Annotated in this window: 227 protein-coding genes, 2 tRNA genes and 1 other RNA gene (1 of these 230 running past the window's edge); 92 read left to right on the forward strand and 138 right to left on the reverse strand. The window is 70.4% G+C overall.

The features are described from left to right. The 3 genes from QM517_RS05645 to QM517_RS05655 form a co-directional block, all read left to right on the forward strand. Positions 1-482, forward strand: a 482-nt coding sequence (locus QM517_RS05645) for a metalloregulator ArsR/SmtB family transcription factor (protein WP_308208888.1), incomplete at its 5' end; no start/stop codon positions are given. Next, positions 479-1,090, forward strand: coding sequence for a cadmium resistance transporter (locus tag QM517_RS05650; RefSeq protein WP_108320784.1), 612 nt, complete (start codon positions 479-481; stop codon positions 1,088-1,090). The genes QM517_RS05645 and QM517_RS05650, both read left to right, overlap by 4 nt. Continuing rightward, positions 1,087-1,614, forward strand: a complete 528-nt coding sequence (locus QM517_RS05655; RefSeq protein ID WP_164878281.1) for a signal peptidase II — start codon at positions 1,087-1,089, stop codon at positions 1,612-1,614. The genes QM517_RS05650 and QM517_RS05655 overlap by 4 nt, the downstream gene beginning before the upstream one ends. An 81-nt stretch (positions 1,615-1,695) precedes the next feature. On the opposite strand, the gene QM517_RS05660 is transcribed toward QM517_RS05655, so the two are convergent. From QM517_RS05660 to QM517_RS05695, 8 genes are all read right to left on the reverse strand, one after another. Next, the gene (locus QM517_RS05660; RefSeq protein ID WP_283285852.1) at positions 1,696-2,568 is read right to left on the reverse strand and encodes a F510_1955 family glycosylhydrolase; all 873 of its coding nucleotides are present in this window, start codon (positions 2,566-2,568) and stop codon (positions 1,696-1,698) included. Positions 2,569-2,632: 64 nt separating this feature from the next. Next, positions 2,633-3,238 carry a DUF305 domain-containing protein gene (locus QM517_RS05665; RefSeq protein ID WP_108320503.1) on the reverse strand — a complete coding sequence of 202 codons (606 nt, stop codon included), beginning with the start codon at positions 3,236-3,238 and terminating at the stop codon, positions 2,633-2,635. Positions 3,239-3,327: 89 nt separating this feature from the next. Then, entirely contained in the window at positions 3,328-3,780 is a 453-nt protein-coding gene (locus QM517_RS05670; protein WP_108320502.1) for a DUF6153 family protein, read from the reverse strand. 108 nt (positions 3,781-3,888) lie between these two features. Further along, positions 3,889-4,293, reverse strand: coding sequence for a four-helix bundle copper-binding protein (locus tag QM517_RS05675; RefSeq protein ID WP_283285856.1), 405 nt, complete (start codon positions 4,291-4,293; stop codon positions 3,889-3,891). A gap of 93 nt (positions 4,294-4,386) precedes the next feature. Then, positions 4,387-6,537, reverse strand: coding sequence for a heavy metal translocating P-type ATPase (locus tag QM517_RS05680; RefSeq protein ID WP_283285858.1), 2,151 nt, complete (start codon positions 6,535-6,537; stop codon positions 4,387-4,389). Then, on the reverse strand, positions 6,534-8,840 hold the full coding sequence (locus QM517_RS05685; RefSeq protein ID WP_083709106.1) for a heavy metal translocating P-type ATPase: 2,307 nt from the start codon (positions 8,838-8,840) through the stop codon (positions 6,534-6,536). Before QM517_RS05685 ends, QM517_RS05680 begins: the two co-directional genes overlap by 4 nt. Then, positions 8,837-9,160 (reverse strand): cation transporter, encoded by a 324-nt coding sequence (locus QM517_RS05690; RefSeq protein ID WP_058233654.1) that lies wholly within the window; start codon positions 9,158-9,160, stop codon positions 8,837-8,839. The genes QM517_RS05685 and QM517_RS05690 overlap by 4 nt, the downstream gene beginning before the upstream one ends. Positions 9,161-9,188: 28 nt before the next feature. Further along, positions 9,189-9,470 (reverse strand): metal-sensitive transcriptional regulator, encoded by a 282-nt coding sequence (locus QM517_RS05695; protein ID WP_058233655.1) that lies wholly within the window; start codon positions 9,468-9,470, stop codon positions 9,189-9,191. 89 nt (positions 9,471-9,559) lie between these two features. Between QM517_RS05695 and QM517_RS05700 the strand changes: the two genes are divergently transcribed. Then, a complete protein-coding gene (locus QM517_RS05700) occupies positions 9,560-9,937 on the forward strand; it encodes an ArsR/SmtB family transcription factor (RefSeq protein WP_076677834.1) in 378 nt (125 codons plus the stop codon). Then, the gene (locus QM517_RS05705) at positions 9,934-10,605 is read left to right on the forward strand and encodes a cation diffusion facilitator family transporter (protein ID WP_076677837.1); all 672 of its coding nucleotides are present in this window, start codon (positions 9,934-9,936) and stop codon (positions 10,603-10,605) included. The genes QM517_RS05700 and QM517_RS05705 overlap by 4 nt, the downstream gene beginning before the upstream one ends. A 71-nt stretch (positions 10,606-10,676) precedes the next feature. Here QM517_RS05705 and QM517_RS18585 read toward each other — a convergent pair whose 3' ends face one another. The 18 genes from QM517_RS18585 to QM517_RS05795 form a co-directional block, all read right to left on the reverse strand. Beyond that, positions 10,677-12,509 carry a cytochrome c oxidase assembly protein gene (locus QM517_RS18585; protein ID WP_181373634.1) on the reverse strand — a complete coding sequence of 611 codons (1,833 nt, stop codon included), beginning with the start codon at positions 12,507-12,509 and terminating at the stop codon, positions 10,677-10,679. Between the two features lie 110 nt (positions 12,510-12,619). Continuing rightward, complete coding sequence (gene ccsB, locus QM517_RS05715; protein ID WP_256334329.1) at positions 12,620-13,603, reverse strand: c-type cytochrome biogenesis protein CcsB; 984 nt, start codon at positions 13,601-13,603, stop codon at positions 12,620-12,622. 11 nt (positions 13,604-13,614) lie between these two features. After that, entirely contained in the window at positions 13,615-14,088 is a 474-nt protein-coding gene (locus QM517_RS05720; RefSeq protein ID WP_308192667.1) for a DUF4307 domain-containing protein, read from the reverse strand. Further along, entirely contained in the window at positions 14,064-14,390 is a 327-nt protein-coding gene (locus tag QM517_RS05725; RefSeq protein ID WP_239278227.1) for a M23 family metallopeptidase, read from the reverse strand. Before QM517_RS05725 ends, QM517_RS05720 begins: the two co-directional genes overlap by 25 nt. A 535-nt stretch (positions 14,391-14,925) precedes the next feature. Further along, positions 14,926-15,591 (reverse strand): copper resistance CopC family protein, encoded by a 666-nt coding sequence (locus tag QM517_RS05730; RefSeq protein WP_083709108.1) that lies wholly within the window; start codon positions 15,589-15,591, stop codon positions 14,926-14,928. 749 nt (positions 15,592-16,340) lie between these two features. Next, the gene (gene lnt / locus QM517_RS05735) at positions 16,341-17,906 is read right to left on the reverse strand and encodes an apolipoprotein N-acyltransferase (RefSeq protein ID WP_239278247.1); all 1,566 of its coding nucleotides are present in this window, start codon (positions 17,904-17,906) and stop codon (positions 16,341-16,343) included. Further along, positions 17,903-18,829, reverse strand: coding sequence for a cytochrome c oxidase assembly protein (locus tag QM517_RS05740; protein ID WP_076677849.1), 927 nt, complete (start codon positions 18,827-18,829; stop codon positions 17,903-17,905). Before QM517_RS05740 ends, lnt begins: the two co-directional genes overlap by 4 nt. Positions 18,830-18,839: 10 nt before the next feature. Then, on the reverse strand, positions 18,840-20,375 hold the full coding sequence (gene resB / locus QM517_RS05745; protein WP_278100885.1) for a cytochrome c biogenesis protein ResB: 1,536 nt from the start codon (positions 20,373-20,375) through the stop codon (positions 18,840-18,842). A 133-nt stretch (positions 20,376-20,508) separates the two neighbouring features. After that, positions 20,509-21,276 (reverse strand): cytochrome c biogenesis CcdA family protein, encoded by a 768-nt coding sequence (locus QM517_RS05750; protein ID WP_076677854.1) that lies wholly within the window; start codon positions 21,274-21,276, stop codon positions 20,509-20,511. Beyond that, on the reverse strand, positions 21,273-21,860 hold the full coding sequence (locus tag QM517_RS05755) for a TlpA family protein disulfide reductase (RefSeq protein ID WP_076677856.1): 588 nt from the start codon (positions 21,858-21,860) through the stop codon (positions 21,273-21,275). The genes QM517_RS05750 and QM517_RS05755 overlap by 4 nt, the downstream gene beginning before the upstream one ends. Next, positions 21,857-22,189, reverse strand: a complete 333-nt coding sequence (locus tag QM517_RS05760) for a DUF6804 family protein (protein WP_076677858.1) — start codon at positions 22,187-22,189, stop codon at positions 21,857-21,859. Before QM517_RS05760 ends, QM517_RS05755 begins: the two co-directional genes overlap by 4 nt. Next, positions 22,186-22,728, reverse strand: coding sequence for a signal peptidase II (locus tag QM517_RS05765; protein ID WP_083709109.1), 543 nt, complete (start codon positions 22,726-22,728; stop codon positions 22,186-22,188). Before QM517_RS05765 ends, QM517_RS05760 begins: the two co-directional genes overlap by 4 nt. A 423-nt stretch (positions 22,729-23,151) precedes the next feature. Further along, positions 23,152-24,153, reverse strand: a complete 1,002-nt coding sequence (locus tag QM517_RS05770) for a flavin-containing monooxygenase (RefSeq protein WP_076677860.1) — start codon at positions 24,151-24,153, stop codon at positions 23,152-23,154. Beyond that, positions 24,153-24,821 carry a DsbA family protein gene (locus QM517_RS05775; RefSeq protein WP_283285881.1) on the reverse strand — a complete coding sequence of 223 codons (669 nt, stop codon included), beginning with the start codon at positions 24,819-24,821 and terminating at the stop codon, positions 24,153-24,155. Before QM517_RS05775 ends, QM517_RS05770 begins: the two co-directional genes overlap by 1 nt. 79 nt (positions 24,822-24,900) lie before the next feature. Further along, positions 24,901-25,335 carry a hypothetical protein gene (locus QM517_RS05780; protein WP_076677865.1) on the reverse strand — a complete coding sequence of 145 codons (435 nt, stop codon included), beginning with the start codon at positions 25,333-25,335 and terminating at the stop codon, positions 24,901-24,903. A 111-nt stretch (positions 25,336-25,446) separates the two neighbouring features. Continuing rightward, positions 25,447-26,388: a cation diffusion facilitator family transporter gene (locus QM517_RS05785; protein ID WP_076677867.1), complete on the reverse strand. Its 942-nt coding sequence runs from the start codon at positions 26,386-26,388 to the stop codon at positions 25,447-25,449. Next, on the reverse strand, positions 26,388-26,768 hold the full coding sequence (locus QM517_RS05790; protein WP_083709113.1) for an ArsR/SmtB family transcription factor: 381 nt from the start codon (positions 26,766-26,768) through the stop codon (positions 26,388-26,390). The genes QM517_RS05785 and QM517_RS05790 overlap by 1 nt, the downstream gene beginning before the upstream one ends. A 263-nt stretch (positions 26,769-27,031) precedes the next feature. Then, positions 27,032-27,274, reverse strand: coding sequence for a DUF305 domain-containing protein (locus QM517_RS05795; RefSeq protein WP_083709110.1), 243 nt, complete (start codon positions 27,272-27,274; stop codon positions 27,032-27,034). Positions 27,275-27,351: 77 nt separating this feature from the next. On the opposite strand from QM517_RS05795, the gene QM517_RS05800 reads away from it, so the two are divergent. After that, positions 27,352-27,600, forward strand: coding sequence for a hypothetical protein (locus tag QM517_RS05800; protein ID WP_076677871.1), 249 nt, complete (start codon positions 27,352-27,354; stop codon positions 27,598-27,600). A 516-nt stretch (positions 27,601-28,116) separates the two neighbouring features. On the opposite strand, the gene QM517_RS05805 is transcribed toward QM517_RS05800, so the two are convergent. The 8 genes from QM517_RS05805 to QM517_RS05840 all read right to left on the reverse strand — a co-directional run bounded on the left by QM517_RS05805 (position 28,117) and on the right by QM517_RS05840 (position 31,864). Next, entirely contained in the window at positions 28,117-28,275 is a 159-nt protein-coding gene (locus QM517_RS05805; protein ID WP_283285885.1) for a hypothetical protein, read from the reverse strand. After that, positions 28,272-28,787: a hypothetical protein gene (locus QM517_RS05810; RefSeq protein WP_076677873.1), complete on the reverse strand. Its 516-nt coding sequence runs from the start codon at positions 28,785-28,787 to the stop codon at positions 28,272-28,274. The genes QM517_RS05805 and QM517_RS05810 overlap by 4 nt, the downstream gene beginning before the upstream one ends. 1 nt (position 28,788) lies before the next feature. After that, positions 28,789-29,166: a ParB family protein gene (locus QM517_RS05815; protein WP_076677875.1), complete on the reverse strand. Its 378-nt coding sequence runs from the start codon at positions 29,164-29,166 to the stop codon at positions 28,789-28,791. A 10-nt stretch (positions 29,167-29,176) separates the two neighbouring features. Next, entirely contained in the window at positions 29,177-29,833 is a 657-nt protein-coding gene (locus QM517_RS05820; protein WP_283285887.1) for a ParA family protein, read from the reverse strand. A gap of 125 nt (positions 29,834-29,958) precedes the next feature. Further along, complete coding sequence (locus QM517_RS05825; protein ID WP_076677879.1) at positions 29,959-30,195, reverse strand: hypothetical protein; 237 nt, start codon at positions 30,193-30,195, stop codon at positions 29,959-29,961. 102 nt (positions 30,196-30,297) lie between these two features. After that, entirely contained in the window at positions 30,298-30,546 is a 249-nt protein-coding gene (locus tag QM517_RS05830; protein WP_076677881.1) for a glutaredoxin family protein, read from the reverse strand. A gap of 332 nt (positions 30,547-30,878) precedes the next feature. Further along, positions 30,879-31,184 (reverse strand): hypothetical protein, encoded by a 306-nt coding sequence (locus tag QM517_RS05835; RefSeq protein ID WP_076677883.1) that lies wholly within the window; start codon positions 31,182-31,184, stop codon positions 30,879-30,881. A gap of 32 nt (positions 31,185-31,216) precedes the next feature. Beyond that, positions 31,217-31,864: a DUF6349 family protein gene (locus tag QM517_RS05840; RefSeq protein WP_076677885.1), complete on the reverse strand. Its 648-nt coding sequence runs from the start codon at positions 31,862-31,864 to the stop codon at positions 31,217-31,219. 345 nt (positions 31,865-32,209) lie between these two features. Here QM517_RS05840 and QM517_RS05845 point away from each other — a divergent pair, with 345 nt between their 5' ends. From QM517_RS05845 to QM517_RS05890, 10 genes are all read left to right on the forward strand, one after another. Continuing rightward, positions 32,210-32,479: a hypothetical protein gene (locus tag QM517_RS05845; RefSeq protein WP_076677887.1), complete on the forward strand. Its 270-nt coding sequence runs from the start codon at positions 32,210-32,212 to the stop codon at positions 32,477-32,479. Between the two features lie 25 nt (positions 32,480-32,504). Continuing rightward, positions 32,505-32,807 carry a hypothetical protein gene (locus QM517_RS05850; protein ID WP_283285891.1) on the forward strand — a complete coding sequence of 101 codons (303 nt, stop codon included), beginning with the start codon at positions 32,505-32,507 and terminating at the stop codon, positions 32,805-32,807. Next, positions 32,804-33,340, forward strand: a complete 537-nt coding sequence (locus QM517_RS05855; protein ID WP_259978497.1) for a hypothetical protein — start codon at positions 32,804-32,806, stop codon at positions 33,338-33,340. Before QM517_RS05850 ends, QM517_RS05855 begins: the two co-directional genes overlap by 4 nt. Positions 33,341-33,351: 11 nt before the next feature. Continuing rightward, complete coding sequence (locus QM517_RS05860; protein ID WP_259978496.1) at positions 33,352-34,227, forward strand: SMEK domain-containing protein; 876 nt, start codon at positions 33,352-33,354, stop codon at positions 34,225-34,227. Between the two features lie 40 nt (positions 34,228-34,267). Then, positions 34,268-35,140 (forward strand): hypothetical protein, encoded by an 873-nt coding sequence (locus QM517_RS05865; protein WP_259978495.1) that lies wholly within the window; start codon positions 34,268-34,270, stop codon positions 35,138-35,140. Between the two features lie 39 nt (positions 35,141-35,179). Next, positions 35,180-35,380 carry a hypothetical protein gene (locus tag QM517_RS05870; RefSeq protein WP_259978494.1) on the forward strand — a complete coding sequence of 67 codons (201 nt, stop codon included), beginning with the start codon at positions 35,180-35,182 and terminating at the stop codon, positions 35,378-35,380. A 48-nt stretch (positions 35,381-35,428) separates the two neighbouring features. After that, the gene (locus QM517_RS05875) at positions 35,429-36,847 is read left to right on the forward strand and encodes a recombinase family protein (RefSeq protein ID WP_259978493.1); all 1,419 of its coding nucleotides are present in this window, start codon (positions 35,429-35,431) and stop codon (positions 36,845-36,847) included. A gap of 89 nt (positions 36,848-36,936) precedes the next feature. After that, positions 36,937-38,298, forward strand: a complete 1,362-nt coding sequence (locus QM517_RS05880; protein ID WP_283287293.1) for a recombinase family protein — start codon at positions 36,937-36,939, stop codon at positions 38,296-38,298. Positions 38,299-38,311: 13 nt separating this feature from the next. Next, positions 38,312-38,644 (forward strand): hypothetical protein, encoded by a 333-nt coding sequence (locus QM517_RS05885; protein ID WP_259978491.1) that lies wholly within the window; start codon positions 38,312-38,314, stop codon positions 38,642-38,644. After that, positions 38,645-39,265 carry a hypothetical protein gene (locus tag QM517_RS05890; RefSeq protein WP_259978490.1) on the forward strand — a complete coding sequence of 207 codons (621 nt, stop codon included), beginning with the start codon at positions 38,645-38,647 and terminating at the stop codon, positions 39,263-39,265. It begins immediately after the preceding gene. Between the two features lie 6 nt (positions 39,266-39,271). Here the strand turns inward: QM517_RS05890 and QM517_RS05895 are convergent, their stop codons facing one another. The 3 genes from QM517_RS05895 to QM517_RS05905 form a co-directional block, all read right to left on the reverse strand. After that, the gene (locus QM517_RS05895) at positions 39,272-40,408 is read right to left on the reverse strand and encodes a hypothetical protein (RefSeq protein ID WP_259978489.1); all 1,137 of its coding nucleotides are present in this window, start codon (positions 40,406-40,408) and stop codon (positions 39,272-39,274) included. Next, positions 40,405-41,448 carry an ImmA/IrrE family metallo-endopeptidase gene (locus QM517_RS05900; RefSeq protein ID WP_283285898.1) on the reverse strand — a complete coding sequence of 348 codons (1,044 nt, stop codon included), beginning with the start codon at positions 41,446-41,448 and terminating at the stop codon, positions 40,405-40,407. The genes QM517_RS05895 and QM517_RS05900 overlap by 4 nt, the downstream gene beginning before the upstream one ends. Before the next feature lie 75 nt (positions 41,449-41,523). Further along, positions 41,524-42,090 carry an ATPase, T2SS/T4P/T4SS family gene (locus tag QM517_RS05905; RefSeq protein ID WP_283285899.1) on the reverse strand — a complete coding sequence of 189 codons (567 nt, stop codon included), beginning with the start codon at positions 42,088-42,090 and terminating at the stop codon, positions 41,524-41,526. Positions 42,091-42,495: 405 nt separating this feature from the next. On the opposite strand from QM517_RS05905, the gene acs reads away from it, so the two are divergent. From acs to QM517_RS05945, 8 genes are all read left to right on the forward strand, one after another. Next, positions 42,496-44,451, forward strand: coding sequence for an acetate--CoA ligase (gene acs, locus QM517_RS05910; protein ID WP_283285900.1), 1,956 nt, complete (start codon positions 42,496-42,498; stop codon positions 44,449-44,451). Positions 44,452-44,608: 157 nt separating this feature from the next. Then, complete coding sequence (locus tag QM517_RS05915; protein ID WP_278102276.1) at positions 44,609-45,271, forward strand: GntR family transcriptional regulator; 663 nt, start codon at positions 44,609-44,611, stop codon at positions 45,269-45,271. Then, positions 45,268-46,794 carry an MmgE/PrpD family protein gene (locus tag QM517_RS05920; protein ID WP_283285901.1) on the forward strand — a complete coding sequence of 509 codons (1,527 nt, stop codon included), beginning with the start codon at positions 45,268-45,270 and terminating at the stop codon, positions 46,792-46,794. The genes QM517_RS05915 and QM517_RS05920 overlap by 4 nt, the downstream gene beginning before the upstream one ends. Beyond that, positions 46,794-47,711 carry a methylisocitrate lyase gene (prpB, locus tag QM517_RS05925; protein WP_283285902.1) on the forward strand — a complete coding sequence of 306 codons (918 nt, stop codon included), beginning with the start codon at positions 46,794-46,796 and terminating at the stop codon, positions 47,709-47,711. Before QM517_RS05920 ends, prpB begins: the two co-directional genes overlap by 1 nt. Before the next feature lie 2 nt (positions 47,712-47,713). Next, positions 47,714-48,889: a bifunctional 2-methylcitrate synthase/citrate synthase gene (locus tag QM517_RS05930; protein ID WP_303655453.1), complete on the forward strand. Its 1,176-nt coding sequence runs from the start codon at positions 47,714-47,716 to the stop codon at positions 48,887-48,889. A gap of 95 nt (positions 48,890-48,984) precedes the next feature. Continuing rightward, positions 48,985-49,761 (forward strand): electron transfer flavoprotein subunit beta/FixA family protein, encoded by a 777-nt coding sequence (locus QM517_RS05935; protein ID WP_283285904.1) that lies wholly within the window; start codon positions 48,985-48,987, stop codon positions 49,759-49,761. Between the two features lie 10 nt (positions 49,762-49,771). Beyond that, complete coding sequence (locus QM517_RS05940) at positions 49,772-50,740, forward strand: electron transfer flavoprotein subunit alpha/FixB family protein (protein ID WP_283285905.1); 969 nt, start codon at positions 49,772-49,774, stop codon at positions 50,738-50,740. A gap of 365 nt (positions 50,741-51,105) precedes the next feature. Then, entirely contained in the window at positions 51,106-52,152 is a 1,047-nt protein-coding gene (locus QM517_RS05945) for a cytochrome b/b6 domain-containing protein (RefSeq protein ID WP_283285906.1), read from the forward strand. Positions 52,153-52,158: 6 nt separating this feature from the next. On the opposite strand, the gene QM517_RS05950 is transcribed toward QM517_RS05945, so the two are convergent. Beyond that, positions 52,159-52,626, reverse strand: coding sequence for a RidA family protein (locus tag QM517_RS05950; RefSeq protein ID WP_283285907.1), 468 nt, complete (start codon positions 52,624-52,626; stop codon positions 52,159-52,161). Next, positions 52,623-52,841: a hypothetical protein gene (locus QM517_RS05955; protein ID WP_077052697.1), complete on the reverse strand. Its 219-nt coding sequence runs from the start codon at positions 52,839-52,841 to the stop codon at positions 52,623-52,625. The genes QM517_RS05950 and QM517_RS05955 overlap by 4 nt, the downstream gene beginning before the upstream one ends. A gap of 109 nt (positions 52,842-52,950) precedes the next feature. On the opposite strand from QM517_RS05955, the gene QM517_RS05960 reads away from it, so the two are divergent. From QM517_RS05960 to QM517_RS05980, 5 genes are all read left to right on the forward strand, one after another. Next, positions 52,951-55,668 carry a transglycosylase domain-containing protein gene (locus QM517_RS05960; protein WP_283285908.1) on the forward strand — a complete coding sequence of 906 codons (2,718 nt, stop codon included), beginning with the start codon at positions 52,951-52,953 and terminating at the stop codon, positions 55,666-55,668. Continuing rightward, a complete protein-coding gene (locus QM517_RS05965; protein ID WP_283285909.1) occupies positions 55,665-56,588 on the forward strand; it encodes a metallophosphoesterase in 924 nt (307 codons plus the stop codon). The genes QM517_RS05960 and QM517_RS05965 overlap by 4 nt, the downstream gene beginning before the upstream one ends. A gap of 114 nt (positions 56,589-56,702) precedes the next feature. After that, on the forward strand, positions 56,703-58,214 hold the full coding sequence (locus QM517_RS05970) for a hypothetical protein (RefSeq protein ID WP_283285911.1): 1,512 nt from the start codon (positions 56,703-56,705) through the stop codon (positions 58,212-58,214). 108 nt (positions 58,215-58,322) lie between these two features. Further along, positions 58,323-58,396 (forward strand) — tRNA-Pro (locus tag QM517_RS05975). Between the two features lie 76 nt (positions 58,397-58,472). Further along, complete coding sequence (locus QM517_RS05980; RefSeq protein ID WP_077052148.1) at positions 58,473-59,246, forward strand: HAD-IIB family hydrolase; 774 nt, start codon at positions 58,473-58,475, stop codon at positions 59,244-59,246. Positions 59,247-59,313: 67 nt separating this feature from the next. Here the strand turns inward: QM517_RS05980 and QM517_RS05985 are convergent, their stop codons facing one another. The 8 genes from QM517_RS05985 to QM517_RS06020 all read right to left on the reverse strand — a co-directional run bounded on the left by QM517_RS05985 (position 59,314) and on the right by QM517_RS06020 (position 67,385). Further along, positions 59,314-60,135, reverse strand: coding sequence for a siderophore-interacting protein (locus QM517_RS05985; protein WP_283285914.1), 822 nt, complete (start codon positions 60,133-60,135; stop codon positions 59,314-59,316). After that, a complete protein-coding gene (locus QM517_RS05990) occupies positions 60,132-60,869 on the reverse strand; it encodes a FadR/GntR family transcriptional regulator (RefSeq protein WP_283285915.1) in 738 nt (245 codons plus the stop codon). Before QM517_RS05990 ends, QM517_RS05985 begins: the two co-directional genes overlap by 4 nt. Before the next feature lie 62 nt (positions 60,870-60,931). Further along, positions 60,932-61,960: a UDP-glucose 4-epimerase GalE gene (galE, locus tag QM517_RS05995; protein ID WP_283285917.1), complete on the reverse strand. Its 1,029-nt coding sequence runs from the start codon at positions 61,958-61,960 to the stop codon at positions 60,932-60,934. A 40-nt stretch (positions 61,961-62,000) separates the two neighbouring features. Next, positions 62,001-62,606, reverse strand: a complete 606-nt coding sequence (locus tag QM517_RS06000) for a thymidine kinase (protein ID WP_278102333.1) — start codon at positions 62,604-62,606, stop codon at positions 62,001-62,003. A 7-nt stretch (positions 62,607-62,613) separates the two neighbouring features. Next, positions 62,614-64,086: a malate:quinone oxidoreductase gene (locus QM517_RS06005; protein WP_283285919.1), complete on the reverse strand. Its 1,473-nt coding sequence runs from the start codon at positions 64,084-64,086 to the stop codon at positions 62,614-62,616. Between the two features lie 102 nt (positions 64,087-64,188). Further along, positions 64,189-65,259, reverse strand: coding sequence for an aspartate-semialdehyde dehydrogenase (locus QM517_RS06010; protein ID WP_283285920.1), 1,071 nt, complete (start codon positions 65,257-65,259; stop codon positions 64,189-64,191). A 200-nt stretch (positions 65,260-65,459) separates the two neighbouring features. Next, the gene (locus QM517_RS06015) at positions 65,460-66,041 is read right to left on the reverse strand and encodes a DM13 domain-containing protein (protein ID WP_283285922.1); all 582 of its coding nucleotides are present in this window, start codon (positions 66,039-66,041) and stop codon (positions 65,460-65,462) included. Positions 66,042-66,098: 57 nt separating this feature from the next. Beyond that, positions 66,099-67,385 carry an aspartate kinase gene (locus QM517_RS06020; protein ID WP_077052155.1) on the reverse strand — a complete coding sequence of 429 codons (1,287 nt, stop codon included), beginning with the start codon at positions 67,383-67,385 and terminating at the stop codon, positions 66,099-66,101. Positions 67,386-67,557: 172 nt separating this feature from the next. Here QM517_RS06020 and QM517_RS06025 point away from each other — a divergent pair, with 172 nt between their 5' ends. Further along, on the forward strand, positions 67,558-68,955 hold the full coding sequence (locus QM517_RS06025) for a threonine/serine ThrE exporter family protein (RefSeq protein WP_283285924.1): 1,398 nt from the start codon (positions 67,558-67,560) through the stop codon (positions 68,953-68,955). Between the two features lie 28 nt (positions 68,956-68,983). Here the strand turns inward: QM517_RS06025 and QM517_RS06030 are convergent, their stop codons facing one another. From QM517_RS06030 to QM517_RS06135, 22 genes are all read right to left on the reverse strand, one after another. Continuing rightward, positions 68,984-69,802: an LmeA family phospholipid-binding protein gene (locus QM517_RS06030; RefSeq protein ID WP_283285925.1), complete on the reverse strand. Its 819-nt coding sequence runs from the start codon at positions 69,800-69,802 to the stop codon at positions 68,984-68,986. A gap of 35 nt (positions 69,803-69,837) precedes the next feature. Then, the gene (locus QM517_RS06035) at positions 69,838-71,535 is read right to left on the reverse strand and encodes a phosphate ABC transporter substrate-binding protein PstS (protein WP_283285926.1); all 1,698 of its coding nucleotides are present in this window, start codon (positions 71,533-71,535) and stop codon (positions 69,838-69,840) included. After that, on the reverse strand, positions 71,532-72,305 hold the full coding sequence (locus QM517_RS06040; RefSeq protein ID WP_237488701.1) for a phosphate ABC transporter ATP-binding protein: 774 nt from the start codon (positions 72,303-72,305) through the stop codon (positions 71,532-71,534). Before QM517_RS06040 ends, QM517_RS06035 begins: the two co-directional genes overlap by 4 nt. A gap of 488 nt (positions 72,306-72,793) precedes the next feature. Beyond that, a complete protein-coding gene (locus tag QM517_RS06045) occupies positions 72,794-73,750 on the reverse strand; it encodes a sortase (RefSeq protein ID WP_077052159.1) in 957 nt (318 codons plus the stop codon). Then, entirely contained in the window at positions 73,747-74,532 is a 786-nt protein-coding gene (locus QM517_RS06050; protein ID WP_283285927.1) for a hypothetical protein, read from the reverse strand. The genes QM517_RS06045 and QM517_RS06050 overlap by 4 nt, the downstream gene beginning before the upstream one ends. Beyond that, positions 74,529-75,635: a hypothetical protein gene (locus tag QM517_RS06055; RefSeq protein ID WP_283285928.1), complete on the reverse strand. Its 1,107-nt coding sequence runs from the start codon at positions 75,633-75,635 to the stop codon at positions 74,529-74,531. Before QM517_RS06055 ends, QM517_RS06050 begins: the two co-directional genes overlap by 4 nt. 169 nt (positions 75,636-75,804) lie before the next feature. Beyond that, positions 75,805-77,397, reverse strand: a complete 1,593-nt coding sequence (locus QM517_RS06060; RefSeq protein WP_077052162.1) for an Ig domain-containing protein — start codon at positions 77,395-77,397, stop codon at positions 75,805-75,807. A gap of 32 nt (positions 77,398-77,429) precedes the next feature. Beyond that, entirely contained in the window at positions 77,430-78,596 is a 1,167-nt protein-coding gene (locus tag QM517_RS06065) for a hypothetical protein (protein WP_077052163.1), read from the reverse strand. A 61-nt stretch (positions 78,597-78,657) separates the two neighbouring features. Next, the gene (locus tag QM517_RS06070) at positions 78,658-81,291 is read right to left on the reverse strand and encodes a hypothetical protein (RefSeq protein ID WP_283285929.1); all 2,634 of its coding nucleotides are present in this window, start codon (positions 81,289-81,291) and stop codon (positions 78,658-78,660) included. 155 nt (positions 81,292-81,446) lie between these two features. Further along, positions 81,447-83,054, reverse strand: coding sequence for a phosphate ABC transporter substrate-binding protein PstS (pstS, locus tag QM517_RS06075; RefSeq protein ID WP_283285930.1), 1,608 nt, complete (start codon positions 83,052-83,054; stop codon positions 81,447-81,449). Next, the gene (gene pstA, locus QM517_RS06080) at positions 83,051-84,391 is read right to left on the reverse strand and encodes a phosphate ABC transporter permease PstA (protein ID WP_283285931.1); all 1,341 of its coding nucleotides are present in this window, start codon (positions 84,389-84,391) and stop codon (positions 83,051-83,053) included. The genes pstS and pstA overlap by 4 nt, the downstream gene beginning before the upstream one ends. Beyond that, entirely contained in the window at positions 84,391-85,410 is a 1,020-nt protein-coding gene (gene pstC, locus QM517_RS06085) for a phosphate ABC transporter permease subunit PstC (protein WP_077052701.1), read from the reverse strand. Before pstC ends, pstA begins: the two co-directional genes overlap by 1 nt. A gap of 250 nt (positions 85,411-85,660) precedes the next feature. Further along, positions 85,661-87,304 (reverse strand): protein kinase domain-containing protein, encoded by a 1,644-nt coding sequence (locus QM517_RS06090; protein ID WP_283285932.1) that lies wholly within the window; start codon positions 87,302-87,304, stop codon positions 85,661-85,663. Beyond that, positions 87,301-87,837, reverse strand: coding sequence for a hypothetical protein (locus QM517_RS06095; protein WP_160897428.1), 537 nt, complete (start codon positions 87,835-87,837; stop codon positions 87,301-87,303). Before QM517_RS06095 ends, QM517_RS06090 begins: the two co-directional genes overlap by 4 nt. A gap of 261 nt (positions 87,838-88,098) precedes the next feature. Beyond that, positions 88,099-88,692: a recombination mediator RecR gene (recR, locus tag QM517_RS06100; RefSeq protein WP_283285933.1), complete on the reverse strand. Its 594-nt coding sequence runs from the start codon at positions 88,690-88,692 to the stop codon at positions 88,099-88,101. Beyond that, positions 88,692-91,538, reverse strand: coding sequence for a DNA polymerase III subunit gamma and tau (locus QM517_RS06105; protein ID WP_283285934.1), 2,847 nt, complete (start codon positions 91,536-91,538; stop codon positions 88,692-88,694). Before QM517_RS06105 ends, recR begins: the two co-directional genes overlap by 1 nt. A gap of 242 nt (positions 91,539-91,780) precedes the next feature. Continuing rightward, entirely contained in the window at positions 91,781-94,309 is a 2,529-nt protein-coding gene (locus tag QM517_RS06110; protein ID WP_283285935.1) for a glycoside hydrolase family 65 protein, read from the reverse strand. Positions 94,310-94,362: 53 nt separating this feature from the next. Further along, on the reverse strand, positions 94,363-95,097 hold the full coding sequence (locus tag QM517_RS06115) for an HAD family hydrolase (protein ID WP_077052171.1): 735 nt from the start codon (positions 95,095-95,097) through the stop codon (positions 94,363-94,365). 85 nt (positions 95,098-95,182) lie between these two features. Beyond that, positions 95,183-96,340 (reverse strand): N-acetylglucosamine-6-phosphate deacetylase, encoded by a 1,158-nt coding sequence (locus tag QM517_RS06120; RefSeq protein ID WP_283285936.1) that lies wholly within the window; start codon positions 96,338-96,340, stop codon positions 95,183-95,185. Next, the gene (gene nagB, locus QM517_RS06125) at positions 96,340-97,125 is read right to left on the reverse strand and encodes a glucosamine-6-phosphate deaminase (protein WP_077052172.1); all 786 of its coding nucleotides are present in this window, start codon (positions 97,123-97,125) and stop codon (positions 96,340-96,342) included. The genes QM517_RS06120 and nagB overlap by 1 nt, the downstream gene beginning before the upstream one ends. Continuing rightward, entirely contained in the window at positions 97,125-98,669 is a 1,545-nt protein-coding gene (locus QM517_RS06130; RefSeq protein ID WP_283285937.1) for a PTS transporter subunit EIIC, read from the reverse strand. Before QM517_RS06130 ends, nagB begins: the two co-directional genes overlap by 1 nt. A 35-nt stretch (positions 98,670-98,704) precedes the next feature. Further along, positions 98,705-99,154, reverse strand: a complete 450-nt coding sequence (locus QM517_RS06135; RefSeq protein ID WP_283285938.1) for a PTS sugar transporter subunit IIA — start codon at positions 99,152-99,154, stop codon at positions 98,705-98,707. Between the two features lie 169 nt (positions 99,155-99,323). Between QM517_RS06135 and QM517_RS06140 the strand changes: the two genes are divergently transcribed. Next, positions 99,324-100,073 (forward strand): GntR family transcriptional regulator, encoded by a 750-nt coding sequence (locus QM517_RS06140; RefSeq protein ID WP_077052175.1) that lies wholly within the window; start codon positions 99,324-99,326, stop codon positions 100,071-100,073. A 12-nt stretch (positions 100,074-100,085) separates the two neighbouring features. Here the strand turns inward: QM517_RS06140 and QM517_RS06145 are convergent, their stop codons facing one another. Together QM517_RS06145 and pta are read right to left on the reverse strand one after the other, a co-directional pair. After that, positions 100,086-101,318, reverse strand: a complete 1,233-nt coding sequence (locus QM517_RS06145; protein ID WP_283285939.1) for an acetate/propionate family kinase — start codon at positions 101,316-101,318, stop codon at positions 100,086-100,088. Continuing rightward, positions 101,315-103,450: a phosphate acetyltransferase gene (gene pta, locus QM517_RS06150; RefSeq protein ID WP_077052177.1), complete on the reverse strand. Its 2,136-nt coding sequence runs from the start codon at positions 103,448-103,450 to the stop codon at positions 101,315-101,317. The genes QM517_RS06145 and pta overlap by 4 nt, the downstream gene beginning before the upstream one ends. A gap of 86 nt (positions 103,451-103,536) precedes the next feature. On the opposite strand from pta, the gene QM517_RS06155 reads away from it, so the two are divergent. After that, positions 103,537-104,211, forward strand: coding sequence for an NUDIX domain-containing protein (locus tag QM517_RS06155; RefSeq protein ID WP_077052178.1), 675 nt, complete (start codon positions 103,537-103,539; stop codon positions 104,209-104,211). A 27-nt stretch (positions 104,212-104,238) separates the two neighbouring features. Here the strand turns inward: QM517_RS06155 and ffs are convergent. From ffs to QM517_RS06170, 3 genes are all read right to left on the reverse strand, one after another. Beyond that, positions 104,239-104,335, reverse strand: an RNA gene (gene ffs, locus QM517_RS06160) — signal recognition particle sRNA small type. 26 nt (positions 104,336-104,361) lie between these two features. Then, positions 104,362-105,051 (reverse strand): helix-turn-helix domain-containing protein, encoded by a 690-nt coding sequence (locus QM517_RS06165; RefSeq protein ID WP_283285942.1) that lies wholly within the window; start codon positions 105,049-105,051, stop codon positions 104,362-104,364. Beyond that, on the reverse strand, positions 105,048-106,532 hold the full coding sequence (locus QM517_RS06170) for an APC family permease (RefSeq protein ID WP_283285944.1): 1,485 nt from the start codon (positions 106,530-106,532) through the stop codon (positions 105,048-105,050). Before QM517_RS06170 ends, QM517_RS06165 begins: the two co-directional genes overlap by 4 nt. A gap of 203 nt (positions 106,533-106,735) precedes the next feature. Here QM517_RS06170 and QM517_RS06175 point away from each other — a divergent pair, with 203 nt between their 5' ends. Genes QM517_RS06175 through QM517_RS06185 form a run of 3 tightly spaced genes read left to right on the forward strand, consistent with a single transcriptional unit; the run spans position 106,736 to position 110,735 of the window. Then, entirely contained in the window at positions 106,736-108,208 is a 1,473-nt protein-coding gene (locus tag QM517_RS06175) for an APC family permease (RefSeq protein WP_160897429.1), read from the forward strand. Positions 108,209-108,247: 39 nt separating this feature from the next. Beyond that, positions 108,248-110,236 carry a primary-amine oxidase gene (locus QM517_RS06180; protein ID WP_283285945.1) on the forward strand — a complete coding sequence of 663 codons (1,989 nt, stop codon included), beginning with the start codon at positions 108,248-108,250 and terminating at the stop codon, positions 110,234-110,236. Between the two features lie 4 nt (positions 110,237-110,240). Continuing rightward, the gene (locus QM517_RS06185) at positions 110,241-110,735 is read left to right on the forward strand and encodes a hypothetical protein (protein WP_283285947.1); all 495 of its coding nucleotides are present in this window, start codon (positions 110,241-110,243) and stop codon (positions 110,733-110,735) included. Between the two features lie 162 nt (positions 110,736-110,897). Here QM517_RS06185 and QM517_RS06190 read toward each other — a convergent pair whose 3' ends face one another. Continuing rightward, positions 110,898-111,806: an ROK family protein gene (locus QM517_RS06190; protein WP_283285949.1), complete on the reverse strand. Its 909-nt coding sequence runs from the start codon at positions 111,804-111,806 to the stop codon at positions 110,898-110,900. Positions 111,807-112,018: 212 nt separating this feature from the next. Here QM517_RS06190 and QM517_RS06195 point away from each other — a divergent pair, with 212 nt between their 5' ends. From QM517_RS06195 to QM517_RS06205, 3 genes are read left to right on the forward strand one after another with little or no spacing between them, the layout of a single operon-like run. Then, positions 112,019-113,065, forward strand: a complete 1,047-nt coding sequence (locus QM517_RS06195; RefSeq protein ID WP_077052190.1) for an AAA family ATPase — start codon at positions 112,019-112,021, stop codon at positions 113,063-113,065. Between the two features lie 7 nt (positions 113,066-113,072). After that, a complete protein-coding gene (locus QM517_RS06200) occupies positions 113,073-114,320 on the forward strand; it encodes a DUF58 domain-containing protein (protein WP_283285953.1) in 1,248 nt (415 codons plus the stop codon). Next, on the forward strand, positions 114,307-116,613 hold the full coding sequence (locus QM517_RS06205; protein WP_283285954.1) for a transglutaminase TgpA family protein: 2,307 nt from the start codon (positions 114,307-114,309) through the stop codon (positions 116,611-116,613). The genes QM517_RS06200 and QM517_RS06205 overlap by 14 nt, the downstream gene beginning before the upstream one ends. Positions 116,614-116,626: 13 nt before the next feature. Here the strand turns inward: QM517_RS06205 and QM517_RS06210 are convergent, their stop codons facing one another. From QM517_RS06210 to QM517_RS06240, 7 genes are all read right to left on the reverse strand, one after another. Beyond that, a complete protein-coding gene (locus tag QM517_RS06210; protein ID WP_283285956.1) occupies positions 116,627-116,986 on the reverse strand; it encodes a hypothetical protein in 360 nt (119 codons plus the stop codon). Between the two features lie 23 nt (positions 116,987-117,009). After that, positions 117,010-117,282 carry a type II toxin-antitoxin system RelE family toxin gene (locus tag QM517_RS06215; protein WP_077052193.1) on the reverse strand — a complete coding sequence of 91 codons (273 nt, stop codon included), beginning with the start codon at positions 117,280-117,282 and terminating at the stop codon, positions 117,010-117,012. After that, positions 117,279-117,563: a type II toxin-antitoxin system Phd/YefM family antitoxin gene (locus QM517_RS06220; protein WP_083735169.1), complete on the reverse strand. Its 285-nt coding sequence runs from the start codon at positions 117,561-117,563 to the stop codon at positions 117,279-117,281. Before QM517_RS06220 ends, QM517_RS06215 begins: the two co-directional genes overlap by 4 nt. A gap of 74 nt (positions 117,564-117,637) precedes the next feature. Then, positions 117,638-117,729: transfer RNA gene (locus QM517_RS06225), tRNA-Ser, on the reverse strand. Between the two features lie 11 nt (positions 117,730-117,740). Continuing rightward, the gene (locus QM517_RS06230; RefSeq protein WP_283285960.1) at positions 117,741-118,709 is read right to left on the reverse strand and encodes an acetamidase/formamidase family protein; all 969 of its coding nucleotides are present in this window, start codon (positions 118,707-118,709) and stop codon (positions 117,741-117,743) included. Further along, the gene (locus QM517_RS06235) at positions 118,706-120,130 is read right to left on the reverse strand and encodes an APC family permease (protein ID WP_283285962.1); all 1,425 of its coding nucleotides are present in this window, start codon (positions 120,128-120,130) and stop codon (positions 118,706-118,708) included. The genes QM517_RS06230 and QM517_RS06235 overlap by 4 nt, the downstream gene beginning before the upstream one ends. 55 nt (positions 120,131-120,185) lie before the next feature. After that, on the reverse strand, positions 120,186-121,076 hold the full coding sequence (locus QM517_RS06240) for a proline iminopeptidase-family hydrolase (RefSeq protein ID WP_283285964.1): 891 nt from the start codon (positions 121,074-121,076) through the stop codon (positions 120,186-120,188). An 81-nt stretch (positions 121,077-121,157) separates the two neighbouring features. Here QM517_RS06240 and QM517_RS06245 point away from each other — a divergent pair, with 81 nt between their 5' ends. After that, positions 121,158-121,898: a FadR/GntR family transcriptional regulator gene (locus tag QM517_RS06245; protein WP_283285966.1), complete on the forward strand. Its 741-nt coding sequence runs from the start codon at positions 121,158-121,160 to the stop codon at positions 121,896-121,898. Positions 121,899-121,901: 3 nt separating this feature from the next. Here the strand turns inward: QM517_RS06245 and QM517_RS06250 are convergent, their stop codons facing one another. Together QM517_RS06250 and QM517_RS06255 are read right to left on the reverse strand one after the other, a co-directional pair. Beyond that, the gene (locus QM517_RS06250) at positions 121,902-122,477 is read right to left on the reverse strand and encodes a GNAT family N-acetyltransferase (protein WP_283285968.1); all 576 of its coding nucleotides are present in this window, start codon (positions 122,475-122,477) and stop codon (positions 121,902-121,904) included. Continuing rightward, complete coding sequence (locus QM517_RS06255) at positions 122,474-122,845, reverse strand: MerR family transcriptional regulator (RefSeq protein WP_283285970.1); 372 nt, start codon at positions 122,843-122,845, stop codon at positions 122,474-122,476. The genes QM517_RS06250 and QM517_RS06255 overlap by 4 nt, the downstream gene beginning before the upstream one ends. A gap of 93 nt (positions 122,846-122,938) precedes the next feature. On the opposite strand from QM517_RS06255, the gene QM517_RS06260 reads away from it, so the two are divergent. After that, positions 122,939-124,429 (forward strand): SulP family inorganic anion transporter, encoded by a 1,491-nt coding sequence (locus QM517_RS06260; RefSeq protein WP_077052201.1) that lies wholly within the window; start codon positions 122,939-122,941, stop codon positions 124,427-124,429. A gap of 15 nt (positions 124,430-124,444) precedes the next feature. Here QM517_RS06260 and QM517_RS18590 read toward each other — a convergent pair whose 3' ends face one another. Beyond that, complete coding sequence (locus tag QM517_RS18590) at positions 124,445-125,380, reverse strand: AraC family transcriptional regulator (RefSeq protein WP_160897431.1); 936 nt, start codon at positions 125,378-125,380, stop codon at positions 124,445-124,447. 166 nt (positions 125,381-125,546) lie between these two features. Between QM517_RS18590 and QM517_RS06270 the strand changes: the two genes are divergently transcribed. Beyond that, entirely contained in the window at positions 125,547-125,891 is a 345-nt protein-coding gene (locus QM517_RS06270; protein WP_077052203.1) for a hypothetical protein, read from the forward strand. 39 nt (positions 125,892-125,930) lie between these two features. Here QM517_RS06270 and QM517_RS06275 read toward each other — a convergent pair whose 3' ends face one another. Continuing rightward, positions 125,931-126,377 carry a MarR family transcriptional regulator gene (locus QM517_RS06275; protein ID WP_283285975.1) on the reverse strand — a complete coding sequence of 149 codons (447 nt, stop codon included), beginning with the start codon at positions 126,375-126,377 and terminating at the stop codon, positions 125,931-125,933. Positions 126,378-126,706: 329 nt separating this feature from the next. On the opposite strand from QM517_RS06275, the gene QM517_RS06280 reads away from it, so the two are divergent. The 4 genes from QM517_RS06280 to QM517_RS06295 all read left to right on the forward strand — a co-directional run bounded on the left by QM517_RS06280 (position 126,707) and on the right by QM517_RS06295 (position 131,013). Then, entirely contained in the window at positions 126,707-127,903 is a 1,197-nt protein-coding gene (locus tag QM517_RS06280; RefSeq protein ID WP_283285976.1) for a glycosyltransferase, read from the forward strand. 129 nt (positions 127,904-128,032) lie between these two features. After that, positions 128,033-129,127, forward strand: coding sequence for a type III polyketide synthase (locus QM517_RS06285; protein WP_283285977.1), 1,095 nt, complete (start codon positions 128,033-128,035; stop codon positions 129,125-129,127). Positions 129,128-129,233: 106 nt separating this feature from the next. Next, positions 129,234-129,899 (forward strand): methyltransferase domain-containing protein, encoded by a 666-nt coding sequence (locus QM517_RS06290; protein ID WP_374114679.1) that lies wholly within the window; start codon positions 129,234-129,236, stop codon positions 129,897-129,899. Then, positions 129,892-131,013 (forward strand): FAD-dependent oxidoreductase, encoded by a 1,122-nt coding sequence (locus QM517_RS06295; protein ID WP_283285981.1) that lies wholly within the window; start codon positions 129,892-129,894, stop codon positions 131,011-131,013. The genes QM517_RS06290 and QM517_RS06295 overlap by 8 nt, the downstream gene beginning before the upstream one ends. A gap of 76 nt (positions 131,014-131,089) precedes the next feature. Here the strand turns inward: QM517_RS06295 and QM517_RS06300 are convergent, their stop codons facing one another. Both QM517_RS06300 and QM517_RS06305 read right to left on the reverse strand, forming a co-directional pair. Beyond that, positions 131,090-131,917, reverse strand: a complete 828-nt coding sequence (locus tag QM517_RS06300) for a UbiA family prenyltransferase (RefSeq protein ID WP_283285983.1) — start codon at positions 131,915-131,917, stop codon at positions 131,090-131,092. Positions 131,918-132,072: 155 nt separating this feature from the next. Continuing rightward, a complete protein-coding gene (locus tag QM517_RS06305) occupies positions 132,073-133,587 on the reverse strand; it encodes an HNH endonuclease signature motif containing protein (RefSeq protein WP_283285986.1) in 1,515 nt (504 codons plus the stop codon). Between the two features lie 293 nt (positions 133,588-133,880). On the opposite strand from QM517_RS06305, the gene QM517_RS06310 reads away from it, so the two are divergent. The 3 genes from QM517_RS06310 to QM517_RS06320 all read left to right on the forward strand — a co-directional run bounded on the left by QM517_RS06310 (position 133,881) and on the right by QM517_RS06320 (position 135,689). Further along, positions 133,881-134,333, forward strand: coding sequence for an Hsp20/alpha crystallin family protein (locus tag QM517_RS06310; RefSeq protein ID WP_278102384.1), 453 nt, complete (start codon positions 133,881-133,883; stop codon positions 134,331-134,333). 175 nt (positions 134,334-134,508) lie between these two features. Continuing rightward, positions 134,509-135,492, forward strand: coding sequence for an iron-containing redox enzyme family protein (locus QM517_RS06315; protein WP_374114680.1), 984 nt, complete (start codon positions 134,509-134,511; stop codon positions 135,490-135,492). After that, a complete protein-coding gene (locus tag QM517_RS06320) occupies positions 135,489-135,689 on the forward strand; it encodes a CDGSH iron-sulfur domain-containing protein (RefSeq protein ID WP_283285991.1) in 201 nt (66 codons plus the stop codon). The genes QM517_RS06315 and QM517_RS06320 overlap by 4 nt, the downstream gene beginning before the upstream one ends. 85 nt (positions 135,690-135,774) lie before the next feature. On the opposite strand, the gene QM517_RS18595 is transcribed toward QM517_RS06320, so the two are convergent. Genes QM517_RS18595 through QM517_RS06335 form a run of 3 tightly spaced genes read right to left on the reverse strand, consistent with a single transcriptional unit; the run spans position 135,775 to position 137,541 of the window. Continuing rightward, complete coding sequence (locus QM517_RS18595; protein WP_283285993.1) at positions 135,775-136,350, reverse strand: TetR/AcrR family transcriptional regulator; 576 nt, start codon at positions 136,348-136,350, stop codon at positions 135,775-135,777. After that, positions 136,331-137,140: an alpha/beta fold hydrolase gene (locus QM517_RS06330; protein ID WP_283285995.1), complete on the reverse strand. Its 810-nt coding sequence runs from the start codon at positions 137,138-137,140 to the stop codon at positions 136,331-136,333. The genes QM517_RS18595 and QM517_RS06330 overlap by 20 nt, the downstream gene beginning before the upstream one ends. Positions 137,141-137,193: 53 nt before the next feature. Next, the gene (locus QM517_RS06335; RefSeq protein ID WP_077052706.1) at positions 137,194-137,541 is read right to left on the reverse strand and encodes a sugar ABC transporter ATPase; all 348 of its coding nucleotides are present in this window, start codon (positions 137,539-137,541) and stop codon (positions 137,194-137,196) included. Between the two features lie 242 nt (positions 137,542-137,783). Between QM517_RS06335 and QM517_RS06340 the strand changes: the two genes are divergently transcribed. From QM517_RS06340 to QM517_RS06355, 4 genes are all read left to right on the forward strand, one after another. Then, complete coding sequence (locus QM517_RS06340; protein ID WP_077052214.1) at positions 137,784-138,713, forward strand: helix-turn-helix transcriptional regulator; 930 nt, start codon at positions 137,784-137,786, stop codon at positions 138,711-138,713. Between the two features lie 105 nt (positions 138,714-138,818). Beyond that, positions 138,819-139,145: a DUF7882 family protein gene (locus QM517_RS06345; protein WP_283285998.1), complete on the forward strand. Its 327-nt coding sequence runs from the start codon at positions 138,819-138,821 to the stop codon at positions 139,143-139,145. A gap of 68 nt (positions 139,146-139,213) precedes the next feature. Next, positions 139,214-140,419, forward strand: coding sequence for an NAD(P)/FAD-dependent oxidoreductase (locus QM517_RS06350; protein WP_283285999.1), 1,206 nt, complete (start codon positions 139,214-139,216; stop codon positions 140,417-140,419). A gap of 100 nt (positions 140,420-140,519) precedes the next feature. Continuing rightward, positions 140,520-140,972: an SRPBCC family protein gene (locus tag QM517_RS06355; RefSeq protein WP_077052217.1), complete on the forward strand. Its 453-nt coding sequence runs from the start codon at positions 140,520-140,522 to the stop codon at positions 140,970-140,972. A gap of 67 nt (positions 140,973-141,039) precedes the next feature. Here QM517_RS06355 and QM517_RS06360 read toward each other — a convergent pair whose 3' ends face one another. Continuing rightward, positions 141,040-142,032 (reverse strand): aldo/keto reductase, encoded by a 993-nt coding sequence (locus QM517_RS06360; RefSeq protein ID WP_283286002.1) that lies wholly within the window; start codon positions 142,030-142,032, stop codon positions 141,040-141,042. A gap of 134 nt (positions 142,033-142,166) precedes the next feature. Here QM517_RS06360 and QM517_RS06365 point away from each other — a divergent pair, with 134 nt between their 5' ends. After that, complete coding sequence (locus QM517_RS06365) at positions 142,167-142,547, forward strand: hypothetical protein (protein ID WP_283286004.1); 381 nt, start codon at positions 142,167-142,169, stop codon at positions 142,545-142,547. Between the two features lie 9 nt (positions 142,548-142,556). On the opposite strand, the gene QM517_RS06370 is transcribed toward QM517_RS06365, so the two are convergent. The 5 genes from QM517_RS06370 to QM517_RS06390 form a co-directional block, all read right to left on the reverse strand. Beyond that, a complete protein-coding gene (locus QM517_RS06370; RefSeq protein WP_283286007.1) occupies positions 142,557-143,984 on the reverse strand; it encodes a PepSY-associated TM helix domain-containing protein in 1,428 nt (475 codons plus the stop codon). Further along, positions 143,981-145,204: a Dyp-type peroxidase gene (locus QM517_RS06375; protein WP_283286010.1), complete on the reverse strand. Its 1,224-nt coding sequence runs from the start codon at positions 145,202-145,204 to the stop codon at positions 143,981-143,983. The genes QM517_RS06370 and QM517_RS06375 overlap by 4 nt, the downstream gene beginning before the upstream one ends. Beyond that, a complete protein-coding gene (locus QM517_RS06380) occupies positions 145,204-145,752 on the reverse strand; it encodes a copper chaperone PCu(A)C (protein WP_283286012.1) in 549 nt (182 codons plus the stop codon). Before QM517_RS06380 ends, QM517_RS06375 begins: the two co-directional genes overlap by 1 nt. 10 nt (positions 145,753-145,762) lie before the next feature. Next, complete coding sequence (locus QM517_RS06385) at positions 145,763-146,320, reverse strand: copper resistance CopC family protein (RefSeq protein ID WP_283286014.1); 558 nt, start codon at positions 146,318-146,320, stop codon at positions 145,763-145,765. A 255-nt stretch (positions 146,321-146,575) separates the two neighbouring features. After that, positions 146,576-147,172 carry a hypothetical protein gene (locus QM517_RS06390; RefSeq protein WP_283286016.1) on the reverse strand — a complete coding sequence of 199 codons (597 nt, stop codon included), beginning with the start codon at positions 147,170-147,172 and terminating at the stop codon, positions 146,576-146,578. A 54-nt stretch (positions 147,173-147,226) separates the two neighbouring features. Here QM517_RS06390 and QM517_RS06395 point away from each other — a divergent pair, with 54 nt between their 5' ends. Continuing rightward, positions 147,227-148,246, forward strand: a complete 1,020-nt coding sequence (locus QM517_RS06395) for an epimerase (RefSeq protein ID WP_283286017.1) — start codon at positions 147,227-147,229, stop codon at positions 148,244-148,246. 13 nt (positions 148,247-148,259) lie between these two features. On the opposite strand, the gene QM517_RS06400 is transcribed toward QM517_RS06395, so the two are convergent. Further along, positions 148,260-148,418, reverse strand: a complete 159-nt coding sequence (locus QM517_RS06400; protein WP_139340730.1) for a hypothetical protein — start codon at positions 148,416-148,418, stop codon at positions 148,260-148,262. Between the two features lie 141 nt (positions 148,419-148,559). On the opposite strand from QM517_RS06400, the gene QM517_RS06405 reads away from it, so the two are divergent. Further along, positions 148,560-148,820, forward strand: coding sequence for a hypothetical protein (locus QM517_RS06405; protein WP_283286020.1), 261 nt, complete (start codon positions 148,560-148,562; stop codon positions 148,818-148,820). Between the two features lies 1 nt (position 148,821). Here the strand turns inward: QM517_RS06405 and QM517_RS18600 are convergent, their stop codons facing one another. After that, on the reverse strand, positions 148,822-149,787 hold the full coding sequence (locus QM517_RS18600; RefSeq protein ID WP_283286022.1) for a helix-turn-helix transcriptional regulator: 966 nt from the start codon (positions 149,785-149,787) through the stop codon (positions 148,822-148,824). A gap of 84 nt (positions 149,788-149,871) precedes the next feature. Between QM517_RS18600 and QM517_RS06415 the strand changes: the two genes are divergently transcribed. Then, positions 149,872-150,333: a GNAT family N-acetyltransferase gene (locus tag QM517_RS06415; RefSeq protein WP_278102400.1), complete on the forward strand. Its 462-nt coding sequence runs from the start codon at positions 149,872-149,874 to the stop codon at positions 150,331-150,333. A 97-nt stretch (positions 150,334-150,430) separates the two neighbouring features. Here the strand turns inward: QM517_RS06415 and QM517_RS06420 are convergent, their stop codons facing one another. Beyond that, positions 150,431-151,324, reverse strand: a complete 894-nt coding sequence (locus QM517_RS06420) for an SDR family oxidoreductase (protein ID WP_077052229.1) — start codon at positions 151,322-151,324, stop codon at positions 150,431-150,433. Positions 151,325-151,377: 53 nt separating this feature from the next. Continuing rightward, complete coding sequence (locus tag QM517_RS06425; RefSeq protein WP_283286036.1) at positions 151,378-153,186, reverse strand: glycoside hydrolase family 15 protein; 1,809 nt, start codon at positions 153,184-153,186, stop codon at positions 151,378-151,380. A gap of 163 nt (positions 153,187-153,349) precedes the next feature. Here QM517_RS06425 and QM517_RS06430 point away from each other — a divergent pair, with 163 nt between their 5' ends. Beyond that, positions 153,350-153,907, forward strand: coding sequence for a Dps family protein (locus QM517_RS06430; RefSeq protein ID WP_077052231.1), 558 nt, complete (start codon positions 153,350-153,352; stop codon positions 153,905-153,907). A 66-nt stretch (positions 153,908-153,973) separates the two neighbouring features. On the opposite strand, the gene QM517_RS06435 is transcribed toward QM517_RS06430, so the two are convergent. From QM517_RS06435 to QM517_RS06445, 3 genes are all read right to left on the reverse strand, one after another. Beyond that, positions 153,974-154,177, reverse strand: coding sequence for a hypothetical protein (locus tag QM517_RS06435; RefSeq protein ID WP_283286038.1), 204 nt, complete (start codon positions 154,175-154,177; stop codon positions 153,974-153,976). 114 nt (positions 154,178-154,291) lie between these two features. After that, positions 154,292-156,823, reverse strand: coding sequence for a DEAD/DEAH box helicase (locus QM517_RS06440; RefSeq protein ID WP_283286039.1), 2,532 nt, complete (start codon positions 156,821-156,823; stop codon positions 154,292-154,294). A 45-nt stretch (positions 156,824-156,868) separates the two neighbouring features. Then, positions 156,869-157,621, reverse strand: a complete 753-nt coding sequence (locus tag QM517_RS06445) for a hypothetical protein (RefSeq protein WP_283286040.1) — start codon at positions 157,619-157,621, stop codon at positions 156,869-156,871. Positions 157,622-157,708: 87 nt separating this feature from the next. Here QM517_RS06445 and QM517_RS06450 point away from each other — a divergent pair, with 87 nt between their 5' ends. Continuing rightward, complete coding sequence (locus tag QM517_RS06450) at positions 157,709-158,743, forward strand: LLM class flavin-dependent oxidoreductase (RefSeq protein WP_283286042.1); 1,035 nt, start codon at positions 157,709-157,711, stop codon at positions 158,741-158,743. Between the two features lie 56 nt (positions 158,744-158,799). Here the strand turns inward: QM517_RS06450 and yiaA are convergent, their stop codons facing one another. Then, entirely contained in the window at positions 158,800-159,267 is a 468-nt protein-coding gene (gene yiaA / locus QM517_RS06455; protein WP_077052244.1) for an inner membrane protein YiaA, read from the reverse strand. Positions 159,268-159,523: 256 nt separating this feature from the next. Between yiaA and QM517_RS06460 the strand changes: the two genes are divergently transcribed. The 3 genes from QM517_RS06460 to QM517_RS06470 all read left to right on the forward strand — a co-directional run bounded on the left by QM517_RS06460 (position 159,524) and on the right by QM517_RS06470 (position 161,094). Beyond that, on the forward strand, positions 159,524-159,805 hold the full coding sequence (locus tag QM517_RS06460; protein ID WP_077052245.1) for a GlsB/YeaQ/YmgE family stress response membrane protein: 282 nt from the start codon (positions 159,524-159,526) through the stop codon (positions 159,803-159,805). Positions 159,806-159,928: 123 nt separating this feature from the next. Further along, a complete protein-coding gene (locus QM517_RS06465) occupies positions 159,929-160,414 on the forward strand; it encodes a hypothetical protein (protein WP_283286045.1) in 486 nt (161 codons plus the stop codon). Beyond that, positions 160,411-161,094, forward strand: coding sequence for a nucleoside/nucleotide kinase family protein (locus QM517_RS06470; protein ID WP_283286046.1), 684 nt, complete (start codon positions 160,411-160,413; stop codon positions 161,092-161,094). The genes QM517_RS06465 and QM517_RS06470 overlap by 4 nt, the downstream gene beginning before the upstream one ends. Here the strand turns inward: QM517_RS06470 and QM517_RS06475 are convergent. Beyond that, the gene (locus QM517_RS06475; RefSeq protein WP_283286048.1) at positions 161,091-161,780 is read right to left on the reverse strand and encodes a hypothetical protein; all 690 of its coding nucleotides are present in this window, start codon (positions 161,778-161,780) and stop codon (positions 161,091-161,093) included. The two genes, QM517_RS06470 and QM517_RS06475, sit on opposite strands and share 4 nt — an antisense overlap. Before the next feature lie 89 nt (positions 161,781-161,869). Here QM517_RS06475 and QM517_RS06480 point away from each other — a divergent pair, with 89 nt between their 5' ends. The 4 genes from QM517_RS06480 to QM517_RS18605 are packed head-to-tail and all read left to right on the forward strand — an operon-like array spanning position 161,870 to position 164,796. Continuing rightward, the gene (locus tag QM517_RS06480) at positions 161,870-162,232 is read left to right on the forward strand and encodes a GntR family transcriptional regulator (protein WP_077052248.1); all 363 of its coding nucleotides are present in this window, start codon (positions 161,870-161,872) and stop codon (positions 162,230-162,232) included. Beyond that, a complete protein-coding gene (locus QM517_RS06485) occupies positions 162,229-163,125 on the forward strand; it encodes an ABC transporter ATP-binding protein (protein ID WP_077052249.1) in 897 nt (298 codons plus the stop codon). The genes QM517_RS06480 and QM517_RS06485 overlap by 4 nt, the downstream gene beginning before the upstream one ends. Further along, on the forward strand, positions 163,122-163,850 hold the full coding sequence (locus QM517_RS06490; protein WP_283286051.1) for a hypothetical protein: 729 nt from the start codon (positions 163,122-163,124) through the stop codon (positions 163,848-163,850). The genes QM517_RS06485 and QM517_RS06490 overlap by 4 nt, the downstream gene beginning before the upstream one ends. Before the next feature lie 55 nt (positions 163,851-163,905). Further along, positions 163,906-164,796 carry a GNAT family N-acetyltransferase gene (locus QM517_RS18605; RefSeq protein ID WP_283286053.1) on the forward strand — a complete coding sequence of 297 codons (891 nt, stop codon included), beginning with the start codon at positions 163,906-163,908 and terminating at the stop codon, positions 164,794-164,796. A gap of 512 nt (positions 164,797-165,308) precedes the next feature. Here the strand turns inward: QM517_RS18605 and QM517_RS06500 are convergent. The 5 genes from QM517_RS06500 to QM517_RS06520 form a co-directional block, all read right to left on the reverse strand. After that, positions 165,309-165,875 (reverse strand): ribonuclease H family protein, encoded by a 567-nt coding sequence (locus QM517_RS06500; protein WP_283286054.1) that lies wholly within the window; start codon positions 165,873-165,875, stop codon positions 165,309-165,311. A gap of 45 nt (positions 165,876-165,920) precedes the next feature. Continuing rightward, positions 165,921-166,982: a phosphogluconate dehydrogenase (NAD(+)-dependent, decarboxylating) gene (gnd, locus tag QM517_RS06505; RefSeq protein WP_283286055.1), complete on the reverse strand. Its 1,062-nt coding sequence runs from the start codon at positions 166,980-166,982 to the stop codon at positions 165,921-165,923. Positions 166,983-167,060: 78 nt separating this feature from the next. After that, positions 167,061-167,564: a bifunctional nuclease family protein gene (locus QM517_RS06510; RefSeq protein ID WP_278102416.1), complete on the reverse strand. Its 504-nt coding sequence runs from the start codon at positions 167,562-167,564 to the stop codon at positions 167,061-167,063. Between the two features lie 37 nt (positions 167,565-167,601). After that, the gene (locus tag QM517_RS06515) at positions 167,602-168,222 is read right to left on the reverse strand and encodes a response regulator (protein WP_283286059.1); all 621 of its coding nucleotides are present in this window, start codon (positions 168,220-168,222) and stop codon (positions 167,602-167,604) included. Next, on the reverse strand, positions 168,219-169,382 hold the full coding sequence (locus tag QM517_RS06520; RefSeq protein ID WP_283286061.1) for a sensor histidine kinase: 1,164 nt from the start codon (positions 169,380-169,382) through the stop codon (positions 168,219-168,221). The genes QM517_RS06515 and QM517_RS06520 overlap by 4 nt, the downstream gene beginning before the upstream one ends. A 144-nt stretch (positions 169,383-169,526) precedes the next feature. On the opposite strand from QM517_RS06520, the gene QM517_RS06525 reads away from it, so the two are divergent. Both QM517_RS06525 and QM517_RS06530 read left to right on the forward strand, forming a co-directional pair. After that, a complete protein-coding gene (locus QM517_RS06525; RefSeq protein WP_283286064.1) occupies positions 169,527-170,603 on the forward strand; it encodes an FtsX-like permease family protein in 1,077 nt (358 codons plus the stop codon). Beyond that, complete coding sequence (locus QM517_RS06530; RefSeq protein WP_283286065.1) at positions 170,600-171,301, forward strand: ABC transporter ATP-binding protein; 702 nt, start codon at positions 170,600-170,602, stop codon at positions 171,299-171,301. Before QM517_RS06525 ends, QM517_RS06530 begins: the two co-directional genes overlap by 4 nt. Here QM517_RS06530 and QM517_RS06535 read toward each other — a convergent pair. The 3 genes from QM517_RS06535 to QM517_RS06545 all read right to left on the reverse strand — a co-directional run bounded on the left by QM517_RS06535 (position 171,282) and on the right by QM517_RS06545 (position 172,747). Then, positions 171,282-171,644, reverse strand: coding sequence for a hypothetical protein (locus QM517_RS06535; protein WP_283286068.1), 363 nt, complete (start codon positions 171,642-171,644; stop codon positions 171,282-171,284). The genes QM517_RS06530 and QM517_RS06535 overlap by 20 nt on opposite strands. A 212-nt stretch (positions 171,645-171,856) precedes the next feature. After that, positions 171,857-172,102 carry a hypothetical protein gene (locus QM517_RS06540; RefSeq protein ID WP_283286069.1) on the reverse strand — a complete coding sequence of 82 codons (246 nt, stop codon included), beginning with the start codon at positions 172,100-172,102 and terminating at the stop codon, positions 171,857-171,859. A gap of 93 nt (positions 172,103-172,195) precedes the next feature. Then, positions 172,196-172,747 (reverse strand): PadR family transcriptional regulator, encoded by a 552-nt coding sequence (locus QM517_RS06545; protein ID WP_283286070.1) that lies wholly within the window; start codon positions 172,745-172,747, stop codon positions 172,196-172,198. A gap of 133 nt (positions 172,748-172,880) precedes the next feature. Here QM517_RS06545 and QM517_RS06550 point away from each other — a divergent pair, with 133 nt between their 5' ends. Genes QM517_RS06550 through cydC form a run of 4 tightly spaced genes read left to right on the forward strand, consistent with a single transcriptional unit; the run spans position 172,881 to position 178,678 of the window. After that, positions 172,881-174,323 carry a cytochrome ubiquinol oxidase subunit I gene (locus QM517_RS06550; RefSeq protein ID WP_077052263.1) on the forward strand — a complete coding sequence of 481 codons (1,443 nt, stop codon included), beginning with the start codon at positions 172,881-172,883 and terminating at the stop codon, positions 174,321-174,323. A 10-nt stretch (positions 174,324-174,333) separates the two neighbouring features. Next, positions 174,334-175,365: a cytochrome d ubiquinol oxidase subunit II gene (cydB, locus tag QM517_RS06555; RefSeq protein WP_283286072.1), complete on the forward strand. Its 1,032-nt coding sequence runs from the start codon at positions 174,334-174,336 to the stop codon at positions 175,363-175,365. Next, entirely contained in the window at positions 175,362-176,987 is a 1,626-nt protein-coding gene (gene cydD / locus QM517_RS06560) for a thiol reductant ABC exporter subunit CydD (RefSeq protein ID WP_283286073.1), read from the forward strand. Before cydB ends, cydD begins: the two co-directional genes overlap by 4 nt. After that, complete coding sequence (cydC, locus tag QM517_RS06565; RefSeq protein ID WP_283286074.1) at positions 176,984-178,678, forward strand: thiol reductant ABC exporter subunit CydC; 1,695 nt, start codon at positions 176,984-176,986, stop codon at positions 178,676-178,678. The genes cydD and cydC overlap by 4 nt, the downstream gene beginning before the upstream one ends. On the opposite strand, the gene QM517_RS06570 is transcribed toward cydC, so the two are convergent. Continuing rightward, the gene (locus QM517_RS06570) at positions 178,671-179,309 is read right to left on the reverse strand and encodes a hypothetical protein (protein ID WP_283286075.1); all 639 of its coding nucleotides are present in this window, start codon (positions 179,307-179,309) and stop codon (positions 178,671-178,673) included. The genes cydC and QM517_RS06570 overlap by 8 nt on opposite strands. 288 nt (positions 179,310-179,597) lie before the next feature. Between QM517_RS06570 and QM517_RS06575 the strand changes: the two genes are divergently transcribed. Next, positions 179,598-180,410 carry a helix-turn-helix domain-containing protein gene (locus QM517_RS06575; protein ID WP_283286076.1) on the forward strand — a complete coding sequence of 271 codons (813 nt, stop codon included), beginning with the start codon at positions 179,598-179,600 and terminating at the stop codon, positions 180,408-180,410. A 19-nt stretch (positions 180,411-180,429) separates the two neighbouring features. On the opposite strand, the gene QM517_RS06580 is transcribed toward QM517_RS06575, so the two are convergent. From QM517_RS06580 to QM517_RS06595, 4 genes are all read right to left on the reverse strand, one after another. Next, positions 180,430-181,479 (reverse strand): sulfate/molybdate ABC transporter ATP-binding protein, encoded by a 1,050-nt coding sequence (locus QM517_RS06580; protein WP_283286077.1) that lies wholly within the window; start codon positions 181,477-181,479, stop codon positions 180,430-180,432. Further along, positions 181,476-182,258 carry a molybdate ABC transporter permease subunit gene (gene modB / locus QM517_RS06585; RefSeq protein ID WP_283286079.1) on the reverse strand — a complete coding sequence of 261 codons (783 nt, stop codon included), beginning with the start codon at positions 182,256-182,258 and terminating at the stop codon, positions 181,476-181,478. The genes QM517_RS06580 and modB overlap by 4 nt, the downstream gene beginning before the upstream one ends. Then, a complete protein-coding gene (gene modA, locus QM517_RS06590) occupies positions 182,255-183,019 on the reverse strand; it encodes a molybdate ABC transporter substrate-binding protein (RefSeq protein ID WP_077052269.1) in 765 nt (254 codons plus the stop codon). The genes modB and modA overlap by 4 nt, the downstream gene beginning before the upstream one ends. A gap of 91 nt (positions 183,020-183,110) precedes the next feature. Next, a complete protein-coding gene (locus QM517_RS06595; protein WP_077052270.1) occupies positions 183,111-183,506 on the reverse strand; it encodes a TOBE domain-containing protein in 396 nt (131 codons plus the stop codon). Positions 183,507-183,576: 70 nt separating this feature from the next. On the opposite strand from QM517_RS06595, the gene moaA reads away from it, so the two are divergent. From moaA to QM517_RS06625, 6 genes are all read left to right on the forward strand, one after another. Then, positions 183,577-184,632 carry a GTP 3',8-cyclase MoaA gene (moaA, locus tag QM517_RS06600; RefSeq protein ID WP_283286082.1) on the forward strand — a complete coding sequence of 352 codons (1,056 nt, stop codon included), beginning with the start codon at positions 183,577-183,579 and terminating at the stop codon, positions 184,630-184,632. After that, positions 184,629-185,399 (forward strand): HesA/MoeB/ThiF family protein, encoded by a 771-nt coding sequence (locus QM517_RS06605; RefSeq protein WP_283286083.1) that lies wholly within the window; start codon positions 184,629-184,631, stop codon positions 185,397-185,399. Before moaA ends, QM517_RS06605 begins: the two co-directional genes overlap by 4 nt. Beyond that, complete coding sequence (locus QM517_RS06610; RefSeq protein ID WP_283286084.1) at positions 185,396-186,619, forward strand: molybdopterin molybdotransferase MoeA; 1,224 nt, start codon at positions 185,396-185,398, stop codon at positions 186,617-186,619. The genes QM517_RS06605 and QM517_RS06610 overlap by 4 nt, the downstream gene beginning before the upstream one ends. Continuing rightward, on the forward strand, positions 186,616-187,095 hold the full coding sequence (gene moaC, locus QM517_RS06615) for a cyclic pyranopterin monophosphate synthase MoaC (protein ID WP_077052274.1): 480 nt from the start codon (positions 186,616-186,618) through the stop codon (positions 187,093-187,095). Before QM517_RS06610 ends, moaC begins: the two co-directional genes overlap by 4 nt. Further along, on the forward strand, positions 187,092-187,328 hold the full coding sequence (locus QM517_RS06620) for a MoaD/ThiS family protein (RefSeq protein WP_083735174.1): 237 nt from the start codon (positions 187,092-187,094) through the stop codon (positions 187,326-187,328). The genes moaC and QM517_RS06620 overlap by 4 nt, the downstream gene beginning before the upstream one ends. Before the next feature lie 74 nt (positions 187,329-187,402). Further along, positions 187,403-188,122: a hypothetical protein gene (locus QM517_RS06625; RefSeq protein WP_283286085.1), complete on the forward strand. Its 720-nt coding sequence runs from the start codon at positions 187,403-187,405 to the stop codon at positions 188,120-188,122. Positions 188,123-188,143: 21 nt separating this feature from the next. Here the strand turns inward: QM517_RS06625 and QM517_RS06630 are convergent, their stop codons facing one another. Genes QM517_RS06630 through QM517_RS06640 form a run of 3 tightly spaced genes read right to left on the reverse strand, consistent with a single transcriptional unit; the run spans position 188,144 to position 190,683 of the window. After that, a complete protein-coding gene (locus QM517_RS06630; protein ID WP_283286086.1) occupies positions 188,144-188,572 on the reverse strand; it encodes a molybdenum cofactor biosynthesis protein MoaE in 429 nt (142 codons plus the stop codon). Further along, positions 188,569-189,051: a MogA/MoaB family molybdenum cofactor biosynthesis protein gene (locus QM517_RS06635; protein ID WP_077052277.1), complete on the reverse strand. Its 483-nt coding sequence runs from the start codon at positions 189,049-189,051 to the stop codon at positions 188,569-188,571. Before QM517_RS06635 ends, QM517_RS06630 begins: the two co-directional genes overlap by 4 nt. Positions 189,052-189,060: 9 nt before the next feature. After that, on the reverse strand, positions 189,061-190,683 hold the full coding sequence (locus QM517_RS06640; RefSeq protein WP_077052278.1) for an SDR family oxidoreductase: 1,623 nt from the start codon (positions 190,681-190,683) through the stop codon (positions 189,061-189,063). A gap of 61 nt (positions 190,684-190,744) precedes the next feature. Here QM517_RS06640 and QM517_RS18610 point away from each other — a divergent pair, with 61 nt between their 5' ends. From QM517_RS18610 to QM517_RS06665, 5 genes are all read left to right on the forward strand, one after another. Beyond that, positions 190,745-191,383 carry a response regulator gene (locus QM517_RS18610; RefSeq protein WP_077052279.1) on the forward strand — a complete coding sequence of 213 codons (639 nt, stop codon included), beginning with the start codon at positions 190,745-190,747 and terminating at the stop codon, positions 191,381-191,383. After that, the gene (locus QM517_RS06650; RefSeq protein ID WP_283286090.1) at positions 191,380-193,095 is read left to right on the forward strand and encodes a hypothetical protein; all 1,716 of its coding nucleotides are present in this window, start codon (positions 191,380-191,382) and stop codon (positions 193,093-193,095) included. Before QM517_RS18610 ends, QM517_RS06650 begins: the two co-directional genes overlap by 4 nt. Positions 193,096-193,106: 11 nt before the next feature. After that, on the forward strand, positions 193,107-193,784 hold the full coding sequence (locus tag QM517_RS06655) for a GAP family protein (protein WP_283286091.1): 678 nt from the start codon (positions 193,107-193,109) through the stop codon (positions 193,782-193,784). 8 nt (positions 193,785-193,792) lie between these two features. Then, complete coding sequence (locus QM517_RS06660) at positions 193,793-195,346, forward strand: carboxylesterase/lipase family protein (RefSeq protein WP_283286092.1); 1,554 nt, start codon at positions 193,793-193,795, stop codon at positions 195,344-195,346. 135 nt (positions 195,347-195,481) lie between these two features. Continuing rightward, positions 195,482-196,963: an MFS transporter gene (locus QM517_RS06665; protein ID WP_283286094.1), complete on the forward strand. Its 1,482-nt coding sequence runs from the start codon at positions 195,482-195,484 to the stop codon at positions 196,961-196,963. 79 nt (positions 196,964-197,042) lie between these two features. Here the strand turns inward: QM517_RS06665 and QM517_RS06670 are convergent, their stop codons facing one another. The 3 genes from QM517_RS06670 to QM517_RS06680 form a co-directional block, all read right to left on the reverse strand. Continuing rightward, positions 197,043-198,974 carry a helicase HerA-like domain-containing protein gene (locus QM517_RS06670; protein WP_283286096.1) on the reverse strand — a complete coding sequence of 644 codons (1,932 nt, stop codon included), beginning with the start codon at positions 198,972-198,974 and terminating at the stop codon, positions 197,043-197,045. Between the two features lie 9 nt (positions 198,975-198,983). Continuing rightward, complete coding sequence (locus QM517_RS06675; RefSeq protein ID WP_077052285.1) at positions 198,984-199,688, reverse strand: phosphatase PAP2 family protein; 705 nt, start codon at positions 199,686-199,688, stop codon at positions 198,984-198,986. A gap of 76 nt (positions 199,689-199,764) precedes the next feature. After that, entirely contained in the window at positions 199,765-201,102 is a 1,338-nt protein-coding gene (locus tag QM517_RS06680) for a multidrug effflux MFS transporter (protein ID WP_283286098.1), read from the reverse strand. A 235-nt stretch (positions 201,103-201,337) separates the two neighbouring features. On the opposite strand from QM517_RS06680, the gene QM517_RS06685 reads away from it, so the two are divergent. Both QM517_RS06685 and QM517_RS06690 read left to right on the forward strand, forming a co-directional pair. Next, entirely contained in the window at positions 201,338-202,045 is a 708-nt protein-coding gene (locus QM517_RS06685) for a DUF3105 domain-containing protein (protein ID WP_077052286.1), read from the forward strand. 1 nt (position 202,046) lies between these two features. Further along, a complete protein-coding gene (locus tag QM517_RS06690) occupies positions 202,047-202,718 on the forward strand; it encodes a DUF305 domain-containing protein (RefSeq protein WP_077052287.1) in 672 nt (223 codons plus the stop codon). Positions 202,719-202,785: 67 nt separating this feature from the next. On the opposite strand, the gene QM517_RS06695 is transcribed toward QM517_RS06690, so the two are convergent. The 3 genes from QM517_RS06695 to QM517_RS06705 all read right to left on the reverse strand — a co-directional run bounded on the left by QM517_RS06695 (position 202,786) and on the right by QM517_RS06705 (position 206,571). Further along, positions 202,786-203,763 (reverse strand): carbohydrate ABC transporter permease, encoded by a 978-nt coding sequence (locus tag QM517_RS06695; RefSeq protein ID WP_077052288.1) that lies wholly within the window; start codon positions 203,761-203,763, stop codon positions 202,786-202,788. Next, the gene (locus tag QM517_RS06700; RefSeq protein ID WP_283286100.1) at positions 203,760-205,115 is read right to left on the reverse strand and encodes a carbohydrate ABC transporter permease; all 1,356 of its coding nucleotides are present in this window, start codon (positions 205,113-205,115) and stop codon (positions 203,760-203,762) included. The genes QM517_RS06695 and QM517_RS06700 overlap by 4 nt, the downstream gene beginning before the upstream one ends. Before the next feature lie 124 nt (positions 205,116-205,239). Then, positions 205,240-206,571 carry an ABC transporter substrate-binding protein gene (locus QM517_RS06705; protein ID WP_283286101.1) on the reverse strand — a complete coding sequence of 444 codons (1,332 nt, stop codon included), beginning with the start codon at positions 206,569-206,571 and terminating at the stop codon, positions 205,240-205,242. Between the two features lie 236 nt (positions 206,572-206,807). Between QM517_RS06705 and QM517_RS06710 the strand changes: the two genes are divergently transcribed. Then, the gene (locus QM517_RS06710; RefSeq protein WP_283286103.1) at positions 206,808-207,815 is read left to right on the forward strand and encodes a LacI family DNA-binding transcriptional regulator; all 1,008 of its coding nucleotides are present in this window, start codon (positions 206,808-206,810) and stop codon (positions 207,813-207,815) included. 53 nt (positions 207,816-207,868) lie between these two features. Here QM517_RS06710 and QM517_RS06715 read toward each other — a convergent pair whose 3' ends face one another. The 4 genes from QM517_RS06715 to QM517_RS06730 form a co-directional block, all read right to left on the reverse strand. Next, positions 207,869-212,449, reverse strand: coding sequence for an ExeM/NucH family extracellular endonuclease (locus QM517_RS06715; protein ID WP_283286105.1), 4,581 nt, complete (start codon positions 212,447-212,449; stop codon positions 207,869-207,871). Positions 212,450-212,675: 226 nt separating this feature from the next. After that, positions 212,676-213,062, reverse strand: a complete 387-nt coding sequence (rplL, locus tag QM517_RS06720) for a 50S ribosomal protein L7/L12 (protein ID WP_076494519.1) — start codon at positions 213,060-213,062, stop codon at positions 212,676-212,678. A 38-nt stretch (positions 213,063-213,100) separates the two neighbouring features. Further along, a complete protein-coding gene (gene rplJ, locus QM517_RS06725) occupies positions 213,101-213,616 on the reverse strand; it encodes a 50S ribosomal protein L10 (protein WP_022879998.1) in 516 nt (171 codons plus the stop codon). Between the two features lie 385 nt (positions 213,617-214,001). Continuing rightward, positions 214,002-214,688: a hypothetical protein gene (locus QM517_RS06730; protein ID WP_283286107.1), complete on the reverse strand. Its 687-nt coding sequence runs from the start codon at positions 214,686-214,688 to the stop codon at positions 214,002-214,004. Positions 214,689-215,283: 595 nt separating this feature from the next. Here QM517_RS06730 and QM517_RS06735 point away from each other — a divergent pair. The 4 genes from QM517_RS06735 to QM517_RS06750 all read left to right on the forward strand — a co-directional run bounded on the left by QM517_RS06735 (position 215,284) and on the right by QM517_RS06750 (position 219,372). After that, a complete protein-coding gene (locus QM517_RS06735) occupies positions 215,284-215,958 on the forward strand; it encodes a YqaJ viral recombinase family protein (protein WP_283286109.1) in 675 nt (224 codons plus the stop codon). A 96-nt stretch (positions 215,959-216,054) separates the two neighbouring features. Beyond that, on the forward strand, positions 216,055-217,749 hold the full coding sequence (locus QM517_RS06740; protein WP_283286111.1) for an MDR family MFS transporter: 1,695 nt from the start codon (positions 216,055-216,057) through the stop codon (positions 217,747-217,749). 1 nt (position 217,750) lies between these two features. Continuing rightward, on the forward strand, positions 217,751-218,215 hold the full coding sequence (locus QM517_RS06745; protein WP_083735178.1) for a MarR family winged helix-turn-helix transcriptional regulator: 465 nt from the start codon (positions 217,751-217,753) through the stop codon (positions 218,213-218,215). A 134-nt stretch (positions 218,216-218,349) separates the two neighbouring features. Further along, a complete protein-coding gene (locus QM517_RS06750; RefSeq protein ID WP_077052295.1) occupies positions 218,350-219,372 on the forward strand; it encodes an NADP-dependent oxidoreductase in 1,023 nt (340 codons plus the stop codon). Here the strand turns inward: QM517_RS06750 and QM517_RS06755 are convergent. Continuing rightward, on the reverse strand, positions 219,359-220,261 hold the full coding sequence (locus QM517_RS06755) for a LysR family transcriptional regulator ArgP (protein WP_303655457.1): 903 nt from the start codon (positions 220,259-220,261) through the stop codon (positions 219,359-219,361). The genes QM517_RS06750 and QM517_RS06755 overlap by 14 nt on opposite strands. A gap of 69 nt (positions 220,262-220,330) precedes the next feature. On the opposite strand from QM517_RS06755, the gene QM517_RS06760 reads away from it, so the two are divergent. Continuing rightward, entirely contained in the window at positions 220,331-220,981 is a 651-nt protein-coding gene (locus QM517_RS06760) for a LysE/ArgO family amino acid transporter (RefSeq protein ID WP_283286116.1), read from the forward strand. A 15-nt stretch (positions 220,982-220,996) separates the two neighbouring features. Next, complete coding sequence (locus QM517_RS06765) at positions 220,997-221,275, forward strand: acylphosphatase (RefSeq protein ID WP_283286117.1); 279 nt, start codon at positions 220,997-220,999, stop codon at positions 221,273-221,275. Here QM517_RS06765 and QM517_RS06770 read toward each other — a convergent pair. From QM517_RS06770 to rplA, 5 genes are all read right to left on the reverse strand, one after another. After that, the gene (locus tag QM517_RS06770) at positions 221,272-222,324 is read right to left on the reverse strand and encodes an NAD(P)H-dependent flavin oxidoreductase (RefSeq protein ID WP_283286118.1); all 1,053 of its coding nucleotides are present in this window, start codon (positions 222,322-222,324) and stop codon (positions 221,272-221,274) included. The genes QM517_RS06765 and QM517_RS06770 overlap by 4 nt on opposite strands. Positions 222,325-222,326: 2 nt before the next feature. Then, the gene (locus QM517_RS06775; protein WP_283286119.1) at positions 222,327-223,106 is read right to left on the reverse strand and encodes an amino acid ABC transporter ATP-binding protein; all 780 of its coding nucleotides are present in this window, start codon (positions 223,104-223,106) and stop codon (positions 222,327-222,329) included. Beyond that, the gene (locus QM517_RS06780) at positions 223,093-223,716 is read right to left on the reverse strand and encodes an amino acid ABC transporter permease (protein WP_303655504.1); all 624 of its coding nucleotides are present in this window, start codon (positions 223,714-223,716) and stop codon (positions 223,093-223,095) included. The genes QM517_RS06775 and QM517_RS06780 overlap by 14 nt, the downstream gene beginning before the upstream one ends. A 119-nt stretch (positions 223,717-223,835) precedes the next feature. Next, a complete protein-coding gene (locus QM517_RS06785; RefSeq protein WP_077052301.1) occupies positions 223,836-224,639 on the reverse strand; it encodes an amino acid ABC transporter substrate-binding protein in 804 nt (267 codons plus the stop codon). Positions 224,640-224,852: 213 nt separating this feature from the next. Then, positions 224,853-225,170: the 3' end of a 50S ribosomal protein L1 gene (gene rplA / locus QM517_RS06790; RefSeq protein WP_077052302.1), read on the reverse strand. It continues 375 nt past the right edge of the window; only the last 318 of its 693 coding nucleotides appear in the window; the start codon falls outside the window, past its right edge — the gene reads right to left on this strand; the stop codon is at positions 224,853-224,855.

The raw sequence follows: 225,170 nt of genomic DNA on the forward strand, positions 1-225,170 counted from the left end.
TGACCGCCGCCAAACAGCACTGCAAGAACACCGCCAAAGAGCGTCATCAGTCACAACATTCCGGCACCTCGTCGATTGCCCCGTGGGTGGTGCGAAACCGATCGGTTTCGCACCACTTATTAATCGGCAGTTACCGATATGATCGTCACATGCCGATGACACAAGAGCTCGCAGCTGCTGTATCTCTGTTCCACTCTCTTGCCGATCACAGTCGCCTGACGATCCTGCGTCGGCTGTCCGTTGGTGAAGCGCGGGTGAGGGACCTCACCGACGAACTCGGCTTGGCGCAGTCAACCGTGTCAGAGCACGTTGGATGCCTCCGCGAATGCGGACTCGTTGTTGCCCGCAGTGAGGGCCGACAGAACTTTTACTCTGTCTCCACTCCCGAGGTGATCGATGTTCTCGAAGCGGCCGAGCGACTCCTCGCCGCGACGGGTTTCAAGGTCGATCTGTGCAAGACGTACGGGAGCGACGCCCGATGATCGGAACCATCGTGGCCGCCATCGGCCTGTTCGCGGCGACGAACATCGACGACATCGTCGTCCTCACCGTTCTGTTTCTCGCGTCCGCACGCGGAGCCCTCCCGGGATGGAAGGTCGTGGCCGGACAGTACCTCGGCTTCATCGCTCTGGTCGCAATCAGCAGCCTCGCCGCCGCAGGCCTCACCATCGTTCCGGATGAATGGGTCGGGCTGCTGGGCCTGGTCCCACTTGCGATCGGTGTGTACGGGCTGATTCGTACGCTCCGACATCGCGGCGACGATGACGACGACGACGAAAGCTCCATCAGCGCCGGGGGCCTGCTCGGAGTTGCCGGCATTACCATCGCGAACGGTGCCGACAACATCTCGCTGTACACACCTGTCTTCCGCACCAACCCGGTTCCGGACACCATCGTTACCATCATCGTGTTCTTGGTACTCGTTGCCGTGTGGTGTCTTATCGCCCGCTTCGTGGGTACCAGCAAGGCTGTCACAGAGGCTCTTGAGAAGATCGAGCACTGGCTCGTGCCGGCCGTGTTCATCGGGTTGGGTCTGTACATCCTGGTCGAGTCCGGCGTGATCGTTCGTCTCATCGAAGTCCTGTCGTGAGCAGGTTCACACGCCTCCTCGCTGCCGCTGCTGCCGTAGTTGCCGCCTTCACGGTCGACCAACTCACCAAAGCGTGGGCCCTGTCCTACCTCGACGGAGGCCGTGATATCGACCTTGGGCTGGGCGTATCCCTGCGCCTCGTGTTCAACCCTGGGGTCGCATTCGGTCTCGGCGGCGATGTGGGAGCGCCGCTTGTCGTCGGCGTTATGGTCCTTGTCGCCGCGCTGCTCACGTGGATCGTCATCCGAGTGCTGCGGAGGCAGAGCATGGGCGCTACTGCGCTGCTGGCTGCCGCCCTCGGCGGCGCGATCGGCAACCTGTGGGACCGCACCACACGCGCTGAAACCGGACCGCTCAGCGGAGAGGTGGTCGACTTCATCGCTGTCGACTGGTTCGCCATCTTCAACGTGGCTGACATCTTCACAACGCTCGGCCTGCTCGGGTGGGCAGCCTTGTATCTGCTCCGTCGAGACCACGCTCCCATCAGCGGGAGCACCGGTGACGGTTCCCAGCACCGCGGCTGATCTGGGAACGAGGAGGGCCCGCACGGGTATTCGTGCGGGCCCTTCGCGGGTGGCGGAGGGCGGTGCCCGCCGCGATGCGCGTTACTGCTGGTAGGGGATGAGGCTCAGGCCGCTGTCATCGACGACGAGGATGTCGCCGTTGTTGGTGATGGTGACGGCTTGGGCGGTGCCGTGGATCGTTCCGACTTCGAACCAGTTCTGCGCTCCCGCGGTTGTGGCCCAGATCCGTCCCTGGGTGCCGATACCGACCACGCGGTTGTGGTCCGGGGAGGCGCTGAGCCCGGCAAGAAGGGGAGCATCCGGCCACGCCTGAAATGTGGCAGCCCGGTCGGTGCTGACCAGCAGACCATCCGCGGTGGAGGCCATCACTCGCCCTGCTGCGTCAACGGCGAGCGACATGGCGTAGACGGGTGCCCCGGTGGGCTGCCAGGAGACACCGCCGTCTGTGCTGGTGAGCATTTCATTGGCGTCGGTGGCGACGCCGTAGAGCGTTCCGCGGGGGTCCGCGGCGAGGGCGTGAAAGTCTTTCTCGCCTGTGAATGCGGTGGGTTGCCAGCTCTGCCCGTTGTCGGAGCTTCGGATGATGCCCAGGTTGGGGGCTCCCAGCTCGGGCGGGGTGGTCCGACCGGGGTGGCCGGATGCCACGAGTGTGTCGTCGAGGACGGTCAGGCCCATCGCGTCGAAGTCCGTCTTCGCCAGGCGGGTGCCCAGCTCACCGTCACGGGTGACGGTGAAGATGCCCTCGTGGGTTCCGATGAGGAACCCATCGGTGGCGGGGTCATCAACGATGCCGTGCACGTGTGTGAGCGGCTGCTCGGGGTGGTCGTCACCGGTGAGGGACGGTGAACTGGCGCAGCCTGCGAGAGCGAGCGCGACCATGGGGACGAGGGTGACCAAGGACAAGGCGCGGGTGCGGGAGCCCGGCGCGGTGAGGTTGGTGTGGTGGTGCTGCATTGGGGGTGCGTTTCGTCTGATCGGGTGGTGGGGCGCGGTGGTTTTCCGCGCCCCACCCGGGTGATCAGAGAGTTGCCAGAAGCTCCTCCATGGTCGCGATTTCGGACGTCTGCGATTCGACGATCTGGTTGGCCAGGGCGACGGCGTCGCTGTTCTGGCCGTTGCTGGCCTCTTCCTGGGCCATCTCGATCGCGCCGCGGTGGTGTTCGATCATCTGCTGAAGGAACAGTCGGGCGGCGTCCGTGCCGGTGGCCTGCTCGAGGGCCTGCATGTCGTCCTCGCTCATCATGCCGCCGCCGCTGTGGTCCATGCCGCCCATGTCGGAGGAGGTGGCTCCCCAGTCCTCGAGCCACCCTTCCATGGTCGCAATTTCAGGCTCTTGAGCGGCCTTGATCTGCTCCGCCAGGGCGGTGACGCGCTCGTCGATGCCGTCTTTCGACAGGAGCGTGTCGGACATCTCGATCGCTTGAGTGTGGTGCTCGATCATCATGCTGGCGAACATGACGTCCGCCTCGTTGGCGTCCGCGGACTGCGCGGGGCTAGCACTGCTGCTGCTGCCGTGGTCCATTCCGGGCATGCTGCCGCCCGAGGTGGTCCCGCCGGAGCATCCGGCGAGAGTGAGCAGGGCGGCGAGAGTGAACGCGGCGGTCGCCGCGGCGCGGGTCTTCATGGTGGTTGTCTCCATCGGTCGGTGATGAGGCACGACGGTTGTCGTGCGGGAAGATGCGTTGCCCGCGCGGAAGGCGGGCGTACGCGTCATCACGTGCGACTGATGCAGAGAACCGTGAGGGAAGGTGGCGGGACAATCTGTGCGGGCGCGGGCCACCGGGCCTGTACCGCGCGGAGTACGTCGTCTCGGACGGTAATGCGCCACCCGATACGGTGACGTGCGAGCACGAGCACGCTGACAAGCAGCGCCAACACGCACGCCATCCAGGCCATGGCGTGATCGTCGCCACAGTCGCCGCAGCCGTCGTCGTGGGCGGCGGTCGTGTTCAGCTGGGCGGAGAGGGGCGACGCATCGTGATGGGTCGATACCTCTCCCGCGACAGCCACCGTGTCGCCATGTCCGGAGGCGGTGGTGTGGGTGTTGAGGGAGTGCATTGCCAGGAGCCCCACGATGACGGCGCCGGTTACAGCGATCACCATCAGCAGGGTGCGGGTGAATGCACGCTGGCCACGCACATGCTGCGCGAGGGTAATCAGCGACATCTTCACCTCCTGGTCGGTTTCTAGGCTAACTTTCGCCGGCGAGGGCGGGTGGGCCGCTTGACGGCCAACGCGCGCTTTGCCCGCGAGTGGGTGACGGGAACTGGTGGGTTACAACGCCGCGAGGAGGTCGTTGCACGCCTGCTCGCAGCGGCGGCATGCCTCTGCGCAGACGCGGCAGTGCTCGTGCATGTCGGCGTGCTGCTCGCATTCCTGCGCGCACGCGGCGCACGCGGTGCGGCATGCCTCCACAACAGCGCGAACCACATCGGCGTCCACCGTCGTCTGTCGAGAAAGCACCGCACCGGTCGCGGTGCAGATGTCGGCGCAGTTGGCGTTTTTGGTGATGCACGTCACCAGCTCGGCCACCATGTCTTCTGACAGGCACGCGTCGGCACACGCGGTGCAGGTCTGCGCGCATTCGATGCAGGCCTCAATGCAGCGGGCGAGTACGTCCGCGGCCTCAATGGACGCGGCCTTGGGGTGAGTAGTGAGCATCTGATCGATAGCAGTCATGTTCGCTGGTCCTTTCCCGGGGACCGTCCCCGGCGCCTGCCACGATACGAGCGGGCGACGGGGACGATTCGGGGGGTTGCGGGCGCGGGGAAACTACTTCGCGGCGACGGCTTGCGGGCTGAGGTCGAGCCGACGCAGGAGTTGCGCGTTGAGTGCGACGACGATCGTGGACAGCGACATCAGGATCGCTCCGACGGACATGGGGAGGACGAACCCGATAGGGGCGAGCACTCCGGCGGCGAGGGGGACGGAGATGAGGTTGTATCCGGCGGCCCACCACAGGTTCTGCTTCATCTTCCGGTAGCTGGCCCGCGACAGGTCGATCACGGACAGCACGGAGCGGGGGTCGTCGCTGGCGAGGATGACCCCGGCGGACGCGATGGCGACGTCGGTGCCCGCGCCGATGGCGATACCGACATCGGCTTGTGCGAGGGCGGGTGCGTCGTTCACCCCGTCGCCGACCATGGCGACCTTGCGGGATTCGTTCTGGAGCTGCTTGACCTTGGATGCCTTGTCTTCTGGGCGGACCCCGGCGAAGTAGCGGTCGATGCCGAGGTCGGCGGCGACGGAGGCGGCAACCGCTTCGGCGTCTCCGGTGATCATGACCACCTGCACGCCCCGCTGGTGCAGCGCGTCGACCGCAGCGCGCGATTCGGGGCGGATCTCATCCGCCAGGCGCAGCGCTCCTGCCACCTGCCCGTCGATGAGAACGTGGAGGATGATCGCACCCTCCTTGCGCCACTCGTTCGCGATCGACCGCTCAGCGGCCTTCTCCTGCTCGAGCATGTAGGGGCCGCCGACCTGGACGGTGCGCCCGGTGACGTGCGCGCGGACACCGACGGCCGGGGACGATTCAAAGTCGTTGGAGGAGGGCACGGTGAGCTGCTTCTCTTTCGCGGCGTTCATGATCGCCCGAGCAAGGGGGTGTTCAGAGTCCGCCTCGGCGGCGGCGGCCAAAGCCAGCAGTTCGTCTGCATCGACCCCTTCGGCAGGGTCGATCGCGGTGACGGCCGGCGTTCCCTTGGTAAGGGTGCCGGTCTTGTCGAACAGCACCGTGTCGACGGTGCGCATGCTTTCCAGCGCGAGACGGTCCTTGATCAGAACACCGCCGCGCGCGGCACGCTCCGTGGCGATCGACACGACGAGCGGGATCGCCAGCCCCAAGGCGTGCGGGCAGGCGATGACCAGAACGGTGATGGTGCGGATGACCGCTTCGTCGGGGAATCCCACCAGGGACCACACCACAGCGGTGACCGCTGCCGCGCCGAGCGCGAACCAGAACAGCCACCCCGCAGCACGGTCCGCGAGCCGCTGCGCGCGAGAGGAGGAGTTTTGAGCCTCAGAGACGAGCTTTTGGATGCCCGCGAGGGCGGTGTCCTGCCCGACCGCGGTGATTTCTACGCGAACTCCGGAGTCGGTGGCGACCGTGCCGGCGACGACCTGATCGCCGTCGCCGCGGCGAACGGGGCGGGATTCTCCGGTGATCATCGACTCGTCCATGCTGGCCGAGCCCTGCACGATCCGCCCGTCCGCGGGAACCCGCCCACCGGGGCGGACCACAACCACGTCACCGACCTGCAGCTCAGCGGGGGCGACGGTGACGGTGGTTTCCCCGTCCACCTTCTCGGCCTCGTCGGGCAGGAGCGCGGCGAGGGAGTCGAGGGCGGAGGTGGTCTGGGCGAGGGATCGCATCTCGATCCAGTGCCCGAGAAGCATGATTACGACCAGCAGCGCCAGCTCCCACCAGAAGTCCAACTCGTGGTGCAACAGCCCGAGGCTTGCCCCCCAGGACGCGAGGAACGCGACGGTGATCGCGAGGGCAATGAGAAGCATCATGCCGGGCTTGCGGGCGCGCAGCTCGCTGACGGCGCCGGTAAGGAACGGGGCGCCACCCCAGACATACATGACGGTCCCGAGAATCGGGGACACCCATCCCACCCACGCCGCGTCCGGCAGCGGGTAGCCGATCAGCATCGAGAACATGCTGGAGAAAGCCACGACCGGCACCGCGAGAACCAGCATGATCCAGAACAGCCGCCGGAACCGGGCGACGTGATCACCGTGACCGGCGTGACCGCCGTGGTCGGCGTGACCGTGCCCGGCGTGCCCCGCCGCAGGTGCCCGATCATCCGTGCCGTGCGGGTGGCCCATCGCTACGTGGTCGTGTACTGCCGTTGCCGCCGGAGCGTTGTGGCCCTGGTGGTTCGTGCGGGCCGAGTGGTTGTGATGTTCGTGCTGGCTCATGGGAGCCTCCTTCGCTGGGTGCGCCGCCACGGCGCACGATTCAGGTTCGGTTGGGGCATGGGAGTGCGGGCGATGTGCACGGGTGCCGGCTCGGGGCGGAACCGGCGCAGCCGGAGGCTGTTGGTCACGACGAACACCGACGACAGCGCCATGGCCGCCGCGGCGACGAGCGGGTTCAGCAGCCCGGCCATGGCGATCGGGATGGCGGCGACGTTGTAGGCGAAGGCCCAGAACAGATTGCTCTTGATGGTGCGGAGGGTGCGGCGGGAGAGTCGGATCGCGTCGGCCACGACGGTCAGGTCGCCGGAGACGATCGTGATGTCACTGGCGGCGATCGCCGCGTCCGTGCCGCCCCCCATCGCAAGGCCGAGGTCGGCTGCGGCGAGGGCCGCGGCGTCGTTGACGCCGTCACCGACCATTGCGACCACGTGGCCATCGTTTTGGAGCCGGCGGATCACTTCGAGCTTCCCGGCGGGGGTGACGCCGGCGTGCACGTCGGAGATGCCGACCTCAGCGGCGATCCGTGCGGCCGTGGTGTCGTTGTCGCCGGTGAGGAGCACCGGGCGCAGCCCGAGTGCGCGGAACAGTGCGATGGCGGTCGAGCTGGTCGGCTTCACCGTGTCCGCCACGCCGATCGCGCCCAGGTACCGCCCGTCGCGGCCGACCGCGATTGCGGTACTGGTACGAGCGAGCGTGTTCAGCTCCGCTGCGGCCTCCGACGGTGGGTGGATGCCCCACTGCTCGGCCAGCCAGGAGGCGCGGCCCGCGACCACCGCGGCGCCGTCCACGATCCCCTGCACACCGAACCCGGCGTGCGAGGCGAAGCTGTCCGCATATGCACCAGGCGCGGTGGCGGTGATCGCGCGGGCGACGGGATGCTCGGAGCCCGCCTCGACCGCAGCGGCGACCCGCAGCAGCTCGTCCCGGGTGACACCAGGGGCGGGGTGAACGGTGGTGACGGTCATCTTGCCGGTGGTCACGGTGCCGGTCTTGTCGAGCACGATGGTGTCGACGGTGCGGGTCTGCTCCAGCACCTGCGGTCCACGGATCAAGATTCCCAGCTGCGAGCCCCGGCCGGTGCCCACCAAGAGGGCGGTGGGGGTGGCGAGGCCAAGCGCGCACGGGCACGCGATGATTAGTGTCGCGACCGCGGCGGTGAACGCTTGTTCCAGCGATGCCCCAGCGATCATCCAGCCGACGAAGGCGGCGGCGGCAAGTCCGATGACGATCGGGACGAACACGGCCGACACCCGGTCAGCGATGCGTTGCACCTTGGCCTTGCCGGTTTGGGCTTCCTCCATCAGCCGGCGCATGCGCGCGAGCTCGGTGTCGGCGCCGACCCGGGTGATTTCTACGGTGAGGCGGCCGCCGACATTCACCGTCGCTCCTACGACACGCGACCCAGTCGTCACCTCGACGGGGACTGATTCTCCAGTGAGCATGCTGGCATCGACGGCGGAGGCACCATCGATCACCAGCCCGTCGGAGGGAATCTTCTCCCCCGGTCGAACGAGCACAGTGTCTCCGACCGACAGCTGCGCGACCAGCACCATCCGTTCGGCGCCGTCGACGAGCTGCGTGGCGTGCTTCGCGCCCATCTCCAGCAGCGCCCGTAACGCCTCCGACGATGATTTCCTCGCGCGCGCTTCGGCATACCGCCCGGCCAGGATAAAGACGGTGACCAGCGCGGCCACTTCCAGATAGATTTCGTGGCCCCCGGCCTGCGGGGTACCGACGAGGGTGAACGTCATCGTCATGCCGGGCACGCCTGCGCCACCGAAGAACAGCGCGTAAAGGGACCACCCGAATGCGGCGATGACGCCAACGCTGATGAGGGTGTCCATGGTCGCCGCGCCGTGTCGGGCGTTGACGGCCGCGGCCCGGTGGAACGGCCACGCGCCCCAGACCGCCACCGGGGCGGTGAGAGTGAGGGCAAGCCACTGCCAGTACTCGAACTGCAACGCCGGGACCATCGACAACACTGCCACCGGCAGCGACAGGGCGGCACTAATCAGCAGACGCCGCCGTAGCGCCCCGACCTCGCCGTCCTCTCGGTTTGGGGTGTTCTCATCGATATCACCGCTCGGTGGCGGTGCGGGGAGAGCCGCCTGGTACCCCGCGGATTCGACGGCGGCGATCAGGGTGGCAGGGTCGACGTCGTTCCCGCGAACACGTGCTTTTTCGGTGGCGTAGTTCACCGTTGCTTCCACACCGGGAAGCTTGTTCAGCTTGCGTTCAATCCGGGTCGCACACGACGCGCATGTCATCCCGGAAATATCGAGTTCGACGTCGACCGCGCTCATGCGGGTGCGCCGGCCAGGGTGTAGCCGGCCTCCTCCACCGCGGCCCGCACTGCGGCGGCATCGATCGGGGTCAAGCTGTGGATGGTGACGCGCGACGTACCGCCGGCGTTGAGGTCTACCGTGACATTCTCGACACCGTCGATCGCAGTCAGCTCCTCCGTGACGCTCGACACGCAGTGCGAGCATGTCATTCCGGTCACCAGGACGTCTTCTGTCACCGTCGCCGCGGTGGACGCGGGTGCGTCTGTCGCTGCGGACGTGGCGCAGCAAGCGCAGCCGGCGTTGGTGTCTTTCAGGCCGAGGTCGATGCGGTCGGTCATGATTTGCTCCTCTGGGGTCGGTGCGGGATCAGGAACGGACGAGCCGTGCAATCGCGTCGTTGGCCTCACGAATCTTCTCTGCGGCAACCTGGCCGCCCTCTGCGCTCGCCTCCGCGACGCAGTGGCGGAGGTGATCCCCGAGCAGGGATAGAGCAACCGTCTCCAAAGCCTTCGTCGCGGCGGAGACCTGCGTAAGGATGTCGATGCAGTACTTGTCTTCATCGACCATTCGGGCGATCCCTCGTACCTGACCCTCGACGCGACGCAGCCGCTTCTGGAGGTCGTCTTTGTTGCCCTCGTATCCGTTCACCTAGATACCATACCCCCCTAGGGTATGTAGCGCAACACTCCTATTCATCCCCCTGCGCGCGTCCACCGGAGTGGGCCGCCCAACCGGGGATGATTATTCAGCAAGTCCTGTACTGTCGACACGTGTCCACAGCCACTGCGACTGCCACCGTGACGCATACCGCCGCGCTCGCGCGCCTCGGCCACGCGCTCTCCGACTCCACGCGCGCGGGCGTGCTGCTGGCACTGCGGGAAGCACCCGCCTACCCCTCCGACCTAGCGGACGCTCTCGGCGTCTCCCGACAGGTCATGTCGAACCAGCTCGCGTGCCTTCGAGGGTGCGGGCTCGTGGAGGCTGTGCCGGATGGGCGGCGCACCTGGTATCGGCTTGCTGACTCTCACCTCTCACCCGCCTTGGACGAGCTGCTACGCGTCGTCCTCTATGTCGAACCGGGCTGCTGCGCCGGAGAAAGCTGCACCTGCGCATGACCACCACGACCTCTCGCCCCACAGACGACCGCCGGCACACTCTCCAACGCCGCATCAAGTGGATCGTCACCGCGACGATCGCCTACAACCTCATTGAGGCCGTCGTCGCGATCACCGCCGGCACCGTCGCCTCATCGGCTGCGCTGATCGGGTTCGGCCTGGACTCCACGATCGAGGTCCTCTCGGCGGCAGCCGTGGCCTGGCAGTTCACCCGCCGCGACCCCGAGCGGTGGGAGAAGGGCACGCTGCGCGTCATCGCCGTGGCGTTCTTCGCCCTCGCCGCCTACGTCACCGCGACGTCGGTGCTCGCGCTCGTGGGCCAGGTCGACGTGCAGCACTCCACTGTCGGAATCGTGCTCACCGCGCTCAGCGTCGTCATCATGCCATTCCTCTCGCTGGCGGAACGACGCGCGGGCCGCGAGCTGGGATCGGCAACCGCTGTGGCCGACTCCAAGCAGACCCTCATCTGCACCTACCTGTCCGCCGCGGTTCTCGTCGGCCTCATTGTCAACAGCCTGTTCGGCTGGTGGTGGGCCGATGCGATCGCCGGACTCGTCATCGCCGCCTTCGCAATCCGAGAGGGTATCGAGGCATGGCGCGGTGACGCCTGCGCCACCTCCGTGGGGATGCTCCTCGAGGAGGAGCACGACGACGACCATCACCGCTGAGCGGGTAGAGCACCTCAGATCAGCCATGACGGCTTCTGTCGCACGCCGCATGAGGAATCTAGGACGTCGTTCTACCGCGCACGGGAGAGGAACACCACCCACCCACCCAGAACGACCGCGATCGCGGAGCCAGCAGCCAGCACCACTCCACCGAAGTCTTGGTCTTCGGCTGGTGCTCTACCCCAGGTGCGGCCCATCGCACCGAACCAGTCGGCGGCTACTAGACCGGCAGTAGAGATGTACACAGATACAACCGCCATCGCCACAGCTAAACCGACGACCATCAGCAGCTTCATCTGTGTCGGCCGGCGGCTGGACCCGTCACCACCTATCAAGCCACGCACGAGCAGAGATCCCACGACGAGGGTTGCTGCCGTCGCCATTTGCCGCCCTAGGAGATCCCCTACTGTCCAACGGAGGAGGTCAGAACTGAAAAGCAGCCAAATCAACATCGCGGTGGCCGGGACAGCGACCACGGGTGCCGAAGCGAAACGCACACCTCGCGAATGCATGAGCACCTGCGCCCATTCATACCCTCCCCTGCTGCCGTCTTCGCGGCGATGGGCTGCCTTGCGGGCGAGCTCGATTGGCGCCCCGGCTGCGAGAAGGGGCACCACCCCGACAAGGAGAATGACTATCCCAAGAACGTGCGCACTGTAGATGTAGCTACGGTAAGCGCCCAACGCTCCGCTAGTGACCCATACCAAGAGGAGCGTCCCTGCCACCCACGCGGTCGCCCGCCAGGGGTTCCATCGGTACCCACGCGCCTTTAGCCGCAGCACAGCGCTCACGTAGAAGATGAGTCCGAGCACGGCGGCAACTAACCACAGCAGGTCGGGGCTCCACGCCGTGAACCAACGCGACATAGTCCACTCAGGAGGTAGCGGAGCGCCGGTGAGTACCTCAGCGGGTGTGAGCGCGCCTGCAGGTTCGGGGAGAATCGGCGGCGGTGTTCTCGCGAGAGCGGCAGCCGCTCCACTAGCCATCCCCATCAATCCCAACTCCGCACACAACAGCAGCCAGAAAGTCTTGGCGTCGCTGGGGTTGGCGCGCATCCTTCGGAGTAGACGCAGTCGGTAGATCGCCCCCAGAACACCGATAGCGGTGAGGGCTACAACCTTGACGATAAGGATGAGGCCGTAAGGGGAGGCGAGAGCACCGAGAGTTTCTAGGCCGATGGCGGCTCGAACCGTGCCCGAGAACGCGACGAGCGCGAAGGCAATAACGGCGATGGTGGAGTACCGCATCAGAACTGTCGCCATCTCACTCTTGGAAGTGACGGAACGAATGATCGCCAGCAGCAGCAGACCACCGAGCCAGACCGCTGCGGCGATGAGGTGTATGACGATGGCTGTCGTGGCTTGCTGGTGAGAGGCCTCATCACCTGAATGGCCTTGTGTTCCCATCGGGACAAGCGCTGCCAGCGCGAGAAGTGCCACGGTTGCTGTCCCGCCCCACGAACGCACCGCAAATGTGAGCACCGCGAGAATGGCACCCGCGATGGTCGTCATCAACCACACACGTCCCCCCTCGGTCTGCACGAGGTACCGGCCAAGCTGAGACCCAAATTCGGGACCGGCATTCAAAGCGGGGTTGAAGATGACCATGAAGCTGAAGAAGCCAGTAGCAGCAGATGCCACGGTGAAGATGGCGGCAGATAGCGCAGCAACATCCAACGCCAATTCAAACCCGCGCTGTTCGACGCGCAACGAGAACAAGGCGACAAAGAGCGCCCCTCCCATTCCCGCGGCGCTCATGTTCACGACGAGCTTTGACACTGGCAGCCCCCACCGTGCGAGGGGCCCGGCGTCGGCCAGTTGCAAGGGGGCAGCGCCACCGCCGACTGCGAGAGCGCACACCAAGGCAGCGACTGCGCTGACGACGAGGATGATGAGCGCAATCACGCGGTACACGTTCCACCGGCGCGGTTGCAGAGACGGAAGCCGCGTGGAGCCAGGTGCCCCCACCCTTACCGTCGAGTGGGCGTGCCCGAGCTTAGCGCCGGAAGTAGGCATCAGTTCAGCCCCGAATAGGCATGCAGACCCTTGAAGAACATGTTCACGGCGGTGAAGTTGAACAGCACCGCAGCGAACCCCACGATAGACAGCCACGCAGAACGGTTACCGCGCCATCCACGGGTGGCACGAGCGTGGATGTACCCGGCGTACAGCACCCAGATGATGAAAGTCCACACCTCTTTGGTATCAAAACCCCAGAAGCGTCCCCAGGAGTCGTTTGCCCAAATCGCGCCGGCAATCAGGGTGAAGGTCCAGAAGATGAAGCCAATGATGGCGAACCGGTAAGCCAGGGCTTCCAGATCTTCAGAGGTGGGCAGGGTTCGAAGCAGGCCCCGCCGCGTGTTGACGGAGGGGCGACTCTCACGCCGGTGTTGCAGAAGTTGCGTCACGGACAGGCCGCACGCGATGGCGAACAGCGCAGTCGCAAGGGAGGCCACGAAGACGTGGATGACAAGCCACACGCTACGCAGCGGGTCCATCAGAGGGGTGACCTCGACGTAGAACCCCAAGGTCGCACCACCCAGAAGAAGGACGACCATCCCAAGCAAGAAGGAGCCGAGGAAACGCAGGTCGTACCGCCGAAGGGCGAAAAGGAACACGCCGACGATGAGAAGAGTGCCGGTGAGTGCGAATTCGTACATGTTCGCCCACGGCACACGAGCTGCGGCGATGCCTCGGAGGACATCCCCGCTCAGCTGCAGCGCGAATCCCAAAATGGTGAGGGCGGTTCCGATACGTGCCCATACGAGACGTTCGCGCTCACGTGGCGGCACTTGCAATTGCACCGCGGCCGCCGGGGGCGCCACCGGTGGAGCCACGTCCCCGACCGTCACGAGTTCCGCAGCGGGCGCCTCGACGCGAGACACGCGCACGGCAAGGTCGATGGCATACGCCGCAAAGGCGAGCGCGTAAACGCCGATGGCCGTCCACACCATCAGCAGGGACAGCCCATCAAGGGTGAGGGCGGATGATTCGGTCACGGGTGGAATCCTTAGATTGTCCAGCACTCTTTGACGGTGCCGGTGGTTGCCAGGGCGAGAGTCGGAACGCGCTCGGTGAAGGATCGAGTGGTCTCGGGGAAGGGGGCGTACTCGACGACCCGCCACCCCACGACGCCGAAATCCTCGTCCAGGGCTTGGATGGCGCACGCGAACCGTGCGCCGGAGGGAGGGGTGGCTTGAAAGGACACCGTCACAGCCCGCTCATCGACGACGAGGTAGCCGGTCTCGGCGATGGAGATGTCGTCCAAGCTATTTTGAAGTGTGATCCAGACCAGGTAGGCAATGGCAGCCACCGCGAACACAGCAACACTGATCCAGAAAGCTCGGCGACGCCAGGGAAGCGAAGTGCGGCCGTATCGATCGTCGAGTTTCTTTTGCAGTGCCGTTCGCTGCGGTGCGGCGCGGCGCCTGCCGCCGCGCTTTGTAATGGCGCGTTTAGTCACTGAGCATTCGCTTCCAACCACGCCAGGGAATCCACGGTGACGTCGTTGACGGACACCTCGAAATGCAAGTGGTTTGCGGTGGAGCGGCCTGTGCTTCCGACGAGTCCGAGGAGTTGGCCCGCCTGCACTTCCTGGCCGCTGCCGACCTGCCGGGTGTTGTACTGCATGTGCGGGTAGACGGCCCGGATACGTTGGCCGTTGACGACGGACTCAACGGTGACAGCGACGCCGTAGGCGCCATAGCTCTCGCTCGAGACATCGACTGTCCCGGCCACGGACGCGTAGATTGGCGTGCCGCCCGCGGTCACCATGTCGGTGCCCATGTGCGCCCCGCCTCTTGCTCCGAATTGGTCCGTGACTCTGAACGTCGAGGTCAATGGCCAGCGCACAACCCCGCTACCGGCGGCGAGGACGGGGACTGCGCGTTCAGCAGCGAAGGTGGTAGCGGGCCGAGCCGCGCGTGCTGCGGCGGCCGCGGCCGCCGCAGCCTCTCGCGCCTTTTTCTGATGAATTTCTTCCTGAGACGTCGCTGCGTAGCTCTGCCTGTCCAGGGGCGAAGCGGGGAGCGCGGAGGACACGGTGAATTGTTGTGAGTCGTCCGCAGCGGCTTGCTGCAAGGTCGGCTCGGAGTCCGTGACAGGTGAGGCCGCGTACGCCGGCAGCGCCAGAGGACACATGAGCGCCAGCGCCAACGCACTCGCAACAAGCGGGCGGGCGCGCATTGCGCGCGCGGCCTCAGGACCGTGGGAGCTCCGCGCCTCACGCATCCTGAACTCATCAGCGTGGCGCCGTTCCCTGCGCGTTAGAGGGCGTGACTGGTGTGTCGACCAAATCTCACTGCTCATTGACGGTGTTCCTTCACTGCCCCACCTGCTGCTGTCGTCGACGCCGTCCGGACGAGAAAAGCACAAGCGCCGCCGCGCCCAGAATGACGACAGCGACGCCAGTCACTAACAGCGGAAGACCGATTCCGCTCCGTGGCTCTTCGACCTCCGCCACGGCGTCTGCTGTCGCGCTTTGTTCTGGTGTCGACGAGATGGCCGGGCTCTGCTCAGATGAGGAGGGGGCACCCGTGGTTGCAGAGGGGTCCGGTTCGGCGGACGCCGTGGGCGTTACGGGAGCGTCAACCGTGAACGCGTACTCACCGCTGATGGGGTGACCGTCGCTGGAGACCACGCGCCATCGCACCGTGACTACGCCTGGAGACGTGACTGGCTTCACTGCCTGGGTCACCGTCGTGTCAGCGACGACCGGAGGCGTCAGTGCAACGTTCGCTCCTGAGGAGTCAATCACTTCGACCGCGATGGCGCTGGAGGCGTCGAAGACCTCCCCGCTGTATGTCATTGACACCTCAGCGGGCGTCGCTGAGACGACTGAGTCCGCTGCTGGGGAGGACTGGACCAAAGCGTCGTGAGCACGAGCCGGCGGCGAACCGGGTAGAACGAACATCAGGGATAGTGCCGTCACGGCAATGCCGGCGGCTGCGAACCAGCGAGGCGAACGGGGGGCGAAAAGTGTGTGCATGGCGTCTTTCAGTGGGACTGCGGCGCCCGGGGATTGGGCGCCCACGGCAGTCGTCGAGCGTCGGATCAGAAACGCTCCGAGTGCACCTGTACGGCCGCGCCCGAAGGGGTGGGAAGTTGCGTTCGACTACAACTTCGTTGGCGTCAGATCAGCCGAGAAGGTGTGATTTTCGGAGCCCCGGTACGGGTCAGGTCCGTGAGAGAGACAGTTCGGTCAAGCTCAGCGTCGTGGTGTGTGAGCGGACGGTACGTAAAACGTGAGGCTGATCGCGTCGAGGTGAGCGGATGACATTGAGATTCGACCGCATGAGACGGAAGCGATGCTCCAGCAGCATTCCCGCCACACACACGCCTACCAGGCATAGCGCTACGGCCGCCGCTGGGAGAGCCTGCGTCAGGCTGTTGACAACGTCACCGGCGGGCTCATCGAGGACTGTTCGACTACCTTGATCGCTCTCCCACGTGTGGGTCGCGGACGCCGCATCGGAGGTCGTGGAAGCATCAGAGTGGCTGCTTGACCATACAGCGAGCAGACACATCAAGATTAGGACGAGGCTGGCGATGATCCTCATTCTCACGACGGAGGCGGTACTGGCCCCAAGTGGGGCGCGTCCCGTGCTTACCGGCATCGCAGCGATGGTACCAATCCGAACTGGCCGTCACAGCCAAGCCGGGGCAGCCTGGCATCGGAGGCCAAGCGTGCGCTGCTCGCGCGGGGTGCGCGATGCGGTCTGCCGTTTGTCCAGCTCATCACCGTTTCCGCGCACGAACGTGGATGCGCAGACGAACGCACAACAGCACACCGGCCGATGCAACGACCATTGCAATTTCGATGGTGGGGCTGAGCCAGCTCGCCGGCGTGATCCCCGCCCGTAGCGGCACCTCGCTCACTCGGCCAGCGGCCGTGTCCACCCCGATGGTCTCTTCGGTCGACCCATCGGGGTTGATCACTTGGCTTGTTCCCACGGTGGAGACGTTGACCACTGCGCGCCCGGTTTCGATGGCTCGCATTCGCGCGATGGCGAGCTGCTGCACGTTCTCGTCTGTTCCGCGGAAGTCGGCGTTGTTTGTCTGGAAGATGTAGACCTGCGCGCCTTGCCGTGCTGCATCGAAGATCACGTCGTCGTAGATGACGTCGAAACAGATCGCCAGCCCGACGCGGGTGCCTCCTATATCCATCACTGGCGCCGATCTGCCTGGGGTGTACTCCCTCTGGATCAGACTGACAAGGTCAGGTGCGAGACGTTCAAACAGCCACCGGTCGGGCACGTATTCGCCGAACGGGACGGGGTTGAGTTTGTCGTAGCTCTGCTCGCTACCGTCCGTCGTCCACAGCATGGTTGAGTTGAACGTTTGCTCGCCTCTCGTGGTTGCGGCGTTCATTAGGAGCGGGGCACCGTACGCGGCGGAGATTTCACTCAGCACTCGACGTGTGGGTTCTGAAGACGCCGGGTCGATGTCCACGGAGCCCTCTGGCCAGGCGAGCACGTCCATCTGCTGGCCCCGAATCGTTTTCGATGTTGATGCTTGGGCTCGGAGCATGTCGCCTTCGTTGCGGTCGTCGAAATAGCCTGCCGGCCCGTTGCCTTGGACCCACCCGACGGTGAACGTTCCGATACTCCGGGTGGCGTACTGGGGTGTGACCGCCATGAGCAGGACTCCCACGAGCGCCGGCACGCCGGCACGCAGAGTGCGACGCCCCGGTCTGAGGGCCTGCACGAGGGCGGCGCACACGCCCACGACGAGGAAGGTCACACCCGTCGTTCCCACCCAGGACGCCACTTCAGGAAATGGTCCCGACACTTGCGTCATTCCTACCCGTGCCCAGGGGAAGCCCGAGTACGGCCACATTCCGACAAGTACTTCCCGCGCGGCCCACAGGGCTGCTACCAGCGCGGGGATACCCAGCAGGTCTAAGGCCCCGCCGAGCCTACGTACCTTCACCCAACGGTAGGTGAGGGTGATGGTTATGCTGCTGACACCGATCAGGACTGTCTGCAGGGCGCTGAGGGCCAACCAGGGCACTGGTCCGAGGAATTGCGCCACCCATACGAGGTGGGCAAGGTTGAACACGGCCCCGAAGACGCAACCCACGACGAAGGAAGCGAGCGTGCCTCTTCCGAGGAGAGCCGCGAGCAGGATCGTCACGCTCACGAAAGCAAGCGGCCACCATCCGAGGTCCGGTGTGGCCGCATCCATCAGCAACCCCGCCGCTGCCGCCAAGGGCAACGCCGCCGTCACGGGCAAGGAATCCGTGCCGCTGGTCCACATAGAGGGCATGCGCAGCGCGCCGGTTGCCCCTCGAAGTGCTGTCATGCGGACCCGCCTTTCTCTAGACGGCGCAGGTACTCGTTGTACTCGTCGAGCTCTGGATCCCCGTGCGCGTCCGCCCATCTGCTTGCGGCGGCGTCACGAACGGAGTCGTGCCGGAACCACCGGTGCATCACGATCAGGATCATGATGAGTGTGGGCGCCTCGCCATAGGACCATGCAAGACCGCCGGCTACGCGTTGGTCCTCGATGGGGTCGATCCCTAGGGCAATGGTCGATTCAGCGAATGTTCCTACTACCAGACTGGTCGCCATCATGAGGAACACCCCGAAGAAGGCGTGCAACGCTGCCTCAGCGAAAAGGTCGAGTGCCCGTCCTCCGTGGCTCATGCGGACCGGTAGTGGATCTGTGGAGAGCACCGGGATGGTGAACAGGATCCCGCTGATCAGGAACGCCGATTCTAAGGCGGTGTGACCGCCGGGGAGGGCTAGGACGGGATCGAGCAGATCTGCGATGTACAGGCCGTAGAAGGCCGCGAGGTAGGCGGGTAATGCGACCCAGGGGCTTAGGGCCCATCTTGACCCTCGCCACCGCAACGCGCCGTGCGCCACTTTGAGGACACTTTTTCCGACGCCGCGGTGCGGGGTGGCACGCAGCAGAAGGGTTCCCGGGGAACCGAGCACGAGCAGCGGTGGGATGGCCATCATCAATGTCAGCTGCTGAAACATGAACACCGAAAGCAGGGCTTTGCCGTAGTCCTCTACAGCGAGGCCGGTGACGGCGGCGAGGGCTGCGCAGCCGGAGACGAAGCTCACCGTGCGCAACACCGACCACCGTCGATGCTGCCGCCACAGACGCAGCGCCCCGAGGAGGTAGATGGTGGCCATCACCGTTGCGGCGCCCGGCAAAAGGGTAAAGGGGTGCGCTGCGGGCAGCAGGTAGTCGCCAAGGTCGAGGGGGGCGTTCATAGCTGTGGACCTATCGTGGCTGCGCGGCCGTATTCGCCCGCTCACACACTTCTGTGTGAGCCTCCGCTAGGTGCTGGACCGCGCGGGCAAGCCCCGGGTCGTCTCCTCGGGCGAGGGCGGCGTACTCCACGTGGATCGTCGAGTCGGTTGTGGTCGCCGAGTGGTGGACTTTCACCCAGATTCGGCGGCGAGGTATGAGAAGTCCGGTGAACAGCCCGACGCAGGCCAGCACAGAGAACGCGAGGACCCAGCCGCTGCTGGGGTCGCGTTGGATCTGCAGGGACGCGAACCGTTTCACCGGAGCACCGTCGGCTTCCTCCCAGGTGATGGTGCCCCACCCGTTGGGCAGCGCACCGGTGGTACCGGGCCTGAGTTCAATGGATTCCTGTCCGGTGTTGCCGCCGGTGAGCTGGGTGAGTTGGTCAACTTCCAGGGCGTAGACGGAACGGGGGGTTCCATCGTCGATGCCCAGGTCGCCTGCGAATGCGTTGAGGGTGATGACGGGGTTGATTACGTCGGGGTAGATCGAGGTGGCGGCACCTGAGGGCAAGGTGTCCTGTGTGGGGTAGAAAAAGCCGATCAGCCCGAGCTGCTGCGGCAAGCCATCCGGAACTTTCACGACGCCTAGTGAGGTCATGTTGGAGTCTTGCGGGAGGAAGGGTAGTGAGTCGCTATAAACGATCTGACCTTCCGCGTCACGGATGGTGAGGGTAGGCGCGTAACCGTTTCCGAGGAGATGGATGCGGTCGGTCCCTACAGTGATGGGGTAGTTGACGACCACCCGCTCGGTTCGGTCGTCTGCTCCGGGGGATCTGATCGTGACGTTGGCGGCGAAGTCGCCCGCTTGCCCACCGCCAGGGGAGCCTGCTGGCTGGTAGGTGACGTCGAAACGGTCCAGCGTGAGGGAGTACGGCGTCAGGTTGGATCCGTCCGCGAAACGGCCGGGGTCGAAGGAGGAGAAGTCGCTGAGGGTGTTGACGAAGGTTGTCCCCTCCACCACGACGCGCTGGCCGGTGTAGGCGAACGCCTTGCCGACGACGACGGAGACGAGCACGCCGACCAGGGCGATGTGAAAGAGCAGGTTGCCGGTCTCGCGGAGGTACCCGCGTTCGGCCGAAACGGAGGTCCACCCCTTCCCGTCGTAGCGGCGGACGCGATAGCGACGCCGGGCGAGTTCTGTTTCGGCAAGATCCAAAGCTGCCGCGGGGGTGAGATGCTCGCCGGGGATGGCTCGCTCGAGGTGTTCGGGGAGTCGAGCGAACCGGATGGGTGTGCGCGGCGGTTGTCCTTTGAGAGCGCGGTAGTGGTGTTTCGCCCGCGGGATGACGCACCCGATGAGGGATACGAACAGCAGCAGATAAATGGACGAGAACCAGGGCGAGTAGTAAACGTCGAACAATCCGACGGCGTCGAGGAACGGGAACCACTCGGGGTTGTTGCGCTCCCATTGGATGACGCCGTTGGGGTCGGCGCCTCGTTGAGGAAACAGTGAGCCGGGTACTGCGGCCAGGGCGAGGGAGAGCAGGAGGATGAGCGCGGTGCGCATGCTGGTGAGCTGGCGCCATGTCCAGCGGAGCCACCCTTTGCCATCCAGCTTTACCTGTGGGCCGTCTTGATCGTTCGGGGCCCCGTCAGGATGGTCCGCCGGCCGCCGCGGGTCTGAATCGACGTGGCGGGTATCAGAGCGGGAGGGGGACATTGATTACCACCTGTTGCAGAAGTGACATGAGCGAGGTCCACACGCCCGTCACCATGAGCAGCCCGAGCAGGATGAGCACGGCGCCTCCGATGAGGTTGAGTGTGCGGATGTGAGTGCGGAGGACTGTGACGGACCGCGCAGCCCACCCCCATCCGAGCGCCAGTACGAGGAAGGGCACTCCGAGGCCGAGTGAGTAAGACAGACCGAGGAGCCCGGCTCGGGCGGGGTCACCAAGGTTCCACGACACGGACAGGATTGCTGCGAGTGTGGGGCCAATGCACGGTGTCCAGCCGACACCAAGTGAGAACCCGAGAAGCGGAGCGCCGACGAGCCCGGCTCGACGACGGAGGGTCGGACGCATGCCACGCTGTCCAAGCCGGATTGCGCCTGTGAAGACCAGCCCCAGGACGATGTTCACAATGCCGAAGACGCGGGTAAGGAGATCGGCGTAGCGCGAGAGCGCCACCCCGAAGAATCCCCCCAAGACGGTCACGGCGACGAAGACCACAGTAAATCCGGCGATGAAGAGCAGGACGCCTGCTACGAGCCGCGGGCGTGTGGTGACCGTCGTCGCACCGTCTCCTCCGGTTGTGGAGGTGGGAGGGGCGGCCACACCGCCGAGGTACCCGAGGTAGCCGGGCACCAGCGGTAGGACACAGGGCGATAGGAAGGAGATGAGACCGGCGACCAGGGCGAGGGGGATGGCAAGCCAGAGTGCGCCGTCGACGACGAGCGCCCCGGCGCTCATGGTCTCTCCGCCAGCGTGTCCGCGACGATGGTGGACAGGATGGACGCGCTGGGAAGTTGGCCGATGATGCGGGCGGCGAGGCGACCCTGGCGGTCCATTACGAGCGTTGTGGGTGTGGCCTGGATCGGGGTGAGTTGCGCGAAGGCGAGTTTCACCTGACCGTCATTGACGTCGATGACGCTGGGATAGGTGACGTTGTTCTCGCGCGCGAAAGAGAGTGCTGTCTCAGCTTGGTCGTAGGTGTTCACTCCGAGGAAGTCGACTTCCTCGTTCTGGAAGCGCAGAAAGACCTCCTCGAGCATGGGAGCCTCGACGATGCACGGTCCGCAGGCGGCGTACCAGAAGTTCACCACGAGCACCTCACCTCGGTAGTCGTCGCTGGTGACGGTTTCACCGGTTTCGATGACGCCTTCGAACTGAACGGGTTCGCCTCTGTCCGACGGGGCAATCTCGGCCACTTGGAAATTCCCATCGGAGAACGATGCGCCCGCGCCGGCGTCCGTTGTTTGGGTCGTGGCGGTGCAACCGCTCATCACGCCGACGATGATGAGCGCCGTGCCGAGGGCGAGGAGTTTGCGATTCATGCCCGCTCCCTCTTGATGATGGCTCCCGCGACAAGGAAGACGACTGCGGCTGCGGGTTGCGCCGCGGTCCAGACAACACCTTCAGCGGGGATGGGGAGCACCGGGTTCCATGCCACCGCGATCACAGCAAACACCGGCACCCACCACAGCTGCCGCTCCTGGTAGGCGAACGAGGCGACGATGAGCGCCAAGATTGCCACGATGAAGCGCACAAGCGTGAACCAGCCGCTGTCCAGCAGCGCTGGCGCCACGAACAGGGCGGCTGCGGCGATCAGACCGGGGGCGAGGGCGTTTCGTTGATACCGAGATGGCGTCTTGGTCTTTTTCATTGCTTGTCCTCCGGGGGAACCCCGAACGTGGGTGGTGTGGCAGGCGCGACCTTGGTGCCACTGTGGGCGCGTTGGCGGAGCATCAGCATCACTGCAACCGCTATCGCTCCAGCGGCGAGGAAGACGTCTGCCAAGTTGCCGATGAACAGACGCCCGTATGCAAGGAAGTCGGTGACGTGGCCGATTGCGAATCCTGGCGGCGACATGAAACGGTCGATGAGGTTGCCGACAGCTCCACCGAGGAATAGCCCCACACCACCCGCCCATCCCACCGTTCGCGCGCGGGCCGCCAGGACGAAAAGCCCGGCAACGGCTGCCACGCCTATCAAGGTGAGAACCCAGGTCATGCCCGAGCCCGTTCCCAGCACCGCGCCGGGGTTGAAGGCGAGTTGCAGACCGAATGCGTCCCCAATAATGGGCACCCGTCTCCCGTCGGCAAGCGCAGTCAGGGCGATGGCTTTACTGAACTGGTCTATCAACACCGCGGCCGCTGCCACCATGCAGGCGACGGCGAACGGCCGCGTCTTCTCAGCGGTCACCTTCTTGGCCCTTCCGGAGGTGGCGGGTTCGCCGCGCTGTGACCAGAAGCGTGACCAGCGCTCCGCCGAGAATCATCGCCACCGCGGAGACTCCCAGCACGGGAGCGACCTCGCCACCGCCGGTGGGCACTCCTCGACCGTCCGCGCGTGGGGTGGCCGTGGAATGAGGATGGGTCTGGTGCCCAGGTGATGGAGTCTCGGAGCTCGGTACGGTGGTTCCTGAACGTTCGACGCTCAGAGGCGCAGTGGTGAAGCTGACATCCATGGCCGAGCTCAGCGCCGGGGCCACGACAGCAAAGGTCGGCGCGGCGGGTCCTGCAACGATGAGGGCGGCGCTAAGAGCGACAGTGGCGCACAGCGTCACCGTGACCTGCGTTGCGCGATGGCGAGGTCTGGATACGAGGAAGAATCTCATTGGTCTTTTCAAGGTCGGGCGTAGATGAATCGGGCAATACGAGCCGCGTCCGTCCATACCCCGGGAAGGGTGTTAGCTCTGGCCTGGCTGTGCACGGGGATTCCGGCAACGAACAGACCGGGTAGCGTCGTCGCGGTGGGGATGCGTCGCTGAAGCTGCGGCTGCGTGGGCAACCACTCGTCGCCCGCTTCGTACCCGGTGGCGAACACGACTGACTGGTAGGCCTGCCGGTAGCCATCCGCGAAGGCGAACTTGGCCCCGTCCACCCCAATCGTCTCGGCGCGAATGGAGACGCCTTTATCTCGGAGTGCGTCGTAGAGGGGTTCTGGGGCGATCTTCACGCGCCGCCACGGTGAGACGCGCGGCTGGGTGGGGAATTGCCGCGGATGCGCTTCAGCCCGTCGGGTGCGGACCGCCAGAGTGACGTCGTGCGACTTCGCGAGGTCGGAAGCAACTTCCGTCCCGGCGATACCACCGCCGACAATAAGTACCCGGCCTCGCGGAATCTGCTCGGGTGTTCTGTAGGCGTTGGTGTGCATCTGTACTCCTTCGACTTCGGCGTCCGCGGCCCATTTCGGAAATCGGGGACGTGCTGCGGCGCCGGTAGCGCACACGACGTTGCGGGTCTGCACTTCGCCAACCGTGGTGCTCAAGAGCAGGGTTGGGCCGTTGCCGTGGCGAGTCACGGCGAGGGCCTGGACACCCCAGACGGGGTTTACCCCGAGCTCCGCTTCGAATCTGTGTAGATAGCCTTCGATGTCTCCCGGGGTGGGGTACCGATACGGGTCACCCTCCAGTGGTCTGCGGGGGAAGCTGGAGTGCTCAGCATTGCTGAGCAACCGCATAGAAGGCCAGCGCGCACTCCACGTGCGTTGTCCCCGCGCGGAACTGTCGATGACCACGAAGTCACGCTGCGGTTCCATGCCGCGAGCGATCAGTGCCGCTGCAGTTGCCAATCCAGCCTGCCCTGCGCCCACGATGATGACTCGTCGGTGTGACAGGCCCGCCACTAGGGGGTGCCGTCCAAGCGGGTGGTGATGGCACTTTCAAGGTCGTTCCATCGTTCAATGACAAGAGGTTCGCCGTCGACGAAGAACGTAGGGGTTCGGTCCACGCCGAGGGCGCGTCCGTCGTCGAGGTCGGATCGAACGCGCTCGAGAGTGGCAGGGTCGGCGACAGCTTCGTCGTAGGCCGTCATATCCAAGCCCAACTCGGTCGCGTACGAGCGGAACAGCTCCGCTTGGCTTTGCTGAGACTCCCCCCACTGTGCTTGCGTCTCAAAGAGACGGTTGTACATGTCTTCGAAGCGTCCCTGGGCTGCCGCGGCCTCCGCAGCGACCGCTGAGTTTTCGGAGTTGATGTGGCCGGGAAGGGGGAAGTAGCGAACGACGTAGTTGATCTGTCCCTCATACTTCACACGAAGCTCTTCGACGCCGGGGTAGTAGGCGCCGCAGGCTTCGCACTCGAAGTCCAAGAACTCCACGATGGTGATGGCGCCGTCGCCGGCGTCGTCGAGGACGTGGGAGTCGTCTCTAACAACCGCTATCGACCCTCCTCCCCGTTCCTCGGCGGCAACGCGGGTGTTGTTCTGATCGACTAGGACATAGATGACAGCCCCCGCGACGACCGCGACGGCGACGGCGGCGGTAATGACCGTCGCCTTCCAGTTGATTTTCATGGGTACTCCAACACTTGACGGCACAAGAAAAGCCCGGGTTGCCCGGGATGAGTGTCGCCGCGGGGGCGACGTGCCGATGTCAGGTTCTAGAGATACCCAGTTGCGCGATTGTGAGGGCGTGGCCCTCAGGCCTGCCGGACACCGGGTGGATCAAAGACGGCGGGAGGGCGCGCCAGACGAGTGTGATCCCAGCCGGTCCGCGGCGCACCAGGAGATGAACAACGAGGTACAGCACGAATCCGCAGACGACGCCGAGAACGCACAGCGCCATTCCGGGCGATACGTCGTACACGCTCGCCTCGACGATAGAGGTAGCGACGGGTGCGGCCGGGTCGTGCGGCGCAGTGTCAGATGCCGTCGCGACCACACCGCTTACCGGGGCGTTGTCGCCATGGTTGAGGGCCACGACTCCGAGCAGCAGGAGGGCCCCGAGGGCGATGATGGTAATGAGTCGCGTTATCGCTCCGTGCTCTTTCGCCAGCGCTGAGCGCCGGGCGTGAGCGTCGGTATACATCAGCAGCCAGTGTACGGAGAGGTTCTGGGCGAATGGCTGGGAACGGCCGACGGTGTGCCGATATGCGATCGGGCTGCGAACACGCCCGTTCGAGCGGTTCGGCGCCCGCGATTAAGCGTGACGGACATCCCCGGGTTCCGAATCTTGCAGGTCGGCTGTCTCAATCTGGAAGGTGGAGTGCAGCACGGACACCTCGAAGTGTTGAGCCACACATGCTCTGACGTCCTTAAGGACAGCGGCTGCGTGTCCGTCCGTGAAGCATTCGTCTTCAACCACGACATGCGCGCTGATTGTCGGCAGGCCGGTGGCGACTGTCGAGGCGTGTAGGTCATGGACGTCTATGACGTGGTCGAGTTGGAGAATGTGAGATCTCACATCGTCCAAGTCCAAACCGTCGGGGGTGAACTCCATCAACACCGACGACGTCTCGCGTAGCAACTTGAACGCACGCGGCACGATGAGAGCGGCGATGAAAAGACCGGCGATGGCGTCCGCTTGAAAGAAACCCGTCGTCCAGATGACGACAGCCGCGACGATAACCCCCAGTGATCCCAGCGCGTCATTCAGCACTTCCAGATACGCTGCCCGCATGTTGAAGTTAGCTCCGCGACTGGAAGACAGCACGAAGATGGCGATGACGTTCGCGACTAACCCAACGACTCCAAAACCCAGCAGTTCCGCAGCTGGCACCTCCGGGGGCTCGAAGAGCCGGCGTACCCCCTCGATGGCTGTGTAACCCCCTACCGCCATCAACAGAGCCGCTTGCCCGAAGGCAGCGATAACTTCGATGCGACGGAACCCCCACGTGCGTCGCGCACTAGCCGGCCGCAGCACCAGCGTCGCGGCGATGAGTGCAACGAGAAGTCCGGATGCGTCAGTGAGTGCGTGGGCCGTGTCCGTGAGGAGGGCAAGACTGCCGGTAAAGAAGGATCCAACCGCTTGAGTCACGGCGATTGCCGCGGTGATTGCAAACGCAATCCAGAGACGCGCCCGATGGTCGGTCGGATGCCCGGCCGCGCCGGTAGACGGTGCGTGCGTGTGACCGGCGCCCATCAGGCCGCGTCCGTTCCAAGGGCGAAGTCTTCACCAGGCTGATGAAGGTGAGCGCATAGCGTGACACGCGTGCCGGTGTCTCTCAGCAGGAGTTCGGCGGCGTTAATGAGAGCCGCAGTCGCCACAGGTTGCGCAAGATCGAACCAGGAAGCCCGACCCTCCGAGCGAACAGTGACTAGTCGGCAGTCCCGCAGGAAGCTGAGGTGCTTACTTACGGTTGATTGCGCCAATCCGAGGTGCTGGACGAGATCCCGGACGCGATGCTCGCCGGACGCCAGATGCTGGAGAACCGCCAATCGCGTGGGGTCCCCAAGCGCGTCGAATAGGTGCGCGTACACAGCGGTCGCGTCAGGATCGAGTAGACCACCCTCTTTATTCATCGCCACATAGCGATGATATCGTCAAATGCCGTGTCCGTCACGTCTGCATCCAACTGGGAACCATGCTCATTCTCGCCGGATCAGTGGGCCACCCGAATGCTCGCCCACAGAGCAAGCGCGACGATTGCGGTGAGGGTGGTGAAGGACAAGGCGCGGGGCCGGAGACCGGCGCGCGGTGGTAGTTGTAGTCGCGCCACAGGGTGCGTTTCGTCTGATCAGGTGGTGGGGCGCGGTGGGCTTTCCGCGCCCCACCCCGGGCGGGATCAGAGAGTGGCGAGAAGCTCCTCCATCGTGGCGATCTCGGAGGTCTGCGCCTCGATGATGGTGTTGGCGAGTGCGACGGCGTCGCTGTTCTGGCCGTTGGTCGCTTCTTCCAGGGCCATGTCGATGGCACCGCGGTGGTGCTCGATCATCTGCTGGAGGAACAGCCGGGCGGCGTCGGTTCCGGTGGCCTGCTTGAGCGATTGCATGTCGTCTTCGCTCATCATGCCGCCGCCGTGGTCCATGCTGCCGGTGGCGGGATCAACGGCTCATGACCGTCAACGGGGCGTGAGGGCCGCGCGTGGTACAGGTTTGGTCTCCGATGTCTCAGCTGCAGCGCTCCCCCGAGCCGGGGGTGTGGCTCGTCTTCGACCGCAGCAGACGAATCGCGATTGTGCGCGTGGTCGAGGTGCAGGGGCGGAAGCTGCTGCGCTCGGTGACGTTTCACGACGATCCGGCTCAGCGGCAACTAATCGGCTATTTTCCCGAGGACGGGATGAAGCTCGCAGTGGAATGCACCTGGGCGGAGTACGTCAAGCACACCGGTCCCTCGACGAGCAACCGGAAGTGAGGACTATCGCGCTCGGCCCTCATCACCTTCGGCCACAGGAATGTCCCCGTGTGCCGTTGGCATAAACGGGGGATCGAAAATGCTCCCACCAGCCAGCGTTGACCGGCGACGGGGCGAGCTCCCCGCGTGAGGGGCGTTGTCGGAACTGGCGGGACGCTCACTTATCAGGGAAGGCCGCGGTTGCGGACGCTGTCGGGGCATGACGTTTCTCCTTTGAGAACGAAGACGGACTCCATGAGACAAATGTCTAGATGGACCGTAAGTCATCTTCGGGCGCGCCCCCGGGAGCGAGTCCGGAAAGTGATTCACCCCTCCCCCGGATGCTGGGATCGTGGCACGCGGTCGATCACCGTCAAGGGCGCTGCGCGTCGCGATGCGATGCGGCGTTGCCGCCCCCTGGACCGTGCTCTCCCTTGCGCAAGATCGGCATGTATCCGGTGCGAGGGGCTGATGTGGTGATGCTCGAGAACGAAGGAAGGGACCGGCCCCGTGGGCACGGTCCCTTCTCAGCGCGTGTCAGGCGGTCTTGGAGACCGTATGGGCCTCGGGGTCGACGCCGAATCTGCGGATGTAGGTCTGGCGGATCTCTTGAAGCTGTGCGCGCTCGCGATCGCTGATCGGGTCGGCCTCGCCTGCCGCGATGCGGCGCTGGAGGCTGCCCTTGTGCGATGTCACGAAGCGTCCGGTGAAGGACGAGCGGGAATGCCGAGCCATCTGATCACCTTCCTTCTCGGTCTATTTTCCGTCGCGATTGCGGGCGTGTCTACGGCGGCTGGGCGTTGAAGGTTCTTGATCGTGCGGTAGATCATCTTGCCTTCGGTGGGGGTCGCGTCCTCGAGCAGGGCCTGGAGGGCGTCGTTTGCGACCTCGCGGTCTTCCTGGTCATCGGATGCGGCCAGCCCTAGGGCCCATTGCGCGCGGTTCCACCACTGTTCGCGCGCGGCGTTCTCGCGGGCGATTTTGGTTGAGCGGATGGCGGGAGTGAAGGCGATGACGGCGGCGATGACAGCGAAGACGCCGGCCATCGGGGGCCCGCTCAGAATCGCGCGCCAGAGAGCTTCGTCGATGACAACGGGTGTGGTCAGCGCTGGGTAGGGCGGGAAGGCGCTGCGAAGGCCGTATCCGACACCCCCGCTTGCGAGGATGATCCCGGCCAGCGCCCAGCCGCGCCGCGCTCGAGCGCTCACGTCATACCCCCATTGGGCGCCCCTGGGGCAGTTCGCGGGCCTTGACGGGCGGGAACGGCTTGCCGTCGTTGTACTTGGCCTCGAGGCGCTCGACCTCTTTCATCGCGGCAGCGTTGAGGAATTGCGAGAGGTTGCGGAACCCTTCTTGTGCGAACGTGTGCAGGATTGCACCGCGGATGCGGTCGGTGTCTTCAAGCTCCTGGTAGAACGACACCTTCGGCGGGTACTTGGTGCGCTTCTTCGGCGCGGGTGCCTCGGCCGCGGGGGCCGCCTCGGCGGTCTTCTCCACGGGGGCGGCGGCGGGCGCCGGCTGTGGGGTCTCAGCGGGCTGATCGTCCTCGAGGCGCCCGACGAGGGAGGAGAGGGTTTTGCGTGCCATGGGAGATCCCCTATCTCTTTCCGTTGGCCCAGAGGCTCGTGAGCTCCAGGGCGAGGTCTTTGTAGTCGTCGATGGCGTTGGCGGTGGCTCGGCTGCGGGGGTAGGTGGTGACCACTTCCCCGGTCAGCGGTGCGTCCGTGTGCATGACGTATTCGCGGATGACGCTGCGGAAGCGTGGGAGGTGCATCTCGTCGAGGAGTTCGAGCGCGTCGTCTTTGCGGCGCACCGCGGAGGGATCGCGCTTCACACGGCTCACCAGGACTCGGTAGGGCAGGTTCCGCGGCTCGATCAGCGGGCGAATGACGCGAACTGCGGGCTTCACGCTCATGGTCGCGGGTTCCATGGGCAGGATGACGAAATCGCTGTTGTCGAGGACCGCGCCGAGAACGTCGGTGTCCCGCAAGCTTCCCGGGGTGTCGACGACGATCACGTCGTACTCGTTGGTGCGCCGTAGACCGGCGAGGACTTGGGGGTCTGACTCGGTAGCGAAGTCGAAGGGCACATTGTCCCCTCCCGCCTCCGCCCAGTCGGTTGCGCTGCGCTGCGGGTCGACGTCGACGACGAGTACGCGGGCATGATCTGACAGCAGTGCGGCGAGGTTCATGACGGTCGTCGTCTTACCGACGCCGCCCTTCTGCCCGACGACGGCGAGGATGCGAAGAGTCATGTGAGGCACCTTCCTTGTAACGGTAATAGTACTCTTAGGGGTGCGCTTTGCCGTGGCGGCGCACCCCTGCGAGTCTCGGATCTCACTCCATAGTAACGGGATTAGTACTGTTAGGGGTATTAGGGTTAGTTGCTGCGCTCAACCTCGATGCGGTGCCCGTCCATCTGCGACGGGTAGAACACGTGCTCGACGTCGCTACTTGGGAACGGGTTCACCAGGCGCACACCTTGAACGGTTCCTGCGCCGATGCACCCGAGCCCCTGCGCAACGATCCGCACCGGAATATATGCGCGGCCGTCCAGGCTTACGAGGCGGTCCCCTGCGCGAAGGTCTGCGAGGCGGGTAACGGCGATCTTCTCCATGGTGTCTCCTTCGGTCGTGCGCTTTGCGCCTGTACCCCTATTAGTACTATTAGGGGTGTTTTCGGTTAGTGGTAACGGGATTAGTACTGTTTTGGCTGGGGGTCACGCGGCGAACTTCGCGGCGATCCGGTCGATCTGGTCGGGGCGCATGTCGCACCAGTGATCGTCGTCGTCCACGACGACAACCGGGGCCATGCTGTAGCCGAGCTCTTCCGTCACGTACTCGTGTGCGGCCGGGTTCTGAGTGATGTCGACCTCGACGAATGGGATGCCTTTGCCTTTCAGCATCATCTTGGTCATCGAGCACTTTCCGCAGCTGGGGCCCGTCGTGTAGACCGTGAGCTTGTCCATTTCGTGATCCTCCCATCCCAATCGTTTTCTTGCCGTGAAGGCGATTTATCGCCGCTAGGAAGAGCGGCCGTAGTGCCAGTGACCGTGGAATACCGGAGGGAGCGAAGCGAGCGAGGATATGCCGCGAAAGCTCTGGCGCGCAGGGTGGTCGACCGTATGCTGCCGAAGGCTTCACGGCAAAAGAACGGGCCGACAGGCCTTGACTGCCGATCGGCTCCGTCCGATCGTCCGATGCCGGCGGCTGCTCCGTCTGCCGCTGGGTCCCATGATGCTCTTCTGCCGGGATTAGTACTGTTCCCGCCAGTCGTGTAACGGAAACAGTACTAATGGGGTTAGTCATGTTGTTGTGTCTCAGCGACGCGCGCGGCGACCGCGCATACGTCGTCGGGGGTGACTTCCTCGAGCAGGATGGTGCGGCTTCCTTCGTCCAGGTCGATCCACCAGACGGGGCGAACGGTGTGGGCGTCGATGCCGACGCGGTGGATGGGCAGTTCGCTGTCGGGGTCGACGGGGCCGTAGTAGAGCTGGGCGGTCCACTCTTCGGCGCCCATGTCCACGTAGAGGGTCGTCGGGAACGGGAGCAGCTGGGCGAGATCGTCGAGCAGGGTTTCGACGTCGCGGGGGGTGAGGTTCGTCATGGTCGATCCAATCTGTAACGGGATTAGTACTATTAGGGCTTGTTGGGGGCGGAGAGGTCGAATCCGCCGAAGGGGCTGTAGTTGGGTATGTGGCGGCTGCCGTAGCTGGGGCGTTCGGTGAGGATGGGGGCGCCCGGAACGCGGAACGCGGGCGTGTAGTTGTCCTCGAGCCAGGCCTCGAGCTTCGGCGTCATGCTGGTGGGGCCCATTCCGCCGCGGAGCTTGCCGGGAAGGGTGGGAAGGTCGCGCCAGCCGGGGAATGCGTGGTCGTGCCAGGCCTCGACGCATTCGGCTTCGGTGCCGATGTGGTGCCAGGAGCAGCGGGAGCAGATGGCCTGGGCGGTGATGCTGCCGACGCACTGGCAGAGCGGGCCGAGAGGGTCGCCAATCTTCCGCGAGTCGTGGGCTCCTGCAGCGCACCGGAGGTCGACGTCGTACAGGTCGAACGTGTGCTCGCCGATATCCATGTGACGGACGGTGTAGCTGCGGTGCCACATCTTGGACAGGAAGACGCTGTTGAAGTGGCCGTTGATTTCGACCCAGCGGCGCCAGGCCGCGTCGAGCTCGTCGGGGTGGTGGTAATCGGTGACCAGCTGTCCCAGCGGCATCCCCGTCCATTGCGGCAGACCCGCAACGTGGTCTTCGTGCATCAGGTCGTTGATCATGTCCATCAGCGTCATGGTCTCTTTCCTTTCTCCTCCACGTTTTTTTGCCGTGAAGGCGGTTTTCCGCCTTAGCAACCGAAGGGTGCAGTGCAACCCGAAGGGCGGGGGAGGAGAGAGTTTCGGCGCGAAATAAGGGAGCGTAGCGACCGCGTGCCGAAAGTCTCGGGGGAGCCGGTGGCGTAGCCACTTGAACGGAGCCCGGAGGTAGCTACGACCGCAGCGAAGCGGAGGGAGCCGCCGAAGGCTTCACGGCAAACAAACGGGCCGTCAGGCCCCAGCTGGTCGGCGTAGCCGGCTCGATCACCTCGCGGAGTGAGGCGGGGTGAAGTGCCTACGGCTTGGGCGCGGGCGGGAGGGGAAGTGCTCGCGCATGCGCGCGATCACCGCGGCGATCTCGTCCGCGTTGGCGCGGATCTCGGCTCGGCGTGCGGCCTCGTGTGCAGCTTCGAGCGCCTGACGCTCGGCACGCCGCCGACTCTCAACCTGCAGCTGCAGGAACGGAGCGGGAGAGCCGGCGTCGACGGTGGCGCGAAGCAGCCATACGAAGTACCCGAACGGATCACGCTGGGATGCGACGTCGACGAGAGGGATACGCCGCTCAAGGCGGCCGCGCTGGATTGCGTCGAGTAACGATTCAGCAGTCCATCCGCGCCCTGTGAGGCCGTGGGCGATCAGCACGTCGCAGAGCTTGCCGAGGTGCGAGGTCGCACGGTCCAGCCACGACATCCGCGCACACAGGCCCGCGGCCCTGCTCAAATCGCTCACTGCGGGTGTCGCCGGCCGCAAGCACTATTGCAAAGGGAATAAGCGCCACATCCTCCTCAAGGGCGACCGGATTTTGGTGATCAAGATCGAGCGCGACAGCTTTCACTACTGCCTTGCCTGCGGACTCAAGTTCATCGCCACTGCCCGGAAAGACCTCACCGCGCTCGAGACCGACCTGCAGGCGACACAATGACGTTTGGACCCCACCCGACAACATGGACCTTCGCGCTCGATGCACGATCCACCCACTCGTCGATCATCGCGGCCGATGAAAACTCGTCCCCGATCTTCATGACGCCCGATGCAGTCTCCGCGCATGCCGGAACATTTGCGCGCACGACGAGCACTCCGACGGACGTGGCCGCGCTCCTTCAGCTGTCCGTCGCCCTACTTGAGACCAGCGTCGTTCACTACGAGTTCGCCGCGCTCGCACTGGAGAAATGCCTGCAGGCCATCGAGGCAGCCCTTCGCCACCGCTTCTCCGCAGGCAAGAACACCACCTTTAGCGAACTGATACGGCGCTTCCAGCGCGAGACCCATCCCGAACCCGAAATGGTAGAGATGCTGACGTTCGCCCGGGAGTTGAGGAACATGGCCGCGCACCCCACTACAGCCCCGGCCCTTCCAATCGTCGTCACCGTGTCTTCCATCCACCGATCCCACGATCTCGTGGCCGAGATATATCCCGAGCCCAGAGACAGCCCATCGACCTTGGTCGCAAAGTAGAGAGAAGTCCGATGGAAGAGAGCGTCGTCAAGGCCCGGATCGTCGACCGGATGAGCCTGCTGGAATCACACGTGACAGGTCGAGTCGCGCACAGTCTCAACGACGTGACCTCAGCCCTGGAAGTGCTCTACCGGGAGGTCCTCAACCTCACTCACGGATGGAACCTCACCGCAGCGAACTTCCCGGACCGCAACTTCCCAGCCGTCGACCTACACGATGCCGCACGACGCTTGGCCGTCCAGGTCACCGTGACCTGCGACACCGACAAGATCGTTGAAACCCAGGACACCTTCGAACGGCACAACCTCGACGCCCGATACGATCGCCTGATCTTCGTCGGGATCAAGTCCGTCAAGAAGTCGAGCAAGCTGGCGCCCTGGGCCGAGCTGTTCGCTCAGAGCAAGCTGCTGAATCTCGAGAACCTCAACCTTGCTCAGCTGTGGGCTCTCGACGATCGACTCGCAAAGAGCATTCCGTGGCATCAGTTCACCGAGCAGTCTGACCGACACTGCTTCGACGTCGTCCTCGGGGTCCTCGACCGCGATGCGATCAGGCATATGACCCATGTCGAGGGCGACTTCGACGACATGCTCGATGCGCTCCGGCAGGTCAAGCAGATCATCAACCAGGGCCAGGTCCGCGGAACTCGGATCCAGGCGAAGCCGATCTCGCTCTATGACACGGCCTACGTTCAGATCCTCGAAGATATCGATACCCACGTCGGTCGCATGGCGAGCATCGTCAAGCGGAACCTCCAGCCCTACAACTTCCTCCCCCACCCCGCCCCTGACGAGGTCGATCGGGAACGCCGACAACTCGTCGACGAAGTCAACGACTTCTGCGCAACTCACGGGCACGACCGCCGACTCCACACATGGGACGGGTAGACGGGCATCCAGGACATCAGCAACAGACCAGGAGGGTGACATGAGGCCAGAGTTCGAGGAGTCACAGTTCGCCGTCTTCTTCCAGGACGACCTCACGCACAGAAACCACGCAGGCGTTGAGCTGGCGCCCATCGGTCAGGTCCTTGAAGCGAAAGCCGGGTTCGATCTGGGCGGGTGGCTCCCTCACGCTCATCCGATGTGGAGCCTGTTGCACTCCGCACCGCTTCCTGGCCTGTCGAGACCGGCATGGAACCCGAATCTCAGTCCCACAGCGGCCGTGACGTCGAAGGCTCTCAATGTCTTCTTCCAGTTCAAACGCTCGGACTACCTTCACCGGCCTTACGCGACCTACTTCGGCGACCTCGGCGGTCCCTACTGGCGCTTCCACGTGGACCGAACCGACAACGTCGGCAGCCTCCCGCAGCACGAGTTGCTGGAGGAGCTGGAAACGCGCACGGCGGACCTGGGGCTCGTGCGGTACGTCGCACCGATCTGCCATACCTACACGGAACTCGAAGCTCTGTGCGACGCCAGGGGACTTCTCGAAGAATGCGTCTACGTCGCACCCACACGGTTCGCGCCAGCCCACACCACCTGCGCATACACGAACGCCACGAACATGATCGTCAATCCCGACCCGGAAGCGACAAAGGCAGACACCTGGAGCGACATCCGCGACGCGCTGGGCGAACTGGCAATAGCTGCGACGGACATCGACGATCTTGTCGGCAGAACCGCGGAAGTCGCGTTCTCACTGGGCGCCCGACGACCCGACCAAATGCGATACCCGTGGCGCGTACCTCGGGGACTGCCATACGAGACTCGTACCCTCATCCAGACCTATCTGCCGGCCGCTGAGCTCCTCTTTCGTGCACGGCTCGAGTGGCTCGTCGCCCTAGTTCCCGCTCGTTGAGCACTAGTTCGGTCTCGGGCGCGGGACTATCCTCCGGGAATGGGTTTGATCCAGTGGGACGGCATCTATGGGGAGTCCGACACGTTCCTCCCCAACGAGGACGTCGCCGCCGCCATCCTGGAGGCCGAAACCCTTTTGCGGGAGCGTCCGCACGCGGATTCGCACGGCGGGCTGCCGGACCTAGATGAGGCGCGCCGGTGGAGGCTGCAAGGCCGAACCGGCCCGCCTCCAGCAAGCTAGTCCTACGCGGCACCGCACCCTGGAGCCGGGAACGGGACGGGGCAGACGGTGGATGTGGCGGTGTACTTGCGGATCTCGCAGGACCGCACCGGTTTGCACGCCGGCGTGCAACGTCAGCAGGAGGATTGCCTCGCCCTCGCCGACCAGCTCGGCTTCACGGACCCGCAGGTGTTCATCGACAACGATGTGTCCGCGTTCGACGGCGGACGCCGCCCCGGCTACGACGCACTCGTCGCGCGGATCCGTGCTGGCGTCTCGCGGGTCATCGTGTGGCACGTCGACCGTCTCTACCGGCAGCCCAGGGAGTTGGAGGATCTGATCGCTCTGGTCGAGCGCCACCCGGTGCGCATCGACGCGGTCCGCGGCGGCGGCTTTGACTTAAACACCACCGAGGGTCGCCTGATGGCCCGACAGCTCGTGGCGATCGCCGCCTACGAGTCCGGGCACAAGTCCGACCGGGTCAAACGCGCCAACAAGCGCCTGGCCGAGCAGGGCCGCTGGCACGGGCCTGCTCGCTACGGGTACGCAGCCGGAGGCGTGCTGATCGCGGAACAAGCAGCCGTGGTACGGCAGATGGCAGACCGTTTCTTGGCTGGAGATTCGATCCGCTCGATCACGACCTGGTTGAACCAGTCCGGTATCCCACCTCTGCGAGCCGGGGGCGGCACGTCCGGCCTGTGGCACTCGCAGACGGTGCGCAGCGTCCTGGCGTCCGCTCGGATATCCGGACAGCGCGCCTACGCACCCGACACCCGCGCCGACCCTGCAGGCGGGCGAGAAATCCTGGCCCCCGGCGATTGGGAACCGATCATCACCCCGGAGGAGACCGAGCAGATCAGGGCGATCCTCGCCGATCCTGCGCGTCGCCGTACCGCCCCGGCACGCCGCACCCTTCTCGGGGGTATCGCGCAGTGTGGACTGTGCGGTGCCGGGCTCACTATCGCCGGGCACACCTCCTCCCCCGGCGCTGCATCGACCTTGCGGTACGTCTGCCAGAAGGATCCTTCCCGGCCCGAGCGCGGCGGCCTGAGCATCAGCGCCACCCACCTCGATGACTACGTCACCGAACGCGTCCTGCACCGGCTCGGCCACCCACGGCCGTCCGAGAACACGGAGTCGACGACCGCGGTGCTGCGGCGGATCGTGGACATCAATGCCCGGATTGGGCAGCTTGAGGAGGATCGCAAGGCCCGGACGATCACCGGCGGCGAGTTTCGGGCGGGCCTCCAGGCGGCGGAGGATGCCCTGCGGGCAGCGGAGCAGCAACTCGTTGCCGCTGGAGGCGCCGTCGCCCTCTACGCCGCACCGATCGGCAACCCAGCGGCACTGGAAACCTGGTGGCACAGCCTCGACACCACGGATCGACGTGCCGTGATCACTACCCTCATCAAGAAGCTGAACGTAGCCCCCGGCAGGCGGGGCCGGAGCTTTGACCCGACTCGGGTCCGCATCATTTACAACCCCTGACGCCGAGCCTGGCAGCTTGCTCGCCACGGGCGGGACGCTGCGGTGCGCCCGGGTAGCACTGGAGCACTCTCATACAACTCAACACCGCCCTGGTCTATCTCCGGATCTCCGTCAACCGGACCAGCGAGCACGCCTCCATCCGGCAGCAACGCGATGACTGCGCCGAGCTGGCGGACCGACTCGGATATACGCGCACGATCGAGTTCGTCGACGAAGCCGTCTCCGCCTACCAGGACCGGACCCGCCCCGGCTACCAGCACCTCCTCCAGCAGATCGAACGCTCCCCCACGGCGACAGTAATCGTGTGGCACCTGGATCGGCTCTATCGCCAATCTCGTGAGCTCGAGCAACTCCTGGATCTGCTCGACAGCCATCCGGTGAGAATCGAATCCGTCCAAGGCGGATCCTTCGACCTGAATCGACACGAGGGACGCCTGTTCGCCCGTCAACTCGTATCGTTCGCCAACTACGAGTCCGCGCACAAGGGCGCGCGCATCGCCCGGGCGCAGCAACACCGCGCCGGGAGCGGGCTCTGGCATGGCAGAGCCGCCTATGGCTACCTCCCCGGCGGCCGAGTCCACGCCACGCAGTCCGGCGTCGTGCAACGCATCGTCGACGACTACCTCGTCGGCATCTCCGCGAGCACGATCGCTCGAGAGCTCACTGCGGCCGGCCTCCCGAGTCCGACGGGCCAGCCATCGTGGGGTGAGACGACGATCCGCTCGATCCTCCGCAGCGATCGACTCCATCGGCGGCGCCTCGATCGGAGCCGACAAGCCGAGGTCCCCGGCCAATGGGACCCGATCATCACACCGGACGAGTCGATGCTCATCCAGGCGTTCCTGATCGCTCCTCGCCGTGACGCTGCGCGCTCATCCAGCAGCCTTCTCGGGGGCATCGCACGTTGCAGCAGTTGCGGGAACCGGCTCGTCGCGGGCGTCACATCTCGTGGCCGACGCGTCTACTCCTGCCGCAGCGCGAGCGAGCACTGCAACGCCCGCGTCGCCGATGCCGACTACATGAATCTTGTAGTCGAGTCGCGCGTTCTCGCCGAGATCGAACAGCACACCATCACCTCCGACCGCCTGGCGGATTTGAACAGCCTGCTCATCGGACTGCGGAGCGCTCGAGAGCAGCTGCGGACGCTCTCGGCCGCTTTCGGCGGCGGCGACCTAGACCGACCCGCCTACCTTGACCAGCGGCGCCACCCCATCGCCGCAATCAAGAGCCACGCCGTCGACCTGGCTGCACACAGCAGCCACCGCCTGCTGTCCACCGGTGCCGACGCACTCCGCCAGCGCTGGAAGACGGCGTCGCTGTCATTCCGACGAGCACTGATCTGCGCGATACTCACGGCCTCCGCAGCCGAAGATCGGTCGCCAGCCGTGACAATGCTCCGTCCAACGGTCGGCGCGTCCGATTCGTCACTATTCAAGATACCGGAATCTTGAATATGATAGCGTCGTGGAGAACAGGGTGGGGACGGAGCAGTCGTGGTCAAAGACGCTGTTCGGCAACCAGCACATGCTCCACGTCACCAGCGCGATCGCCCAGGGCGCGGTCGAGTTCACTTCGCCCCAACTCGAACGAGCCACCAGCCTCGGCGCGAGCAGCGTGCACAGGCTCCTCGGGATCTTGTGCTCGGTGGGTCTCCTGTCGCGCGTGGAGCGGCGCAGCGGTGAGCGGACGCAGCGCTACCGCCGGGAGAGCCACCCGTTCTGGAGAGCCATGTCCCAGCTTCGGGAACGCGCCCACGCAGGCGCGGACGCACCTATCACTGCGGGGAAGGAGGCATAGATGACTCGGCTCGTTGTGAACAGCGCCGCCGCCGATGTTCCGTCGGTACGCGTGCCGCTGCGCCTGGGACGGCTGGACGTCGTCATCGACGTTGACCTTGATCAGCATGAGCTCCGCCGACGTCAGCGAGACGGTTGCCGACCGCTCCTTAACCTCGACCTACTCAATGTGCTCGTGGCGATGCCGCACGCTGCGACGGTCAGCAAAGAGGCGATGTCGGACTTCGACTGGAGACTGCTGATGATCGGCGCGCGCAGCGGCGCCGTCGAGATCAGCACCGCCCACGGCGCCGCCGGCGCGATTCGGCGTGCATCGCCGCCACTCAGCGTCCGGCACGTGACGGTGGCTGCGGCCCGCTGGCGCGACGGGCTTAGCGTCGCGTCGCGTTTCGCACCCTATGGTTCGCGAGAGCTGATCCTCGACCGCCTTCCGGCCGACGACGTCGAGCTGCGCCTCGAGGCCGGCTACCTCGGGATCGGGATCTCCGTGCGCGGCGACAGCGTCGACCAGACACCAAGTCGCGTCATCGAGCCTGCGCCGTTCGCCCCCGCTCGGTACACCGGGGCGTCGTGGCTGTTCGCCGAACGCCTGCTTGCCCAGCAGGCGACGATCGACGCCTAGGCCTGTTCAGCTCTCGCGGAGCCACTCCTTGACATCCGGGGTGAGATTCACCTCGACGCCGATACGGCCCTTCAGCGCCTGCCGCTCGTACTCCACGTCGAGCAGCCGCTGCTTCCACCAGGCGGCGATCTGCTCGGGGGTGTAGCCGTCGATCTCGCGCCGCATGACAGTGGTCTCGTGCAGGTTGTGCAAGTGGGCCTCGAGGCGCTGCTCGTCCGAGCCGTTGAACCGGTCGATCGCGCGGCCACCGCAGTGCGGGCACGGGCACGTTTCGGGCGCGGCGCTGGCGAACCAGTCCTGCTGCATCTTGCTGCTGCGCCGGTACCGAAGGAGCTTGCGCAGCAGCACGTGCGGGGACATGTCGCTCTTGTCGGAGGAGAAGCCCCCCTTGCCTGGCAGGGCGATCCGTCGCAGGCTCGGGAGCTGGCCGATCACCGCTGCGCGAGCACCGTGGGCGAGCGCATCGAATGCGCCGAGGTCTGCACGCCAGGGCATCGCCCACGATGCCGCCTCGAAGAGGCGACGGTAGCCCGGGATCGCGCCAGCGTGCTCCAGCGGGTTCGAGGAGCTGTCGACCAACGCGATCGCCACCGGGTGTTGGCTGCGCTTGATGATCGCGATGAGCTGCTTGATGTTCGCCTTGTCCAGCCACCGGTAGTGGATCGGCAGCAAGAACACGAAGTCGTCGCGCTTGAGCTTGTTCACCATCTCGAGGGCGGCCTTCATGGCATCCGAGTCGCCGGCCTGGAACACGGCGGTCGGCGTGACGGCGACGGTCGCACCCGCCTGCAGTTGCGCGTCCAAGACATCGTCGAGTCCCTCGGGGAAGATCCCCGAGACGTCGAGCATGAACGGGAGCTCCCTGGTCGCCCAGACCGAGGTCGAGGTGGGCTCGATCATCATCACGAGGTCCGGGTAGTTCTTGCGCAGCGCGCGCAGCGTTCGGTGCGCCACGGCACCGGCGATGACAAGTCCGCTCACCACCGGGTCGACGTGCGGGGCGGTGGCCTCGGCCTCGCCGCTGGCGACGACCAGTACGCGGGTACCGAGGCGCTTGGCGGCCCGGGTGTCGGCGGGATTCGGTGCGGTGCCGATACCGCCGGGCGGGCGGCCGCCGCTACCGGTGATGATCTCGGTGCTCATGCCGTCCCTCCTGCGTACAGCTCGATGAACTCGCCCTCGGTCATCCGCGCAGACCGAGCGATGTCTGCAATGGTCTCTCCGGATCCCAGGCGCTCCTGGATGACCCGCGGCAGCAGCGCGGGATTCTCGCGAGGAACCTCTACCGGTTCATTCGTCCGGTAGCCCGCACGGGACAGCTCTACGTTCAATTGCCGGTACTGCGCATCGTTGACCAGGCCGAGGTCCCGTCCGCGGCGCAGCAACGCCGCCATCGAGACACCCCACGTGGCCTTCAGCTTCGCGAGCTTCGGGATGGTCAACCCCTCCAGCTGCGGACGGATCGCGGCGGCTGGCATCAGGAACTCGCTCGCGAACCGGTCCGCCTCGCTCTCCTGCTCCTCGGTCGGCACCTGGTGCATCACCGCATGCGCGAGCTCGTGCGCGAGGGAGAACCGCTGGCGGTCTGCCGGCGCGTGGTCGCCCAGCAGCACCAGCGGCGAACGTCCGGTAGGCCAGCTCACGATGGCGTCGATCCTCGTTGAGCCCAGGGGCCGGGTCACGACGACGACCCCGGCCTCCTCGAGGGCACGGGCGAGATGCATCACAGGCGCCTCGGGGACGCCGAGCGCGGATCGAACCTGGCGAGCGATGTCTTCCGGACTGTCGAAACCGTCCTCGGGCAAGGGGATCCGCTCCAGACGCAGCTGGGGCGCCCAGCGCCCGAGGATGCCCGCGACCTGCACGTGGGTGAGGTCAAGCTCGGCACGCAGCTGGTTGACCTTCGACACCGGAAGGGTCGAGCGCTTCCGATGGAACACATACGGCGAAGAGCCGACTTCTGAGACCGGCATCGAGATGAGGTCCTGAGGCGCGCCGAGCGCTTCTGCCAAGACCGCCAGCCGTTCCTCGTCCAGGGCGATCACGCCGCTCTCCGCCTTCGAGAGCAGGCCCTGCGAGATCTTGGTCTCCTGAGCCAGGTCGTGCTGGGTCAGTCCGCGCGCGACCCGCACCGTGCCGAGCATGATTCGGCCGGGCTCATCGATCGCGCTGAGCAATGACATGGTTGTAGGTTACCGCATCCTTCGCTCAAATCAACATTCAATATGCAAAAATATTCCTGCGCCCGCGTTGCGTGTCTACTCCCCCGGCTGCGGCGACCGCTCTGCAGTGGCGTCACTTATGCCATGTGGTATTGCCCGCCCCGGTCGCTCCCGAGATGAGGACGTTCGAGCGTTCATCCACCATCTCCTCGAGCTGCGCGCGGATACCCGGGGGAACATCCCCGTCGCATCCAGCGCCTCGAGGTCGGGGGCGTCCCACCGCGGAACCCGGATCGAGATCGCCGTCCCGCGCACGGCGACCGGCGCGAGCACCGCGTGCACCCTCACCCCCCGTTCGAGCCGGACGTCGACGCAGGGAGCGGCGTCGTCGAGGTGTCGGCCCCCGAGTGCGATCAACCGCACGGCGAGCCGGCGCACCTCGGCTTCGCTCGCCCGCCACGACGGCACGCGTTCGGCTCCGCGCCCCCGGTCGAGGAAGAGGCCGTCCTCGCCGTTCACGAACACGTCGCTGACGTCGGGGTCGTCGAGGAACGGACGGAGGAAGGCCAGTCCCGGGTCGGCCCAGGCCGACGGCATCCCGGCGAGCGGGGAGGGCGGTGGGGTGGCGGATTCCGGAACGGGGAACAGGAGCGGGGAGATCACACCGACGACGGTAGGAAGACCGCGCGTCCCGGCGCGGGGCCGATGGACTCATCCGTGGAGAGGTCCGCGACTTCGCGGCCTGGGGAGGAACCGACGGCCCGTCGAAACGGGCCCGGAAAAAAGAGGGGGCGGCATCCCGTCAATGGGGGGCGAGGGATGCCGCCACGCGCCGGGGAAAAATTGGGGGGCTCCCCCCGACGCGCTGCCGGAAGCGATGTTCGGGCAGGGACAAGACTAACCGTCTCGCGCCCCGGAAGGAACCGGATGGCTCGAAAAGCGAGCGATATATCAGCTGGGTCGTTTTCGTCGGATGCCAACTATCGGAGGTAACCGCCCTCCGCGGCGGAGGGATAGCGTGACCGTGGCGCGAGGACGCGCCGTGCCTCGACCGCGAAGGAGCGCCAGATGAGCAGCCAGATCGATCATCTCCTCAACGAGACCCGCCGTTTCGCCCCCTCGGCGGAGTTCGCCGCGAATGCCGTGGGCGACGCGAGTCTGTACGAGCGCGCCGCAGCCGACCGGGAAGGCTTCTGGGCGGATCAGGCGCGCGAGCTCCACTGGCACACGCCGTTCACGACCGTGCTCGACTGGTCGAACCCGCCGTTCGCCGACGGCGAGCTCAACGTCGCGTACAACTGCCTCGACCGGCACGTGGAGGCCGGCAACGGCGACCGCATCGCGCTGCGGTGGGAGGGCGAGCCCGGCGACCGGCGCGACGTCACCTACGCCGAGCTCACCGACGAGGTGAAGCGCCTCTCGAACGTCCTCCTCGACCTGGGCATCGAGCGCGGCGACCGCGTCGCGATCTACCTGCCGATGATCCCCGAGGCCATCGCCTCGATGCTCGCCGTCGCCCGGATCGGCGCCGTGCACTCGGTCGTCTTCGGCGGCTTCTCGGCTGACAGCCTCCGCTCCCGCATCGACGACGCCGGCGCGAAGCTCGTCATCACGGCCGACGGCGGCTGGCGCAAGGGCAAGGTCTCGCCGCTCAAGCCCGCGGTCGACCAGGCCCTCGCCGACCGCAACGGAGCCGGCATCCAGGAGACCGTCGAGCACGTGCTGGTCGTCCGGCGCGGGAAGAACGACGTCGAGTGGACCGACGACCGCGACATCTGGTGGCACGACGTCGTGCCGCAGGCCTCGTCCGAGCACGAGGCCGAGGCCTTCCCCGCCGAGAACCCGCTGTTCATCCTCTACACCTCCGGCACCACGGGGAAGCCGAAGGGCATCCTGCACACGTCCGGCGGCTACCTCACCCAGGCGGCGTTCACGAATCGGGTCGTCCACGACGTGCACCCCGAGACCGACGTCTACTGGTGCACCGCCGACATCGGCTGGATCACCGGCCACACCTACGTCGCCTACGGCCCGCTCGCCAACGGCGCGACGCAGCTCCTCTTCGAAGGCACCCCCGACACCCCGCACCCCGGCCGCTGGTGGGAGCTCATCCAGAACCACGGCGTGACCGTCTTCTACACCGCGCCCACCGCGATCCGGTCGTTCATGAAGATCGGCCGCGACGTGCCGCAGAGCTTCGACCTGTCGTCGCTGCGCCTGCTCGGTTCGGTCGGCGAACCCATCAACCCCGAGGCGTGGATCTGGTACCGCGACATCATCGGCGCCGACCGCGCGCCGATCGTCGACACGTGGTGGCAGACCGAGACGGGTGCCATCATGATCTCGGCCCTCCCCGGGGTCACCGAGACCAAGCCCGGGTCGGCGCAGGTGCCGCTCCCCGGCATCTCGATCGACGTCGTCGACGACGCCGGCGAGCCGGTCGGCCACGGCAACGGCGGACTGCTCGTCATCACCGAGCCCTGGCCGTCGATGCTGCGCGGCATCTGGGGTGACCCCGACCGCTTCGTCGAGACGTACTGGCAGAAGTTCGCCGACAAGGGCTACTACTTCGCCGGCGACGGCGCACGCCTCGACGACGACGGCGACGTATGGCTGCTCGGCCGCGTCGACGACGTCATGAACGTCTCCGGCCACCGCCTCTCCACCGCCGAGATCGAATCGGCTCTCGTCGGACACGAGGGCGTCGCCGAGGCCGCGGTGGTCGGAGCGTCGGACGAGACCACCGGCCAGGCCGTCGTCGCGTTCGTCATCATCAAGAGCCGCTACATGAAGAAGAACGGCGTCGACGGCCTCGGCGACGAGCTGCGTCGCTGGGTCGGAGAGCAGATCGGCCCGATCGCCCGCCCGCGCGACGTCTACATCGTGGGCGAACTGCCCAAGACCCGATCCGGCAAGATCATGCGGCGTCTCCTCCGCGACGTCGCCGAGGGCCGCGAGGTCGGCGACACCACCACCCTCGCCGACACGGCGGTCATGAGCGTCATCAGCGCCCAGGTGAAGTGACGCGCTGAAAGATCGTGGATGCCGGGGGTCCTGGCATCCACGATCTTTCTTCACGCGATCACACGGTGTATACCAAGAACGCAACTAACGGGCCAGAGCGCCCTTCTCAACTCGCTTTTGTATACACTGGGGGGAATCGAGGGCGAGGAGGGATGCCATGCGCGCCAGCGACCGCGCCTACTCCGCACTCCTCGAGGAGATCCAGACCGGCGTTCTCGCCCCCGGCACCGTCCTCGGCGAGGTCGAGCAGTCCGCCCGCCTCGGCGTCAGCCGCACCCCCCTCCGCGCGGCGCTCGCCCGGCTCACCGCCGACGGGCTCGTCGCCCAGACCTCCCCGCGCATCACCGTCGTCACCGCGGTCGACGGCGACGACATCCGCGCGCTGTTCGTCGTCCGGCGGGCGCTCGAAGAAGCCGCGGCACGGCTCGCGGCCGCCTCCCCCCGCGCCGCCGAGTTCGCGGCCCTGACGGCCGCCTTCGACGCCGCCCATCTCGACGGCGAGGCCGCACGCGACGACTACTACCGCCTCATCGCGGACTTCGACGCGGCGCTCGACGAGGCTGCGGCCAACGACTACCTCGCCTCGGCGCTGCGCTCCGTCCGCACCCACCTCGTCCGCGTGCGACGTCTCGCCCGCTACCAGCCCGAACGGCTCGCCGCCTCGGTATCGGAGCACCGCCTGATCGCCGCCGCGATCGCCGCGGGCGATGCCGACCTCGCCGCCCACGCCACCCACGTGCACCTGCACAACGCCCTCACCAGCATCCTCGAGTCCCTCGACGACGCCGCGCCCTCGCCCCATCGAAAGGCCCTCGCATGACGATCACCCACCACCTCCGCGTCCACCGCAGCGATGAGAACCTCGCGCGCGAGGGTCAGCTGGCGTGGGCCCTGGCACGCATCGCCGTCGACCCGGTCGCGGTCGACGCCGACGTCGTGGACATGATCATCAACCGCGTCATCGACAACGCCGCCGTCGCGGCCGCCTCGCTCACGCGGCGCCCGGTGAGCGCCGCTCGTCAGCAGGCCCTCGACCACGCCGTCTCGATCGGCGGCGTCGGCGGGACCGTGTTCGGCTGCGCCCTCGAGCGTCGTTCCAGCCCCGAGTGGGCCGCGTGGGCCAACGGCGTCGCGGTCCGCGAGCTCGACTACCACGACACCTTCCTCGCCGCCGACTACTCGCACCCGGGCGACAACATCCCGCCCGTCGTGGCCGTCGCCCAGCACACCGGCCGCGACGGCGCGGCGGTCGTCCGCGCCCTCGCGACGGCGTACGAGGTCCAGATCGACCTCGTCCGCGCCATCTCGCTGCACAAGCACAAGATCGACCACGTCGCCCACCTCGGCCCCTCCGCCGCCGCCGGCATCGGCACCCTGCTCGACCTCGACCAGGAGACGATCTACCAGGCGATCGGCCAGGCGCTGCACACCACCACCGCCACCCGCCAGTCACGCAAGGGCGAGATCTCCACGTGGAAGGCGCACGCACCCGCCTTCGCCGGGAAGATGGCCGTCGAAGCCGTCGACCGCGCGATGCGCGGCGAGACCAGCCCCTCCCCCATCTACGAGGGCGAGGACGGCGTGATCGCGTGGATGCTGGGCGGACCGGATGCCACGTACGACGTGCCGCTCCCCGCCGAGGGCGAGTCCAAGCGCGCCATCCTCGACTCGTACACGAAGGAGCACTCGGCCGAGTATCAGGCCCAGGCGTGGATCGACCTCGCCCGCCGCCTCGGAACCGAGCGTCCCGAGCTGCGCGACCCCGCGAACGTGGCATCCATCGTCCTGCACACGAGCCACCACACGCACTACGTGATCGGCTCGGGCTCGGGCGACCCGCAGAAGTACGATCCCACCGCCTCGCGCGAGACGCTCGACCACTCGATCCCGTACATCTTCGCCGTCGCCCTGCAGGACGGCGCGTGGCACCACGTCGACTCGTACGCGCCCGAGCGCGCGGGCCGCTCCGACACCGTCGCCCTGTGGCACAAGATCACCACGGCAGAGGATGCCGAGTGGACGCGCCGCTACCACTCCGAGGATCCGAACGAGAAGGCCTTCGGCGGTCGCGTGGTCATCACGCTGACCGACGGGTCCGTGGTCGAGGACGAGATCGCCGTCGCCGATGCCCACCCGCTCGGCGCCCGCCCCTTCGCCCGCGAGGACTACGTGCGCAAGTTCCGCCTGCTCGCAGAGCCGGTGCTCACCGCCGACGAGATCGAGCGGTTCCTCGCCCTGGCCCAGCGCCTGCCCGAGCTCACCGCCGACGAGGTGCTGCAGCTCACGATCGTCGCGAAGCCGGGAGTCCTGGCCCTCGCGCCGGCGCCGAAGGGGTTGTTCTGATGCTGTACGCCCAGGCCACCCCTCAGCAGAAGCGGCGCGCGCTGCGCGAGAAGCTGGCATCCGGGGAGCTCGTCCGGATGCCGGGCGCCTTCAACCCCCTCTCGGCGCGGCTGATCGAGCGCAAGGGGTTCGACGGCGTGTACATCTCGGGCGCGGTCATCTCGGCCGATCTCGGGCTGCCCGACATCGGACTCACGAGCCTCACCGAGGTCGCCGGCCGCGGACAGCAGATCGCGCGCATGACGGAGCTGCCCGCGATCATCGACGCCGACACCGGCTTCGGCGAGCCGATGAACGTCGCCCGCACGATCCAGACGCTGGAGGACGCCGGGCTCGCCGGCACCCACATCGAGGACCAGGTCAACCCGAAGCGCTGCGGCCACCTCGACGGCAAGAGTGTCGTGGATGCCGACACCGCGATCAAGCGCATCCGCGCGGCCGTCGACGCCCGACGCGACCCGGACTTCCTCATCATGGCCCGCACCGACGTCCGGGCCGTCGAGGGCCTCCCTGCCGCGATCGACCGCGCGAAGGCCCTGGTCGACGCCGGCGCCGACGCGGTGTTCCCCGAGGCGATGCGCGACCTCGGCGAGTTCGAGGCCATGCGCGCGGCGCTGGACGTGCCGATCCTGGCGAACATGACGGAGTTCGGGAAGTCCGAGCTCTTCTCCACCGCGCAGCTGCAGGGCGCCGGCGTGAACCTGGTCATCTGGCCCGTGTCGCTCCTGCGCCTGGCGATGGGGGCCGCGGGCCGGGGCCTCGACGCCCTGGCATCCGAGGGTCATCTTCGCGGCCAGCTCGGCGAGATGCAGCACCGCGCCGACCTCTACGACCTGATCGACTACGAGCACTACTCGCGCTTCGACGCGAACGTGTTCGACTTCACGGTCGCCGACAGCCGAGCCACGAAGGAGTGAGCATGAGCGACGCAGAGATCAAGAAGGGTCTGGCCGGGGTGACGGTGGACTACACCGCCGTCAGCAAGGTCAACCCCGAGACCAACAGCCTCCTGTACCGCGGATATCCGGTGCAGGAGCTCGCCGCGACGCAGTCGTTCGAGGCCGTCGCGCTTCTGCTGTGGAGCGGCGACCTCCCCACCGCCGAGGAGCTGCGGGCGTTCGAGGAGTTCGAGCGCTCCCACCGCGAGCTGGATGCCGCCGTCCGCACCACGATCGATCTGCTCCCGCTCGACGCCCACCCCATGGACGTCGCCCGCACGGCGGTGTCGGTGATCGGCGCACTCGCTCCCGCGGCCGACGTGGCCGACAACTCCGCGGCCTCCGACCTCGCGAAGGCGAAACTGCTGTTCGCGAAGATCCCCGCGATCGTCGCGTACGACCAGCGTCGCCGCCGCGGCGAGGCGCTCGTCGAGCCCCGCGCCGATCTCGACTACGCGCGCAACTTCCTCTGGATGACCTTCGGCGAGGAGGCCGACGAGGTCGTCGCCCGCGCGTTCGCGGTGTCGATGGTGCTGTACGCCGAGCACTCGTTCAACGCCTCGACCTTCACCGCCCGCGTCATCACCTCGACCACGGCCGACCTGTACTCCGCGGTCGTCGGGGCGATCGGGGCGCTCAAGGGCGCCCTGCACGGCGGAGCCAACGAGGCCGTGATGCACATCCTCGACGAGATCGGCTCGGCCGAGAACGTGGGTCCGTGGCTGGACACCGCCCTCGCCGAGAAGCGCAAGATCATGGGCTTCGGCCACCGCGTGTACAAGAAGGGCGACTCGCGCGTCCCCACGATGAAGGCGGCGCTCGACACGCTCGTCGCGCACTACGGCGCCGACGACCTCGCCGCGCTGTACGACGCCCTCGAGACGGAGTTCGTCGGCCGCAAGGGCATCTACCCCAACCTCGACTACCCGTCCGGGCCCGCGTACCACCTGATCGGTTTCGACACCCCGACCTTCACGCCGCTGTTCGTCGCCGCGCGCGTGACGGGCTGGACGGCGCACATCATCGAGCAGGCGGCATCCAACGCCCTCATCCGTCCGCTCTCGGCCTACAACGGCGTCGACGAGCGGCACATCGACGGATACATCGCCAGCGACGCGGAGCGGGAGGCCGCCGAGCGCGACGAAGAAGCGCAGTGACTCCGCCGCCCCGACCCGGGGCGGCGAGGTCGGCCCCGCACCCGGGGCCATGACACGGATCCCGCGACGCGGCGGGATCGGACGAGGAGAGATCGATGAAGATCGTGGTCCTGGTGAAAGACGTGCCCGACACGTGGGGCGAGCGCAGACTCGACCTCGAAACGGGGCTCGCGCGGCGCGACGAGAGCGATCACGTCCTCGACGAGATCGACGAGCGCGCCCTCGAGGTCGCCCTGGCCTTCGCCGACGGGCATCCGGATGCCGAGGTCGTCGCCGTCTCGATGGCGCCCGAGGCCGCCACGGCCACGCTGCGCAAAGCGCTCGCGATGGGGGCCCACTCCGCGGTCCACGTCGTGGACGACGCCCTGCGCGGAGCGGACGTCGCGCTCACCGCCGAGGTGCTGGCGGCCACGCTGTCGCGCGTCGGCTTCGATCTCGTCGTCGCCGGGAACCTCTCCACCGACGGCGCGGGCGGGGTGCTCCCCGCCATGCTCGCCGAGCACCTGCGCGTGCCGCACGCCACATCGCTGTCGGACGTCGAGATCGGGGATGCCACGGTGTCGGGCACCCGGACCACCGAGGCCGCCACCGCGCGGGTGTCCGCGCCGCTGCCTGCCGTGATCTCGATCACCGAGGCGCTGCCCGACGGCCGCTTCCCCACGTTCAAAGGCATCCTGGCGGCGAAGAAGAAGCCGTTCGAGACGCTCTCGCTCGCTGACCTCGGACTCGACGCCGATCCGGCGCGGGCGCCGTGGTCGATCCTCACGTCGGTCGCCGCACGGCCCCCGCGGGCCGCCGGGACCACGATCGTCGACGAGGGCGACGCCGGGGAACGGCTCGCGGCGTTTCTCCTCGAGAACCGGCTGGCGTGAGGGGACGACGATGACCGACACCATCCTGGTCCTGCTCGAGACCGCCCCGGGCGGCGGGCTCGCGAAGACCGCCGCCGGCCTGCTCGGCGCCGCGCGCGGCATCGGCTCCGCCGTCGCGCTCATCGTCGCCGACGGCGACACCCGGACGCTCGCGGACGACGCCCGCGCCGCGGGTGCCGAACGCGTCCTCGTCGCCCCCGACGACCCCACGGCCCTGACCGGACCCGCCGTCGACGCCCTCGACGCGGCGTTCGCGCAGCTCTCCCCCGCCGCCGTGCTCCTCCCGCACACGGTCGACGGACGCGACGTCGCGGGACGCTTCGCCGCCCGTCGCCGTCTGCCCCTCGCGATGGATGCCGTGGGCCTCGACCGCGACGACCTCGGCGTCCTCGCCCGGCACTCGGTCTTCGGCGGCGGATTCGACGTGACATCCGGCTCGACTCTCGGACCGCTCGTCGTGACCGTCCGCCCCGGGGCGATCGACGCGCGCGCGGAGGCCGTGCCGGACGCCGCCGTCGAGACGCTCGAGGTGACCTCTTCGGGCCTTCCCGCCGCCCGTGTCGAGGACGCCCAGCCGGTCGTCGCGACGTCGACCCGTCCCGAACTGCGGGGCGCCGCCGCCGTGGTGTCGGGCGGGCGCGGCGTCGGCTCGGTCGAGGGGTTCGCGCTCGTCGAGCAGCTCGCCGACGCACTGGGAGCCGCCGTGGGCGCGTCCCGCGCGGCGGTGGATGCCGGCTACGTCGCCGCCGCGGCCCAGGTCGGGCAGACCGGGGTCTCGGTGTCGCCGCGGCTGTACGTCGCGCTCGGGATCAGCGGCGCGATCCAGCACCGGGCGGGCATGCAGACGGCGCAGACGATCGTCGCGATCAACAAGGACCCGGAGGCGCCGATCTTCGCCATCGCCGACCTCGGCATCGTCGGCGACGTCTTCACCGTGGTGCCCCAGGCGATCGCCGCTCTGGAAGCGAAGCGCTCATGAACGGCGTCCTGCGCCGAGGGCTCCCTCGCGTGCCGGGCGGGGAGCCGTGGCCGCCGGCGGGCGACGGCGCCGATCCTTCCGGCGGAGTTCTCGCCCGACCCGCCGTCGCGGACGAGGCCTCATCGGAGAGTCGTGCGGAGAGTCCGCAGGAGGGCGCGCCGTCGCGGCCCCCGACGACGGAGGACGTGCTCCCCGTCACGCCTACCGCCGTCGCGCCCGCGCCCGCGTCCGCCGAGACTGCTGCCTCGGGCCTTCGGCGAGGGCTCCCCCGCGTGTCCGGGGGCGAGCCGTGGCCACCGGCCTCCGCGCTTCCCGCCGCCGCTCCCGCGCGCCCCGCCGCCGCTCCCGCGGATGCACTCGCGCGCGTGCCGAGCAGCACGGCCACGGCATCCGCCGGTCCCGTGGCATCCGCTTCCCCACGCCCGCCGCTGCGAGGCCGACAGAGCGTCTTCCCGACGGCGTCGTCGGAGCGGTGGATCGCCCTGCGGGCGGAGCGCATCGGACGCGAGCGCACGCGCGACGTCGCGGCTCCCCGGCGAACCGGGATCGTTCTCGTCGGCGCCGTCGGTCTGGGGTTCGCCGCGGGGATGCTCGTGCTGCTGATCCGCTGGCTCCTGAGCACGCCGGCGGGCGTCGCGTTCCTCACCGCCTATCCGGGCGAGTATCCGCTTCCCGCCGCCGCCCCCGTCGGCCTTCCCGCGTGGCTCGGGTGGCAGCACTTCCTCAACGCGTTCTTCCTCGTGCTGATCGTGCGCTCGGGTCTCCAGGTGCGACACCAGAAGCGGCCGTCCGCATTCTGGTCACCGCGCCGCGAGCCGAAACGGAAGATCAGCCTCACGCTGTGGTTCCATCAGGCGCTCGACGTGCTCTGGATCGCGAACGGCGTCCTGTTCCTCGTGCTGCTGTTCGCGACCGGGCAATGGATGCGGATCGTCCCGACGTCGTGGGAGGTGATCCCGAACGCCCTCAGCGCGGCCGCGCAGTACGCGTCGCTCGACTGGCCCACGGAGAACGGATGGCTGAACTACAACGCCCTGCAGCAGCTGGCGTACTTCACGATCGTCTTCGTCGCGGCCCCGCTCGCGATCGCCACCGGGGTCCGCATGTCGGGGGTCTGGCCGCGCAACGCGACCCGCCTCACCCATGCCTATCCGGTCGAGTGGGCGCGCGCCGTCCACTACCCCGTCATGCTGTTCTTCGTCGCGTTCACGGTGGTGCACGTCGGACTCGTGCTCGCCACCGGTGCGCGCCGCAACCTGAACCACATGTACGCCGCGCAGGACGGTGACGGCTGGCTCGGAGTGGTGCTGTTCGCGGCGTCGATCGCGGTGATCGCCGCCGCGTGGCTCGCCGCGAGACCTGTGGTCCTCGCCCCGATCGCCCGCCTGTTCGGCAGCGTCGCGACGCGCTGACGGCGGTCAGGCGACGGTGAAGACGACCTCGACCTCGACCGGGCTGTCCAGCGGAAGCACCGGGACGCCGACCGCGGAGCGGGCGTGCGCACCGGCGTCACCGAACACCTCGCCGAGGAACTCGCTCGCCCCGTTGATGACGCCCGGCTGACCGGTGAACTCGGGCACGGATGCCACGAAGCCCGTGATCTTCAGGACACCGGTGAGGTTGTCGACGCCGCCGATGAGCGACGCGGCCGCGGCGAGGGCGTTGAGCGCGCTCTGCCGCGCGTAGGTCTTGGCATCCGCGGGGGACACGAGTCCGTCGCCCTCGCCGACCTTGCCGGTCGCGGGGAGCGCGCCCTGCACCATCGGAAGCTGGCCGGAGGTGTACACGAGGTCGCCGTGACGCTTCGCCGGGATGTAGGCCGCGACGGGCGGGACGACACCGGGCACCTCGACACCGAGCGCCGCCAGGCGCTCCGAGACGCTCACTCCTGGCCCTCGAACTGGCGAGCGGCGGTGGCGGCGGCACCGAGGCCGGCGTTGGCCTCCCCGCCACCCACGGGACGCTTGAAGTACGCCACGAGGCCACCCTCGGGGCCGGTCACGACCTGGACGAGCTCCCACCCCTGCTTGCCCCAGTTGTTGAGGATGGCAGCGGTGTTGTGGATCAGCAGCGGCGTGGTGAGGTATTCCCACGTGGTCATCGGGGCTCCCGGCGGGTCGGCTCGGCGGTCGAGCGAGAGGGTGGACGCGTACGCGCGCGAGCGCACGCCTTCAAGGCATCGCCCAGCAACGTCGCTTAGCATCAAGCCTATGCCTGAGAACAAACGTACGGCCAGCGGCGCCCTCGGGGGCATCGTCGGTCTCGTCGGCCTGAGCGCAGCCGCCGGCCTCCTCGTGACCGCGGCCGTCACCCCGGCGATCGCCGTTTCGGGCCTGGCGGCGTCGAGCGCGATCACGATCTTCGACAACATGCCGAGCTACCTCCAGCCCGACAAGCTCATGCTGCCGACGACGCTCATGGCCGGCGACCAGGTGCTCGCGAAGTTCTACGACCAGAACCGTTCGCCGGTGACCTTCGACCAGGTCAACCCGGTCATGTACGACGCGATCCTCTCGTCGGAAGACCCCCGCTACTACCAGCACGGCGGCGTCGACCTCATCGGCACGACGCGCGCGCTCCTCAGCAACGCGGCCGGCGGCGCGACGCAGGGTGGGTCCTCGATCAGCCAGCAGTACGTGAAGAACGTGCTCGTGCAGCGATGCGAGCGCAGCGCCAAGGCCACCGACGCCGTCGAGGCGACCGACACCACCCCTGCCATCCCCGCGATGACGCGGGACGAGGCGCTGCAGAAGTGCGCACTCGAGGCGATCCAGGCCGACGGCGTCGAGGGCTACCAGCGCAAGCTGCAGGAGATGCGCTACGCGGTGCAGCTCGAGAAGCAGTACACGAAGGACGAGATCCTCCTCGGCTACCTGAACATCGCCAACTTCGGTGGCGTGACGTACGGCATCGACGCCGCCGCCAAGCGGTACTTCAACGTGTCGGCCGCCGATCTGAACATCGGTCAGGCCGCGGTCCTCGCCGGCATGGTGCAGAACCCCAACCGTTTCCGCATCGACCTGTCGGGTGGCTCGATCGTGGATGCCGACGGCGTCGCGTACAACAAGGCAGCCGACGGCTCGATCGACGACGTGGAGCAGAGCACCATCCAGGCGCTTTACACGCTGCGCGACAACGGCGAGATCACGCAGGAGCAGCTGGTCGCGGCGGCCGACGGGTACAGCGAGACGAAGGGGCGTCAGCTGTACGTCCTCAGCCGCATGGAGGACGACGGCAAGATCACGCACGAGCAGTTCGTCCAGTACGCGCTCGAGCCGATCACCCCGAACCTCACGTCGACCTCGCAGGGGTGCGCGGTGTCGGCGGCACCCTACTTCTGCCAGCTCGTCGTGGCCACGATCCTGAGCGACCCCGCCTTCGGCGCCGAGGACGACGATCGTGTCCAGGCGCTGCGTCAGGACGGACTCACCATCCAGACGACGCTCGACCTGCGGATGCAGGAGGCGGCGCAGAACGCCATGAACAACGTCGTGCCGTCCAGTGACGACAGGCTGAAGCTCGGGTCGACCGCGCTCAGCCTGGAAGCGAAGACCGGGCGCGTTCTGGCTGTCGCGCAGAACACGAAGTTCCCCGAGGATCCGACGCAGTCGGAGAACGATCCGTCCTACAGCTCGATCGTGTTCGCCGGCAACAGCGAGCTCGGCGGCTCCATCGGCTTCAATGCCGGATCGACCTTCAAGATCTTCACCCTGGTCGACTGGCTTGAGAAGGGGAACTCCCTCAACGCACAGTTGAACGGGCGTCTCCAGCCCGTGCCGAACATGAAGAACTCGTGCACGGGTCCCTGGGTCAACACCGACCGGTACCAGATCGAGAACTTCGATCAGAATCCGGGTTACTACGGCACACCCCTGCGCTTCACGAAGGAGTCGTTGAACACCGGCTACCTGGCGATGGCCGCGCAGCTCGACCTCTGCGACATCGCCAACGTCGCGAAGAAGATGGGCGTCGGCACCACCGGCGACGGCAAGCCGATCACGATGGAGAACGCCAACGAGGTCATCGGTAGCGACAACGTCTCGCCCCTGGCCATGGCCGGCGCCTTCGCCACGGTCGCCAACGGCGGGTCGCACTGCCAGCCGAAGCTGATCGACAAGGTGACGGATGCCGACGGCGCGGAGCGTCCGATCCCCGATCGCACCTGCGAGACCGTGCTGACCCCCGAGGTCGCCGCCACCGCCGCCTACGCCCTGCAGGGCGTCATGAGCAGCGGCGGCACGGGCCAGACCGCCAACCCCCAGGACGGCACTGCTGTGCTGGGCAAGACCGGTACGCACGAGGCCCACGAGACGTGGATGATCGAGTCGTCCACCAACGTCACGACCGCGGTCTGGGTCGGCAACTGGGACGGTGGCAGGGAGACGCTGTTCCGGAAGTACGCCAACGGGTACCAGCTGAGCGACATGCGCTACGCGGTCGCCCGCCAGGTGCAGAGTGCGGCCGACGAGTTCTACGGCGGAGACCGGTTCCCCGACCCCGCGCAGAACCTCTTGCGCACGGTGACCAAGGACGTGCCGAACGTCGTGGGGCGCAGTATCGACGAGGCCCGGTCGACGCTGCAGAGCGCCGGCTTCTCCGTGACGGTGGGCGACCCGGTCGACGCAGAGTTCGGTGGCGACCGCGTGGCCGAGCAGAACCCCAGCGGCTCCGCTCCCGCCGGCGCGACGATCACCATCAGCCCCGGCAACGGCCAGGGCGGAACCGTGCCGGACGTCTCCGGCCAGAACCTCAACGCGGCCCAGTCCGCTCTGAAGTCGGCCGGATACAACAACCTGTCGGTGAGCTGCAAGGACGACAGTGGGGCACCCGACGAGGGTCGTGTCACGGCAACCAACCCCGCCGGCGGCACCTCGGCGAACAAGAGCACCGCGATCGTGCTCGACGTCGTGAAGAAGAAGTGCCAGTGACGCGTCCCGTCGTGACGGCCGCCCTCGCGCCCCTCGGGGTCGCGGGGGCGGCCGCTGTCGGCGCCGCGGTCTGGGGCATGGGCGTCGAGCGGTATCTGTTCACCGTCCGCTACCACGCGGTGCGCGTGCTCCCGAAGGGCGCGGATGCCGTGCGCGTCCTGCACGTCTCCGACGCGCACATGGCTCCCTGGCAGCATCGCAAGCAGGAGTGGATGGCACGGCTCGTCGAGCTCGCGCCCGACCTGGTCGTGAACACCGGCGACAACCTCGGCCACCGCGACGGGCTCAGCGGCATCCGCACCGCTTTCGCCCCGCTGCGCGGTGTGCCCGGGCTGGTGGTCCACGGGTCGAACGACTACCAGGAGCCCGCGCCGCGCAATCCGCTGCGGTACTTCACGGGGCCTTCGGGGAGCGTGCCCGACCACAAGCACCTCGACATCGACGCGCTCGATCGCTTCTTCACCGACGACCTCGGCTGGAGCATCCTCGACGACACCGCCGTGTCGCTCGAGGTGAAGGGGCTACGCCTCACCGCGTTCGGGGTCGACGACGCCCACCGCAACTGGGACAAGCCCGAGCTCATCCCGCCGGTCCTGTCGACCCTGGATGCCGCCGATCTGACCCTCGGCGTGATGCACGCCCCCTACCGACGGACGCTCGACCGCTTCGTCGATCTCGGCGCCGACGTGCTGCTGGCCGGCCACACGCACGGGGGCCAGGTACGCGTCCCCTTCAGTCGGAAGGCGCTCGTCTCGAACTGCGACCTTCCGCTCGACCAGGCGCGCGGGCTCAGCGACTGGTCGCACGGCGGCCGGACCGTTCCCCTGAACGTCAGCGCCGGGCTCGGGCACTCCATCTACGCACCGGTGCGTTTCGCCTGTCGGCCCGAGGCCACGCTGCTCACGCTGCTGCCGCGCTGACGCCTTCTCCCCCGTCGCCGAAAGGGTCGATCCATCCACGGATCGGCCCTTTCGCACGTCGCGCGAACGCGCCCGGATCGCATGATCGAGTCTCCTCGACCGAAGGGACACTCGATGCATCACCCTCCTCCCCCGCGCCGCCGTCTTCTGCGCACCGCGCTCACCCTCGCTCTGATCGCCGTCGGCGTCGCGACCGTTCCCGTCCTCGCCACCGCGCCCGCCCACGCCGCCGAACAGGGAACGGGGTTCGGCACGTGGGCTCCGCTGTCGTGGACCGGTTGGCACGGGTCCATGCGGGTCGGCGACGTCCACACGTACTGCATCCACCCCGGGCTCCCCGTGGCGACGGGGACGACCACCGACAATGGCGAGACATCCGACGTGAACGGTCTCACCCCGCAACAGCTCGTGTCGATCAACCACCTCGTGACGACCTACGGGCAGACCGACGACCCGGTGCAGGCCGCCGGCGTCGGCTGGGCGGTGAAGGCGATCGTCGACCGTGACACGACACTGCACTCGTGGGGGTACGAGGGCGACTCGCTGCGCGAGGCGATCGACGGCATCATGCGCCGCGCCAGCCCGGAGAACAGTGCCGCCGTGCAGGATCGCGCCGAACGGTACCTCGCCGAAGCGGCGACGATCCGGGTCCCGCGCGTGGGCGGAGCCCTCCTGCTGACGGTCGACGACGACGATCCGACGCGCGGAACCGTCACCGCGGACGTCGACCCGGATGCCACCGGCGGTGTCCACCTCGACGGAGCGGTCTTCGCCGACACCGGGTCGGCCGATCGCACCGCGGTGACTCCGGGCACGTCGTACCCGATCCTCGCCTCCCCGCCCGCGAACTCCGACGGGCGCCCCTACACGGTGCGCGCACGCGGCGCCTTCACCGTGCGCGCGGCCGCCATCCGCTACTTCAGCACCCCCGGGCAGCAGGAGTCGGCCGGCCCCGCCGCCCCGGTGCGCTTCGACCTCACCGCGGAGGACGCGGCGGCGCGCCCCGTGCGCTTCTCGCCGCGCATCCAGACGCACGCGCGCCTCGAGAACGGCCGGTTCGTCGACGAGGTGCTGTTCTCCTCCGGAGAGGGCGTCTGGCCCCGGCGGGCCGACGGCGCGTTCGTGACGATCCGCGCGCGCGCCGACCTCTACCGGACCGGGGCCTTCCCCGCCGAGTCCCCCGAGGTCCCCGGCGGCCTGCAGCCCATCGGGCACCTCGAGCTGACCACCGATCCGACCCGGGGTGCCGGGACCTACACCGCCACCACCGACGAGCCGCTCCCCGGGCCGGGCGTCTACACGGCCGTGTGGCGCATCGAACGCGCGGATCAGGATGCCGCGACGGTCCCCCATCTTCCCGGACGTTTCGCCTGGGTCGAACGGTTCGCCACGCCGGCACAGACCCAGCAGCTGGTCGCCCCTCCGCCGTCCGCCCCCTCCCCGGCTCCCACGGCGACTCCGGCGGTCGCCCCACCTGCCCCGCTGACACCGCCGGCCGCGTCCCTCGCGATGACGGGGGTGAGCCCCACGGGGCTGGCCGCGAGCGGAACCGTCGCCGCCGCTGCTCTGGCCGCCGGGGTCGCCGCCCTCGTCGTGGCACGTCGTCGAGGGACCGCCCGCGTCTGAGACGGGTGCGACGGGTGTCGGGCGGGCGGGGAAGTCCCGGCGACGCGCCCGCCCGACGCCCCGGTTCGAAGCACGGCCGCGAACGGGGTAGACTTACAGGGTTGGCCACGGGGTGTGGCGCAGCTTGGTAGCGCGCGTCGTTCGGGACGACGAGGCCGCAGGTTCAAATCCTGTCACCCCGACCGCAGAGAGGCTCCACCATCAGGTGGAGCCTCTCGTGTACCGAGATACCGCCTTCACCCCGCCCTCAGGAGCCTCGTGTCCGATACCTCGCCCCGTCTCGTCGCCTTCGACCTCGACGACACCCTCGCGCCGTCCAAGACCGCGATCGACCCGCGCATGGGTGATCTGCTGCTGGCGCTCGCCGACCGCGTCGAGGTGGCGATCATCTCGGGCGGACAGCTGCAGCAGTTCAAGTCCCAGGTCGTCGAGCGCCTGCCCGAAACCGACTCGGGGCTGCTGTCGCACCTGCACCTCATGCCGACGTGCGGCACGCAGTACTACCGCCTGAGCACCGACGGCATCGACACGGTCTACGCGCACTCGCTGACCGACGACGAGAAGTCGCGCGCGCTCACCGCCGTCCGCGAAGAGGCCGAGCGCCTGGGTCTGTGGGAGGCCGAGCCCTGGGGCGAGATCCTCGAGGACCGCGGCTCGCAGATCACGTTCTCCGCCCTCGGTCAGAGCGCTCCGCTCGAGGCCAAGATGGCCTGGGACCCGACCGGCGAGAAGAAGAACAGTCTGCGCGAGGCCGTCGCCGCCCGCATCCCCGACCTGGAGGTGCGCTCGGGCGGATCGACGTCGGTCGACATCACCCACCGCGGCATCGACAAGGCCTACGGCATGCGCAAGCTCGCCGAGGCCACCGGAATCGACCTCGACGACATGCTGTTCGTCGGCGACCGTCTCGACCCCGACGGCAACGACTACCCGGTGCTCGCGATGGGCGTCGAGTGCCACGCGGTGCACGGCTGGGAAGACACCGCCGACTACCTCGACGCGCTCATCCCCACCCTGCCCGAGCGCGCCTGACGCCCGCGACCGTCGGTCTGACGCGCGCGTAGCCCGCGCGCCGACGACCTGCGGCGAGCCACGGGGGTCAGAGAATCTTGCCGATCGGCTCGCGCTTCTCGGCCTGGAAACGGTCCTCGGTGCGGCCGTACGCCCAGTAGCCCGACAGGGACACCTGCGACCGGTCGAGCGCCCACACGGTGAAGAACACGTCGCGCAGGGCCTTCATCGACTCGCGCTCGCCGTGCGCGAAGACGTGTCCGCGACCGTCGGGCACCGTCCACGCCGCGACGGCCTCGACCAGCACGCGCGACGTCCCCGGCACCGCGTCGCCGCGGTGCAGCCACACGATCTCGACGCCGTCGGGGGCGACGAGCGCGATCTCGTCGGCGGGACCGGCCGTCTCGAGGAACGCCATACCGCGCGCGTCCGCGGCCAGCGATTCCAGCGCCGACGCGATGGCCGGCAGCGCCGACTCGTCTCCGGCGAACAGGTGCCAGGATGCCGCGGGGTCGGGGGCGTACGCACCGCCCGGCGAGGCGACCACGAGCCGGTCCCCCGGCTGGGCCCGGGCCGCCCACGGCCCCGCGAGCCCCTCGTCGCCGTGGACGACGAAGTCGATCGCCAGTTCGTCGCCCACGACCTCCCGCACGGTGTACGTGCGCGTCACCGGCAGATCCTCGGGAGCGAGGGTCTCGCGCAGCGCCGCCAGGTCGTACGGCGGCTGCAGACCGAGCTCGGGCTTGACGAAGGTGATCTTCACGTACCGGTCGGTGTACGGGCTCTCGCGGAACGCGGTCAGATCTGCGCCGCGTGCGCGCACCCGCACCAGGTGCGGCGTCAGCCGCTCGGTCGAGACCACCTCGAGCACGTGCTGAGGGCGCGGAGGCCGCGCGGTCCGGTCGTTCAAGCGGCATCCACTCCGTTCATCTCAGGACGGACGCCCAACACGTCCGCGACCTCGGCCGAGTACCCGGCGATGTGAGCTCGGACCCGTTCACGCGCAGCGGCGCCGTCACCCGCCTCGACGGCGGCGACGATCCCGCGATGCTCGGTGCGCAGCCGCTCCGACGTCGACTCCCAGTCGACCAGGAGCGCGGCCCCGGCCTGCGTGTACGACTCGATCGAGCTGCGCAACCCCGCCATCATCGCCGCGACCACCGCGTTGCCCGACGCCTCCGCGAGCGCCTGGTGGAAGCGCGCGTCCAGGGCGAGGAACTCGTGACGGTCGAGGCCGGCGGCATCCATGGCATCCAGGATGTCGACGATCTCGGCGAGGTCGGGCGCGCTGCCCGCGAGGGTCTCGACGACGTCGGATTCGAGAACGATGCGGGTGCGCACGACATCGGTGAGCGGGAACCCGCTGGCCGCGACCTGCAGGCGGAGGAACGCGGCGAGTCCGCCCCGCGGCGTGGTCACGATCATCGCGCCCGAGGAGGGGCCCGACCCCGTGGCGGTGCGCACGACGCCGAGGACCTCCAGAACGCGGATGGCCTCGCGGACGCTGGACCGGCCGACACCGAGCTGGGCGGCGAGTTCGCGCTCCGGGGTCAGGCGATCACCTGGGGCGAGGCGCCCCTCGCGCAGGTCCGCTTCGACGCGTTCCAGCACCACCTGCCACGCGCGCAGTCCGGAATCCGGCACGGCATCCCTCCCGACGACCGCAGGCCGCTGTGGCCTGACCACACAACCTTACGCGGAAGGACTCAGGCGTCGGCCGGGGTCGCGTACCCTGCGGGGTTGCGGGTCTGCCAGTTCCAGTAGTCGCGGCACGCGTCATCGATGCCCAGTCGGGTCCGCCAGCCGAGCACCTCCGCCGCCTTCGTGGGGTCGCAGTACGTCGCCGCGACATCTCCGGGACGGCGGGCGAGGATCTTCTTGGGAAGCTCGCGTCCGACCGCCTTCTCGAAGGAGGCGACGAGTTCGAGCACGCTCACCGGACGCCCGGTGCCGAGGTTGAAGACCTGGTGACCCGGCTGGGCCTGCTCGAGGGCGACCACGTGGCCCTCGGCGAGGTCGACCACGTGGATGTAGTCCCGCAGGCCCGTGCCGTCGGGAGTGTCGTAGTCGTCGCCGAACACGCCGATCTCGTCGAGCGTGCCGATCGCGACGCGCGAGACGAACGGCATGAGGTTGTTCGGGATGCCGGCGGGGTCTTCGCCGATGAGACCGGACGGGTGCGCGCCCACCGGGTTGAAGTACCGCAGCACCGTGACGTTCAGATCGGGGTTCACGCGGGCGACGTCCGCGAGCACGACCTCGTTCATGCGCTTGGACTTGCTGTAGGCGTTGGAGAGGTCGATGCTCGTGGTCGACTCCTCCGTGAACGGCAGGTCGGCCGGGTCGGAGTAGACCGTCCCCGTGCTCGAGAACACGAACGAGCGGATGCCGCGGGCGATGCCGACCCGCAGGAGCGCGAACGTCGTGTCGAGGTTGTTCGAGTAGTACTCGAGCGGCTTCTGCGTGGACTCCCCCACGGCCTTGAAGGCGGCCAGGTGGATGATGGCGTCGATCGGACCGTACTGGTCGAACACGGCGGTGACGACCGCGTCGTCCGCGGCGTCCCCCACGACGAGCGGGGCCGACTTGCCGGTGATCTTCTCGACCCGCTCGGCGGCGACCGCGTGGGTGCCCGACAGGTCGTCGAGCAGGACGACGTCGTGGCCCGACTCCAGCAGGGCGACGGCCGTGTGTGTTCCGATGTAACCGGCGCCGCCGGCCAGAAGTACGCGCATGCGTCCAGGCTATCGGCCGCGGCCCGCCGGTGCCGCCGCGTCAGCGACCGTCGAGCCGCCCACCGGACTCGCGCAGGTAGCAGGTCGCGCACATCGACTCGTACGTCACTTCACCCGAGATCTGCGCCTCGTCGATCGCCACCTGGTCGCCGTCGAAGACGAAGCGCCCGCCGACCAGACGGGCGTTGAACACCGCTTTGCGCCCGCACCGGCAGATGGTCTTGAGCTCTTCCAGGCTGTGCGCGATCTCGAGCAGACGCGCCGACCCCGGGAACGCCTCGGTGCGGAAGTCCGTGCGGATCCCGTAGGCGAGCACCGGGATGCCGTCGAGCACCGCGATCCGCAGGAGGTCGTCGACCTGGCCCGCGGTGAAGAACTGCGCCTCGTCGACGAGGAGGCAGGCGACCGGCGCTTTCCCGGCCGCCTCGTGGAAGACGGCGCGCAGGTCGTCGTCGTGTCCGACGAGGAAGTCGACCGGTCGGCTGACCCCCAATCGGCTGTCGATCTGGTCGGCGCCCTTGGTGTCGATCTCGGGCTTCGCGAGCAGCACCCGCTGTCCGCGCTCCTCGTAGTTGTACGCCGCCTGCAGCAGCGCCGTCGACTTGCCGGAGTTCATCGCTCCGTAGCGGAAGTACAGCTTCGCCATGTACGCGTCAGGCGTTGATCGCGAGCGCCTGGGCCGTGGCATCCAGTTCGGCGCGCGCCGCGTCGGGACGCGTGTTCAGCGTCTCGCCGTAGCTGGGGATGAGCTGCCGCAGGCGCGGCTCCCACTCGGGCATGCGCTCGGGGAAGCAGGTCTTGATGAGCCCCAGCATGATCGAGACGGCGGTCGACGCACCCGGCGACGCGCCCAGCAGACCCGCGATGGAGTGGTCGGCGGCGGTGACGACCTCGGTGCCGAACTGCAGCACGCCGCCCTTGTCCTTGTCGCGCTTCATGACCTGGGCGCGCTGACCGGCGTCGAGGAGTTCCCAGTCCTCGGCCCGGGCCGTGGGCATGAACTCGCGGAGGCTGTCGACCTTCTTCGCGTGGGTCTTCAGCAGCTCGCTGACGAGGTACTTGATCAGGCCCGGGTTGTCGACGGCGACCTTGAGCATCGGGAACAGGTTGTGCGGACGCACCTGGGTGACGATGTCGAGCATCGACCCGTTCTTGAGGAACTTGGGGCTGAAGGTCGCGAACGGACCGAACAGGAGCGAGGTCTCGCCGTCGACGACACGGGTGTCGAGGTGCGGCACCGACATCGGCGGAGCGCCCACCGACGCCTGCGAGTACACCTTGGCCTTGTGCTGCGCGACGATCGCGGGGTTGGAGGTCTTCAGCCACTGCCCGCCGATCGGGAACACGCCGTAGCCCTTGATCTCGTCGATGCCGGAGCGCTGCAGGAGCTTGAGCGCCCAGCCGCCGGCGCCGACGAAGACGAACTTCGCCGTGATCGAGCCGGGGGTGTGGCCGATCGTGTGGCGGTAGGTCACGTCCCACCGGCCGTCCTTGCGCTTCTTCAGCTTCTTGACCTCGTGGTTGGTGACGACCTCGACGCCCTTCTCGCGGAGCCCCGCGAAGAGCTGGCGCGTGAGCGACCCGAAGTCGACATCGGTGCCCGCGGGCACGCGCGTGGCGGCGAACGGCTCGCCCTTGCGACGCTTCTGCATGAGCAGCGGCGCCCACTGGTTGATGACGCGGGAGTCCTCGCTGTACTCGATTCCGGCGAACAGCGGCTGCTGCTTCAGCACCTCGTAGCGCTTGCGGAGGTACGCGACGTCCTTCTCGCCCCGCACGAACGTCATGTGCGGGGTGGGGTTGATGAAGGTCGAGGGCTCGTCGAGGACGCCCTCGGACACCAGCGACGCCCAGAACTGGCGGCTCTGCTGGAACTGCTCGTTGATCGCGACGGCCTTCGACGGGTCGAGCGCGCCCTTCGGATTGTCGGGCATGTAGTTGAGCTCGCAGAGCGCCGCGTGACCGGTGCCGGCGTTGTTCCACGCGTTCGAGCTCTCCTGCGCGACGTCGCTCAGTCGCTCCAGCACCGCGATCTTCAGGTCGGGCTGCAGATCCTTCAGCATCGTGCCGAGGGTGGCGGACATGATGCCGCCTCCGATGAGGAGAACGTCGACGTTTTCGGTCACCCGTCGATTCTAGGTGCGGGCTGCGAGGTGTCTCGACATCGAGAGATTCGACGGTTCGATATCGAGACAACCCCGGCCTGCGGCATCCGGATGCCGGAGAGGTCAGGCGTGCGCGGAAAGCTCCTGCGCGACGAGCTCGGCGATCTGCACGGCGTTGAGCGCCGCGCCCTTGCGGAGGTTGTCGTTGCTGATGAACAGCACGAGCCCCTTGCCCTCGGGAGCGGACTGGTCGGCGCGGATGCGACCGACGTAGCTCGGGTCGGTGCCGGCGGCCTGGAGCGGCGTCGGGACCTCTTCGAGACGGACCCCGGGGGCGTCGGCGAGCAGCTCGCGCGCGCGCTCGGGCGTGAGGTCGCGAGCGAACTCGGCGTTGATGCTCAGCGAGTGACCGGTGAAGACCGGGACGCGCACGCACGTGCCGGCGACGCGGAGATCGGGGAGCTCGAGGATCCTGCGGCTCTCGTTGCGGAGCTTCTTCTCTTCGTCGGTCTCGTTGAGTCCGTCGTCGACGAGGTTGCCCGCGAACGGGATGACGTCGAACGCGATCGGGGCAACGTACTTCTCGGGCTGCGGGAAGTCGAGCGCCGAGCCGTCGCGGACGAGGCGCTCGACCTCGCCCTGGGCCAGCACGCCCTCGACCTGACCGAGCAGCTCCCGGGCGCCGGCGAGACCCGATCCCGAGACGGCCTGGTACGTGCTGACGATGAGGCGCTCGAGACCGGCCTCGGCGTCGAGCACCTTCAGCACCGGCATCGCGGCCATGGTGGTGCAGTTGGGGTTCGCGACGATGCCCTTCCGGGCCTCGGCGATCGCGTGCGGGTTGACCTCGCTCACGACGAGCGGGACCTCGGGATCCATGCGCCAGGCGCTGGAGTTGTCGATGACCAGGGCGCCCGCCTCGGCGAAGCGCGGGGCGTGCGCACGCGACCCGGTGGCGCCGGCCGAGAACAGGGCCACGTCGATGCCCGAGGGGTCGGCGGTGGCGACGTCTTCGACGATGACCGAGTGGCCGCCGAAGTCGAGCGACGTGCCCGCCGAGCGTGCCGTGGCGAACAGGCGCAGCTCCCGAATCGGGAACGACCGCTCCGCGAGGATCTCGAGCATGACGGAGCCGACCTGGCCGGTGGCGCCGACGACGGCGAGGGAGATTCCGGAATCGGAGATGCGGGTCATGCGAGGTCCTCGGTGGTTCGGGTGGTGGATGCCGCGAACGCGGCGTTCGGGTCAGGGTAGCGCGAGAGACGGTGGGGATGCCGACGGCGGGGACCCGGAGCAGGAAGAATGACGGTTCCGCAGGGGTGCACGGCCGGAATCCGTCGCGGGCGAGGCTGCGCGCCGGAAAACTCCTTCGTCGTGATGCGCGCCCCGAGTGGTCAGTTCAGCGCCGCCGCGCCGAACGAGACACCGAAGCGCTCGCACCACAGATCGACCGTGCGGAACGTCGACAGATCCACGTCGGCGGGGATGTCGTACAGCTGGTCGCCGAGGTTGCCGCGGAGGGGACCGAGGTCGACGTGGTCGTACGACGCCGCCGTGTACCACCCGTCGCGTCCTTCGACCACCGGCCCGGCGCTGAGCCACACGTGCACGTCGGGCCCGTTCGACGTCGCGAGTCCGACGAGCGCCAGCTGGCGGGTGCCGTCGGGGTTCTCGATGATGCGGACCGACCCCGACGTCTCGTGCTCATGGCTGATCAGCGACCCGGCAGCGAGGTCCCTCGGACCGGCGGGCGGAGCGGGGGTCGCGTCCTCGGTCTCAGGGTCGGCCATCTCCACCGGCTCCATGACGGTCGACGGCGTCGACTGCGGTGACGGAATGCGATCGGCGACGCGCACATCGACGAACAGCAGCCACGGCTGGAAGAGGAGTCCGGCCACGAGGAGGACGGCTGCGGCACCCGCGGCGCCGATGATCCAGACGGCCTTCCGTCGCCGCGACATCCGATTCCGCGCCATCGCCGTCTCCGTTCGTCGGGGCGAGGCTAGACCGAGTGGCTGGAGAAGGACTGCGAGTCAGCGACCGGTGCCGGCGTGGACGGTCGCCTCGTCGTCGCCGTCGAGACCGTACGCGGTGTGCACGAGGCGCGCGGCTTCGGCGAGGTCGACTCCCCGCACGACGACGGAGATGCGGATCTCGGAGGTCGAGATCATCTCGATGTTGACGCCCGCCAGGCTCAGCGCCTCGAACAGGGTCGCCGAGACGCCCGAGTGCGTGCGCATGCCCGCCCCGACCACGGAGAGCTTGCCGATCTGGTCGTCGTGCACGAGGCTCTCGAACCCGACCTCGGACTGCTCGCCGGCGAGCGCCTTCAGCGCGGTCGTGGCATCGGTCTTCGGCAGGGTGAAGGAGATGTCGGTGCGGCCGGTGGCGGCGGCGGAGACGTTCTGCACGATCATGTCGACGTTCGCGCCGGACTTCGCGACGATCTTGAAGATGTCGGCGGCCTTGCCGGGGACGTCGGGCACGCCGATGACGGTGATCTTCGCCTGGCTGAGGTCGGTGGCGACGCCGGCGACGATGGGCTCTTCCATGGTGGCTCCCTCGGGGACGAGCGGGGACTTCTTCGAGGCGTCGAGCACCCAGGTGCCCTCGCCCGAGCTGAACGTGGACCGGGCGTGGATGAGCACCCCGTGGCGGCGCGCGTATTCGACCGCGCGGATGTAGAGGACCTTCGCGCCGTTGGCGGCGAGCTCCAGCATCTCCTCGCTGCCGACGCGGTCGAGCTTGCGGGCCAGCGGCACGACGCGCGGGTCGGCGGTGAAGATGCCGTCGACGTCGCTGTAGATCTCGCACACGTCGGCGTTCAGCGCGGCGGCGAGCGCGACGGCGGTGGTGTCGGAGCCGCCGCGGCCGAGCGTGGTGATGTCGCGGGTGTCGCGGTTGAACCCCTGAAAGCCGGCGACGATGACGATCGCGCCCTCGTCGAGCGCTTCGCGCAGCCGCACGGGCGTGACGTCGACGATGCGGGCCGCGCCGTGGGTGGCATCCGTGATCATGCCCGCCTGGCTGCCGGTGAAGGACCGCGCCTCGAAGCCCATCGAGTGGATCGCCATGGCCAGCAGCGCCATCGAGATGCGCTCCCCGCTGGAGAGGAGCATGTCGAGCTCGCGCGGCGCGGGGATCGGAGCGACTTGACCTGCGAGGTCGAGCAGCTCGTCGGTGGTGTCGCCCATCGCGCTCACCGCGACGACGACCTCGTGGCCGGCGCGGCGGGTGTCGACGATGCGCTTGGCGACGCGCTTGATGCTCTCGGCGTCGGCGACGGACGAACCGCCGTACTTCTGGACGATCAGCGCCATAAGAGGAACTCCCGGGAGGGTCGGGCGTCGGGATGCCACGACGGGGCGCTCGGATGCCACGCCCGAGGGTTCATCTTAGGGGCGCCCGCATGCCGCCGACGTCATGCGGCGGGCACCGAGGCGTGCGCGGATAGGATCGTGGCGTTCCACCCCTCCCCCGAGAGCGACCCGGATGCCCCCCACCCCCGCTCGATGGCTGTCCTCCTTGCGTCGTCTGATCCACGCCGAGGACGCCCTCGCCCCCGAGACCCAGCTGATCGCCGTCATCGACGCGACGCTGGCCACCCGCATCCTGGATCTCGCCATCCGCATCGGCGAGACGATGCTCGTCGTCGGGGCGTCGGCGAGCGATGTGACCGCCACGATCGTGCGGGTGAGCCGCGCGTACGGCCTGGACCCGGTGCACGTCGACGTCACCTACAACTCCGTCACGATCGCGCACAGCCTGCCGGGCGCCGCGCATCCCACCACGCTCCTCCGGGTGGTGCGCGGGTCGGTCCCGGATCACGCCAAGCTGCAGCGCCTCCAGGCTCTGGTGGCGGACATCACCGACGGCCTCGACCTCGACGCGGCGATCTCCCGGTGCCGCGCGATCCGGCGTCTGCCGTTCCGGTACCGCCCCGCGGCGATCATCGTCGCGCAGGCGACGCTCGCGCTCGGCGTCGCCGTGATGTTCGGGGCGAACTGGCTCGCTCTCGTGCTGTCGTTCACGGCCGCGGCCCTGGCGGCGTCGACGCAGCACCTGCTCGCCAAGGCCCGCGTGCCGTACTTCTTCGCGCAGATCGCCGGCGGATTCGTCCTGACCGTCGTCGCCGCCCTCTCCCCGCTGCTGCGCTACACCGGACTCGACGCGGCCGAGACGATCCGCCCGTCGGTGATCGTGGCATCCGGGATCGTCCTGATGCTCGCCGGACTCACCGTGGTCGGGGCGGCTCAGGATGCCATCGACGGCTTCGCCCTCACCGCCACGGGGCGCATCCTCGAGCTCACGACGCAGACGCTCGGCGTGGTGCTCGGGATCCTGGCGGGACTGGAGACCGTGCGGGTGCTGGGGCTCGGGATGTCGCCGCCGTCCATGGCGCTGCCGCTCGGACCGCTCCCCCTGCAGTTCACCGGCGCCGCGATCATCGCCGTCGCGGTCGCGATCTACAACGGCGCGGGCATGCGCATCGTGCTCGTGAGCGCGGGCCTCAGCCTGGTCGCGTGGGTCGGGTACACGGGCGCGTCGGCGATCGGGTTCGAGGTGGCCGCGGCCAGCGGCGTGGGGGCGTTCGTCGGCAGCTTCGTGGGCATCGTGGTGGCCTACCGGCTGCACGTGCCGTCGGTCGCCGTCACGACCGCGGCGATCCTGCCGATGGTCCCGGGGGCGGCGGTGTTCCGCGGGCTCCTCGGCGTCGTGGAATCCGGCGAGGATGCCGCGGTGCTCATGACCGGCGTCACGACGCTCGCGGGCGCCGCGACGATCGGCATCGCCCTCGCCGTCGGCGCCTCCCTGGGCATCTACCTCGGTCAGCCGGTGCGGGCGACCCTGTCGGGGGTCGTGCGATCGCGGGCGCGGGCGCGGCGGTAGCGGGCCCGATGCCCCGGGATCGGCGCGATCAGGGGCAGGAGCCGGGCGCCCGCCCCTCGGCGGTGTCGGATGCGGCCAGGTCGACGTCGAACTCCATGCGCAACTGCTGGTCGGTCACACGCACGTCGCGGGGATGCAGGAAGCTCGGCATCGTCTCGGCGACGCACGCGGGAGCGGGCTGCAGAGTCGAGAGATCGATGCCCGCCTGCGCGGCGACCTCGTCGAGGGAGAGGGTCTTGTCGCCGACCGTCAGGGAGGAGAACGCCGCGCTGACCCTCCCGTTCTCGAAATGCGGCATCACGGCCGCACTCACCGTCACGGGGGTCGTCCCGGCCAGGACGGAACCGCTCACGACCATGTCGCCATCGGAGAAGCCGACCCTCATCTCGCCCTGCGCGTCCGCCGGGAGGAGGAGCGCCGTGGCCTGAGCCGCGGTGAGGGTGACCGCGCCAAAGACCTTGTCGGCCAAGATGGCCTCGTCGACCCGCCGAGCCCCCTCGATCGTCATCGTCAGATCCGCGTTCGCCCGTCCGGTGGGGAAGCTGTAGACCGTGACCCCGATGCGGTCGTAGCGGCCGACGAGCTCCTGCAGCAGGACGGATCCCGCGATGTCGACCTCGATGCGCTCGCTCGCGGGGGCGTCCAGCCGGGCGCGGACCTCCTCGACGCCGATCCGCTGGACCTCGGCCCGCGCGACCGTCTCCGCGATCACGCCCAGGGAGGCCACCAGGATCAGCAGGAGGCCGGCGAGGGCGACGATCAGCAGCCCCCACCGCGGGCGCGCGGGTTCGGGGTCCTCCGTCTCCGGCGGCCGCGGCAGCACGTCGGTCTGGTCGAGGTGGGTCATGCGCCGTGCCTTGTCCGTTGCATCCGTGGTCCGGGTCAGAGCCCGATGAGCGTGAGCGTCACCGTGGAGCGGTAGCGACCCACCGCGGCGTCCCGGGGGATCCGCAGACTCAGATCGGCGTCGAAGGTCACGCCGACGAGCGTGGTGGTCGTGCCCGGCTCGCCGGTGGCGAGGATCATCGGGTAGACCGCCTGGCCCGCCTCCTGACCGTCCGCAATCGACACGCCGTCCTGATGCGTGGTCTCGTGAGGCGCGATCCCCAGGAAGGTCGACGAGACCCTCGCCGCCTGGTCGTCGATCCCGACGAAGTCGCTGACCGAGAACTGCAGGCTCCAGCCCCCGAGGCGGTTGCGGTCGTCGACGACGCTGAAGCGCCCGAGGGCGCGGGCGACCTCTCCACCCCCGCGTCCCAGGTCGCCGAAATCGATCGACGTCGAGGTGGGCGCGGTGAGTTGGAAGAGATCGGATGCCGTCACCGTGGCGGACACGTTCACCCCGTCGACCTCGTCGGCGCGGGGTGCGGGGCCGGGACGCCGGTCGCTCTCCGGCGGCATCGGCGCGGTGCGCAGAAGAAGGTTGTCGCTCGCGGTGTCACCGGGGGCGAACGTCGGGTTCCGGCATCCGTCCAGGTCGATCGTGCCGGACGAGCCCGGGATCCGGGAGACCCCGTCCGCCACGATCCGGGCGAGCGGCAGCGGCAGGGCGCCGTACCCGAGGGCCGGCAGCTCCTGCTGCCCCTCGCAGGCCGCGTACTGCACGAACCGGGAGAGGGTGCGACCCTTCTCGGCGGTGAAGATCTTATTGGTCGCGGTCGGCGCGATCAGATAGGACACCGACGAGATCGGGTACGCGCGGGGGTCGGTGCTGCGGTGCACGCGCCTCAGATCGAGCGTTCCGTCCGGGCCCGGTGTCGCCTCCAGGAGCGCGATCGACGCCGCGGCCGGAGTCGGTGCGACGTAGTACCCGGCATCGTTGAGCACCTTGGCGACGGAGAGACCGGCGTTCTGGGCGTAGGACGCCTCGACATAGGTGATCGCTCCCCGGCCGTAGTCCTGGGACACGTACCCGGCGACGCCGAGCGAACCGTTCTGCGCCCGGAACGAGTCGGCGACGTGCGGGAAGACCGACCGCGCCCCGTACGTCCAGATGCTCGGATACCGGTCGGCCATCCACCCGGTCAGCTGAGCACTCGAACCGGAGCCGTCCGCCCGCACGACCGGCGTGATCGCCTGATCGGGCATCGTCAGCGCCGGGTTGTCCGCCTGGATCTCGGGGTCGTTCCACCGCGTGATCCGCCCCGCGAAGATCCCGGCGACGACGGCACCCGACAGACGCAGATCGGTCACGCGGTGACCGTCGATCCAGAGGTTGTACGCGAGCGCCGTGCCGCCGGCGAGCAGGGGCAGGTACTCGTACGGCGGCATCCCCGCCTCGGGGGTCGGGCTCTCGGACGTCGCCTCGGTCTGGAACGGGACGTCGCTGACCGCGAAGTCGACCGTCTGGGCGATGAAGTCCCTCCGCCCGGCCGACGAACCGGTGCCGGAGTAGTTGACGGTGATCCCGTCCGTCCGAGCGACGTCTCTCCGCCACACGTCCAGACCGTTCTGCCCCCATGTCGAGCCGGAACCGGAGACGGGGACGAAGGACTCGGACGCCTGCGCGGGAGCCGGCACCGCCAGAGCCGTGACGATCGCCGTGACCAGGAGGAGCGCCCCCCGCACCCCGCGGATCATCCGAATCGACCGTTCACGTAATCGTAGGTCCGCGGGTCGATCGGCGAATCGAACATCGCCTCGGTGTCGCCGTGCTCGACGATGTGGCCGGGCTGACCCTGGGATGCCAGGAAGAACGCGCACTGCTGCGACACGCGCTGCGCCTGCTGCATGTTGTGCGTGACGATGACGATCGTCAGCTCCTTCTGCAGCTCCCCCATCGTCTCCTCGATCACGCGGGTCGAGGTGGGGTCGAGCGCGGAGCACGGCTCGTCCATCAGCAGCACCTTGGGCTTGATCGCGAGCGACCGGGCGATGCACAGACGCTGCTGCTGTCCGCCGGAGAGACCGCCGCCGGGCGCTCGCAGGCGGTCCTTCACCTCTTTCCACAGGCCCGCAGAGGTGAGCGAGCGCTCGACGAGGTAGTCCTTCTCGTCGCGCGAGGCGCGCATGCCGGTGAGCTTCAGCCCCGCGATGACGTTGTCGTAGATCGACATGGCCGGGAAGGGGTTCGGCTTCTGGAACACCATGCCGATGTGCTTGCGCGCGTCGATCAGGCGGTGCCCCGAGTCGTAGATGTCGTCGCCGTCCAGCCGCACCTCGCCGGCGAGGGAGGCCGAGGGCACCAGCTCGTGCATGCGGTTGAGGATGCGCAGGAACGTCGACTTGCCGCAGCCGGACGGGCCGATCAGCGCGGTGACCTGGCCGGCGGGCATCGTCAGCGAGACGTCGAGGAGCACCTGGTGGTCGCCGAACCACGCCGAGATGGAGCGGGCGTCGAGCTCGGACAGGTCGGGGGCGTCCGCCAGGAGGCGCTCGGCCTCGGCGAGGCGCTCGGCCGTCGCCGACGCCCCGCCCAGCAGCGACACCGACGACGCCCGCACCGATGCCCCCGACACCGTGTAGCCCGCCGACGTCGTGGCGTACACACCGGCGGTCGGCGACGCGGGGTCGGGCGCACCGGGAGCGGGGATGACGCTCGTGACGTCGTCGGCGCCGGCCGCGGGGACCTCCGCCCCGCGACGACCGAAGAACGCGCCGCGGCGCGCGCGCCGGTGGGAGATGCCGAGGCCCGCGCGCGCGGCATCCGGGGCCGGCTCGGCGACGGGGGCGACCGTCGTGACCTCGCCCGCCGAAGCGGACTCCAGGTCCTGCAGAACGGCGACGTCGTCGGCGCTCAGCACGTCGGTCATGAACGGGTCGGCGGTGTCATCGCCCGAGGGAGCGGCAGCGCCCTCGAGATCGGGATCGCGGCGGTCGGTCATGTTCGGCTTTCGGGTCAGAGGAGGTTCGGGAGGAGTCGGATCAGCTGGTCCGAGACGAACACGCTCGCCAGCAGCAGGACGGGGGCGAAGACGATCCACGTCTTCTGCCACCCGACGCGGCGGTACGCCCAGACGGCCAGGAGCTCGGCGACGACGAGGAACTGCAGGGCGAAGACCAGCGCCCACACCGTGGTGACGTCCGTCGCCATCGCCTTGGCCTGCGGGGGCAGCGACATGGATGTCGTCTGACGGGCACCGGTCGCCTTCGCGTCACCGGTGGCCCTGGCATCCACGTAGACGACGCCGGTCGGCAGGTACGGAGCCCCGCGCGCGGCCATGAGGATCAGACGGCTCTCGCCGCGCACCGGCGCGGGAGGAGTCGGATCGCCCGCGTAGCGCACGCCCAGCACTTCGAACGTCTGCTCGCCCTGCCCCGTGCGCACGGTGAAGTCCTCGCCCGGTTGCAGGGTCTGGATGCTGCGGAACGGCCCGCCGAACGCGGCGGTCCGGCCCATGATGACGCTGACCCCCGCCTGCCCCGGCAGCACGGTGTCGCGACGGTGACCGGGACCCCCCATGAGGACGCCCGAGGTCGTCCCCTCCGCCACCACCTCGTCGATGCCGAGCTGCGGGATCGAGAGCAGGGCGACGGGCGCCCCGTCGTCGAGCAGGTGATCCTCGAAGTCGCCCTCGCTGACCGGCGCGGTTCCCGCCGACAGCTGTGCCCGGAAGGTGTCGCGCAACTCCTGCTGCGACGCGAAATGCGTGATGTGACTCACCAGCAGCACGTTTCCGAGGAACACCAGGATCAGCACCGAGATCGACACCAGCGTCCCGCGCAGGAACACCTGCACCGGTGTCAGCGGCGCGTACTGGGGACGGCGCCGCGGGGGGCGACGCGGAGGCTTCGGCGGGCGCGGCGGGAGGGGGCGCGTCGGCGCTTCGGCGGCGCGGTCTTCCTGGAGGGTCATGTCGTGGCCGCCACGGGGACCGGGGGCAGAGCATCGCGGACGACCCGCACCGTCACCCACGCGATCGCGACGATGACGAGGATCGCGAGGATCAGCCACGGGAAAAGCAGGAAGAACCCGTCGCGCGTGACCGGCGACAGCGCGGTGCCGTCGACGGACTCCGGCGGGGTCAACGTCACGTGCCCCGTGAGCAGCGTCCACTGGCCGGCCCCGTGCAACGACGCGGACACGACGCGGGTCTCGCCGGGCTGGAGCGCGGTGATCGCCACGTCACTGGTGGTGTCGAGGCGGTTGGAGAACAGGGCCCCGTCGATGGAGAACTCCGCCGTCGCGTCGATGACGGACGTGGAGGCGTTGCGGACGGTGAACCAGAGGTCGACGGTGCCGTCGGCGGGATTCACGGACGGAGCCGTGGACCCGTTCAGGCCTCCGACGTAGAGCATCCCGGCGACGCTCACCTCCCCCGCGGTGTTGGTCTGCGGCTGCGTCGTCCCGCCGCCCGTCCCGCCCGCGCTGCCGCCGGAGCCGGACGTGGTCCCGCCCGACGACCCGGTGCCAGAGGACCCCGAGCCCGATGAGCCTGAGCCCGAGGTCGAACCGGTGGGTCCCGTCGACGTGCTCGCCGTCGGCGTCGGCGTGGATCCGTCGGTGATCGTCACGGAGAGCGGGGTCCCGGCATCCTGATCGTCGGCCGCGACCGCCGGGGCCGCCGCGCCCACCACCGAGGCGAGCAGCACGGCGGCGACGACGAGACGCGGTGCGACCGAACGGCTGGGTCTCACGACGATCCCGACTTCGCGGCGCCCGCGAGGCCCTCGGCTTCGGCGGCCGTCGCCCGCTCCATGTAGTCGACCCACTCACGCGCACGCTCTTCGTCGCGGCGGCGGCGCCACCGCAGCAGCAGGAAGATCACCGCGGCCAGGGCGAGCAGGATCAGCAGCATCCACGGCACCCCGAAGGTCACGGTGTCACGGGTGATCGGTGAGACCGTGAGCTGCTGGGAGCTGTCGGGCGAGTCGACGAACGGGTTGAGCACGGTGGACGGGTTGAGGTAAAGCCACTGCCCGACCCCGCCGACGGTGAACTCGTACGTCGCGGTGTTGCCGGGGAGCAGCATCGGGATGCTGCCGCCCTGCAGACCCGTCGCGGGGATGCCGAACCAGGTCGCGACCCCGGAGGTGAGGTTCGCGGCGAGAGCCACGTTGCCCGGGTTCGAGACGGTGTAGTGCAGCTTCACGCTGCCGCTGAACGGGTTCCACCAGTCGCCCTCGTAGGACGCGTCGTAGCTCGTGATGCTCAGCGCCGGCTGGAGGTCGCCGGACACCCGGGCGAAGATCGACGTGGCGACGCGGCGGTCGACGCTGACCTGCTGCCCCTCCTCGACGACGGATGCCACGAGGCCACCGACGTGATCACCGGGGGTCGCGTCCGCGGGGAACGCGATCGTGAAGGACAGGAGCCGGACCTCGTCGGGCTCCAGCGAGAACTTGACGCGGTCGCTGCCGTCGTCGAAGCGCAGCCACGCACCGACCGCGGTGGGAGTGTCGGCGGTCGCCAGGAGCGAGAACGCGCCGTCGCCGCCGTTGAAGGCATCCGTGGCGTACACCGTGAAGTCCTGGCGTGCGGTGCCGGTGTTGCCGACGAGCACGCGGTCGGTGACCGTCTGCCCCGGGTCCGCGGTGTAGGTGAAGCGCGACCGGCCATCGGGGCGACCGTCTTCGCCGGCGGGACGGGTGGCGACACCGACGGTGGCGGGGGTGGCGGCGGCATCGCCGTCATCGGCCCGCGCGGGGGACGTGGGAGGAAGGAGGGCCAGCGTCGCCGCCAGGGCCAGCAGTGCGACGCCCAGAGCCGGGAGGCGGCGACGCGAGGTGAAGGAGAGCACGGTATATCTCCGCAGACTGCGGCGACGTAGGTATGTCGCGCGGGTGAACGAGGGCTGATCCGAGGGGATCGGAGGCGTATCGGCCAGACCCGGGGCCGGACGCACCGTGTGGGGAGATCGGAACCGATCCCCCCACACGGGTTTACCGCTGGTCGAACAGACCGTCAGCTCACTTGGAGGCGAGCGTGATGGTCAGGGTCGACTTGTAGTCACCGGTCTGGGCGTCCTTGGGAGCCTGGAAGGTGAGGTCGGCGTCGAAGAGCGCACCGCTGGTGAGCGTCGAGACGGCCGTCGAGGTCGCCAGCTGCGAGCCGGTGCCCGTCGTGATGCCGGCCAGCGGGGTGTAACCGGCGTAGAAGCCGGGCACCACGGTGAGGGCGGAGGACGGGATGACGTCGTTCGCGGCGTTCGTGAAGTCGCTCACCGCAGCGGTGAGGTTCCAGCCCTTGAGGACGTTGCGGTCGTCGACCACGGTGACCTTGCCGAGCTTCTTGCTGACGCTGGCGTTGCGCGCGACGTTGCCGAAGTCGACCGCGGTGGCCTCGGCGTTGAGCGACCACAGGTCGCTCGCGGTCACGGCAGCGGTCAGGTCGACCGTGTCGGTGAGGGTGTCACCGGCGGCCGAGACCTTCGAGAACGTGCCCCACGCCTGGACGGCGAACGTGCCGTCACCCGGGAGGGTGAGGGCGACGGTGTGGTCACCGGCGGGGAGGCTCGAGATGTCGACGATGGCGTTGCCGTTGGCGTCGGTCGTGACGTTGCCGAGGTTGGTCGGGTCGGACCAGGCCCACGCCGTCAGCGTCTTGTTGGCGTTGGCGATGCCGGCGGGCACCGTGACGGTCGTGTCGCCCTTGGCGGGAGCCGTGATCGTGACCTGGTTGGCGTCCGAGCCGGCCGGCTTGGTCGGGGCGGTCGGGGCCGGAGCCGAGACGGTGCCCGAGAAGGCCTTCTCCGCGGAGCCGGCGGTGTTCGTGGCGACGAGCGTCACGTTGTAGGCACCGGCCGTGGTGGGCGTGCCCGAGATGACACCGGTGGTGCCGTCGAGGGCGAGACCGGCGGGGAGCGCCGTGCCCGACTTGACCGCCCACGTGATCGGCGCGGTGCCGTCAGCGGTGAGGGTCTGCGAGAAGGCGGTGCCGACCGTCGCGGCGTTCAGCGCCGCGGTGGTGACCGTCGGAGCCGTCGCGGGCGCCGTCGGCGTCGCGAAGGTCCAGGTCGCCAGCTCGGGCCGCTGGTTGGCCGTGACCGTGATGTAGACGAAGTCCACCTCGAGCACCTGGTTGCCGTTGAAGAACGCGATACCGAGCGAGTAGTCGCCACCGGCCTGCGCGACCGCGGAGCTGCCCGAGGGCGAGCCGAGGCCGGCGCTGGTGTTGCCGCTGGGCATGGCGTTCGGGAGCAGGATGCCGCTGGGCGTCAGACCCAGGGGGCCGTAGGCGTTCCACGCGTTGACGTTGGCCTCCTGGCCACGCGGCGAGAGGAACTTGCGGACCTGGCCGGTGTTCTCGGGAACCGTGAAGACGCTGTTGTAGTCCTCATCGCTGGGCTCCGGCGAGAACAGCGCCGAGTCGTTCCAGCCGAGCACGGTGCCGGCGGGGATCTGGGTGCCGTCGAGGTCCGAGAGCAGGTAGACCGGGTGAGCGGAGCCCACCGTCGGGACGATCGCAGCCGACGCCGTGGCGGCGGGGACGATCGACAGCGCGGCGGCGGTCACCACGGCACCGAGGCCGAGGATGCCGCGCTTCGCGAGCGAGATCTTCATGTGAGTTCGTGTCTCTTTCTCGTTTGTCAGGATCAGTTGTTGCGGGTGACGACGGTGCCGGTGGGAGCGCCGAAGCCGAACTTGGCCTTGACGGCCTTGGTCGTGGTCGGCGAACCCGAGGCGCCCCAGTAGGTGAGGCTCGAGGTGGAGGAGGAGTTGACCAGAGCGGCGACACCGGCGTCGTACGCCGCGTTGTCGGAGGTGATCTTGGCGGTCGGGACCACGATGTAGACCGTGCGACCCCAGTCGGCGCTGTTGTAGTAGCTCGTGCTGGGGACGAGGGACGGAGCGGTACCCGTGAAGGCGGCCACGCCACCGATGGCGCCCACCGAGACACCCGAGAAGGTGTTGATGCGAGCGGCGCCGTTGGACTGACCGATGTAGTTGGCGACGGAGAGCGGGATGATCTGGATCTCGTTGTCGGCGGGCGTGAGGACACGACCGTCGTTCTCGGGGATCGAGTTGCTGCGCGTGTCGACCGCGGCACCGAGGGTGGTGGTGCTGAGGCCGATCTTGCCGAGGAAGGTGGTCCACGTTCCCGAGCTCGACTGGAGGCCGAGCGGCTTGAGCGTGAAGCCGGTTCCGGAGAGGACCGAGCTCGCGGACGAGCCCGACGTCGCCGAGTAGATGCTGGTGAGCTGGTCCTTCGTCAGGTCGTTGATCGCGTTGGTCGCCGCCGCCGCGTTGGCGCCGCCGGTGGCGTTGCCGAGCTTGAAGGCGTAACCGATGGCGTCCTGGCCGAACGGAACGTACGTCAGGAGCGTGCCGGCCGTGCCGCCGACCGACGAGCTGCGGGCGAAGTCGACCTGGTCCTTCACGTTGACGCTGTTGTAGGTGAAGGCCGAGCCGCTCACGCCACCGATGGAGGCGATGAGGGCGTTACGACCGGCGCCCGAGCCGTTGGGGCGGTCGAAGACGGGGCCGAAGGCCTTCGTCTGGATGCTGCCGACACCGCCGGCGACGCCGAGGGTGAAGGCATCCCAGGATGCCAGCGACTTGCCGTTGCCGGACACCTTCACCGACGCGCCGGAGATGGTGGTGCCGTTGGCGAGGGCGCTGACGGCGTCCTGCAGGGTGTCGGAACCGACGATCGAGTAACCGTCGGTGATCGGGTCGGCGTTGGCCGCCGACGCCATGCCGGCGCCGGCAAGGGCGACACCAACAGCCGCGCCGAACGCGACGATTCGCTTGAGCTTCATTTCTTCCTGTCTTTTCGGGTGCAGAGGGTGGGTGCTGCGAAGAAGCCGGCTGGTGCAGGCTTCAGGTGACCCGTCTTCTCAGACGGGTGATCAGGGGCACACCGACGGCACTGACCAGACCGGCCAGCACGCTGATGGGCAGGGCGGCGCCGATGGCACCGCCGTCGGGATCGTCGGGGGTCTTGCCCCCGGCGAGGGCACCGCTGGACGCTCCGGTCGCGGCGGCGGGGGTGGATTCGGTCGCCGCGGGAGCGACCGGAGCCGAGGCGGCACCCGAGGAGCCCGACGAGACGACGCCCGTCGAGGCAGCGGCCTGCTGCGAGGGGATGTAGGAGCCCCCGGACGACGGCGCGGGCGATGCCGTCGGCTGGGGGCCGTTCTGCATCACGTCCGCCGCTTCCTTCGCCTGTTCGATCCACGCCGCCGGAAGTGCGACGTAGCCGTCGGGCAGCTCCCCCACCGCGGTCCCCGGCGTCTGGGCCTGGGTGCCCACCGCGAACCGGACGAGGTTCGCGTAGGCCGCGCGCAGCGTGGGATCGGTCAGGGTGGCGTTGGTCGCCGCGTACACCGGCATGGTGAGCGGGTACGCGTCCCGCGCGCCGGCGGCCACCGACGAGGTGGGGTCGAACGCGACGACGCGGTCCCCCGCGCCCGCCGGCGTCATGACGTCGGCGGCGGCCCGCATCGCGGTGCTCGACGGAGCGGTGAACGTGCCGGCGGGGTTCCGCAACGACGCCGTGACGACCTGGAAGCGCGCGGCGGCGGCGGCGCTGGTGAGGCCGAGCAGACGCTGGCTCCCCGGGAGCATGCGGGGGTTCTTGCCGTACTTGGGCGGGATGGAGTTCGGGTCCCACTGGCCGGGGCCCTGACCGTCGCCGCGAAGCGTCAGATAGGCGATGGCGGAGAGGTCGTTGGCGTAGGGGCGCCACGTCACGAGGTTGATGGGCGCCTGATTCGCGGGCACGACCTCGACGGGGTCGGCCTTGGGGAAATCGTCGCGGTCGAGCGAGAAGGGCACCTTCGTCGGGTTGACGTCCGCGTCCGTGGAGTACCAGGGGTTCACGATCATGCCCCACGGGTCGGGCTTGCTCGCGAGGAAGTCCATCGCGTCCTTGTCGGAGGAGATGTACTTCCAGACCGCGCGGGCGGCATCCGATCGGCCCTGCGGGACGATGACGTCGGCGATGGCGGCGCCCTGGAGGTCCTGGGCCTGCCATTCCGGGTCGTTCACGGCGAGGAAGTCCGGATCCCGCGTGATGTTGTACTCGTTGGTCCCGGTCAGGTAGGTCTGGTCCGCCCCGGTCGGGATCGACGAGCGGTACGAGTAGCTGAGGAGCTTCGCGAGCAGCCGGGGCGTGAGGTTCACGCTGCTGAACGGGGTGCGCGCCTTGTCCTTCCACTCCTGCGGGACGGTCTTGTCGTTCGGGTTGGGCAGTCGGTCGATCGCGACCGAGATGGCCACCCCGCTGAGCGCGACGGGGGCGTACGTCAGCGGGTCCTTGCCCTCGGTCGAGAGCGCGTAGCTGGTGAGGGCGAGGGGCGCCTGGTCGTTCTTGGATGCCGAGAGGAGAGCGTCGGACTCGGCGCTGGTGATGAGGGAGTAGACGGATCCGCCCGTCTGGTTGCAGACGACCGGCTGCCACGACGCGACCGCGAGGGCGGCGAGCTCGCTGCCGGCCACCTGCCGCTCGGTCTGACCGATCGCGCATCCCGTTCCGACCGGGGCGAAGTCCAGCTTCACCGACAGAGCGTGCTGCCAGGAGTCGGCGAACAGACCGGACTGGGTGATGTTGGTGGAGCCGTTGTCCGAGGTTCCGCGCGGGAGGACGACGAGCCAGCAGGACGCGCCGACGGTGACACCCGAGGTCGTGACGGGGTTTCCGCAGCCCAGGCCGTTGGACTGGACGGCGGTCTGCACCTCGAACGTGACGGACCCCTTCCCGTCGTCGCCCGATCCGACCCAGGGGATCTCGTTGGTCGTGTACGAGGTGAAGAACTGGTTGGCGTTGACGTCGACGGACGAGTCGATCGTCTTCTTGCCGGTCGTCGCGTCGCGCTTGATCGAGTCGACCCGGGTGCCGTCGCGGGCGATGAACGGGATCGACGTGTAGGGCGGGAAGATGAAGGAGCCGGGCGCGGTGTACTCGACGTCGGCCTCAGGCACCTCGTCGATGGAGGCGTAGTTGCGGTAGGCGTCGCGGGTCGCTCCGATGCTGCCCGCCCCGCCGTACTGGCAGGTCGTGCGGTCCGGTCGCTGCGTGTTCGAAGGATCGTCGCCCCAGCACATGAACACCTGGAGGAAGTTCTCGCCGCCGTTGCCGCCGGCCGACGGTGCGGTGGACTTCTTGCCGCCCGTCCAGTCCAGACGGATGCCCTGCGCGACCAGACCACGGGTCTGCGACACCGTGACCGACAGATCCGGCATCGGGGCCGTGTCGACCGCGGCATCCTGCTGCTTGGCGGTCACGGTCACCGCGGACGAGGACGCGGCGGAGGCGGACTGCCCGTCGGTCACGACACCGCCGGACACCAGCGCGAACACGGTGACCCCGGCGACGAGGCCCGCGGCCAGGGGCAGGACGGTGCGACGCGCGCCCCGGTTCGCCGCATCGGCGTGCGCGCGGCGGATCCGGAGGCGGCGGCGCGACGGGGTCGCGGGGGCCTCGGCATCGCTGCGCTCACGGAAGTCAGACACGGGTGAAGTCCTTTGGTTCTGCGGGTGGCTGGACACCCTCGTCGAGCTAAAAGCGCGCGGGTGACGTCCGGATGAACGTGCCCACAACGAGATACCGATGCGGTGTGCTCCAGACGCGAACGCTTCCGGCGGCGGGCCGGAGGCCGACGGCTGCGTCACCGACGGTTCGAGCGCGCGCCGGAGCGCCGCGAGACCACGGGCGGGATGACGATCGCGGCGACCACGAAGAGAGCGGCGACGAGCATCATGTACTGCGGCGGGCCCCACACGTCGTCGGCCAGCGTGAACGGTGACGACACGGCCGCGTTCGCCGCGGCCCCTCCCCCGGAGACCAGGACGCCGTTCGCGTCGTACACCGGGTCGGACGCGGTCCCGGCCGCCGCGTCAGCGCTCCCCGCGGCCGCGCCCGAAGCTGCTGCCGCCCCGCCCGCGGCCGCCGCCGCGTCGGCGCTGTTCGCGCCCCCCGACACTCCACCCGAACCGGTCGCGGGCGTGGCCTCCTGGGCTCCACCGGTGCCCTCGACGCACTGCGTCGCGCCCTGCTTGTCGCAGTCCGGCGGATTGGGCGCCGAAGCGGCGAGCTGGTTGTTCGCGGGTGAGTCGCCCGGCTTGAAGGTGGGGTTGTTGCACTTGTTGAAGTCGACCGGTCCCTCGGTGCCGGGAATGGCCTTGAGCACCTCGGAGCCCGCCTGCACCAGGTTCATCGGCAGGGGCGAATAGCCCAGGGCCGAGGCCTGCTGCTGACCCTCGCACAGCATGTAGTTCGCGAACCGGCTGAGGGTCTTGCCCTTCTCCGTCGTGAAGAGCTTGTTCGTCTGCGTCGGGACGATCATGTAGGAGTAGCTCGACATCGGGTACGCGCGCGGATCCGTGCTGTTGTACACGCCGTCCAGGTTCTGCGTGAGGTCGGGGTTGATCGCCGCCGACATCAGCGCCACGGCGACCGACTGGTACGTCGGCTCGACGTAGTACCCGGCCTTGTTGAGCACCTTCACCACCGGGAAGCCCGACTTCATCGCGTAGGAGTACTCGACGTAGGTGATGGCCCCCTCGCCGTAGTCCTGGCTGACGTATCCCGCGACGCCGAGCGAGCCGTTCTGACCCTTGAACGAGGCGTTGATCTGCGGGAACTGCGACCGCATGCCCTGCGTCCAGATGTTGCCGAACTGCTTCGACATCCAGAGGGTGAACTGCGCGCTCGTGCCGGAACCGTCGGAACGGTAGACCGGCGTGATGCCGCGGTCGGGCATCGCGAGGGCGGGGTTGTCGGCCTGGATCGCGGGATCGTTCCACTTGGAGATCTGCCCGCTGAAGATCTTCGCGATCACCTCGCCGGAGAGGCGGAGGTTGGTGACGCGCTTGCCGCCGATCTTGAGGTTGTACATCAGGGACGTACCACCGGCGACGATCGGCATGTACGCGAACCTGCCCTGCAGCGGCGTGCCGTCGCTGAACGTCGTCTCGGGCGCCGAGCCGTCCTCGGGGTTGTCCTGGAACGGGATCTCGCTGATCGCGAAGTCGACCGTGCTGTTGCGGAAGTCGGTGCGACCGGCGCTGGATCCGGTGCCGGAGTAGTTCACCGTCATGCCGTAGTTGCTCGCGACGTTCTTGCGCCACTGGTCGAGCGCGTTCTGCGACCACGTCGAGCCGGAACCGGAGATCGGGACGTACCCGTCGGCGTGCGCGGGCGCCGGGATGAGCGCGACGAGGGAGACGGCCGCGAGCACCGCGGCGAGGCGGGCCCAGCGGGGACGGGATTTCACGACGGGTTCTCCTCGGAGGGTGGGGCGGTTCGTTTGGTGAGGGCGCGCTCGGCGAGGCGCCACTCGAGATCGACGGGGGGCTTCCCCTTGGGGGGACGGACCTTGCGCGCGGCACGCGTCGTGGGCGGGGTGTCCGAGCCCCCGCTGATGCGCTGCAGGTCACGCGCCGACGCGACGGCCGCGGCGCGGCGCTGGCGATCGGAGAGCTGCCCGGGTCCGCGGCCGCCGATCAGGCGGGCGATGATGAACAGGGTCAGCACGAGCAGGACGAGGGTGGCGGCCGCGCCGAAGCCGCGCGCGATCATGTTCGGTTCGGGCGACTTGACGAAGTCGAACACCTGCAGCGGCAGCGAGATCATCGGACCCGAGAAGGGGTTCAGGTTCATCTCGGCCGTCACGCCGGAGGTCAGCAGCACGGGCGAGGTCTCCCCGATCCCGCGGGCCGTGCCGAGGATCACGGCGGTCACCAGGCCCGAGCGCGAAGTCGGCAGGACGACGCTCCACACGGTCTTCCACCGGCTCGTCCCCAACGCGTACGAGGCCTCGCGCAGGTTGTTCGGCACGAGCCTCAGGACGACGTCGGAGGCCCGGATGATGATGGGCAGCATCATCACGCTGATGGCCAGGGATGCCGCGAACCCGGAGCGCTGATTCGTGATGAGGGTCACCACGGCGGCGTAGACGAAGAGGCCCGCCACGATCGAGGGCAGCGCCGTCATGGCATCCGAGATCGTCCGGACGAACCGGGCGAACGGGCCGCCGATCTCGTTGAGGAAGACCGCGGTGGTCACCCCGAGCGGGATCGTGATGATCAGCGCGATGCTGATCTGGATGAGGGTTCCCACGATCGCGTGGGCGATGCCGCCCATCGTGAGGGGGTCGAGGGGTCCCGCCAGCTTCATCGTCTCGGCGAAGAAGTTGAGGTGGACCAGCGCCGAGGACCCGCGCACGAGCGTGAAGAAGACGACGAACGCGAGAGCACCGAGGAGAACCACGCCCGCCGAGTAGAACAGCGCCGTCATGATGCGTTCGCTGATCGCCAACCGGTCCGCGCGCATCGCCGTCATGACGGCGTAGATGCCGAGGAACCCGATGAACGACAGCACGATCCACCCGACGACACCCGTCATCGGCGTGAGCCAGCCGAACATGAGGCTGGACAGCGCGATGCCCGCCGCCGCACTGCCGATCAGATCGAACCGGTCGCCGAACGGCACCGTCCGCACGTCGCGCCGTTCGCCGACGGTCCCGAGCCGCACCGGGATGGAGGTCCGGGAGCGGCTCGACTCGTCGTCGTCGGGCGTGGACGGGGGCGCTTCGGTGGTGAGGATGGCCATCAGTTGCTCTCCGCTCCGGACCGGCTCCGCGCGACGATGGTGGATGCCGTGAAGTTGACGATGAGCGTGATGATGAACAGCACGAGACCCGCGGCCATGAGCGCCGAGAGGCCGAACTGGCTCGCCTCGCCGTAGCGGAGCGCGATGAGGGCGGACACCGAGTTCGTGCCGGTCTTCAGCACCTGCGGGTTGATCGTGAAGATCGGCGAGATGATCATCACGACGGCGATGGTCTCGCCCAGGGCGCGGCCGAGGCCGAGCATCGTGCCGCCGATGATGCCGCCGCGGCCGAACGGCAGCACGACGGAGGTGATCATGCCCCACCGCGTGGAACCGAGCGCGAGCGCGCCTTCGCGCTCGCCGAGCGGAGCCTGCGAGAACGCCTCGCGCATGACCGAGGTCTGCGTCGGTACGACCATGAGCGCCACCACGATGCCGGCGATGAAGGCCGAGGACGTGAAGGCGCCGGCCTCGGTCAGACGCGCACCCGACGGGTCGGTGACCGCGAAGATCGGGATCCAGGCGAAGTAGGTGGAGATCCACTGCGCGACCGGGATCACGCCCGACTGCAGGAAGAACACCCCCCACAGGCCGAACACGACGCTGGGGACCGCGGCCATGAGGTCGACCATCGTGATGAGGAGCGACCGGGCCCGCACCGGCACGATCTCGCTGATGAGGAGGGCCGTCCCCATCGCGAGCGGCACGGAGACCGCCATCGCGATGAGCGCGATCGTGACCGTTCCGAACAGCACCGCCGCAACGCCGAAGCTGCCGGTCTCGGGCGACCACTCCTGCGTGGTGAGGAACGAGGGACCCGCGACGCTGAGCGCGTCACCCGCGCGGATGCTGAGGAAGATGCCGACCGCGAGCATGATCGCCACGGTGATCGATCCCGCGGAGTAGGCGGCCCCGCGGAAGACCCGGTCCGCCTGCACCGGACGGCTCTTCAGCGAGCGGCGGACCGGAGCCTGCTGCTCGGATCGGGGAGGGAGAACCTCCGTGGTGGTGTCCGTCATGCGCTCTCCGTCGGTCGCGTCGGGCAGGTCGTGCAGAGGCACCGCAACGGTGTCCCGCGGGGCGGGTCCGGCCTCGCGGCGGTGTCCGGACGACCGGCGACGCGAGGCGCCCGTTGTCCCTCGTACCGGCTCGGGACGCCGGCACTGGCGACGCTAGATCCGGGTCGTGAACGCCGCCGGGAGCGACCGCCCACGCCGCCTGGCCGGGAGGTGAACGAGGGATGCCGAGCCCCGACCGGCCGGAGACGGCTCACGGCGCGCCCGGACTCGGGGTGGGCGTGGCCGTCGGCGTCGGGCCCGCCGTGGTCGTCGGGGTCGGGGTGGGCGTGGGCACCGCGGCGCGGCCGCTGGACACGAGCAGGCGGATCGTGGACCCGACCTGCGCCGACGCACCGGGGGCCGGCGTCGAGCCGATGACGGTCCCCGCGGGGCGGTCCGAGACGGTCGCGACCTCCTCGGGGACGAACCCCGCCGCGCGCACCGCGGCATCGGCGTCGCCGGTCGCCCACCCGTCGATCGGGGGGACGGTGTTCGTCCCGGATGCCACGACCAGGCGGACCGTCGAGCCGCGGGGCACGGTCGTGCCGGCGGCGGGATCCGACGAGAGCACCGATCCCGCGGCGAGCGCCGAGTTCTGAGAGATCACGGGGCCGGCGACGAGCCCCGCGGCCTCGATGGCGGCGAGTGTGTCCTGCAGCGAGCCGAGGTCGGGGACGACCGCGAACTCCGCGGTCGGCGTCGCGCTCGGGCTGGGATCGGCTCCCGGATCACTGCTGGGCACGGGGGTCGCCGCCGCGGTGGGGGCGGCCCCCGGCTCGGGCCGACCGGCGGAGGCCATGAGCGGCACGGCGACGGCGACGAGCGCGAGGACGGCCACGATGACGATCGCGGTCACCCAGCCGGGACCCGAGTCCCGGAACCGTCCGGGGGCACCCGCCGGTTCCGGAGCGGGGTCTTCCACGACCGTCGCGGTGACCCTCGGCGTGGGACGCAGGACCCGCGTCGCCGCGACCGGCGCCGGGGCGGGGGCCGTGGCCTGCAGCGCCGCGCGCATCTCGGCGGCGTCGGCGAAGCGATCCGCCGGGTCCTTGAGCAGCGCCCGAACGAGCACGCGGTCGAGCGCGGGCGACACCCCGCGGGCCCGCACCGAAGCCACCGGGGGTGGGGCGTGCAGTTGCGCCCGGACCACGGCATCCCGGTCTCCGCCTTCGAAGGGCGCTCGGCCGGTGAGCGCGAAGTACAGCAGCCCGCCGACCTGGTAGAGGTCGCCGGCGACACCCACCGGCTCACCGCGCAGCTGTTCCGGCGAGGCGTACTGCGCGTTGCCGACGACGCCCGCCGTGGCCGAGGCGGTGCTGCGCAGCACGTCGTCGCCGCGGGTCGTCCGGCCCGCGGCATCCGCCAGCCCGAAGTCGAGCAGTGTCGCACGTGCCCGCGTCGTCCCCTCGAAGCGGACGAGGACGTTCGCGGGAGACACGTCGCGGTGGACGAGTCCGCCCGCGTGCGCGGCCTCGAGGGCTCCGAGGATCATGTCGCCGATACGCCGCGTCGCCGCGGCGCCGAGGGGACCGTGGGCGAGGACGTGCTCGGCGAGGGTCGCACCCTCGAGCAGTTCCTGGGCGATCCAGGCGATCGTGACGTCGCCGTCCTGGAACGTCCCCATGTCGACGACCTCGACAATGCCGGGGTGCGCGACCGCGGCCGTGCGCCGGGCTTCGTCCAGGAACGCCGCGCGCACCGCCTCGCTCTCGGAGAGGTGCGGATGGAGCATCTTGATCGCCACGGGGCGATCCAGAACCGTGTCGGTCGCCGAGAACACGGATGCCGTCCCCCCGGAGCCCAGCAGCCCCTCGAGGCGGAACCGACCGGCGATGAGTCCGGATGCCGTGGTCACGGAGCGTTCATGCCGACCCGGGCGCGGCGACCCGACGCGGTACCGATGCTCACGCCCTGCGCGACGGTCGCGGTGGCGAGAGCCGTGCTGGCGGCGCGGCCCGCGGCGGCGGCCTCGCTCGCCGATTCGTACCAGCGCGCGGCGGTCAGGACCGGCCGGTCGCCCCGGCGGATGACCCACCCGTGCGTGGTCGACTGCGGGCCGCGGACGGCCGTGACGGTCATCTCGTCGACGCGGGACTGCTCGGCGACGACCGCGTCGAATGCGGCCCGGGGGGAGACGAAGATGCGGGCGCAGCGCGCGAGCTCGCGGTTGTTGGTCGCGAGCAGACGCCAGACGCCGAACACCCCGAGCGGGGTGAGGGCTCCGTCGGGGGTGGTCTCGCTGAGGCTGCCGGCGGTGATCGACCACTCCGGGAGCAGATGCGAGCGGAACAGCAGCCACGCTGCCAGGCGGGGGTCGTGGATCGAACGGAACGTGTCGAACACGATCCGTGCGCGCCGCGTCGCGCGATCGGAGAGCGTCTCGCTCACGGGCACCCCTGTCTGACGGCCGCAGAGCTCGTGGGTCGGGCACCCGTGCTGCAGTCCGTAGGCAAGAAAATGGCCGCGCCCGGTTTCCGTAGGTCCATCGGGGGATGAACAGGCGGTACACGGGGGTTCAACGCTCGGAGATCACCCGCACGTCGGAGATTTCTCACCCGCTGCGGGCGGGACGTCGGGCCGCGTCGGGCGTCAAGGCGCGCGAGGACGCGTCAGTGGGTGCGGCGACGCATCAGTGGGTGCGGCGACGCGTCACAGGGTGCGGCGCCCCTCGAAGGCGCGGCCGAGGGTGACTTCGTCGGCGTACTCGAGGTCGCCGCCGACGGGAAGACCGGATGCCAGGCGCGTGACACGGATCTCGAGCGTGTGCAGCAGCCGGCTGAGGTAGGTCGCCGTGGCTTCGCCCTCGAGGTTGGGGTTGGTCGCGAGGATCACTTCCTGCACCGAGCCGTCGGCGAGCCGCTGCATGAGCTGCGTGATGCGCAGGTCGTCGGGACCGATGCCCGCGATGGGGCTGATGGCGCCGCCGAGGACGTGGTACAGCCCGCGGAACTCGCGCGTGCGCTCGATCGCGGCCACGTCCTTGGCGTCTTCGACGACGCAGATGAGCGCCGGATTGCGGCGCGGATCGCGGCAGATCGAGCAGCGGTCCTGCTCGGCGACGTTGCCGCAGATCTCGCAGAAACGCACCTTCTCGCGCACTTCCCCGAGGAGTTGCGACAGGCGGGAGACGTCGAAACTCGGCGACTGCAGGATGTGGAACGCGATGCGCTGAGCGGATTTCGGGCCGATGCCGGGCAGTCGACCGAATTCGTCGATGAGGTCCTGAACGATGCCGTCGTACATCAGTTGAACCTCGTCGGGGGCTCGTAGGGTTCGTCGCGGACGTAGTTCGCGCCGAGCATCTGGCGGACCACGGCCTCGCCGTAGCGCTGCACTCCCCCGCGCAGCGGCGCCATGCGCGGCACGATCACCGGCGGGACGGGGAGGTCGGCCGCGTCGTCGAGCGGAGGGATGACGTCGTCGTCGTCGACCTCCTCGGGCGCGGGCACCGAGCGGGCGACATCGGATGAGGGAAGCACGGCGCCCTCGAAGGGCGGCGGAGCGATGCGCGGGGCCGGACGGACACCGGCCTCTTCGGGCTCTTCGTCGACCGCGAGGGCGGTTCCGGCGGTGGATGCCGAGGCGGTCGCCGTCCCCGCCGCGGAGGGCGCCGGCGCGGCGGCCCGCGACGCGGGCGCGGGCAACGGGGACGACGCCGCGCGGGCGGCGGCGGGTGCGGATGCGCGGGGCGGCGCCGGCGAAGCGGGTGCGGCGACGGGCGCCGAGCCCGCGGGCGCGCCGGGGATGGGGGCGACGGCCCAGTCGGTGACGGCGGCCGACGCGTACGACGCCGACGAGCGTTGCGGCGCGGCCGGAGAGGTGGCGCGCGCCTCACCGCCGGGGCCCGCGCCCGGGCCGCGCGGCGGCGCACCGTCGGAACCGCCGGAGCCGCCGTCGCCCTCGAGGCGGGCGAGGTACTTCACCCGGACGCCGAGGACCGACTGGATGGCACGGCGGAGGTCTTCACTCGCGCCGCCGTCCGCCGTGCGGGTCTTGAACGCGGTCAGGTCGGCGCCCGTGCGGAAGCCCAGGGTGAGGACCTCGTCGTCGAAGGCGAGGACGGACGAGGTCGACACGACGAGCCAGGACGCGCGGCTGAGGGCCTCGAGCTGACCGAGCACCTCGGGCCACGCATCGCGCACGTGCGACAGCTCGATCGGACCGAGCGGGACGACCGGCGGCGTCGGCGCCGCGTGTTCGAGGGGAGAGGAGTCGTCGGCCGCAGCCGCGCCACCGCTCGCCGCCGGGTCGGCGGGGGCGGCGGTGGAGGCGGCATCGCCGTCGGGCGTCGGGGCGGTGTCGAACGGGTGCGGAGCGGCCGGCGACGAGGCCGGTGACGCGGCGTCGGGGCGCGCCGCCGCCTCGGGCGCACGCGTCGCGGGACCCGTCGGCGCGGCGCCGGGCTCGACATCGTCGAAGGGCGGCGGGGCGTCTTCGTCGTCGAGAGGCGGCGGGGCGTCGTCGTCGGACGGTGCGGTGGGCTCGGTCGTCGCGCGCGCCGGTCGGGACGCGGCGGGCCCGGCTGCGGCTGCGGACGGGCTCGCGGGCCGCTCGGCCGGGGCGACGGCGGCTGCCGGATCCGCGGTCGGCGCGGGGGTCTGGGGTGCGGCGACCGGCGGTGCCGCCGCGGCCGCGGGCGCCGCCACGGGAGACGCGGCGCGACCCGGCGCAGCGACGCCCGGGCGGGGGTTCGAGCCCCCCGGCGAAGCCACGACCGGAGCCGCCACGCCGGGCGACGCCACCGCAGGAGCCGCCACGCCGGGCGACGCCACCGCGGGAGCCACGACCGGAGCCGCCACACCCGGCGACGCCCCCGGCGACGCCACGACCGGAGCCGCCACACCCGGCGACGCCACCGTGGGAGCCGCGACGGCGGGGGCGGCCGCCGCGGGAGCCGGCGTGCGGACGGGAGCGGGGGCGCCGTGCTCGGCGGCGTGCGCCGAGGCGGACGCGGGCGAGACGCCCTGCGACACACCCGCGTGAGTCAGGACCCGGGCGACGAGGAGCTCCAGCTGCAGACGGGGCGAGGTGGCCCCGGTCATCTCGTCGAGGGCGGCCACCACGAGGTCGGCCGTGCGCGACAGACGGGCGACGCCGAACGCCGTGGCCTGATGGGCCATGCGCTCGAGTTCGTCGTCGGGGACACCGCGGAGGACCGCGGACGCCCCGGCACCGGTGGCCGCGACGACGATGAGGTCGCGCAGGCGCTCGAGCAGATCGTCGACGAAGCGACGGGGATCCTGTCCGGTCTGCACGACGCGGTCGACCGCGGCGAAAGCCCCGGCGCCGTCGAGCGCCGCGAACGCGTCGACGACCTCGTCGAGGAGCTCGGAGTGGGTGTAGCCCAGCAGCGCCACCGCGCGCTCGTAGTTCACGAGCACGTGGCCGTCGGCATCCCGGTCCGAACCGGCGATGAGCTGATCGAGCAGCGAGAGCGTGTCGCGCGGCGAACCGCCGCCGGCACGGACGACCAGCGGGAGCACGCCCGCCTCGACCGACACGCCCTCGGTCTCGCAGAGCTCTTGCACGTACTCGAGCATCGCGGCGGGCGGCACCAGGCGGAACGGGTAGTGGTGCGTGCGGGAACGGATCGTGCCGAGCACCTTCTCGGGCTCGGTCGTGGCGAAAATGAATTTCACGTGCGCGGGAGGCTCTTCGACGAGCTTCAGCAGGGCGTTGAAGCCCTGCTGCGTCACCATGTGCGCCTCGTCGAGGATGAATATCTTGAACCGGTCGCGCGCCGGGGCGAAGATCGCGCGTTCGCGCAGGTCGCGGGCGTCGTCGACGCCGTTGTGGCTGGCGGCGTCGATCTCGACCACGTCGAGTGACCCTCCGCCACCGCGACCGAGTTCGACGCAGCTGTCGCACACGCCGCACGGAGTGTCGGTGGGGCCCTCGGCGCAGTTGAGGCAGCGGGCGAGGATGCGCGCGGACGTCGTCTTGCCGCAGCCGCGCGGCCCCGAGAAGAGGTAGGCGTGCCCCACCCGGTCACTGCGGAGGGCCGTCATCAGCGGCTCGGTCACCTGCGACTGCCCGATCATCTCGCCGAATGCCTGCGGGCGGTAGCGGCGGTACAGGGCTGTCGTCACTCCTCCAGCCTACGGCGTGCCACCGACATCGCGTCCGGCCCTCTCCCCCGCCCCGCGCGCCCCGCTCCGGCATCCGCCCGCGCCCCGCACCCCGAGGGGAGGAGGTTCCGCGAAGGGAGGGCCGCACCGGCCTCCGGCATCCTCCCCCGCCGAATCTCCTTCCCCGCCCCGGCCGCCCGCCGCCCCCGGAAACGTCGAACGCGGCGACGCCCCGAAGGGCGCCGCCGCGTCAGGACAGCGGGTCAGGCGTCGAGGCCGACGGACACGGGCTCGTCGTCGCTCGAGACCAACGGGATCGTCGCGGTGACGATCGGCACGGATGCCGAGAGCAGGGTGCCGTCCTCGCGCACCGAACCCTCGAGCTGCCGGATCGACGGGCGACCGGGGAGCAGCGGACCCTGGCCGTGCAGCGCGACCCGCACGCTCTCGCCCGGCGCGACGGTGTAGTCGACGCCGCGCACCGCGAAGTCGACCGGACCGCCCTCGTCGCCGGCGTGGAGGGTCAGCGCGGTGGCCGTGAGCGTGACGTTCAGGCGCGTGCCGTGCCAGTGCAGCACGTACGCCAGCTCGGGCCAGTCCGCGGGCAGGCGGGGGTCGAACGTCAACCGGCCGAAATGGTCGCGCATGCCTCCGAAGCCGCTGACCAGGGCCGTCCACACCCCGCCCGCGGAGGCCACGTGCACTCCGTCGGCGGCGTTGTGGTGGAGGTCGCCGAGGTCGACGAACGCCGCCTGACGGAAGTACTCCAGAGCGAGATCCTGATAGCCGACCTCGGCCGCGAGGATCGACTGGACGACCGCCGACAGCGTCGAGTCGCCGGTGGTGAGCGGGTCGTAGTACTCGAAGTCGGCGAGCTTCTCGGCATCCGTGAAGTGATTGCCCTGCAGGAACAGCGCGAGCACCACGTCGGCCTGCTTGAGCACCTGGTAGCGGTAGATGACCAGCGGGTGGAAGTGCAGCAGCAGCGGTCGCTGATCCGGCGGGGTGTTCTCGAGGTCCCAGATCTCGCGCTCGAGGAACACGGCGTCCTGGGGATGGATGCCGAGGGCAGGGCTGAAGGGGATGTGCATGGCCTCGGCGGCCTTCTCCCAGCGGTCGGGCTCGGAGGGGTCGAGGTTCATGCGGTCGGCCATGCGGCCGTACGCCTCGGGGTCGTTGTCGAAGAGGTCGCGCACCGTGCGCGCAGCGAACCGGAGGTTGAAGCGCGCCATGACGTTGGTGAAGAGGTTGTCGTTGACGACCGTGGTGTACTCGTCGGGCCCCGTGACACCGTGGATGTGGAAGGAGTCCTCCCCGTCGCCGTCGCCGTCGCTCGATCGCCAGAACCCGAGCGTCGACCACAGCCGGGCGGTGTCGACCGCGATGTCCACGCCCTCGCGCGCGAGGAATTCCTCGTCGCCGGTGGCGCGCACGTACTTCGCCAGCGCGAAGGAGACGTCGGCGTTGATGTGGTACTGCGCGGTGCCCGCGGCGTAGTAGGCCGAGGCCTCTTCGCCGTTGATCGTGCGCCACGGGAACAGGGCGCCGGCCTCGTTGAGCTGGTGCGCGCGCTTGCGTGCCGCGGGGAGCATCAGGTAACGCATGCGCAGGGCGTTCCGCGCCCACTGCGGCGTCGTGTACGCCAGGAACGGCAGCACGTACACCTCGGTGTCCCAGAAGTAGTGGCCGCTGTAGCCCGACCCGGTGACGCCCTTGGCGGGGACTCCCTGGCCGTCCGCGCGGGCCGCGGCCTGCGCGAGCTGGAAGAGGCACCAGCGCGTCGCCTGCTGCAGGTCGGCCTGACCGCCGATGCGGACGTCCGAGCGTTCCCAGAACGCGGCGAACCACTCGATCTGACGCTCCACGAGCGTGCCGACGCCGATGCTGCGCGCGCGGTCGACCGTGCGGCGGCAGCGATCGACGAGCTCGCCCGCGGGCACGCCGCGCGAGGTGTGGTAGCTGACGAACTTCGTGATCGTCGTCGGCACGCCCGCGCGGGCGTCCACCCGGAAGACGTTCTTGGCGATGTCGGGCTCGACGAGGTGGCGTGATTCGTACGTGTTCTCGGTGTCGACCTCGTGGTCGGCCACGACCGCGATCGTCATGCCCGATTCGGTCGCCTCGTACGACAGCGCGGACCGGTCGCCGTCCTGCCAGTACTCGCGCGGCTGGAGCACGCGGTCGGTGAGCTTCTCGGTCTTGCGCGGGTCGAAGCCGGCCGACTTGGATGCCATCGGCGACCCGCCGTAGATCCCCTCGCCGTCCTGACGGTTCAGCAGCTGGCACGCCACCGTGACGGGGGCGTCGGAGTTCAGGACCGTGACGGTGAGGCGCATGACCACGAGATGCTTCTCATCGAACGAGACGAACCGCTCGTCCTCGATGCGCACCTCCTTGCCCGACGGCGTCACCCACAGCAGGGTGCGGCGGAGGATCCCCTGGCGCAGGTCGAGCACGCGCTCGTACTCGCGCACGTCGGCGACGTCGAGGGAGAGCGGCTCGTCGTCGACGTAGACGCGCATGACCTTGGCATCCGGGGCGTTGATGATGGTCTGCCCGACCTCGGCGAAGCCGTACGCCTGCTCCGCGTGGCGGATGGGGAACGTCTCGTGGAAGCCGTTGATGAACGTGCCCTGCTCGTGGGCGAAACGGCCTTCGATGGAGTTGCCGCGCAACCCCAGATAGCCGTTGCCGACGGCGAAGAGGGTCTCGGTGACGCCGGTGTCGTCGACCGAGAACTCGGTCTCGACGAGACGCCATTCGTCGACGGGGAAACGATCGCGATCGATCATCGGGCATGCCTTCCGGGGTGCCGGGCTTCGGGTGCGTCGCGCGGGGCGACGGCTCAGTCTACGAACGCCTGGAGGTCGTCGACGACCACGTCGGCCCCCGCGGCGACGAGGTGCTCGGCGCCGACGCCCCGGTCGACGCCGACGACGAGTCCGAAGCCGGCGGCGGATGCCGAGGCGACGCCGCTCGTGGCGTCCTCGACGGCGGCCGAGCGGGCCGGGTCGACGCGCAGCATGCGCGCGGCCTCGGCGAACACGTCGGGGGCGGGCTTGGATGCCAGGTGGTCGCGTTCGGCGACCACGCCGTCCATCACGACGGGGAAACGGTCGCGGATGCCGGCGGCCTCGAGGACCTCGACGGCGTTCTTCGAGCTGGACACCACCGCGATCGGCGTGCCGGCGGCCTGAAGGATGTCCAGGAGCGCGACCGAGCCCGGGTACGGCGCGATGCCCTCGGCGCGCAGGATGCGCGAGAACACCAGGTTCTTGCGGTTGCCGACACCGCAGACCGTGTCCAGCGACGGGTCGTCGGACGGGTCTCCCCAGGGCACCTCGACGTCACGGCTGCGAAGCAGACTCGCGACGCCGTCGTAGCGCTTCTTGCCGTCGACGTGGTCGAAGTAGTCGCGGTCGGTGTACGGCGGCTGGATGTCCCACGCCGCGAACAGCTCGTCGAACATCTCTTTCCACGCCCGCATGTGGACTTCGGCGGTGGGGGTGAGCACGCCGTCGAGGTCGAACAGGACGGCGTCGAAGGAGGTGAGGTCGGGCAGGTCGCGGCTGTCGGTCACGGTGGCTCCAGATGGCAGGACGGGACTCACGGTCGCGACGGTGCGCCGCCCTTCCAGCGTAGTGGCGGGCGACCCCGTCGCGTCGTCAGCGCGTCGGGACCGTGAGGGCCTTTCCGCCCACCCACACCCGGGACGGATGCCACGTGGCGTCCCACCAGACGAGGTCGGCGAGAGCGCCCTCCGCGACATGACCGACGTCGGTGCGTCCGAGCGAGCGCGCCGCGTTCTCGGTGCAGGCCGCGAGGACCGCGGCCGGGTCGAGCCCCGCGGCGATCATGCGGCGCACCCCCTCATCCAGGACGATGCCCGCACCGGCGATCGTGCCGTCGGGGCGGCGTCCGAGGCCCCGCGCGTCGTTGGCGACCGGTTGGCCGCCGAACTCGTGCCACTGGTCGGGTTCGAGTCCGGCGGTCACGATGGCATCCGTCACCCCGACGGTGCGGCGTCCGGCCGAGCGCAGCACGAGCGCGACCACACTCGGGTCGACGTGCTGGGCGTCGAGGATCGTGCCGACGAAGAAGCGGTCGTCGGCGAGGACGGCGCCCGCCACACCCGGCTCGCGGGCCTTCAGCGGGCGCTGGGCGTTGAAGACGTGAGTGCACATCGTGGCTCCGGCATCCGCGGCCGCGTACACCTGGACGGCCGTGGCGTCGCTGTGGCCGACGGCCACGACGTACCCCTCGCCGCTCAGCCGACGCGTGGCCTCGACGGCCCCGGGCAGCTCGGGGGCGAGGGTGACGGTCCGGAGCGCGTCACGCACCCCCGGGGCGGCCAGGAGCGCGTCGACGTTCTCGGCGCTCGGGGGGAGCATGCACGCCACCCGGTGCGCGCCCTTGCGGGCGGGCGAGAGGAACGGCCCCTCGAGGTGAGCCCCGAGGATGCGCGCGACGGGCTCGTCGGCGAACGCCTGGCGGGCGCGCCCGACCCGGTCCAGGGATGCCGCGATGTCGGGCAGCGGCGCGGTGATGACGGTCGGCTCGATGCCGGTGACCCCGCGCGCGGCGAGTCCGGACAGGAGCGTGTTCCAGCCCTCGGCATCCGCCCCGGCGACGTCGACCCCGAACGAGCCGTTGACCTGCAGGTCGAGAAGACCCGCGCTGAGCGTGCCGTCGACGAGGTCGTGGTCGACGTCCTCCGTGCCGTCCGCGGCTCGGATCCGGTGGATGCGTCCCGCGACGACCTCCACGACGACGGGTCCGACGAATGCCCCGGCGATGAGCGCCCGCGCGGCGCGCAGCCGCATCACAGTCCCTGCCCCGCGGGCTTGCCGGCGAAGGTCGTGCGGTAGTAGTCGACGAAGGCGAGCTGACTCGCGGCATCTTCGTCGACCACGATCGTGGCGTGCGGGTGCAGTTGCAGCACCGACGCGGGCCATCGCGCCGACAGCGGACCCTCCACCGCTTCGCGCACCGCCTGCGCCTTGCCGCGACCGAAGCCGAGCAGGATCGCGTGACGGCTGTCGAGGATCGTCGCCAGACCCTGGGTGAGGCAGTGCGTGGGGACGAGGTCGACGTCGCCGCCGAAGAAGCGCGCGTTGTCCTGCCGGGTGCGCGGGGTGAGCGTCTTGACCCGGGTGCGGCTCGACAGACTCGACATGGGCATGTTGAAGGCGAGGTGTCCGTCCGCCCCGATCCCGAGGATCTGCAGGTCGATGCCGCCGGCGGCGCGGATGGCCTCCTCGTACGCGGGTCCCGCCGCGAGCGGGTCGCGGCCGGCATCCCCCGGCCCGACGATCGCGTCGGGGGCGAAGTCGACGTGCCGCTCCAGCTCGGCGCGGATGAACTGGCGGTAGCTCTCGGGGTGCCCGGGCGGGAGCCCCACGTACTCGTCGAGCAGGAACCCGCGCGCCTCGCGGAAGCTGAGGCCCTCCTCGCGGTGGCGGCGGATTAGCTCGCGATACAGCGGCAGCGGCGTGGACCCGGTCGCGAGCCCCAGGACCGCGGTCGGGGTGGCGGTGAGCAGAGCCTGGTAGGCGTCCGCGACCAGGGCGGCGGCGTCTTCGGCCGTGGGGACGACGACGACCTCCATCAGAGCGCCTCGAGGATGTCGTTCTTCAGCGACTCGGCCCGGGGACCGAACACCGCCTGCACGTTGTCGCCGACCTCGAGGACGCCCGCGGCGCCCAGCTGCTTGAGGCGCGCGTGGTCGACGAGGGCGCGGTCGGCCACCTCCATGCGCAGGCGCGTGATGCACGCGTCCACGTGGACGAGGTTGTCGCGTCCGCCGAACGCGGCGATGAGCTGCTCGGCCGTGGAGTCGCCGGCGGTCACCGTCGCCGCCGTGGCGACGGGGGCGGCGGCGGTTGCCGGGGCGGCGGCATCCGGCTCCGGCCCGTCGGACGCCGGGGCCGAGAGGTCTTCGCGGCCCGGCGTGCGCAGGTTCCACCGCTTGATCACCAGGCGGAACAGCAGGTAGTAGACCCCGAAGTAGACCACGCCCATGACGACCAGGAGCCAGACGTTGTTCGCCGCGGGCGCCGTGCCGTAGAGGAGGAGGTCGAAGAGCCCCGCGGAGAACGAGAACCCGAGGTGGATGTCGAGCAGGTAGGCGACGGCGAGCGAGATGCCCGTGAGCACCGCGTGCACCACGTACAGGGGGAACGCGACGAACATGAAGGCGAACTCGAGCGGTTCGGTGATCCCGGTCAGGAAGGCGGTGAGACCGGCGGCGCCCAGGATGCCGATCGCGGCCTTGCGCTGCGCGGGATTGGCCAGGTGGATCATGGCGAGCGCGGCGGCGGGCAGACCGAACATCAGGATGGGGTAGAACCCGGACGTCAACGCACCCGCGGTGGGGTCGCCCGCGGCGAAGCGGGTGAGCTCGCCCGTGACGACGCTTCCGTCGCCCTTCGTGTACGACCCCTGCAGGAACCACACGTACGAGTTCAGGATGTGGTGGAGACCGACGGGGATGAGCATGCGGTTGGCGAACCCGTAGACGAAGGCGCCGATCGCGCCCGTGCCGCCGATGAAGGTGCCGAGACCCGTCAGGCCGGTGTCGAAGATTGGATAGAAGTAGCTGAGCCCGAACCCGACGACGAGGCTCGCGAGCGAGACGACGATGGGAACGAACCGGCGTCCGCCGAAGAAGCCCAGGTAGGAGGGCAGCTGGATGGTGTGGTACCGGTCGAACAGCCACGCCGTGAGCAGACCGATGACGATGCCGCCGAACACGCTGTAGTTGATCTGCACCTGATCGCCCGCCGCGGTGGTCTGGCCCGCCAGCACGACCGGCGACATGACCTTGAAGACGTTCGCGAGCACGAGGTAGCCGACGACGGCGGCCAGCGCCGTCGAGCCGTCGGCCTTCTTCGCGAAGCCGATGGCGACACCGACCGCGAACAGCAGCGCGAGGTTGTCGAACAGCGCCCCGCCCGCGGCGCTCATTGCCTGGAAGAAGGGCCCGATGACGGGCAGGTCGATGCTTCCGAGCAGGTCGGGCTGACCGAGACGGAGCAGGATGCCGGCGGCGGGGAGCACCGCGATGGGGAGCATGAGGCTCTTGCCCAGGCGCTGCATCTGGGCGAAGCCCGGGATCGAACGCCGGCGCGGCGTGGAGGCGGTGACGGTCATGGGGTCTCTTTCGGGACGCGGGGAACGGGCGGCGGTCAGACGGAGAGGAACGGGGAGCCGGGGAGGACCGAGGCGCCCTCGGCGGCGGCGAGCGCGATGTCCTCGGTCGAACGCTCGAGGACGATGACGGGCACGATCGTGGACAGGCCGGCGGCGCGGACGGCGGGCACGTCGTAGGCGATGACGGGGGTGCCGGCGGTGACGCGGTCCCCCTTCGCCGCGAACGCCGTGAACCCCTCGCCGCCCAGCTGCACGGTGTCGATGCCGAGGTGGACGAGGACGCCGAGACCGTCGTCGGTCACGACGACGAACGCGTGCGGGAAGACCTGCAGAAGGGTGCCGTCGACGGGGGCGACGGCGTCGACGACCTCGGCGGGCGGGTCGATGGCCGCACCCGGCCCCATGGTCCCGGCGGCGAAGAGCGGGTCGGGCACGGCCGACAGGGACTGAACGGTGCCCGCGAGCGGGGACAGGATGTGGGCCACGAGGACTCCTCAGCGAATCGGTGGTTCGGCGGTACGAACCAGCGGGCGTGTCATAGATTGGGGAGGGAACAGCGCCCCCTGCACGATCAGACCACTGGCTCGGACTGGTACGTACCAGCGAAAGTACGGGACCCGGTCGACCGTGTCAATACCGAAAGTCGACGCCGCCATGCCCCACTCCCGCGCAGCCGACGCTCCCCCGGCCGCCGTGACCTCCGGCCCGATCCCCAAACACGCCCAGCTGCGGGCGATCCTGCTCGCCGACATCGGCACCACGTGGCCCGCCCACGCGGCCATCCCGTCCGAACGCGAGCTCACCGCCCGATACGGCGTGAGCCGCGCGACCGTGCGCGAGGCCCTCCGGCAGCTGATCGAGGAGCAGAAGCTCTACACCGTGCAGGGCAAGGGCACCTTCGTCGCGGGCGAGCGCGTGCAGTCGCAGCTGCACCTGGCATCCTTCACCGAGGACATGCGGCGACGCGGACTGGTCGCGACCTCCCTGGTCCAGCGGGCCGAGGTCGCCGTGCCGCCGCTGGAGGTGCGTGCGACCCTCGGGCTCGACGAGGGCGAGTCGGCCTGGTGGGTCGAACGACTGCGTCTGGCGGGCGGCATCCCGATGGCTCTCGAGCGAGGGTGGTACTCCCGCCGCGTCGCCCCCGACCTCGGCGAGCGCGACCTGTCGGGTTCGCTCTACGGGGTGCTGGCCGAGGACTACGGCGTCCGCATCGACACCGCGGAGCAGACCGTGTGGGCCGAGACGGTGGACGGCCCCATCGCCGCCGCGCTCGGCGTCGCCCCCGGCGCCGCGGTCATGGTGTTCCGCCGCAGTTCGCGCGCGGGCGCCACGCCGGTGGAGTACGTCACGTCGTGGTACCGCGGCGACCGCTACCAGGTGCACATGGGGCTCACCGGCAGCTGAGCCCCGCGGCGGTCAGGACGCGACCGAGAGGGTCTGCCGGGCGATCTCGAGCTCTTCGTTGGTCGGCACCACCAGCACCTCGACCCGCGAGGAGTCGGTGGAGATCCGGCGGATGCCGCGCCCCCGCGTCTCGTTGCGCTCGGGGTCGAGCTCGACACCGGCGAAGCCCAGGGTCGCCACCGCTTCCGCGCGCACGCGGGCGGCGTTCTCGCCCACGCCGGCCGTGAAGGAGATGACGTCGACGCCGCCGAGCTGCGCGAGGTAGGCGCCCGCGTACGCGCGGAGCCGGTGGATGTACACGTCGAAGGCGAGCTGGGCGTCGGGGTCGCCCGCGTCGCACCGGGCCGTGAGGTCGCGCATGTCGGACACGCCGGCGAGGCCGACGAGTCCCGACCGCTTGTTCAGCAGCGTGTCGAGGTCGGCGGTCGAGAGGTCGGCGCGACGGGCGAGCTGCAGCAGGACCGCGGGGTCGAGGTCACCGGAACGCGTGCCCATGACCAGGCCCTCGAGCGGCGTCAGACCCATCGACGTCTCGACCGACCGGCCGCCCTCGATCGCCGTCACGGATGCGCCGTTGCCGAGGTGGAACACGATCTGCCGGAGGTCGGAGAGCGGGCGGCCGAGGAACGCGGCCGCGGACTCGCTGACGAACTTGTGGCTCGTGCCGTGGAACCCGTACCGACGGATGCGGTGCGCCTCGGCCAGCTCGCGGTCGATCGCGTACGTGTACGCCGCCGGGGCGAGCGACTGGTGGAACGCGGTGTCGAACACGGCGACGTGCGGCACGCCCGGGAACGCCCTCTTCGCCGCGACGATGCCGGCGAGGTTCGCCGGGTTGTGGAGGGGCGCGAGCACCGAGAGCTCGTCGATGTTGATCTCGACGAGCGGGGTCACGAGCGTCGGCTCGAAGAAGCGCGCCCCGCCGTGGACCACGCGGTGCCCGACGGCGACCGGCGGCCGCTCCTCGAGCGACGGACCGTGGGTCTGGAAGGCTTCGAGCATCACGGCGAACCCGGCCGTGTGGTCGGGGATCTCGCGCTCGATGGTGGAGGTGGCATCCACCACCGTCGGCGCGGGACCGTCCGCCGGGGTCAGAGCCGCCGCGGTCACGGTGTGGGTGGCGACGCCCGTCCCCTCGCCGATGCGCTCGACCAGTCCCGAGGCGAGGACGCGCTCGTGCTCCATGTCGAGCAGCTGGTACTTGAACGACGACGAACCGCTGTTGACGACCAGCACGACGCTCACGCGGGGCTCCCCTGGGCCTGGATCGCGGTGATCGCGATCGTGTTGACGATGTCGTCGACGAGCGCCCCGCGCGACAGGTCGTTGATGGGCTTGTTGAGGCCCTGCAGCACCGGACCGATGGCGACGGCACCGGCCGAGCGCTGCACCGCCTTGTAAGTGTTGTTGCCGGTGTTCAGGTCGGGGAAGACGAACACCGTCGCGCGCCCCGCCACCTCGGACCCGGGCATCTTGGCCGCGGCGACCGCGGCGTCGGCCGCGGCGTCGTACTGGATCGGCCCCTCGACGAGCAGCTCGGGCGCCCGCTCGCGCACGAGGGCGGTCGCGGTGCGCACCTTCTCGACGTCGGCGCCGGTGCCCGACTCCCCCGTCGAGTACGACAGCATCGCGACGCGCGGCTCGATGCCGAACTGCTCGGCGGTCGCGGCGGACGAGACCGCGATGTCGGCGAGCTGTTCGCTCGTGGGGTCGGGGATCACCGCGCAGTCGCCGTAGACGAGCACGCGGTCGGCGAGGGCCATGAGGAACACGCTCGACACCACCGACACCCCGGGGGCGGTCTTGATGATCTCGAACGCCGGACGGATGGTGTGCGCCGTGGTGTGGGCGGCACCCGAGACCATGCCGTCGGCCAGACCCAGGTGCACCATGAGCGTGCCGAAGTACGACACGTCGGTGACGGTGTCGGCGGCCTGCGCGTAGGTGACGCCCTTGTGGGCGCGGAGCCGCGCGTACTCGGTCGCGAACTTGTCGACGTGGACGGCGTCGAAGGGGCTGAGCACCTCGGCATCCCGGATGTCGATGCCCAGCTCGATCGCCCGACCCCGGACTTCCAACGGCTCACCGAGGATCGTCAGGTCGGCGATACCGCGCGAGAGCACCGTCGCGGCAGCGCGCAGCACGCGGTCGTCGTTGCCCTCGGGCAGCACGATGCGGCGGCGGTCGCTGCGCGCGCGATCGACGAGGCCGTACTCGAACATCAGCGGCGTCACGACGCTCGGCCGCGCGACGCCCAGTTCGCGCGTGAGGAGGTTCGTGTCGACGTGGCGCTCGAACATCGCCAGCGCGGTGTCGTACCGGCGCTGCGAATCGGCGGCCAGGCGACCGCGCGTGTTCATGATGCGCACGGCCGTGTCGTACGTGCCCAGATCGGTGGCGATGATCGGCAGCGAGGAACCGAGTCCGTCGATGAGCCGGACGATCGTGTCGGGCAGTTCGAATCCGCCGTTGAGCACGACGCCGGCCAGCGACGGGAACGTTCCGGAGGCGTTGGCCAGCAGCGTCGCCAGCAGCACCTCGGTGCGGTCGGCCGGGATGACGATGACCGCCGACTCCATGAGACGCGGCAGCACGTTCACCATCGACATGCCGGCGACGACCACGCCCAGCACCTCGCGCGTGAGCAGCTCGGGGTCGCCCTTGATCAGCTCGCCCTCGACCGAGCGCAGCACCCCGCGCATGGAGGGGGCGATGAGGAAGCGGTCCTCCGGGAGCGCCCACACCGGCACGGTGCGGCCGCGCGCGGCGCCGGCGGCGTCGACGACCTGACGTACCGAGGCCACGACCGCGTCGAGCTCGTCGGGATCCGCGCGGTTGACGACGACGGCGAACACCTCGGCGCGCTCGTGCAGCAGCTCGGGCATCGCGAGCGCCGCGATCTGCCCCACCTCCTGGGCGGTGCGGGCGACGGAGAGGCCCAGCGTCTCGCCCTGCCCCTGCTGCGCACGACCGCCCAGGACGAGCAGCACGGGAGCGCCGAGGTTCGCGGCGATCCGGGCGTTGTAGGCCAGCTCGGCGGGGCTGCCGACGTCGGTGTAGTCGCTGCCGATCACGACCACCGCGTCGCACTGCGCCTCGACGGCCTTGTACCGCTCGACGATGCGGCCGAGCGCGGCGTCGGCGTCGTCGCGGACGTCGTCGTAGGTCACGCCGACGCAGTCGTCGTACGCGAGGTCGACGCCGTCGTGGTCGAGCAGCATCTCCAGCACGTAGTCGCGCTCCGCGGTGGAGCGCGCGATCGGCCGGAAGACGCCGACGCGCGGCGAGACGCGGCTGAGGGCGTCGAGGACGCCCAGAGCCACGGTGGATTTGCCCGAGTGCCCCTCGGCCGACGTGATGTAGATGCTCTGCGTCACGGCATCCAGCCTAGGCGGGCAGGGTGACATCCCGTTGGGGTTGCCTCGGCGTCGAGGGATCGGGATGCGCGTTCTAGGCTCGCCTCGTGAGCACGACACCCGACCTGCCCGGCACCACCGTCCCCGACCATCGTGGCCGCACCGGCCTGCACCTCACCGGCCGCGACCTGGACCGCAACCCCCGCGTCGAGGTCGCGGACGTCGAGCTCCTCGCGGCCGGCTGGCACGTCCTGCGCGCGACGACGTTCCGCTACCGCGGCGACGACGGGGAGTGGACCACCCAGACGCGCGAGACCTACGACCGCGGGAACGGCGCGACGATCCTGCTCTACGACCCCGACCGGCGCACCGTGCTGCTCACCCGCCAGTTCCGCTACCCCGTGTACGTGAACGACCACCCCGACGGGATGCTGATCGAGACCGCGGCGGGACTCCTGGACGACGACGACCCCGTCACCGCGATCCGCCGCGAGGCCGAGGAGGAGACCGGCGTCCGCGTGACCGAGGTCGAGCCGGTGTTCGAGGTGTACATGAGCCCGGGGTCGGTCACCGAGCGTCTGCACTTCTTCGCCGCCGCGTACGACGGCGCGAGTCGCGAGGGCGACCGCGGCGGCCTCATCGACGAGGGCGAGGAGATCGAGATCCTCGAGTACGACATCGACGTCGCCCTGCGCATGATCCGCGACGGCGGGATCCAGGATGCCAAGACCATCATGCTGCTGCAGTGGGCGGTGATCGACGGGCCGTTCGCCCGGCGCTGAGGCGTGGCATCCGGAGTCGCCCGGGCATGAGAAGACTCTCCGCGCACCCGGTAGAGCCTGGTTACCCTTGCTACGTTTCCGTCCTGGGGGAGTTGGCCTGGATGCCGCCGCGCGGAGAGCCGACACGAGTCTACCCGACGCGCGCCGCCCTCACACCACGAGCGGGGTGAGGGCGCGCACCGCCGGCTCGAGGGAGCGGATGACCTCCGCCGGCTCGTCCACGCGGTGGCGCGCACCCGAGAACCCGACGGCGCCCACCACCGCTCCGGTGTCGTCGCGGATCGGGAGGGCCAGGCATCCGGTCGTGGCGGTCACCTCGCCGCTCTGCCGCACGGCGCCGAAGCGGACGAGATCGGTCTCGACGTCGGCGTCGACCGCCCCGCCGAGCGTGACGAGCAGCAGGCGACCCAGCGCGTAGCGCCCGGGTTCGCGCACCAGTCGCGCTTCGTCCGACAGCGGGAAGTCGGGGTCGGTGTCGACGACGACCAGGCGCCCGTCGACGAACAGCACGACGTGCACGCCGCCCCGGACGGTGCGCCGCGCCTCGGCGAGCACCGCACGCGCGGCGGTCGGAAGCCGAGGCGGCGCGGAGACGACTCCCGTCAAGTGCGCGACACGGGCGCCGAGCGCGAAGCCGGTGAGGTCAGGGGTGCGCACGAGGTACTCGTCCTCGACGAGGAGGTTGAGCAACCGGTAGGTCGTGGCCCGAGGCAGACCGAGCTCGGCCGAGATGCGCTGCGCGCTGACTCCCGCACCCAGGTGCGCCACGGCCTCGAGCACCGCGAGCGCGGAACGCACGGCACCGGGCTGGCGCGCCGCGAGCCCGGCCCGCTCGCTCACCGGCCGCCTCTCCCCGGCGGTGCGACGCCCCCGAGCACCTGCGCCGCGACGGGCTCGTCGTACGCCCCCAGAGGCCGCGACCCGAGCCGCCGCCCCGCGACGACCGCGAAACCGACCGCCGCCACCGCGATGACGGCGACGCACACCGCGCCGATCCGATCGGATCCGACCACGAGGAACGCCACGAGGGCAGCCACCAGCGCGACGGCCGACACCCCCGCCGTGACCGCGGACGCGATCGTGAACTCGCCGATGCGGCGGAGGAACACCGGAGCCGCGACGCACACCAGGACGTACGCGCAGATGTATCCCGTGGCCCCCACCGCGAGTGTCACCTGCATCGCCTCACGCGGGTCGACCCCCGCCACCGACAGCAGCAGGGGCACACCCGCCACGATCGGCAGAGCCGTGAGGGTCGCCGCCACAGGCGTGCGCAGCCTCGGATGGGTGCGACCGATCCGCGCAGGCAGAACGCCGTCGCGGCTCATGGCGAAGAGCACGCGGACGAGAGCGGTCATCGACCCGATCGCGCACGCGAGGAAGGATGCCGCGATCCCGACGTCGGCGACCACGCCCCACGGTCCCAGCCCGAAGGTGCCCGCGAGGTCGTTCACGGGCGAGGCGCTGGCGGCCAGGTCCCTCCCGAGCGCGTGGAACCCCGACACCTGGGTGACGGCGGCGAGGACGTAGACGCCGCCGGAGATGAGCACGGTGCCCGTGATCGCGCGCGGGACGTTGCGCAACGGCGCGACCGACTCCACCCCGAGGGTCGCGGCGGACTCGAACCCCACGAAGGCCGTCACCGCGACCACGGCGCCCGCGGCGAGCGCGACCGGGTCGAAGGGACCGGGCGCGAGCGAGGCGGCCACGTCGACCGGACCGATGAAGAACAGAAGCGTCCCGAGCAGGACGACGATGAGCACGACCGACGCCGCCTCCACGACCAGCGCCACCCGTGCCGACAGACGGATGCCGGCCACCAGCACCGCGGCGACCGCGAGCGCCTCGACCACGAGCGCGATCGTGACCGCCGCCCCCGACGGGACCGTCGGCCACAGGCCGCCCAGGAGGTACGCGAGGTAGTACGCGCAGCCGAGCAGCGAGAACATCGCGATCGCGGCGTAGCCCACCACGATCGCGGCGCCGGCGCCGAGTCCCGCGCGGGTGCCGAGCCCCCGAGCGGTGTAGGTGTACAGCGCCCCGGCGGCGGCGAACCGGCGCGCGAACTGCGAGACCGTACGCGCGACGCCGAAGCTCAGCAGCGCCGCCACGACGATCGCCGCGACCGTGCTGCCGGGGGCCACGCCGGCGACCATCAGCACGACCGTCGTGGCCGCCGCGGCGGGGGCGACGGCGGCCACCGACTGCGCGGCCAGGTCGAGGATGCCGATCGATCGGCGTTCGAGCCCGTGCAGCGGCGAACGTGCGCCGAATCCGGCGACGGGCGTGGGCCGTGCGATGGCGCGGGCAAGTGCGGTCATGGTGCTCCCCGGGTGCTCGCAGCGACCGTACGCCCGGGCCGTTGCCCCTGAACGACGCGCATGTTTCGTCCCGGTATCCCCGAGTGGGACACCGGACCGGCGAGTGTCTCAGTCGCGGTGCGGGCACTTTCACCTCGGCCACATCGGGCCGCAACGCCGCGGGAGGAACCTCGAGAACCACACCCGAACCGAAAGGCACAGACATGACCCAGCTCGAATCGAAGGGCACCGCCGACGCGCCGTCGCGGACCCTGCGCGGCTCCCTGGGCGTCACGGCGATCGTCTTCATGGTGGTCGCCGCCGCCTCACCGCTCACCGTCGTCGGCGGGGCCGCGCCTCTCGGAATCCTGATCGGAAACGGCGCGGGATTCCCGAGCCTGTACGCGATCAGCGCCGTCATCCTGCTGTTCTTCTCGGTCGGGTTGGCCGCGATGACCCGCCACGTCCCGCGACCCGGCGCCTTCTTCACGTACATCGGGTACGGCCTGGGGCGTCCGTCCGGGCTGGCCGCGGCGTGGACGGCGATGCTCACCTACACCACCATCCAGGTCTCGGTGTACGGCTACATCGGCTACCTGCTGGAGATCACCGTCGTCTCCCTCGGCGGTCCCGACCTGGCCTGGTGGCTGTACGCGCTCGCGGTCGTCGGGCTCGTCGGCATCCTGGGCTACCGGCACATCGACCTCTCGAGCAAGGTGCTCGGCGTGCTCCTGGTGGCCGAGGTCGCGATCGTGCTCGCGTTGGTGGCGGCCGTCATGATCGACGGCGGGCCCGAGGGCCTGAGCGCGGCACCGTTCGAGCCCGCCAACGTCCTGAGCGGATCGCCCGGCGTCGGCTTGATGTTCGCGATCGCCGCCTTCATCGGGTTCGAGGCCACCGCGATCTTCCGCGACGAGGCGCGCGACCCCGACCGCACGATCCCTCGCGCCACCTACGTCGCGGTGATCGGCATCGGCGTCTTCTACACGCTGGCCTCGTGGGGTCTCGTCATGGCCTGGGGCCCCGGCGGGATCATGGAGGCCGCCGCCGATCCCGGCACCCTGATGCTGCGCACCGTCGCGATCTACCTCGGCAGCGTCGGCGAGATCATCGTCAACGTCCTGCTGCTGACCTCGATGTTCGCGTGCGTCCTGTCCTTCCACAACGTGCTCACGCGCTACCAGCACGCGATGTCGAGCGCGGGAGTCCTCCCCGACCGCCTCGCCGGTGTCCACGCGCGTCACCTCTCACCGCACGCCTCCTCCGTCGCCCAGACGGTGACCGCCGCGGTGCTGACGGCCGTCTTCGCGGTGCTGAACCTCGACCCGCTGCTGCAGGTGTTCACGTGGTTCGCCGGCGTGGCGACCCTCGCGATCGCGCTGCTGATGGCCGTCACCTCGATCGCCGTGATCGTGTACTTCGCCCGCAACCGCGCCGACCGGCGCGTGTGGAACACCGTCGTCGCCCCCGCGTTGGGCTTCGTCGGTCTGCTGGCTTCGGCGGTGATCATCGTCGTCTACTTCCCGATCATGGTCGGCGACATGGATGCCACGGGCGCACCGACCTTCGGGGCGGTGACGTGGTCGCTCCTCGCGTTGGTCGCGGCCTTCCCGGTCTTCGGATACGTCCAGGCCGCGTGGATCCGTCGCCGTCGCCCCGCGGCCTACGCCAAGCTCACCGACGCCATCGCCGGCTGACCCCTCCTCCGTTCCCACCCGTTCCACCAGGAAGACACCATGACCCTCACCGATCCCGCCGTCGCAGCCTTCACCGCCCCCGCGGCCCCCGCCCACCCGCTCGCGTCGCTCACGCCCGCCGAGATCACCGCCGTCCGCACGATCGTCGCCGGCCTCGACGGGGTCGACGAGGCCACGCGCTTCGCCTACGTCGGTCTCGAGGAGGCCGCCAAGGGCGAGGTGCTGGCGTGGGAGCGCGGCGACGCCCCCGCCCCCGACCGACGCGCCCGCGTGCAGCTTCTGAACCTGCGCACCGCCCACTCGCTCGACCTCGTCGTCTCGCTCGCCACCGGCGCGGTGCTGCGGACGACCGAACTCGACGGTTCGGACGGGCAGCTCCCGATCCTAGATGCCGAGTTCGAGGAGGTCGGCGTCATCGCGAACGAGGACGCGGCCTGGGTGGCCGCCCTCGCCGCACGCGGACTCACCACCGACGACGTCGTGCTGGTCCCGCTGTCCGCAGGGCACTACGGCTTCGAGAACGAGGTGGGCCGCCGCATCCTGCGCACGTTCGCCTTCCGCCAGGACCACCCGGCCGACCACCCGTGGGCGCACCCGGTGGACGGGCTCACCGCCTACATCGACGTCGCCGCCCGATCCGTGATCGAGATCATCGACACCCCCGGGTTCACGGTGCCCGAGACCCACGGCAACTTCGACGACCCCGAACTGCAGGGCCCGCCGCTGGAGGGGCTGAAGCCCATCGTCATCACGCAGCCCGAGGGATCGAGCTTCACCGTCGACGACGAGCACGTGACCTGGGGCGAGTGGGACCTGCGCATCGGCTTCGACACCCGCGAGGGGCTCATCCTCCGCCAGCTGTCGTTCGCCGGTCGCCCGGTGATGTACCGCGGGTCCATCAGCGAGATGGTGGTGCCGTACGCCGACCCCGCGCCGAACCGCTTCTGGCAGAACTACTTCGACACCGGCGAATACCTCTTCGGCCGGTACACGAACGAGCTCGAGCTCGGCTGCGACTGCGTCGGCGACATCACCTACGTCGACGCGGTGCTGTCGGACGAGAACGGGATGCCGCGCACCATCCGCAACGCGGTGTGCATGCACGAGGAGGACTTCGGCTCCCTGTGGAAGCACACCGACATCTTCACCGGGTCCAGCGAGGTCCGCCGTGCCCGCCGGCTCGTCATCTCGTTCTTCACCACGGTCGGCAACTACGACTACGGGTTCTACTGGTACCTCTACCTCGACGGCACGATCGAGTGCGAGGCCAAGCTCACCGGCATCCTGTTCACCTCCGCCTACCCCGGTGAGGACTACCCCTTCGCGTCCGAGGTCGCCCCGGGTCTGGGTGCGCCGTACCACCAGCACCTCTTCTCCGCGCGGCTGGACATGACCGTCGACGGCGTCGCCAACGTCGTGAACGAGATCGACGCGGTGCGCCTGCCGATCTCGGCCGAGAACCCCGCCGGCAACGCCTTCACCAAGAAGGTGACGCCGATCGCGTCGGAGAAGGTGTCGGGTCGCGTCGCCGACGGCGCGGTCAACCGCGTCTGGCAGATCGCATCCACCGAGAAGACCACCGAGCGCGGGCAGGCGACCTCCTACGTCCTCTTCCCCACCGAGACGCCCGTGCTGCTCGCCGACGAGACCTCGTCGATCGCGGCCCGCGCCGCGTTCGCGACGAAGAACCTCTTCGTCACCAAGTACGACCCGGCAGAGCGCTACGCCGCGGGCGACTTCGTGAACCAGCACCCCGGGGGTGCCGGCATCCCGGACTTCATCGCGGGCGACGAGCCTCTCGTCGGCGAGGACGTCGTGCTCTGGCACACGTTCGGGCTCACCCACTTCCCGCGCAACGAGGACTGGCCGGTCATGCCGATGGACTACGCCAAGTTCACGCTCAAGCCGTACAACTTCTTCGAGCGCAACCCCGTGCTGAACGTGCCGGCGCCCGTGAACACGCACTGCGCGCCCGCGTCGCACCCCGACGTGCACGGCGAGGCGTCGGCATCCGGATGCCACTGCTGAGGCGATGAGCGAGACCCTCCACCTGTGGGCGGTCGCCCCCGCCGCGATCGGGACGTGCTGTCTGGCCGCCGATCGCGCCCGGGTGCGACCGCCCGAGGTCGTGGCGGCGGCGGTCATGCTGCTGGCGATGCTGGATGCCGCCGTGTTCGGCGTGGTCGCGCCGGTGTACTGGACGGCGCTGCTGCTCGCGGCGGCCGTGGGCCTGGCGATCTGGCGCCGACCGCGCCAGCGGCGCGTCCCGCGGGTGCCCGCGCTGATGACGCTGCACACGACGCTCGGCATGGTCGTCATGGCCGGGCTGCAGATCGCGATGGGCGCCCACGCGACGGCCTCGGACCACGCGCACGGACTCTCCCTCACGCCCGTGCTCGCCGCGGCGGCGGTCGGCTACGGCGTGCTGTCGTTCACCGCGATCAGACGGATGCCGGCGCGCCTCGACCGGGCGCAGATCGGCGCGATGGCGGCATCCGTCGCGCTCATGGCTGTGGCGATGGTGTGACTGGGGCCGCGGGTCCCGCCGGGGAGCGGAGGAGAAACCGCGGACGGAGGACGAATCCGCAGTATTCGTCCTCCCTTACCCGGATCTCCTCCCGGTGACCGACTCCACCGCGATGCCGTCGCCTTGCGCCCGGTCGTCGGTTCGATCACGCCGGCGCGATCGTCAAGCCCGCAGTGCGAGCGCCGCGGCGCCGAGCAGCGGCCCGTCCCCGTCGAGCCCCGACGGCATGATGCGGCAGCGGCGGGCGTAGGCGTGCAGCGCCGCCTCGTGCGCGGCGGCACGGACGAGGTCGACGTAGTCGTCGGCGACCTTCGCGAAGCCACCCGCGATCGCGACGGCCTCCAGGTCGCAGAGCGTCGCGGCGGCGGCGATGGCCTGCCCGACGGCGGCCACCGATCGCCGGACGGCGGCGACGGCGACGGCATCGCCCACGCGGTACGACGCGGCGAGGTCGAGCCCGGTCTCGCCCGTCCAGCCCTGTTCCCGCGCCCACGCGACGGATCCGGGACCGGCCGCGACCGCCTCGAGCGTCGCGGCGGCGGGGTCGCCCTCGATGGTCCGCACGAAAGTCTGACCGAGGTGTCCCGCGTTGCCCGATGCTCCCGAGATAGGCCGGCCGCCGAGGATCAACCCGCCGCCGACCCCGGTCGACACGACGATCGCCATCGCGTTCTCGGCGCCCACCAGCGCACCGCGCCAGTGCTCGGCGAGCGCGATGCACGTGCCGTCCAAGGCGAGCGAGATCGGTCCGTCCACGAGTCCGCCGAGCACCTCGTCGATCGCGAGACCCGCGGCCTGCGGGAGGTTCAGGGGCGACACGGAGCGCGCCGGGAGGTCGACGGGCCCGGCGCTTCCCACGCCGATGGCGGCGACGCGGACGTCCGGCACCGCCGCCAGGGCTTCGACGGCGGCGGCGCGGATGTTCGCCGCGATGCCCTCGCGGGGGGTGTCGCGACCGGTGGGGCGGCGCGCGACGCTCGCGCGCAGCACCTCACCCTCGGCGGTGACGACGGCGGCATCCACCTTGGTCCCACCGATGTCGACGGCGAGTACGGGGGAGGCAGGGGACATCGCGGGCTCCTCGGTTCGGGCAGCACCGCCCGGGAGATACGGGCGCACGCGCCCGTGCGGTGCGGGCGACGAAGCCCGATCCTAGGGCCCCGACGATCCGCCCACGCACCTGAGCACCTGCCGTATTCCGGCCCGGGGCTCGTTCGCGCAGGTTACGATCAGGTCACGGCGGCCACGACGCTCCTCCGCCGCGATGCGACACGAGGGATGCCATGGACGAGACGGTCACGCCCGAGGCGGCCCCGCGGCTGCGCCGCCCCGACCTCCAGCCGCTGCGGCCGGAACCCGACGAGGCGTTGGACGCCACGTCGTTCGCCCGCCTCACCGAGCGCATCGTCGCGTCGATGTCACGGGTCATCGACGGGAAGCCCGACGCGGTCCGAGCCGCCCTGATCGCCCTCCTCGCCGAGGGACACCTCCTCATCGAGGACGTCCCCGGTGTCGGCAAGACCATGCTCGCGCGGGCCCTGGCCGCCACGATCGACGCCGACGTGCGCCGCATCCAGTTCACGCCCGACCTCCTGCCCGGCGACATCACCGGCGTCTCGGTCTTCAACCCCGTCGAGCGGCGTTTCGACTTCACTCCGGGCGCGGTGTTCGCGCACATCGTCATCGCCGACGAGATCAACCGCTCGTCGCCCAAGACGCAGTCCTCGCTCCTGGAGGCGATGGAGGAACGGCAGGTCACGGTCGACGGGCGCACGCACGTTCTGCCCTCCCCCTTCCTCGTCGTGGCCACCCAGAACCCGCTCGAGATGGAGGGCACGTACGCCCTCCCCGAGGCGCAGCGCGACCGCTTCCTGCTGCGGATCTCGATGGGGTACCCGGATGCCGCGGCCGAGACGCTCATGCTGCGCCAGCGCGACACCGTCAACCCGCTCGACGCGCTGACCCCCGTCGTCTCGGCTCGGCAGGTCACCGCGATGATCGCCTGGGCGCGCGGCGTGCACGTGGCCCCCGCGCTCGAGGAGTACGCCGTGGCCCTGGCCCAGGCCACCCGCAGCCACCCCGACATCCGCCTGGGGGCCAGCCCGCGGGCGACCCTGCAGCTGGTCCGCGCGGCGAAGGTGCGGGCGGCGCTCGACGGCCGCGCGTACGTCATCCCGGACGATCTCACCGCGCTCCTCGGCCCGGTCTTCGCGCACCGCGTCATCGCGAACCGCTCGGCCGCCGGCGGGCGTGCGGGCGCGGTGGTCGTGGCCGACGCGCTCGAGCGGATCGCCGCGAGCGTGCGCGTGCCGCTGGCTCAGCGGGCGTGAGCACGCCGTGAGGGAGCGCTGGCCGCTGACCCTGCGGGGAACCGGTGCCCTCGCCCTCGCCGTGATCGCGCTGTTCGTCGCGCAGCGTGCGGCGATCCCCGAGCTGCTGTACTTCGGCGTGCTGATGCTCGTGCTCGTGCTGTGCGCGGCGGCCAGCGCTCTGGTGGTCCGCGCGACCGGCGAGGTCGTCCGGTCCGCCACGCCCGAGGTGGTCGAGGTGGGCGGGCTCGCCGAGGTGCAGTTGTCGGTCCGGGTGAGCACCGCGCTTCCGACGCTCCCGGGGCAATGGTCGGACGGTCTGCCCGCGGGCCTGGACGGCCGAGCGGACGGCGCGTTCCCCGCCAGCGCGTCGACCCTGCGGCGCACGGGAGCTCCCGTGCGACTCCGCTACGAAGTGCGCGGTGCGGTGCGCGGCATCCATCCGGTCGGTCCGCTGCGGGTGTCGACGACGGATCCGTTCGGGCTGATCCGCCGGCGCTTCGCCGTCGGCGCGGCGAGCGCCGTGACCGTCGCCCCCACGATCGTCGAGCTCGCGCCGCTGCCCTCCTCGACCGGGGAGGCCGGCGGGACGCGGCAGAGTTCGGCCCTGCAGCTCGGTCAGGGGGCGGACAACCTCGTGGCGCGCCCCTACGCCCCCGGCGATTCGATGCGGCGCATCCACTGGCGGGCGACGGCCCACCGCGACACCCTCATGGTGCGCCAGGAGGAACAGGAATCGAGCCCCGCCGCGACGGTCGTCCTCGATCGCGCGCTGTCGCGCTGGTCGCCCGCGGCCGCCGAGGGGCCGGGCCGGGACCGCGCGTTCGAGACCGCGGTCTCGGTGTGCGTCTCGGCGGTGGCGCGACTCGTGCACGAGGGCTACACGGTCGACGTGATCGACAGCGACGGCGAACTCCTGGCCGACCCCGTCGACGGCGGGGAGGATGCCGAGGCCCGCGGCCTCGCGGCCTCGTTCGCGACCCTGCGCGCCCGCCCGGACGGCCCGTCACGTCGCATCGTGCCCGCCTCGGCGTCCGCACTGGTCGGCCCGGTCGTCGTCGTCACCGGGCGGTTGGACCCGGACGATCTCCTGGCCCTGCGAGCCGCGGCCCCGCGCTCCCCGCTCGCGGTGCTGCTCACCGTGGCGGACGACGACGCCGCCCGCGACGTGCGCTCCGCGACCGGCTGGCACGCCACGGCGCTCGCGCCCGGCGGCGATGTCGCGCGGGCCTGGGACGATGCCACGCGACCGGAGGACGCCCGTGTCGGCGCCTGAGGTCAGCGGCCGGACGGTGCGGCGGCGCCGCGACCTCGCCCTCCTGTCGCTCGGCGTGTTCGCCGGTATCGCCGCCGCCCTGCTGCCCGTCTTCTCCGTCATCGCGCCGGGCGCCTGGACGATCGGCGCCCTCGCCGGGGCCGCCGTGATGCTCCTGTGCGGACTCGCCGTGCGGTTCTCACGGGCGCCCGCGCTCGTGGCCACCGTCGTCGAACTCATCGCCGGGGTGGTGTTCCTCACGGCGATCTTCGGCCGCTCCACGGCGCTGCTCGGGGTGATCCCGACGCCGGCGACCCTCGCCTCGGTCTCGACGCTGTTCGCCGGGGCCTCGGAGGAGATCCGCCTGGGCATCGCCCCGGTGGTGCCGGCCGCGGGCCTCGCGTTCGTCCTCGTGGCCGCGGTGACCGGTCTCGCCGTCGTGCTCGATCACGTGGTCCTGACGGCGCGGATGCCGCTTCTGGCCGGGGTCGGACTCGTGGCGGTCTCTCTCATCCCGACGATCGCCATCCCCGCCGACGTCAACGTGCCCGCCGTGCTCGCCCTGGCCGCCACCGTGCTGTTCCTGCTGCGCATGGACGTCCGCTCCCGCACGCGCGCCGCGGCCCCCGCACGCCGGCTCGGTTCCCGCGTGTGGGGGGCGTCGGCGACCGCGATCGGCATCGCCGCGGTGTCGGTGCTCGTCACCCTCGTGGCCGTGCCGTTCCTCCCCCAGCCCGCGCTGCGCTTCGCTTCGGGCACGGGCGCGGGTTTCGGCACCACGATCAATCCCAACCTCGAGCTCGGCAACGACCTGCGTCAACCGCGCGACATCGACGTGCTGACGCTCACCACGACGGGAACCTCCGCGCCGTATCTCCGCGCGGTGACGCTGTCGCAGTTCGACGGGGCGGTGTGGCAGCCCGACTCGGGCGACACCGTCACCGTTCCCGGCGGAGACGCCCCGGTGTTCGATCCCGTGCAGGTCGACGGCGACATCGAGGTGGCCGACTGGACGACGACCGTCCAGGTCGGCGAACTCGACAGCCCGTGGCTCCCGGTGCCGTACCCGGCATCGACCGTGAACGGTCTCGAGGGCGAATGGCTGGGGATGCCGGCCAATCGCACGATCGTGTCGCGTTCGGGCTCCTCGCGGAACCAGGACTACCAGGTTCGGGCGCTCGTTCCGCGGCCCACGCTCGAGCAGATCCGGTCGCGCGCGGTCGGCGGGGACGAGCTCGGCGACACCGTGCGCGCCCTCCCCGCCGATGTCCCGGCGATCATCGGCGACACGGCGCGCTCGGTCACGGCCGGGGCGCAGTCGCCCTACGACGCGCTCATCGCCCTGCAGTCGTGGTTCCGCAGCAGCCAGTTCCGGTACTCGCTGGACGCCCCCGTCGAGGCCGGATTCGACGGAGCGGGCCTGGATGCCGTTGCGCAGTTCCTGCAGGCGCGCACCGGTTATTGCGTGCACTTCGCCTCCGCGTTCGCCGTCATGGCGCGCAGCCTCGGCATGCCCTCGCGCATCGTCGTCGGATACCTCCCCGGCACCCGGTCGGGATCGGTCGAGCAGACGGGCAGCGTCGAGTACACGGTCACCTCCAGCCAGCTGCACGCCTGGCCCGAGGTGTACTTCCGCGGTATCGGGTGGGTGCCGTTCGAACCCACCAACAGCCTCGGAGTCCCGACGAACTTCGCCTCCGGGAGCACCGGCGGCCAGTCGGGGTCGGCGACCACCCCCGAGCAGCAGGATGCCGCCACCCCGGGCGCGACCCGCACCGACGCCCCGCAGCTCGGCGACCAGGACGGCACCGGATCGTCGGCTGCGGGTTCGAGCACCTCGGCCGCCCAGAACCCGACGGGCCCGCTGCTCGCCGTGGGCGGAGTGGTGCTGCTCCTCCTGCTCGCGACCCCGGGCGCGATCCGGGCCTGGCGGCGACGCTCGCGTGCGACGCTCATCCGCGAGGGTGACCCCGTGGCCGCGTGGGCGGAGGTCCGCGCGGATGCGGTGGACCTCGGCATCCGTGCCCCCGATGCCGAGTCGCCGCGGGCGTTCGCCGCGCGGCTCGTCGAGGAGCACGGCGTGGATGCCGACGACATCGGGCTCGTGCGCGACGCGCTGGAGCGCGCGGTGTACGCCGAGGACGGCGTGGATCCCGCGCGGGGGCCGGCGCTGGCCGACACGGTGGCGCGGATCCGCGCACGGCTCCGTGCCGGTGCGAGCGCGACCGGCCGCGTGTGGGCGCTCGTGCTCCCCCGCTCGCTGCTGCTGCGCGGTGAGCCCGCACCGGTCGAGGCGCCCGACCCGGTCCGCTGACGCGGAGTCGCGCTCAGAGAACGCCGGCGCCCACCCTGAGCGTCACATAGGCGGCGACGGTGAGGATCGCGGAAACAACGATTCCGACCCCGAGCACGGGCCAGGGACTGCGACCCCACACGAGCGGTCGCGCGATCGCCAGGGCCGTGGTGATGAGCCACGCCACGAGGAGCACGGGCTGCACCCCGTTGACGGCCACATCCGTGAGAACGAAATCGCAGGAACGCTCCGATCCACATCCTGCGACCATCAGCCCGTTCAGCTGAACGAACGTCCACGCCGCCACCGAAGCCAGGAGATGCAGAACGACGCCCGGCAGCGCCCCGAGGGCTCGCCCGAGCCGCTGCCGTCGACGTGCGACAAGGACACTCACGTGAGGTCGACCCCCGTTCCTCTTCAGCGGTGGTAGGCGTCGCGGCGATGTACGACCGAGACGACCTCGATGACCAACCGTTCGTCGACGATGCGGTACAGCACGCGGTACTCTCCGCGGCGCGCCGAGTACAGCGGGGCGAGGGGCTCGCGAAGCGGCTTGCCCACTCGGCGAGGGTTCTCTCGGAGCGCGCCGAGGATGAACTCGAACGCGGCGGCCGCGATCTTCTCGGGAAGATCGTGCGCGAGCGCGCGACGTGCCGACCGAGTGAAGACGACCTCGTAGCCGTCGGTCATGCCGTGGTGCGACCACGCGCGGCCATCGCCGCGCGCACCTCGTCGGCGGAGAACATCTCGCCCGCCTCGAGGTCGGCAAGCCCTCGCCGGATCGCATCGACCTCGTCCGGACGGCTCAAGACGTCGACCGTTTCGAGCAGCGAGTCGTAGTCGTCTGCGCTCAGCAGAACCGCCGCACGATCACCGTTCCTCGTCACTTCGAAACGCTCGTGGGTTGATACCGCCGACTCGACCAGCTTCGAGAGATTGGCCCGTGCGTCGGCCAGCGAGAGGGTCGTCATGTACAGAATTATAGCGCCCAGCGGTTCGACAGGGAACGACGATGGGCCTCACCCGTCGGGGTGAGGCCCATCTCTGGCGGAAGTGACAGGATTTGAACCTGCGAGGCGAGTTACCCCGCCTACATGGATTCCAGCCATGCTCCTTAGGCCGCTCGGACACACTTCCAACAGACGATCTTACACGGCGGCGGCACTCTCCCCCGCCGCGGGCGACGACTCCCCGTCGAGCAGCGAACGCGGGACCCGGTGCAGGGTGACCGCCCCGATCGCGTCGAACGGGTGCAGCGGGTCGGGGTCGACGGCGCCGGTGGGTCCGCCGAGCTCGGAGTCGGCGAGCGCGCTCATGACGGTGTAGGCGTCCATGGCATCCCACCCCCGCTCGACGAAGGCGTCGAACGCGTCCTCGTAGCCGCGGCGCACGCTCTCCTGCACGGTCGCGCCGAGGCCGACGAAGATCCACTCGTCGGCGGTCGCGATGCGGGGTGCCCGCAGCGCCATGCCGGGGACGACGTCGACCGAGACGACCACGGTGCCCTCGGCCTCGATCGCGACGAACGAGGACTCCCCGCGCGCCATGATCGCGTGCACGTCGCCGATCGCGAGCAGCGCGCCCTCGACCTCGACGGGGAGGTACACCGTGGCACCGGGGGCGATGTCGGTGACGTCCATGTTGCCGCCGATCGCATGCGCGGGCATGACGGTGCTGGCCACCCCCGACGCCGGCGCGGTGCCGATGCAGCCGACCATCGGCCGGGGCGCGACGGTCACGGTATCCGTGAGATGCACGCCGTCGGCGTCGATCGGGATGCGACGGGTGACGACCCGATCGGGCATGCGGTCGCGGAGTGCCCCGACACCGGGCAGGCTCATCGCCCACCCGGTGTCGGTCAGCCGGATCTCGTGGATCGTCACCACCAGGGCGTCGCCGGGCCGGGCTCCCTCGACGTACACCGGACCGGTCACCGGGTTCAGCGGTGCCGACAGCCGGCCCAGGTCGCCGTGCTCGTGGAGCTCGCGGTACACGGCGTCGTCGGTCTGGAACGCGATGCGCTCCCCCGTGCCGGGCGCGATCCGGAGGACCGGCGGCACATCGGCGCGGTGTCCGGGGCGGCCGTGCTCCTTGCCGAGGCGGTGCTCGATCGTCATCGCGAAGCCACCTCCGCGCCGCCCTCACCGGCGGTCGAGGCGGCGTGCTCGGGCGACGGAGCGGGCGTCATGCCGTACTTGCGGGCGAAGACGAGGTACACGACACCGCCGACGACGAGCCACAGGATGCCGCCGACCTTCGCGGTGATGTCGGCGTTGAGGAGCACGTAGCCGATGATCAGGAAACCGATCAGCGGCACCGCGAGGTGGAGCACGTAGTTCTTCGACTTCTTCTTCCCGAGGTAGTACGCCGCGACCGAGACGTGCAGGAGCATGAAGCCGAGGAGCGCGCCGAAGTTCACCAGCGACGAGATCACCGCGATCTGGCCCACGAAGAACAGCACCAGGACGAGCGAGATCGCACTGACCGACAGGATCGCCGCCAGCGGCACCTGACGCGAGTTCACCCTCGAGAGGAACGCCGGCAGGCGCCGGTCGCGGCTCATCGAGTAGAGCAGGCGCGAGGTGGCGGCCTGGGCGGCGACGGCGTTGGCGATACCCACCGCGACGACGTTGACGGCAAGGAACGCGGTCGCCCACCCCGAACCCGCGGCCTGGGCGACGAGGAGGAAGAAGGCGTTGTTCACGTCGTCGTCCGAGAACGCGATCGTGCCGGCGGCGAGCGCGCTGGCGAACCATGTCTGCGCGATGAAGAGCACCGCGACCACCAGCAGGGCGATGATCATCGCGCGACCGCCGGACTTGCGGTCGCCCGTGGACTCCTCGGCCATCGTCGAGATGCCGTCGAAGCCGAGGAAGCTCAGCACCGCGATCGAGAGCGCGGTGGCGATCAGCGCGGGGTTGACCTTCTCGGCATCCCACACCGGGGCGATCGTGAATTCGGCGCCGGGGATCGTCCCGGACGACAGCGCGACCATCGCGATGACGACGAAGATGACGACGAAGGCGAGCTGGATGCCGAGCATCACGCGGTTCGCGAGCTTGATCGAGCCGATGCCGAGCACGCTGATGACGGTGTTGATGATCACGAACGAGACCGCCCAGATCCACTGCGGGACATCGGGGAAGATCCCGGCCATCGACGACGCCGCGAACACGTACAGCAGGGTCGGGACGAGCAGGTAGTCCAGCAGGATCGCCCACCCGGCGAAGAAGCCCACCGTGGGGTGGAGGCCCCGGCCGACGTAGGAGAACACCGAGCCGGCGATCGGGAACGCCTTCGACATCTGCGCGTAGGCGAGGGCGGTGAAGATCATCGCCACGACACCGGTGATGTACACCAGCGGGACCATGCCGCTGGCGGCGTTGTAGACGACGCCGAAGATCGCCCACGGGGCGATCGGCACCATGAAGACCAGGCCGTAGACGACGAGGTCGAAGGTGGACATGGAGCGCTTGAGCTCCTGCTTGTAGCCGAAGGACTCCAGCTGCTGCTGGGCCTCGGGGGCGGTGTCGGACATGGGACTCCTGTTCGGGTGACGGTGGAGCGTATCGGGTGGGCGCGAAACGGGCGGGTCAGGGAAGCGGGGCGAGGAAGACGGCGATGACGGCGCGGAAGGCGTCGGGCATCTCGAGGTGGGTGCAGTGGCTGGCGCCGGCGAACACGTGCGAACGGGCGCCGGGGATGTGCTCCACGAACGGCGCCCAGGTCTCGGGGGTGGCCTCGTCGAACTCTCCCGCGACGACGAGGGTGGGGACGGCGATCCGCGGCAGACGGTCGATGATCGTCCAGTCGCGGCCGGTGCCGACGACGTGGAACTCGTTGGGGCCGTTCATGGTGAAGTACACCGTCGGGTCGGCGAGCATCTGCTGCTCGCTGTCGACGAAGTCCTGCGGCATGGGCGTGACGCGGCACACGTGCCGCTCGTAGAAGACGCGGGTGGCATCCACGTAGTCGGGGTGGTCGAGGGTGCCGTCGGCTTCGTGGCGGTCGAGGGCCGCGCGGGCGTCCTCCGGCAGCTCGGAGCGCAGCCGCGCCGCGCCGGCGAGCCACAGTTCCATGGATGCCGGGGAGTTGCAGATCTCCAGGCTCCGCAGCCCCTCCGGCTGACGCACGGCGATCTCGGCACCGAGCATGCCGCCCCACGACTGCCCGAGCACGTGGTACTCGTCGAAGCCGAGCGCCTCGCGCAGACTGTGGAACTCGTCGACGAAGAACTGCGGCACCCACTGCTCGACGGGAGCGTCGGGGTGGTGCGAGCTCTTCCCGCACCCGATCTGGTCGTAGTGCACGACCGTGCGTCCGGTGAGGTCGGCGAGGGCGTCGAGGTTCTTGACGTAGTCGTGCGCCATGCCGGGTCCTCCGTGGAGGACGAACAGCGGCGCGGCGCCGGTGGGCTTCGCGGGCTCGGTCAGGCGGGCCCAGGTGAATCCGTCGTGGAACGGAACGGTGATCTCGCGGTGCATGGAGTCATCGTGGACCCGGTAAAGGTTCGTTGGCAAACCTTTTCCCGGGATTTAACATGAAAGAAATCGACCGGGGAGCTGATGGCCGAGACCGACGACGCATCACTCGTGGAGCGCGTGACCGAGCGGCTGATCACCGCGGTCGCCGTCGGCGAGTTCCTGCCCGGAACCCGCTTGCCCCCCGAGCGCGACCTCTCCCCCCTCCTCGGAGTCGGGCGCACCACCGTCCGCGCCGCCCTCGACGACCTGGCCGCGCGCGGCCTGATCGAGAAGCGCCGCGGCCGCGCCGGGGGCACCTTCGTGGCCGAGGACTGGCCCGCGTCGGTGGTCGTGGGTGTGGACCGCTGGTTCGCCGAGCGCTGGGACGACCTCGTCGACGCGTGCACGGCCAGTTCGCTCCTGCATTCCTCGCTCGCCCGCCTGGCCGCCGAACGGCGGACGGATGCCGACATCACCTCGATGCACGAACGCCTGGCCGCCTTCCACGCGGCGGAGTCCGGCGACGCCAAGCAGCGCGCGGACAGCCTGCTGCACCTGTCGATCATCGACGCGGCCCACAACACGGCGCTGCGCGAGATCCTCCTCGACCACGAGCGCCACCTCTCCCTCTCCGCCCCCGCGCACCCGTGGGGCGACCGCGAGAGCCACCGACGCATGGAGTCGCGCGCCGGGCGGGAGCACGACGCGATCGTCGCGGCGATCGTGCGCTCCACCCCGGACGACGCCGCCGAGCTCGCCCGCCGTCACGTGCAGATCGACCTCGAGCTGTTCGCCGAGGCTCGGGAGTTCGCCCGCCGCCGTGCCGCCGCCGCCGCATCCTGACACTCAGCCGGCCAGACGCGCCTCCAGGCCCGCGCGGACCGCGGGCCACTCCTCGCGGAGGATCGAGAAGTACAACGTGTCGCCGACCGTGCCGTCCGCGGCGATCCGGTGCCGACGCAAGCGCCCCTCGGGCACGGCGCCCAGACGCTGGATGGCGCGGGCGCTGCGATCGTTGCGGGCATCGCAGCGGAGCGCCACGCGATTGACGCCCCACGTCTCGAACGCCTGGGTCAACAGGAGCATCTTGGCCGCCGGGTTGGTGCGACCGCCCTGGAACGGCCGCCCGTACCAGGTCGTGCCGATCTCGACCCGCCCCTGCGCGGGCACGTGGTCGTAGAACGTGGTGGATCCGCGCACCTCGCCGGTCTCGGCATCCCGGACCGTGAAGGCGAACATGCCGGGCGTCTCGCGCTGCTGATCGACCCGCTCGGCGTACTCGTCGACGGTCATGGGCCACGGCGTCGTCATCCCGCGCCACAGGTCGGCGTCGGTGAGGGGCCACGCCTCGATCGCGTCATCGGGGTGCGCGGGGGCCAGACGCACGCCGAAGCCGACCAGGTCGAGAGAGTGATCGGTCACCGCGCGGCCAACTGGATGAGGAATTCGTCGGCGGCGGCGAGCTGTCGACGCAAGCCGTCGCGCCGCGTGGTCGCCTCCTCGCGGATACCGTCGAGCCGGGCGCGCAGGACCGCGTCCCCGGGATCGGCATCCAGTCCGTCCACGACGGTGAGCAGCTCCCCCATCTGCTCGAGCGAGTACCCGAGCGGTTTCATCCGGCGGATCAGCAGAAGGCGGGATTCGTCTTCCGCGGTGTAGAGCCGGAAGCCGCCCTCGGACCGGTCCGACGGGCGCAGGAGGCCGATCTCGTCGTAGTGCCGGAGCGTACGGATCGACAGTCCCGTCCGCTCCGCGAGCTCGCCGATCTGCATCGGTCGGGCGTGATCCATGGCATCCCCGATCCCGCAACCCTCACGTTACGGTAGAGTTCGACGGTCGCACTCGCGACCGCCCCCATTCTCCCCCGCCCCTCCGGAGCTCCCGTGACCGACGTCCTCGCGCGCCCGCGCCCCGAGCCCACCGTGCGTCAGGCGCTGCGCTCCCCCCGTCTGCTCACCCGGGAGGTGCTCGCCGGTCTCGTCGTGGCGATCGCCCTGATCCCGGAGGCGATCGCCTTCTCGATCATCGCGGGGGTCGACCCGAGGCTCGGCCTGTTCTCGTCGTTCGTCATGGCCGTCGCGATCGCCTTCCTCGGCGGTCGCCCCGCGATGATCAGCGCCGCCACGGGTGCGATCGCGCTCGTCATCGCCCCCGTCGCGCGCGAGCACGGCGTCGACTATCTGCTGGCCACCGTGATCCTCGGCGGCATCGTGCAGGTGGCGCTGGGCGTCCTCGGCGTGGCGAAGCTCATGCGCTACATCCCCCGCAGCGTCATGGTCGGGTTCGTCAACGCTCTCGCCATCCTGATCTTCGTCGCGCAGGTCCCGCAGCTGATCGGCGTGCCGTGGATGGTGTACCCCCTGACCGCGGCAGGCCTGGCGATCATGTATCTGCTGCCCCGCGTGACGCGCGCGATCCCGGCGCCGCTGGTGGCCATCGTGCTCCTGACCGGCGCGGCGGTCGTGTTCGGCATCTCCGTGCCCACCGTGGGAGATCAGGGCGCGCTCCCCGAGAGCCTGCCCGTGCTTCTGCTCCCGAACGTGCCTTTCACGTTCGAGACGCTCGGGATCATCTTCCCCTTCGCCCTCGCGATGGCCGTCGTGGGTCTCCTCGAATCGCTCATGACCGCCGCGCTGGTCGACGAGATCACCGACACCCCGTCCTCGAAGACGCGCGAGTCCCTCGGCCAGGGTGCGGCGAACGTCCTGTCCGGCTTCTTCGGCGGGATGGGCGGGTGCGCGATGATCGGCCAGACGATGATCAACGTCAAGGCATCCGGCGCGCGCACGCGCATCTCCACGTTCCTCGCCGGGGTCTTCCTCCTCGTCCTGGTGCTGGTCTTCGGCGACGTGGTCGCGATCATCCCCATGGCCGTCCTGGTGGCCGTCATGATCGTGGTCTCGATCGCCACGTTCGACTGGCACAGCATCCGCCCGTCCTCCCTCCGGCGGATGCCGCTGAGCGAGACGACCGTGATGGTGGCGACGGTGGCGGTGACGGTGTGGACCCACAACCTCGCGATCGGCGTCGGCGTCGGCGTGATCGTGGCCGCCGTGCTGTTCGCCCGACGGGTCGCCGGCGTCACCCGGGTGCACCGGGAGGTCGACGCCGACGTCGCCCACTACCGGGTCGAGGGCGAGCTCTTCTTCGCCTCGAGCAACGACCTCACCACGAAGTTCGCCTACTCGCGCGACCCTGCCCGGGTGGTGATCGACCTCTCCGGTTCGCACATCTGGGATGCCTCGACCGTCGCCGCGCTCGATGCGGTCGAGACCCGGTACGCCCGGCTCGGCACGACCGTCGAGATCATCGGGATGAACGCCCAGACGGCACGTCTCCACGGCCGACTGAGCGGGAGGCTCGGCGGGCACTGATCCGCCGAGCGAGCCTCACGACCGGAGGGTGGTGGAGGGGGTCTCGCCGAACTCCGCCCGGTACATGGCGGCGAAGCGCCCGAGGTTCGAGAACCCCCAGCGCGCCGCGATGGCCGCCACCGTCTCCGCCGAGGGGTCGGCGGCGCGCAGTTCGGCCCGAGCAGCGTCGAGACGCACGCGTCGGACGTACTGCATCGGCGTCCGGCCCGTGGCGGTGCGGAACGCGTACTGCAATCCGCGCGGGGAGAGCCGCGCCGCCTCCGCGATGTCGGAGAGGGCGATCGGCCCGGTGGCGTGGGCGTCGATGTACGCCTTCGCCCGACGCACCGGTGCGGGCAGCGCACGCGCCGGTCGACCCGCGGCGAGCGCCTCGGTGAAGGTCGAGGGGAACGTCATCAGCGAGGCCTCGAGCAGGAGCGAGCGCACCTGCTGCGCGATCACCGGGGCGCGTTCCGGCGATCGCAGCAGCACGTCGCGGCCGTACTCCCACGTGCGGGTCCAGTACCTCAGGCGCTGCTCGGACATCGGCGCGTGCCCGATGGGGCGGACCCGCAACGTCTCATCTCCCGAGAGCCGACGGGCGGCCTCGTCCACGTCGCCGCGCGCGAAGGACACCGCGGTTCCGGCGATCCTGCCCGAGAACGCGATCTCGATCGGACGGTCCATCACCACGAACGGCACCGTCGTGTCGATGCGGTCGCGTCGGTAGGTCGCGCGGATGCGCGGGCCCGCGATCCGTCCCACGATCATCTGGTCGCCCGGGTCCGATTCGGTCACCATCGTCGACCCCACGGTGTAGTCGCAGAACCCGAAGCCGGGCTCAGCGGCACCGTGGAAGACGAAGGCGGGCTGGATGCCGTCGGCACGGGAGATGCGGGCTCCGGGTATCACCGTCTGCCACATCTCCTGGACCGTCGTGGCATCCCTGGTTTCGACATGCGTATGCTCCACGGGCATTTCCTAAGTTCTCGCTGCCGAAAACGGATAGACCGTTGCGTATGCGCTCGAACTGTGCGATGGAACCGGTCCCACGATGGGCCGGGATGCGCAACCGCGCGTCGACCCCGATAATCGGATGGGTGTCGCCCCCGCGACGCACTGACCGACGGGATGAGTCATGCCCTTCCGCACCATGACCACGCTGCAGGCGTGGATCGACGACTTCCGCGCGCTCGGCTACGACGACGCCGGCATCCTCAAGGTGATCCCGCAGGACGGTGAGGGAGGTTCCGACACCGGCCTGATCGCCGCGGGGCTCCGCAGCGTCTCGACGACCTTCTACGTCTCCCCCGAGACCGAGCCGGGATCCACCGGATGGGCCGTCACGTTCGAACCGCGCGAGAACGCCGCACCTCTCGGGTCGGCGCGCGTCCTCGCCCTCTCCGGAGAGCTGGCGATGCTGTCGGCGCTGTGCACCTTCTTGCAGGCACGAGCCGAGGCCTTCGTCGAAGCCCGATCCTGAGGCTCCGCGCCGGACGCGCGCCGTCGGGGCGGGAACGCCTCAGCCGGCGGCCGTACCCGCGGCGGTGAGACGGCGGAGGACGGTCGCGACCCGGTCGGCATCCGCGGGGTCCATCTCGGCGATCGCCGCCTCCACCGCGTTGTCGAATCCGCGGAGGGAACACCACGGCGCAGAATCCAGATCGACCGTCGCGGTGATGTGGTTCACGCGACGGTCCTCGTCGTCGAGGTCGCGGCGCACGGCACCGCGCTGCACGAGTCGGTCGATGAGCGTCGTCACGCCGGCCGAGGTGATGCCGAGGTGATCGCGCACGTGCGAGGGGCGCGCCCCGGGATTCTCGGCGACGAAGATGAGCGCCTTCGCGTCGAGCTCGTTGAGGGAGAGCGTCCGGCGCGCCTCGGCGGTCGCGGCGCGACGCGCCTCGTCGTAGGCCAGGAGCGCACGTCCGAGGTCCGAGATCGACGAGGCGTCCGAGGAGTTCTGCACGACCCCTGATCGTACCGGTGCGGGGCCGGGGGCGCGGGTGCGGGCCTCGCGGCCGTTTCGCCGTGTCACGCGACGAGGGCTGACGCCCGCTGCGCCGCGGGCGCGGCAGCGGGCTCGTCTCGCCCCGCGGTTGCCCCGTTTCCGGCGCGCCGTGTCCGGCGTGCACCGGGGGGCGGGCTCAGCGCTCGATCGCCGTCGCACGCGTTCACGAGATGGTCTTCACGGCGTAACCCGCCACCCGCGGTCCACCCTTCAGCATGGGTCAAACCGCACCCGCGGTCACCGATTCGGCTCCGCTCGTCGGCGCCCCTCCCCGGAAAGCGATCGCGATGAACCGACCCCTGCGCGTGCTGTCCCTGTACGAGGGATTCTTCGCCGGAGGAGCCCGTATCCTCCACTCCGACGTCGTCGCAGGGCTGCATGCCGACGGCGGCCAGGAGCACCGGGTCCTGTCGCTGACGTCCGCCGCTCGTCGCGACGCATCGCTGCAGCACGCTCACGACGACACCCGGTTCCGGACGCTCCGCGCCGCGGGTGTGCGCATCGACACGTTCGACCGCGTCGCCGGCGACCAGCCGATGACCCCGGACTCCTTCAGCCCCGCCGAGCTCGCGCACGCGGCGTCCCTCATCGCGGATGCCGACATGGTGCTGTCCCTCAAGGAGCAGCCGTTGAGCCTGATCGTCGCGCTCGAACGGGCGGGCATGCTGCCCGATCGCCCCCTCGCGGCGTGCCTGCACCGCTCGGACCCCGCGCACTCCGGCCCGGCCCTGGGCTGGCTCGTCGACGCCGGCGCGAGCGGCGCCGTGTCCGCGACCATCTCGTGCGCGGAATCGACCTCGGTCGCCTACACGCGCTCCGGCGTCGCGACGACGCACGCGTGGGTGATCGACAACGGCATCGACACGCGCCGGTTCCGACCGGGTACGCGCGCCGAGCGCCGGAGCATCCGCGAATCCCTCGGCATCCCGGAGACGGCCGCGGTGGTGATGCTGGCTGCGCGATTCGACGCGATGAAGGATCCCGGGCTGTTCCTCGACGCCGTGGCCCGGCACGCGCGCCGTCGGCCGGGCACCCACTACGTGCTGTGCGGGTCGGGGATGACGCACCGCAACCCGGCGTTCTCCGCGCTCGTCGCCGAAGCGGGGCTGGGCGCGGACGTCGCGCTGCACGCGCTCGGCCTGCGCGAGGACATGCCCGCGCTGTACCGGATCGCCGACGTCGTGGCGCTGACCAGCGCATTCGGCGAGGCGTCGCCGTTGTGCCTCGCCGAGGGCGCGGCATCCGGAGCCATCCCCGTCACGACCGATGTCGGCGACGCCGCCCGCGTCGTCGCGGGATTCGGACTCGTGACCCCGCGCGACGCCGAGGCCATCGCGGCGACCTGGCAGGAGGCCCTGACCCGCCGGATCGAGCTGCGGTCGGCGGCGATCTCGGCCCGCCCGCGCCTGGACCGTCGACGCATGGTCGCGGACTACCGCGGCGCGATCGAGGAGCTCGTGCTGCCCGAGGTGCTCGCGGCCTGAGCCGCGGGCGCCCCGGCGGCGACCACGGCGGCGCCCAGGAGCGCGAGCGCGGGGCCCGGCACCCTAGATGGACCGCCGTGACGGCACCATCCCCGACACCACGGTGCGAAACCGTGCCTACAGTGAGTCATGACCGCCAGCATCCTCTCGATCGGCACGGCTCTGCCCCGCACCCGTGTCGCCCAGTCGGCGCTGCGCGACCTGTTCGCCGCACAGCCCGGATTCGATCGGCGCAGCCAGCGCCTCGTGGGGGCGGCGTTCGACGCCGCGGCCATCGACACGCGCCACACGGTGCTCCCGCAGCTGGCCGGAGGTTCGGCCGACGGACTCGCGGCGCTGTCGGACGGTGAGCTGACGATGCCGCCCACGGGTGCCCGCAACGACGAGTACCGCCGCACCGCGCCCGCGCTGTTCGCCGAGGCGGCCGGGGCGGCTCTGGCCGGTTCCGGGCACGGGCGTGAGGCGGTGACGCACGTCGTGACGGTCTCGTGCACGGGCATGTTCGCGCCCGGACCCGACTACCTGCTGGTGCGCGATCTCGACCTGTCGCCCTCGGTCGAGCGGTATCACCTGGGGTTCATCGGGTGCGCGGCGGCGATCCCCGCGCTCCGGCTCGCCGCCCGCATCGTCGCCGCCGATCCCGCAGCCGTCGTCCTCGTCGCCGCGGCCGAGCTGTGCTCCCTGCACTGGCAGACCTCGTCGCATCCCGATCAGATCGTCGCGGCGTCGGTGTTCGCCGACGGAGCCGCGGCCGCGATCGTGACGGCCGCGGACGCCGCCCGGCCCGGGCTCGACCTCGAAGGGTTCGCGACGTACGTCACCGACGAGGGCGAGAAGGACATGGCGTGGACCGTCGGCGACTCGGGGTTCGAGATGACCCTCACTCCGGAGGTGCCGCGCATCATCGGTCGCGAGATCGCCGCGATCGCCGCGGACGTGCTCGGCGATCTGAGCGAGGTCGACGCGTGGGCCGTGCACCCCGGCGGTCGGAGCATCCTCGACCGCGTCGAGTCGGCTCTGGCTCTGGATGCCACGGCGCTCGCGTCCTCGCGCGAGGTGCTGCGGGCGCACGGCAACATGTCCAGCGCGACGCTGCTGTTCATCCTGCGGGATCTTCTCGCTGACGCGGCCCGCGCGGACGGCGACAGGGTGGCCGCGCTGGCCTTCGGCCCGGGCCTCACGGTGGAGGCGGCGCGCCTGGTGCTGCGCCGCCCTGCGGCGTGATGCGGGCGGCCCGCGCGTGCACCCGGCACGCCGTGGGAGAGGGACGCCGGTGAGCGCCGGAGGCTGGGCACGACTCGACGCACGAGACACCGTCCTCCTCGAGCTCATGGACGACCCCGACTGCGATCCGCGCCGTCTCGCCGCGACGTATCGTCGGTTCGATCTGGTCAACCGTGCCGTGTCCGGCTGGGGCGGGGTGTACCGCGCGCATGTGCGCCCCCGGCTTCGCGCCCTCGGCCGGCCGGGTCGGGTCCTCGACCTCGGGTGCGGCGGCGGTGACGTCGTGGTGCGTCTCGCCGGGCTCGCCGCGCGCGACGGACTCGAGGTCGAGTGGGTCGGCGCGGATCCCGATCCGCGCGCCCTCCGATCCGCTCGGGAGCGCGAACGCCCGGGGGTCCGGTTCGTCTCGCGCGGTTCGTCGGAACTGCTCGCCGATGGGGAGAGGTTCGACATCGTGCTGTCGAATCACGTGCTCCATCATCTCGACGCCGCGCAGCTGCGCGGGTTCGTGGACGACTCGCGGGCGCTCGCCCGATCCGCCGTGCTGCACGCCGACATCGCTCGAGGACGACTGGCGTACGCGCTCTACGCGATCGGGGTGACGCCGCTCGCGCCCGGAACGTTCCTCCGCACCGACGGACTGCGCTCCATCCGCCGCAGCTACCGGGCCGAGGAACTCGCCCGCACGCTCGGAGAACCCTGGCGCGTCGAGACTCCGGCACCGTTCCGCGTGCTCGCTGTCGCCGACGGGACGGCGGAGGCTCATGGCTGACGTCCTCGTGGTGGGGGCGGGTCCGGTCGGGCTGGCGCTCGCCGCCGACCTCCGCGTGCGCGGCGTCGATGTCGCCATCGTGGAGCGACGCACCGGGTCGGATGCCGGGACGCGGGCGATCGGCATCCACTCCCCCTCCCTCGCGCACCTCGAGGCATCCGGCGCGACCGACGCGCTTCTGGCCCGGGCCGTGCGCATCGGCCGCGGGGAGGCCCGCGCGGACGGCCGGACGCTCGCGACCATCCGGTTCGACCGGCTGCGGGTGCGGCATCCGTTCGTCGCCGCGCTTCCCCAGTCGGACACGGTCGACGTGCTCACGCAGCTTGCGCCGGCGGTCTCGCGGGGCGTGCGCGTGACCGCGGTCCGCGAGGACGGCGCGGGAGTACGCGTGCGGGCGGTCGGCCCGAGGGGCGAGGTGGATCTTCGCGCCGGGATCGTGGTGGTCGCATCGGGGTGGGCCGGGCGCGAGCTCGTGTATCGCCCGGGCGCCGTGCACACGCACCACTACCCCGACCGGTACGCGATGGTCGACGTCGCCGCCCCCGGCGATGCGACCGCGCTCGTGCACCTCGAGCGCGGCGGCGTGGTCGAGTCGTTCCCGCTGCCCGGAGGCAGACGGCGTCTCGTGGCGTGGGCGGGGAAGGCGGATCTCCCGGATCCCGCGGAGTTCCTCCGTGCGGCGCTGGCCGATCGTGTGGGGCTCGATGTGGACACGTCGACGGCGTCGACGTTCCGCGTGCGGCGCGCCGTGGCTCCCGCGCTGCGGAGGGGGCGGGTGATCGTCGTCGGCGACGCTGCGCACGAGGTCAGCCCGATCGGCGGTCAGGGCATGAACCTCGGTCTGCTGGATGCCCTCACCCTTTCTCCCCTGCTGGCGGAGTGGGTGCGCGGGACCGAACCACGACGGCTGGTCGCGTGGGAACGGGGACGGCTGGCGTCGGCCCGGCACGCCGCCCGTCTGGCGTTCCTGAACACGATGCTGGGGCGAGGCGCCTCGGCGCCCGGGCACGCGACCCGATCGGTGGCGCTGCGCACCGTGCTCCGCGGGCCGGGGGCGGCGGCGTTCACGCGCGCTTACGCGATGGACTTCGACGCCGCCGCGCGAGGCGGCTGAGCGCAGGGGTTCCGGGGCGTCCCGGGCCTCGGCCGGCCGAGCCGAGGTGCAGGGTCACGATCGGCGGGCCGTGCACTCACGTGATGACGAGCTGTGCCGCCAGCAGCAGCGCCGCGAGCATGGTCAGTCGGAACACCGCGCGCCCGGGCGGCCGTGCCACGGCGAGGGCGATCGTCGCGACCGCGACGAGCACGACCGCGGCGAAGAACACGCCTCCGACGACACCTCCGCCCGACCCGGCGAAGACGGCGACGGCACCCAGCACGATCCCCGCCGCAGCGGCGACGACGCTGACGCGGGCGCCGAGCCGGTGCGGCAGTCCGCGCACCCCGGTCGCACGGTCGTCGTCGAGATCGCGGACGACGTTCGTCAGGTGCACTGCGGCGCCCAGTGCCGCCCCCGCGAGCGAGGCCCATGGCGCGGCGAGCGCGGGAGCCGGCAGCGCGAGGGTCGGGAACGACGGGAACAGACCGAAGCTGGCCAGGAACGGCACGATCGACAGCGGCGTGGACTTCAGCCCGGCGTTGTAGGCCCAGGCCGAGGCGAGCGCGATCGCATGGGCGGCGACGAGTGCCGGTCCGAGTGGCGCCGAAAGCGCGAGAGCCAGGGCGAGGGATGCCACCGCCACCCCGAGCGCCTGTTCCGGGGTGAGCGCTCCGCTGGCGACCGGCTTGTCGGTGCGTCCGACGGCGACGTCGCGGCCGGCGTCGATCGCGTCGTTCGACAGCCCGACGGAGACCTGACCCGCGAACACGGCGACGACGAGCAGCAGCAGCCGCCACGGCTCGAGACCGGCGGCGACGCCGAGCGCCAGCGACAGGGTCGTGACGACGAGCGTCGGTCCGGGATGCGTCGCACCCCAGAGCGCCCGCACGAGCGGTGTCTTCGCGGGGGCATCGGGCACGTGACGACGGTACCGCCTCCCGCGCGCCCGGGGCGGGCGGCCCGTCACGGCCCCAGGGAACTGCCGCCTCCAGGAACAGCAGCGCTCCGAAACAGCAGCGCTCGGAAACAGCAGCACGCTTGAGGTCAGCGGCAGGCCCGAGATCTGTTCCGTGCTCACGGACCCGCCGTCTCGTCGTCATCGACCCGCTTCTCCCAGGGGGCTGGGTCGGGTGCGAATCGAACACTGGCGGGTGGAACGGCAGAGGGATAGGGATCGGGGTGGTCGGTGTAGACGCGGCCGGTGGGTGAGGTCCATTCGAGGAGTCCGTCGGGGAGTTGCGTCACGCTCCAGCGCGTGAACTGCTTCTGTGTGTGGTGCCGTTGGCACAGGCAGGCGAGATTGCGGACGTCGGTGGCCCCGCCGTGCGCCCAGTCGGTGGTGTGGTCGATCTCGCAGCGGATCGCGGGAGCAGTGCACCCGGGCCATCGACAGCGGCGGTCGCGGGCACGCAGGTGCCGGTCGATCGCGGTGGTGCGGTGGTAGGTGTCGGTGTGCAGGACGGCGCCGGTGGCGGGGTGGGTGATCACCCGATCCCACGGGACGCGGGTGGCCTCGGCGAGGCGCCGCGCGGTTTCCGCATCGATGGGACCGCGGCCGACGAGCTCGGCCGGAGCCGCGTTCTCCCCTCCCGGCGCGAGCATGGTCACGGCTGGCACGACGACCTGCACCCTCGCGCGGATCTTGCCGAGGGTGCCGGGTCCGTCGTCGGGTCGGGTGGGGTCGAGAGTCGGGTCGCCGGTGAGGAGCATGTCGGCGAACACGTCCGCCCGCACCTGACCCATCGTGCGCGTATCCCGCTTCGGGAGGACGGGACCGGCGACCGGGTCGCCGTCGACGGCACCGTCGCCGCTCGCCCGACCCGTCGGCGACGCGGTCCCCCCGCGGGCGACCCCGCCCGTCGAGGCCATGTCGCCGGGGGCGGCATCGCCGAGACCGTCGCCCGCCTTCGCGTCCCGCGCCGCGTCCACGATGACCCGGGCCTGCTGCGTCACCCGGTCGTGGATCGCCTCGGCGAGCACGGTCGGGAGGGTCGCGATCAGGTCCGACATGCCCTCCGCCGCCGGGACCACGCGGACGCACCGCAACTCGCGCGCGGCCCGGTGGCGCTCGGTCACCGTCCGCGGATGCAACCTCTGCGCGGCCACGGCGAGCCGGCTCTTCAACCGGCCCGGACTGGACGCCTCCCCGGCGAGGGACACGGCCTCGGCATCGAAGTCCGCCCTCCGTTCCGCCGGCAGCCCCGCGCCGGCGTCCGCGATCACCCGCACATACCGCCGCGATATCGCCCCGCTCTCCCACGCCGCGACGGTTCGCGGGAACGACTCCACCAGCATCACCGCGTCGTCGATGTCGCGCTGCACCGTGCGATCCGACGCCCGGCATGCGGCCGCCACCTCGGACGCCACCTCCCGCAATGCCATCTCCGCGGCCCGCACCGACGCCCGTGTCGTCGCTGCGGCATCCAGGGCGAGTCGCCCGACCGCGGCCAAAGCCCGCACGCGCGCGACCTCCGCCGACGCGACCGCGGCCTCGGCGACGACGACGTCGGCGACCAGACCCGCCAACACCCCCACGTCGATCGCCACAACCCTCGACCCGGACGGCTCGGGCGGAACATTCGAAGACATGTACGAACGCTATTCGAAGCCCCCGACGTTCCCCCCGATCAGGCGGTGAATCTGTGCACAACCCCGAACCCCCGAGACCTGTGCAGAAGGGGCGCCACGGCGCGCGAAACCGCACCCACGACGCCGCCCTCGCCAGGCCCAGATGGGCGCGACGACCGCCACGCGACTCGCGCCAAAATCCTTGGCACTCTCCCCACGAGAGTGCTAATCTGACATCAAGTTGAGCGACAGAGACTCAACTTCAATGAACCTTCCGGATGCCGCATCCGGACCGATCGAAAAGGAGAACGACCATGGCCACCTACGACCCCTTCCGCGACCTCGACCGCCTCGCGTCGACGCTCCTCGACGCCCGCCGCGGCGGACCGCGACGCATGCCGATGGACCTGTACCGCGACGGCGACCACTACGTCCTGTCCGCCGACCTTCCGGGCGTCGACCCGGGCTCGGTCGACATCGACGTCGACGGTCAGCTGCTCACGATCCGCGCCGAGCGCACCCTCGCCGCGGGCGACGACGTCAAGTGGATCACGCGCGAGCGCGAGACCGCGTCGTTCGTCCGACAGCTGAACCTCGGCCAGGGCATCGACACCGAGCGCATCAGCGCCGCCTACCGCAATGGAGTGCTCTCGGTCACGATCCCCGTGAGCGAGAAGGCGAAGCCGCGGCGGATCGCGGTGTCCACCGACGACGCCGGCGACGTGATCGAGGCTCACGAGAGCACCCCGCAGCCGATCGAGCAGTGAGCACCCCGGAGGGGGCGGCCGATGGGTCGCCCCCTCCGCCCGTGTCAAGGCCCTCGGCGATCCGGAGCGGCGCCCGCAGAGTGCTCCGGTGTCCGCGACCCTCTCCCCCCACGATCCGCCGGCCGCCATCGACGCCGACGACGCCCCCACCCTTCCCTTCACTCCGCGCGGCCCGGTGAGCGCTGCCGTCCTGCACCACCTCGGCGTGGGCGCGGCGACGAACCACACGGTCCTCGCCGATGCGGCCGTCGCCGCGTCGGCCGACGTCGAGACCGACGACGACCTCCAGCTCGCCCTCTTCGCGCTGTACGCCTCGGCCTACGGGTCGGTCCCGGCGTTCGACCCGGAGCTCGAGTGGGAGCCGTCGCTCATCGCCACCCGCGGCGTCATCGAGCGGGCATTCGAGACCGCGCTGCGCGCGCGCATCCTCCCACCCGAACTCCCGGCGGCGACCGCGGATGCCGTGGCCCGCGCACTCTTCACCCTGACCGCCGCCGACGGCGGTCCAAGCCTCTCGCGCCACCTCGCGAAGAAGGCGACCCTCGACCAGGCACACGAGTTCCTCGTGCACCGCTCGGTCTACACGCTGCGGGAGGCCGACCCGCACTCCTGGGCGATCCCGCGCCTGACCGGACGCCCGAAAGCCGCGCTGGTGGAGATCCAGTCCGACGAGTACGGCGGCGGCGACCCCGAGCGCGTCCACGCCGAGCTCTTCGCCCGTGCCGTGCGCGCGGCCGGACTCTCCGACGCCTATGGCGCCTACGTCGACGACGTGCCCGCCGTGACCCTGGCATCCCACAATGCGATGTCGATGTTCGGCCTCAACCGGCGCCTCCTCGGCGCGATCGTCGGACACCTCGCGGCGTTCGAGATGACGTCCTCGATCCCGAACCGCCTGTACGCCGAGGGATTGCGGCGACTGGGCTTCGATGACGACGTGTGCGGCTACTTCGACGAGCACGTCGAAGCCGACGCGGTGCACGAGCAGATCGCGGCCCGCGACCTCGCCGGCACCCTCGCCGAGGACCGCCCCGATCTGCTCCCCGACATCCTTTTCGGCGCTGCCGCCTGCCTGAGCGTCGATGGTCGCGTGGGCGAGCACCTGCTCGATGCCTGGGGGCGTGGCGCGTCCTCGCTGCGCCCCGAGGACGCCCGGTGACCGCCGAGCGTCCGCGCATCACGGCCTATCCCGACGGCCCTCTGCTCGTGCGCGGAGACGTGGACCTGCGTCACGCCGACGGCGCCCCGATCGAGAAGCGCCGGCGCACGGTGGCGCTGTGCCGGTGCGGCCTGTCCAGGATCAAGCCGTTCTGCGACGGGACGCACAAGCCCGCCGGGTTCCGCACCGACGACTGACCCATCCGTCGCGGACGGTCCGCGCGACCCGGCATCCTGAGCCCGATCGCCCACCCCGGAGTCGTTTCCGCCGACGGGGATGCCGTCACTTCGCCGCGTGCTCGCCGTCCACGGGCCGGGAGAGTTCGGCATCCAGCGCGTCGACGAGGCGGGTGAAGGTCTCGTCCACCGACTCGGGCTGACGGAAACCGCCGATCCTCTCCAGGTCGGTGAACCCGTGCAGAGCCGAACGGACGTACCTGATGCGGTGGACGTCGGCCGCCCCGGCGCCGTACCCGGCGAGCGCCCGGATGATCTCGTCCACGACCTCGGCCGCCGCCTGCTCCCACTCGGCACCGGTCCCCCCGCGCTGGGCGAGTTCGTACATGCCGGGACGCTCGCGTGCGAAACCCCGGTAGGCCGCGGCCAGCGCCCCGAGGGCGTCGCGGGACGACACCCCGCGCGACGATCGCGCGAGGGCGTCGCCGAAGGCGCGGGTGGCGGCGAGCGCGAGACGATCCGTCAGATCGCCGAGACCGCCGACGTGCTTGTACAGGCTGGGAGCGGCGACGCCGAGGGCGGCGGCGACGCGGGAGAGGGTCAGGGATGCCACTCCTTCGGCGTCGACGAGCTCGGCGGCGCGGCGGACGACGACGTCGGCGTCAAGACCGGCCCGCGGCACCGCTCACCTCCGCGAGGAGCATGAGCACCCGGTCGGCGACGACGTCGGGAGCCTCGAGCATCGGCGCATGGCCCACGCCGGGGACGAGCTGGACGTCGGCGGAGAGCTCGCCGGCGAGCCAGGCGGCCTCGGCGGCGGGGTCCTTCCAGTCGGGGTCCGCCTCTCCCATCACGACGAGCGCGGGAGCGGTGACGCGCGGCAGGAACGGCGCGACGACCGAGTGATCGACGCGCGTGGTGCGGGAGAACGCCCGCCACCGTCCGGGCCGCGCGAGTCGGCGCGACAGGTGCGCGGCCCGTTCGCGCGCACCGACGCCAAGTCCCGGCCACAGCGACGCGGAGTAGCCGCGCCAGACGGCCGGCCCCCAGGGACGGGCGAGCAGCACGCGCAGGAGCATCCCGAGCGCGACGTTGCCGTTGCGGGCGAAGGGCCCGAGCAGCACGAGGGCGCTCACGAGATCGGGGCGCTCGCCGGCCGCGATGATCGCGGCACCGGCGCTCATCGAGGCCCCCGCGATCACCGCCGGCCCCTCGCCGAGACGCTCGATCACGGCCACGAGGTCGTTCGCGGTCGCACGGTCTCCGTATTCGGCGAAGCTCGTATCGCTGTCGCCGTGCCCGCGCAGATCGACGAGCGCCACCTGGTACCCGGCGGTCACGAGCCGGTCGGCGAGAGGCCCGAACGCGTCGCGCTCGTCGCCCATCGCGGGCGAGCACACCACGAGGGGGCCCTGTCCGCGCACCTCGACGGCCAGTCGCCCGCCGTCCACCTGCACTTGGCTAATGTACATAGCCATAAGCTACGCCTATTAGCCAGTTACGGCAAGCACCGATCGCGGCAGCCTCAGAGGTCCTCCGGCGCGAGATCTCCCTGGCCCTCCTCGCCGAGCTCGACCACACCCGGATCCTGGCCCTGCGAGTCAGTGCCGGTGGACTCCGGGTGCACGTCCTCCAGCGGGATGTCGGCGTCGTCGGCCGGGATCTCGGCCGGATCGGCACCCGTCGCCGTGGCGGGGTCGAGGTCTGCGGGATCGACGCCCTCGTCGAGTGCGGTCGTGGCATCCCACTCCGCCTGTGCGGGATCCAGCGTCGGGTCGGGCTCGATCGAGGTGTCGCCGTCGCGCAGAGGCTGAACGCCGGCCACGCCGTCGGAGGCGGCCGGGATGGTCTGGTCGGAAGAAGTGTCGCTCATGGGTGTCCCTTCGATCATGCGTGCGTCGGGCGCACGCGCCGCCACGACGGGCGACTCCCCCATCCCAGCCTCCGGCCGCACCGACCCACGCCCCCTTGACAGCGCGCCCGCCCACCGCGCGCTCCCCCGGTTTCGCTCCGAGGCCGAATCCTCGCGCGGCCCGTCCCGCGACACGTCCGACCTCGACGGCGGGGGCAAGATAACCGGGATGCCGCGGACCGGACACCGCGGAGGAGGGTCGCATGGGGGAAGTCCTCACCGTCAACGCCACCGGCGCTCGCGACGTCGAGACGGTGTGGCAGCAGTTCATCCCCAGCGCCCGACTCGAGCACGTCGATCCGCTGCGCGTGCGGTTCCGCTGGACGTCGATCGACACGGGGGCGTTCTCGCTCGTGCAGTACTCGCTGCGCGCCGACGTGCGGTCCTCCATCCACCTCGACGACCAGATCATGGCCTGCCAGCTCGCCGCCCTCGACGCACGCATGACGACGGAGGGTCATTCGCTCGACGCCCGGCAGCCGTGGATCACGGGCGACAGGGCGATGCAGGCGCGCTGGAGCGGCACCGGGAAGGTGCGGGCCTTCCTCTTCGACCGGACATCGGCAGAGCGGATCGCCCGTGCGGTCTCGGGCGAAGACCGTCTCGTGCTGCGCTCGATCGATCCGGTCGCGCGCGACCGCACCCTCGCCGCACAGTGGGAGCGCAGCTTCGGGTACGTGGCATCCGCCCTCGCCGTCGGGCACGAGCAGCCGCTCATCGCCGCCGAGCTCGAACGGCACGCCCTGATCTCCACGCTCACGACCTTCTCCACCACCTACCTGGAGGCCCTCGACCGCACCGCCCAGCGCGCGGCTGCACCGCGGACCGTCCGACGGGCCCTCGCGTTCATCGACGCGCACGCGCACCAGCCGATCACCGTCGACGACATCGCTGCGGCGGCGGGCATCTCGACGCGGGGGCTCCAGCACGCGTTCCGCCGCGCCCTGGGCGTCACGCCCTCCGAGCAGCTGCGCACGGTCCGTCTCGCCGCCGCGCACCGCGACCTGCAGAACGCCGGCGCGACGGTGGGCGAGGTGTCCCGCCGGTGGGGGTTCTCCAGCCCGTCGCGGTTCGCGCGGTTCTACCGCGACATGTACGGGCGCAACCCCGCCCAGACCGCCCGCATGTTCTGACACCCGTCGCATTCCGTGTCGTGATGGCGCGAAAGGTCTGCGACGGCGGCCGGAGAGGGGGGAACGGGGCACAGTGACGAGGTTGGGCGACGAAAGGGATCGATCGTGGGGAAGTTCATGTACGAGGGAGCGGTCCGCGCCGATTTCGAGGACCGCGTGCTCGCCCACCTCCAGATCGTGATCGGGAACAAGCTGCGTCGTGGCGAGCCGTTCTACTTCCAGTGGAAGGACGACGTCAGCACGGGCGGAGGCCGCACATCGGTATGGCTGCACCCGCACGCGAGCATCGTGTTCAAGTTCCACGGCGGCCGCCCGCCGGCACTGAACCGCAGTTGGCTCGAGGCGCTCATGACGATGGCGAACTCCCCCACCGGGTTGTACGTCGTCCCCGAGCCGGCCGAGGATGCCCTGACGGCCGACCCCTTCGGCTGACCTCGCTGTCAACCCGCTCGCCTCCCGGCCCGCCCCGGGGTTCCCTGACGGGAACGGAAGGATGCCGCATGCCGCACACACCCTCACCCGAGACGCGGATCGTGGTGATCGGGGGCGGGAACGCCGGGCTCTCGATCGCCGGACGCCTGCACAACGCGCGCCTCGGGAACGTCACGGTGATCGAGCCGCGGGAGCAGCACGTCTACGCACCGCTGCAGTCCCACATCGCCGGGGGCACCGCCCGGGCCTCGCGGGCCGCGCGCCGGCAGGCCGACGTGATCCCGCCCGGCGTGCGGTGGCTGCGGGACGAGACCTTCACCGTCGATCCCGCCGCCCGCCGCGTGCACCTCGTGTCGGGCGGGCGCCTCGACTACGACCAGCTCGTCGTGGCCGCGGGTCTCCGGCTGGCGTGGGAGGCGATTCCGGGTCTCCCCGAGGCCATGACCCAGCCCGAGGGCGTGTCGAACTACGACCTCGCCCTGGCTGTGAAGGCGTCCACGGTGCTGCGCGACCTTCGTCGCGGGACCGTCGTGTTCACGCAGCCGCCGGAGCCGGCCTCGTGCGGCGCGGCCGCGCAGAAGCCGCTCTACCTCGCGTGCGACTGGTGGCGCGCGCTCGGGGTCCTCGACGACATCCGCGTCGTCCTCGTGCTCCCCGACCCCGTCCCTTTCGGCATCCCCGACATCGATCGCGAGCTCCACCGGGTACTCGACGGGTACGGCGTCGAGGTGCGGTACTCCCGCGAGGTGAGGAGGGTGGATGCCGCCTCCCGCACGCTCACGATCGGTCACGGCGACGACGAGGAGACGCTCTCCTACGACGTGCTGCACGCCGTCCCGCCGCAGCGCGCGCCCGAGTGGATCGCCGGGAGCGGGCTCGCCGACCCGGACGACCCGCACGGCTTCGTGGACGTCGACCCCGAAACGCTCCGGCATCGCCGCTTCCCCGACGTCTGGTCGCTCGGCGACTCCGCCCGCGTCGCGACCCGCCCCTCGGGCGGGGCGATCCGGCCGCAGGCGAAGGTGCTCGCGAAGAACCTGCGGGCGGTCCTGCGCGGAGCCGCCCCGCGCGCGCGTTACGACGGCTACAGCGTCGTCCCTTTCACCGTCTCGCGCGGAACCGTCGTCTTCGCGGAGTTCGACCGTCGCGGGAAGCCGCAGCCGACGGTTCCGTTCTGGCGCTCGCTGTCGCGCGAGCGGCGTTCGACCTGGATCGCGGATCGGCGGATCCTGCCCTGGGTGTACTGGCACCTGATCCTGCGCGGACGGGCCTGAGGCGCCCATAGGCCACATCCGCCGATCCCTCAACCCCGGGGTCGGCGGAAGATTTCCCGCGAAGACTGGCCCCAGCCCCGGATCACCGAGAGAGGACATCATGGCCCAGGTCATCGAAACCATCGACGTCGACGTTCCCGTCCGCGTCGCCTACAACCAGTGGACGCAGTTCGAGGAGTTCCCCCACTTCATGAGCTTCGTCGAGTCCATCACGCAGAAGACCGACACGCTCACGCACTGGAAGGTCAAGATCGCCGGCGCGGAGCGCGAGTTCGACGCCGAGATCACCGAGCAGCACCCCGACGAGCGCGTCGCGTGGAACAGCGTCGGCGGAGACGAGAACCACGCCGGCGTCGTCACCTTCCACCGTCTCTCGGACGACGAGACCCGGGTGACCGTGCAGATCGACTGGGAGCCGACCGGGCTCCTCGAGAAGGCCGGCGCCGTGCTCGGCGCCGACGACCGTTCGGTGAAGAAGGACCTCGAGCACTTCAAGGAGTACATCGAGTCGCGCGGTGCCGAGTCCGGCTCGTGGCGCGGCGACGTCAGCTGACGTCTTTCCCACGGAACACGGATGCCGGACCCCCTCGGGGTCCGGCATCCGTCGTGTCAGGGGCGACTCACCACTGCGGGTGGATCTCGGCGCGCAGGCGGCGGTCGTAGACATCCCGCACGAGCGTGTCGAAGGCCGCGACGTCGAAGCCCCCGTCGAGCAGGTCGGCGGCCGCGGCGTTGGCGGTGGCCTGCTCGGCCGACCGGGCACCCGGGATGACCGATGTCACGCCCTCGCGCGACGCGATCCACGCGAGCGTCGCGGCGGGCAGGGTCACACCCTCGGGGAGGGCGGCCTTCAGCTCGTCGGCCGCGGCGACGCCCTCGGCGAAGGGCACGCCCGAGAACGTCTCGCCCTTGTCGAACGCCTCGCCGTTGCGGTTGTAGGTGCGGTGGTCGTCCTTGTCGAACGTCGTGTCGACGGAGTACTTCCCCGACAGCAGCCCGCTGGCGAGGGGGACCCGCGCGAACACCGCGACGCCCTTCTCCGCGGCGAGCGGGAGCACCTCGTCGAGCGGCTTCAGGCGGAACGGGTTGAAGATGATCTGCAGGTTGGTCAGGTTCGGGCGCCGCAGCGCCGAGAGCGCCTGATCCATCGTCTCGACCGAGACGCCGTAGGCGGCGATGACGCCCTCGGACACGAGCTGGTCGAGCGCGTCGTACGTCGCATCGTCGTCGATCACGGCCGACGGCGGGCAGTGCAGCTGCACGAGGTCGAGCGTGTCCTGGGCGAGCAGGCGGCGCGACCGCTCGGTCCACGCGCGGAAGTTGTCCATCGTGTAGTTCTCGGGCACCTGGTCTTCGCGACGCCCCATCTTGGTCGCCACGGTGACGCCCGCGGCATCGGAGGTCTGCAGGAACGCGCCGATGAGCTCTTCCGACCGCCCGTCGCCGTACACGTCGGCCGTGTCGAAGAGGGTCACGCCGGCGTCGACCGACGCGCCCAGCACCTGCATCGCCGCGTCTTCGCTCACCCCGCCCCAGTCGGGACCGAGCTGCCAGGTGCCGAGGCCGATGGCGGAGACCTCGCGGCCGGTGCGGGAGAGGGGACGCTGCTGCATTGCGGTTCCTTTCGGGGGTCTCCCCGAGCCTATCCAGCCCCTCCGACACCCGGGCCACCGCGCCCCGTCAACCCCGTCATCGCCCGGCGCACGTCCGCCTAGCGTGAGGCCACACCCCCACCGGAAGGACCACCGTGACCACTCCCCCCGAGAACCTCCCCGGCGCCGACCACGAGCAGACCGTCTCGGACGCCGAGGGCCTGACCGCCGACGTCCCCGCGGGCGGGGCGGGCGCCGACACCGGCGCCGTCTCCGCCACCGAGATCGACGACGCCGACGACGCGCGCGTGCCGAACGTCTCGAGTCAGAACGACAGCCCGGGCGTGGGCACCCGCGGCGGCGGTTCGACCTCGCACCCCGATCCCGACGAGTCCCCCGACGCCTCCGCACCGTCGACGGGCGAGGATCACGTGGATGCCGACTCCCCCATCGGCAGGTACCAGCCCGGTGTCGGTCGGTCCTCGGCGGAATCGAGCAGGGTCGCGCAGAACCTGCCCGATCCCGACGAGGACTGACCCCGGCGGCTACCCGGCCGTCGCGCGCCGTCGCTGCACGAACCCGAGGACCAGGTCGAGCACGACGAACGCGGCGAGCGTGTAGCCGACGAACGGGAGGAGGAGCCCCAGCCCGATCGCTCCGGCGAGCACGAGGGCGATCCCCCACCAGGGCGCGCCGCGCAGCGCCCCGCGCGCGGGGGTGGCCGCGACGCCCCGGGTCGGGCGGCGCTTCCACCACATCGCGTAGCCGAGAGCGACGAGCGTCGCGATCCCGAGAGCCAGGGTGAGCAGCACCAGCTGATTGGCGAGTCCGAACATCGAGCCCATGTGCGTGTCGATGCCCCAGCGCGACAGCTTCGCCAGCAGCGGGTACTCGGCGAAGTCGACCCGGTCCGTCACCTGCATCGTGGAACCGTCGATGGCGACGGCATCCACCTCGGTCGGGAAGCTGCGCTGGATCTCCTGCACGACCCAGGCCTTGCCGGGGGCGGTGGGGGGCTTGATCTCGACCTGCCCCGTGTTGACGTTGATGCGCTGCGCGATCGCGAGCACGGCGTCGAAGGTCGCGGGGTTCGCAGCCCCCGTCGGTGCGGTCGCGGCTCCGCCGTGGTGCGCGTGGTCACCGCCCGTCGCCGTCTCCCCCTCGAGCGAGGTCGACAGCGCCGGAGTGCCCCCGCCGACGGCGGCGCGCAGGTCGGCGACGTTGGCGCCCGCGAACGTCGACCACGTGATCCCGGTGGCCGAGAGGAACACGGCCCCGAGCACCACCCACACGCCGATCGAGGCGTGCCATCCGAACAGTCCGCGATAGCCCGTGTGGGAACGGTTCGGACGTACGAGGTCGACGCGCCCCCGACGGCTGCGCCGCATCCGTCCGATCCAGAGACCCAGGCCGGCGAGCGCGACGATCCCGAGCCAGGATGCCGCGAGCTCGCTGTACCACCGTCCGGGCTCGCCGAGGTGGAGGTTCCGGTGCAGATCGCTGACCCAGGTGCGAACGGGCAGGGCGCCACTGGTGCCGTACGCCGTGAGGTCGCCGCGGATCTCGGCGGATCCCGGGTCGACGAAGATCGCGCGGGTCTCGCTCGCGCCGAGGGAGGGGTCGGCGAACATGACGCGGGTCGTCGCCCCCGGTTCGGGTGCGGGCCGCACGGCGACGGGGGTCGCGTCGCCGCCGACGTACCTCTCGGCGGCGACGATCTGATCGGCCAACGGCAGGGGCGCGGCGGTCGAGGGCGCCGTCAGCTCGTGCGCGTACACGATGCGATCGAGCGTCGGCGTGATCGCGTACAGCGCCCCGCTCAGCGCGGCGACGAGGATGAACGGCCCCACGAGCACCCCGGCGAAGAAGTGCAGCCGGCGCAGGAGCGCCGTGAACCAGCCCTTCCGGACGCGCGGAGGGGAGGGGTCGGATGCCGCGGAGGCGGGCACCTGCTCGGTGTCGGTGGTGGTCATGTCAGGATTCCTTCTCCGATGAAACCGCCCTCGGCGCAGCCGGGCGGAAGGGCGAACACGGCCGACCCGATGGGGGTCGTCCATTCGTTGAGCAGGTCGAGTTCGTCGAGTCGTCGCTGCAGGGGGACGAACTGCCGATCGACGTCGGCCTGGAACGAGACGAACAGCAGTCCCGCGTCCGAGACCGCGTCCGTCGGCGGCGCGTCGTCGTAGTTGTAGCCGCGGCGGAAGATGCGCTCCGCGGGGTCGTCGGACCGGGACCGCCGCACGTGCGAGAACTCCGGGATGACGGGGAAGCCGATGGCATCCTTGGCCGCGAAGTCGGGCTCGTCGAACTCGTCCGTCCCGGTGAGCGGGGCGCCCGTGGACTGGAAACGCCCCACCGCCTGGTCGCGCCCGGGACGATCCAGCCGGTCCCACTTGTCCAGGTCCATCGCGATGCGCCGCACCACCATCCCCGTCCCGCCGGTCAGCCAGCCCTCGCGCGACCAGACGACCTCGTCGAACCCGGTGGTCCCGGGCAGCGGGTTGGCGGTGCCGTCGACCTGGCCGAAGAGGTTGCGCATCGTGGTCCCCGGGCGCGTCGTCCCGTGCGCGCGGCGGAAGCCCTGCTGCACCCATCGGGGTGTGGCGAACGCCCGCGCGTCCTTGAGCAGCATGCGCGTGGCGTGGGCGACGGTGACCGGATCGTCCGCGGCGATCTGCAGGAGCAGGTCGCCGTCGCCGTACTCGGGCCGGAGCCGGTCGATCGTGAACGCGGGAAGCGGGCGCAGCCAGGCGGGGGCCGCGGCGCCCGTGCGCGCGACGAACTCCGGGCCGAACCCGAAGGTCACCGTCAAGCGCGCGGGCGAGACGGCCAGCTCCGGTTCGGTGTCAGCGAGGGCGCCCTGCCCCCGCGTCAGACGCACGGCGTCGTCCGTGAGCAGGCGCATGAGACGGCGCAGGGCGTCGCGGTCGGTGTCGGCGCGCAGGTCGAGCGCGACGAGCGACACGTGCGCCTGCGCGTCCGTGTCGATGCCGGCCTGGTGGGCGCCGTGGAAGGGCACGACGACATCGCCGTTCAATGGCGCCGCGGACACGGCATCCGTCGCTCCGGCCGAGACGGCCGCGTCGATTCCGACCGCGGCGAGCGCCCCCGCGCCGGCGACGGCTCCCCCGAGGAGGAACCCCCGCCGGCCGAGGCCGCGATCGCCCGGAGCGGATCGATCGCGGGACGCCATCAGTGGTCCGACTCCGAGGACCCCATGTCCATCTCGCCCATGTCGCCCTCGTAGGTCTCGTTCGCACCGGCGAACTCCTTCACGGGCGCGGTGATCTGCGCCGTGGAGTCGTCCGAGAACGTCAGGGTGATCGTGGTCTCGTCGCCGACGAGCAAGGGCGATGTGACGTCCATGAACATGAGGTGGTTGCCACCCGGCTCGAGGGTGATCGCCCCGTGGGCGGGGATGACGAATCCGCCCTCGACCGGGCGCATGACCATCTGGCCGGACTCGTTCTGCACGGTCTCGTGCAGCTCCATCGCAGAGGTCGCGGGGCTGGTGGCCGACACGACCGTGAGGTCGGTGTCGCCGTCGTTGCGGAGCTCGCCGAAGCCGGCGCTCATCCCCGCGTCGGCGGCCTTGACCCAGACGTCGCTGGTCGAGAACGCGTCGGCCTCCGGTGTGGCGGACGTGGTGGGCGCCGCGGCGCCGGCGCACCCCGAGAGAGCGAGAGTCGCGGCCAGGGCGAGGGCGCCGAAGCGCAGGAGGGAGGTGGTGCGGACGGACATGGAGAACCTTTCAGGACTGATCGCCGCGGGCACCGCGACGACGGAGGGGGAACGAGACCGCGACGAAGACGGCGAGCGCGAGGCCCGCCCCGATCGCGGCGATGACGACGACACGGGGAATCCCCGCGCCGTCGGTGGAGGCGGGGGCCGCCTGCGGGGAGGGCGCCGTCGAGACCGCGGCCCGTTCGAGGGGCGCGGCGTTTCCGACGGTGAACGGGATGACCCCCGAGATGGGGTGGCCGTCGACCGAGACGACGCGCCACCGGATCTCGTACCCGGCGACCGGCATGCCGTCCGCCAGGTAGACCGAGACGGTCCCGGATGCCACCACGGGGTCGGCCGCCACCCAGTCGGTGCCGTCGCCGTCGGCGACGATCACCTCTGCCCCGACGTCCATGACGTCGGCGGAGAATCTCAGCGAGATCTCCTGGGGTGCGGAGGGCAGACGCTGACCCGCGGAGGGTGAGCTGGAGAGCAGTTCGTCGTGGGCGGAGGCCGGGACCGACGACGCCAGGACGGCGACGGCAGCCACGACGATCCCCGCCGCGACGACGCGGAGGCGATGCATGGGAACCTCTTCCCGGATGCCGGAGCACCCGTCGGACAGCGACCGCGCACGGGCGCACCGGGGCGCGCGGGACGCGGACGCCGAGGGCCGTCGGAGTCCGTACTCGCTCGATGGCGAACGCCGGACCGCGCGCGCGGCGCGCGACGACCCCGGTGGATGTCGGGGATGCGAGGCTCTGCCACCCGACGTGAACCGTCCGCGCCGCGGGGCACAGAGGTCATCGGCATCCCTCCACGAACGGAGGGATGCGGGGCGTCAGAGCGCGAAGAGGGGCGGTCCGCGCCTTTGCGCGGAGGCGGTGAGCAGCAGCGAGGCCGGGCGCACGGCGGCGAAGACGACGACGGGGACGCGACGCAGCGGAACGGGCAGGGGGCCCACGGCGATGATCGCCGCTCGGGCACGCAGCCAGACCAGGAGCCGGTCGGCCAGCACCCGGAGGAGCGCCACGGTGCTCTCACCGCGGTGCAGCGCCAGCGTCGTGACGACGGCGGCGACGAGGTGCCACCCGCCCATCGTGACGTCCGCGGTCACCAGGGGGCCGGCGGGACCGTCGAGCACGGTGGCGACGCCGTGGACGTGCGTGGCGCGCCCGGTGTCGTACGTGCCGAGCACGAAGAGGGCGTGGAAGAGGATCTGGCTCAGCGTCACGGCCGCGCCCAGGCGCCAGACCGAGAGGCGGCGGCCGGCCAGAGCGACGCAGACGACGAAGGACAGCGCGAGCGGGACGACGATCCCGAACGCTCCCGGCACGGTGCCGCCGGCGGTGACGTGGGACAGCAGGGCCACGAAGGTGGCCACGCTCGCAGCGACCGTCCCGCGCGCGACGCGCGTGCCCCGGTCCTGTCGTCGCATGTTCTCATTCTGTCAGCCGGGCGCCGACTCTCCCGCCACCCCTAGGCTGGCCGGATGACGAGCACCCCGGCCGCCCCTCGCCGCGTCGTGATCGCCGGCGCGAGCGGATTCGTCGGTCAGGCGCTCGTCGCCGCGTTCCGCGAGGACGGCGACGAGGTCGCCACGGTGGGGCGCACCGGCACGGCGACGTGGACCGACCCGGCGGGGATCGCGCGGCTCGTGGACGGCGCCGACGTGCTCGTGAACCTCGCCGGCCGCATCGTGTCGTGCCGGTACACCGACGCGAATCGCGACGAGATCCTGCGCTCCCGGGTCGATACGACCCGCGCCCTGCATCGGGCGGTTCAGGATGCCGCCCACCCCCCGCGCGTCTGGATGAACGCCTCGACCGCCACCATCTACCGGCACGAGACGGAGAGCGGCAACGACGAGGTCGACGGCGTGATCGGCGAGGGCTTCTCGGTCGACGTCGCCACGAGCTGGGAGCGGGCGTTCTTCGACGGCGAGCTGCCCACGACGCGGCGGGTCGCACTCCGCATGGCGATCGTGCTGGGCGACGGCCCGGCCACGCGCATGCTCCTCGCCCTGGGCAGACTGGGTCTCGGCGGTCCGCAGATCGACAGCTGGTGGTTTCCGCACCGTCGCTACCGCGGGATCGGGGCACGCCCGAGCGGACCCGCGTGGTCGTCGTGGCACCGCACGCGGGGACGCCAGCGCTTCAGCTGGATCCACATCGACGACGTGGTGGCATCCGTCCGCTTCCTGCGCGAACGCGACGTCATCGCGGGACCGGTGAACCTGTCGGCCCCCGGGGTCAGCGACAACCGCACCCTCATGCACGAGGTACGTCGGGTCGCGGGGATGCCGGTGGGTCTCCCGGCGTTCCGGTGGATGCTCGACCCCGCCATGGCGGTCCTGCGCAACGAACCCGAGCTGGTGCTCAAGAGTCGATGGGCGGTGCCCGGGGTCCTGACCCGCGCGGGGTTCGCCTTCGCGTACGACGAACTGGGGCCGGCGCTGGACGCCGTGGCATCCCAGCGCCGGCCCCGGGCCCGCGATCTCTTCTCGAGCTGAGAAGAGGGGGAGATCAGGTGTTGCGGCGCACGAAGCGCAGCAGTGCCGCGATGACACCGACGATCAGGATGATGATCCCGATCCACAGGAGGAACTTCACGGCCTCGACGAAGATGCCGAGGAACAGGAAGACGAGACCGACGACGATGAGGAGGATGGCGAGAGCTGGCATGTCATCCACCCTGCTCCGTCTACGGGAATCGGCCCGCGCCCTTGACAGACGGCACACGCCGGTGCACGCGCGTGTCAAGGTCCCGGCGCGCGGAAGGCTCGCGGTCTAGCGTCGGATCCGTCACCACGAGAGAGGCGCATCATGGGCGATCGCGACACCACCGGCCACGGCACCGGACCCGAAGAGGGCGAGTACACCGAGGTTCAGCTGCCCGACGGCGAGGAGGCGGGACGCAACCTCGACGCTCCGGGCGACTACGTCGACAACGAGCGGGCCGACGGCACCGAAGCGCGGCCGCGCGCCGACGAGGCCGGTTCCTACACCGACGTGCAGCTCCCCTCCGGCGACGAGTCGCGCGAGGACACCGAGCGTCCGGGCGAGTACACCGACCGCGATCGCTGAATCAGCGATCGAGCGTCGTCTTCGGGTCGGCCCGGTAGGCCGCGCGGTACGCCGCGGCGAATCCGGGGAGATCGACGAAACCCCAGCGGAGCGCGATCTCCGCAACCGTCGTCCGGGTCGGATCGGATGCCATCAGGTCGGCGTGCGCGGCGCTCACGCGTGCGTGCTCCAGGTAACCCTCGGGAGTCGACGAGAGCTGCCCGTTCGCGGCGAAGGCGCGACGCAGCCCCGCAACCGAGGTCCCGGTCGCGCGTGCGGCGTCGTCGGCCGTGATGGGTAACGACGCGTGATCGTCCATCCATCGCATGGCGGCGGAGTAGGTGGCCGCTTGAGCCATCGCCGAGGCGCGCCGCTCACGCGGGTCACCCGCCAGGGGGAACGCCTCCAGGGTGGCCGACACGAGCGCGCGGTGCACGTGCGCGCGCACCAGGGGTTCGGCGAGAAGAGGGAGCTGGGTGAAGGCCCAGCGCAGGGTGGCGACCCAGTAGTCGCGCATCCGTCGGGATACCGGGCCCGTTCCGTCGAAACGCACCTCGAGAGCGTCGTCTCCGTAGATGGTGCGGACGGCGTCCTCGAGTCGCGCGGCGTCGAACGCGACGATGTCGATCTCCGCACCATCGGCGACACCGGAATACTCCTGGCCCGGCTGGGCGACGGCCGGCTCGATGCTGTACTCGCCGCTCGCCGACCCGATACGCCACGAGAAACCGGGGGTTCCGGTGGCGAAGAAGAACCGATCGACCCCGTACTCGACCTCGGCCCGGCATCTCCACGACAGGTGACGCAACGAGAAGGCGTCGTCACCGACGGCGCGCTCGGCGAACGAGCCCACCTCCACCTGCATGTCGACACGACCGTACTGTGCGCGCAGCCACTCCAGGGTTTCCGCCGCCTCCGCCGTGCGCACGCGTGTGTCGTAATAGTCGCTGCTCACGGCCTGCGGCACCTCGTTCCCGCTGGACTGCACCACCGCCATAGTAGTTAACCCGGCGATCCCACCGGCATCTTCTCATCGCCGCCGATAGTTCACCCACCTCCAGAAAGAGCCCCCGTGACCGACTCGCCCGTCATCCGCGACATCCACCCCGACGACGCCGGAGAGGTCCTGACGATCCAGCGCGCCGCCTTCGCCAGCGAAGCGCTGATCTACGGCGACCCCGACATGCCGCCCCTGACCCAGACCCTCGAGGAGCTCGAGGCCGAACTCGTCGAGAACCTCGGCTGCGTCGCGATCGTCGGCCACCGTCTCGTCGGAGCCGTTCGCGCACGCCGTGACGACGAGCTCCTGCTGATCGGTCGCCTCGCCATCGCACCCGATCAGCAGGGCGGGGGCCTCGGGTCGAAGCTCCTCGCCGCCGTCGAGGAACGTGGGCGCCAAGCCGGTGCGACCGAGGCCGAACTGTTCACCGGCGGTCTCAGCGAGGCCAATCAGCGCCTCTACGAGCGCGAGGGGTATCACCGCTCCGAGACCACCCCCGACGGCGAGATCTTCTACCGCAAGCCGCTGACCTGACACCGCGAGAACAGGCGATGCACCGAGAACAGGCCGATTCGCACAGAATCGGCCTGTTCCGGTCGCATCGCCTGTTCTCGTCGCGACGCCGCGGTACTTACGGGGTCGGCATGCCGCCGTTGACGTTGAGCGTCTCGCCGATCACGTAGCTCGATTCCGCGGATGCCAGGTACACGTACGCCGGGGCGAGCTCGGCGGGCTGCCCCATGCGCCCGAGGGGCGTCTCCTCGCCGAACTCCGCGACCTTCTCCTGGGGCTGACCGTCCGAGACCTGCAGCGGCGTCCAGATGGGGCCGGGAGCCACGGCGTTGACGCGGATGCCCTTCGGCGCCAGCTGCTGACCGAGCGCCTTGGTGAAGGCGTTGATGGTCGCCTTCGTCGAGGCGTAGTCGACGAGGATCGCCGACGGCGAGTACGCCTGGATCGAGGTCGTGTTGATGATCGCGGACCCCGCCGGCAGGTGCGGAAGCGCCGCCTTGGTCACCCAGAACATCGCGTACACGTTCGTCTTGAACGTGGCGTCGAACTGCTCGTCGGTGAGGGTCGTGAGGTCCTCGTTGAACAGCTGCTTGCCGCCGTTGTTGACGAGGATGTCGAGTCCGCCGAGTTCCTCGACCGCCTGCGCGACGAGCGCACGGCAGTACTCGGGGTCGCGGAGGTCGCCCGGGATCTGCGCGACGGTCGCGCCGGCCTCGCGGAGGATCCCGGCGATGCGATCGGCATCCTCCTTCTCCTCCGGCAGGTACGACATCGCGACCGAGGCGCCCTCGCGGGCGAAGGCGATCGCGGTGGCCGCGCCGATGCCGGAGTCGGCGCCGGTGATGAGGGCCTTGCGCCCCTCCAGCCGGCCGCTGCCGACGTAGGTGTCCTCGCCGAGGGCGGCCTTCGGGCTCAGCTCGGCATCCAGACCGGGCTCGGGCTGGTGCTGCTTCGACGGCTCGATGTCGGCGTAGAGCTTCGCGGGGTCGGTGAAGGTGTATTGCGTGGTCATGGCGAGTCCTTTCGGGGGGATGCCGCGACGCGAGTCGCCGCGGCGGGGAAGGGTCAGCGGTCGCCGAGGTCGCCCTCGTCGACCACCTCACGGATGACGAGCGCGGCGTTGATGAGCGCGAGATGGCTGAGCGCCTGCGGGAGGTTGCCCCAGAAGGCCCCGTCGTCCTCGGCGATCATCTCGGAGTACATGCCGACGTCGTTCGCCTGCGCGACGAGCGCGTCCATGGCTTCGATGGCCTCGGCGTGGCGGCCGACGCACGCGAGAGCCGTCGCCCGCCAGAAGGCGCACGCGACGAAGGTGTGCTCCTCCTGGTCCATGCCGGTGTACCGGTAGACGAGGTGGTTCGAGGTTCCGAGGCGTTCGGTGATGGCATCCACGGTTCTCGACATGCGCTCGCCCCGGTCGAAACCGGTCGGCGCATGCAGCAGCACCGACGCATCGAGGTCGTCGGAGCCGGGGCGCAGGGTGTAGGCCTGCACCGACTCCGACCAGCAGTTCTCCTCGACCCACGCGTGGATGCGGTCGCGCTCGGCGCGCCAGCGGTCGCCGTTGTCGGGGATGTGGCCGCCGTCCGCGAGCCACTGCGCGTCATCGAGGGCCTTCCAGCAGCCCATCTTCGACGAGGTGTAGTGCTCGAGCTCGGGCAGCTCCCACATGCCGGAATCGGCACGCCGCCAGAGATCGCACGTGCGGTCGGCGACGTCGGCGAGCAGCCGCCCCGTCTGGATGTCGAGGCGGTTTCCGGCCTCGACGTACGTGCGGCACAGGGCGATGAGGTCGCCGTAGACGCCGAGCTGCAGCTGGCCCTGCGCGGGGTTGCCGGTGACCACCGGCTGGTTCCCGTTCCACCCCGGCACCTGGTGCTTCTCCAGGCCGATCTCGGCATCGCCGTCGAGGGTGTACATCACCTGCACCTCGGGACCGTTCTTCCGGATCGTGCGCAGGAGCCACGAGATCGCGGCGTGCGTCTCCTCGCGGAGGCCGAAGCCCACCCACGCGTGCGCCGTATAGGCGAGGTCGCGCACCCACGCGAAGCGGTAGTCCCAGTTCTTCCCGCCGCGCGGGTTCTCGGGGAGCGAGGTGGTCGCCGCCGCCGCGATGGCACCGGTGGGGCTGAACAGCAGGAGCTTGAGGGCGAGCGCGCTGCGCTGCACGTCGTCTGCCCACGGGCCCCGGTACGAGAACTCGTCGGACCACATCTCCCAGCCGCCGATCGTGCGGTCGATCCCGCGGTCGACGTTCTGCGCGTCGGGGATGCGGAGAGGTTCGCCCTCCGTCGCGGCGATCACGAGCAGGTGGCGCGAGCCCTCCGCGGTCGTGAAGCCGCCGTCGATGCTCTCGTCGCCGGCATCCGGCTCGCCGCGGAGCCCGTACTCGTGCCCGGTCACCGCGAGCGAGACGTGCCCGATGCGCATGATCGAGAAGCCGTCGATGCGCTCGGTCCAGGGCGCGGCCGAACGCAGCATCGTCCCCGGCTGCACGCACCAGGCGAACTCGACCTCGCCCGCCACTCCGTCGACGCGACGGGCGAGCTCGGCCCAGGGCAGACGGCCGGCGATCCCCGTCACCATCGCGTCGGTGACGGTGGCGACACCGGAGGCGGTGGTGAAGGTCGTCTCGAGGACGTTGGTGCGTGGGATGTAGCGTCGCGTGACCTCGTACTCCTCCACCGGCGCGAGCTGGATGCACCCCCCTGCCGATTCGTCGACGAGCCGGGCGAAGACCGGTCGCGAGTGGATGTTGGGGAGCGGAAGCCAGTCGACGCCGCCGTCCAGCCCGATCAGCGCGACCGTCCGCCCGTCGCCGATCGCGGCGTAGTCGCGCAGCGGGCGGGACGGCGGAGGCGGGGTCGTGAGCACGGTCCCACGCTAGGAACCGTCTCGCGCCGCGCTTCGGGGGTTGTCGATCGCGTGCCGAGCGGGTACGGGGCCGGTACCGCGGCACCGTCGCCCTCGCAACCCCCGACCGTCGCCGCGACGCACGACCTAACGTCGAGGGCGACAGCGAGTGAAAGGAACGCGCATGTCCCCCACCACGAAGGACACCCCGACCAAGAACCGCCGTCGCCCGGCCCGCGGCGGCAGCGGCCCCGAGACCACCGACGAGCAGAACGCCGAGAAGGGCTTCCAGGCTTCGGAGAAGCTCACCGACAGCCTGCAGGCCGTCCTCATCGACCTCATCGAGCTGTCGATCCAGGGCAAGCAGGCGCACTGGAACGTCGTCGGGAAGAACTTCCGCGACACCCACCTGCAGCTCGACGAGATCATCGACGCCGCGCGCGAGTTCAGCGACACGGTCGCGGAGCGCATGCGGTCGCTCCACGCCCTGCCCGACGGCCGCAGCGACACCATCGCCGAGACGACGACCCTCCCGGAGTTCCCGCAGGGCGAGGTGGACACGGCCGAGGTCGTCGACCTCATCACCGAGCGCCTCGACGCGACCGTCGGCACCGTGCGCGCCGTGCACGACGACGTCGACGAGGAGGACCCGACCAGCGCCGACATCCTGCACGGCATCCTCGAGCGTCTCGAGCAGCTGTCGTGGATGGTCAGCGCGGAGAACCGCGTCGCGCGGAAGTAACCTCATCGGACGATGACACCGGATGCCGGGGCTCGAGGGCCTCGGCATCCGTCGTTCCGGCAAGGATCAGCTGCGTGCGAACGTCTGGGCTGGGCTGCTCTCCCCACGCGCGAACCGGGCATTCCAGCGAGCTTCCGACTCTGCGAAGCGGCGCTCCATGCGATGTTCCATCCGGGCGAATATCCACTTCATCCCGCTCAGGATCGCCGCGGCGAAGGTCACGAAAAAGGCGGCGAGCGCGATGATCGCTTGAGCGGTGTCGACGTTCACGGGCAGGTCCTTTCAGCGGGGTGTCGTCGAACCTACGCCGCCGCCGGTCGCCCTGCACGCGTACGTGCGCGAACCGTGGACAACTTCACCCCGCGATCCACCGGGGAGGAAGGGTCAGAGCCGCAGCACCTCGGTGACGCGCACGATCGCCGTGCCCTCTTCCTCGGAGGCGCCGAGATCGACCTCGGCGCGGATGCGCCAGTCGTGGTCGCCGGCGGGGTCGTCGATCGTCTGCTCGACGCGCCAGACGCCGTCCGTCGCCGCGGACTCGTCGATGTCGACGAGTGCGGAGGACCGCGATGCGCCCCCGGTGCCGATGCTGTCGTGCTCGTCGAAGTAGCGGTCGAGAACGCCCGGCCAGTCGACGTCGGGATCGAGTCCGACTAGTTCGTCGTCGCGCTGGAGGGCGGCGAGCTGGACGCGGCGGAACATCTCGTTGCGTACGAGCACGACGAACGCGCGGCGGTTCGTGAGGATCGACGGCGGCGCGGGGGGCACCACCGGGGCCGACGGGTCGTCGGCGGGGTTGATCAGCTGCTCCCACTCGTCGACGAGGCTCGAATCCACCTGGCGCACGAGCTCGCCGAGCCACGCGATGAGGTCGAGCAGGTCGGGCGTCTGCGCGTCGACCGGCACCGTCTGACGGATCGCGCGGTAGGCGTCGCTCAGGTAGCGCAGGACCAGCCCCTCGCTGCGGGCGAGCTGGTACAGCGAGACGTATTCACCGAACGAGCACGCCCGCTCGAACATGTCCCGCACGACCGACTTCGGCGACAATTCGAAGTCGCGGATCCACGGCTGGCTCGACGCGAACACCTCGTACGCCTGCGCCAGCAACGCGTCGAGGGGTTTGGGCCAGGTGATCTCCTCGAGCAGTTCCATCCGCTCGTCGTACTCGATGCCCTCGCGCTTCATCGCGGCCACGGCCTCGCCCCGCGCGCGGAACTGCTGCTGCGACAGGATCGGACGCGGATCGTCGAGCGTCGCCTCGATCACGCTGACGACGTCGAGGGCGTAGTGCCCCGTGCCGACCGACGACGCCGGGGGCGCGGCATCCGGCCCCCTGCCGAGTTCGACGTCGGGGTCGAGCATCTCGATCGCGGCGAGCGCGAACGGCGACAGCGGCTGGTTGAGCGCGAAGTTCGGCTGCAGGTCGACGGTGAGCCGGATGCCGCCCTCCCCCGCCTCGACCACGCCCGCCTGCACCAGGGTGCGGAAGATCGCGATGGCACGGCGGGCGAGGTCGTACTGCCGGGGGCGCGGCTCGTGATTGTCGAAGACCAGGGAGCGGACGTTGCCGAACACGTCGCCACCGCGGGCGATGACGTTGATGAGCATCGCGGCCGTGAGCTTCATCTGCGGCTGCAGCGGTTCGGGCTCGGCCGCCACCAGGCGGTCGTAGCTCTGCTCGGTCCAGTTGACGAACCCCTGCGGCGCCTTCTTGCGCACGATCTTCTTCTGCTTCTTCAGGTCGTCGCCGGCCTTGAGGATCTGCGCGGCGTTCTCGATCTCGTGATCGGGTGCCATGACGACGACGGTTCCCGCGGTGTCGTACCCCGCGCGGCCCGCGCGGCCGGCGATCTGGTGGAACTCGCGGGCCGACAGCTGGCGCATGCGCGTGCCGTCGTACTTCGTGAGGGCCGTCAGGAGCACGGTGCGGATGGGGACGTTGATGCCCACGCCCAGCGTGTCGGTGCCGCAGATGACCCGCAGGAGCCCGCGCTGGGCGAGGGTCTCGACGAGCCGCCGGTACCGGGGCAGCATGCCCGCGTGGTGCACGCCGATGCCCGCGCGCACGTAGCGCGAGAGGGTCTTGCCGAAGCCGGTGGTGAAGCGGAATCCGCCGATCGCCTCGGCGATCTCGTCGCGCTGCTCACGGCCGATGATCCGGATCGACGACAGCGCCTGAGCCCGCTCCATCGCCGCCGCCTGGGAGAAGTGGACGACGTAGACCGGGGCCTGCTTCGTGTCGAGAAGCTCCTGCACCGTCTCGTGCACGGGGGTGCGGGCGTACTCGAAGTGCAGCGGCACGGGCCGTTCCACTCCCGTGACACGGGCGGTGGCCCGCCCGGTGCGGCGGGAGAGATCGTCGGCGATGTCGGCGACGTCGCCGAGAGTCGCCGACATGAGGATGAACTGCGCCCGGGTCAGCAGCAGCAGGGGCACCTGCCACGCCCACCCGCGGTCGGGTTCGCCGTAGTAGTGGAACTCGTCCATCACGATCTGATCGACGGCCGCGTCCGATCCCTGACGCAGAGCGAGGTTGGCGAGGATCTCCGCCGTGCAGCAGATGATCGGCGCGTCGGAATTGACCGAGGAGTCCCCCGTCACCATGCCGACGTTCTCCGCGCCGAAGATCTCGACCAGCGCGAAGAACTTCTCACTCACGAGAGCCTTGATCGGGGCCGTGTAGTAACTGCGGCCGCCCCGGGCGAGGGATGCCGCGTGCGCGGCGACCGCGACGAGGGACTTGCCCGTCCCCGTCGGGGTCGACAGGATCACGTTGGCGCCGGAGACGATCTCGATGATCGCCTCGTCCTGGGCGGGGTAGAGAGTCAATCCGCGGCTGCTCGCCCACTCCACGAACCCGAGGTAGGCGGCATCCGGGTCGCTGCCTGCGGGCACATGGTCGAGGAGCGAGGTCACTGGACCACCCTCTCATCCCCCCGGTCGCCGCCCGGCCGCACGGACTCACTCCGCGTCGGAGAAGACCCCCACGTGGTCGCCGTCGCGCACGAACTGCAGCGAGCTGCCGACGGGGAATCGCGCCCGGAAGGCGTCGGGCAGGTCGGGCGTCACGACGAACTCGATCGTGGCGGGGAAGGCCCCCGCGCCGCACCCGCCGTACCGGTACCCGATCTGCGACGCGGTGATGTCGCCCGACGCGGGGATGGTCGACGTGTCGATGAGGATGAGGCACTCGGCTCGAGTTCCCGACGAGTCGACCTGCGTCGTCCCGGCGTACGCGGTGAGACCGTGGAAGTCGGCGTAGACGGACACCTCCGACGAATCGAACCCCATGCTCCTCACCGGGGAGTCGTCGGCGGACGGGTCGGCCCGCAGCGTATCGACCTGTGCGACGCCCGCGGTCCGCGCGACGGGCACGAACGTCGTCGCCGCGATCGACGCGGCGCTGGCGACGGCGGCGACGGCCGCGAGCGACCCCGCCCACAGCCACAGCGTGCGCGCACGCCGCACCACCGGGCGCCGGGCGGGGGGCTCGCCGGACTCCACGTCATCGTCGTCGACGACGAGCGGCGCGGCGTCCGGAGCCGTGGGCGGGGTTACCGACGGCCGCTCGACGGCCTCGACCCGAGCCAGACGCTCGAGGTCCTCCAGTTCCTGCAGCCGCTCCACGGCGGCGGGATCGCGATCCAGGTCGGCATCCGGCCCGTACGCCCGAGCGCGGAGGGCCTGCAGCTCGCTCCGCAGCTCGACATCCATGCCCTGCATCGTGCCACAGCCCGGACGCGTCGGGGCCGTCGCCTCCATTCGCGGGAATAGACCAGCGGATGCCGCGTTGCACCCGTCATGCGCTCCTTCGGCACTCTCTCCTTCGGGCACTACGGCCCCCTCGGCGGCGGCCATCATCTCTCCGCCGGCGACTCGATGCTGCAGGCGATCGACCTCGCCCAGGGCATGGACGATCTCGGCGTGAACGGCGTCTCGTTCCGCGTCCACCACTTCGCCCGACAGCAGGCCGCACCGATGCCGCTGCTCGCCGCGATCGCGGCACGCACCTCGCGCATCGAGGTCGGCACCGGTGTCATCGACATGCGGTACGAGAACCCGCTGATGCTCGCCGAGGAGGCGGCGTCCGTCGATCTCATCAGCGGCAACCGGCTCGCCCTCGGCGTGAGCCGTGGCTCACCCGAGACGGTCCTCCGCGGCTACGAGGCGTTCGGTTACACCGGGTCCGAGGACCCGCGCGGAGCCGACATCGCCCGTGACCACTTCGACCTGTTCCTCCGCGCGATCGACGGGGAAGGGCTCGCCGAGCGCGACCCGATGAGCCCCTTCGGCGGCGGCGCGGGGCTCCAGCGGATCGAGCCGCACTCCCCCGGCCTGCGGAAGCGCATCTGGTGGGGCGCCGGCACGACGGCGACGGCCGAGTGGGCGGGGCGCACGGGCGTGAACCTCATGTCGTCGACGCTCCTCACCGAAGCCGACGGCACACCGTTCGACATCCTGCAGGCACGCCAGCTCGACGCGTTCCGCGAGGCGTGGACTCAGGCCGGACACGCCGGCGAGCCGCGCACGTCGGTCAGCCGCAGCATCTTCCCCATCGTGAGCGACGAGGACCGCCTGTACTTCGGCGGCTCGGCCGGTTCCGACCAGATCGGCGTCATCGACGGCATGCGCTCCACGTTCGGCAAGACGTACGCCGCCGAGCCCGACGTGCTCATCGAGCAGTTGCAGAACGACGCGGCCGTGATGAGCGCCGACACCCTGATGCTCACGATCCCGTCGCAGATGGGGGTGGACTTCAACCTCCGCCTCATCGAGAACTTCGCGACGCACGTCGCGCCCGCCCTCGGCTGGCAGTCGACCCTCGCGGCCGTCTGAGCGAACGACGGAGCCCCGGATGCCATGGCATCCGGGGCTCTTCGTATATGGGGCGATCAGATGCCGGGGAATCCCGGTGTCCGCTCGACCGGTGCCGGATCGGGGTGCACGACCCGGAAGGCGGCGATATCGCGGACGTTCTTCTGCACCGCGACCACGGCGAACAGGCTCATCGCGAAACCGATCCCGTAGAACCCCTTCTCCGACAGCAGGAGCTCGGCGTTCCACAGTCCGATCGACATGAGCGCCAGGGCCGCGAGCAGCATCGCCCACGCGACGCCCAGGTACGCGCCGGTCACGGGCACGTCCTCCGCGCGGTCGCGCACGGCCTTCTGGACGGAGATGGCGGCGAAGAGGCCGAGCAGGAAGACCGCGAGGAAGTATCCCTTCTCGGCGAGTTCCATGTGGGCGTTCGCCAAGCCGATGAAATACACGGAGGCACCGAGCCCCAGCGCCACCCACGAGGCCCCGACGAACGCGGCGGTCGGCCGTCCGATCTCGAGGTGCGTCTGCTGATCCATCATTGGGTCCAACCTTCCTCTCGGGCCTCGCGGACGAGGCATATGCATTTCGAGGAAGGTAGCGGCCAGCGCATGCGACTACAGCCATATGCATGTCTCTCGGACCGTTTTCCCGCCCATGGGCGCGGAAGCATAGTCAGTCGATCCCCGGGGCTCAAGGGCACGCGGCCGGCGCCTCCCTCGGCCTAACGTCTCCGAGGCGCTCCATCCAGCAGGAGCGCTGTGCCAAACCCCGGCACCTCGCAGCAAGGAGAACATCATGCTCTGGACCATCCTCGGTCTCCTCATCGTCGGCCTCATCGCCGGCTTCATCGCTCGCGCCGTCATCCCCGGCAAGCAGAGCATGAGCATCCTCATGACCATCGTCCTGGGAATCGTCGGCTCGTTCGTCGGTGGGTTCCTCGGATTCCTCGTCTTCGGCAGCGACCCGATGGGCGGATTCCTCCAGCCGTCGGGCATCATCGGCTCCATCATCGGCGCGATCATCGTGCTCGGGATCTACGTCTTCGCCACGCGCGGTCGCAGCGCCCGCACGCGCTGACATCCGCCGCCGGATGCCCCCGCCGCCTCGGCTCACGCCGGGCGACGGGGGCATCTCGCGTGTCGGACCACGGGTGGCATCCGAGTTCGTGACGGTGACCGTGCCGCACCCTATGCTGACGCCGTGAACCCGACACGTCGAACCGCCCTGCTCTCCCCGGCGCTCGCGCTGGTGCTGACCGCCATCCTCAGCGGGTGCGCGGGCGGCACCACGACCGCGGATCCCGCCGCGAACTCCTCCGCCGTAGCGCCCTCCGCCTCCGCCGCGATCGTCGAGACCCCCGCGCCCGCCGACCCGAGCGCTCCGGCGGAGAACTGCATCCCCTCCGACGTCACGGCCGCCGGCATCCCCCTCGTGGACGGAACCGTCGTGTGCGACCTCGTGCGCGGGGAGCTGAACGACGGGACGCTGTCGATCGTCATCCAGGTCGGCTCGGTCGACGAGGGATTCTCGCAGGCGACGAGCGCGCTCACCGCGGCCGGCTACAGCGCAGGCGTCACCTCGCCCGAAGCGTCCAATTTCACCAATGGCACGTACACGGTGCTGGTCTCGGTCACCGAACAGGACCCGTACGGGGCCGTCGTCACCTACGCGCTGTCGCCGGCGTGATCGCGGCACCCGAGGGGATCCGGGGCGTTCCCGACCGTCCCCCGGGCACGACGGTCGCCGCCCTCGCCGATCGCGTCGAGCGGGCGGCATCCGGATCTCCCCGCTTCCTGCTCGGGATCGCGGGAAGCCCCGGCAGCGGCAAGACGACGCTCGCCACGCTGCTCGTCGCCGAACTGAACACCCGGGACCCCGGTACGGCAGCGGCGCTGCCGATGGACGGCTTCCACCTCGCCAATGCGACGCTCGACCGGCTCGGCCGCCACGACCGCAAAGGTGCGATCGACACGTTCGACGGCTGGGGCTTCCTCGCGCTCCTGCACCGCGTCCGCACCGAGACCGAACACACGGTGTTCGCGCCGAGCTTCCGCCGCGAGGTCGACGAGGGCGTCGCGGGCGAGATCGCGATCGATCCGGACGCGCGCGTGGTCGTCGTGGAGGGCAACTACCTGCTCGTCGACGACGGCCCGTGGGCGCGCGTGCGCGCCGCGCTCGACGAGGCATGGTTCTGCTCCGCACCGGACGCTGTTCGCGAGGCGCGCCTCGTCGAGCGGCATACACGGCACGGCCGCACCGTCGAGGCTGCGACGGCGTGGGCCCGGGATGTCGACGGAGCCAACGCCGCACTGATCGAGGCGACGCGCGTCCGGGCGGATCTCGTCGTGTCGGGAGAGATCGTCTAGGCGACGGCGAGCGTCGACACCGCGAGGTCGAGGACCGGCAGGACGTCGCGGTCGAGGACGACCGTGCAGACGACCCGCTCGGCGACCTCGAAGCCCACGGCGTAGACGAACGGGTCGGTATCGATGTGCAGCGCCGACCGCCGCTCCCCGTCGACCACCAGCGACGAGGGCGCCACGGCCGAGTGTGCGACCTCGCCGGCGAAGTTCACGCCGATCTGAGTCGGCAGCCCGAGCTGCTCCCGGAACGAGTTCCGCAGCACATGGTTCGCGTGATGGACCAGCTGGCTCGACACCGTGGCATCCTGACGCTCCGAGCCGTAACGGGCGGTGCGCACCGCCTCCTGCAGCATCGGGTAGCGCAACAGCTGCGCCGTCTCGACGATCCATGCGGGGCGTGGCCATGGCGGCTCCTCCTCGATCGACCGTCGCGTGCGCTCATCGAGTTCGCGCTCGTTGCGCGGGTCTTCGTGATTCTCCGGATGCCGCCAGAAGGTGTAGCCGAACGTCACCGCCCACTCCTCCTGCGCGGAGCCGAGTCCTCCCTCGACGAAACCGGCGATCGGTAGCGGCGAGAGCGCGGGCTGCGGCGTCAGCTCCATGACCGGGAACGGCACAGCGCGCACCCGCGCGTCCGCGGCCAGCCGCGGGTCGGGGGCGTCCTGCGGGATCACGCCGGCGAACTCCATCCCCTCAGTGTGCCGCCGACGACGCGGTATTGACATCCCGCACGCCACCTCCTAGGTTCATTACTCAAGTAACTAACCCAAGGAGTCCGATGCTCGACGACGGCAAGCCGATCTTCATCCAGATCGCGGAGTCCATCGCCGACGGCGTGCTCGCCGGCAGCTACCCGGAAGGCACGCAGGTCCCGTCGACGAACGAGCTCGCCGCCTTCCACCGCATCAACCCCGCCACCGTCGGCAAGGGTCTCGGACTCCTCGTCGACCGCGGCATCCTGCACAAGAGGCGCGGACTCGGCATGTTCGTCAGCGAGGGCGCCCGCCAGCGGCTCCGCGACGAACGCACCACGGCCTTCCGCGCCGGGTTCGTCGCGCCGCTGCTCGTCGAGGCGCGTTCGCTCGGCCTCGACCTCACCGACATCCACCGCATCATCGATCAGGAAGGGGCATCCTCATGACGCAGCCCGCCGTCCGCCTGTCGGGGGTGTCGCGGCGCTTCCGGCGCACGCGGGCCCTCGACGACCTCACCCTCGACATCCCCGCCGGCTCCATCACCGGACTCCTCGGTCGCAACGGCGCCGGGAAGACGACGCTCATGTCGATCATCGCCGGACACGACCGCCCGTCGACGGGATCCGTGGAGGTGTTCGGCAACGACCCGTTCGAAGACGCCCCGACGATGTCCTCCATCAGCTTCGTCCGCGACAACCAGCGCTACCCCGACGAGTTCACACTGCGACAGGTACTCGAAGTGGCTCCCCTGTTCCACGCGGGCTGGAGCGCCGACATCGCCGAGCACCTCGTCCACGGCTTCCGCCTCCCTCGCAAGACGGCGATCAAGAAGCTCTCCCGGGGCCAGGCCTCCTCGCTCGGGATCGTCCTGGGGCTCGCCTCGCGCGCTCCGCTGACGATCTTCGACGAGCCCTACCTCGGACTGGATGCCACGGCCCGCCGGTTCTTCTACGACACCCTCATGCAGGACTATCTGGACCACCCGCGCACGATCCTCGTCTCCACGCACCTCATCGACGAGATGGAACCGCTGCTCGAGCACGTCGTGATCGTCGACGAAGGACGCCTGGTCCGGACCGCCGCCGCCGACGACCTCCGCGGAAGCGCCGTCACCGCCAGCGGCCTGACCAGCGCCGTGGAGGCGCTGACTCCGGGGCACCGCGTCCTCCAGCGACGGACGATCGGCGGTCTCACGTCCGTCGTCCTCGAGACGCCCGCCGACGAGGAGCTCCGAGCCGAAGCCGGTCGTTCGGGCGTGCAGCTCACGCCCGCCACCCTGCAAGACCTCGTCGCCGCCTACGGCGTCGAGTCCGAGTCGCTGGAAGGAACGCGCGCATGACCACCCTCACCGCCGACGCTCGGCGCGGCGCCACTCCGCTCGACGTCCTCCGCCTGCACTTCTCGCAGCGCGGCCTGCTCCTTCGGACCCCGCCCCTGATCATGCTCGTCGTCTTCGCACTGACCGTCGTCTTCGCCGTGATCTTCGTCCGGATGGGCTCCGTGCCCGGCAGCAGCGAGTGGGTTCAGAACAGCAGGAGCAACGCCGCCGTCTTCTGGGCCCTCCCGGGATTCTTCGGCTGGCTCGGCGTACAGACGGTCTCGTTGACCTTCCCTCTCGCGTTGTCTCTGGGAACGACCCGCCGGACATTCGTGATCGGCACGGTCCTGAGCCACGTCGCGATCTCCCTCTATGTCACGGCGATGCTGCTCGTCCTCCTCGGCATCGAGCTGGCGACGGGGCACTGGTTCTTCCACATCTACATGACCGACGTCTGGCTCCTCGGCGCCGGTGATCCGTTCCAGCTCGCCGCGACATCGTTCCTCGCGACGCTGACGGTCCTTTCGGTCGGCGGTTTGTTCTCCGCCGCCTGGGTGCGGTTCGGGGCGCTCGGGCCGATAGCCCTCGCCGCGGTGCTGGTGCTGGTGCTGGGCTTCACCGCGATCCTGGTCATCCCGTTCGCGGCCGACGCCCAGCCCTGGTGGGCCGCGCTGGCCGCCGGGATCGCCATCGCCGCCGCGGTCCTCGGGCAGTACGCGCTTCTGCGCCGCGCGTCGGTGCGCTGACCGTGGCCGCAGCGCTGCGGGGCTCACGTCCGGGCCCCGGCCGGGAGGCGGATCCGTGTCGTTGCACCTGACGCCCCTCGCCGCCGCGGGAGCGGACCGCGACGACCTCGTCACCTTCCTCACCCGCAACGTCTTCCCGTTCCATGTACGTCCGCGGACCACCGCGGGACAGGCGGGTGCGGCGATCGACGCCGGGCGATGGGGCGACGACGAGATCGAGACGTTCTGGATCGACGACGAGGAGCGCGGCCGGGTCGGCGTCGTCCGCCTGGACGATCTCGCCGACGCGACGGCGATGGTCGATCTGCGACTGGGCGAGCAGCACCGGGGGTTCGGTCTCGGGGCCGCCGCCCTCACCGCGGCGACGGACCGCGTCTTCCGGGAGCACCCCGGCGTCATCCGCCTCGAGGGTCAGACGCGCGCGGACAACATCGCCATGCGCCGGACCTTCGAGCGCTGCAGGTGGGTTCTCGAGGCGCACTATCGCGACGGCTGGCCGGTCGCGGACCGCGAGCCCGTGGCATCCGTCGCCTACAGCGTGCTGCGCCGCGACTGGGCGAACGGCACGACGACACCCGTGCCGTCGTTGGTGCCCGACGATCGGGCACGGGTCATCGCCGCGGCGTGGGCGGCCGAGGAGCGGCTGCTCACGCCCGGCGTCCGCGGCGACTCGGCCGCCCTGCGCCGGCTGCTCGCGGAGGACTTCGTCGAGATCGGCCAGTCCGGACGCCGCTGGACACGTGACGACATCATCGCCGCGCTGGTCTCCGACCCCGGTCGTGGCGACGGCGAGCTGAGCGAGCGCGAGGCGCGACGGCTCGCGCCCGGACTGGTGCTGCTGCAGTACCTGCTGCGCTTCGACGGACGGAACAGCCGCCGCGCGTCGATCTGGCGCTGCGAGCCCGAACCGCGGTGCGTGTTCCACCAGGGCACGTCGGTTCCGTAGCCCTCACCGCGGCGGCGGCACCGGCATCGTGCTCTCGAGCGCGCCTGTGGACAGCCGCCGCGCGATGTCGGAGGTTCGTGGCAGCATGTGTGCATGCCTGATCGGCCGCCCGTGTTCGACGATCGGGAGGATGCCGTCCTCACCGACGCCGTCGCCGCGCTCGTCGAGAGCGAGCGGGCGCTGGCCGAGCTCGAGGCGGCCCGCGTCGTGCAGTTCGCCGCCGCGATGCGGGTCGCGCTCGAGCGGTCAAAGCACCGCCCGCGCGCGGTGCAGGAACGCGAGATGGCGCTGCGGTCCATCGCGGCCGAGATCGGCGTGGCGCTCCGCTGGAACGACCGCACGGTCCAACGCCGCCTCGGCGAGGCTCTCCAACTGGTCGACGACTTCCCGGCGACGCTGCGGGCTCTCGCCGAGGCGCGGATCTGGGGCGCAGCGTCACCGACCGCCCCGAGCGCTCCGTCGCTTTCGCGCCCGAACCGGATCCGCCGCCGTTCTGACGAACGACCCCGGGCTCAGCGCCCGTTGCGGTCCGCGGCCGAACGCGGCGGAGCCGACGCGACGTCGAGCGTGTCGAGGCCGCGCAGCGACGTCCAGATCAGCTCCTCGCCCTTCGCCGCGTGCTGCGACGCGCGGACGGCGCGCTCATCGGCCCACGAGTTCAACACGTGGCCGCTGTGACCGCGCACGTGCTCGAGCACCACATCGGGAAGACCCGCCGCGCGGCGGGCGTCGCGGGCCGCGATGAGCGCCTCGAGGATGCCGCGATTGGCGACGGGCTTCTTCGCCGAGGTGACCCAGCCGCGACGACGGTGACCGTCCATCCAGGACGAGTACGTGTCGATGGCGTACTTCGAGTCGGCCTGCACCACGAGGTCGCGGACGTCGGCGTGGTCCGTGATCGCGTGCAGCAGACCCAGGAGCTCGCCGATGTTGTTCGTGCCCTCGGGGATCGATCCGGCGGCCCAGTGGCCGTCCTCGCCGACCCAGGCCCACCCGGCCGGTCCGGGGTTCCCCTTGCACGCGCCGTCGGTGGCGACGACGTAGCGGTCGGAGGACGCGGGCGCGGAGGAACTACTCATCCCTCTAGTCTCCCCGACCGCGTACGCGTCCCCGACCGAGCCGCCTCAGCTGCTGCTGCTGTCCGCCTTCTTGCCGCCCGCTTCGAGCACGTCGCCGGCGGGGAGCTCCTGGTGTCCGCCGAACTGCAGGCGCATCGCGGAGAGCACCTGATTGGCGAAGTGGTCCTCGCCGCGAGAGGCGAAGCGCTCGAACAGCGACGAGGCGAGCACGGGCACCGGAACACCGGTGTCGACGGCCGCCTTCACCGTCCAGCGCCCCTCGCCCGAATCGGAGACGCGCCCGGCGAGGCCGTCGAGCGTCGGGTTCTGAGCGAGAGCCGCCGCCGTGAGATCGAGCAGCCAGGACGAGATCACCGACCCGCGCCGCCACAGCTCGGACACCTTCGCCGTGTCGATGTCGAACTGGTAGAACTCCGGCTCCTCCAGCGGGGCGACCTCGGCGGAGTGCTCGCCCTGCTTGAGACCCGCGTCGGCGTTGTTGAGGACGTTCAGTCCCTCGGCGAGCGCGGCCATGATGCCGTACTCGATGCCGTTGTGGACCATCTTCACGAAGTGCCCGGCCCCCGACGGACCGCAGTGGAGGTAGCCGCGTTCCTCGGGGGTGTAGTCACCCGTCCGGCCGGGTGTGCGCTCGATGTCGCCGGGCCCCGGAGCGATCGTGCGCAGGACGGGCTCGAGGTGGGCGACGGCCTCGTCGTGCCCGCCCACCATGAGGCAGTAGCCGCGCTCGAGACCGAACACGCCGCCGCTCGTGCCGATGTCGACGTAGTGGATGCCGGTGTCCTGCAGCTTCGCGGCCCGACGCACGTCGTCGCGATAGTTGGAGTTGCCGCCGTCGATGATGATGTCGCCGGCTTCGAGGACCTCCGCGACCTGGTCGACGACCGAGCCGGTGAGCCCGGCGGGGATCATGAGCCAGACGGCGCGCGGCTTCTCGAGCTTGGACGCGAGGTCCGCGATGCTCGACGCGCCGGTGGCGCCCTCCGCGGCCAGGGCCGCCACGGCATCCTGGTTCACGTCGTAGACCACGCAGTCGTGGCCGTCCTTCATGAGTCTGCGGACGATGTTGGCGCCCATCCGTCCGAGTCCGACCATGGCGAGTTGCATCCGTACCCCATTCGTCTGAATCCGCCGCGACGGGCGGCACTGACGAGTCTAGGAGCGCGCGCGACCGAGGCGGCCGGGTCATCCCTGGAAGTCGTCGGGGTCGACGTCGTCGAGGAACTTCCGGAACTCCTCGACGCGGTCGTCGTCGCCGCGCGCGTCGAACTCGACCGCCCCCTCGGGCACCCCTGCCTCGGCGAGGACCGCCTCGGCCACCGCGATCGGCGCGTCCGTCCGCGCCGCTAGAGCGATGGCATCCGAGGGTCTCGCATCGATCACGAGCGGCCCACGGGGCGTCTGCACGTGGATCTCGGCGTAGAACGTGCCCTCGAACAGCCGCGTCACCTCGACCCGATCGACGGATGCCGACAGCGCCCGCAGCATCACGACCATCAGGTCGTGCGAGAGCGGGCGCGGCGTCACCGCACCCTCGGTCGCGACGAGGATCGACATCGCCTCCTGCGGACCGATCCACACGGGGAGGACGATCCCCTCCTCGGCGGCCGTGCCGGGCAACGGGGAGAGGAGGATGACGTGCTGCTGGGCGGAATCCAGGGCCACGCCGAGCACGCGAACCGGGACCATGACGCCATCGTACGGGGCGGCCGACGCGGCGGAAGGGTCAGCGCAGGACGCCGAGGGCCCGCGCGGCGGAGACCGCCGCGGTGCGCGAGGAGACGCCGAGCTTGGAGAACACGTGGGCGAGGTGCGACTTCACCGTCGCGTCGGTGATGTGCAGTCGTGCCGCGACGTCGGCGTTGGACGCACCCCGCGCGACCAGCCGGAGCACCTCGATCTCGCGGGCCGAGAGGCTCACCCGCGGTTCGCGCAATCGCGCCAGCAGGCGCCCCGCGATCGCGGGCGCCAGGGCGCTCTGCCCGGCGGCCGCGGCCCGGACACCGGCGAGCAGCTCGTGCGGCGGCGCGTCCTTGAGCAGGTACCCGCTCGCCCCGGCCTCGACGGCCCCGAGGATGTCGCCGTCGGTGTCGTAGTTGGTGAGCACGAGCACGTAGGGCGGAGCCGCCAGCGCGCGGACGCGTCGGGTGGCCTCGGCCCCGGCGGCGCGGTCGCCGAACTGCAGGTCCATGAGCACCAGTTCCGGCGAGAGCTCGGCGGCCAGGGCGACGGCGGCGTCCGGGGTCGACGCCTCGCCGACGACCTCGATGTCGACCTCGCCCTCGAGCAGCGCCCGCACTCCGGCGCGCACGACGGGGTGGTCGTCGGCGATCACGACCCGGATCACAGCGCGACCCCCCGCAGGGTGACCGCGACGACCGTGCCGGCCCCCGCCGCGCTGACGACCGTGAGGTCGCCGTCGAGCTGCTCGACGCGCTCGCGCATCGCCCGCAGACCGAACGAATCGGTCCCGGATGCCGTCTCCTCGGCGCTCGCGGGATCGAACCCGCGGCCGTCGTCGGCGACCGTCAGCCGCACGTCGTCGCCGTCCTGCACGAGGTCGACGCGCACGACCGTGGCATCGGCGTGCTGGGCGACGTTGGCCAGGGCGCCCTGCGCGATGCGCAGCAGCGCCGCCTGCGCATCCATCGGCAGCCCCACTTCGCCCGGGATCGCGGTCTCGACGTCGACGCCCTCGCGCTGCGCCCAGCCCTCGGCCAGTCGCTGCAACGCGGATCCCAGGCCCCGGTCCAGGGTCGGCGGCGCGAGCTCGCGGATGAACCGCCGCGTCTCGGCGAGGCCGTCGGCGGCGGTCTGCCGGGCCAGACGGATGTGCGCGATGCCGGGGCCCGTGGCATCCGCCCGCTCCGCCGCGTGGAGCAGCATCTGGATGCTCGACAGCCCCTGGGCGACGGTGTCGTGGATCTCGCGCGCCAGACGAGCGCGCTCCGCGAGGACGCCCTGTTCGCGCTCGGTCGCCGCGAGGCGATCCCGCGTGGCGAGGAGTTCGGCCACGAGCGCCTCCCGCTCGACGCTGCGGCGCTGGAGCGCGCCGTAGCCCAGGCCGATGAGCAGTGCCACGCCCGCGCCGACGACCGGACCGACCACGCCCCCGACGGTGAGGCCGCCGTGCACCGCGAACGCCGCGATCGTGAGCCCGGTGGCCGCGACGACCGCTGCCGGCCCGACCCATCCCGGCAGCACGTGCAGGTAGAGGAAGAACAGCGGGAACACGATGTACGCGGCCTCGGGCACGAGCCACATCAACGGCGCCCACACCAGCGTGAGCGCGCACACCCAGGCGATGCCGCCGGCTGGCCGCCCCCGGCGGGCGAGCCACAGCCCCGCGAGATACACCGCAGCCAGCAGCGCGGCGAGGGCGAGCGCCCACGGCGAACCGCCGGTCCAGACGACGCGGACGACGACGAGCGCGAGGAGCCCGGCGAAGAGTGCGTGGAGCCCCGCGCGCAGCCCGGTGAACACGGGAGCCAGGGTGCGGTGCGGCATATCGGTTCCAGCGTACGGACGCCGCCCCCGTCGCGGATCATCCGAAAGGTGGAGAGGGAGTTCGCCCGCCCCGCCGATGACCCGCCGGAGCATCCCGGGGAGGGTGGAATCACCGGCGAGATCCGCCGGAGAAAAGGAGGCGACGTGTACGTCGCATGGCGGGATCTGCGGTTCGCCCGCGGGCGATTCGCCCTCATCGGGGCGGTCGTTGCGCTCATCACCCTGCTCGTCGGATTCCTCTCGGGACTCACCGGGGGCCTGGCCGCACAGAACGTGTCCGCGGTCCTGCAACTCCCCGGCGACCGGCTCGTGCTGCATGCCGAGGGGTCGGCGGCCGCGACCTTCGCCGACTCCACGCTCGACGCCGACACCGTCGCGACGTGGCGGGACGCCGCGGGGGTGGAGGGCGTGAGCCCGGTCGGCATCGTCCAGGGCCGCGCCGAAGGCCCGGGCGGAAGCGGGGGCGTCGCCCTGTTCGGCCTCGATTCGGGCGCCGGAAGCACCGACCTCACCGCCCTCACACCCTCGGCGGACGGGGAGGCCGGACTCTCCGCCGGCGCGGCGAGCGCGCTCGGAGCGGCGGTCGGCGACGACATCACGGTGGCCGGGACCACCTACCGGGTGGCCTCCATCGGGGGCGACTCCTGGTACAGCCACACGCCCGTCGTCGCGCTCACGCCGACCGCGTGGGCGGCCCTCGACACCCGCCTCGGCGGCTCGGGAGAGGCGACCGTGCTCGCCGTGAGCGGGGCGCCCGACTGGGACTCCCTCACCGCCGCGACAGCGACGACGGCGACGAGTCCGCTGGCGAGCCTGACGGCCCTGCCGACGTTCCGCTCCGAGATCGGGTCCCTGGCCCTGATGATCGCGATGCTCTTCGGGGTCTCCGCTCTCGTCGTCGGCGCCTTCTTCACCGTCTGGACCATGCAGCGCTCCGGCGACATCGCCGTGCTGAAGGCCCTCGGGGCCGGAACGGGCGCCCTCGTGCGCGATGCGCTGGGTCAGGCCGTGGTCGTCCTCGTCGTCGGCGTCGGCGTCGGGATCGGTCTCACGGCGGCTCTCGGCGCGCTCGCCGGCGGCACCCTCCCGTTCATCCTGAACCCCCTCACGACCCTCGCGCCCGCGCTGGTGATGATCGCCCTGGGCCTCCTCGGCGCCGCCGTGTCGCTGCGCACCGTCACGAAATCCGACCCCCTCACAGCCCTCGGGAGCACGCGATGATCCTTCTCGACGACGTCACCCTGACCTATCCCGACGGCGATGCCCGCGTCACCGCGGTCGACCACGTCACCCTCGAGGGCCGCCCCGGCCTGGTGACCGGGATCACGGGCCCCTCCGGCTCGGGGAAGTCGAGCCTGCTCGCCCTCGCCGCGACGCTGATCCGCCCCGACTCGGGACGCGTGATCGTCGACGGGACGGATGCCACCGCACTCACGCGCGCCGAAGCGACCACGCTCCGACGCGAGCGGATCGGGATCGTCTTCCAGCAGCCGCAGCTCCTCCCCGCGCTCACCGCCCGCGAACAGCTGCGCGTGATGGGGGAACTCGGCGGCCGCGGGTCACGGGCACGGCGCGCGGCCGTACGTTCGCGCGTGGACGAGCTGCTGGATGCCGTCGGCCTCGGCGACCAGGCCGACCGTCGACCGGCGCAGCTCTCGGGTGGTCAGCGCCAGCGCGTGGCGATCGCCCGGGCGCTCGTGCACGAGCCTCGCGTGCTGCTGGTCGACGAGCCGACGAGCGCACTGGACCGGGAGCGCGGGGCGGCGATCATGGATCTCTTATCGCGGCTGACCCGCGAGCGGCACACCGCGACGCTGCTCGTCACCCACGACCTCGTCCACAGCGACACGCTCGACGAGACCGTCGAGGTGATCGACGGCCGAGCGCGGGTGCGGGAGATCACCACCCGAACGCGTTGAACCATTCCCGGCGCTGGTCGGCTTCGGCCCGCGTCGGGTCACCGCGCCACGTGTCGTGCGGGCTCAGTGTCCCGTCGGCCTGCAGGGGGACGAATGCCCAGCAGACGGGGCAGACGGCCCTCCCGCCCGGGAAGCCGTCCGGCAGGGTCGGGGCGGGTTCGGCGGGCGCTCCCGCCCCCGCGCACTCGGGCGGATCCGCCTGCAGGTCGTTCCACAGCAGCGCACCGCCGCGTCGGTGATGGAGGCCGCGGTGGCCCTTCTCACGCGTGCAGATCTCGCCCTTCCGGCGGCTCAGGCACAGTCGGCGCGCCGCGCCGGGCAGAGCGGCCAGCGTTCGTGTCATCCTTCGATTCTCGCGCGTGCTTACGCAGCGGGGGCAGGTGCGCGATGCGCACGGGGCGGTGGGGTCCGGTGGGGAAAGGGTCGGCGGTCATCGTCGACCACCACCGGCGAGTCGCGGAAACATGTCGACCTCCTGGTCCTTCGACACTGCGTCAGCGCGAGTCCATGGCCGAGGGGGTTGACTCTCCCGGAGACGGTGCTACCCGCGGGACGTCAGCGACCGGCGCGTCGGAGAACGGTGTCGACGGCCGCGTGGAACGTCAGGTGTTGCGCGACTTCCACCGCGCGGTCGTACCGCGTGCCGCCGAGAGCGACGAACACGGCGCCGACGACCTCCACGTAACCGGCGATCCGACCCTCGCGGGCGACCTCGTAGAGGTCGAGGTCGATGCGCGTCCAGGGGATCTCGGTGACGGTGTTCGGCTGCCCCGGGCGATCGAGCGGAATGTCCATGACCATGAGAGCTCCTTGCGTACCGGGGTGCTCTCAGGGTGCGTCGAAGGGCGGGATGCCGTGCCGGGGTTGACGGATCCGCAAAGGGGCGTTACGCGCTCAGAGCGCGCTGCGGACGGGCCGGCCGCGGCGGGGACGCTCGTCCGACAGGTCGAACGGCGCGGCCTCCGCCGCGAGGTGTTCGGCCTCATCGAGAAAGTGCAGTTCGGCCTCGAGCCGCGAGCGACGCGCAGCGGACACGATGGCGCGGGTCACGGCATCCGAGTTCTCGTCGTCCGGTTCGGCGGTCGCCAGCGCGTCCTGCACGGCGGCACGCTGGGCGGCGATGACGTCGGCGACGTCGACGCCGGGGAGGGTGAGCGCGAGCGCGATGCGCAGGGCGAGATCGTCGCGGCGGTCGACGATCGAGGCCGCCCGCAGCCATGCCCGCGCCTCGGCGCGGCCGGCGGTGGTCGCCCCCCACAGCACGCGGCCCTCGTCATCCACGCCGCGATGCTCGACGAGGCCGTCGCGTTCGAGTCGTTCGAGGGTCGTGTAGACCTGACCGACGTTCACCGCGACCCCCGTGCGACGCAGGTACTCGGCGCGCAGCTGGGAGCCGTAGCAATCGCCCTGATCGAGGATCGCTAGCAGGCCCTGGCGCACCGACATAGGGACCTCCGACCCACCGCGAAAAGCTTTTCCAAGTATATCGTTCGATACCGAATCACCCTGTTTTCCGCGTGGTGACGCGGGAGTAGCCTGTGGTCAGACCACAGAGAAGACCGTCGATCGGAGACATCCCGTGGAGTGGCTCGACCCCCTCATGCTGGCTCGGTGGCAGTTCGGACTGACCACCCTGTACCACTTTCTCTTCGTGCCCCTCACGCTCGGCATGTCGCTGGTCGTGGCGATCTTCCAGACCGTCTGGTACCGCACGGGCGACGTGAAGTGGCTGCACCTCACCCGCTTCTTCGGCAAGATCTTCCTGATCAACTTCGCCATGGGCGTCGTGACCGGCATCGTGCAGGAGTTCCAGTTCGGCATGAACTGGTCGGCGTACTCCCGCTTCGTCGGCGACGTCTTCGGTGCCCCCCTCGCCTTCGAGGGACTGCTCGCCTTCTTCCTCGAAGCCACGTTCATCGGCCTGTGGATCTTCGGGTGGGACAAGCTCCCGCGGGGCCTCCACCTCGCGAGCATCTGGCTGGCCAGCATCGGCGCGACGCTGTCGGCGTACTTCATCATCGCCGCGAACGCGTTCATGCAGAACCCGGTCGGCTACCAGATGTCCGCCGACGGCCACCGTGCCGAGCTGATCGACTTCGGGAAGCTGCTGACCAACCCCGTGGCCCTCGCCGCCTTCCCGCACACGATCTTCTCCGGCTGGATGTTCGCGGCGATGATCGTCGTGTCCGTCTCCGCGTGGCACCTGGCCCGCGGTCGCAACGTCGAGATGATGCGCGCGCCGCTGCGCTTCGGTCTGTGGGCGACGGTCGTGTCCTTCGTCCTCGTCGCGATCGCCGGCGATCAGCTGAGCCTGGTGATGGTGGCCACCCAGCCGATGAAGATGGCCGCGGCGGAAGCGACCTTCAACACCGTGTGCGGGGCGAACGCCTCGTTCTCGATCTTCACGCTCGGAACGCCCGACGGAACGAGCGAACTGTTCTCGATCCGCGTGCCGTTCCTCCTCAGCATCCTGTCGACGCATTCGCTCGACGGCTGCGTCGAGGGGATCAACGACCTCAACACGATGTACAGCCAGCAGATGTTCCCGCAGTTCGCCGACCAGGTCGACGGCAACTTCGCCCCCGTCCTGTGGGTGACGTACTGGGCCTTCCGCTGGATGATCGCGCTGGGCGGTCTGGCGACCCTCATCAGCGTCGTGGGCCTGTGGGTCACGCGCAAGAACGCCAAGCGTCCGGTCGCGCCGTGGATGTGGCGCGTGGCGATCTGGGCGGCTCCCCTGCCGCTGCTGGGCAGCCTGGTCGGCTGGGTCTTCACCGAGATGGGCCGCCAGCCCTGGATCGTGTTCGGCCTGATGCTCACGCAGGACGGGGTCTCCCCCAGCGTCCCGGGCTGGAGCGTGCTGATCTCGCTCGTCGCGTTCACCGCGATCTACGCCACCCTCGCCGTGGTGGAGTTCGGACTCATCAAGAAGTACGCGCAGAAGGGTCCGGATCCGCTGCCCGACCCGAACGCGCCGCGCGAGCCCGACACCGTCGAGAACACCCCGACGACCGTCTACTAGGAGCACAGTCATGGACCTCGCATACCTCTGGTTCTGGATCGTCGGATTCCTCTTCATCGGCTACTTCGTCCTGGACGGGTTCGACTTCGGCGTCGGCATGTCCCTCCCCTTCCTCGGAAAGGACGACATCGCCCGCCGGCAGATCATCAACACCATCGGCCCCGTGTGGGACCTCAACGAGACGTGGGTGATCGTCGCCGGAGCGGCGCTGTTCGCCTCGTTCCCGGAGTGGTACGCCACGCTGTTCAGCGGGTTCTATCTCCCGCTGCTGCTGATCCTGCTGGCGCTCATCGCCCGCGGCGTCTCGTTCGAGTACCGCCACCAGCGCGAATCCCTGAAGTGGAAGCGCGGCTTCGACCGGATGATCGTCATCGGCTCCGCCGTGCCGGCATTCCTGTGGGGCGTCGCCTTCGCGAACATCGTGCAGGGCGTGCCCCTGGATGCCGACCACGAATACGTCGGGACCCTCTTCACGCTGCTCAACCCCTACGGCATCCTCGGGGGCATGGTGACCCTGCTGCTGTTCTTCACGCACGGCGTGTACTTCGTCGCCCTGAAGACCGACGGTCAGGTGCGGGCGGACGCCCGCGCCCTGGCGAAGAAGTCGGGCCTGGCCACGATCGTCGCCGCCGCCCTGTTCCTGGTCTGGACGATCATCCAGGCGGCGAACAACCAGGCGCCGCTCCTCCTCGGCGTCGTGGCCCTCTCCGGGATCGCCGCGCTCGCGCTCATCGGGTCGTGGGTGGCGAACCTGCGCGACCGCGAGGGCACGGCCTTCACGCTCGGTGCGATCACGATCGTCACCGCGGTCGGCGCCCTGTTCTTCGCGCTCTTCCCGAACGTCATGCCCTCGACCCTCGAACCGGGTTCGGGTCTGACCATCGAGAACGCCTCCAGCACCGATTACACGCTCACGATCATGAGCTGGGCGGCGCTCGTGTTCCTCCCGCTCGTCCTGGCGTACCAGGGATGGACCTACTGGGTGTTCCGCAAGCGCGTCACCCGCGCCCGCATCGAGAAGGCAGCCCTGGTGGCGCATTGACCGACACGACACGGGTGCGCCCCGTCGACCCCCGACTGGTGCGGTACGCCTCCGCCTCACGCAGCTTCTTCGCGGTGAGCGCGGCGGTGGTCCTGGCCCAGACGGGGGTCGTCGTGGGGTTCGCCTGGGCTCTCACCTCCGCGCTCGTCGGCGCGATCGACGGGCGGCCGATCGGCGAGCTGACCGGCTTCGTGGCGGCCGCGGCGGCGCTGGTCGTCGTTCGGGGCCTCCTCATCGCGGCATCCGAACGCGTGTCCGCCCGGGGAGCGGCGGCCGCGTCCTTGCAGCTGCGCGAGCGCCTGGTGGCCGCGGTCACGACCCTGGGTCCGGGGTGGCTCGGTCGCCGCAACGCCGCGTCGCTGTCGGTCACGGCCGGGCACGGCCTCGAAGCCCTCGACGCCTACTTCGGCCGCTACCTCCCGCAGCTCGTGGCCACCGCGATCACCACCCCCATCCTCATCGGCGCGATCGCCCTCGCCGACCCCCTGTCCGGCCTCACGGTCGTGCTGACGATCCCCCTGATCCCCCTGTTCATGGTGTTGATCGGCCTGGCGACCCGCGCCGTGCAGAAGAAGCAGTACGGCACCCTCGGCCGTCTCGCTGCCCGGTTCGCCGACACCGTGGAAGGCCTCGGGACGCTCAAGGCCTTCGGCCGCGAGCACCGCGCTGCGGACACGATCGAGAAGGTCACGCGCGACTACAAGCGCGAGACGATGACGGTGCTGCGCGTGTCGTTCCTCTCCGGCTTCGCGCTGGAGTTCCTGGCATCCATCTCGGTCGCCATCATCGCCGTGACGATCGGCTTCCGCCTCCTCTCGGGCGACCTGAGCCTGCTGGTCGGGCTGTTCGTCCTGCTGCTCGCGCCGGAGGCGTACCTGCCGCTGCGACAAGTGGGCGTGCAGTTCCACGCCGCGTCCGAAGGGGTCGCCGCGACGGAGGAGATCTTCGACGCCCTGGATGCCGCCCGCCTCGCGCCCACGACCGAGGCCCCCGCCCCCGCGGCGGGGACGGTGCTCGAACTGCACGACGTCTGCGTGGACCGCGGAGCGCACCGGATGCCGACGGTCTCCCTGTCCGTGCGACCGGGCGAGGTCGTCCTGGTCACGGGCCCGAGCGGAGTGGGCAAGTCGAGCATCGTCGCCGCGCTCCTCGGCTACGCCGAGCACTCCGGCGAGATCCGCCTGGACGGACGCCCCGTGGCCCACGCCCGCGCCGCCGTCGCATGGGCGGGCCAGCGGCCCGGACTGGTGTCGGGCACCGTCGCCGAGAACGTCGCCCTCGGCGCCGACGTCGATCCCGACACCATCGCGACGGCGCTCGCCGACGCCGGCGCCGCCGACCTCGACCCGGCTACCCCGCTCGGCGCGGGCGGCGCGGGGCTGTCGGGAGGGCAGGCGCAGCGCGTCGCCGTCGCGCGCGCCCTCTGCCGCTCGCGCACCGCCGGGGCGCGGATCCTCGTCCTCGACGAACCCTCGAGCGCCTTGGATGCCGACACCGAAGCGCACGTGTGGCGCACGCTCCGCCGCGAGGCCGACGCCGGCGCCGGAGTGCTGCTGGTGTCGCACCGCCCGTCGGCGCGGGAGATCGCCGACCGCGTGATCGACCTCGGGGTGCGCGCGTGAACGGGCGGGTGCGCGGCATCCTGGCCTCCGCGATGCCGTCGCGACGGCGATTCGCCCCGGCGGTGCTGTCGGGCTTCGGGACGGCCGGGAGCGCGGTGGCGCTCCTCGCCACGAGCGCGTGGCTGATCGCCCGGGCGGCCGAGCAGCCGCTGGTCATGTACCTCTCCGTCGCGGTCGTCGGTGTCCGGGCGTTCGCCCTGTCCCGCGGCGTGTTCCGGTACCTCGAACGCCTCGCCGGGCACGACGCGGCCCTCGAACGCCTCGCCGACGTCCGCGCCGACCTCGTGCGCGAGCTCGTGCCGTTGGCCCCCGACGGGCTCGGCCGCGCGCGCCGCGGCGGGCTCCTGTCGAGCGTGGTCGACGACGTCGAGGAACTGCAGAACCTGCCGCTGCGGGTCGTGCTGCCCCTCTCGGTCGCGGCGCTGACCTCGCTCGCGGCGGTCGTGTTCACGGCCTTCGTGTCGTGGCCCGCGGCACTGGTCCTCCTGGCCTGCCTGGCCGCGGCGTTCGCGGTGTCGGTGGCCGCGGGGTGGGCGGCCGGGGCGCGAGCCGAGCGGGCGATCGCTCCGCTCCGGGCCGACGTCGCCGACGCCGTCCACGACCTCCTCACGAACCTCGACGTCCTGACCGCCTACGGCGCCCTCGACACCGCCCGCGCGCGGGTGCGGGCGGCCGACCGGGCGCTACGCCGCGCGGTCGTGCGGCGCGGAGCCGCCCAGGGACTCACCTCCGGCACCGTGTCGGTGCTTGCCGGACTCGCGTCGCTGTTCGCGCTCGCCGTCGCCGCGCCCGCCGTCGCGGGCGGCACCCTCTCCGGCCCCGGGCTCGCGGTCGTCGTGCTGCTGCCGATGGCGGTGTTCGAGGTGTTCGGGCCCGTGCCGCTGGCGCTCGCGTCGTGGCGGCAGGTGCGCGCCGCGGCCGAGCGGATCGCCGACGCCGTCCCGTCCGAGATCCCCGAGGGTCTCCCCCGCGATGAGCCCGCCGCCACCGGCACTGCCCCCGCCCTCGGGGAGGGCATCGAGCTGCGGGACGTGCGCGCGCACTGGCCGGCCCGGTCCGACGCCGGACTCGACGACACCGGGCGCATCGCCGATGTCGACCTCCGCGTCGGTGCGGGCGAGCGCGTCCTCGTCACGGGTCCGAGCGGCGCCGGGAAGACCACGCTCGCCCACGTCCTCGCGAGGTTCCTCGATTACGACGGCTCGTTCACGATCGGCGGCGTCGAAGCCCGGGACCTCGCCGGCGACGACCTCCGCCGCACGATCGGCCTCGTCGAGCAGTCGCCGTACCTCTTCGACGAGTCGGTGCGTCAGAACCTGCTGTTCGCGCGCGACGACGCCGGCGACGCCGAACTGACCGCGGTGCTCGCGCGCGTCGGACTCGACGCGTGGGTCGCCGAACGCGGCGGACTGGATGCGACGGTCGGCGACCGGGGCGGCCTCGTCTCGGGGGGACAGGCCCAACGCCTCGCGCTCGCGCGGGCCCTCCTGCGCGGATTCCCGGTGCTCGTGCTCGACGAGCCCACCGCGGGCGTCGACCCGGCGGCATCCGACGCGCTCCTGCGCGACCTGCTCGGCGCAGTCGACCGCAAACGCGCCGTCGTGCTCGTCTCGCACGTCGACGTGCCCGAGGAACTAGTCGACCGCACCGTACGGCTGGAGGACGGGCGGGTCGTGACCGGACTCAGCTGAGCGAGCCGTCCCCCACGGGATCCGCGAGGTCGAGCAGCCGGAGATCCATGCGGGTCACGACCCGCGCGGCGACCGCGAACTCCACGAGACGGATCCGCCGGTTGGTCGCGTAGGCCCCGACGCCCCCGCGCAGGCCCGGGACTCCGTGACGGTCGAGCTTGTCGCAGACGTTGTCCAGCTTGCGGTTGAAGCGCGTCAGGGTCCATCCCAGACGCGCCGCAGCCCGGGCACTGGTCGGGATGTCGCCCAGACCCGCCGTCTCGGAGCGCAGGAGCGGTTCGACCAGTGCGACGATCAATTGGCGTTGCGACAGCGTGAGGACGATCTCGCCGAGCGATTCCCTCCCCGCGTGCCGGTCACGATCCGCGCCGGTGGGCGCGGGCGCGGAATAGATCGGGGCCGCGACGTACACGCCGATCTCGTACGTCGTGGGGCCGGCGCGGAAGACCACGGCGGTATGGCCGAAGACCACCGGGATCCGGCAGCCCGGCGGCACCCGCGAGTGGAATCGTCCCTCTCCGTCCGCGACGGAGAGGGACGTCTGCGTACCGGTGTTCCGGAGGAACCAGATGCCCTCCACGTCGGCGAACTCCGCCAGAGCCGGGTCCAGCTCGGAATTGTCGTCGAGCACGAGGTCCCCCGACCTCCCGACCGTGAAGGCGGCGCCCGGAGGCACCGACGTCCATTCCCCGCAGTACTCCAACTGGAGCCCTGCTGACGGGATGGACGTCGGCCCCCCGGTCTCGCCCCCGCCTGTCACATCGCCCCCCATGGGTCCCCTCCGCTTCCCCCCCACGAAAGCGCTTTTCCTGCCGCGCTCCCATGGGGAGCATTCCCCATGTAGGTTCTCGAAAGCGTCCGGAAGGATCCGTTCCGGACGAACTCGGAAAAGAAGTTCATGTCGTCAGGGGGAGGCGCGGTGGACGAAAGCACGGAGACGACGGCATCCACGGAATCCGGCGAGGATGACCCGATCCGCGACTTCGCGGGAGAGCTGCGCCGACTGCGTCTGGATGCGGGAAGCCCCACCCTGGTGAATCTGCAGCATCGGACCGGAATCTCGCGCAGCGTCCTGTCGGATGCGTTCGCCGGCCGCACTCTGCCGACGGAGCGCACGGTGTCGGCGCTCGTGAGCGCGCTCGGCGAGGATCCGGATCCCCTCCTTCGGCGTCGACTCGCGCTCGCGCGCGCGGCCCGCGAGAGCGATGCCGCGCCGACACCCTCCGGCGGGACGCCGGCCGCGCGGACCGTCACCCGCCGCAACGCCGCGCTCCTCTCAGTCGCCGCGTTCACGGTCGGTGTCCTCGGCACCCTCGGGGGCGTCGCCGTGGTCTCCGCCGTCACCGCGGCGCGGATCGGCGAGCCGCAGATCACGGTGGCGAACGGCGTGGACCCCGCCACGTCGCCCTGCATCGACGACGCGGCCGTCGCGACCTCGGACACACGAACGGGCGACACTGTGCTCGAGATCATCTGGTCCGACAAATGCCAGGCCGGATGGGGGCGTCTCACTCGCTACGACGGGAAGGGCTATGGGAATTCCGTGACGATCGCGATCTACCCTCTGCCCGCTCCGACGGGACCCCTGCGGATGGAAGCCACCGAATACAACGTCCAGGGGGCCTACACTCCGCTGGTCGTCCGTCCGACGCCGGACACCTTGCTGTGCGCGGAGGGCGACTACACGCTGAACGGACGCACCGTCGATCTGGGCGGTCCGCTCTGCATCTGACGATGCCGTGACGCGCGCGTCAGGATGCCGGGACGAACCGCACGCGATCCGGCGGAATCGACAGGGTCACGACGTCCCCCGCCGCCAGGTCGGCCGCCGTCACGGCGTCGATCTCCGCGGCACCGACATCGGCCAGGAGCCGCACACCGGTCGGAGTCGGCTCCAGTCGCACCACCCGCGCGCGCCACGCGTTGACCGCGGACTCCCCCACACGTACGTCCGCCGCCCGGAAGACGGCGGCGAGCGCGCGCCCGGTTTCTGCCGCGAGCGCGCGGGATCCGGCATCCGTCGACGCGAGCCGGACGTCGCCGAGCACCCAGCTTCCGGCGGAGGCCGTGCCTCCGACGCGCTCGAGGCCGGCGATGCGCGCGGCGACGTCGGACGCCGGCGCCGAGAGCACCTCGCGCACCGGTCCGAGCTGGGTCGCCCGCCCCGCCTCGACGATGAGCAGCCGGTCGGCGAGGATCGCGGCGTCGACGGCGTCGTGGGTGACGGCGACGGCGGTGACCCCGTCGAGGGCGTCCCGCAGCATCGTGCGGATCTCTGCGGCGGTCACGGCATCCAGCGCGACGAGCGGTTCGTCCAGGAGCACGGCCCGCGGCCGGGCGGCGAGGGCGCGGGCCACCGCCACCCGCTGCTGCTCGCCGCCGGAGAGCTCGGCCGGCCGACGGTCCCCGACCCCCGGGAGCCCGACACGGGCGAGCCACGCGTCGGCGTCCGCGCGGGCATCGGCGACCGCGACGCCGGCCGCGCGCGGACCGAAGGCGACGTTCTCGCGCACCGAGAGGTGCGGGAAGAGCCGCGCATCCTGCCCGAGCAGCACGATGCCGCGCCGCATCGGGTCGGTGCGCACCCGCGGGGGCGCGAAACGGTCGATCACGCGTCCGTCGAGCGCGATCTCGCCGCCGTCGAGCCGCTGCAGCCCCGCGAGCGCCTCGAGCACCGTGGACTTCCCCGCGCCGCTGCGCCCCATGATGGCCAGCGTCTCCCCCGGGGCGACGTCGAACGCGACGTCCACGCGGAACGCCCGCCGCTGCACCACGACGTGCGCGGACAGCGCGGCGCTCACGATGCCCCCACGGCCGGCCGCCAGCCGCGGACGAGCAGCAGCACCGCGATCGCCGTCACCAGCAGCAGGAGCGCGAGCGCGACCGCGGTGCCCTGGCCGACGCCGCCACCGTTGAACGCGGTGTAGATCGCGAGGGGCATGGTCTGCGTGACGCCCGGGCGGTTGCCGGCGAACAGGGCGGTGGCGCCGAACTCGCCGATCGCGCGGGCGAAGCACAGCACGATGCCGGCGACGATGCCCGGTGCGGCCAGAGGCAGGGTCACCCGCCGCAGGATCGTCACCCGCGAGGCACCGAGGGAGGCCGCGGTCCGCTCGATCTCGACGCCCGTGCTGCGCAGCGCCCCCTCCACGGCGAGCACGAGGAACGGCAGCGCCACGAACACCTGCGCGAGCACGACCGCGGTCGTGGTGAACGGCAGGCCCAGCGCGCCGAACCAGCCGTTGCGGCCGAAGAGGTAGAGGAGCGCGACGCCGCCGACCATCGGCGGGAGCACGAGCGGAACCGTCACGAGCGCCCGGAGGAGCGCCGCGATCCGGGGCGAGCTGCGCGCGATGAGAAGGGCGAGCGGGATGCCGACAGCCGCGCACACGAGCGTCGCCACCGCCCCGGTGCCCAGGGACAGGCCGAGAGCCTGCAGCGCCGTCGGTGCGGTGACGTCGGCGATCAGCGTGGACCATTCCACCCGCGCGACGAGCGCGGTGAGCGGGACGAGGAGGAAGAGCAGCCCGACCACCGCCGGCACGATCAGCCAGCGGGGAACGTAGCCCGCCCCTCTCACGGAGCCCGGAACCCCGCGTCGGCGAGGATCTCCTGCCCGTCCGCCGAGAGCACGAAGTCGACGAACTCGGCCGCCGCGGCGGGGTTCGGAGCATCGGCCAGCGCGGCGATCGGGTAGCGGTTGACCACGGCATCCGCCCCCTCCGGCACGATCGAGGCGACATCGGTGCGACCCACCACGTCGGTGGCGTACACCAGGCCCGCGTCCGCCTCGCCGGCGGCGACCTTGGTGAGCACGGCGGTGACGTTCTGCTCGGCGCTGGCCGGGGTCACTGTGACACCGGCGTTCGACAGCAACGTCTGCGATGCGGCGCCGCACGGCACCTCCGCCGCGCACAGCACGGTCGTCACGCGCGCGAGGTCGGCGAGGCTCTGCACCTTCCCGGGGTTGCCGGTCGGCACCGCGATGACCAGGGTGTTGCCCGCGAAGATCCGCGGCTCGGGCGCCCGGTCGGCGACCTTCGCCATGTTCTTCTCGTCGGCCGAGGCGAAGACGTCGGCGGGCGCTCCCTCGCCGATCTGGGTGGCCAGCGTGCTGGAGCCGTCGTACACCGCGGTCACCGTGACGCCGGGGTGCCGGGTCTCGAACGCCCGGGCGATCTGGTCGAACGACCGCTGCAGCGACGCCGCCGCGTACACCTCGACGGTGCCGGAGAGTCCGTCGGCGGATGCCGCGGGAGCGGACGACGCGGCCGGAGCGGCGCAGCCGGCGAGCAGGGCGCCGGCGGCGAGGAGCGCGGTGAGGCGGAGGGGGCGTCGCATGAGGGGTCCTTTCGGCGACACCGACGGCCGCGGCATCCATTGTTCCTCATCTGCGGACCATAGGGCCGATGGAAGCCGTATTCGCGAGATCTCAGGCGCGGGGGGTCTCGACTGTCACGACCGTCGCCTTCACCGAGGCGACCGCCAGAGCGCCGGGCTCGAGAGCGAGCTCCTCGGCTGCTTCGGCCGACATGAGCGAGACCACGCGGTGCGGACCGCACTGCAGATCGACCTGCGCCATCACCCCGTCGACGCGCACCCGCGTGACGATGCCGACGAACCGGTTGCGGGCGCTCGAGGACACCCCGGTGGGGTCGTCGGGCTCGTCGGCGAGGGCGACGGCGCGGGCGGCGAGCGCTTCGCCGGGGATCTCCGTGGGCGTGGCGCCGGTGGTGGGGAGGAGCCCCTGGTCGATCCAGCGGCGCACGGTGTCGTCGCTCACTCCGAGCAGCCGCGCGGCGGGCGCGATGCGGAAGGTGTTCGGCATGTCATGACGCTAGCGCCGCGACCCCTCGCACAGCGACCCCGGGCCTCCCCCACTCGCCTAGGCTCGACCCATGGATGCCGTGCGCGAGACCGGAGCCCCTCGCGGGGGGGGTCTGCTGGACCGGTTCGGCCGCGTCGCCCGCGACCTGCGCGTGTCGGTGATCGACAAGTGCAATCTGCGCTGCACGTACTGCATGCCGGCCGAGGGTCTGCCGTGGATGCCGCAGCAGCAGCTGATGACCGGCGAGGAGATCGCGCGCATCGTCCGCGTCGCCGTCCGCGCCCTCGGGGCCGAGGAGCTGCGCCTCACGGGCGGCGAACCGCTCGTGCGCAAGGACCTCGAGGACGTCATCGCCCGCATCCGCTTCGATCACCCCGATCTGCCGATCGCGATGACGACGAACGCCGTGGGGCTCGACCGCCGTGCGCGGGCGCTCAAGGACGCCGGGCTCACGCGCCTGAACGCCTCGCTCGACACGCTGCACCCCGAGACCTTCGCCGAGCTCACCCGCCGCCCGCACCTCGACAAGGTGCTCGCGGGGCTCGAGGCGGCCCAGGCCGTGGGCCTCGGGCCCATCAAGATCAACGCGGTGCTCCTGCGCGGGATCAACGACACCGAGATCGTGCCGCTGGTGGACTGGGCGGTGACCCACGGCTACGAGATGCGCTTCATCGAGGACATGCCGCTCGACGGCGACCGGTCGTGGACCGAGACGCAGGTCGTGCCGGCCCGCGAGATCCGCGCCGCCCTCGAGGACGTGTTCGACCTCGCCGCCGACCCCCGCGGTCGGGGCGCGGCACCGGCCGAACGGTGGGAAGTGCGGCGCCGCGGCGACCGCACGCTCGCCGGACACGTCGGCATCATCTCCTCGGTCACCGAGCCGTTCTGCGCCGCGTGCACGCGCACGCGCGTCACCGCCGACGGCCGGGTCCGCTCGTGCCTCTTCTCACACGAGGAGACCGACCTGCTCACGGCGCTGCGCGACGGCGCGAGCGACGCCGACCTCGCACAGATCTGGCGGGATGCCATGTGGCGCAAGCCCCGCGCCCACGGTTCCGACCGCGTCGGGCTGGCACGTGCCGACTTCGTCCAGCCGGAGCGCACGATGAGCGCGATCGGCGGATGATCCCGCTCGTCGAACCGGTGGCCTCCCTCGCCCCCGAAGAACTCATCCGCACGGCCCGGCACGCCGTCCTCGCCGGGATCGGCGAAGAAGGTCAGCGCCGGCTCGCGGCCGCCCGCATCGCGGTCGTCGGCGCGGGGGGACTCGGGTCGCCCGTGCTGCTCGCCCTCGCCGCGGCCGGTGTCGGCGAACTCATCGTGATCGACGACGACGTCGTCGAGCGCACGAACCTGCAGCGTCAACTGATGCACCGCGTGGACGACATCGGCGCGCCCAAGACGTCATCCGCCGCCCGGGCGATCCACGACCTCTCGCCCCTCACGCACGTGCGCGAGGAGAACTCCCGCCTCACCCCCCAGAACGCCCGGGATCTCCTCGGCGGAGCCCACGTCGTCATCGACGGCAGCGATACGTTCGACACCCGCAGCGCCGTGGCATCCGCGACCGACGAGCTCGGGATGCCGCTGGTGTGGGGCGCCGTGCAGGAGTGGTCGGCCCAGGCCACCGTGTTCTGGTCGCGGCCGCCCGAGGGGTACGCGCCGGTGACGCTCGGCGACGTGTTCCCGCCCGACTCGGTCGGTGAGCCGCCGACGTGCGCGCAGGTGGGCGTGCTCGGCGCGCTGTGCGTGCAGGTGGGCGGGCTGCTCGCCACCGAGGCGATCAAGCTGATCACCGGCGCGGGCGAACCACTCCTCGGACGCCTCGTCGTCATCGACGCCCTGCGCTCCCGCCACGACATCGTCCCGCTCGCGCCCCGGAGGACCCCGTGACCGATCTGCTCACCGTCGAAGAGCACCGCGCGCGCGTCCTCGCCGCCGTGGAGCCTCTGCCCGTCGAGACCGTCTCGCTCGCCGAGGCTGCGGGCCGTACGCTCGCCGCCGACGTGCACGCCCGCCACGACCTCCCCGGCGACGACAACTCCTCGATGGACGGGTTCGCCGTGCGTTTCGCCGACGTCGAGGGCGCGGATGCCGATTCCCCCGTGTCACTGCGAGTGGTCGCCGACCTGCCGGCGGGATCCGACGACGATCCGGCGTTCGGCCCGGGCGAAACGGTGCGGATCATGACAGGTGCGCCTGTACCCACCGGCGCCGACGCCATCGTCCCGTTCGAGGACACCACGGGCGGCCTCGCCGACTCGCTCGGCACCGTCGAGGTGCGGCGTGCGCCCGCCGCCGCGGGGGCGTTCATCCGCCGCCGCGGAGGCGACGTGCGCACGGGCGACGTCGTGCTGGCGGCGGGCGAGCGGCTGGGACCGTACGCGCTCGCGGCCGCCGCGGCCGCGGGTGTCGACCGCGTCGAGGTGCGCCGCCGGCCGCGGGTCGCCGTGGTGTCGACGGGAAGCGAACTCGTGCCGCCGGGAATCGCTCCGGGCCGCGGTCAGACGCCCGACTCGAACTCCACCCTCTTGGCCTCCCTCGTCGCGGACGCCGACGCCGAGGTCGTCGTCTCCGCGCAGCTCACCGATGACCGCAACGCGATCGACGCTCTCCTCGAACACGCGGCCGGTGTCGACGTCGTCATCTTCACGGGCGGTGTGAGCGCGGGGGCGTACGAGCCGGTGCGCCAGGCCCTCTCCGAGAGGATCGCCTTCGTGAAGGTCGCGATGCAGCCCGGCAAGCCGCAGGCGTTCGGCGTGCTCGACGACGGCCGCCTCGTGTTCGGACTCCCCGGCAACCCCGTGAGCGTCGCGGTGTCGTTCGAGGTGTTCGTCCGCCCCGCCCTCCTCGCACTCCAGGGCGGCACCGCCGTCGACCGCCGTCGCGCCCGGCTCACCGCGTCCGAGCCGTGGAAGACCCCGCCCGGTCGCCGCCAGTACCTCCCCGCCGCGATCGACCTCGTCGAAGGCACGGTTCGCCCCGCCACCGCGGGCGGCTCCGGCTCGCACCTCGCGGCATCCCTCGCGCGCGCCGAGGCGTTCGCGATCGTCCCGGCCGAGGTGTCCTCCGTCGCCGTCGGCGATCCCGTCGATGTCATGCTGATTCCATGACCTTCACCCACCTGGATGCCGCGGGCCACGCCCGCATGGTCGACGTCACCGCCAAGCAGCCCACCGTCCGCACCGCCACCGCGCGCGGGTTCGTCCGGTGCGCACCCGAGGTGGTCGCCGCCCTCCGCGACGGGACGGCACCGAAGGGCGATGTGCTGGCCGTGGCGCGGATCTCCGGCATCCAGGCTGCGAAGTCGACGCCGACGCTCCTGCCCCTCGCGCACGTGATCGGCGTGCACCGCGCCTCGGTCGATCTCGAGATCGTCGACGACGGCGTCGAGATCGAGGCCACCGTCGGCACCGCCGACCGCACCGGAGTCGAGATGGAGGCGCTCACGAGCGTCTCGGTCGCCGCCCTCGCGATCGTCGACATGGTGAAGGGTCTCGACAAGGGCACGTTCATCGAGAACGTGCGCATCGTCGCCAAGACCGGCGGCAAGTCCGGCGACTGGCACCGTCCCGGGGAGCCCGCGTGAGCGTGCGGGTGCGCTACTTCGCCGCCGCGGCGGAGGCGGCGGGAGCGGATGCCGAGGACCGCGGGGAATCCTCGCTCGCGGCGCTGCGCGCGGCGGTGCTCGCCGACCACCCCGCGCTCGCCGGCATCCTGGACCGCTGCGCCGTGCTCGTCGACGGCGAGCGCCGCGACGACGACGCGCCCCTCGCCGGGGTCGCGCACGTCGACGTGCTGCCGCCGTTCGCCGGCGGGTGACACCTCGGGTGGCCGTGCTCACGCGTCACCCGATGTTCAACCCGTGCCGCATGCATCAGCCGTAGCCTGCTGCCATGGGGAGGATCCTCTTTCGGCCGGCCGTCGATCCGCGCAGGCAGGTGAGTGCGGCCGCATTCCTGCTCGGGTCGGCTGCTCTGCAGTACATCGCCGCAGCCGAACGATGGTTGGTCGCCCCGACGACGTGGACGCGCCGGGATCGCTGGATCGAAGACCATCTCTTCGACTACTCCTACCCCGCCGACCCGTGGGAGAACATCGGGGCAGCCGCGCAGTGGTTCGGGGCGGGATACCTTCTGCTGGCCGCGGGCGTGCTCGTGCTCGTCGGCCAAGGGCACGGCCCCGCACCCGGCCTCTCGAGGATGGCCGCGGTGTCGACGGCGGTGGGCCTCGGCCTCACCGGTGTGCACGCGCTCGCTTCCGGTGTCCTCGGGGCGCCCACGTTCCTCCAGTGGCCGATCATCCTCTTCAGTGTCGTCGCCTTCGCGGGTCTCATCGTCCTCGTCGCGGTGAGCATCCGGTCGGCGCCGGCGACCGCGCTCACCTTTGCGCTGCTGTTGATGACCACCGTGCCGGGATACATCTGCGCCTGCTTCGTGATCGCCCCGGCCGTCGTCGGGAGCTCCTCGTACGACACCACACCGCACACCGAGACGGTCATCGCCGTGGCAACAGCTGCCGCCGCAGTCGTCCTTCTGATCGCCTCGTCGATCTCGGCACTCCGCCGGACGATCGCCCGACGCCCGACCGGCGGGACCCGCCTCGCGGAGGTATGACGCGCGGGCTCAGCCTCGCCGCTACCCGCCGAGACCCTTCCACGCCGTCGTGCCGTCGGCCTCGACCTGGCGCTTCCACACGGGAAGATCGGTCTTGATCGTCTCGATGATGGTGCGGCACACCTCGAACGCCGCCGCGCGGTGACCCGAGGCCACCGCGATGATGACGGCGGCATCGCCCACGCCGAGCCGGCCGACGCGGTGACTCACGGCCACGATCGCGTCGGTGCCCGCGGCCGCGTGCTCGGCGATGCGGTGCAGCGCGGCGGGCGCGTCGGGGTGCGCGCTGTACTCCAGCGCGACGACGGCATCCGTGGCATCCGGGTCGGTGTTGCGGACGCGCCCGACGAACGTCGTGACGGCCCCCGAGGCGTCGTCCTCGACGGCCCGCAGGTGCGCGTCGAGGTCGAGCGGGTCCTCGGACAGCTGGGCGATGCGGACGGCGCTCATGAGTGGTCTCCTCCGGCGAGTTGATCGAGGACGTGCGGGGCCAGCTCGGCGAGAACCGCGATCCCGGATGCCACGGCGCGCGTGGAGCCCGGGAGGTTGACGACGAGGGTCGCGGGGTCGACGATCCCGGCGAGGCCGCGCGAGATCACCGCGAGCGGGGTGTCGGCGAGGCCACGGCGCCGGAGCTCCTCGGCGATGCCGGGGAGCTCCCGATCGAGGACGCGCGCGGTGCCCTCGGGCGTGCGGTCGGTGGGCGCGATGCCGGTGCCGCCGGTGGTGACGACGAGTCCGGCGCCCGTCGCGACCGCTCCGCGCACGGCGGCCTCGACGTTGTCGGCGCCGTCGGGCACGACGACGGGGTCGTCGCAGTCGAACCCCGCCTCGCGCAGCAGCGACACCGCCAGCGGTCCGCCGCGATCCTCGCGGAGCCCGGCGGCGGAGCGGTCGGACACGGTGATCACGCGGGCGGTGTACGGCACCGTCCCAGCCTAGGCGCGCGTGTCGGCCGCGGACGGGATCGTCTCGACCTCGGGAACCTCCGGCGGGATGCGCCCGGCCTTCGCCTTCGGCTCGGGATCGTCACGCTGCACCGACTCGGCGGCCGCGGTGATGCGCCGTGCCATGCCGCTGAAGATGAGCCCGTGGAACGGCAGCACCGACAGCCAGTACAGGCGCCCCGCGAGACCCGTCGGGAAGAAGAGTGCGCGCTGGTCGAACCGCGCCCCCTCGCCCTCGGGGCTCGCGCGCAGCTCGAGCCACGCCCCGCCCGGGACCTTCATCTCGGCGCGGAGGCGCAGCAGGTGACCGGGCTCGATCGCCTCGACGCGCCAGAAGTCGAGCGCGTCGCCGACGGTGACGACACTGCGGCTCCGGCGCCCGCGCGCGAGTCCGACGCCGCCGACGAGGCGGTCCATCCACCCGCGGATCGCCCACAGGAGCGGTGAGGAGTACCACCCGTTCTCGCCGCCGATGCCCTCGATCACCGACCACAGCTGCGCGGGGCTCGCGCTCGTGCGCATGGTGCGCTCGTCGGTGTACACGAGGCGCCCCGCCCATTCGGGGTCGCTGGGGAGCGGGTCGCTGGGGGCGCCGGAGACCTCGGAGTCCTGCCAGCTGGTCTCGATCGCGTCGTCGTTCACGCGGCCGAGCGCGCGCCGGACGGCCTCGCGGTACGGCATCAACCCGCCCTCGGGGCGCGGCACGAGGTCGTCGATCGCGCGGTCCTTCACGACGCAGTCGTTCTGCAGCGACTCCACGAGCGGGCGCGCGATCGACTTGGGGATGGGGGTCACGAGGTTCACCCAGTGCGACGCCAGGCGCGGCGTGAGGACGGGCAGCGACGCGATGGCGCGCTGGTGCAGCCCCGCCTCGAGGGCGTAGCCGTTCATCATCTGCCCGTAGCGCAGCACGTCGGGCCCGCCGATGTCAACGGCACGGTTGACGTTGGGAGCCACGCGCGCGGCGCCGAGCAGGTAGTGCAGCACGTCGCGCACGGCGATCGGCTGGATGCGGTTGCGCACCCACTTCGGCGCCGGCATGTAGGGCAGGACGTCGGTGAGGTGCCGCACCATCTCGAACGACGCCGACCCCGAACCGATCACGACGCCGGCCTGCAGCACGAGCGCGGGCACGCCGCTGGCGAGCAGGATCTCACCCACCTCGACGCGCGAGCGCAGGTGCGCCGACAGCGGCGCGTCGTCGGGGTGCAGCCCGCCGAGGTACACGATGCGGGAGACGGATGCCGCCGCGGCGGCGTCGGCGACGGTGCGCGCCGCGCGACGGTCGGTGTCCTCGAAGTCGCGCCCGCCGCCCATCGAGTGGATGAGGTAGTAGAGCACGTCGACACCGTCGACGGCACGGGCGACCGCCGCCGCGTCGGTCGCGTCGCCCTCCACTGCTTCGACGTCGTGGCCCCAGGGGAACGCCTCGACGCGCCGGGCGTCGCGGGCGAGCACCCGCACCCGGTAACCGGCCGAGAGGAGGCGGGGCACGAGACGCCCGCCGAGATAGCCGGTCGCGCCGAGGACGAGCGCGCGCGGCGCGGACCCGTCGGGGCGGGGCTGCGCGACGAGCGCGGGTTCACGACCGGTGGGGGCGGACAGCTCGCTCATGCCGAAAAGGTACGCCCGGCCCCCGACATCCGAGGGGGCTTGACGTCGATAGTGTGAGTGCGTGGAGACCGCGTGGGTGCGTCGCGTGCTCGTCGTGGAAGATCAACCGGCGATGCGTGTCCTGCTGTGCGACATGCTCGCGCACCGCGGTTTCGAGGTCACCGGCGCGGCCGACGCCGCCGAGGCGACCGGCCTTTTCACGGACACGGATCCCGATGTGCTGGTGACCGACATCGACCTCGGGTCGCGCCCCTCCGGCGTCGAACTGGCCACGATGCTCACCGGTCTCGCCCCGCACCTCGCCGTCGTCTTCCTCAGCAGCTTCCCGGGCGCGGTCGCGGGTGCCGGACGCCCCGGCCCGACCCGCGCGGTGTTCGTGTCCAAGCTCGACGTCAGTTCCGCCGACGTCGTGGTGGATGCCATCGAGGCGGCGCTTCGCACGACGACACCGCCCGCTCCCCCGGTGCCGCAGCGCGCCTCCCCGCTGGCCGGGCTCACCCGCCGGCAGGTCGAGGTGCTCGCCCTCGTCGCACGCGGATGGTCGAACGAGCAGATCGCGCGCGAGCGGGGCACGACGACGCGCGCGGTCGAGCGTGCCGTGAGCCGCATCTTCTCGCGTCTCGGCCTCGGCGCGGCGGGGACGAACCCGCGCGTCCGGGCGAGCGCGCTCTACCTCGCCGAATTCGGCCCCGTCGGGTGAGGACGCTGCTGCGCGCGGTGGACCGCGCGCTCTCCGGCGGCCGGTTCGTCACGCGCTGGACCTTCGTCGCGATCGCCGCGGTGTCGCTGACCGTCCTGGCGCCGCTCCCCGCGGGGCTGTCGCCGGCCGAACGTGCTCTGGTCGCGACGGTGACGGCGGCGATCTCCTGCGCCGTGTGGATCGGGGTGGGGCTGGCCGAGCGCGCCCTCGGCCGCCCGCGCGCACGAGCGTCGCTCGTGGCCGGGGCGCTCGTCGCCACCGCCCTCGGCCGCCCCCTCCTGCTGGACGCGGTCTCGCACGCCGCCGGACTCGCCGTGCTGCCCCCGGCGGATGCTCCGTTGCGTGCGGCCACGAATCTCCTGGTGTGGACGATCGCCCTGGTGGCGACCGCCGTCCTCGTCGACATCGTCCGCTCGACTCGCGAGACCAATGCCCTGCTCGCCCAGGTCCTCGCGCAGTGGGACGACGGCGCTGCGCGCGTGCGCCGCTACACCGCCGAGGCCCGAGCCGCGGTCGCGGCCGTCGCGGACACCCTCGAGACGGCGCGACTGGACACCGTCGCGGATGTCCGCGCCCTGGCATCCGCTCTCCGCACCCACGCGCGCGACCTCTCCGCGCGCGCCGACGAAGCGCCCACGACCCCGTTCGCCGGCGGGCTCGTGGATGACCGCCCGCCGGTGCGGACGCCGCTCTCCCTGCGCCTCCCGCCCATCGGGACGGCAGCGCTGCTGTACGGGGTCGCCGTCCTCCCCTACGCCCTTCGCAGCGTCGCCCCGGGGGACCTCCTGCTCGGGCTGATCGGGGCCCTCGCGTGCGGGTCGGCGGCCGACCTCGTCGCCCGGGTGCCCCCGCTCGCTCGACGTCCCCGGGCCCGGGCCCTCGTCTTCATCGCATCCGCCGTGCTCGTCGGGCTGGCCCTCACAGCCGTCGCGATGCTGCAGGGCGTCACGCTGCCGCTCGCGGCCGTACCCGCCCTGACCTACCCGGCGCTCGCCCTCGCGCTCGCCCAGGGTCGTAGCGGACTCCACCGCCTCCGGGTGGAACGCCGGCGGCTGTCGAGTGCGATCGCGGACCGGGGACGCGCCGACGACCTCGGCACGCGCCGGGTCCGGGCGGGCCTGCACCGCGCTGCCGACCTCGTGCACGCCGACGCCCAGGGCGCGGGGGTGCACTTCACGCTGCGGCATCCGGATGCCGGCCCCGCCGAGGTGGCCGGATTCCGCGCCGGGATGCTTCCGCTCGCGGCCGCCGTGCGGAGCGTGTTCGACACCCCCGGCCCGCGCGCGACCTCCCTCGGCCCCCTGCTCCGGACCTGGGCGGCGGCGATGCCCGTCGACGGTGAGGTCGCCGACGACGCGGCCGCCGCGCTGAACGCCGACCCCGCGCTCGCCGACGATGTCATCGACGTCGTGGCCGAGGGTCTGCTCAACGCCGCCAAGCACGCGCGCGTGCGGACCGCGCGCGTCGAGGTACGTCTCACGGCGACGGCGGCCGGTCCGCGTCTCCGCGTGCGAGTGATCTCGCCGGGCACCCCGGTCGCGGGGGCGCGCCTGAGGCCGGGCTCGCGGGCCGGCCGCCTGGGCGCCCGTCTGGCGGCGCGCGGCGGGGACGCGGAACTCGAAGCGCTTTTCCTGGTCGCCCACGACCCTGCGCCGGCGGGTTCTGTCGTGTGGACCGAACATTCCGGAGATCGGGTCGACCGAAGCGCGTAGCGTCGGCGCCGATGTCCGAACTCTCCTCCCTCCTGCCCCTCGCGGTCGGCATGGCGATCTCGCCGCTGCCGATCGTCGCCGTCGTCGCGATCCTGCTCTCGGCCCGCGGCCGCACCGCTGCGCCCGCCTACACGGGCGCGTTCCTCGCCGTGACCCTCGCGGTGGTGGCCGTGGGCGCGATCACGTCCGCCGGTGCGTCCTCCGCGTCCCACGGGAGCGGGGGCAAGATCGTCGTGCTGATCCTCACGGCGCTGCTCACGGTGGGCTTCGCCGCCTTCGCCCTCGTGAGCTGGCTCGGACGCCCGAAGCCGGGGACCGCGCCCGCGACGCCCGGGTGGCTCGCCGCGGTGGATGCCATCACGCCGGCGCGCGCAGCCGGTCTCGGCCTGCTGATGGCGGCGACCAACAGCAAGAACATCCCTCTCGAGCTCAAGGGCGGCGCGGTCCTGGGCACGGCGCACCTTCCGATGGCGGCGACGGTGCTGCTGTGCGTCGCGCTCGCTGTGGCGGGATCGCTGACGCTCATCGTCCCCACGGTGCTCGCCGCGACCGGGCTCCCCGGCGTCGGTGCGGCGCTGCGCCGCCTCAAGGACGAGATGATCGCCCACAATGCCGTCATCATGACCGTGCTCTTCGCGGTCCTGGCCTCCACCGAGGCCGCCCATCTGATCCGCCAGCTCACCGCGTGAGGACCCCCATGGACGCTCCCGTCACCGTCACCGCTCCCGCCGGAACCTTCCGGGGTCTCCTCGACCGCTCGGTGCTCTCCTGGCGCGGCATCCGTTTCGCCGTCGCCCCCACGGGCGATCGCCGCTGGCGCGATCCCCTCCCCGCCCCGGATGCCGAGGGAGAGGTGGATGCCACCGCCTTCGGCCCCGTCTGTCCCCAGCCCCTGAACCCCGCCGTGCCGCTCGGCGATGCGGCGGTGGAGGACGAGGACTGCCTGTCCCTGAACGTGTGGGCACCGGCCGCCTCGGCGGACTCGCCCCGGCCGGTCATGGTGTGGCTGCACGGCGGCGCCTACACCTTCGGGTCGTCGAGCCAGCCCCTGTACGACGCCACGTCGATGGTGTCCACGGGCGAGGTCGTCGTGGTCACGGTCAACTACCGTCTGGGCGCCCTCGGCTTCCTCGACCTCTCGGGCGCGGTGCCCGACGGCGGCTTCGACGGCAACCTGGCGCTGAAGGACGTGCTGCTGGCGCTGCGCTGGGTGAAGCGCAACGTCGCGTCCTTCGGCGGCGACCCCGACCGGGTCACGGTGTTCGGCGAGTCGGCGGGCGGCGGGCTGGTGACCACCCTCCTGGCGACACCGTCCGCGCGGGGTCTGTTCCACCGCGCGATCGCGCAGTCGTCCCCGGCCTCGAGCGTGTACGGCACGACGCGGGCGCAGAAAGTGGCCCGCAGCTTCCTCACCCAGCTCGGCATCGACCCCGATGACGCCGGCGCGGCCTCCGCCGTCCGCTCCGCCTCGGTCGAGGCGATCGTGGCCGCGGGCAAGGCCGTGTACGCCGAGGTCCCCACCACCGACCCGGGCACCCTCGCGTTCGCGCCCGTCGTCGACGGCGATCTGCTCCCGGAGGCCCCGATCGACGCGCTCCGCGCGGGCCGCGGCATCCCCGTGCCGGTGATGATCGGGACGAACAAGGACGAGGCCTCGTTGTTCTCGTTCATGAAGTCGCCCCTGATCCCCATCACGGGCGACCGGATCGACCAGATGTTCGCCGACATGGCGGCCGAGAACACCGGTGTCGAGCTGCCGACCCGAGAGCAGGTGCTCACCGCGTACGAGCACGTCCGTCACCGCGCGATCGGGCTGGGGGTGGCGCGCGACATCGGCTTCCGGCTGCCCACGCTGTGGGTCGCCGAGGGCCACTCCACCGTCGCACCGGTGTACCTGTACCGCTTCGACCACGCCTCGCCGTTCCTGCGCCTCATCGGCCTCGGTGCCACGCACGCCACCGAGCTGCCCTACCTGTGGGGCAATCTCGTGAGCGGCCCGAAGGACCTCACCTTCCGTCTCGGCGGTCGACGGGTGGCGGAACTGATCTCGGCGCGGATGCAGGCGCGCTGGACCGCGTTCGCGCACGGCGACGAGCCGTCGGCGCCCGATGCCCCCGCGTGGCCGGTGTTCGCCGCCGACGAGGGAGACACCCGCGCGACCCTCGTGATCGACCGCCACGATGTCGTCGTCGACGACCTCGACGGCGAGCTGCGCCGCGCGTGGGGTGACAACATCCTGTCGTTCTCTTGACGCGTGAGTCGCCAGGATTCGTCGCCTGAGGGCCGTCCTGAGCGACACATCCTGGCGACTCACGCGGGCTAACACACCCGGGCGGCGACCGACCTCGACTGGAAAACGCGCGCCGATCGCGGTAGGGGTGGAGGTATGAGCCAGCTTCCCCCCGCGGCATCCGGAACCCCTCGACTCGAGGTCGACGGCGTCATCGTCGTCGACAAGAAGCGTGTGCGCACCGCCATCGGCGGCACCGTCGTCGGCAACTTCATGGAGTGGTTCGACTTCGGCATCTACGGCTACCTGGCCGTGACGTTGGCCGTTGTCTTCACCTCCGACCTGCCCGAGCCGTGGGGACTGCTGGTGACGCTGCTGGGCTTCGCGATCTCCTTCCTCGTCCGCCCGTTCGGCGGGTTCGTGCTCGGTCCGCTCGGCGACCGCATCGGGCGGCAGAAGGTGCTGTTCCTGACGATGGCGATGATGGCCACGGCCACCGCGCTCATCGGCATCCTGCCCACCTCCTCCGCGATCGGGTTGTGGGCGATCGTGCCGCTGTACCTGCTGAAGATGGTCCAGGGCTTCTCGACCGGCGGCGAGTACGCCGGCGCGACGACCTACGTCTCGGAGTTCTCGCCGGATCGCACACGCGGCTTCTGGTCGTCCTGGCTGGACGTGGGCTCGTACGTCGGTTTCGCCGCGGGCGCCTCGGCGGTCGCCCTGACGACCGCGATCACCACCGCGGTCTCGGGCGAGAACGCGATGGTCGACTACGGCTGGCGGATCCCGTTCCTGCTGGCGATCCCCCTCGGGATCGTCGCGATCTACTTCCGCCTGCGCATCCCCGAGACGCCGTCGTTCGAGCAGACGCACGCCGCCGAGGCCGCGCAGGAGACCGGTTCGGACGATCCGATGGCGCGTCAGGGCCTGCGGGGCATCGTCCGCCATCACTGGCGCGCGCTGCTCATCGGCATCGCGCTGGTCGCCGCGACCAACACCGCCGGCTACGCGCTCACGAGCTACATGCCCACGTACCTCGAGAAGGAGGTGGGCATCTCCAACCTCGGCGCGGCGGTGGCCACGGTTCCCGTCCTGCTGGTGATGTCGGCGGCCCTCCCCCTCATCGGCAGGCTCAGCGACCGGATCGGACGGAAGCCCGTCTACGCGATCGCGGCCGGTTCGGCGATCGTGCTGCTCGTCCCCGCGTTCCTCATCATGCAGATCGGCGAGCTGTGGGCCGTGATGATCGCCCTGACCCTCGCGGCGGTGCCGGTGGCGTTCTACGTCGCGATCTCGGCATCCGCTCTGCCCGCCCTCTTCCCCACCGCGTCGCGCTTCGGAGCGATGGCCGTGGCGTACAACATCGCGGTGTCCCTGTTCGGCGGCACGACGCCGCTGTTCAGCCAGGCGCTCATCGAGTGGACGGGCAACACGCTCATGCCCGCGTTCTACATCATGTTCTTCGCCGCGTTGGGCCTGGTGGCGCTGTTCGCGATGCGCGAGACCGCGCGTCGACCGCTGCTGGGCTCGGTGCCCGCCGTCGAGACACCCGCCGAGGCGGAGGCGGTCGTGGCCCGTCAGGACGAAGACCCGCTCATCGACACCTCGACGATGCCGCTCGCCATCCGCCGCGGCTGAGCCGCTCTCCGCGCGAGTCGCCAGGAATCGTCGCCCGCGGGGCGCCCGAAGCGACAGATCCTGGCGACTCGCGCTCGGCTCAGCGACGGCGACCGGTGCCGAACAGGCCCCGGATCACGCCGTTCAGGATCGTCTTCGTCGACCCCCGGCCGAGCAGGTCGTCGAGCGGCGCGGTCGGAGCGCTGGAGCGCGAACGCGGCGCCGCGGTGCTCTTGAGCAGCCGGTCGTACTCGCGCTGCGCCTTCTTCTGAGCCTCGGCGTGCGCCTTGTCGATCGCCGCCTGCTGCTTCGCGTACTCGGCCTCGGTCGCCGCCGCCTGCTTCGCGCGCTCCGCCGCCTCGCGCGCCTCGGTCGCCGCCTGCATGCGCGCCGCCAGGATCTCGCGGGCCGACTCGCGGTCGATCGGGGTGCCGTACCGGGCGAACAGGGGGGATGCCGAGACGGCGGCGGCGAGATCGGCGGCGGGGATCGGCGACATCGAGGCCCGCGGCGCGAACAGCCGCGTCCAGGCGACCGGGGTCGGGGTGCCGCGTTCGTCCATGACGGTCACGATCGCCTCGCCCGTCCCGAGCTCCTGCAGGACCCGCTCGAGGTCGTACCCCGACGCGGGATACGTCCGCACCGACGCGCGCAACGCCGTCGCATCGTCGGGGGTGAAGGCGCGGAGAGCGTGCTGGACGCGCGACCCGAGTTGCGCGAGCACGTCGCCCGGCACGTCCTTCGGCGTCTGCGTGACGAAGAAGACGCCGACCCCCTTGGAGCGGATGAGACGGACCGTCTGCGTGATCGCCGCGAGGAAGGCCTTGGACGCGTCGCGGAAGAGCAGGTGCGCCTCGTCGAAGAAGAACACGAGCTTGGGCTTGTCGAGGTCGCCGACCTCGGGCAGCACCTCGTACAGCTCCGCGAGCAGGTACATCAGGAACGTCGAGTACAGCTCGCGACGCGAGGCGACGTTCGGCACCTCGAGGAGACTCACGACGCCCTCACCCTCGGCGGTGGTGCGCAGGAACGCCGTCACGTCGAGCTCGGGCTCGCCGAAGAAGGTGTCGGCGCCGGCCGCCGAGAACGCGATCAGTTCGCGGAGGATGACACCCGCGGTCGCGCCGGAGAGCCCGCCGAGGTCCTTCAGCTCGCTCTTGCCCTCGTCGCTGGTGAGGAAGGTCAGCACGGACCGCAGATCCGACAGATCGACGAGCGCGAGCCCCTTCTCGTCGGCGTAGTGGAACACGAGGCCGAGGCTGGACTCCTGCGTCGCGTTCAGACCGAGCACGCGGCTGAGCAGCAACGGACCGAACCCCGACACGGTGGCCCGCACGGGAACGCCCGAGGCCGCGTCGTCGCCGAGGGCGTAGAACTCCGTCGGGTAGGCCCGCGGCTCCCAGTCCTGCCCCAGGGCGCTCGTGCGCGCGAGGAGCTTTTCGCTCGAGACGCCGGGGGCGGCGACCCCGGAGAGATCGCCCTTGATGTCGGCCGCGAACACGGGCACCCCGTTCGCCGACAGCTGCTCGGCCAGCAGCTGCAGCGTCCGCGTCTTGCCGGTTCCCGTGGCCCCCGCCACCAGCCCGTGCCGGTTGGTCATCGCGAGGGGGATCCGGACGGGGACGGATGCCACCGGCCCGCCGTTGACGAGTACACCGAGGTCGAGGGCCCCAGCGGACCCGGCGGACCCGGCGTACCCGGCGGCGATCGTCGCGACCTGCGCGTCGGTCAGCGGCCCGGCGGCGGGCTCGGGCGCCGGCGCGGGAGGCTCAGGCGTCGTCGCGGGTTCGGGAGCGGCGGCGGGAAGCTCAGGCGCCGTCGCGGGCTCGGGAGCGGGAGCGGGCTCGGGAGCAGCGGTGGCCGCGGGCGTGGCGGCGACACGGGCCCGCGCGGCCGCCGCCTCCGCCGCGGCGAGATCGGCGCGAGCGCGCGCCAACCGGAGCTCGGCCTCGGCCGCCTCGGCCTCGGCTCGGAGTCGGGCGACCTCGGGGTCGTCGGCGGGACCGGGAACGGACGGCGCGGTGTCGCTCATGGCGTCAGCCTAGGACGGCGCGGAGGACGCGGCATCCGGAACCCGTCGGTTGCGTCGGAGCGTCGCCCGATCGTCGTCGCGGGCCCGGAGACGGGAGAACACCACCGCGAGCACGAGGGCCGCGCCCGCGCCGACGAGCGCTCCCCCGACCGTGTCGGAGAGCCAGTGGGCGTGCAGGTAGGTGCGGCTGAACGCCATGAGGACGATCCACGCACCGCCCACCACCCGCACCCACAGGGTCGGGAACACGATCGCGGCGACCACCGCGATCGTCGCGGCGTTGGCGGTGTGCCCCGAGGGGAACGAGCCGTAGTCCGCGAGGACGAGGATGTCCTCGGGGCGTGCACGGCCGAACGTGTGCTTGAGCACCTGCACGAGGAGGGCGCTCCCCGCGGACGCGGCCAGGAAGTACACCGCCGTCCACCGGCGCCCGGTGAGGAAGAGCGCGAGCGCTCCCCCCAACGGCACGATGAGGATGGCGGTGATGTAGCCGCCGATCTGGTTCATGACCAGGGCGATCGTGAGCAGCGGCTGAATCGGCGCGGAGGCGAACAGCTGGTTCCACCACACGTCGATCGCGAACGGACTCGGCCCGCGGAAGTACACCCAGGCCCCGAGCCCGCACGCGAGCGCGATCAGCACCAGACCGAGCACGGCGCGGACGCGCTCCGAGCGCACCGTCACGAACGGCGGGGGCGCGGCATCCAGGTCCATCGCCCCATGATGCCGTCCCGCCGGGCCTCCCGGCATCACCGGGACGGGCGGTTCGCCCTCTGCTACTGTTCGGCCCTTACGGAGCGAGCCGCTCGACGGTGCGCGGACGCACCAGGAACCACAGCGCCAGCACCCCGAGGACCGCACAGCCCACCATCACCGATGCCATGGTCGTGGCGGTGATGCCCGATCCGGTCGCGAGCAGGCCCACGACGGGAGAGATGACGCCCGCGATGCCGAAGTTCGCGGCACCGATGATCGACTGCGCGGTGCCCGCGGCCTTGCCGTGGCGGTCGAGGGCGAGCACCTGGGCGCACGGGAACGTGAAGCCGCACGAGGTCATGAACAGGAACAGCGGGATGATCGTGCCCCACAGCCCGAACCCGAGCTGGTCGAAGACGACGATCACGATGCCCCACAGCACGAGCGAGGCGGTCGAGAACGCGAGCACCCACTGGGGGCCGAAGCGCGCGGCGAGGCGCGAGGCGATCTGCACGCCGATGACGAGCCCCACGGAGTTCGCGGCGAACAGCACGCCGTACTGTTGCGCGTCGAAGCCGTAGCTCTGCTGGAAGAGGAACGAGGATGCCGACAGGTAGGAGAAGAGTCCGCTGAAGGTCATCGCCCCGATGACGAGGACACCGACGAACACCCGGTCCCGGAAGACACTCGCGTACCGCTGCCAGACGGTGGTCGCGCCCTTGCCGCCCCGGCGGGCGGCGGGGAGCGTCTCCGGCAAGAAGACGATCGCCGAGACGAGCATGACCGTGCCGTAGGCCGCGAGCACCCAGAAGATGCCCCGCCACGGCATGACCGACAGGAGCAACGACCCCGCGAGCGGCGCGAGCACCGGTGCGACGCCCGAGACCAGGGCGAGGCGCGAGAGCATCACGACCAGCCGGCGACCGCCGAACAGGTCGCGCACGATGGCGGCCGCGACGACGCCGCCCGCTGCGGCACCGGCCCCCATGAGGACGCGCGCGATCGACAGCGTGCCGAGGGTCGGGGCGAGAGCGGCGAACACGCTCGCGGCGACGTGCAGCGCCGTGACCGCGAGCAGCGGGATGCGACGACCGACCTTGTCGCTGAGCGGTCCGACGATGAGCTGGCCGAGCGCGAATCCGATCATCGTGCCCGTGAGGGTCAACTGGATCGCGGCGGCCGAGGTCTGGAAGTCGGCCTCGAGCACCGGGAACGCGGGCAGGTAGAGGTCGATCGTGAAGGGCCCCAGAGCCGTCAGGGCGCCCAGCAGGACGATGTAGAGGACGCGGCGTCGCGCCGAGATGCTGTCGCCGGGGTGCATCACGATCGGCGCTGTCGCCGGGTTGCTTCCGAGCGCACGGATGGCGCCCGTCGCCGAGGGCTCGGTGCGGGCGGTCGGGGGGATCACGGGCTGGGAAGCGGTGTCGAGCACGTCGGTCAGGGGGTCCTTTTCGCAACACGGACAGCCCGGACGATGCCGGGCTGTGAATTCGGGGGATCGTCGAACCTCGAATCGATTCGACATCGTCATACTATCGCGCGGTCCCGGTTCTCCACCATCCCCCCTCGCGGGTTCCTCCCAGGCCGCCACCGCATTCATCCGCATAGGCTGGGCGGAATCGGCCCGCGCCGAGCCTCCCGCCCCAGAGAGAGACAGCACAGACCGCATGAGCCCCTCCCCCGACAAGCGCAAGAGCGGCAACCCCGCCACGCAGGCCGACATCGACCTGACCGTCAAGCAGCAACGCGAGCAGAAGCGACAGGACAAGCTCGCCGAGTACCAGAAGCAGATCGCGCGTCGCAAGCGCAGCAAGCTCGTCTGGTGGGTCGTCGGATCGACCGCCGCCCTCGCGGTGGTCGCGGTCGTCGTGGCATCCTTCGCGCTCGCCCCGGCTCCGGCCCCCAGCTACCAGGCGGGCAACACGACCGGTCGCGAGATCGAGGGCGTCGAGACCTTCCAGAACCGCTCCGACCACGTGCAGGGTGCGGTCACGTATGAGCAGACGCCCCCCGCCGGCGGCCCGCACAACCCCTACTGGCTGAACTGCGGCGTGTACACCGAGCCTCAGCAGAACGAGAACGCGGTGCACTCGCTCGAGCACGGGGCCATCTGGATCACCTACGACCCGGAGCGGGTCGACGCCGACGGAATCGCCGCGCTCGAGGCCGTCATGCCCTCCAGCTACGCGATCCTCTCGCCCTACCCGGGCATGGACACCCCCGTCGCCGTGAGCGCGTGGAACCACCAGCTCAAGGTCGACGACCCCGCCGACCCCCGCATCGCCGAGTTCTTCACCGAGTACTGGCGCAGCCAGAACGCCCCCGAGCCCAACGCCGCCTGCTCGGGCGCGATCGACGGCCCCGGCAGGGCGTGACGTGACCGACGACGACACCGCGGCCCGGCCGGCCGCGCGGCGCATCGTCGTCGCGGTGGCCGTGGTCGCGCTGCTGGCCGTCGCCTTCGCGATCGGACGCTTCACCGCGTTCGGCGCGACCGCCGCCCCCGCCACCCCGTCGACCACCTCCGCCGACGCCGGCTTCGCCCGCGACATGCAGGTCCACCACACGCAGGCGGTGCTCATGGCGATGGAGATCTACCGCAAGACCTCCGACGACGAGCTGCGCACCCTCTCGTACGACATCGCCACCACCCAGGCGGGTCAGCGCGGAGAGATGTTCGGGTGGCTCGTGCAGTGGGGCCTGCCGCAGGCGTCGTCCCAGCCGCTCATGCAGTGGATGGCTCCGTCCAGCGCGCACAGCCACGGTGACACCTCCGCGCTGTCCGAGGACGACCTCCTCTCCCAGATGGGGATGGCGACGGATGCCGAGCTCGACCAGCTCCGCTCGCTCGAGGGTCAGCCGGCCGACTGCCTCTTCCTCGGCCTCATGATCCGCCACCACGAGGGCGCGATCCCCATGGCCGAGGCCGTGGTCGAGCTCGGCAGCGACCCCCGGGTGAAGGACGTGGCCCAGACGATCATCACGGGCCAGTCGGCCGAGATCGACGCGATGCGCGACATCCAGACCCGCCTGTCCTGCACCGGCTGAGCACGAACGCCGAGGGGCGTGGCATCCGATCGACGGATGCCACGCCCCTTCGGCGTTCGTGCGGGACTCAGCCCTTCGTCGCGCCGGCGAGGAGACCCCGGACGAAGAAGCGCTGCAGCAGGAAGAACACGATCAACGGAACGAGGATCGAGATGAACGTTCCAGCCGACTGCAGGAACCACTGGTCGCCCCACGTCCCCGACAGAGAGTTCAACGACTGCGTGAGCGGCAGAGACGACGACGGCGCGAAGATCGTGGCCACGAGCAGGTCGTTCCACACCCAGATGAACTCCAGCACCGCGAAGGACGCGAGGGCCGGGGCCGCGAGCGGCAGGATCAGGCGGAAGAACACCTGACCGTGCCCGGCACCGTCCACGCGCGCCGCCTCGATGACCTCGTGCGGGATCTCCGCGATGAAGTTGTGCAGCAGGAAGATCGCCAGCGGCATCGCGAAGATGACGTGGGCGATCCACACCGTCGCGAAGCTGTGCTCCACGCCACGCAGCTCGAGCCCGGGGAAGATCGTCACATCGTTGATCGTGAGACCGCGCGAGAACAGGCTCAGCAGCGGCACGAGGGCCATCTGCAGCGGCACGATCTGGAGCGCGAAGATGAAGATGAAGAAGAAGTTGCGCCCCTTGAAGTCGATCCACGCGAACGCGTACGCGATGAGCGAGGCGATCGCCAGCGCGAAGAGTACGACCGGGATCGTGATGGCCAGCGAGTTCACGAACGAGGCGGCCAGCGTCAGCGCCGTGCCCCCCGACGTCAGAGCGAGACGGTAGTTCTCGAGCGTGAACGACGGATCGGTGAAGATGGTCCACCACCCGGTCGACTGCGTGTCGGAGCCGGGACGGAACGACGTGACGAGCAGACCGAACGTCGGGATGGTCCAGAAGAACGCGATCGCGACGGCGGCGATCGTGGCCCCCTTGGAGGTGAGACGCTTGCGCGCCATCGCCTCGTGCTTGCGCGTGTCGCGGGCGACCTGACGCGCCGAACGCTTGTCGTCGGTGGGCTCGAGCACCACGGTGGAGGTGGTCATCGCACTTCCCTCTGCTTCCGGATCTGGCGCACGTTGAAGATGATCAGCGGCAGGACGAACAGGAACAGCACCACGGCCAGCGCTGCGGAGTGCCCGTAGCTCTGGAACCGCTGCTGCTGGTTGACCATCTCGAAGGCGAGGACGGTGGAGTCGTTGCGCCCACCGGTCATGACCGCGACGATGTCGTAGATCTTCAGGGCGCCGATGGCGATGGTGGTGAGCACGACGATGAGCGACGAGCGGATGCCGGGGACGGTCACGTTGATGAATCGCTCCCAGGCGTTGGCGCCGTCGAGTTCGGCGGCCTCCATCTGCTCCGGCGGTACCGCCTTGATCGCCGCCGACAGGATGACCATCGCCAGGCCCGTCTGGCTCCAGATGAACACGACCACCAGGAGCAGCGTGTTGATCAGCGGGGTCGCCGAGAGCCACGAGACCGGGTCGCCTCCGAACGCCGTCACGATGGCGTTCAGGATGCCGATCTGGTCGCCCTGACGGAAGTCGTAGACGAACTTCCAGATGATGCCGGCGCCGACGAACGAGATGGCGAACGGCATGAAGATGAGGACCTTGAGGAACCGCTCCCCCGCGGCGCGGTCGATGAAGACGGCGTAGGCGAGTCCGATCGCGGTGGCGAAGGTGGGGGCCAGGAGCACCCAGATCAGGGTGTTGATGACCGACCAGAAGCCCTCGGGGTTGGTGAAGGTCCAGACGTAGTTGTCGAACCCGACGAAGTTCTGCCCGGTCTTGTCCAGGAACGACTGCACCAGCGTCGACAGGGCCGGGTACACCAGACCCATCAGCAGGAGGATCGCGGCGGGAGCGGCGAACAGGATGAGCTGGAACAGGTAGCCGGCGCCCTGACGCGACCGGTAGTCGGCGTAGAACAGGATGCCGCCGAGGATCACCGCGATCGCGAGGACGTAGATCACCGCGTTCTGGTACGGGCGCAGCAGCATGAAGGCGAGCACGGGGATCGCGAAGCACGCGATCAGGCGGATCCAGAAGTAGCGCTTGCCCGAGCGCGGCGCGTACTCGATGAGCAGCAGCAGCAGCCCCACGACGGCGCCGAAGACGAGGAGCACCAGCGGGATCTGCACGAGCGGGTTCATCTCGCCGAGCGTCTTGAAGAAGCTGTTCAGCGAGAACCCGATGGTGGTGGGTTTGGTCTCGGACGGTGCCCGCGTGACCATGAACAGGAACAGCGCCACCACCGCGATGAGCGCGATGACCACGACCGTGACGGTGGTCCGATGCCTTCGTGCGAGGTTGCGGGATGCCGTCTCGGCATCCGGCGCCTCGTGTCGGGGAGATGCCGCCGGGGGCTTCTCCGCCTGCCTGATCTGAGTCATGACTTCCCTCCCGAACACGCCGTCGTGCTCATCGATGGACGGGCCGCGCAGCGGCACCGTGTGGGCTTACGGTACCGGTGGGCCGCCCGCCGAAGCGGACGGCCCACCGATCTTGCGGTCGGGGTCAGTTGTTGTAACCGGCCTGGATGTCGCTGAGCACGGTGTCGGTCGGCGTTCCGTCGATCCAGCTGACCATGCCCTTCCAGAACGACCCGGCGCCGACGGTGGCCGGCATGAGGTCGGACGCGTCGAAGCGGAGCGTCGTGTCGGGGTTCTGCACGACCTTCATGGCCTCCTGCAGGAACTCGCTGGACGCGAGCGACGGGTCGGCACCCTTGTTGGCCGAGATGACGCCGCCGAGCTTCACGCGGGCGTCGGCGAACTCGGGGCTCGACATGAACTCCGCGACCTTCTGCACGTTCGCGTCGTCGGGGAACGTCGCGACGAATTCGCCGCCACCTTCGACCGACTGCTCGCCTTCCTTCACACCCGGGAGCAGGAACGCGTAGACGTCGCCGTCGGGAGCGACCTTGACCTCGCCGCCGGAGGCGTTCTTGACCGTGAGGAAGTTCGACGACAGGAACGAGGCCTGGTGGGTCATCGGGCAGCTGCCGTCGGCGACCTTGGCCGCGACGTCGGCGAAGGCGACCGAGTTGATGCTCTTGACGTCACCGAATCCCGCGTTGACGTACGAGGGGTTGAGGAGGATCTCACCCACGGCGTCGAAGGCCTGCTTGATCTGCGGGTCGGTGAACTTGACCTCGTTCGCGACCCACTTGTCGTAGACGTCGGGGCCGGACTGACGGAGGACGAGGTCCTCGATCCAGTCGGTGCCGGGCCAGCCCGACGCGTCACCGGAGGCGAAACCGGCGCACCACGGGGCGGCGCCCGTCTTCTCCTGGATGGTCTTGGTCAGGGCGAGCAGCTCGTCGTAGGTCTTGGGGATCGAGACGCCCCACTCCGTGAACTTCGCCGGCGAGTACCAGACGTAGCCCTTGACGTTGGCGAGCATCGGAGCGGCGTAGAAGTCGCCGTCCACGGTGCCGTAGGACTTCCAGTCCGCGCCCCAGTACTGGTCGACGTTGGCCGAGACCGTGTCGCTGGCCTTCTTGACGTCGCCCGTGCCGACGAGGGTCTGCAGGAGACCCGGCTGCGGGACGATCGCGATGTCGGGGGCGTCGCCACCGGTGACCTTGGTCACGATGTTGCCCTCGAAGCTTTTGTCGCCGGTGTACTCGACCTTGATGCCCGTGTCCTTCGTGAACTGGTCGAAGGACTGGTTCAGCAGGTCGGCTTCGCTACCGGTGATGCCGCCGGAGATGCGAACGGTCGTCGTGCCCTCCGAGCCACTGCCGGATCCGCCCGAGTCGCCCTCGGCACAGCCCGCGAGCGCGATCGCACCGACCGCCAGCAGTCCGACGGGAGCCAGCAGGCGATACCGCTGTGACATGCCCATGTGATTTCTCCTCTTTGAGTTCTGTGCTGCATCGGATCCCGTCGGGAACCGATTCCAGATCACGGTAGGGGACAACGACGCGTTCCGCAACAAACTTTGGTCACGACTCAATAACTGGCGGAATATCGCGGCATTTCACCCCGGAGACACAGAGGAACCGGTTCCAGATTCGTCAGTTGTCGGATACTCTTCATGACGTCGACACGGACGTCGAAGATCCTCGAGGAAGACGGCTCATGAGCGGAATCGCCGATGTGGCACGCCTGGCTGGCGTGTCCAAGTCGACGGCGAGTCGCGCGCTGACGGGCGGCGGCTACGTCTCGGACGACACCCGCCGGCGCGTCACCGACGCGGCGGCGACTCTCGGCTACGTCCCCTCCACGAGCGCCGTCAGCCTCGCGACGGGCCGCACGCGTACGGTCGCCCTGATCGTCCCCAAGGTCAACCGCTGGTACTTCGGCGCGATCATCGAGGGCGTCGAACGCTCGCTGATCTCGCAGGGCTACGACGTCACGCTGTACGTCGCAGAACCCGGCTCGCGCGACCGCGAGAGCCTGTACTCGAAGTACCTCGCCCGGAAGCGGTTCGACGGGATCATCGCCGTCGCCCTCGAACCCGGTGACAGCGACCTGGAGCGGCTTCTCGCCATCGACAAGCCGACCGTCTGCATCGGGAATCCCCTCCAGGGCATCCCCACCCTGGGCCTGGACAACATCGGCATCACGCGCATCACGACGCAGCACCTCATCGCGCTGGGACACACCGACATCGCGTTCGTCGGGAGCACCCCGCCCACCGACGCTCCGGCGCGGGACGTCGACGAACGCTCGATCGGCTACCGGAACGCGATGAACGACAGCGGGCTCGCCGTGCGCATCCGCAACGTCCCCTCCACGCTGACGATCACCGACGCCTATGCCGCCGCGGCATCCTTCCTCGCCGACGCCGCTTCCCGCCCCAGCGGCGTCGTCGCGGCGTGCGACGAAGTGGCCATCGGCGTGATCATCGCGGCGCGGCGCATGGGAATCTCGGTGCCGACCGAGCTCAGCGTCGTCGGGATCGACGGGCACGACTACGCCGAGATGTTCGCCCTCACCACCGTCGAGCAGTACCCCGAGGATCAGGGCGTCGAAGCGACGCGCCTCCTCCTGTCCATGCTGGACGGCGAGGCGCCTCCGCCGCGCACGCTCGCCCCGGCGCGCCTCGTGGTGCGCGCCTCGACCGCTCCCCCGCGCAGCGCCTGACGCGAAAAGGGACCCCGGATGCCAGGCATCCGGGGTCCCTTTCTCTTTCCGTGTCAGTCGGTCTGGCGCACCGAACGGCGGCGGACCACCACGCCCAGACCGAGCAGCGCCAGGGCGGCCAGGACGCCGGCGCCCATCCACGCGCCGTCGGTCCCGGTGATCGCGAGCGCGCCGTCGCCGGCCGATGCTCCGGCGCCGCCGCCGACCGCGGTGTCACCCCCGCCGCCGCCGACCGTCGCGGCATCCGCGAGCCGCAGCGGGACGGTCACGAGCGTCCCCGTCGGCTGAGCGGTGAGCTGCAGCTCGATCACGTCGAGCGCGTCGGCGGGCACCGTCGCGGTGACGGTCGCCGCTCCTCCGACGACGGCGACCTCGATCGGGTCCCCCGTGCCGAACGACGCCGCGAGGGACGTGTTCTGCGGTGCACCGAGCGAGGTGAGGTCGAGGTTCGACACGGTGAGGGCGAACTCGTCCCCGGGCATGACCTCGGCGGGAACACCCGAGACCTGCACGCCGCGCGCCGTGAAGTCGGGGGTGAGGCCGGGGTGCGCGCGGAGGTAGTCGATCCACCCGTCGCGGTCGACGAGACCGGAGTCGAGCGTGTTCGCGCCCTCCTGGAAGACCGAGAAGCTGTCTCCGCCCCCGAGCAGGAAGCTGAACGAGCCCACCCGGTACTCCGCCGCCGGGTCGACGGCCACACCGTCGATCCAGATGCCCAGGACGCGGTCCCCCGCGGGGCGGGTGGCGTCATAGGTGTAGCGGACGTTCTCAGAGACGCCGAGAGCGAGGTTCGTCGTACCTCGACCCGAGGCGTCGCCCCACTGCTGCTCGAGCATCACCCGCAACTGCTCGCCCGTGAGGGTCGTGGTCCACAGGTTGTTCACGAACGGCAGCACCGCGTTGGCCTCGGCCAGCGTGATCACCCCGTCGGCGTCGTAGAGCAGTTCGGCCCGCAGCCCGCCCGGGTTGACCACCGCGATGTCCGCGCCGCCCCGTTCGGGATCGGCGAGGGTCTCGCGGAGCGCATCGGCCACCAGCCCGCCGAGCGCGGACTGCTTCGAGCGGTCGTCGCGCTTGCCGCCGGCGTACACGCCGTCGACGTAGCCGCCCTCCTGGAAGGCGGTCGTGATGTCGGCGGTGACCGATCCGACCGGCTCACGACCGACGACGTCCGCCTCGGCGCGAGCTGCCGTGACGATGTCGTTCACCTTCGCCACGCGCGGATAGGTCGCGATGAGTTCCGCGTCCAGCGCGGCCCCGGCGTCCGCGTTCGGCGCCGACAGGCGAGGCACGTTGCGGGCCGTGTAGTCCACCACGTCGCCGCCCTCGTCCACACTCAGAACGATCTGGCCGATGTTGGCGCCGTAGCTGCCGGTCTGCAGGATCGGGCGGGTGCCGTCGCCGCCGGGGATCGGCGCATCCCACACGTACTCGGCGTGCGTGTGGCCGGTGAAGATGGCATCCACCGCCGGGTCGGTGTCGTTCACGATCTCCGCGAACGCGCCGCCCTGGGCGACGGCCTGCTCGAGCGTGGCGGCCGAGCCGCTGAGCTCGGTGCCCTCGTGGTACTGGGCCACGATGACATCGACCTGATCGTCGATCTCGCCCACGACGCGGTTGACCTCCGTCACGGGATCACGAAACTCGATGCCCTGGATGCCCTCCTTCGACACGAGCGTCGGCGTCTGCTGCGTGACCGCCCCGATCACACCGACGCGCACACCGTCGACCTCGAAGACGGCGTAGCCGGGCAGCAGCGGCTGTCCGTCCTTGAAGACGTTGGCCGCGAGGTAGGGGAAGTCGGCGCGATCCGACACGCGCCCGGTCAGGTCGGCCGCACCCTTGTCGAACTCGTGGTTCCCGGTGCCCGAGGCGGCCAGTTCGAGCGCGTTCAGCACGTCGATCGTGGGCTCGTCCTGGAACAGCGAGGAGGCGAACAGGGAGGCGCCGATGTTGTCGCCGTTGGAGAGGAACAGCGTGTTCTCGTCGCCGTACTCCGCCCGCAGCTGCTCGACCGTGCCCGCGAACTTCACGGTGTTGGCGTCGATCCGTCCGTGGAAGTCGTTGATGCCGAGCAGGTTGATGTCGGTCGTCGACGACAGGTCGAGGCCCACGATCACCGGATCGTGGTCGCTCGAACGGTAGGGCGAGGTCTCGTAGAAGTTCAGCGCGTTGTAGTTGTAGCGGCTGTACTCGAGAGCCAGAGCCTCCACGGCGTTGATGTTCCAGATGTCGGTTCCCGTGACCAGTTCCCGTGCCGACGGCGACGCGAGGACGTGGTCGAGCGAACCGGACTGCCCGTCGTACGAGTACGAGTACTTGCCGGTTCCGGTCTCGAGCGGCTCGAAGCCGAACGAGCGGAGCTTCTCGATCGGGTCCTCCTGCGTGTAGGAGTTGAAGTCGCCGAGCAGGAACACGTCGTCGGTGCCGAGCGCCGCCGACCGCTCCGCCGCGAAGTTCCCGAGGGCCTCCGCCTGGCGGACACGGTCGCCGTTGAAGGCGCCCTGCATCCCGTCATCGGCGTTGTCGCCGGTCGCGTCGTCGCTCGACCCCTTGGACTTGAAGTGGTTCACGATCGCGAGGATCTTGGCATCCGGATCTCCGACCGGAGCGAACGCCTGCGCAAGCGGCTGGCGGGCGTTCGTGAACGCGGGGTCGTCGAGGATGACGCTGTCACCGACCGGCTCCACGACGGCCTTCTTGTAGATGAAGGCCGTGCGGATGACGTCCTCCGACGCCGGGAGCGCGGCCGGCGACGGCACGAACGCCCACTGCTCCGAGCCCGCGGCCTCGTTGAGGGCGCCGACGAGGGTCGCGAGCGCCGCGTCGCGATCCTTGCCGAACTCCGCCGAATTCTCGATCTCCTCGAGAGAGACCACGTCGGCGCCGAGGCCGTTGATCGCCGCGACGATCTTGGCCTGCTGACGCTGGAGGTTCTCGTCGTTCGCGGCACCGCGGGGGCCGTTGTCGGGGCACTTGTCCGCGGTGATCGGGTTGCCCGCGCGGTCTTTGTAGGTCGAGGTGCAGCCGACGCTCTCCGCCGTGGTGGTGAAGTAGTTCAGCACGTTGAAGCTGGAGATCTTGACATTGCCGCCGACCGGCTCGGGAGCGCTCTTCCGCGTGTTCTCGAAGGACGCCGGCTGCACGGTGTCGGCGTTGGCGACCGTGAGCTGCTCGGTGGGCTGGAACGTCCACACGTCGTTGCGGAAGTCGAGGATCACGGGGGTCTCGAACGTCACGGCCGCGCCCACGCGCACGGGGTTCTCGAGCGACACGTACGGCAGCGGGTCGTTCTTGCCCGTGGTGAGGTAGTTCACCGACGCGCCGTCGTCGAGGATTACACCGCGCGCGTCGTTGTCGGCCACGGCGTCGTCGTACTGCGTCGTGCCAGGCCGGGCGACGTCCGTGGGGCTGCGCAGCGGCGTCGTGCCGGACGCCAGACCGAGGACGGCATAGCGGTTGGTGTCGTAGTTGTTCGTGACGGTGAACTCACCCGTCGGCGCGAGGAGCATCCCCTCGAACGACTCGCGGTCCTCTTCCGTCGCCGGCCACGCGATCGCGGCGGGCTGGACCGCCGCGGCCACCTCATCGAGCACGCGCACGCCGTCCGCGGGCGCGGAGATCTCCGTGAGGAACTTGTACTCGGACACGACGCCGGTGACCTCGACGAAGTCACCCTTCTGCACCTTCGCCGTCGCGGCGGACCCGAAGACGAAGACCGCGTCCGACGCGGTGTGCGCGGCGACGTCGATGGCGCCGCCGGTCCCCGGCGTCTGGATGTAGAAGCCGTTGTATCCGCCGGTCGGGTAGGCCGCCGTGACGACGCCGCGGGTCGTCACCGTGGTCCCCGTGAGCGGCGAGGACTCGCCGGTCCCCTGGATGTCGCGGATGGCGACGGCCTCTCCCGGCGTCGGCGCCGGTGTCGTCGGCTCGGTCGTCGGCGTGACGGACGGCTCCGGTTCCGGTTCGGCGCCCGAGGAGTTTCGCGGGGTGACCGTCGTGGCGTTGGTGAAGTCCGCCGAGTTGTCCCCCGTGTCGGTGAAGTCCGTCCGCACGAGAGAGTTGGGGGTCCCGTTGGGACCGTCGACCACGGCCGGCGCCGTCTCGAAGGCCGCGGCGCTCCCGTAGCCGAGGAAGTCCACGACGCGGGGGTCGTCGACGTCGCCCGCCGGGAGGGCGAGCGACTCGGCGACGTTCGCCAGGAAGAGCTGCCCGTTCGTCCCCGAAGGGTTCAGCCCGGTGCTCGTGGCATCCGGGGTCGGCAGGTCGGCGCCGGTGTCCCCGTTCCCGCGGATGGAGACGAGGTAGTACCCGCCGGGGGCGATGGAGCCGCTCAGCGCCTGCGTGTTCGCCGCGGACGGCACGTCGGTGCTCGCCGCCGGGCGGTACTGCAGCGACCACCCGGTGAGGTCCTGCGCGGTGTCGCCGGCGTTGTGGAGCTCGACGAACTTGTCGTTGAAGGGCGCTCCGGCGCTGCCGCCCTTGAGGTAGGCCTCGTTGATCACCACCCGGGGGCCGTCGGCGGCGTACGCCGCAGCGGGAACGAGGGCGGATCCGAGCAGCGCGGCGCCCAGGACGGCACTGAGGGTCGTGGTGAATCGGCGGGCGGACGCGCGGGAGGGTGCGTGATGCATGGGTCTCCAAGTACCGACGCACGCAACGAAAGCGACGCCGGATGGGGGGATCGACGGGGGGTCCCTTAGACCGTAAACGAAGACATATCGATTTCCCAGACTCGGATGTTTCGAATCGGTGAACATCGGTGTCACCCATGCCGGTACGCGGTGTCATCACGCGGGAACGACGAAGGCCCGGATGCCGTGGCATCCGGGCCTTCGTGTACCGCGAAGGTGACCTGAATTACTTCAGGGTCACCGAAGCGCCGGCCTCCTCGAGGGCAGCCTTCGCCTTCTCGGCGGTCTCCTTGTTCGCGCCCTCGAGCACGGCCTTGGGGGCACCGTCGACGACGGCCTTGGCCTCGCCGAGGCCGAGCGAGGTGAGCTCGCGCACGACCTTGATGACCTGGATCTTCTTGTCGCCGGCGGCCTCGAGAACGACGTCGAACGAGTCCTTCTCCTCGACCTCTTCGGCGGGGGCGCCACCGGCGGGGCCGGCAGCGGCCACGGCCACGGGGGCGGCGGCGGTGACGTCGAACGTCTCCTCGAAAGCCTTCACGAACTCGGAGAGCTCGATGAGGGTGAGCTCCTTGAACGCGTCGAGCAGCTCTTCGGTGCTGAGCTTAGCCATTGTGTTTCTCCTTGATCGGGATTGTCATCCGGGCCGGGTCAGGCCGCGGTGTCCTGCTTCTCGCGCAGCGCGTCGACCGTGCGAACGGCCTTCGACGGAAGCGCCTGGAAGACGTATGCCGCCTTGGTCATCGTCGCCTTCATCGCACCGGCGAGCTTCGCCAGCAGGACTTCACGGCTTTCGAGATCGGCGAGCTTGTTGACCTCATCCGCGGTCAGCGGGGCGCCATCGAAGTAGCCGCCCTTCACCACGAGCTGAGGGTTAGCCTTGGCGAAGGCACGCAGGCTCTTCGCGACGGCGACGGGGTCGCCGTGCACGAACGCGATGGCAGACGGGCCCTTGAGCTCGTCGTCCAGTCCCGAGACCCCCGCGTTGGCGGCGGCGATCTTGGTCAGCGTGTTCTTCACCACGGCGTACTCCGCGTCCTGACGGATGTCGTTGCGCAGCTGCTTGAGCTGGGCAACCGTCAGACCGCGGTACTCGGTCAGCAGAACGGCAGTCGAGTTCTCGAAGTGCTTCGTGAGCTCGGCGACCGATGCGTCCTTCTGCGCCATGGCCACTCCTTGTGTGTACGAGGCGCTCCGCGGAAGCGGGGCGCCGGCCAAGACACCGGGCGACGGCAAAAAAGAAGAGCTCCGGCGCAGGCGCACGGAGCTCGGAATCCCGATCGGGAAGAGTTACGTATACCTGCGCAGGTCCTCTGCCTTTCGGCAGACGCTTCGATCTTCGTGCACGCACGACGATGACCGGCGGTCTTTGGCTTGCCCCCACTGTACCAAGCCCCGACGCTGTGCGCCAAATCCTCGCGGCCCCGGCGTCCGCGCCGGGCGCGGCGGCCGCCCGCGCTTCCGAGAGCACACGATCCGGCCGAACGCATACGCTCCAGCGGCCCCGAACGTACGCGCTCGGCTCGATCGTGTGCGCTCGCGACCAGCGCCCTCACGACCGCGGGGTCACGCCGAAGGCGGCGAGGCGTGCGCCGAGGTCCTCGGGGCTTGCGATGTCACGGAACCCGCCGCGGCACAAACGCCATTGCGTCGTGCCGCGGATCCAATCCTCGCGGCGCTTCTCGTCGAGCAGTACCCGCTCGATGGTCGCGTCTCCTCGCAGCGCGGGGTCGCGGTACTTCGCCTCGCCGTCGAACTCCCAGAACGTGCAACAGTCCCGCAACGCGATGTCGACGAAGTAATCGTGCCCCGCTGGGCCGGCGACGGGCACCTGGAGGTCCAGGTCACGGAATCCCAGGCGGAACAACTGGAGCCGGCTGACGCTCTCCCCCGGCGATTCCGCCCGTCCGTCGGCGAATTCGATCAGCCACCTGGCTCCCGTCACCCCTCGACGGCCCGCGGCCCTCGCCGCGCGTTCTCGCATCCGATCGCGCCAGGCGTCCTGGGTCGCGGAGTCGACCCCATGCCCGCGTCCCGCTTCGCGCCGCAAGGCCGCATCAGCACAGGAGAGCGCCACTTCCATGCCGCGGGTCCTGGCGACGTCGAAGACCGTACGCTCCAGTGAGGTGCAGCGGATGCCGTCGATCTCGACGACGTCCGAGTCGTTCAGCTCGTCCTGGTGACGGCGAACGCGACCTCGGCTGGGCGCGCGCGATCCCTCCGGCACGGTGAGTTCCACGGGAGTGCGGCCGAAGCGGTACTGCGGGAGACCGTGGATGACAGCCGCCGACAGATGGGAGAGCACGGCATCCCCGCCCCTCATGCGGGCGATGACCGCGAGCGCTTCGAGCCGGTGGAAGGAGGCCGGGCGAAGGTCGATCAGGGACTCCCGAGCCGCATATGTGCCGCGGTGCACCCGCACCCACTCTCCGTCAGCGTCCCTTCGGAGCCGCCGGGCGCGAACGTCGCGATCGAGAAGCTCGGCGCGTGAATGCAACAGATCGCGTGCCTGCGCGAGGCTGATGTCGTTTGGCATCCGGTCAGCGTGCCTCGGAAGGCGCGCCCCGCGATCACATGAACCCCGTCCCTGTGGAGTCTCCCCCCGGACTGCCCCCCTGTGGAGAGTCCGCCAGCCCGAGCGCCGAAAGCACACGGCGCTGCCGAGCGCACACGCTCCGGCCGACTCGAACATGTGCGCTCGACCCGAACGTGTGTCTCGGCGAGGCCAGTGGCGCCCCCGGCGCGCAGCAGCGACCGCCGCCCACCCCACCGACCCGCAGGACACACCGCCGCGCCGAACGACCCGGGCGCCCGACCGGGTTAGTCTCGAACGCATGTCCCCCGAGCTCGTCGCCTCCCGCAGCGCCGACCTCGAGTCGCGGATCGTCGCCGATTCCCGCGACCGTGTCGCGTGGATCCGGGCGCGCTCGCGCGGCATCACCGCGACCGATGTCGCGACGCTCACCAGCACGAATGCGATCGCCCGGGCGGCGGATGCCAAGCTCCTGGGCTCGAACTTCTCGGGCAACGCCTACACGGCGCACGGCCGTCGCCGCGAGCCCGAGATCGCGGCCTGGGTGGCCGCGACGCACGGCATCCAGCCCTCTTCGGCGCTGTATCACGCGGTCGTGGAGCGGCGGCATCTGGCTACCCCCGACGGCGTGGTCGTCGACGGGGAGGGACGCATCGTCCTCGCCGAGATCAAGACGACGATCAAGGCGTGGCGCTCGATCCCCCGCACGTACCTGCGGCAGGTGTGGTGGCAGCAGCACGTCCTGGGCGCCGAGCGCACGCTGGTCGCGTGGGAACAGCACGACGGTTTCGTCCCGGTCGGCGACGAGCCCCGCTGCCAGTGGGTGGATCGCGACGAGAAGGAGATCGCGTCCCTCGTCCGCCTCGCCACCTCCCTCATCGACGAGCTCTACCGGCGCACGACAGCCGGACGCGTCCCCGCTCCTCGCCCGGAGCCGACGGAGAGGTACCGCGCGCTCGCGCTTCTCGAGCGATAGTTGACCAGAATCAAACACTTCGCGTATAGTTGATCCTCGTCAACTAACGCGCCGACGTCGTCGCGGCATCCTTCTTCCTCCCCTGGAGAGCTCCGCATGACCTCCTCCCTCCCCGAGACCGCCGCGCCGCGGCGCGTTCTCCCCGCCCTCATCGGACTGCTGCTCGGCATGTTCGTGTCGATGCTGGCATCCACCGTCGTCTCGACCTCGCTGCCGGTCATCGTCCACGACCTGTCCGGCGACCAGAACGCCTACACGTGGGTGATCACGGCGACGCTGCTGACGACCGCCATCTCCACGCCGATCTGGGGCAAGCTCGCCGACCTGTTCAACCGCAAGGTACTGATCCAGGTCGCGATCGCGATCTTCGTGCTGGCGACGGCCGCCGCCGGGTTCTCGCAGAACACCGACATGCTGATCGCCTTCCGCGCCGTGCAGGGTCTCGGCGCCGGTGGCCTGGCCGCCCTCAGCCAGGTGATCATGGCCGACATCATCAGCCCGCGCGAGCGCGGTCGCTACATGGGCCTGTTCGGCGCGGTGATGGCCGTCGCCACGGTCGGCGGCCCGCTCCTCGGCGGAGTGATCACGGATGCCTTCGGCTGGCGGTTCAACTTCTTCGTCGCCCTTCCATTCGCGGTGGCGGCGCTCCTCATCCAGCAGCGCACCCTGCACCTCCCGAAGCGCACGAAGCGCAAGGTCAAGATCGACTACCTCGGCATCGTGCTGCTCTCGACCGCCGTATCGCTCCTGCTGATCTGGGTGACCAACGCCGGCCGCTCGTTCGACTGGGCCAGCACCGAGACCGTCCTCATGGTCGGCGGAGCCGTCCTCGCGGCGATCCTCTTCGTCGTGGTGGAGCTGCGCTCGTCCGAGCCGCTCGTACCGCTCACGCTCTTCCGGGATGCCACCTTCACCCTCGCCACGATCGCCTCGATCGCGACGGGTCTGGCCATGTTCGGCACCTCGGTGTTCCTCAGCCAGTACATGCAGATGGCCCGAGGCGCCACGCCCACCGAGGCCGGCGTCATGACCATCCCCATGATCGCGGGACTCCTGCTGGCATCCGTCATCGTCGGTGCCCTCATCACGCGCTTCGGACACTGGAAGCCGTTCCTCATCGTCGGCGGCGTGCTGCTGATCGCCGGCACGTACCTGCTGTCCACGATCCACTACGACACCAACTTCGCCCTGGTGTCGGTGTACATGTTCCTGCTCGGCGCGGGCGTCGGCATGACGATGCAGAACCTGGTCCTGATCGTGCAGAACACCGCCGACCCCGCGCGGATGGGCGCGGCCAGCTCCGGCGTGACGTTCTTCCGCAGCCTCGGCGGCACCATCGGCGTCTCGGTGATGGGCGCGGTGCTCGCGAGCACGGCGACCGGGCTGTTCACCGACCGCGCGGCCGACCTGCAGGCCGCGATCCTGGGACTCGGCTCGGCCGGCGCCCCGGTCGCCGAGGCCCTGCAGTCGGGCACGATCCCCCAGGTGTCGAGCCTGCCCGAGACGGTCCGCGTGATCGTCGAGGACGTCTACGCCCAGTCCATCGCCCACGCGTTCCTCATCGCGGTGCCGGTGGCAGTCGTCAGCCTGCTGGCGATCCTCTTCCTGCCCAACCGCCCGCTCACGCGCATGACGACGTCCGAGCGCGTCTCGGCGAGCGAAGCAGACCTCGCCACCGTGTCCGTCCCGGCGGGCATGGCGACGCTGTCGACCACGGGGACGGTGGAGACGGTGGATGCCACACGCCGTCACCGCACCCGCTCGAGCGCCCCGATGGGGGAGGATGGGTGACGTGACCCACGAAGACGACGCCGAGCGGCACGCCGCCGTGCAGGCGCTCGAATCGTCGTTCTCGGAGTTGATGACCACGTTCCGCCGCTACGTCGCCGAGGCGGCGGAACGGGTCAGCCCGGGAATGCTCCCGGCGACGTTCAAGACGCTGTCAGTCGTGAGCCGCTTCGGGCCGATGACGCTCTCGGCTCTGGCCGAGCGACTCGCCGCGGACAAGGGCTTCCTGAGCCGGTCGATCAGCGAGCTCGAAGAGATGGGGCTCGTCACCCGGACGCCCGACCCCAACGACCGGCGGTCGCGTCTCATCGCCGTCACCGAACTCGGTCACGACCGTCTGCGCGATGCCCGCGCCCCGCACGAGAGCCGCCTGTACGAGGCGCTCACGGACTGGTCGGTCGACGAGATCGGGAACCTCTCGACGATGTTGCACGCCCTCGCCGTGGGCGGGGTCCCCGAGCGGAACTGATCCTCCGGCCGGCGGCGCCGACGAGGCGACGCGACACGGTGACCGAGGTGTAACACCGCCGAGACAATGTCGCGCTTGACTGAGGGAGTCGAGGCGGAGTCGCCGTCGACGTGACCCCCGAGGAGGAGCGCCCGATGAGATTCCGATCGTCGCGTCCCGAGGCCAGCGTCGAGGCGCCCGGTCCCACACTTCCCGAGACCATGCGCGCCGCGGTCCTGGACGCCCCCGGCGAGCCCGACGCCCTGCACGCCGCGACGGTCCCCGTCCCCACCCCGATCCTCAGCGAGGTGCTCGTCCGCATCGTCGCGGCCGGCATCAACCCGATCGACGCCAAGACCCGCGCCGGTCGCGGCGCGTGCGGTGCGATCACGTCGTGGCCGGCGACGCTGGGCTACGACTTCAGCGGCGTCGTGGTCCAGGCTCCGTACGAGGGGCATCCGTTCCCGCCGGGGACCGAGGTGTTCGGGATGACGCCGACACCGCGGACCCCGGGGACGTACGCCGAGTATGCGGTCGTCCCCTCCCTCTCTCTCGCCCGCAAGCCCACGTCGCTCTCGCACGTCGAAGCCGCCGGCGTGCCGCTCGCGGCCCTCACGGCGTGGGGCCTCGTCGTCGAGACGGCGCTGGCGCACGCGAACCAGCGCATCCTCATCCACGCCGGGAGCGGCGGGGTGGGGCACTTCGCGGTGCAGTTCGCCGCCTACTTCGGCGCGCACGTCATCGCCACCGGGTCGCCCCGCAACCTCGACTGGCTCCGCGAGCTGGGTGCGGCGGAGGTCGTGGACCATACCGCGGTGCGTTTCGAGGATGCCATCGCCGCCGTCGACGTCGTCGTCGACCTCGTGGGCAACGTCCACGACGACACCGGGACGCGCTCCCTCGAGGTCCTGCGTCCGGGGGGATTGCTCATCGAGGTCCCGACGGGCGCGTGGACCGGCTTCCGCGAAGCGGCCTCGGCGCGCGGCATCCGCTCGACCGGATACAAGGTGATCCCCGACGGGAGTGCACTGGCGACGATCGCGCGCCTCCTGGATTCCGGGGCCGTGCGCGTCTTCGTCGACCGCGTCTTCGATCTCGAGGATGCCGCCGACGCCCACCGCGAGCTCGAGAAGGGGCACACGCGCGGCAAGATCGTGCTGCGCGTCAGCGACGACTGATCCCGTCGGTCGCGAGCACCCGTCGCCCCTCGGCCACGACCTCGTCGGCGACCTCGTCGAGGAGCGGCGAGGTGAGGTTCCACTGCTGCCAGAACAGCGGCACGTCGACCGGGTCGCCGCCGAGGCGCACGAGCGTCCCCTTCGCGAGTCCGTCGGCCGATTGGAATCCGGGCAGCAGCCCCCACCCGAGACCGAGCGACACCGCTGTCGCGAAGTCCTGCGAGGCGGGCACCCGGTGCCGCGGCGGCTCCGCCACGGGCACACCCCGCGCCGCGAGCCACTGCGTCTGCAGGTCGTCCCGCCGGTCGAAGTCGACGACCGGTGCCGCGGCGAGGCCGGCGACGTCGACGCCCTCGGGGAACCAGCGCGCGGCGAATCCGGCCGACGCGACGGCTTCGTAGCGCAGGACGCCCAGGCTTCGCACGCGACACCCGGTCACAGGCGTCTCGCGCGAGGTGACCGCCGCCATGACCGCGCCCGACTCGAGGAGCCCGGCCGTGAAGTCCTGATCGTCGCGGTGCAGGTCGAACACGACGGAGCGTCGCTCCGCGACGCGCTGGAGCGGCGGCAGGAACCACGTCGCGAGCGAATCGGCGTTCACCGCCAGAGGCAGGGATGCCACGGACCCGCCGTCCGCCCCGATCGCCGTCAGCGCATCGTGCTCGAGAAGTGCGAGCTGGCGCGCCAGCCGGATCACCGCGTCCCCCGCCGCCGTCGCGCGCACCGGCTTCGAGCGGACCAGGACGACTCGACCCAGCTGATCCTCGAGTGCTCTGAGACGCTGGCTGACGGCCGACGGGGTCAGGTGAAGGCGGCGGGCGGCGGCATCCAGGGTTCCCTCTTCCACGACGGTCGCGAGCGTGCGGGCAAGGTCGAGCGGGATGGGCATGAAGCGATGCTAATGGTTCGTCAGAATCATGAACTGTACTTGACCTCTCCGCGGCCCTACCGTCGGATCGTGCTCTCCTCCCTCGCCGCCGGTTTCGGGCTCGGCCTGTCGCTCATCGTCGCCATCGGCGCGCAGAACCTCTTCGTGCTGCGCCAGGGCGTGCGCCGCGAGCACGTCCTCGCCGTGGTGGCCGTATGCGCGGTGTCCGACGCCGTCCTCATCGCGCTGGGCGTCTCGGGCGTCGGCGCGGTCGTCACCGCGGTGCCGTGGCTCCTGGGCGTCGTGCGCTGGGCGGGCGCACTGTTCCTCGTCGGCTACGGGATCGTCGCCGCACGAAGGGCGCTGCGCCCCTCCGGCGCGGTCCTTCACGTCGAACCGGAGACGTCGACCTCGGCCGCGGTCCGCACGCGCACGACCACCACGACGCGGACCGCCGCCGTGCTCACCTGCCTCGCGTTGACCTGGCTGAACCCGCACGTCTACCTCGACACGGTGTTCCTCCTCGGATCCGTCGCCGCCACGCACGGCGCGGAGCGCGGCGTCTTCGGAGTGGGGGCCGCAGCCGCGAGCGTGGTGTGGTTCACGGCGCTCGGCTTCGGCGCGCGCTTCCTCGGACGCTGGCTGGACTCCCCCACGGCGTGGCGGGTGCTCGACGGCGTCATCGCGCTCGTGATGTGGGCGCTGGCGTTCTCGCTCGTCCTCCCCGTGTTCACCGGCTGAGGACACAATGGAGGCATGGCAGCCGTCGAGATCACCGTCCGCGGTCACGTGCAGGGCGTCGGGTTCCGGTGGGCCCTGCGCGCCGAGGCCGAGCGCGTCGGGGCGACCGGCTGGGTGCGCAATCGCCGGGATGGCGCGGTCGAGGCGTACGTCGCCGGAACAGCGACCGCCGTGGAGTCGCTCGTCGCGTGGGCTCAGCACGGTCCCCCGCTGGCGCGCGTCGAGCGGGTCGAGGTGACCGAGGTCCCGGACGCCGCCGACGGCTCCGGCTTCGAGATCCGCGACTCCGTCTAGCCGAGGGCGTCGGGCAGCCCCGCGCGCAGTTCGGACAGGACGCCGGCGGCGTCGTCGAGCCGCGCGAGACCCGCCGCCTGGCCCGCCCACAGCGACAGCAGTTCGCCCTCCCCCGCCGCCGCGGCCGCGGCACGGAAGACACCCGTGAGCCAGTTCTGGGCGGGGAACGGCGCGATCGCGTCGGCCGCCTCGATCTCGCGGACGGCTCGGTTCGGGATGCCGCGCGCCAGCCGCCCGCTCATGGCCCGCGTCAGCACGGTGTCGGTGTCCTGGGCGGCCGCGATCGCCGCGCGATGGGCCACCGTCGCCGCGGACTGCCGCGTGCGCAGGAATGCGGTGCCGACCTGCACGCCCTCCGCGCCCAGGGCGAGGGCGGCCGCCACCCCGCGGCGGTCGGCGACACCGCCGGCGGCGATCACGGGCACGGACACGGCGTCGACGACCTGCGGCACGAGCGCGAACGTCCCCACGAGGGACTCCGCGGGATCGCGCAGGAACGACACGCGGTGGCCCGCCGCCTCCATGCCGGTGGCGACCACGGCGTCCACCCCCGCGTCGTCGAGCGCGACCGCCTCGGCGACCGAGGTGGCGGTGCCGACCAGACGGATGCCGTGCTCCCGGGCGCGCGCCACGGTCGCGGCATCCGGGGCTCCGAACACCACGCTCACAACGTCGGGCCGGGCGACGAACACGGCGTCCAGCTGGTCGGCGAGGGCCGGGAGGAACGCGGCGGGGAGTTCCGGACGCGCGGCCCCGGCGGCCTCGAACAGCGGGGCCGTGGCATCCAGGACCGGGTCGAGATCGACGTCGGAGGGTCCCACCTCGTCGCCGCGCGGCCACCACAGGTTGACGGCGATCGGCCGGTCCGTGGCCGCGCGCAGGCGGCTGATCGTGTCGTGGATGCGCTCGGGCGCGTACCCGTAGAGACCGAACGATCCGAGACCGCCGCCGGCGCTCACCGCGGCGGTCAGCTCGACGGACGACAGACCCCCGAAGGGCCCGAGGACGATCGGGACGTCGATCCCGAACAGCTCCGTCAGCCGTGACACGGTCAGTCCAGGGGGCGCAGGAGGCGATCGAGGAACCGGCGGGTCCGCTCCTTCTTCGGCGCCGTGAACAGCGCCGCGGGGGCGCCGCGTTCCACGATGACCCCTTCGTCGAAGAAGAGCACCTCGTCGGCGACCTCGCGCGCGAAACCGAGTTCGTGCGTCACGATGACCATCGTCCACCCCTCGTCGGCGAGGCCGCGTAGCACCTTCAGCACCTCGCCCACCAGTTCGGGGTCGAGGGCGCTGGTCGGTTCGTCGAAGAGCAGCAGATCGGGCTGCAGCGCGAGCGCGCGCACGATCCCCACGCGCTGCTGCTGCCCGCCGGAGAGCTCCGACGGGTAGGCGTCGCGCTTCTCGGTGAGCCCCACGCGGTCCAGCAGCGCCTCGGCGCGGGCGACGGCCTCGGCCTTGGGCACCCCGTGCGCCTGCACCGGACCCTCGATGACGTTCTGCAGCACCGTCAGGTGCGGGAACAGGTTGTGATGCTGGAAGACCATCGCCGAGCGGTCGCGCATCGCCGCGCGGTCGGACTTCCCCACCTTCCCGGCGAAGTCGATGGACGGGCCGCCGTCGAAGTCCACGACACCCGCCTCCGGTGTCTCGAGGGCGTTGAGGCACCGCAGGACCGTGGTCTTGCCCGAACCCGACGGTCCGATCAGAACGAGCACCTCGCCGCGGCGGACCTCCAGGTCGACCCCGTCGAGCACGCGGTTCGCGCCGAAGTTCTTCACGAGACCCCGGACCTGCAACAGCGGGGTCAGAGCGTCGTCACCGTGCGACATGGCGGTCGAGCCTCCTCTCGAGCACTCCCTGCCCCGCGGAGAGCACGAGGCAGAACAACCAGTAGATCAGGGCGGCTTCCAGGTAGATCGCCATGAACTCGTAGGAGAACGCGGCGATGTTCTGAGCCTGCCGGAACAACTCCGTGACCAGGATGAGGGATGCCAGCGAGCTGTCCTTCACGAGCGAGATGAACGTGTTCGACAGCGGCGGCACCGACACCCGGGCGGCCTGCGGCAGGATGATGCGCGTCAGGGTCTTGCGTGGCGAGAGACCCACCACGTGAGCCGCCTCCCACTGGCCGCGCGGGACCGACAGGATCGCGGCGCGGATGACCTCGGCGGCGTACCCGCCGACATTGAGCGAGAACGCGATGACCGCGGCCGGGAACGGGTCGATGACGATCCCCACCGCCGGCAGCCCATAGAAGATCACGAACAGCTGCACCAGCAGCGGGGTTCCGCGGATGACCGAGATGTAGAACCGCGCGACACCGCGCAGCACGACGTTGCGGGACAGCCGCAGCAACGCCATCGCCAGGGCGATGACGAGTCCGATGGCGAACGACGCCAGCGACAGCGGGATCGTCCCCCGCAACCCCGCCAGCACCATGGGCCAGAACGAATCGAGCAGCAGGGTCCAGATGTCGTTCACTCGGCCTCCTTCCAGTCGCGAACGCGGCACGCCCGCCCTCCCACGCTAGGCGGGAGGCGCGGGCGTGCGCCGGGGCTTTACTTGGTGACGTCGGCGCCGAAGTACTTCTGGCTGATCTCGGCCAGGGTGCCGTCGGCGCGCAGCTCCTCGAGCGCCGTATCGATGGCATCCGTCAGGGCCTGCTTGTCCTTCGTCGTCGCGAACGCGCTCTCCGAGGTGTCCTCGGTCTCCGCGGCGATCTTCAGACCCGTGGGGCTGTTCGTCTTCTCGTAGTCGAGGTAGGTCAGCTGGTCGTTGATCGTGGCGTCGACGCGACCCTGCTGCAGCAGAGCGACGGCCTGCGCCCACCCCTCGACGGCCTCGACCTGCGCGCCGCTCTCGGTCGCCAGCTCGTACCAGTTGCTGGTCAGCGACTGAGCGGTGGTCTTGCCGGCCAGGTCGGCGAAGCTCGAGATCGAGGAGTCGTCCTCCGTGGTGACCACGACCCCGCGCGACACGGTGTAGGGCGAGCTGAACAGGTACTTCTGCTCGCGCTCGGCGTTGATCGAGACCTGGTTGGCGATGACGTCGAAGCGACCCGCGTCCAGGCCCGCGAAGATGGCATCCCACTGGGTCTCCTGGAAGCGGACCTTCAGCCCCAGCTTGTCGGCGACCGCCTGCGCGATCTCGACGTCGAAGCCGGTCAGCGTGCCGGACTCGTCGTGGTACGAGAACGGACGGTAGGTGCCCTCGGTGGCGACGGTGAGGGTGCCGCCGGAGACGAGACCGAAGTCATCGCCCTGCTCGGCCGAACCGGACGTGGAGCCGCCGCTGCACGCGGTCAGCGCGAGCGCGAGGGCGCCGAGGGCGGCGGCGAGGACGGGAAGACGACGACGGGGCATAGCTGTTCCTTGCTGTGGTGCGGGTGAGTTCGGGGGGGGTGTGCGGGGGCACTCCGGAGGGAAGTGCCCGGGGCGCACCCCCAGCCCAACACGGATCGACGGGGCATCCTTCCCGGATGACGCCGTGTTGCACGTTCGTGCAGCGCGCGGTGCCAGCCCGGCACGCGAAAGCCCCGCCGGCACGAGGCGCGACGGGGCTTTCGGCGTGGTGCGTCAGACGATGGCGTTGACGTCGAGCGGGATGCCGGGACCGAAGGTGGTCGACACGGCGCCCTTCTGGATGTAGCGGCCCTTGGAGCTGGACGGCTTGAGGCGGACGATCTCCTCGAGCGCGGCCTTCAGGTTCTCGTCGAGCTGCTCGGTCGAGAACGACGCCTTGCCCACGACGAAGTGGATGTTGGCGTGCTTGTCGACGCGGAACTCGATCTTTCCGCCCTTGATCTCCTCGACGGCCTTGGCCGGGTTGGGGGTCACGGTGCCGGTCTTGGGGTTCGGCATGAGGCCGCGGGGTCCGAGGACCTTACCGAGGCG

The sequence above is a fragment of the Microbacterium sp. IEGM 1404 genome, assembly GCF_030056775.1.
Lineage (GTDB): Bacteria > Actinomycetota > Actinomycetes > Actinomycetales > Microbacteriaceae > Microbacterium.

Excerpts from the sequence above, each read along its gene's own strand:
- QM517_RS05650 (WP_108320784.1), top strand. The coding sequence starts at position 479 with ATGATCGGAACCATCGTGGCCGCCATCGGCCTGTTCGCGGCGACGAAC.
- QM517_RS05660 (WP_283285852.1), bottom strand. The coding sequence starts at position 2,568 with ATGCAGCACCACCACACCAACCTCACCGCGCCGGGCTCCCGCACCCGC.
- QM517_RS05665 (WP_108320503.1), bottom strand. The coding sequence starts at position 3,238 with ATGAAGACCCGCGCCGCGGCGACCGCCGCGTTCACTCTCGCCGCCCTG.
- QM517_RS05670 (WP_108320502.1), bottom strand. The coding sequence starts at position 3,780 with ATGTCGCTGATTACCCTCGCGCAGCATGTGCGTGGCCAGCGTGCATTC.
- QM517_RS05675 (WP_283285856.1), bottom strand. The coding sequence starts at position 4,293 with ATGACTGCTATCGATCAGATGCTCACTACTCACCCCAAGGCCGCGTCC.
- QM517_RS05680 (WP_283285858.1), bottom strand. The coding sequence starts at position 6,537 with ATGAGCCAGCACGAACATCACAACCACTCGGCCCGCACGAACCACCAG.
- QM517_RS05685 (WP_083709106.1), bottom strand. The coding sequence starts at position 8,840 with ATGAGCGCGGTCGACGTCGAACTCGATATTTCCGGGATGACATGCGCG.
- QM517_RS05690 (WP_058233654.1), bottom strand. The coding sequence starts at position 9,160 with ATGACCGACCGCATCGACCTCGGCCTGAAAGACACCAACGCCGGCTGC.
- QM517_RS05700 (WP_076677834.1), top strand. The coding sequence starts at position 9,560 with ATGATTATTCAGCAAGTCCTGTACTGTCGACACGTGTCCACAGCCACT.
- QM517_RS05705 (WP_076677837.1), top strand. The coding sequence starts at position 9,934 with ATGACCACCACGACCTCTCGCCCCACAGACGACCGCCGGCACACTCTC.
- QM517_RS05725 (WP_239278227.1), bottom strand. The coding sequence starts at position 14,390 with ATGGGCACCGACATGGTGACCGCGGGCGGCACGCCAATCTACGCGTCC.
- QM517_RS05730 (WP_083709108.1), bottom strand. The coding sequence starts at position 15,591 with ATGCACACACTTTTCGCCCCCCGTTCGCCTCGCTGGTTCGCAGCCGCC.
- lnt (WP_239278247.1), bottom strand. The coding sequence starts at position 17,906 with ATGACAGCACTTCGAGGGGCAACCGGCGCGCTGCGCATGCCCTCTATG.
- QM517_RS05740 (WP_076677849.1), bottom strand. The coding sequence starts at position 18,829 with ATGAACGCCCCCCTCGACCTTGGCGACTACCTGCTGCCCGCAGCGCAC.
- resB (WP_278100885.1), bottom strand. The coding sequence starts at position 20,375 with ATGCGCACCGCGCTCATCCTCCTGCTCTCCCTCGCCCTGGCCGCAGTA.
- QM517_RS05750 (WP_076677854.1), bottom strand. The coding sequence starts at position 21,276 with ATGAGCGCCGGGGCGCTCGTCGTCGACGGCGCACTCTGGCTTGCCATC.
- QM517_RS05755 (WP_076677856.1), bottom strand. The coding sequence starts at position 21,860 with ATGAATCGCAAACTCCTCGCCCTCGGCACGGCGCTCATCATCGTCGGC.
- QM517_RS05760 (WP_076677858.1), bottom strand. The coding sequence starts at position 22,189 with ATGAAAAAGACCAAGACGCCATCTCGGTATCAACGAAACGCCCTCGCC.
- QM517_RS05775 (WP_283285881.1), bottom strand. The coding sequence starts at position 24,821 with ATGAAAATCAACTGGAAGGCGACGGTCATTACCGCCGCCGTCGCCGTC.
- QM517_RS05780 (WP_076677865.1), bottom strand. The coding sequence starts at position 25,335 with ATGTATACCGACGCTCACGCCCGGCGCTCAGCGCTGGCGAAAGAGCAC.
- QM517_RS05785 (WP_076677867.1), bottom strand. The coding sequence starts at position 26,388 with ATGGGCGCCGGTCACACGCACGCACCGTCTACCGGCGCGGCCGGGCAT.
- QM517_RS05790 (WP_083709113.1), bottom strand. The coding sequence starts at position 26,768 with ATGAATAAAGAGGGTGGTCTACTCGATCCTGACGCGACCGCTGTGTAC.
- QM517_RS05795 (WP_083709110.1), bottom strand. The coding sequence starts at position 27,274 with ATGGACCACGGCGGCGGCATGATGAGCGAAGACGACATGCAATCGCTC.
- QM517_RS05800 (WP_076677871.1), top strand. The coding sequence starts at position 27,352 with ATGTCTCAGCTGCAGCGCTCCCCCGAGCCGGGGGTGTGGCTCGTCTTC.
- QM517_RS05815 (WP_076677875.1), bottom strand. The coding sequence starts at position 29,166 with ATGGCACGCAAAACCCTCTCCTCCCTCGTCGGGCGCCTCGAGGACGAT.
- QM517_RS05820 (WP_283285887.1), bottom strand. The coding sequence starts at position 29,833 with ATGACTCTTCGCATCCTCGCCGTCGTCGGGCAGAAGGGCGGCGTCGGT.
- QM517_RS05825 (WP_076677879.1), bottom strand. The coding sequence starts at position 30,195 with ATGGAGAAGATCGCCGTTACCCGCCTCGCAGACCTTCGCGCAGGGGAC.
- QM517_RS05830 (WP_076677881.1), bottom strand. The coding sequence starts at position 30,546 with ATGGACAAGCTCACGGTCTACACGACGGGCCCCAGCTGCGGAAAGTGC.
- QM517_RS05835 (WP_076677883.1), bottom strand. The coding sequence starts at position 31,184 with ATGACGAACCTCACCCCCCGCGACGTCGAAACCCTGCTCGACGATCTC.
- QM517_RS05840 (WP_076677885.1), bottom strand. The coding sequence starts at position 31,864 with ATGACGCTGATGGACATGATCAACGACCTGATGCACGAAGACCACGTT.
- QM517_RS05855 (WP_259978497.1), top strand. The coding sequence starts at position 32,804 with ATGACGTTTGGACCCCACCCGACAACATGGACCTTCGCGCTCGATGCA.
- QM517_RS05860 (WP_259978496.1), top strand. The coding sequence starts at position 33,352 with ATGGAAGAGAGCGTCGTCAAGGCCCGGATCGTCGACCGGATGAGCCTG.
- QM517_RS05865 (WP_259978495.1), top strand. The coding sequence starts at position 34,268 with ATGAGGCCAGAGTTCGAGGAGTCACAGTTCGCCGTCTTCTTCCAGGAC.
- QM517_RS05870 (WP_259978494.1), top strand. The coding sequence starts at position 35,180 with ATGGGTTTGATCCAGTGGGACGGCATCTATGGGGAGTCCGACACGTTC.
- QM517_RS05890 (WP_259978490.1), top strand. The coding sequence starts at position 38,645 with ATGACTCGGCTCGTTGTGAACAGCGCCGCCGCCGATGTTCCGTCGGTA.
- QM517_RS05895 (WP_259978489.1), bottom strand. The coding sequence starts at position 40,408 with ATGAGCACCGAGATCATCACCGGTAGCGGCGGCCGCCCGCCCGGCGGT.
- QM517_RS05900 (WP_283285898.1), bottom strand. The coding sequence starts at position 41,448 with ATGTCATTGCTCAGCGCGATCGATGAGCCCGGCCGAATCATGCTCGGC.
- acs (WP_283285900.1), top strand. The coding sequence starts at position 42,496 with ATGAGCAGCCAGATCGATCATCTCCTCAACGAGACCCGCCGTTTCGCC.
- QM517_RS05915 (WP_278102276.1), top strand. The coding sequence starts at position 44,609 with ATGCGCGCCAGCGACCGCGCCTACTCCGCACTCCTCGAGGAGATCCAG.
- QM517_RS05920 (WP_283285901.1), top strand. The coding sequence starts at position 45,268 with ATGACGATCACCCACCACCTCCGCGTCCACCGCAGCGATGAGAACCTC.
- prpB (WP_283285902.1), top strand. The coding sequence starts at position 46,794 with ATGCTGTACGCCCAGGCCACCCCTCAGCAGAAGCGGCGCGCGCTGCGC.
- QM517_RS05930 (WP_303655453.1), top strand. The coding sequence starts at position 47,714 with ATGAGCGACGCAGAGATCAAGAAGGGTCTGGCCGGGGTGACGGTGGAC.
- QM517_RS05935 (WP_283285904.1), top strand. The coding sequence starts at position 48,985 with ATGAAGATCGTGGTCCTGGTGAAAGACGTGCCCGACACGTGGGGCGAG.
- QM517_RS05940 (WP_283285905.1), top strand. The coding sequence starts at position 49,772 with ATGACCGACACCATCCTGGTCCTGCTCGAGACCGCCCCGGGCGGCGGG.
- QM517_RS05955 (WP_077052697.1), bottom strand. The coding sequence starts at position 52,841 with ATGACCACGTGGGAATACCTCACCACGCCGCTGCTGATCCACAACACC.
- QM517_RS05960 (WP_283285908.1), top strand. The coding sequence starts at position 52,951 with ATGCCTGAGAACAAACGTACGGCCAGCGGCGCCCTCGGGGGCATCGTC.
- QM517_RS05970 (WP_283285911.1), top strand. The coding sequence starts at position 56,703 with ATGCATCACCCTCCTCCCCCGCGCCGCCGTCTTCTGCGCACCGCGCTC.
- galE (WP_283285917.1), bottom strand. The coding sequence starts at position 61,960 with ATGCGCGTACTTCTGGCCGGCGGCGCCGGTTACATCGGAACACACACG.
- QM517_RS06000 (WP_278102333.1), bottom strand. The coding sequence starts at position 62,606 with ATGGCGAAGCTGTACTTCCGCTACGGAGCGATGAACTCCGGCAAGTCG.
- QM517_RS06010 (WP_283285920.1), bottom strand. The coding sequence starts at position 65,259 with ATGACCCGCATCTCCGATTCCGGAATCTCCCTCGCCGTCGTCGGCGCC.
- QM517_RS06015 (WP_283285922.1), bottom strand. The coding sequence starts at position 66,041 with ATGGCGCGGAATCGGATGTCGCGGCGACGGAAGGCCGTCTGGATCATC.
- QM517_RS06020 (WP_077052155.1), bottom strand. The coding sequence starts at position 67,385 with ATGGCGCTGATCGTCCAGAAGTACGGCGGTTCGTCCGTCGCCGACGCC.
- QM517_RS06025 (WP_283285924.1), top strand. The coding sequence starts at position 67,558 with ATGCCCCCCACCCCCGCTCGATGGCTGTCCTCCTTGCGTCGTCTGATC.
- QM517_RS06030 (WP_283285925.1), bottom strand. The coding sequence starts at position 69,802 with ATGACCCACCTCGACCAGACCGACGTGCTGCCGCGGCCGCCGGAGACG.
- QM517_RS06035 (WP_283285926.1), bottom strand. The coding sequence starts at position 71,535 with ATGATCCGCGGGGTGCGGGGGGCGCTCCTCCTGGTCACGGCGATCGTC.
- QM517_RS06045 (WP_077052159.1), bottom strand. The coding sequence starts at position 73,750 with ATGACCCTCCAGGAAGACCGCGCCGCCGAAGCGCCGACGCGCCCCCTC.
- QM517_RS06060 (WP_077052162.1), bottom strand. The coding sequence starts at position 77,397 with ATGAAGATCTCGCTCGCGAAGCGCGGCATCCTCGGCCTCGGTGCCGTG.
- QM517_RS06065 (WP_077052163.1), bottom strand. The coding sequence starts at position 78,596 with ATGAAGCTCAAGCGAATCGTCGCGTTCGGCGCGGCTGTTGGTGTCGCC.
- pstA (WP_283285931.1), bottom strand. The coding sequence starts at position 84,391 with ATGGCCATCCTCACCACCGAAGCGCCCCCGTCCACGCCCGACGACGAC.
- pstC (WP_077052701.1), bottom strand. The coding sequence starts at position 85,410 with ATGACGGACACCACCACGGAGGTTCTCCCTCCCCGATCCGAGCAGCAG.
- recR (WP_283285933.1), bottom strand. The coding sequence starts at position 88,692 with ATGTACGACGGCATCGTTCAGGACCTCATCGACGAATTCGGTCGACTG.
- QM517_RS06110 (WP_283285935.1), bottom strand. The coding sequence starts at position 94,309 with ATGATCGATCGCGATCGTTTCCCCGTCGACGAATGGCGTCTCGTCGAG.
- QM517_RS06120 (WP_283285936.1), bottom strand. The coding sequence starts at position 96,340 with ATGCGGCTGCGCGCCGCGCGGGCGCTCATCGCCGGGGCATTCGTCGGA.
- nagB (WP_077052172.1), bottom strand. The coding sequence starts at position 97,125 with ATGGAGGTCGTCGTCGTCCCCACGGCCGAAGACGCCGCCGCCCTGGTC.
- QM517_RS06130 (WP_283285937.1), bottom strand. The coding sequence starts at position 98,669 with ATGACCGTCACCGCCTCCACGCCGCGCCGGCGTTCGATCCCGGGCTTC.
- QM517_RS06140 (WP_077052175.1), top strand. The coding sequence starts at position 99,324 with ATGCCCCACTCCCGCGCAGCCGACGCTCCCCCGGCCGCCGTGACCTCC.
- QM517_RS06170 (WP_283285944.1), bottom strand. The coding sequence starts at position 106,532 with ATGACCGCACTTGCCCGCGCCATCGCACGGCCCACGCCCGTCGCCGGA.
- QM517_RS06175 (WP_160897429.1), top strand. The coding sequence starts at position 106,736 with ATGACCCAGCTCGAATCGAAGGGCACCGCCGACGCGCCGTCGCGGACC.
- QM517_RS06180 (WP_283285945.1), top strand. The coding sequence starts at position 108,248 with ATGACCCTCACCGATCCCGCCGTCGCAGCCTTCACCGCCCCCGCGGCC.
- QM517_RS06185 (WP_283285947.1), top strand. The coding sequence starts at position 110,241 with ATGAGCGAGACCCTCCACCTGTGGGCGGTCGCCCCCGCCGCGATCGGG.
- QM517_RS06190 (WP_283285949.1), bottom strand. The coding sequence starts at position 111,806 with ATGTCCCCTGCCTCCCCCGTACTCGCCGTCGACATCGGTGGGACCAAG.
- QM517_RS06195 (WP_077052190.1), top strand. The coding sequence starts at position 112,019 with ATGGACGAGACGGTCACGCCCGAGGCGGCCCCGCGGCTGCGCCGCCCC.
- QM517_RS06215 (WP_077052193.1), bottom strand. The coding sequence starts at position 117,282 with ATGACCGACGGCTACGAGGTCGTCTTCACTCGGTCGGCACGTCGCGCG.
- QM517_RS06220 (WP_083735169.1), bottom strand. The coding sequence starts at position 117,563 with ATGACGACCCTCTCGCTGGCCGACGCACGGGCCAATCTCTCGAAGCTG.
- QM517_RS06230 (WP_283285960.1), bottom strand. The coding sequence starts at position 118,709 with ATGACGATCGAGCACCGCCTCGGCAAGGAGCACGGCCGCCCCGGACAC.
- QM517_RS06235 (WP_283285962.1), bottom strand. The coding sequence starts at position 120,130 with ATGTCCGACACCGCCCCCGAGGCCCAGCAGCAGCTGGAGTCCTTCGGC.
- QM517_RS06240 (WP_283285964.1), bottom strand. The coding sequence starts at position 121,076 with ATGCACCGCGAGATCACCGTTCCGTTCCACGACGGATTCACCTGGGCC.
- QM517_RS06245 (WP_283285966.1), top strand. The coding sequence starts at position 121,158 with ATGGCCGAGACCGACGACGCATCACTCGTGGAGCGCGTGACCGAGCGG.
- QM517_RS06255 (WP_283285970.1), bottom strand. The coding sequence starts at position 122,845 with ATGGATCACGCCCGACCGATGCAGATCGGCGAGCTCGCGGAGCGGACG.
- QM517_RS06270 (WP_077052203.1), top strand. The coding sequence starts at position 125,547 with ATGCCCTTCCGCACCATGACCACGCTGCAGGCGTGGATCGACGACTTC.
- QM517_RS06280 (WP_283285976.1), top strand. The coding sequence starts at position 126,707 with ATGAACCGACCCCTGCGCGTGCTGTCCCTGTACGAGGGATTCTTCGCC.
- QM517_RS06285 (WP_283285977.1), top strand. The coding sequence starts at position 128,033 with ATGACCGCCAGCATCCTCTCGATCGGCACGGCTCTGCCCCGCACCCGT.
- QM517_RS06290 (WP_374114679.1), top strand. The coding sequence starts at position 129,234 with ATGGACGACCCCGACTGCGATCCGCGCCGTCTCGCCGCGACGTATCGT.
- QM517_RS06295 (WP_283285981.1), top strand. The coding sequence starts at position 129,892 with ATGGCTGACGTCCTCGTGGTGGGGGCGGGTCCGGTCGGGCTGGCGCTC.
- QM517_RS06305 (WP_283285986.1), bottom strand. The coding sequence starts at position 133,587 with ATGTCTTCGAATGTTCCGCCCGAGCCGTCCGGGTCGAGGGTTGTGGCG.
- QM517_RS06310 (WP_278102384.1), top strand. The coding sequence starts at position 133,881 with ATGGCCACCTACGACCCCTTCCGCGACCTCGACCGCCTCGCGTCGACG.
- QM517_RS06330 (WP_283285995.1), bottom strand. The coding sequence starts at position 137,140 with ATGTACATTAGCCAAGTGCAGGTGGACGGCGGGCGACTGGCCGTCGAG.
- QM517_RS06335 (WP_077052706.1), bottom strand. The coding sequence starts at position 137,541 with ATGAGCGACACTTCTTCCGACCAGACCATCCCGGCCGCCTCCGACGGC.
- QM517_RS06340 (WP_077052214.1), top strand. The coding sequence starts at position 137,784 with ATGGGGGAAGTCCTCACCGTCAACGCCACCGGCGCTCGCGACGTCGAG.
- QM517_RS06350 (WP_283285999.1), top strand. The coding sequence starts at position 139,214 with ATGCCGCACACACCCTCACCCGAGACGCGGATCGTGGTGATCGGGGGC.
- QM517_RS06355 (WP_077052217.1), top strand. The coding sequence starts at position 140,520 with ATGGCCCAGGTCATCGAAACCATCGACGTCGACGTTCCCGTCCGCGTC.
- QM517_RS06360 (WP_283286002.1), bottom strand. The coding sequence starts at position 142,032 with ATGCAGCAGCGTCCCCTCTCCCGCACCGGCCGCGAGGTCTCCGCCATC.
- QM517_RS06370 (WP_283286007.1), bottom strand. The coding sequence starts at position 143,984 with ATGACCACCACCGACACCGAGCAGGTGCCCGCCTCCGCGGCATCCGAC.
- QM517_RS06375 (WP_283286010.1), bottom strand. The coding sequence starts at position 145,204 with ATGGCGTCCCGCGATCGATCCGCTCCGGGCGATCGCGGCCTCGGCCGG.
- QM517_RS06380 (WP_283286012.1), bottom strand. The coding sequence starts at position 145,752 with ATGTCCGTCCGCACCACCTCCCTCCTGCGCTTCGGCGCCCTCGCCCTG.
- QM517_RS06385 (WP_283286014.1), bottom strand. The coding sequence starts at position 146,320 with ATGCATCGCCTCCGCGTCGTCGCGGCGGGGATCGTCGTGGCTGCCGTC.
- QM517_RS06390 (WP_283286016.1), bottom strand. The coding sequence starts at position 147,172 with ATGCGACGACAGGACCGGGGCACGCGCGTCGCGCGCGGGACGGTCGCT.
- QM517_RS06395 (WP_283286017.1), top strand. The coding sequence starts at position 147,227 with ATGACGAGCACCCCGGCCGCCCCTCGCCGCGTCGTGATCGCCGGCGCG.
- QM517_RS06400 (WP_139340730.1), bottom strand. The coding sequence starts at position 148,418 with ATGCCAGCTCTCGCCATCCTCCTCATCGTCGTCGGTCTCGTCTTCCTG.
- QM517_RS06405 (WP_283286020.1), top strand. The coding sequence starts at position 148,560 with ATGGGCGATCGCGACACCACCGGCCACGGCACCGGACCCGAAGAGGGC.
- QM517_RS06420 (WP_077052229.1), bottom strand. The coding sequence starts at position 151,324 with ATGACCACGCAATACACCTTCACCGACCCCGCGAAGCTCTACGCCGAC.
- QM517_RS06430 (WP_077052231.1), top strand. The coding sequence starts at position 153,350 with ATGTCCCCCACCACGAAGGACACCCCGACCAAGAACCGCCGTCGCCCG.
- QM517_RS06445 (WP_283286040.1), bottom strand. The coding sequence starts at position 157,621 with ATGGATGTCGAGCTGCGGAGCGAGCTGCAGGCCCTCCGCGCTCGGGCG.
- QM517_RS06450 (WP_283286042.1), top strand. The coding sequence starts at position 157,709 with ATGCGCTCCTTCGGCACTCTCTCCTTCGGGCACTACGGCCCCCTCGGC.
- yiaA (WP_077052244.1), bottom strand. The coding sequence starts at position 159,267 with ATGATGGATCAGCAGACGCACCTCGAGATCGGACGGCCGACCGCCGCG.
- QM517_RS06460 (WP_077052245.1), top strand. The coding sequence starts at position 159,524 with ATGCTCTGGACCATCCTCGGTCTCCTCATCGTCGGCCTCATCGCCGGC.
- QM517_RS06475 (WP_283286048.1), bottom strand. The coding sequence starts at position 161,780 with ATGGAGTTCGCCGGCGTGATCCCGCAGGACGCCCCCGACCCGCGGCTG.
- QM517_RS06480 (WP_077052248.1), top strand. The coding sequence starts at position 161,870 with ATGCTCGACGACGGCAAGCCGATCTTCATCCAGATCGCGGAGTCCATC.
- QM517_RS06485 (WP_077052249.1), top strand. The coding sequence starts at position 162,229 with ATGACGCAGCCCGCCGTCCGCCTGTCGGGGGTGTCGCGGCGCTTCCGG.
- QM517_RS06490 (WP_283286051.1), top strand. The coding sequence starts at position 163,122 with ATGACCACCCTCACCGCCGACGCTCGGCGCGGCGCCACTCCGCTCGAC.
- QM517_RS06500 (WP_283286054.1), bottom strand. The coding sequence starts at position 165,875 with ATGAGTAGTTCCTCCGCGCCCGCGTCCTCCGACCGCTACGTCGTCGCC.
- gnd (WP_283286055.1), bottom strand. The coding sequence starts at position 166,982 with ATGCAACTCGCCATGGTCGGACTCGGACGGATGGGCGCCAACATCGTC.
- QM517_RS06510 (WP_278102416.1), bottom strand. The coding sequence starts at position 167,564 with ATGGTCCCGGTTCGCGTGCTCGGCGTGGCCCTGGATTCCGCCCAGCAG.
- QM517_RS06520 (WP_283286061.1), bottom strand. The coding sequence starts at position 169,382 with ATGCCGCACCGCACCCTGGCTCCCGTGTTCACCGGGCTGCGCGCGGGG.
- QM517_RS06530 (WP_283286065.1), top strand. The coding sequence starts at position 170,600 with ATGATCCTTCTCGACGACGTCACCCTGACCTATCCCGACGGCGATGCC.
- QM517_RS06535 (WP_283286068.1), bottom strand. The coding sequence starts at position 171,644 with ATGACACGAACGCTGGCCGCTCTGCCCGGCGCGGCGCGCCGACTGTGC.
- QM517_RS06540 (WP_283286069.1), bottom strand. The coding sequence starts at position 172,102 with ATGGTCATGGACATTCCGCTCGATCGCCCGGGGCAGCCGAACACCGTC.
- QM517_RS06545 (WP_283286070.1), bottom strand. The coding sequence starts at position 172,747 with ATGTCGGTGCGCCAGGGCCTGCTAGCGATCCTCGATCAGGGCGATTGC.
- cydB (WP_283286072.1), top strand. The coding sequence starts at position 174,334 with ATGGACCTCGCATACCTCTGGTTCTGGATCGTCGGATTCCTCTTCATC.
- modA (WP_077052269.1), bottom strand. The coding sequence starts at position 183,019 with ATGCGACGCCCCCTCCGCCTCACCGCGCTCCTCGCCGCCGGCGCCCTG.
- QM517_RS06595 (WP_077052270.1), bottom strand. The coding sequence starts at position 183,506 with ATGCCGAACACCTTCCGCATCGCGCCCGCCGCGCGGCTGCTCGGAGTG.
- moaA (WP_283286082.1), top strand. The coding sequence starts at position 183,577 with ATGGATGCCGTGCGCGAGACCGGAGCCCCTCGCGGGGGGGGTCTGCTG.
- QM517_RS06605 (WP_283286083.1), top strand. The coding sequence starts at position 184,629 with ATGATCCCGCTCGTCGAACCGGTGGCCTCCCTCGCCCCCGAAGAACTC.
- moaC (WP_077052274.1), top strand. The coding sequence starts at position 186,616 with ATGACCTTCACCCACCTGGATGCCGCGGGCCACGCCCGCATGGTCGAC.
- QM517_RS06625 (WP_283286085.1), top strand. The coding sequence starts at position 187,403 with ATGGGGAGGATCCTCTTTCGGCCGGCCGTCGATCCGCGCAGGCAGGTG.
- QM517_RS06630 (WP_283286086.1), bottom strand. The coding sequence starts at position 188,572 with ATGAGCGCCGTCCGCATCGCCCAGCTGTCCGAGGACCCGCTCGACCTC.
- QM517_RS06640 (WP_077052278.1), bottom strand. The coding sequence starts at position 190,683 with ATGAGCGAGCTGTCCGCCCCCACCGGTCGTGAACCCGCGCTCGTCGCG.
- QM517_RS06655 (WP_283286091.1), top strand. The coding sequence starts at position 193,107 with ATGTCCGAACTCTCCTCCCTCCTGCCCCTCGCGGTCGGCATGGCGATC.
- QM517_RS06660 (WP_283286092.1), top strand. The coding sequence starts at position 193,793 with ATGGACGCTCCCGTCACCGTCACCGCTCCCGCCGGAACCTTCCGGGGT.
- QM517_RS06665 (WP_283286094.1), top strand. The coding sequence starts at position 195,482 with ATGAGCCAGCTTCCCCCCGCGGCATCCGGAACCCCTCGACTCGAGGTC.
- QM517_RS06670 (WP_283286096.1), bottom strand. The coding sequence starts at position 198,974 with ATGAGCGACACCGCGCCGTCCGTTCCCGGTCCCGCCGACGACCCCGAG.
- QM517_RS06675 (WP_077052285.1), bottom strand. The coding sequence starts at position 199,688 with ATGGACCTGGATGCCGCGCCCCCGCCGTTCGTGACGGTGCGCTCGGAG.
- QM517_RS06685 (WP_077052286.1), top strand. The coding sequence starts at position 201,338 with ATGAGCCCCTCCCCCGACAAGCGCAAGAGCGGCAACCCCGCCACGCAG.
- QM517_RS06695 (WP_077052288.1), bottom strand. The coding sequence starts at position 203,763 with ATGACCACCTCCACCGTGGTGCTCGAGCCCACCGACGACAAGCGTTCG.
- QM517_RS06700 (WP_283286100.1), bottom strand. The coding sequence starts at position 205,115 with ATGACTCAGATCAGGCAGGCGGAGAAGCCCCCGGCGGCATCTCCCCGA.
- QM517_RS06705 (WP_283286101.1), bottom strand. The coding sequence starts at position 206,571 with ATGGGCATGTCACAGCGGTATCGCCTGCTGGCTCCCGTCGGACTGCTG.
- QM517_RS06710 (WP_283286103.1), top strand. The coding sequence starts at position 206,808 with ATGAGCGGAATCGCCGATGTGGCACGCCTGGCTGGCGTGTCCAAGTCG.
- QM517_RS06715 (WP_283286105.1), bottom strand. The coding sequence starts at position 212,449 with ATGCATCACGCACCCTCCCGCGCGTCCGCCCGCCGATTCACCACGACC.
- rplL (WP_076494519.1), bottom strand. The coding sequence starts at position 213,062 with ATGGCTAAGCTCAGCACCGAAGAGCTGCTCGACGCGTTCAAGGAGCTC.
- rplJ (WP_022879998.1), bottom strand. The coding sequence starts at position 213,616 with ATGGCGCAGAAGGACGCATCGGTCGCCGAGCTCACGAAGCACTTCGAG.
- QM517_RS06735 (WP_283286109.1), top strand. The coding sequence starts at position 215,284 with ATGTCCCCCGAGCTCGTCGCCTCCCGCAGCGCCGACCTCGAGTCGCGG.
- QM517_RS06740 (WP_283286111.1), top strand. The coding sequence starts at position 216,055 with ATGACCTCCTCCCTCCCCGAGACCGCCGCGCCGCGGCGCGTTCTCCCC.
- QM517_RS06750 (WP_077052295.1), top strand. The coding sequence starts at position 218,350 with ATGAGATTCCGATCGTCGCGTCCCGAGGCCAGCGTCGAGGCGCCCGGT.
- QM517_RS06755 (WP_303655457.1), bottom strand. The coding sequence starts at position 220,261 with ATGCCCATCCCGCTCGACCTTGCCCGCACGCTCGCGACCGTCGTGGAA.
- QM517_RS06765 (WP_283286117.1), top strand. The coding sequence starts at position 220,997 with ATGGCAGCCGTCGAGATCACCGTCCGCGGTCACGTGCAGGGCGTCGGG.
- QM517_RS06775 (WP_283286119.1), bottom strand. The coding sequence starts at position 223,106 with ATGTCGCACGGTGACGACGCTCTGACCCCGCTGTTGCAGGTCCGGGGT.
- QM517_RS06780 (WP_303655504.1), bottom strand. The coding sequence starts at position 223,716 with ATGGTGCTGGCGGGGTTGCGGGGGACGATCCCGCTGTCGCTGGCGTCG.
- QM517_RS06785 (WP_077052301.1), bottom strand. The coding sequence starts at position 224,639 with ATGCCCCGTCGTCGTCTTCCCGTCCTCGCCGCCGCCCTCGGCGCCCTC.